This is a genomic window from Pilosibacter rotomagensis, from assembly GCF_045062245.2.
GTDB lineage: Bacteria > Bacillota > Clostridia > Lachnospirales > Lachnospiraceae > Pilosibacter.
The window spans coordinates 197,501-428,186 of the sequence record NZ_CM170323.1 but is presented as its reverse complement, the minus strand read 5'-3'; the positions used below and the strand labels follow the sequence as shown (position 1 = coordinate 428,186).

Genomic DNA, 230,686 nt, shown 5'->3' with positions numbered 1-230,686 from the left:
TACTTTTGCACTGGAATTTACTTTTTCAAGTCAGCTTTTCTTCATTTCCCGCTCCTGTTTTTTGATCGCTTCCCAGAGATCTTTCTCATCCTCGACCTCCGGAATTTCACCTCCGAAGATCCTCGGATGACGGCGGATCATCTTCTCGCAGATCCCATTTACCACATCATCCACGGTGAAATTTCCGCGCTCCGCCTCGATCTCACTGTGGAACATGACCTGGAACAGGACATCCCCGAGCTCCTCACAGAGATTTTCCGTATCCCCGCTATCGATCGCCTCCAACACCTCCGCACATTCCTCCACGAGATGCTTTTTTAGCGTCTCATGATCCTGCGCCCGGTCCCAGGGACAGCCGTCCTCTGCACGCAGCGTCTTCATGATCTGCTTTAAATCTTCAAACGTATACATGATGATTTCCTCATTTCTTTTTCATTTTTGCGATGTATAAATTCACCCTGTTTCCACATACTACCCATAAGGCACACAATATGGGAAACATGGTATGTGATATGCAGGAGGAATAAACGTTATGAAAGCTACTGGAATTGTAAGAAGAATCGATGATCTCGGCCGTGTAGTCGTTCCAAAGGAAATCCGGCGGACTCTGCGTCTCCGGGAGGGAACTCCGCTTGAGATCTTTACCGACCGTGAGGGAGAGATCATTCTGAAAAAATACTCACCGATGATGGAACTGAACGCGTTCGCAGGTCAGTACGCGGACGCGATGGCCCAGTCGACCGGGCTTCTCGTATGCATCACGGACCGGGACCAGGTAGTCGCGGCGGCGGGCGGAGCGAAAAAGGACTTTTTCCAAAAACCGATCAGCCGAGCGCTGGAGCATGTGATCCAGGAACGCACCGTCATCCAGGCAGGAAAAGAGGACCGAAACTTCACGCCTGTAACCGACGATGACGGGGACAGCATCACAGCCCAGGTGATCACACCGATCATCTGCGAAGGCGACGCCATCGGAGCCGTCATTATCATGAGCCGGGAGCCGCGCGCAAAATTTTCAGATCCGGAACTGCGCCTGGCGGCAACAGCTGCCGGTTTCCTCGGGCGGCAGATGGAAAGCTAAGGAAGCGCCGGGATCTCAAACGTCAGGAATTTCATCCCCTGATAAAGCTTTGAAGCGGTTGTCGTGACTGCGAGAACCTTTTTCCCGCTGCGGACGACCGTATCCCAGAAAAAAAGCGGCATTCCGGCAGGACCATCCCCTTCTCCGGTCATCATGGAGACATCAATATCTCCCGTGAGCTCCGGCTGAAGATAGATGTCCACGCCCGTCGGTTTCTCCGGGAAATTCCGGCTGATATAGTCATGGATCAGGCTGGTCGATAATTCCGCACAGTCGAAGGTGTGTCCGCCGCATACAGACAGCGGGATATAAGTAAAATCCATCTCCGAAGTCTTCCCGCCATCCCTGATACAGCGGACGATCTGGTAGACATAGCTTCCCGCGTCAAGACCGAGCTTCCGGCATAGAACGGGATCCGCAGAGATGATCCTGTTCTCCAGGAGCGTGTGCGGTTTCTGTTCCGCTTTTTCCGGTGAAGCAAGCCGTATCCCGCCGCCGAAAGCAATCGTTCTCGATGCGGAAGCGGCGGAGCCAGCCTGCGCGGCCGAAAAACCATCCGTCTCTTCCGAAATTTCCGGGTCGTCCCTCCTTACAAAGGTCCCCTTTCCCTGTCTGCGGACGAGAATCCCGCGGGCGGTAAGCTCTTTGATCGCGGTCGTGACCGTGATCCGGCTCACCCCGAACATCCGGACAAGCTCCGCTTCCGATGGGATCCGGTCACCTGTCTTCAGACGGCCATTCCGGATCTCGCTTATAATATGATCTTCGATCTGTACATATTTCGGGGTGTAGAGTTTCTTGTCATCCGACTCCACTTACTTCGCCTCTTTCTTTTTCGAGTTTCCATAAATATACACCATAATGGAAGCGATCGCAACCAGGGCGCCGCCAAGGATCGAGGTATGTTTTACAGGCTCTCCGAGAACCACTGCTCCGAGAAGAATGCTGAACAGGATTCCGGAATAATTGTAGATACTGATCTCGGATGCCGGAGCAAAACGGTATGCGTATGTGATAAATACCTGTCCGAAAGAGCCGAAGAGACTGATCAGCATCAGGAGCAGGAACTGGCGCAGATCCGGCATGACAAAGTTTCCGATCACGAACGGCAGGGAGCCAAACACGCTGAATGTAGAAAAGTGCATGATGACGGTAATTCCATCGACTTTTCCTTTAAAATACCCTAAAAACGTGTACGCAATTCCCGATGTGATCGCGGAAAGGAGCGCAACGATCAGCGGAAACGGATCAGACTGGAAGCTCGGACGGAATACGATGAATGCGCCGAGCACAGACAGGACCAGCGCCGGGATCTGGATCGAGGAAAGCTTCTCCTTCATGAACACAGCTGCAAGCAGAGTCACGAAGATCGGAGAGAGCTTATTTAACACTGTGACATCGCCCTGCGCCGCATGGCTGGATGCGTAGAACAGGGTAATCAGCCCAAGGAATCCGAAGAACGAACGGCCAAAGAGATACGGCTGATACTTTTTCGGACCATAATAAGAACCATGTTTCTTCCGGATAATGAAGAAAGAAACGATCAGGATGAAGAGATTGCGGACGCAGATCTGCTCCATCGTCGGAATTTCCCGGCTCATGCGGACAACCACCTGCATGGACGCAAAGGAAAGTGCGGACAGGATCATAAAGAGGATGCCCTTTTGTTTTTGTGTGATATTCATGATGTCCTCCTGAAAATTTAATAAAGAAGTTCGTTCCCTGACACATGAAAATTTTTCTCAATTATCATGTTGACATGTCAAGTTGTGTGGCATATGCAAGTATACACCTGTCTGTGTCTTTCGTCAATTCCTGTCTCCTCGTGACCACCTGCAGCCGGTTCACGCTTCTTGGGAATCTGCTTTCGGCTGCCGGTTTCATCGGAATTCCCTTCTGATCTGGAATGGGGATACAAAATGAGCTGCCGCACGTTAATGCGACAGCCCTTTCACACGATCTTACTTTTTTATTTTACTTCCACCAGCTCGATCTTAAAGTTCAGCTCTTTTCCTGCCATCTCATGGTTCGCGTCGAGAGTGATCATCTTCTCATCTTTTGCGGTAACCGTTACCGGGAACGGCTGGCCGCTCTGGTTTGTAAGGTATACCTTCTGGCCGACTTCCAGGTCCTCAGAACCCGGGAGATTTGCGATCTCAAGTGTGAGGATCGCGTTCGGATTCGGCATTCCGTAAGCTTCCTCCGGCATCAGATGGATCTCTTTGATCTCGCCGACTTCCATATCTGCGACAGCCGCATCAAATCCTTTGATCATCTGGCCTGCACCGCATACGAACTCCAGAGGCTCTCCACGATCATAGGAAGAGTCAAACTGTGTACCGTCGTTAAAAGTTCCTCTGTAATGGGTCCGGCATGTCTTTCCGACATTGCGTCCTGTCATTGTATCCATTTTAAGTTCCTCCAATATTCTCTGTGAGTAACTTTCCAGCGCCTTCACGATTTCCCGGCAAAACTATCTTCCGGATTCGCTGCATAGGTCTGCTGAATCATTATCTCCATGATCTTTAATCTCATTCAGTATACCCGGTAAAGAGAATATTAGCAACCGGTTTTCCGCGTCTTCTCACATCCTGAAAATTCCGTTCTCACAAAATCCATGGCTTTGATCCAGGCTGTCGGCTCTTCCAGCCGCAGATTACCGCCCATCAAGATCCGTTCAGCCCTGTCTGTTCTTTTTCCTTTCCAGTTCTTTCTCCTTCTGCCGCTCCTCTTCCAGTCCCGGAGACCACAGCGGCTCCTCATTCTCATCGAACACGATCTCCATCACATCCTCAACGCGGCAGTCCAGGATCCTGCACAAAGTTTCTACGGTATGAGTTGAAATATATAAATTTTTCCGCAGTCTGTTCAACTGACCGTTGCTGATCCCGTATGTCTTGATCAGGCGGTACTGGCTGATCCCTTTTCTCTGCATTGTCTCCCATAATCTCGTATATTTAACCATACTGTTTCCTCCTTTGTATCATTGAGCACCGTCGTTGTCTGCAATCCCTGTCAACATCCGAAAGAATCCGGCTTTTTTCCTTATATTTTCACAAATTTCCGACAATATCTTCTATTCTCTACTATGGCGGCTCTTTCGCCGCATTATATAAGGAAAGGAGGCATTCCTCATGATCGATTACAGTCCACTCTGGAACACCTTAAGATCAAAGCACATCAGCCAGTATCGCCTGGTCCGCAGCTATCATTTCAGCTCCGGCCAGCTTCAGCGGATCCGGAAGAATGAGCATATCTCCACTCATACTCTGGAAACTCTGTGCAGGATCTTAAACTGCAGTGTCGCAGACATCGTACGCATCTCATTTTGAGCCCGGCGAGAAAGAGGTTTAAAAACGGCTGGTCTTTATCGGAATCATTTTCCGGTAAAGATCAGCGTCCGTGAACCTGTTTTTCGCTCTTTTCGTCCTCGAAGGAAACTTCCATTACATCCTCGATCCTGCAGTCTAAGATCCTGCAGAGCGTCTCCAGCGTATGTGTAGAGACATATGTATTCTTTTTCAGACGGCTCATCTGACCGGAGCTTAAGCCAAACTCCTTGATCAGCCGGTACTGACTGATCTTTCTCTTTTCCATGGTCTCCCACAGGCGATTGTAACTTACCATTTTCTCCTCCGCACACGGCAATCCGGCACACGTTTCAGCCGAACAGATACAGGCCGAACAAACACTTTTCCTGATATCATCTATATACCATACATTGACACTATTTGTATATTGTCCATAATTGGACTATATATTTATCACACTTGGACAAGGTGGCATTATCAAAACGGCCGGCCAGCCATTCCTGACTGACCGGCAACCATACTCACTTATCACACAATTGCAGGCACCGCACCTGCCGCTTTTTCATTTTCCCTGTTATCTTAATTGCCCGCGCACCGGCAGCCAGGCTCACCTTCCGTCCGGCTCTCCTTTTCGGCTTCCTTCTCCATCTGAAGCACCTGACATTCCAGCTGCAGTTTCTCCCGGTTCCAGCGGTAGATCGTCGACTGCTCCGCCGAACAGTTCCGCTCTCCTCTCACCGTCTCGATGATCGCCTCCCGCGCATAGTGCTTATGCGGGAGCATAATATCAGGAAGATGCAGGTGGATGCGTCCGCATATCTTGCATTTGTACCGGCGCAGAACAAACATCTGTACCGTCCCGTCGGACAGGATCAGCTTTCTTCTTTTACTGTCCCGGACCGTCATAGCTCCACCACAATGCGGGCATTCCGGAGCGCTCGATGGAATAATATAATACATTCCATTACGCTCAATTTTCGTGTACTTGTTTGATACGATCATATGTATTCCTCCTCCATTCGTTGTCTGTCAGGACCCCATCGCCTTTCGATTTGATCAAAAACCCGTATCCCGGTCTCATGGGGTGTTGAGCCCGGAACAGCGCCCGCAAACTTATTGATCATGTCATAAGATCCCGTTATCCCGCCTCACGAAAAGCCGCCGCCCGACGCCGTTTTCCGCATATATCCGACGCCGGCTCCCGCCCTTCCCGACAGGATCCGTTTTCCCTTAACATGTTCTATTAATATAATCATTTAATAGATTTCTAATTATCTCTTTAGATGTTCTTATATGCCGGTATAGCCCGTTATTCCGGGCTTTTCCGGCACTTTTCATATCGGAAGAACCTCACAAATCTTTTTATTACCCCTCATGTTTTCGCTCTCAAAAGTAGTAAAAGCAGTAGTAAATTCTGCGTACTACTTATGCCGCCTTGGTTTCCTCGGCGCTTTCCGCCGCAGGCTCCGGCTTGGCCTCTGCGGTGGGTTTTGCCTTGGCTTGCAGCCGTTCCATTTCCTCCTGTGCGGAATGGAAAGTAGCGTGGGCGTAATAGTTCAGCGTCATTACAATGTTGGCGTGTCCCATGATGTACTGCAATGCCTTGGGGTTCATGCCCGCGTTTGCCATTCTGGTACAGAATGTATGCCGCATGGTGTGCGGCGTCATCACATCGGGCAGCGGCTCCTTGTGGCACTTGTTGTACTTCTTGGCAAGGCACTTGAACATGGCGTCATAGTTGACGGCGGTTTTGGGCAGGCCGTCCCGGTTCAGGAACAGGAAGTCCTTATAACCGTCAACCTCAATGCACCTGCCGTCCCTGCGCTTCTTCAACACGCGCTCAAACGCTTCATAGGCGGCTGCGCTCATAGGCACTTGACGGAATCCGCTTTCTGTTTTTGGCGCTTCGGTATAGTAACCGTCCTCGGTGCTTCTCAAAAGCTGGTGGTCTACATTCACAAAGCGCTTCTCAAAATTCAGGTCGGCTGGCGTCAGGCCGCAGAGTTCGGAAATACGAAGCCCGGTTTCCAGCAGGATCACCACCTCGTCATAATACTTGGCATAGACGGGATCGTTCTGCATGAAGTCCAAAAGCTCGTTTTCCTGTGTAGGGGTAAGCGGCACCTTTGGTACGGTATCGTCGTTGATAACCTCATTGATCTGGAAGTCAAAGGGATTCTTGCGGAGGCAATCGTCCTGTACGGCCATATAAAAGATGGCTTTTAAGGAACGCTTGCTGTTGCAGATGGTGTTGTAGGCAACGCCCTTTTCCTGCATACGCAAGGCCCATTCTTTCGCGTCAGACAGCTTCACGCTGTCAATGCTGGCCGCGCCCAGCTTATCTTCGGACAGAAGTTTCATCAACTGCTGGCGGCTCTTTTGGGTTCCTTTCCGCACATTCCCGCGCTGCCGGGTGTACTTTTCATAAAGCTGGCACACGGTCATTTTCTTGCCGATGGTGTCTATCCCGTCGTCAAGGTCTTTCTGTATCTGCTTGATTTTCTCGCGCAGGGAAAGACAGGGCCGTTTCCCGGCAGGTACTTTGTCGGTGGGTACTAACTTCCATGAGTAAACAAACTGGGGTTCTCCAAAGGTGTTAATGTATTTGTAAGCGTATCTTCCATCTGATCGCTGGCTCTCTCCAGACTTCAAAAGGCGGCCTTTGTTGTCCCGTCTTTTTTCATCTCGTTCTTTTCTTGGCATTTCGTCATGCTCCTTTCCATGACGGAAAGAGCCTTGACACGCTTATAACCTATTATAACACGCGCAAGGCCCTTTTTCACTATATTGTGTCAAGGGAATCAATGATTTTTTCAAACTGCTTCCGCTTGATCTGGATGCGGTTGCCGTTCAGGATCACCCAGCCAGCGGTGGGGTTTTCCTCGGAAAGCCGACGCAGTTTGTTTTCCCCAATCCGAAAATATTTGGACGCTTCCTCAATGGTAAGCGTGTATTTTTCCCAAATAGGCACATCGTTATTACTCATAACAAGGCCCCCTTTCTTTTCAAAACAAAGGTTGTTTTTGTGAAAGTGGGCAGAAAAGAACGGACGGCTGCTGGCACAGCTCCACGGGAATCTCACCCCCGCGTGGTTCTCACGCGGCCCTGCTCGTTGCCTGCGACGCTTCAAACGCTCGGACTACGACGGCAAGGGAGTATCATTGTCCTATCTGCGCGTCGTCGCCCGCAGGCTGCCACACCTGCTTTACGGCACGGTAAAATCGCTCCGCTTACCCCAATGAGGGAAAGCCTCTTGGCGCACCTGCCGCCCGGCTCGGCACAGACAGAATGTATCCGTCTGCCCTATGACGCGCCGCCATTGTCCTGCGGGCGTATTTGTCAAGGAGCAAAGGGGCCGCCGGGAAAACAGGCAGGCGGGGAAAGGGAAAGCCGCCTGTCTATGGCCGGGGCCTTAACCGTCAGTCGCCAATGGGACTAACGATGGAATGGATCAGCTTGATTTGCAATCGGCGCTTCATATACTCGTCAATGCAGATATGAGGCTGGCCGCTGCCGTCATAGAGCGTCCGGGTACACAGCTTATTGATATAGCCGTCGTAATGCTGCAAGACACGCTCCACGGCTTCGGCGTTACCGGCGCAGGCCGCGTCGATCACAAAATCCGGCAGAGGGCTTTTGCCCTTGTAACTGGATTGCTTCATCCGCGTTTAACCTCCCTCCGGCATGAACGCCATCAATTTTATACGCAAGTCTTTCAGGGTGCTTGTCCTGTGGCGCTGTACTGCGCTGCGGGACATTCCCATCAGGCGGCCGATTTCTTCGTCAGTCAAATCCAGAACAAAGCGGAGAATCAAAATACTCTGCTCGTCTTTTGGCAGGCTGGCAAACGCTTCGGCCACAAGCTCGTTGTCGATATGTAGGTCATAGCCATGCGAACTGAATGTAAAGCTGTCGCAGGAATACCGATCTACGGTCGAGAGCTTGTCCCAATCAGCCGGGGAAACAGCGTCCAGCGACACTTCACGGTCGCGGCGGCACTTCATTTCCCGCAGATAATCTATCGCCTCATGGTACAGAACCAGCTTGCAATAGCGGTCAAACTGGCTCCATTCACCGTATTTGCGGGGGATCGCTTCCATCTTCTCACCCCCTTTCTATGGGGGATGTGGTGGTTCTCTCCCTTTCCGCCAATAGAGCGAATGGAATCTCTCTGGCTGCCCGCTAAACGCCTCCTTTTTTCACTTTTTTGAAATTTCTTTTTGCGCCGGATAGCAGGCCGCAGGAAACAACAAAATTCGCCCGGCAGGTCAAAGACCCACAGGGCGAAACAAAAAGCAATATGTTCTTTCCCTACATGGTATAGTACATACGCACAGCCGCTTGTCCCCGCTGCCGGGGGACGGCTTTTTTTGACAGGCTAATCCCTGTCGGATTTTGTCGAAGTAGTTTTCGTTGCATAGCGGCTCCCTCCTAAAGCCGCCATGCCAGAACACGGTGCAGGGGTCGTCGAAGCAAAAAAACGGCGGCCTTGATCTACTCAAAACCGCCGTATCCGTCAGTGATACAGGAAAGCGCACGAAATCCTCTGCCCGTCAGCGGTTTTTTTTCTTTTCCCCGCTGTGGAGGCAGATGTTTTGATATGTAAGCTCGTTTCATTCCACAAAGAACAGAACCCGCCGGATCAGCTCTGGGATATTGACCGGGGCGGTGATATAGTCGTTCATGCCCTCATGCCGGTATTCATATTCCGTGGCAGGGTCGTTGTTCTCGGTGAGGATAAAGAACGGCAGAAGCCGGACAGGGGGATTCTTCATTTGGAACATCCCCGCCACCCGCCGTAGCGTATGAAACAGCTCCATTGCTGTGCCGTCCGGCAGTTCCAGATCGCACAAGATCAGTTCTATTTCCTTATCCTCAAAAATCCGGCGCTTGGCTTCCCAAATCGAGGAAACCAGAATCAGGTCAAAGCCCTTTTGTAGCATAGCAGCCCGCAGCACTTCGGCGCTGGTATCTTCTGCATAGACAAAGAGCAGCTTGTGAAAAGTCGGGGCCTTTTCGCCGGATAACTGCCGGTAGGCGTATTCCACCAGCTTATCTTGTAGTGGCAGTCCTTTCATTTTGTCCATGCACAGCGTCGCGCCCCGGCGCATAGCTTCCTGTTCGTAGTCGTCCTTGTCATGACAGGACGCCAGAATAAAAGGCAGCTCCTTGTCTGCGGCCCGCACCTCGTCCAGAAAGTCCATGCCGGAACCGTCCGGCAGGTCGAGATCACAGCAGACCACCAGCGGCATTTCCTCTTGGATGGCGGCCCGCGCTTCTTTCAGCGTACAAGCCGTTTTCACCGGGTAGCCCCGGTGCTGTAAGTATTTTTTCAGACACCATGTATAGGTGTCGCTGTCGTCGATCAGCAGTATCTTTTTCATGTGTCCTCACCCCCAATATTGATTTACCACAAGCATAAACTACAAATGTTACACAAATGTCCGAGGTGCCTTTGATTTCGACAGAAAAACAGGCTGAATTGTTACAACGCTCGGACATTTCAAAAATTTTTTTGAGAAATGGCGAAAAAAGCGGGGCAGCACACGCCGCCCCGCCGATCCCATACGGCTATTCCATCGTCCTGATTTGCTCAACAAGAGATTGCTTTTTCAGATTTCCAGTTGTGTAAGAAATCAAGGTGAATTGCACAATCAGCAGGATTGCTAAATATATCAATACGATCAGCCACGGAAATGAATAGTAAAAGTATGGATTCATCGTTTTCACAACTACCTGTACGGATAGGAAGCCCAGTCCAGTCCCCAAAACCAATGTTACCAGCGTAGCAAAAACTGAATACATCAACCCCTCATAGCACAGCATTTTGATAAGCTGCTTTTTGCTCAAACCAATCGCCTGTAACATTCCAATTTCCTGCCTGCGGGATAAGAAGTTTGTGATTGTCGTATTGACAAGGTTGATTAAAGAAAAGCACACAACAATAACAGCCACGATCAACAATACCCCGAAAGAAAGTTGTTGAAGTCCGCTATAATAAGTGATACTTTCCTTTATGGTTTCCATAACCAAATCGCTATTTCCGTCTATCAGTTGATTTAATGCAGCTTCAACCGTATCAAATTTTTCCATATCGGTAATTACTGAAATCGTACCTGTGCAATCTATCCCGGTCGCTTCATTCATAAGCTGCTCTGGAAGCGCAAAGCATTTTGAAAAGCCGGAGTAAGAATATTCGTTTACAATGCCCATGACGGTATAGGTCTTTGTGCGAATTTGGCCGGATTCGGTTTTATAGTCCACTTCGACGGTATCACCCAACGAAGCCTCAATATCATAGAGATCGGCACGCTCTTGAAGCAAGACAATTCCATTTCCTGCCACCAGTTCATCATAATCAGTCGTTCCCGCAATTCGTTCTTTCTCCAAATTCTGCTGTTCATCTCGACAAAAGCCCTGAATCCATTTTCCAGAATTACCATTTACACGATATTCTGCGTCCGTGTAATACCAGTGCTTGATTCCTGTAACGCCATCAATAGATTCTACTGCATTTACAAAATCGGCATTTAGAAAATTCTTTTGCTGCAATCCAGACAAAGAAATACCAGCAGTGTCCCACGATTGATTTGCGTTGAGCTGAATGTTAAATTCACCGACAGGGAACGCCCTGCCTCTTGCCTCTGCAACGCCATCATAGGAAACTAACATTGTCGAAATCAATACAACCAATACTCCGCCGAGTGAAAGAGAAAGTATTGTTAAAGTGGACTTTGCCTTTTGTCTGGACAGATTCATTTTAGCAAGTGAAGCAGGCGTTATTTTACGGTGCAACACGGAACTTTCTTTCATCTTCCCCTGATAATCGGAATATCTCAATGCTTCCAGCGGAGATACTGCCGCAGCTCTTTTTACAGGAGTATGAATGGCAATCATCACAATAATAAATGCAAAAAGGCCAACCCCGGCCGTCACACATAAAGTAGTCAGCCAGTACCAACCGGCAGGAATCAGGAAGTACCCAATCACATTTCCAATAACCAGACCAATCGGGATAGCAATGGCAGCAAGTAATTTTCCCTCGCGGTAAACCATCTTTTTGATCTGTCGTTTTGTAGTTCCGATTGTGCGAAGCTGTCCATAGTTACGGATACTGCTTGCTACTGAAATATAAAAAATCGAATAGATCACAATGCCGGAACCAATGAAAGTTACAAAACCGATCAAGAAATAGAACAGCATATCGCTTCCGTGATTTTCGTCCTTTAAGTTAAAATATGTGGAACGGACAATCACATTATCATCGGAAATTTCTAATTGCTGTGCCAGAGTGTTTGCATAGTTGGTGGCTTCTTCCTCGCTCATATTTTGAGCGCCTTTCAGCCCAATGTAATAATCAATCATGCCCTCGTCGCCATACTGCTGTCTTACTAATTCTTTCGATATAATGGCTGTATAGCGCCCAATATCGCCAGTTTTCACATTTAGGATTCCCGTCAATTTGAAATCATGGGTAGTGCCGTCAGAAAAGGGAATTTGAATTGTCTGGCCCAATTCATTTGAATAGCCCAAACTATCCAAAAAGGATTCCTGCACTACAATTTCATTCTCCGAAGCGGGTAAATCTCCCGAATAGGGCATACTTTGGGATTTTAACATATCTGCATTTGCATAAGTAAAATTCACGGTTGAATGGTTTACCTGTTCAGAAAATGCGTTAAAAAATTCCCCAACCCACGCAATTTCTTCTTGCTTGTATAGTTCCTGTCCCTGTTGTTCAGAAATCGCATGATACATAATCTGCGCTGTTTTTTGGTTGCGGTTCTGCGTTTCCTGCATAACCCCAAAGCCATAGAGGACAATAGCAGATAGCAATGCGCTGGCAAGTGCAATCGTCAAAACAATAAAGATATTTCTTTTTCGATTCGCCGATATACTGCGGTTTGATATGCGCTTTACTATGCCGCTGGTATCATTTTCAAAAGGCCATGTCATAGCCTGCCACCTCCTTATTCCACAATCTTGCCATCCTCAATGCGGACAATCCGATCTGCAAGACGGGCTATGTCGTTATTGTGGGTAATCATCACAACAGTTTGCCGGAACTCCGCACTGGTACGCTTGATAAGCCCCAGCACCTCGGCGCTGGTCTTGCTGTCAAGGTTGCCGGTCGGCTCGTCGGCCAGCACGATAGCCGGTTTGGTAATCAGGGCGCGGGCGATAGCCACACGCTGCTGCTGTCCGCCGGAAAGATTATTCGGCATATTTTTCAGTTTATCTTCCAGCCCCAGCAGGTGAACGATTTCGTCCAAAAACTTCTGATCCACCGTGTCCCCGTCCAGCTCCACTGGCAGGACGATGTTCTCATACACATTCAGGATGGGAACAAGGTTATAGTTCTGGAAGATAAAGCCGATGTTGCGGCGGCGAAAGATGGTAAGCTGTTCGTCGTTCATCTTCGACAGTTCTTTGTCCCGGACAATCACATTGCCAGAAGTAGGGGTGTCCAGCCCGCCCATCATGTGAAGCAGGGTAGACTTGCCGCTGCCGGAGGTTCCCACAACGGCCACAAATTCGCCGTCCTCCACGGAGAAGTTCACACCGTCAAGGGCGCGGGTGATGTTCGGCTCTGTGCCGTAATACTTTTTCAGGTCGATAGTCTGTAAAATGCTCATAAAATTCAATCCTTTTTTTGTTTGTTGTAAATGCGGAACGCTGCTGCGCCGGTGGCCGCCAACTGCACCAGAATCAGCACAGCGAACAGGCCGAAGCTCTCATAGTAGAACAGTTCATCCCAAAATAGGAGAACATCACAGAGAGCAGTCAAGGCAACCGTCCAGCGGATGTGCCGGGCCAGCCATTGCCGGAACACCAGCACAAGGGCAACGGGCGGGACGATCAGCAGCGCCAGATTCAAAATCAATGTCGGGGTCAGTTCCATTGCGTCGCCTCCTCACTTTTGTTGATAAGGGTATTGTAAAACCCAAATGTCCGCGAAATGTTACAGCGGCCAAAAAATTTCATTGAAAATCGGGGTGAAATGTTACAACGCTCGGACATTTCAAAAAATTCACGGCGGACAGCCGGAAATGGTCGTCCGCCGAATCATACTACACAATCTTTTAGATAGATTGATTGTGAAATAATTTCAATCCAATCACCACATCTATCATAAGTTCCACAATGAGAATTATACTAATGGCAACATTAAAATTACATAGGTTATATAATCCGATATAGATTTCACAAGTAAGAAATACAACTTGCAGACACAAATTTAAGTATGTCACTAAATGCTCGTTAGTTCTATTCCACAATCTAAACAGGAACATTGTAAAAATAGGTTTTCCCGTAAAAGCAAAAAGCACTGACAATACCGGCACCAAAAATACATAGTAAGAATCTACTGCATTGCTGGGGGATGTACCTACCCATTGAATTGCTATTTTATCAGGAACAACGAAAAATAAAACAATAGATAAAATAACATTGATTATTAAGATGATTGTTGTTGCTTTGCAAAAATTGATTTTTTTCATGGTGTTTTCTCCTGTTATAAGTGTGCTTTATTTAGTCGGCAACATAATGGAAAATTCCGAACCCTTGCCCGGCTCCGAAACCACTTTGATATAGCCGCCCTGCCGTGTTACGATCTCGCGGGTCAGATACAGGCCAATGCCCACGCCCTGCTGTTCGTGTACTTCTTCCTCACGATAGAAGCGCCGGAAGATGGCGGCCTGATTGCTTTCGGAAATGCCCTTGCCGGTGTCGGTTACTTTGATCTCCACATACATTTCCCACAGCACCACCGACACAGCGATTTTCCCGCCTGCCGGGGTGTACTTCACTGCATTGTCCAGCAGGTTAAAGAGGGCTTCGGCTGTCCACTTGCTGTCATGGGAAACGGCCAAATCCTCCGGGCAGTCCACGGACACGGCAATTTCCTTTCTCTCCGCTGCATACACGATCCCACTCATGGCCTGCGCCACAGTATCAAAGAGGCGACCCGGTTTCTTGTCCAACTGGATCACGCCTGTTTCCAGACGGGAGGTTTTCACAAGGGCCTGAAAGAGAAAGTCCAGCTTATCCGTCTGGCTGCGGATTCCCCGGATAAAGTCGGTGCGCTCCGCCTCGGTCATAGGCTTTTCCAGCAGGGTGTCCGTCGCCATTTTCAGATTGCTTACCGGCGTTTTCACCTGATGGGAAATATCCGATACAAGGGTCTGCAACTCCTGCCGTTCCTCGTCCACCCGGCGGCGGTTCTCCTGCATGATCTGGTAGAGCCTCGCCAGCCGGTGTCCGATTCTGGCAAGCTGGGTTTCGCTGTCCTCCGGGCGCTGGGGTGCTTCATTCCCGGCGATCATGTGGTCTAAGGTCTGGCACAGGTCAGCGGTAAACTGCGACAGCCGCTTTCCAAACGCCTGTGTCAGTACAAAAATCCCCACAAGGGCGCACAGCAGCAGCGCCCCGCCCGTCAGCAGCACCGCCGTCTGTTTTGTCACAAGAAACAGGGCTATGGTGATCCCGGACATGGAGAGGACAAGCCCCAGTGCCACCCGGCCAAACAGCCGCTTTACTGATAGGTTTTGAAACTTCATTTTGCCTCGCCTCCCGTCCATTGATAGCCCATGCCGTAAACAGTCTTGATGTAGGGTGCGCCGCCGTCGGATTCGATCTTGCTGCGAATCCGGCTGATAGAAGTTGTCAGGGTGTGTTCGTCCACAAACCTCTCGTCTATATCCCACAGCTTTTCCAAAAGCTGCCCACGGGTCAGCACTTGCCGGGGATTTTTACGAAACAGGTTCAGCATTTTGTACTCCATCGGGGATAGGGTCAGGGGCTTGCCGTTTAGGGAAGCCGTCTGCTCCGAGAAGTCCAGAAACAGCCGCCCGTCGTCGTAAATGTCCTTGGCCGGTTTGTGGTGTTCCAGCATGGCAAACATGGCTTTGATTTTCCGCTGCAAGGCCCCGATCACAAAGGGCTTTGTGATGTAGTCCACCGCGCCCACCTCATAGCCCCGTATCTGGCCGCTCTCCTGATCGTTGGCGGTCAGGAATATTACGATGGTGTCCGGGTGCTGGGGCTTTATCAGCTTGCACAGCTCAAAACCGTTGCCGTCCGGCAGGTTGATGTCCAGCAGCACCAAATCAAATTCCCGCTGGCGGATGGCGTCGGCTGCGGTTCTGGCATTTAGGGCAGAAGTCACGCCGTAGCCATCTGCGGTCAGGTTATAGTCTAACATCTTATTCAAAAAACTGTCGTCCTCGACAATCAAAATCTGCTTCATATTCTCACTTCCTTTGCTTTTTGCAGATAGTATAACAGGCAAATGTCCGCGAAATGTTACAGCGGACGGATTTTTTCAAAAAAGTGCTTTTTCTTTATTATAGGATAGCCCGCTTTTCCGTACAAGGCACAAAATATGAATTATAAAGTTTAATCTTACTGCATATAGCAACATTCCATTGAGAAAATATGAAATATACAATGTAGATGGGTGGTGCTATATGGCAAATATCAAAGATTGTCCCGGCTTTGAAACTTTCGGCGCGGATGTAAAAGCAGCGCGGAAAGTCAAGCAGTTATCGCGTAAGACGCTGGCGGAACAGGTCAATATCGACTGGCGCTATCTTGCCAACATCGAAAATGACGGCACGATTCCCAGCCTGCCAGTTATCATACAGCTTATTAAAATCTGCGGGCTTCCCGTGGAACGGTATTTTAACCCGGAGGTCATGCGGGAGGAAAGTGCACAGCGGCAGCGGGTCAGCCACAAGCTGAAACTCTGCCCGGAAGAATTTCTGCCGATCATCGAGGGCGCGATTGACGGGGCCATTCAAATTCAACAGAAGAATGACGAAACGGAGGGTGCATGACAACCCTCTGTTTTGTTTTTGGGAGGACGCAATCTGCGCCCTCTCTTTTTTTGTACGGTTTTCGGAAAAACCGGGATTTTGCGGGTATTTCCTTGGGGTCAGAACGCTTTTTAAGGGAAGAAGAACAAAGACAGCAAGCATAGGGAGTGTAGCCACACTCCCGGCAAACGGCTTCCCGTTTGTATCTTGGGGAAGTCCCCAAACCCCTGAATGAATGGAGGTGAGAAAGTGGCAAACCGAAAACGGAAGTTTGTGCTGCGCGTCCCGGTGACGCCGGAGGAACGGGCGCTGATCCAGCAGAAGATGGCCCAGCTTGGCACAAAGAACTTCTCTGCCTACGCCCGGAAAATGCTGATTGACGGCTATATCGTCCATATCGACACCGGCCCCGTCCGGGCGCAGACCGCAGAGCTGCAAAAGATCGGCGTCAACATCAACCAGATTGCAAGGCGTATCAACAGTACCGGGACTGTGTACGCGCAGGACTTGGAGGACATCAAGGGGGCGCTGGCACAGATATGGCAGTTACAAAGATCCATCCTATCAAGTCAACGCTGAAAAAGGCGCTGGACTACATCGAGAACCCGGACAAGACCGATGAAAAGCTGTTCGTTTCTTCCTATGGCTGTTCCTATGAAACGGCGGATATTGAATTTCAAATGCTGTTAGATCAGGCGTACCAAAAGGGCAACAATCTGGCCCACCACCTGATACAAGCCTTTGAACCGGGGGAAACCACGGCGGAGCAGGCCCACGAGATCGGGCGGCAGCTTGCCGATGAAGTGCTGCAAGGCAAATACCCCTATGTGATTACCACCCACATTGACAAGGGCCATCTGCATAACCACATCATTTTCTGCGCCGTGGATATGGCAAACCAGCGCAAGTACATTTCCAACCGCCAAAGCTACGCCTTTATCCGGCGCACCAGTGACCGGCTGTGCAAGGAACACGGCCTGTCTGTGGTAAAGCCCGGCAAGGACAAGGGCAAGACCTACGCCGAGTGGGACGCACAGAAAAAGGGTAAGAGCTGGAAAGCAAAACTGAAAATCGCCATCGACGCGGCCATTCCGCAGGCCAAAGACTTTGACGGCTTTTTGCGGCTCATGGAGGCGCAGGGCTATGAAGTCAAACAGGGCAAGTTTATTTCATTCCGCGCGCTGGCAGACGGCCTCCGTCCCGGACAGGAACGCTTTACCCGCTGCAAGACCTTGGGGGAGGATTACACCGAGGAACGGATCACCCAGCGGATCAAGGGCATTGCCATTGACCGGGGGCCGCACAGAAGAAGCACCGGGGAAATCTCCCTGCGGATTGCCTTGGAGGACAGTATCAAGGCCCAACAGTCGGCGGGCTATGCGCGGTGGGCGAAGCTGCACAACTTGAAGCAGGCCGCCAATTCCTTAAACTTCATCACAGAGCACCAGATCGACAGCTACGAGGGCTTGGAAAGCAGGCTGGCCGAGATCAGCGCGGCAAACGACGCGGCGGCCTCCGCCCTGAAAGACGCAGAACGCCGACTTGGGGATATGGCGCTGCTGATAAAAAACCTCTCTGCCTACAAGCAGCTCCGGCCTGTGGCGCTAGAACTGCGAAACGCCAAAGACAAGGCCGCGTTCCGGCGGCAGCATGAAAGCCAACTGATCTTGTATGAGGCGGCGGCAAAGGCGCTCAAAGAGGCCGGGGTCACAAAGCTCCCCAACCTGTACGCCCTCAAAACCGAGTATAAAAAGCTGGACGCAGAACGGGAACGGCTGTCCGCACAGTACAGCGAAGCGAAACAGAAATTGAAAGAATACGGCATTGTCAAACAGAATGTAGACAGCATTTTGCGGACAGCGCCGGGAAAGGAGCATACGCAGGAACGATGAACATACCGAGAATGAGTTACCCCCAATACCGCAAGGCCCGCAGGCTCACCCATGAGTGCTGCAACTACTGTAACGGGAACTGCCTCCTGCTGGACGATGGGGAGGAATGTGTCTGTGTGCAGAGTATTTCCTATTCGCTGCTGTGCCGGTGGTTCAAGGTGGCCGTCCTGCCGCTGGACGCGGCCCTGTGCGCCGAGATCACCAAAGGCCGGGACGAGATCAAACGCTGCGCCGTCTGCGGGGCGGCGTTTACACCCAACTCCAACCGAGCCAAATACTGCCCGGATTGCGCGGTGCAGGTGCGCCGGAAGAAAGAGGCGGAACGCCAGCGGAAAAGATACCTCCTGTCTACGCATTTAGGGCGGTAAAAGTCCACGGAAATCAAGGGTTTTTCCGCATGGTCGGCAGGCAGGTGGATAAAGTTATCCTGTTCCCCTCAAAACGGGGTTCTAAATGCGGGAAAATGGACAAAAAAGAAGCGCCGGACGCAGAGGCTTTGATAGCCTCCGCGCCCGGCGTTTTTTCAGCCTATTAGCTGCTCTACATAGGTAATCAGGGGATGCAGTTGTTTCAGGCGAAACATCTCAAATAACTTATCTGAACTTACCCATTGAACATCTACAACTTCTGTTTCCTGTAAACGCATTTCTTCAATCTTTATATCCCTATGAAACAGCCAAACATCGTAAAAATCCTGCACATTTTCCCGTCTGGTCTGATAAATCAATTTTTCACTTCCGGGAGTAAGCAGTATTCCTAATTCTTCTTTTACCTCTCGGATTGCTCCTTGCAAGCTGGTTTCCCCGGAAAGTACAGAACCACCCGTACATTCCCAATAAAGAGGGTATTGCTTTTTCGGATGCCGCTGTGATAAAAGATACTGCCCCTGCTGATTGACGATCCATGCACTCACAGATAAATGATACAGCCCTTTGGGTATGATTTCTCCACGGCACACTGTTATTCCAGACTTTTCCCGTTTTGCATTATATAAATCCCATTTTTCCATTTTCATGCCTCTTTGTGTGGGATCGGTGCTTGCCGAAAATCAAGTAAGTAAATATCAGCAATCCTTTCTATCTCTGCACGCTGATCTGCGGAATACTTATCATAAATCCCACCTACTAACATACGGGCTGCCTTTGCGCTTTTAATTGCTGGAAGTACATCATCAAACACAATGCAGTGTTCAGGTGCGACCCCTAATTTTTTTGCAGCCAATTCAAAGACATCCGAATATTCTTTTCCCCGCTGCACCTCATCTGTTGAACATAAGGCGTCAAATAATTCTAAAATCGAATTGTTCTTTAAGCATGGCATATAGAGCTTTTCCGGCAACCCCGTAGCAACTGCAAGTTTTATTCCATGTTCTTTTAAGCGCAGAAGATAATCAAGGGCATGGGGCAGCAGACCGACATGGTTGCTGTATTCCTCGACCGCCATATTATTCCATTCCTCAATAATTCCCTCTACCGTTTCCTGCAATCCAAAAAGATCAATGGTGTATTGTGCGGCTTCCTCAAAACTCCTTGCACATATTTCAGTTACATAATTTTCCGGGACGGGAAGATTTCTCTTTTTCAAAAACTGAATATCTATATGCTCCCATACATCCATTGAATCCAGAATTGTTCCATCTAAATCAAAGATTGCCGCATTAAAATCCATTTTTCTTTTCCTTTCCGCAAAATAAATCTTTCAGTTCCGCAGCAGCAGCTTTTATATCAGACTGCGCTATAATGGCAGATACAACAGCCAGCCCGTCAATTCCCATGGGCTTGAAACGCCCTGCATTTCCCTTATTGATACCGCCAATAACAACTATCGGCAAAGAAACGGCTGCGCGGATTTTCTGTAATTCCTCCATTGATACAGAATCAGCGTCGGTTTTAGTTCCAGTAGGGAACATTGCGCCAACTCCCAAATAATCTGCACCATCCTGTTGTGCCTGTATTGCTTCTGCAATGGAAGATGCGGATACTCCCAACAGCATATTTTCCCCAATTACTTTGCGGACGGCAGCCGCAGGTAAATCATGCTGTCCAATATGTACCCCCGTAGCCTGCACAGCCATTGCAATATCTATCCGGTCGTTTATGATAAGGGGAATATGGTATTTATCCGTAACCTGTTTCACGGCAACAGCCTGATTGTAAAATTCTAATGAGGACAATTCTTTTTCTCGGAGTTGTATCATTGTGCAGCCTCCTAAAATTGCCTGTTCCACCGCTTCTGTCAGGCTATCGCAGCTCATTAGTTGACGATCAGTAACAAGATAAAGTGTATAATCAAAGTTCATTTTGCACCTGCCTATTCTTTAGATAAACCATGCTGATACAATTCGTAGAAATGGTGCGTCGGGCCACAGCCTTTCCCAATCGCAAGAGAGTGTTCGATTGCCATTGTGACATATGCCTTTGCAGATTCGACTGCAAGCGGAACACTTTTTCCCTTTGCAAGCTGGGAAGCGATTGCAGAAGAAAAGGTACAGCCTGTCCCATGAGTATTTTTCGTATCAATGCGGGATGTTTCAAAATGGTAGAAATTTTCTCCATCAAATAGGACATCAACAGCATTTCCTATATGATGTCCACCCTTGACAACAATCGCCTTACAACCCATGGCATATATTTTTCTTGCGGCAGCCTCCATATCTGAAACTGTGGAAATCTGCATATCCGCTATTTTCTCTGCCTCTGGAATATTCGGAGTAAGTACATCGGCAAGTGGAATTACTGTATCTATCAAGGTGGAAACCGCCGTAGGATTCATCAATGGGCAGCCATTTTTGGCATACATAACCGGGTCGATTACAACATTTTGGGGCTTATATTGTAATAGTTTCTTTGCCACCGCTTTCATACATTCTGGTGTAGAAAGCATACCGATTTTTACTGCGTCCACTTCAATATCTTCAAATACGGCGTCAATCTGTTTTTCAATCATATCCGGGGTAATATCTTGGATGTCGATAACGCGGCTGGTGTTCTCTGCAACAACAGAAACAATAACACTCATTCCAAATACGCCGTGAGCAGAAAAAGTTTTCAAATCAGCCTGAATACCTGCACCTCCGCTGCAATCTGATCCGGCAATGGACAATACTTTTTTCATTTTGCATTTTCCTCCATTCTCTCGTTCCGATAGGCCATCTTCCAAAAAGCAAGTTCTAACAAACTTGCTTTCTCAAAAATATCAGCCAGATACTTTTTATTTGCTTCTGATAACCCAGCACATTTATGCTCTGCAAAAGCAGACCATTCTTTGCAGCTTTCTGCATATTGTTCATCGGCATAATCTTTGATAAAGTCCCAATATCTTGATTCTCTGCTTGTGGGGACAGACGCCAGTTTGCGGAATATATAGCTGTAACTTAACATACAGGGAAGAACCGCCATTAAAATTTCTTCATTCTTTCCATGTGACGCAATCTCAAACATGAAATCAATGTAATTTTGATTTTCAGGCAAAGGGGCGATCAGTTCAATATCATCATCTGTTATGCAAAATTGCTTTAGATAATCCAGCCGCACTTCCGATTCCGTATCATTTACAAAGTTCAGCATGGAGTAGTAAAGCTGAATTTCTCTTAATGTAGCAGCATGAAAAATTGCCTTTCCGTATATGCGGGCATAGTTTTTCAGATAGATACTATCCTGAATCATATATCTCTTGAATTTTTCAAGAGGTAGCTTTCCAGTTTGCACTTCCTGCACAAATGGGGTAGCTGCACATTCTTCCCAAATGGGGATGTTGTGGGTTAAGATGTCTTTCATAAATGCCATGTTTGATCCTCCTAAGATAAAAAAATAGAGCCTCTAAAACAATTAGAAGCTCTTTCAGACGCAATACGAGCGTAAGAAATTGCTTCCCTACGCCGGTATTAGCCGACAGGTCCAGAGGTCAGGTCTTACCTTTTTCAACTTGTTCAGTTCCCTCGCAAACACATATCATATCTTATTCAATTAAAAAAGGACATTCCCAAAACAGAGAATGTCCAAAAAATACGAATCTGTATTCTTCAGCTCCCTGCGTTGGTATTAGCCAACAGGTTCAAAGGGTCAGGTTTTAACCTTCTCAACTACAAGGTAGTCCCCCTGCTTGAGTATTATTATAGTTAAGAAGTCCCCAAAAGTCAAGTCTACGCATTTAGGGCGGTAAAAGTCCACGGAAATCAAGGGTTTTTCCGCATGGTCGGCAGGCAGGTGGATAAAGTTATCCTGTTCCCCTCAAAACAGGGTTCTAAATGCGGGAAAATGGACAAAAAAGAAGCGCCGGACGCAGAGGCTTTGACAGCCCCCGCGCCCGGCGTTTTGCTTATTCGTCTGTGAAGTGGAACTGCTGCGCCGCAAAGTCGGCGTCGCTCATGGCGTCCAGCTTATCGGCGGTCTGGCAGGCCAGCGCCGCCATTTCCTTGTCCATGTCCGGCAAAGCTGCCCGGAGATTTGCCGCCGTCCTGCGGCGGTCAGCGTTGTGGTACAGACAGATCAGGTTTTCTTCTTCCACGGTGAAATACATTCCTCATACCTCCATTTCTTTTGATTTTTCCCGCGCCGGGGGCTTCTTTTTCTGTTCCTCCTTGGCGGCGGCAAGCTGCGCCCGGATGGACGGTTTCTTTTGTTTCTGCGTCGTCTTTCGGGTCTGCTTGGGCTTTTTGGCCTCCGCCTTGGCTGCCTCGGCCACATCCAAAAGGGAAATCTGTTCCCCGGCTTTTGCCCTTGCTTCCAGTTCCTCCATAGACGGGGCGTTGTTCATCATGCCGTCGATCATGTTGTAGTTCTGTTCGGTGGACATTTCCGCCGTCTTGATATGGCTTTCCTGCTGGGCGGGGATGGCAAAGGCCCTTGTGCCGTTTGCCATAATCAGATACCTGCCGTCCTCCGACTGGTGGTGGAATCCATACCCGGCGGCCTCCATCTGTTCCCGACTCCTGTCGGTCAGATAGAAACGGCCTCTCGGCGTCTGGATTTGTTCGCCGGTCATGCACTCGTCTGGCGTGAGCTGCTTTTCCGGCTGGGCGAAAAACTCCGGCACCTGCCGGTAGTCGGCCCCCTCGTCCACATAATAGGCGGTCTGTTTCCCATCCTGCCGGAACACCACAATATCCCCCGTAGAGAGGGAATGTCCCTTGTAATCGGCGGGATGTTCTATGTTGAAGCGGCGGTAAATCTCGTCCAGTGTGGTGTCCTTGTCCAGCGGCGCGGTGTAGACAAGCTGATAATTCTTCCTGTCCACCGAAAGCCCGTCCGCCTGCAAGTCCTCATAGGAACGATAGCGGAAGTCGCGCCCCTCTGGGCCGGGCGGCACTTGGTAGATGGAAAAGTTGGGCTGCGCTGGTGCTTCATAATCAGAGGCAACATATTCCTCCACCGTCAGCCCGGCAGCGGCGGCCTCCTGTTCCAGCTCTGCCTCGATCTGTTTTTTGTAGTCTTGCAAACTCTGGTCGAAGTCGGCAAGCTGCGGCGGCTCCGGCAAGTGGTACTGGCCCTGATTGAGAAGCGGGCGGCACTCATTTACATAGTCTAAAACCGCGTTGAAATAAGCGGTCTGTTCCGGCGTCAGGGTTTCCCCGGATCGCAGGGGACGCCGGGCCTCCTGCTCCATAGCGGCCAGATTGCAATGCAGCTCCATATACGGGACGAACTCATGCAGCAACATATCCCGCTGGGCCTTGTCCGCCTCCCATGCCTCCGGCCCCTCATGGTGCAGCACATGGTTTTTCCAGCTTTCATCCTGCGCGTAGTATTCGTGGTAGCCCCGGATATGCTGGATCAGGGAACCGTCCCCGTCGCCAAAGTCCTGCCGTCCCTCGTAGCTGTCCGGCTGGCCCTGCATGGTAAAATCAATGCGGAACTTGGTCTTATCGTACCAATGGCCCGTATAACCCGGCTGCTCCCGGTCATGGCGTCTGGCGCTGTCCAGCTCTTTGAAAACGGCCTCGGCTTCATGCAACGGCATTTGCTGGCCGTCTTTCAAATGGGGGCTTTCACTCCAAAGGATCGTGACAACCGGCTCCGCTGCCGGATTCTGTGCGATCTGCCGCTGGGCGTTGGCAACGGCAATCTCACTTTCGATCTCGCTTTTCACAAAGGAATCCATCTGGCCCTTTTGCAGCTCATAGCCCTGTTCACACAGGCGGTTGATAAGCCCGATCACCTTGTCCGTATCTCCCACGGCCTCGGCATAGGCCACGATCAACTGCCGTTCTTCGCTGCCCAAACGCGGGGCGTTTTTCTCTGCCAGCTCGATCAGGGCGGTGGCCCGGTCAGCCGGGGACGCCTCCGGCATGAACGGCTTTCCATTCAAAAGGCCGTCGATCCCGTTCCACGCCTGCGGCCGGGGAATGGCGTTGGCCTGTTCAGCGGCTTCCAGAAAACCGTCCAGCCTGTCGCCGGTCAGGGGTTCCCTTGCCCCAGCCGGTAGCTCATGGATGGCAAGAATTTCTTTTCCGGCTTCCGCAAGGGACAGGTCGGGATTATCAAGCTGGCCTCCGTCCAGTTCCTTGTAGTCGGGGCCATACAGTGTGTAATCATAGCCGGTTTCCGATGTCTGGATATACAGGTAATCGCCGCTTTCCAGACGGTAGGCGGCCTCCTGCGGAGCTTCTGCCTGTTCCAGCGTTCCATCCCCGGCAATGGTAAAGCCCTGCGCCTGCGCCGCCTCCTTGGCTCCCTGCGACACTTCGCCGGTAGATTTCAAATCCGCTTCAATGAGGGTTTGCAGCATGGCTTTTACGCTGTCGGTCATTTCCTGCTGTTGCTCCGGGGGCAGCTTGGAAAATACGCTGTCCGGGTCTGGCTGCTCGGCGGCCTGTTCCAGCGGCGCGGCCTGCGGCTGTTCCTGCTGGGCCTGCCGTTCTTTCTGAAGCTGGGCAAGGTGGCCGTCAATGGTGGTAATCAGTTCATGGGCGGTGGCCCGGATGGTTTCAAGGGAGGCTTTCAGCTCTTTCAAGTCCTTGCCGGAACTCCAACCGGCCACATAGCCAAAGGAATAGTCGGAGGTGTCCAGCCCGTAGTGCTGGCAGACGGCATAGGCCACGCTTTCGGCCTGTACCTCGCGGGTGCGGCTGTCGGGGCGGTCGGCCTGCTCTATGGCCGGGGCTTCCGGGTCGATGGCGTGGAGCTTGGAATGGGCAATCTCGTGGATAGCCGTCTTTAGGGTCTGTAATTCGCTCATGCCCTCCTGAATGGCGATCCGCTTTTCCGTCAGGTGGTAGTAGCCGTGGGAACCGCCCGGAATGTCCTCAAAACCAATGGGAACCGGGGAGGTCTGTTCCAGCGCCTTGAAAAATTCCCCGTAGCGTTCCACGCTGCCGGTCAGTTCTTCCACGCCGATAGAGGGCAGCGGTTCCCCCTCGGTCTGGCTCACATCAAAGACGGAAACGATCTTAAAGGCCGGAACCTGTATTTCCTTTACTTCGGTAACAGGCTTTCCGTCCTTTCCCATCACCGGCCTGCCCTGTGCGTCCAGTTTTTGCACTTCCTTTTTTGCCTTGAACGGGGCTGGGGCCAGTATCTTGATGGCCTTTTCGCCTTTCCTCACATTGCGGTGAAAATCGTCCCGCCACTTGTTGTAGCCCGCCACAAGCTGTCCGCCCTGCATGGCGATCAGGAGGGTGTTGTTGAAGCTGTAACTGTGGAACTTGGACATGGTGGTGAGATAGGCTTTGTAGCGTTCACTCTCGAAAAGCTCCTGTATGCCGGTTTCCAGCCGGTCGGTGATCTCTTTCATGCGCTCGGCGCTGTTCTGGCCGTTTAAGAGAATGGGGGTAACAGGCTGCGGGGCCTTTGTAGGCGCTGCCGCCTCCGGCTGTACCTTGCTTTCCTCCCGCAGAATTTCCGGCGCAGGATAGGCCATCACCCGGTATTCCTCCGGCACTGGCCGTCCCTCATGGACGCGCTGCCATTTGTCGCTGGTTCGCAGAATATAGCCGTAATCGGTAAAGGTTCCCTGTTCCTCGTTGGCGATAAAACTTCCCAGCCGTTCCGTGTCAATGGCCGGTTTCCACGGGTCAGGAACGACAAACAGCCCGGAATCATTCAGATAATATTCCCCCAGACTGCGGTTGTCCTTGGCGTTGATTAAGACAAAACAATCGGTGTTTTCGGCGTAGTCCAAAAGCTGCCCGATGGTCTGCATTTTTGCCGGGGACTGCATGGCGGCGTTCAGCTCCGCAAGCTCCACGGCGTCCAGCCTTTGAAGCTGGACGGCAAGGAAGTTCAGTTCGTCCACGCTGGCGGCCTTGATTAAATCCTCCGGCAGTTCCAGCGGTTTTTCCTCCGGGGCGGAAAAGCCGCCAATGAACAAGTCCTGCTGGTTGTCGGCGGTGATGTGGATTTCCTTTAGGGCTTCCTGTACCTGTTCAGCGGAAGTCGGCAGGGAAAGCCAGTAGCCATGCGGCCCGCCGGTCTGCGCCTCGGCGCGGTTATCAAGAAAAATAGAAAATACTTCGTTCACGGGTTCCCTCCTTTCCGGGGTGGCTGCGGTCTGCTGCGGCTGCGCGGTTTCTTCCTGCGCGGGAAGCTCTGCGGCTTTTGCCGGTTCCTCTCCCTCAATGGTGTAGCCGGGGAGCAGGCAGCCGTTGACCTTGAAATAGTCGGCGTATTCCTTGGGGATGGCCGGGGAAATTTCGGTAAAGTAATGTTCATGGGCTTTAATCCGGCCATTCAGGTACTTGTCCAGTTCTTCCCGGCTGGAAAAGACTTTCCGATCCTGTCCGGCGATCTTGGCCTGCTGGTAGCTGCCCGGCGCGTTAGTGCGTAGGCTCCAGCGGAGCGTCCACGAGTAGGGAACGGATTTTGGGGCGGCGCTGTCATACCGGGTGTTCTCGGAAATGGAGTAATCCATCTGGTAAACCATGTTGCTGCGGATATGGCGGTATTCGTCCGGGGCCTCCCACTGGTTTGCGGTGTGGGTGACGGGAAGCGTCCGGGCATATTCAAGAGCTTTGTCCAGAAACAGGGTTCTTCCGGCCTGTTCCTCCCATGCGGTGGCCTGTTCTTTCAGGCGGTCAAACACTTCCTGTTCTGCGGCGGCGCTTTCCGCCCGCAGGGAAAGAAGCTCCGCAAGGGGCAGCTTTACCATTTCGGAAAGATCGGCCTTGCCGCTTTCAAAGTAAATCCGGCGCTCGATCCGCATAGTGCTGGCCGGTTCTAAATCGTCATGGTCGTAGGAGCTGTAAGACATTTTGGTTTCACATCCTTTCTATGGTGGTGATCTGATACAAGGGGGTTGGGGCTTCCCCAAAGAGAAAATCCCCGGCCCGGCAGGTGCGCCGGGTCAGGGATTTTGCCGGGAGTGTGGCTACACTCCCTATGCTTGCTGTTTTTAGTTTTTGCCCCTCTGTTCCACGCGGTAGTTCACATACTTGCCGCCGGTATCGGCCAAAAGCACCGTTCCGTCATAGGTCTTGCCGGTTTTTAGGGAGCGCAGGCCCTTTACCTTTGCCTTTCCGTCTTTAAGGAGCGCGGCGGCGATTTTCGGGGTGAACGCCTTGCCCCGTTCCTCAAAAAATCGGTCATTCTTCCACATGACAAACTGGCAGCTTCGGTTTCCGCAGTAGTAGTTCTTTTTGCCCTCGTAGACGCTTTCCCCGCAGCGCGGACATTCGCCGATAACCACACGCTCGGCTTGAAACAACTTCTGCGCGTCCTCGCTGATCTGAGAGTAGTTTGCGATCAGGCCCCTTGTCATTTCTGCAATGCCAGCCATGAAGCCCTCCGGGTCGGCCTGCCCCTTGGCAATGGCCGTCAGCTCCGTTTCCCACTGTGCCGTAAGCTGGGGAGAGGTCAGCACCTCCGGCAGCACACAGGCAAGGTTGTGGCCGTCCTTGGTGGGAAGTAGCTGTTTGCCCCTGCGCTCCACAAAGCCCATCTGCACCAGCTTTTCTAAGATGGAGGCGCGGGTGGCCGGGGTTCCCAATCCCTGCCGCTCGGCGTCCTCCGGCAGATCGTCCGCACCGGCGCGCTCCATAGCGGAAAGCAGGGTATCTTCCGTGTAGGATTTTGGCGGTGTTGTGAAATGTTCGGTGACGGCGGCAGTTACCTTGTCAAAGGTCTGTCCCTCGGTAATTTTGGGAAGTTCCTGCGCAGGCTCCGGGGCGGTGTCGTCGGCGTCTGTTTTGAACGACGCCTTAAAGCGGCGGTCAAGCTCTTTCCAGCCGGGGGTCAGGATGGTTTTTCCCTTGGCGGTAAAGGTGTTCCCGGCACAGGTGAATGTAGCGGTGACAGCTTCGTACACATGGGGCGCGGCCACGGCGCACAGCAGCTTGCAGCACACAAGGGACAACAGTTTCTTTTCCCCCTCGGCCAGCCCGTCAAAGCCTTTCTGCACAAATTCCATCGTCGGGACAATGGCGTGGTGGTCGCTCACCTTTTTGCTGTTCAGCACCCGGCCAAACTGCGGGGACAGATCAAGCCCCGCCGCAAAGGGCAGCAACGGCCACAGGCCGGACACAAGGCTTTCCGCCGTCGGCAGCATATCGTCGGTCAAATACTGGCTGTCGGTGCGGGGATAGGTCAGCAGCTTCTTTTCGTAAAGCTGCTGGGCATAGTCAAGGGTCTGCTTGGCGGTAAATCCAAACAGGCGGTTTGCCTCCCGCTGCAAGGTGGTGAGGTCATAGAGGCGGGGCGGCTGCTCCGTCTTTTTCTCCCGTGTTACCGACACACAAACGGCCTGCGCCGTTTCACAGGCGGCTTTCAGGGCCTTGGCGTCGTCTGCGTTTCCCATGCGTTCACTGGCCGCCTCCATGCCGCCCGCCGCGATCTGGACGATGTGGTATTTCTCTTTCTGAAAGCTGCTGATCTTGGCCTCCCGGTCAACCAGCATTTTCAGGGTCGGCGTCTGGACACGGCCCACGGTCAGGGTCTTGTGGTAGAGGATGGAGAAAAGTCTTGTCGCGTTGATCCCCACCAGCCAATCCGCCTGCGCCCGGCAAAGGGCCGACTGATACAGGTTATCATAATCGGCTCCCGGTTTCAGGTGGGCAAAGCCGTCTTTAATGGCCGCATCCTCCATGCTGGAAATCCAAAGGCGCTGAAACGGTTTCTTGCAGCCCGCCATCTGGTAGACGAAACGGAAAATCAATTCCCCCTCGCGCCCGGCGTCGGTGGCGCACACAAGGCCGGTGACATCGGGGCGCTCCATCAAAGAACGCAGGGTGTCAAACTGCTTTTTCTTATCGTCGGGAATGATGTACTGCCATTCCTGCGGCAGAATCGGCAGGTCGTCATAGCGCCATTTTTTGAAACGCTCGTCATAAGTCCCAGCGTCGGCAAGGGAAACAAGGTGGCCGATACACCAGCTCACCAGATAGCCGTTCCCCTCCATATAGCCGTCCTGTTTCTTGTCCGCGCCGATCACACCCGCAATGCTGCGGGCTACGCTTGGTTTCTCTGCAATTACTAACTGATAGCTCATACTTCGTCCTCCTTATTTCCATCTTCGTCTGTCATATCCTCGTCCGGCTCCGGGGCTTCGTCCTCGTCGTCCTCGTCCTCTCCAAAGTCATACTCGGCCAGATCGTCATTTCCTGTGGTGTCAGCTTTTTCCTTTTTGAATTTCAGGAAGTAGAGGGCTGCGCCGCCGCCCAGCAGCACTATCACAAAGAACACCACAAGGCCGCCCATGCCGCTTGGCTTTTCCTCCTGCGGCTTTTCTTCCTCCGGCTGGGGCTTCGGCTCCGGCCCGTTGCAGGCGGTCAGGTTGTTTTTACAGACCGGGCAGGCCGTATTGACGGCCCCGGCTTGACATTTGGCCGTACAGGTGCAGACCTCCGGCTCTTTTTTCCCGTCCTCCAACAAGGCTTGCAGGTCGGCGTCGTCCACTTGGTTGAGGAAATGCACCGCTGTTTCCTTGTCCTCGTTGGCCCGGTCGATCAGGATATAAAAATAATTCCCGGCCTTGGTGGTGACGGTGATAAGCTGCTTATCCCCGAAAAAATCATCCACCAGCGTAGCGTTGCCCTGCGGGGTGACGGGTACGCCCACCGGCTCCATGCCGCCGGTGGTAGGTTCTTCGGTTTCCTCCGGCACTTCTGCGGGGGCCTCGGTGGTTTCCGGCAGCGGCACAGGGTCAGGGTCAGCGCCTCCGGCGTAGGCGGTAACAGTCGTGGTCGCCATGCAGAGCGCAGCGGCCACAGCCAGCGTCAAAGTGCGGAACAGTTTAGATTTCTTCATGGGCGTTGTCCTCCTGTTCAAAGTCCGGGATCGGGGCCGGGGCCGCCTGCAACGCGCCGCCGCGCACAAAGGCGGCGAACTCCTGCGGGGTCATGTTGAGGCCGCGCACAAGCTGGACGATCTGCAAGTTTTCCTGTTCGGTCTTGGCCGCTTCCAGCTCCCGAAGCTGCTTTTGCAGCTCCGCGATCTTGCCCTTGGTTTTCTCAATATCCTTTTCAATGCGCTCCAATTTGTTCATTGCCATAGTCAAAAACTCCTTTCTGGCGTTTAAGGCAAACGCCCGTAACAATAAAAATGCTGCTGCCAGTAGCTTGAATTGAGGTTCGTGTAGGAAATGGGGTCGCCGCAGTGCAGCATGACCGAATTTCCTACATACAGCCCCACATGGGACATCCCGGCAGTGTCGTAAGTGCCGACGAAAAATACAAGGTCGCCGGGCTTGGCCTGCTCCGGGGAAACAGGGGTGCAGATGTTGTAAAGCCCCTGCGCCGTCTGGCGTCCCACATTCCAGCCGGAATGATTGATAACCCAGCTAATGAAGCCGGAACAATCAAAGCTGGTGCTTGGGGAGCTGCCGCCCCACACATAGGGATAGCCCACATACTTTTCCGCCTCCGCGATCATGGCGGCAAAGGCTTCGTCCTTTAGCGCCTCCGGGGGAATTTCATAGTAGGTCGGCTCTTTCGGGGTGGAGGCGTGGGGATAGCTGTCGTTGGGAAACAGGTCTGGCCGGTTGCCCAAAGTCTGCATATAGGCAGCATAAAAGCCCATCTGTTCCTCGGTGAGAATGTAGATGGGCAGGTGGGACAGGTCAAAGTTTTCCAGCTTCACATTACAGATATAGTAGGTGTAGGGGACTTCCACGGTGTAGGTGTTTCCCTCGCTGTCCGTCCTCGTTTCGGTGCGGTAGCGGGTTTCCGTTTCGATGGTCTGGGTCAGGATGTACTGCTTTTCAAAAAGCATGGCAAGGTCGCCCTGTACCTCCCCCAAAGTGAACACGCCGTTATGCAGCGCGGAGAGGATGGAGGTCAGCACATAGGGGTCATGCTTGATCTCGTCCAGATCGAAACGGTATTCGTCATAGCCGGGGTGCAGGCTTTCGTAGTTGTCAAGTTCATGCTGCAAGTCTGCTTCCAGCGCGGCATAGGCGGCTTCGGCCCCCAGCATATCGCTGTCCTCGGAGAGATAGGAGGTGGCGGCAAGGCCCGTCCCGGTGCTGCCAAACATGGCGGTGCAGGATTGCAGGCCGCCCATCACCAGCAGGAACATAAGGCCCACGCCGCCGACGATCAGCGCCCCTTTCCAGTGCCGGGCGGCAAAGGACGCGGCCTGTCTGCTTTTCTCTGCGGCTTTCTTGGCTGCGGCAGCCGTGGTCTTGGCGGTGCTTGCCGCCCCCTGTGCGGTCTGGCCCGCCGCCCTTGCTGCCTTGGCGTATTCCCGCTTGATGTGCTGTTTCTGCCAGAAGCGGGAAACGGGATTTTTGGCCGCCTGCGCCAGCTCCGGGTTGTCCCGCAGGGATTTTTGATACGCAAACTCGGCGTTGGCGGCGATGGACTTTCGCTCGGCCTTGGCGGCGGCCCGGTAGGGTTTGAGCTTATGGCGGTGGACGCCGCTGCGGATCATGCGGCCCGCCTGCCGTTCCGCCAGTTCCTCCCCCTTGTGGCCGCCCTCCACGCCCACATTTTCGTGTTCTACCTCATGGATTTTTCCGTGGAGGTAAAGCCCGGCTTCCTGTATGGGACGGCTGGCCGGGTTTGGTTTGAGCTGGGGAGGGGCTTTCTCCACCTTGTCAAAATACAGCCTGCTTTTGGCCTTGCCCTTGGCCTCGTCATAGACGGTTTCCTTGGTGACGACGCGCTTTTTCGGCAGGGTTTCTTTGGCCGCTTCCAGCTTATCCGCCCGTTTTTCCGCCTTTTTGATATACGGGGCCAGCTCCGGGGAGGCCCGTTCCTCGGCGGTAAACTGCAACCGGGAAACGGGGCCGGTGGCCTGCGCCACGGTTTCCCCGGCGTCCTTGGCCGCTTTCTTTGCCTTGTGGCGGTCGTGCAGTTCATCCGCCCGTTCCAGTATTTTTTCCGCCGCCCCCTCCGGCTGGGCGGTGTATTCCTGCTCGGCCTCCCGGCTGGACACATTGACGCTTTCGCCTGTGGTCTGGTTATCCAGCGTCAGGCCGTCGCGGGTCATGTGCTGCGTTACCTTGTCGCGGGGTTTTAAGGGTTCCATGACTTCACCTCCTTGTGCCTCATACCGTCGCCCCCTCGCCTAACCGGGTCGTCATGATCTGGTAGATCTGGGTGTTTTTCGGGATGGGGTTCTTAAAGGGCAGGATCACATTTTCGTAAATGAGAAGCCCCTCGCCGGGTTCGGAATTGTCCACATACCGTAATTGCTGGGGTGAAATGTTCAGCCGTTCCGCAAGGATTTTGCGGTCGCCGCTGGCCTGATTGAGCAGGCAGATAAAGTCGCTGTTTTCCAAAATGTTCTCAATTTCCGGGGAGGAAAGCAGGTCTTTCACATTCTGCGTGGCACCTGTGGGAACCCCGCCCCACTTACGGAAACGCTTCCAAATTTCGCAGGAAAAGGCCGCCGTCTGTTCCTCACGCAAAAGCAGGTGGAACTCATCACAGAAATACCATGTCGCCTTGCCCTTGCTGCGGTTTTGGGTGACGCGCCCCCAAATCTGGTCTTGGACAATGAGCATACCGATTTTCTTTAGCTGCTTGCCCAGCTCCTTGATGTCAAAGGCCACAATGCGGTTTTGAATGTCGATGTTGGTTCTGTGGTTGAACACATTTAGGCTGCCGGACACATACAGGTCAAGGGCCTGCGCCACCCGGTCAGCCTCCGGGATATGCTGGTCTAACAGGGCTTTGTGCAGGTCTGCAAGGATGGGCATATTTTCCGGCTTGGGGTTTGCCAGATAAGGCCGGTAGATCACCTGTACCGCCCGGTCGATCACCGTCTTTTCAATGGCTTCCAGCCCGTTCTTGCCGCCCATGACAAGCTCACAGAACGACAGCACAAAGTCGGATTTCAAGGCCAGCGGGTTTTCATCCTCGGAGTAATTCAGGTTGATGTCCAGCGGGTTCACATAGTTTTTGCTGGTAGGCGACAGCTTCACCACCTGCCCATGCAGCCGCTTCACAAGGGGGTAATACTCGGCTTCTGGATCACAGATATACACATCGTCCGGGGTGCAGAGGAACACGCTCAAAATTTCGGATTTACAGCTCATACTTTTGCCGCTTCCCGGTGTCCCCAGCTTTAGCCCGTTGGGACACCTCGCCCGTTTGCGGTCGAGCATAATCATGTTGCCGGTCTTGGCGTTGATCCCGTAATACATGGCGTCGCCGCCCTGAAAAAGCTCCTGCGTCACAAAGGGGACGAACACGGCCACGCTGGAAGTCGTCAGGGAGCGTTCAATCTGGATGTGGCTGGCCCCCAGCGGCAGGCTGCTCATAAGCCCCTGTTCCTGCTGGTAGTCCAACCGCACAAGGGAACAGTTGTACTTCTGGGCAATCCCGGCAGCCCAGAACACATCGTTTTCCAGCTTTTGCCGGGTGTCTGCGGTGTTCAGCACCAAAAAGGTAAGCTGGAACATCCGTTCATTCCGGCTCTGCAAGGTCTTTAACAGCTCCTTGGCGTCCTGCCCGTAGGTGGCAAGGTCGCTGGGAAGTATATCCATGTCGTAACCACTTCTTACCGCCCGTTTCTGTTCCTGAATCTTCATGGCGTCAAGGTCGGTGATCTTGCGCTTGACCGTCTTAATGGCGTCGCTCTGGTCGATGGCCTGCACATGGAGGTTCACCACAATGCCGTTTTCTGTGTTGAGGAAGTCGGCCAGCATTTCATCCGACAGCTCCGGGGAGAGGATTTGCAGGAAGCTCACCGCCCCGTATTTGCCGCCCAGCCCGAACATCCGGGCATTGCCGAAGCGGAACGAGGACGGGGCGATAAAGTCCTTGGTGGAAAGCCCCGACGGGGCAAGCCACTTCCAGTCAAAAGAAAACGGCTCCCCGTCCGGGTGGAAAATGCTGTGCATGACTTCCAGCCGCTGCTTGGCGTCCAGTCCCCACGCGGAGGCCCCCATGCTCTTGAAATAGCCCAAAAGGTCGGTTTCGATCCGGCGCAGTCTGGCGCGGGCCATTTTCAGGCTGTCCGCCTCAATGGTGTAGGTCACAAATTTCCGCTTCATCAGGCCGTTGTTCCCGTTCACAAGCTGGTCTTGCAAAATGTCGGAATACTCGCTGCGGATGTCGTCGAAGTCGTCCCCCTGCGCCCGGATTTCAAAGCTCTTGGCGTACTGCTTGGGGTCAATCTTGCAGTTGATAAAGGAAAACTGCACATGAATGGAGGCGTCCAGATAGTTGTAGAGGTCGCACAGGTTTTCAAAGATGGCGGTCTTGGTGTCCGCCTGCGCCAGTTGGTAGCTGATGTCCGTAAACTCAATGCACTTGGAAAAGGTGCGGGGCGTCACCCGGCATACGCCGTCCTGATACATGGCCTCATAGGGAATACTGGTCTGCGCCGAATGGGGCTTGCCGTCGCCCTTATACTTTCGGATGACAGCCTGAATTTCTTTCTTTTCGGCGCGGGTGAGCTTGACCGGCGCTTTTGCGCTCGTTTCGTTCTTTTGCTTTTTGGACAATGGCGTTGACCTCCTTTTCCATTTGGGATTGCCGCACAAGGGCGGTATAAGCGTTGTTGGTCTGGTAGGGGCGTTCCTTGGGCTGGATGAAGCAGCACTCGACGATCTGGCGCGCCACCACTTCAAGGGGCTGGCCGTGTTTTTCGTAAAGCGCCAGCAGAAAGCCCGGCAGCATGGCGAACACCATAATGAGCGCCGCCGCGCTGGTCGGGACGCGGCCCCGGATCAAAAAGAAAAGCGGGATGCCTACAAGCAGCGCACCGCCAAAACAAATGAGCTGGCGTTTCGTCAGCCCGAATACTACCTTGGATTTGACCTTGGTTAAATCCTTGGGGACAGTTACATAAGCCATAAAAAGTCACCTCGTTTCTGGTACGGACAGGGAAAAATCGCTGTCCAATTCATTGCCCCACACATCCCAGCCGGGGGTTTTCTGTCTGGCAAACAGTTCTGCGCGGGGCAGGTCGCCCGCAAGGGCTATGATTTTCTCGCGGGTAATGTCTGGTTTCTTGCTGTGTTCCTCCACCGGGGAAATGATAAACTGATGGACGCTTTTGGAGTAACGCTTGGGATGGCCCCGCTTGGCAAGCAGGCAGATTTCCGCGTTTCCTCTCGTCCAATAGCCCAGTCCGTAAAACCATGTGGGGCTTTTGCGGTTCAATTTCAGCCAGACAAAGGCCACGGTCTTAAAGGAAAAGCCCCACGCCTTAATCAGACGCAGCGCCTCCGGGAGCTGTGGGAAAGTCGCCCACAAAAACAAGAGGCAGTCTTTTCCCGCCAGCGTTTCCACCGGCAGGGCGCACAGATCGTCAATGCTCATGGTGGGATAGTGATGTTCCGCCGCCCCTGTCCGTTTGCACTCATATCTCCACGGCGGGTCGGCGTAAAGGATGTTGTAGGTTTTCTTTTGTGTTTCCTCGATGGTTGGTATTCCTCCTGTCTGTCAATGTGCGGTAAATACGGCTTTCGATATGCTGCCGGTCTTGAACAGACAGAAGCAAAGCAAAACGGTATAGCCCATACAGCCCCAGATCGCGCCGGATATGTCGTCGGCGGTTCCGATCTGCTGGATCAGCACCGCATAAATCCCGACAACCACCATGATTAAAAAGGCTTGGAAGCCCAGCGCAAGCAGGGATTTCAAGTAGTTCTGGCCCATGCCGCGCCACTCTGCATTGCCCAGCGTGGCAAGGGGGATCGGCCCCAATGCGGTCACGGCGTAAATTTCAATCATTCTTCCATAGGTCACAAGGAAAATGCAGATGGAAAGAATGTTCATCGTCAGCCCCACAACAAGGGTCTGGAACCACAGGCCCAGCAGCGGCCCGATGTCCATTGCTTCAAGGCGGCTTTCCAGATCGGGCAGCAGCGTGTCAAAATCAATGCTGGTATCTCCGATAATCACCCCGGCGCTTTGGTTGACGACCTGCTGGGTGGCGTCAAACACGCCCATGACGATATTCCATGTGTTCGTCACAATGAGAATGGCAAAGGCGCTTTTGAAAATCCAGCGGAAGAACATGGAGCTGTCGAAGTCGTGCATATTGTTCTTTTCCACGATCATGTCGATCAGCTCATAGCACATCACAAGGGCGAGAATGGCCGCCGCAATGGGGACGATCACCGTTTCGGACAGGTTTTGCAGCATGGAGAAAATGCCGCCGTTCCAGTCCTGCGGGGTACTGCCCACATCCGACGCGATTTCCCCGACTTTGGTATTGACTGTGTTAAACAGGCCGGACAGGTTGCCCATGATACCGTCGATCAGGATTCCTTTGATCCATTCCCCGATTAAATCACCAATCATGTGGGGACACCTCCTTTCCCGCGCCCTCCCAGATCAGAGAGGGCGCGGAGGGTTTTCTAACACACATGGGGTTATCCCAGCAGCCCGGACAGCAGCGGAACAAGGGTCATGCCGATCAGGGCAACGCCTCCTCCGGCGACAAGCTGCTTGATTCCTTGGCTCTTTGCTTATGTGTGATAAAGAAGTAATAGAAGTGTAAAAAATTTTGCCTTTCCTATCCGATACTTGTCTTTGGTATCGGATAGGGCAGGCGGTCATTCGGGCAAGTCCACCTTGCCGACGAAAGAATAGTAAATCTCAATATCCTGTCTGCGTGTGCCGTTTTCATCGTAGCTGCACTCATGCACAACGATTTTCTCTACAAACTCACGTAAGAGGGTGTGGGTCAGTTCTTCAAAGTTCATGTGCTTGCGGACAATGTTCATAAACTTTTCTGCGTTTACGGTAGCTTCCTGTGCTTTGGAAAGCTCCGCCTGTATTCTGGCAACACGCTCTTTCAATTCCTGCTGTTCGGCTTCATAGTCTGCCGAAAGCTCCGTGAAACGCTCGTCAGAAATGCGACCGCTTACGCTGTCCTCATACAGCCGCTTGAAAATAGCGGAAAGTTCACCGATACGCTTTTCGGCAGCTTCCAGTTCCTTTTTCTTGGCGGCGTTCCGGCGTTTGCCGCCGTCCTCGTTCTGCTCGATCAGCAGCTTCATAAAACGGGCTTCATGCTTTGCCGCATAGCTCGTCACTTTCCGTAGATTGGAGAGAACGCCCGCAGTCAAAAGGTCGGTGCGGATAAAATGTGCGGTGCAGTCATGGGTGCGCTTCTTGTAGTTCCCGCAGATATAGCAGTCCTGTTTCCGCTTATCGGTCTGGTAACGCTGCTGATACATGACGCTGCCGCAGTCCGCGCAAAAGAGCATACCAGAGAACAAGCCCACTTCATCATAGCGGTTGGGGCGTTTGCGCTGCTTGCGTAATTCCTGCACACGCTCCCATGTCTGGGTGTCGATGATAGGCTCATGGTGGTTCTCGAAAACTGCCTGTTTCTCAATGGGATTTTCTATGCTGTGCTTGGTCTTGTAGGACGGTTTCTCCGTCTTGAAGTTCACCAAACAGCCCATGTACTCCCGGTTTTCAAGGATATGCACCACGGTATTTGTCGCCCATTTGCACTCATAGCCGGGGTGATAGCGGCGTGTGCTGCCCGTCCTGCGGTATTCCAGCGTTCCCGGCGTTGGGATTTCCTGCTCGGTCAGCATACGGGCTATCTTGGTCGGACCGTTCCCGGCAAGGCACAGACGGTATATCTGCTTGACCACGGGTGCGGCTTCCTCGTCAATGATGAAGTTTTCGTCCTCGTCCATGAGGTAGCCGTACACGGGTTTGCTCGTAACAGGCTTGCCGCTCATGCCTTTTGACCGTTTTACAGCTTTGATTTTCTTACTCGTATCTCTCACCAGCCATTCGTTGAAAATGTTCCGCAGAGGGGCAAAATCATTATCGCCCTGTGCGCTGTCCACTCCGTCATTGATAGCGATGAAGCGGACACCTTTCTGTGGGAAAATCATTTCCGTGTACATTCCCACTTGCAGGTAGTTTCGCCCTAACCGTGACATATCCTTTACGATAACGGTAGCCACTTTCCCGGCTTCAATGTCCGCAAGCATGGATTGAAAACCGGGTCTTTGAAAGTTCGCACCAGAATAGCCATCGTCCGTGTACCAGCGTAGATTGGAAAAACCGTTCTGCTTTGCGTAGGTTTCAAGAATACGCTTCTGAGATGGAATTTGTCAAGGGGCTTTTCTGCAAAACACAATGTTTCTGAAAATAGCGTTCAAAATATATGCAGAGCCGTTAGTCCGCAGAGGATGCGAATTATCGGCTCAATGGTTTTCTTTTATTTGTAATCATTACTTTTCCAATTCCAGATATTCTTGTCCCATGAAGAAGATTTTCAATTCGTTTTGATCTACTTCTATCTCAAATTCTACACTACTATTTCCCTGTGTAACACAGATTATATCCGAGTAAGAAAAACTATAATATGCGTCACCGCAGGATAGACCCGAATCGGGCATATCTTTACTCACAGCAAGTTCCCCGTTTTCTTGAAAGGTAAATATCTCCTCAGCATTTGCATCCTTCCATGTGCCAATAATATCTTTTTCGTTCTGAATGCGATTTACTTTACCAACACATACAATGGCAAGTATAACTGCACCAACAGTCAAAGCAATGCCTGCAACTCTCTTTACCAGTTTCTTTTTACGCAATTTCTATTACCTCTGTTTCAGTTGCTTTGTTAGATTGAATGATTACATATTGCTCAATTTCAGTTCCTCTACAATTTCCACCTTTGATACGCTTCTAACAGCAAACAGCATAGCGATACATACCATAGCGCCGACAGCCATAACTGCAAGAGCATAAATACCGCCGTTCATATAAAAAGCAAATGGTGTCATACCCGACGATATGAAGTAGTAGATAGCACAATGAATCAAAAAGCTCACAGGCAACGCAAGAACCAATGCTTTTACGCCGTACAAAACAGCTTCGAGCAATAGCGTACATTTTAATCCTTTGGCAGTCATACCAACAGAACGCAGAACAGCAAATTCGCTTCTTCTCAAATGAATCGTATTCGAGATAGTGTTACAAACATTCAAGCTGATAATAACCGTCATCAGGATCGAGAACAGGCAGATTACCAGTTTTGCAATCGTATATACCTGTCTGGAATTATTCGTTGCGGCTGCAATGTCCACAGTTTGCGGAAATCCTCTGTCAGCCAGACATTCCATTGCTTCTTTATGCTGTGCTGTCTGTATTCTCATTTCCACATAGGCGTTATCATCTATCAGCAAGTTAAAATAACTTAAAGGCACGATGAGGACAGCTCGATCTCTCACAAACATGGATTGGATATTTGCATTTTCTTCTGAAACGATTTCTTCCACGATAATCGGCAAGGCATCCTCGGATGCCCCCAGCGGAATGATTTCTGTTCCCGGTTCAATAAGAAACGGTGAGCCTGCAATTACCCGATTTTGTGCCGAATTATAGTATCCCATAGTCTGATTGAGCAAAATTCCATGATTGAAATTTGTCACATCCAGACTGAATCCATTTTCATCGCAAAAAGAGACAAAATGTTCTTCGTCCAATCCTACGACATATACCTCTGCTTTCGTACCATTGATAAAATATCCTTGCATATCAGGATTGATTTGTTCCTGCGAAAATTCAGCGGTCATATATCGCTGAAAAGAATAGGAAACATCCGCAGTGATATTTTCATCCGATAATGCCCCGATTGCGACAGGAATATCTTTGTATTGAATCATCGAAATCACATCAGTATAACAGGAACCGTCCTCCTTCATATCCAAGGATGTCTGATAAAGCATAAAATCAGAGAAACTATATAAGGAAAGGGCAATTACCACCGACAAGAAAATAGAGCCGGTAATCGCTCGGAAGCGTTTTGGATTACGCTTAATATTTTTTGCTGCTAACGAACCATAAATGCCAAAAACCAAAGAAACGATTTTTCCGTCACGGAATTTCTTTCTTGATACCGCATTGTTAGACTGGCGGATCGCTTCAATAACTGTAATTTTAGCTGCTTGCTTCACAGGCTTTCTACTTCCGAAGTACAAAGAAGCAATGCCGGATAATCCGCTGACGAGCAGGATCAATCCGTTTACCTTCAAGGACAGTTCTACGATGCCAAAAGTGAATGTTTCTCCAAAAGCTGCCCTGACCACACTTAATAACAGAGCAGATAGCAGGATACCAACAACCAATCCAAAGGGTATGCTCACCACTCCCAAAAGGAAGGCTTCTAAATATACGCTAAGGCGTTTTTGCCCTTTTGTGGCTCCAATACTGGATAGCATTCCCATCTGCTTAATTCGTTCCTGTAAGGAAATGGAGAGGGCGTTGCTGATCATTGAAGCAGATGCAGCCATCAAAAGACAAACGACCATGACCACCAAAGCAATCAGTTTTGCAGCTCCTTTACCCCCGGTAATTCCATGATAGACTAACAATTCCGAATGAAACTTTGCTACATGACTGTCTACTGCCGCAGCCACTTCTTCGGCTTCTGTATAGATCGAATTGGATAAATTCTTTGCCTTGACATACGCAGCAAAATCGGATGCCGTTTTGTCAACACCTGCAAAGGCATTATAGTTTGCTGCGATTTTTGAGTCATTCACATCTGACAGAATACCAACAACTACATACGCTTTCTCTTTTGTTGGAACGAAGCTTTCTTCTTCGCCCCTATAATTTGTCAGCCCGGAAAGCTGGGCATTATATTCATCCCAAATTCTTGAACCAAGAGTTAAAGAAATCGTATCTCCAATCTCTGTATTCATGTTGTTTTTCTTCAAAAAAGATTCTGAAATAACAATCTCATTTTCATCTTGCGGGAAACGCCCTGCAAGCAAATACTGATTTAACGAAAATCTTTGGGTAAAGTTCTCGTCAATCTCGCCAACGGAGAGCATTGTACTGTTGGATTTCTCCCCGTAAAAACTGTTTCCGGCAAAGCGGAGAAGCGAAACTTCGCCTACATTGTTTTGACTATATAGCTCTTGAACCTGCTCCCAAGTCAAATCCTCCATGTAGTAGTCATAATCGCCACCATACACTTTTTCTTTCTCTTTCAAAAAATCAACCAACGACCATCCCCCACAGAGAATAGCGGTTATCATACTGATTGACAAAAGAATGGTTAAAAGTGTGAGTAGGGTACGCTTTTTATTCGACAACAGATTCCTGAGTGTAAGCATGAAAATCATATTCATCAGCGTATCACCTCATCCCTCACAAGTCTGCCATCCTGAATTTCCAGAATACGGTCTGCCTGCATTGCGATTTCACGGTCATGGGTAATCAGGATCATTGTCTGGCGATAGACTTCATTGGATTCACGCAGAAGTTTCATAATATCCCTTGTGTTCTCCGTGTCCAGATTTCCCGTTGGCTCATCCGCAAGGATAATCGCAGGTGCGTTAATCAACGCTCGTCCGATTGCCACTCTTTGTTGTTGACCGCCGGATAACTGACTTGGCAGGTGCTTTCTACGCTTTACCAGTTTGAGTGTGGATAGCAGTTCTTTCAAACGCTCCTGATTGATTTTACGCCCATCCAATCGAATCGGCAGCGTGATATTTTCCTCGACAGTCAAAACCGGGATCAGATTATAAAACTGATAGACAAGCCCAACCTGCCTTCTTCTGAATACAGCCAATTCATCTTCATTTTGCTCATAAACATCCTGTCCATCCACAAATACTTTTCCCGAAGTCGGTCTGTCAACACCACCTAAAATGTGCAACAGGGTAGACTTGCCAGACCCAGATGCTCCAATGATTGCAACAAACTCTCCTTTATCGACGGAAAAAGAAACATCTGACAAAGCATGGACAGGAGCATTGTCCATTTCATAGGTTTTGCAGATATTCTCTACTCTTAATATCTCCATAAAAAGTTCCTCCATATATTTTTGCAATTCAGTATAGCAAAGCCAAGTGACTGCTTCATTACTTTTTCATTACAAAAATGTCACTTAAAAAGGGGCTGCATTAAGCAGTCCCCCGATAAAAGCAGATTTCAAATTTTGCACCGCCTGACTCCCGATTTTTCGCTTGGATGACACCACCCTGATTGACAATGATCGTCTTTGCCAGAGCCAACCCCAAACCGGCATTACCGATTGTAGAGCCACTTCCTTGATAAAATCGGTCAAATAAATGGGGGATGTCTTTTTCCTGAAAACCTGTTCCGCTATCCTCTATAATGATCTGTGTCAAAAGAGGTCTTTCTATTGCCTTGATTTCGATAGTGCTGCCCTCTGGTGAATGTTCGATACAGTTTTTGATTACATTCCCCAAGGCTTCAGCAGTCCAATCAGTATCAAGAGATAGTTTTAATTCTGCCGGAATCACTTGCGTGATTGTCTGCATTTTTAATTCTGCCGCAATCTCCAGAGGACGAATTGCTTTTTCTACCACATCTTTTAAGTATACCGCCTGTGGCTTTAGAGTAATCGTTCCTGCATCCAGCTTGGATATTTTCAGAAGTGTGGCTATCAGCCACTCCATTCTTGATAAGAGCATAGTCTGTTCGCGGATCAGCTCATACCTTTCTTCGTCAGTCAGTTCCTCATTACACAGAGAAGCATTTAAGATATTCAGCGATGTCAAAGGTGTTTTTAATTGATGTGAAATATCGGCTAAAGCATTTGCCAAATTACCTTTCTCCATTTTCAGAGCTTCTGCCTGTTCAATAAGCCGTCTTGTCATCTTGGATATTTCATCATGTAAAACAGATAACTCACCTTCTTGAAACTGCCCAAAAGAAATTTTTTCATCTCCATGTAACAGCCTATCAATATGCAAACTAAAATCAGCAATTTTCTTGTATCTCTGATATGTGAAAAAGAGGGAAACTGCACTGGATGAAATGATAGCCGACAGAACAATCCACACAGCTTTGCTATCAACGATAATGCCAATGCCGCCCCAAAATAGAATAAGAATACTGCTGACAACAATTTGCCTTTTAACTTCTTTATTTCTGATAAAGTCCATATCAACCCACCTTATAGCCAAGCCCACGAACGGTAATTATGATTTCCGGCTCCTGCGGATTGGTTTCAATTTTGTCACGTAGCCTTTTCATATAGACAGTCAATGTATTATCATTGATAAACTCCCCAGTAGTGTCCCATAAAAGCTCCAACAATCTTCTGCGAGAAAGGACAATACCTTTGTTACGCAAAAAGACTAACAGCAACTTATATTCCATAGCAGACAACAAAATCTCTTTCCCATTCTTTGATACGGTTGCTTGATTTGTGTCCACAACTAAGTCGAGGTAACTGATAATGTTTTGTGTGTTCTTAGTTCTCCTTAATACGCTGTTGATCCTTGAAAGCAGTTCTCTTGGTCTGAACGGTTTGCTGATATAATCGTCAGCCCCCATATCTAACCCAGCCACAACACTATATTCATCATCAGAAGCCGTTAAGAAAATAACTGGCATAGTTCCTCTTTCTTTAATTGCAGAACAAACAGAAAAACCATTTCCGTTTGATAATTGAATGTCCACCAAGGCTATATCGTATTGGTCGCTATCCAATTTTTCTATTGCTTCTTTTTGACCGGGAGCATTTTCGATTTTGAACCCTTCATTTCCTAAATAGTCTGATAATGAGGATACGATACTTTGGTCATCCTCCACTAATAACAATTTACTCATCGTGTGTTCTCCTTGTTGTCAGCTATAAATTCATTTTTATTTTGTTTATATCTTCCATCAGCCGGCTTTTGGGCATCTTGGGGAATTAGCCATGCACGAGGTAGCCGAACAATTCCATCAATGCGATTCTCCTCACACAGCTTTTGAACACGACGCACCGATATTCCCCAAAGTTTAGCCGCATCCTGTACTGTCATGTATTCAAACATAGTTTACCTCCGCATCAAATAGTTATATATATTATATACGCACAAACGAACAATATCAATGGGCTGTTTGTAAACACTTAAACACTAACTGTGTACGAATTAACTCGGCGCTAACAATTTCCGTCATCCTGTTTCGGATATTATTTATTTTTCCACCCAACCCATTCTGTCCGGGCAGCTACCTTTAATTTTTTGTTACGCCTCCTCTGCTGCGAGCAACTCTACCAAAACCGAAGGACCATATTTTCAGACTGCCGAGCGACCTCGACTGGTGCCAAACGATTTTGCTGAGGCGATAGAAAATAGAATTGCAATGTACTATAATAAAGGTGTGAAATTTTCCCTCGCTTCTGTAAGATTGTCCGCCAGATCCATAGTACATAGGTGAGGAGGTGGATACCTTGTTAGAGGATGTGAAGATCATTGAACTGTTCTTTGCTCGTACTGAGCAGGCAATAGCTGAACTTGCTGCAAAATACGGTTCAACTTGCAAAAGAATTGCAAACAACATTTTGAAATGCGAACCCGACGCAGAAGAATGTGTAAATGATACATACCTTGCTGCGTGGAATGCAATTCCTCCAGAAAGACCTGACCCACTCAGAACCTATATTTTTCGTATTACCCGCAATATCGCTACCGCAAAATACCACGCAAATACTGCACTAAAGCGAAACAGTTACTATGATGTTGCACTTGATGAGTTGGAAGAGTGCCTAACTTCTGCGTCTACTATTGAACAGGAAGTGGATGCAAAGGAGCTGTCACAGGAAATTGATCGTTTCCTTGACAGCTTGGATCAGGAAAGCAGGGTTATGTTTGTAGCAAGGTATTGGTACTCAGATAGCATTACAGAAATTGCAAAGAGGCTTCGTACAACAAATAACAATGTGTCTGTTCGCCTTTCCCGAATCAGAAGCAAACTTAAAAATCATTTACAGAAAGCGGGGTATGATTTATGACACGAAAGAACATCTCTGACGCCGTTGGTGGCATTGGTAGCCGTCATATCGAAGAAACGGCGAGTTATCAGGCAAAGAAACAAAAAAGCATTTGGCTGAAATTTGGGGCAATTGCTGCGTGTCTCTGTCTAATCGTGGTGGGAGTGTTTAGTATGGGATTATTCGGCAAAAGTACAGAAACAGCTACATTAGGTGATGGAACTACCATATCTTTCACTAAAGCAGATACGGTAGCCTCTGCTCTGAGTTTGAACTTGCAAGCACGAGCATTGACCAAAGATGAGGTTCAGACTATTTTCGGTGATCTTCCGATTTCCGGAGATGCCCTCTTTACCTTGGACGATGTAGCATTTGTTGGCTTTGATGGTCATTACAGCGATATGAAATTTGTTGTTTCGCTGTCTGGGAACAATCTTATGGATACTACCGTAATTGGCAAGGGAAATGTATCTATGGTTGGAGATACGCCAGTTAAAGCTGGCTACTTCGTTACAAATGCAAACAGCGAAGGAATTAAGACTGTGATCTATTACGCCTATATCACATTTGATAACTATTCCATCTATATCGAAAATGCAGGCGGAGAAAGTGAAAGAGAGGCTGTTCGAGCGGAACTGATGGCAGCACTTGATAAGTTGTTGGAAAACTCTTTTGATTTTAAGTGATAGAATTCGATTAAATATTGCAAGCACCGGTATGGAAAACCCATACCGGTGCTTATTTTACGCTTGACGTATAGGGATTATCTCCATCCCCCTATGTCACAGACTTCACCTGAAGTTTCAACCTCCAGCACTTTTAACGTTCCATATCTCTGTTTTTCATCTTACGCTCAAGCCGCTCCGATCGCCGCCTTTGCCGCAGTTCTCGATCCATTGTCTTTTCCTGTGCATATTCGTCAAGATAGCCAGACACATCCCGTAGGCCACTCTCCATCAACCACCAACTGAACTTGTCGCCATAAGCCGCTTCAATGCGTTGGGCTGCTGCTTTCTCTCTGTCAGGTCGAAGTGCCTTCCGCTCCAGATAAAGCTGCAAGGAATCAAAGCCGGAAGCTTGCTCTTTCAGCTCGGCATACTCAGACAATGCAGCCTCCAGCTCTCCGGCATACTTATTCTCCTGCGCCTCAAGCCGTTTGAGATTATCTTCATAGCGGTCAATCTGGCGCTGGAAGATATCGCTTGTGGCGTCCTCTGGGTATTCCAGAGAATGAAGCAGCATAGCCTTTTCGCTTTTTAGCTCCTCTAACTTTTCCGTCAACTCGGCTATTTTGGAGGCAAGCTCACGGTGCCTGACAAAGTGGATCGCAGGAAGGGATTTCTTTTCAGCCAGTAGGGACTTCCGTTCTTTGGTTGTTTCCTTTATCTGCTGCACAAGGGAGCGGTACTGTGCCAGATTTGGCTTCAGAATATTCAAGGCACCGGTCATCTGTTTCTTGCTGCTGCGGATATGCCCTAACTGATAGCAGAAGATCAGCATATTTTCCCGCAGCTTTTCCAACGCTTCTGCAATAGCGGGCAGCGTGTTCTTCACCGCCTCCGTAATTTTCTTGAACTGCGCCTTCAGTTCCCGCAGGAGCCTGTTGTCCGCCTTGATCTGACGGTTGAGTTCGCACCTGTCGGACACGATACCTTTCTGTTCCAAAGCACGGGCAATCACGCCCTCGTGGATGGTGGGCTGCTCGTCAATGCCTCGCTCGACAAAGCTGCGGTGGTCGATGCGCTCCTCATGACCGTATCGCTCCAAATATTTGTTTGTCACATCTGCCCATGCTTTGCGCCAGATAAGGAGCTGTTCCTCGCTGTTCCAGCGTTCAGAAATGGGATTCTGTCTCCCGTATTTGGTGCTTTTGGGATACTTGCTGGCACGCTCATATCCATGTTCCTCAGCTGCGGATGGTGTCATATACACTTTCTTCCTGCCTACCTTGTACTGGTACTGTTTCTCCCATCCGTCAGCCTGTGCAGCCTTAAACTCGGCAGCGGTAAAGCCCCGTTCCTCACCGTCACGGCTGCAGAGATATTCCTTCTCCGTTTTGTATTGCCATTTGCCGCTTTCATCAAGCGGGCGCACCGTCAAGAGAATGTGGGCATGTGGATTATGACCCGGTGGATCAGGATCGTGGATTGCCAGATCGGCGCACATCCCGTCTGCGACAAATTGGTTTTGTACGAAGTCCGTCAACAGCGTCTGCCATTGCTCTAGGGACAACTCTATGGGCAGGGCTACCACAAACTCACGGGCTAAGCGGCTGTCCTTGGTTTTCTCGTTTTCCTCCACGGCGTTCCAGAGAACCTCTCGGTCTTGCCATGCGGGTGGGGCCATGTCCGGCAGGAATACCTCCTGCCACACAAGCCCCTGCTTTCGGGTGTAATCGTGCTGTACTCCGTCATAGTCATTGAGGATGTGGGAGCAGCTGAGATAAGCGGAGGCTGCACAGGCGGAGCGTCCGGCTCCCCGGCTGACCACCTTTGCCTCCAAGTGGTAAATTGCCATTTGCGTTCACCTCGATTCGTATTTTGTGAGGGGGTGGTAAAACGCCACCCCTTGGTTTCTGTTTCTCTTTGCAAAGAGAAAATGGGCTGCATTGCTGCCCATATCTGCGATAAAGCTGCCGGTGGCAGGTTTTCGCAGGCAGGAGGCGGGCAGAGTATCTGCCGGATTGGTGCGACAAGCAGCAATCTCTGCATCAGCAGAAGCGCCGACTGCACAGGGAATGCTGACTTGCGGCATTTCCTGCCCTCTCTGGAGAAGTGTCCGATGGACAGTTCGTGAAGAGCGCACGAGCCCGACCAACGGAAGGGATACCACCGCCTGCTTCGCAGGTGGTGAGTAAGTGCGCCCTTCGGGATAAAAAAGGAAGGGACGCCCCGGTTGCCCGGAACGCCCCTCGCAGATTAGTGTAGCTTCTCATATAACAAGTCCTCTAATTTTTCAAGCTCCATTTGCTGAGCCTCTGGAAATACTTTCTCCAAAACAGCGCCCTCCTGAATCAAGCGTCTGGTACGGGCCTTTCGCTCTTTCGCCCGATCCCGCATTTGTGCCTCCTCCAATCGGTGCTTGGCCTGCAATTCTTCCTTGGTCATGATCTTTTTATTTGCCATATCTGGCTCCTTTCTGCCGCTGGGCGGCTTCGTGATAGTAAAAAGCAGGGAACTGGTATCACACAGATACCAACTCCCTGCAGAACTGATGGTAAATTGTTTTCCTCATTCTGAGAATTGCCAATTTGGTAGCAAAGACGGATTGTATTGCCACCAACATAGTAGTAAAATCAAGAAAAGTAATTTCAAAAGCCGTCTGCAAAATCCAGCGCAGCTGAAATGTCCTCCTCGGTTTCCTCCGAAACAAGAGCAGCGGCAGGCTGTGCGCTCTGCATAAGCTGTAGGATACCGCCAAGGCTTACCGGCGTACAGCTCTGCAAGCTGCGTGAGATGGTATCCTCGATCCGGCTGAGGAAAGCGTCCTCCTTCTCCCGTGTTTCCAGATAGGGATCATCGGCAAGCTGCTTGCTACGGTCAAAGTAAGCGTTGACCGCCGAAACGACTGCCTTGCTGACTGAACGATATTCTCGCCTGTCAAGGCTCTGCAAATGCTCCCACGCCCTGCGGTCTGCTTCGTTCTCCAGATTCAGCCGAAGTGTTGTTGTGTAGATTTGCTTCATACAAGATCGCCTTTCTTTTGCATTTTCTGTGCAGACAGCAGCTCATAGCCCTTGGCTGTGGCGCAGATGTCATCATTGATCATCACCCGGCTGGCATCATATTCTCCGAAATTCTTCACCATGCAGCTTCCACCGCCGACAACATAGAGCCTCATCAGTTCCGGGTCATACTCATGCTCACGCAGTCTGCGGAAGATGCCTGCGGTGTAATCCCTCGCTGTGTTCTGGATAGCAGTTAGGTAGCGTTCGCTGATGTCTGCCGTCCCAAAGCGAATCACACGCTCCAGAATCGTATCATCTACCGATGCGCCAAACTGCCGCATGAGATTTTCCCGGACAGCAATCATGCACTGGTTTGTCCCGTACTTCTCCGTGAAGCACTTCTGAGATAGCGGACGGCGCTCGTTGATATACATGACATTCATCGTTCCGTTGCCAATGTCGCAAAGCATATTGATGCCCTTGAATCCCCGCAGTCTGTCCGCCACAGCGGAGAAGCCCTGCGGGAAGATGTCCGCTCCGGCAAACTCCACATGATAGCTGACACCACGGAAAATGAAATCCGCCATTTCATTCTGCAACAGGTACGCCTTGAAGCTATCCTTCTGTTCGCTGACCCAAGTAAGAGGGAGCCCCGCCGCCAAATGCACACGGGCAGAGGTCTGCTTGCGGATATTCAGCTCTCTTGCAATGGCAGCAAGGGTCAGAATATAGTAGTCACCGTCTGTCATTTTGTCAGAGATAAACTCCTTGTGACCTTCGCCCACGGTGTAATAGCTGCCGTTGTAGACAAGCAGATTGCTTTTGAAGGTCGGCTCCTTGTCAGAGATGATCACGCCCGTAGGAAAGCAGCAATGTGCAGTCTTGATATTCCCATAGCCGTGGTCGATGCCGATGATTATAGGGTTATTGTTCATATAGTTCATAGTTTGTCCTTTCTGCCGCTGTGCGGCCTTGAAAATAGATTGTTTGTGTACGGCTCTGTACGGTAAACGCCAGTGCTGTACGCCGCTGTACACCGATTGGTCTTTGGATTTTGCGTTTGCTTTGTCAAATCGCTGTTTATACCGCAAGAAAATGCGGTAATCGCAGCACATTGCACATAAAGAACGCTGATTTTGCGGTAAAATAGCTTTTTGAAAACGGAGTTGAGAACTGCCGTACATCGTGTACGGCATGTACGGCAGTTTTGAAGTCCAGTTCTCATATTTAATAAGGAAGCAAGTTCATCGCCTCCACTCCGATAAATCCACGCACCCGCTTTCCGGCTGCGTACACATTGTTGGTAGCCTCCACATTATAAAGCCGTTCATTCTGGGCCAGCTCTGAGCTGATACGATTTGCTGACATAGGCTTTTGTGCGTTGTCCTCGCACCAGCGGAGATAGGCTTCATAGATAGCCTTGGAGCTGGCTTCGCTGTCGGCCTTAAAGCGGATATAGCCCTCGGATTGCAAAAACTCGATCACATTGTTGCTGCTGCGCTTTACTGTCTCCATATTTTCTTTGGCTCTATCGCTGATGGTGAACTGATACTCGTTCCCAATCAACCGCCGCAGACCCTCCAGACACCACAAAAAGATGCCCTCACGCTCCTGTGTCAGCTTATCCACCAGAAATGGATCATCGGCTCGTCCTGCTGGCCTGTCCTTGGTGGTCAACACGATCTGCCTGCGGAAGAAGCCGTCTGACTTGTCGTGCAAAGCGGTTAAAGCGCCGTTGCCGAAGCAAAGAAAGCGGACATAAAGCTGGCTCTGATAGCTTTGAACACCCTTGCGTTCCATATCCATCTTGCACTCTGAGGTCACGATGGATTTGATATAGTTGGTCTTGGGCAGGGCACTCATATCCATATCGTCATCCACCATCAGCAGCTTGTTTTCCAGGTCTGCACGGCTGAAACGGTTGTTCTCTACCTTCTGGATGCTGGTGGTATTCATGTTATCTCCCAGCATGGAGCGCATTACAAGTCCGATTCGACTCTTTCCTTCGCCGCCCTTACCAATCATCAGGAGCATTTTCTGCCCCTTTGTGGTAGGCAATAGGCAGTAGCCCATATACTCCTGCAAGGTGGGAATGTCCTCCGGGACAAGCAGCTCGGATAAAAATTGCAGCCAGCGCACAGGCGGCGGTGCATCGGGGAGATAGGCCACACTCAGACGGTTGTTGCAATAGCTTTTGTCCTCGGTGAAACGCCCATCCAGAAAGAGTGTCCCGTTTGCCACATGGATACGGTCAGTCTCGATGGGCAGGGGCGGCGAATAGGCTTGCAGCTTGATACTGGCCAGCAGATTTGCCACCACCTTGGAAAGCCCGGAGGTCAGACAGCCGGAGATCTCCTCCAGAATGAGATTGCCGATTTGCGCCTCGTCCTCAATCAGTCCATCCACTGTGAACAGCCTTCCTCTGACACATTTCATGGGATGCTTTTTTAAGAACTGCTGACAAAACAGCACTTCGTTGATGCGTTTTCCATCATACCAATCGGGAATGCTTTCTTCAGGCGGCATAACCATTGGGGTATTCAATTCGTCCATAGGTTTCCTCCTTTCGCAGTTGTTCCAGACGCTCCTTTAGTGCTATGATTTCACCATCCGTCATCCAGTCCTGTACAATTTCCCGACGCTCATAGCTGTCACCAAAGGTGAGAATGTTCAGTTCATATTCAATCTGACTGAGCTTGTGGCAGGCTTCCACGAATAAATCATGGACTGGCTCATCCGGCGTTTGCGGCGCATAGTATGCTTTCCATTCCTCCAAGCAACGGTAATAGTCCGATAAAACAGAAAAGCACAGACGCTCGTTTTCTTTGAGCTTCTGTGCTTCTGTTCGGATACGCTTTGCATTGAGTGCCGCTGCGCTGGGCGGCTTGTCCGGGTCAAGATGAAAGTCTATCACCAGCTTCATGGCTGCGTCGTAGGGCTTGAGATCAAACAACCTTGCAGTGAAGTCAATGACATCTCCATGCTCTCCGCAGGTAAAGCAATAATAATGGTCGTTTGCCACATACAAGCTGGGGTGTCTGTCATTGTGAAAGGGGCAGAGCGCCTTGCCGTGCCGGTTGACCTCAAGGCCATACGCCTGTGCCGCTTCCCGCAGGCTGACGTTGTTTTTTACGGTTTCGAATAAATTCATGTGTCCTCCTTTGCGTAGAAAAAGCGGCTTGCCCTGATATAAGGCAAACCGCTTCCTCAAAATTTATTGTTTTATTGGAAATATTAAGCCGGAGAGGTAACTGTCTCCGCTGCCAGTTTTTCCTTCCTGTTCGCTGCATTGCGAACCCGCTGGCCTTTGATATGCCCCTCATATCGGCACTCATCACTGCAATACTTGACATTGCTTCTTGTGGTGGAAAAGGTCTTACCGCAGTTTTCACAAGTGCAGTCACGCCGCCTGTTTTCTGCCGCTTCCTGCCGGTAGAACTTCGCCCGGCAATTCGGTCCGCAGAACATAGCAGCCGAGCTTTTGGATTCAAATCCCTGACCGCAGCACTTACAGGTTAGCTGAAAAGGCTGCCCAACGGTGTGCTTCCCGGCCTTAATCAACTGATAGCGCTCCCGGCTTTTGATGCGATGCTGGCGTAGCTGCTCCTGCCGCTTGATTTCCTCTGCTGTCAGCTCCGGGGCAGGAAGTTCAAACTTTCCGATGAATTTCAGGAAGATTTCTACCTCCTGCGTTCTGTCCCCGTCGATGCGCTCCGGGGCATGAACGATGATTTTATCAATAAATTCATTGATCATCGGTGTAGTCAGCTCGGAGAAATCGGTGTACTTTTCTGCCAAAGCAAGGAACTGCTCTACACGGGCAGTATCTTCCTCATAGCTCGTCAGGCTTTCCTCCGTTTCTGCAATCTGTGCGGAAAGGTTTTTCTGTTCGACTTCGTACTCAGCAAGCAGGCTGTCAAAGCGTTCCTCAGAAATTCGGCCTACGGCAAAGGATTCATAGAGCTTTTTAATGATCGTATCCAGCTCACTGTGGCGCTTACGGTCTTTGTTCAGCTTTCGTTTGGCATCTTTGGCCGCCTCCACCTGCCTGACCTGTGAAGCGGCTCGTATCTTCTCGGTGAATTTTTCCCGATCTGCTATGGCAAGCTGGCTGACAGTGCGGATTGTCTCTAAAATAAGGATACGCAGCGACTTAGTGGTAATATAGTGCCCGCAGCAGTCCTTTCCATGCTTCTGATGTGCCAGTGTATAAGAGGAGCAGTCAAAGAAATCCGACGGATACGGAGTGCCTTCTGTACCGCCTCTGGAACGATGATTATACATCTTTGCGCCGCAGTCCGCACAGTATAAAAGCCCGGTCAGGGGATTGGCTTCGCCTATGGTATCAATACGCCGTGGCGTTTTCCGCAGTTGCTGAGCAAGCTCCCATGTTTCCGGCTCGATAATGGCCTCATGGGTGTTCTCGAAGATCAGCCAGTCCTCCTTGGGATTAGGAATAGAGGTCTTGTCCTTATATGACAGCTTGTGGGAACGGAAATTGACCGTATGCCCCATATACTCAGGCTTAGACAATATCTGCCCCACAATATAGCCGCTCCAGTTATAAGGATATGCGAACTCGGTCTTACTTTTCCAAACGCCAATGCCTTTCCTTGCAAAATAGACCGCCGGAGCTTCTACCTTATCTTCAAAAAGGATTCTGGCAATGTCATAGGGGCCTTTTCCCTCGATGGTCAGACGGAAGATGCGCCGCACAACGGCGGCGGCCTCCTCGTCAATCAACCAATGGTGCTTGTCGTTCGGGTCTTTCTTATAGCCGTAGATGGCACTGTTGGTGGTAGGCTTGCCTGATTCCCCCTTCACACGGATAGCGGTTTTCTGCTTGCGGCTCAGATCACGCAAGTACCACTCGTTCATGATGTTGAGGAACGGAGCAAATTCATTGCTGTTCTGGTCGTTGCTGTCCACGCTGTTGGCGATGGCAATAAAATGAATGCCATGCTGACGGAACATAACCTCCGTGTAAAAGCCGGTCTGCAAGTAGTCACGTCCGATTCGGGACATATCCTTTACGATCACACGAGCCACCTTGCCAGCTTCAATGTCTGCCACCAGCTTTTTCCATGCCGGTCTTTCAAATGTGCCGCCTGAGAATCCGTCGTCCGTGTAATGGGCAAAGTTTGTGTACCCCTGCTGTGCGCAATAGCCCTCCAAGTATTTCTTTTGATTCACAATGGAGTTGCTATCCCCAATCTGGTCATCGTCACGGGAAAGTCGTTCGTATAAGGCGGTGATCTTGTCCTCAGTCTGAATGATGCTCATGATGCGCTCCTTTCAGACTGACGGCTCATTTGTGGTACACCAATTATATCACAAGTTCCGTCGTTTGTAACTACTTCGTTGCGTATCATTCGTAAAATTTTATCCTCCATTGTCTCTTTCCCACTTTCACTGAAAGCGACTCTCACCTTGTAGGTGGTGCCGCCAATACGTCTTATCATATACTGTGCCTGTTTGTTTTTATCCATAGCGTTCCTCCTTGAAAAATTCATGTTCGTTTGATATACTAATGGTGGTTCCGACTGATGTAAGTCGGTGGCATCTTGTGTCATGTTTCATAAAGCTACCGCAACTTGCGTCCTCCTTTCTCTTGATACGGGTTGAAAAAGTAACCTAAATAACCGCTTATCAGATTACCCTCTCACTAATAGGAGAAATCCGGGGTGTAAATCGGAACTGTTTTTGAAAGAAATTCAAAAAATTTTCGGAGGTGAGGTCATGACAGATGAAAATAGAACATTTCTCCTGTTCCCGGATGACGGTGATGACCTAACCGAATGGGATGAAGCCTCCGATCTGACGATACAAAACGAGCAGTTAGAGGAAATCCTCTCCGAAGAACGAGCCTTAGAGCTGGAAAGAGAGCTGGAGCAGGACGAAAACCCAAGGGACTACACCGTAGAACTGGAGGACGAAGAGGAAGAAGCTGCTCCTGTCAGCGAAAAACGCTTAAAGCGCCAGATACGGGCAGAGGCGTTGGCACGGCTGGAGGATGCTGCAAGAACAGAGGACGACTTTCGATACGTTGTCAGCGAATGGGACAGGTTGGATCGGAATCGGGAACGACGGGAGCGTGACCATGAAAATCTCCGGGGAGATGTTCCGTTAGAATACATGGCAGTTCCCAATCCGAAGATGATTCCGCTGTATTTGAATCTGCCACGATACCGCCAGCTTGCCAGCGGCAATTTTCTGGATATCATTTTTTCTTGCCCCTATGAACTGCATGAGTTGGTTGCAAGCTCATTTATTTCTGAGCTGATACGCAGCCTTACCATTGATCAGAAGGAAGTGCTGTATTACCTGTCCATCCGGCAGTACAGCACCATACAGGTGGGTATGATACGGGGACAGACAGACCGAAACATTAGAAAGCTCCGAAAGAATATCCACAAGAAGCTGCAAAGAGCGGTTTATGATTACCTTTTGGAAAAACAGAACGACTGTGGAAGCCTAACGCTGCGGGAACGGCAGTTCTTAGAGGAATATGGGCTTTTGCTGAAAGCCTATGGCAAGGACGCCGTTATCCTCCGGGAGAACAAATCAAAGCCGAGGAAAAAGAAAGCTGCCCTTGGCAGCAGCAAGGACAGCGAATGATCTGATTGAATTTGATAAGCAGATGACCGAAAGGAAGGATTTGCGTTATGAATACATTTTTTGAGCAATCCCGTTCCCATTGGGTGCGGTATGAACGCTATGAAATCAAAACAGGCAAGGACGGGAAGAAATACATCACCCCGGCAAAGGATGCCAGGCCGGATGTCTATAACCCACTCAAGGAAGCCCCGGACATTGTGCTGGATGCTCTGAATGTGGGGATGCTGATGATGAACGGCAAGAAAAGCTCTGAGCCAGAGGTAGAAAAGGCAATCTTGGAATTTATTACCCACTATGGGCTGCTGGGCCTGATGACGGCCCTGCCCACCACGCCGTCCTTTATGGATTATGAGGCGGTATATCTGCCAAAGAACCATTTTATCAAGGAAGAAACGATGGAGACGGAGAAGTATCTGTCCCTGTTTTACCCCTTTGATAAGCTGGATGTGGTCAAGAACGGTGTGGAATCCAGTTGGAATGTGTCCAGCGACCGGGCAATGATTGCACTGACCATGACCTTTATGGACGAGCCGATGGCAAAGACCATGAGCTTCCAGCGGGCGTATGCAGAGCCTTACGATTGGGTGGCACAGCAACTCAAGGATTGGGCATTTAATATGCTGACCTCTTTCTTCTATTATAATGACTATGATTCCATGGAGGAAGAAAGCCGGAATATGCTGCGTAAGTCTATGGCTGCATTTGGCGGCATTGCACCCACCTATCATATAGAGCTGTTGGATAGGCCAACGATCTATTGGGATTTCCATTCCCTGCTGTTGGGGATTCAGATGATGTTCAGCTTCATGCTGGTGGACAGCACAAAGCCGTTGCGGATGTGCAAGCAGTGTCAGAAAGTGTTCCTGAGTAACCGGGCTAACTCCGCTTTTTGCAGTGCAAGGTGTAAAAATCAGTATAATGTTTATAAGAGCCGGGGAAAGAATAAATCAGAGGATGGTGATAATAATGCCTGAAAATCAGAACATAGAATGGAAAGCTAAGTGGAAGGATGACTATCTGGAATGGATTTGCGGCTTCGCCAATGCACAGGGCGGCAAGATTTATATTGGCTGTGACGATGATGGAAAAGTTATCGGCCTGCCCAATATCCGCAAGCTGCTGGAGGATGTTCCAAACAAAATCCGAAATGCCATGAGCATCGTGGTGGATGTCAATCAGCTGGAGCGTGACGGGAAAGAATATCTGGAAATCGTTGTTCCACCATATCCCGTTGCCATAAACTGCAAAGGTGTCTATTATTATAGAAGCGGCAGCACCATGCAGACCCTTTCTGGCCCAGAACTGGAGAGCTTCATTCTACGCAAACGTGGTGCTTCGTGGGATAATATGCCCTTGCCGGGATTTACGTTGGATGATATTGATGATGAGTTGGTCAAGAGATTCAAGACCCTTGCCGCCAAGAAGGGCCGGATCGACCAAAGCGTTTTAGACGAGGACAAAGCGGATTTAATGGAAAAGCTGCGTCTGACCAATGCCGGGTATTATACCAACGCAGCGATGCTGCTGTTCTGCAAAGACCCTGACCGCTGGCAGCTGGGCGCATACACAAAAATCGGCTTTTTCGAGAATGATGCCGATCTCCGTTATCAGGATGAAATTCACGGCTCCTTGTTGGAACAGATTGACAAGATCATTGAAGTCATCCATCTGAAATATATGAAAGCGAAAATCACTTACGAAGGGATGCAGCGCATTGAGCGTTATTTTGTTCCCGACGCTGCCCTGCGTGAAGCCCTTCTTAACGCTCTATGCCACAAGCAATATGAAAGCGGCGTTCCGATTCAGATCAGCGTGTATGAGGATAAGCTGTATATCGCTAACTGTGGTAGGCTTCCAGACAACTGGACGGCAGACAGCCTGATGTCCAAACACGCATCCCGCCCTTACAACACGGCGATTGCGAATGTGTATTATTTGGCCGGCTTCATCGAGAGCTGGGGACGTGGTATTGAGAAAATCTGTCAGGCTTGCAAGGAAGATGGAAGCCCGCTTCCTGCGTACACCGTGCATCCCGGCGATATTATGATTCAGTTTACAGCGTCAGAGGATCGGGTTATTCGATCTGCCACCTACAAGGTGACAGAAAAGGTAACAGAAAAGGTAACAGAAAAGGTAACAGAAACCTTGGATGAAAAATCCATGCAAATTCTGGCCCTGATTTCCGAAGATCCTGCATACACATCTACCACCATAGCAGATAAGCTATCTATCAGCAGAAAAACAGTTTCTCAGCGTCTGAAGGAGCTGAAGGAAAAAGGAATCATCGAGCGCATCGGGTCTGACCGAAAAGGCTACTGGAATATAAAGAGCTAAGTGATACAGAATTAGCCCCACACCAGCGTTCATTCATGCTGATGCGGGGCTAACATGTGTTTAGCAATATACAAGCTCCGTCAGAACAATTTCCTCTGCACGGTTATGAATGTTGTTCATGCGCCGTACCCATTCCATTTGATCGGTAGCTTTAAGTGCCTCGGTCACACCTTCCAGTCGTGCCATAGCTTCGCACATGATCTCCATACGCTGATTGCAGGATTTGTCTATCTCTGCAAGATGTTCATGCAGGGTGCAGCTTGTTAGGTAGTGTGCATAAAGGACGGGACGATGCTCTTTCAAGTAGCGGCGGCGCATACGGCCATACTTACCGATCTGATATTCCTCGGTCTCCGGCAGCGCAAGGTCGGGGATATAGTAATCGCCAACCTTCGTATATGTGCCGCCCATTTCTTCAAAAATAGACTTCATTTTCATGCTCCCTTCGTGCTAAAATGTCAGCAGTTATGCGGATTTTTTTCCTTTCCCACAACTGCCAGACCAATTCACCACAAATGAGCCGCCAGTCATGTAATAGTATTAGGCGGTAGAAACCACCCTCTACATATTACATCTTGGTTGGAAATGGAATTGCTTTCGCCTTGCAGCTCGTCCTCATGGGATAGTCTTGGATAAAGGGCAGTGATTTTCTGGGTGGTCTGTCTTAACATAAAATCCTCCGTTTCCGACAGCCAGCCCCACTATTCCGTATTTCGATTATACCACATGGGGCGGCTGTCTGTATAGCGGCTTCTGCTTCTTTACCGCCCGGTAAAATGACGATTTTTCTGTGCGGCTTGTAGCGTTAGGGCGAAAGCTGGGCTTTGTGTCCTGCGGCGGCTTCCGCCTCCAGCACTTTCATCATCTTATCGGCTGCGGTGTCGGTGGTATCTTTTTTGAAAAATCCGGAAACGACAAGGACGGTGTTGCCCATGCGGATCTCTGTCACGCAGTCCGGGCGGCGTTCCGGGGTGGTGTTCTGCTTGTTCTCTGCCATAGGCAACTCCTTTCATTTCATCAATTCTTTTAGTCTGTTCAGCTTGGCTTGCGCCGTTTCACGGCGGAAGTTCTCTCCCGTAAAGAGGATAGGGGCGCACATTTCCAAAAGGCGGCCATAAATCCGGGCATGGGCGGTGTCCAGCGGATTTTGCAGGCTGTCCAATGTCAGATTGGTGGTAACGATTAAGGGCTTGCGGCTGCGGTAGCGGCTGTCAATCACATTGTAGACCTGTTCTAAACCGTACTCTGTGCCGCGCTCCATTCCAAAATCATCAATGATAAGCAGAGGAAAACGGCAAAGACGCCCGATATACTCGTTGCGCCCCTCAAAGCTGGCGGTCAGGTCATTCAAAATCGCAGAGAAGTTCGTCATGCGGACAGCGACTTCCTGCTCCATGAGGGCATTAGCGATACACCCGGCAAAATAGCTTTTTCCTGTGCCGACCTTGCCCCATAGCAGATAGCCGATATTTTCCTCGCGCATGGTTTCCCAATGCTCCACATAGAAGTGTGCAATCTCTATTTGCGGGCATTTCCCGTTGTCGTTGGCGAAAGTCCATTCCTGCATGGTAGGATTGGTAAATCCCCGGCGCTTCAAGTCCTCCACGGTGTCAAGGTGCTTTCTGCGCTGTTCGGCGGCTTCACGCTCCAAACGCTGGGCTTTCTGGCAGTCACATTCTGCCGGGTGGCGGTCACGCCCAAACAGGGCGGCTTGCTTTTCCGGGAAGTAGGCTTCTTTCGGAGTGTAACACTTGCCGCAGTAAAGCAGTCCGTCCTCGCCCGTGTAGTCCTCCGGCTGTGGGGTAACAGCCGCCATATTCAAAACTCGTTCTGTAAACAGATTACTCATAAGCTCTCGCCCTCCTTGCAGGTGTATTCGGGTATGCCCTGTTTCGGGGCAGCCTTTGCGGTATCGTCTGCCGCCCATCTGCGGATAGTGGCGGCGTGGTTTTTATATTTCTTGCCCGTGGACGCGATATAGCCGGAAAGCCGCTCAATGTAGTACGCCCATTTTTCGGGCAGCTCCGCTTGCAGTTCGGAAAGCTCCGTATCAGTCAGAAATACATTCTCATATCTGCCATAGCTGCGGGCGATGGCTTGTCCCTTTAACTCTCCCTCTTTTTCTAACTCTATATCTATCTCTTTCTTTATCTCTATCTCTGGTGGACGAATGTCGGACAAATGTCCGCCATTTGTCCGCGGCGGCAAAAGTGCCTTATTTTCAAGCCTTGCGGCGCGTTTCCGTTCCGCTTCGGTAGAGGATTGACCGATCATCAGCTCGATGTCGGTCATATAAAGCAGCCCGCAGTCAAGCTGCTCCACAAGTCCTAACTGCTGGAAGATGGCTAATGCCCGTTCCACCGTCCCGATTTGGTGACGGGTCAGCGTGGCTATCATCTGGGCGGTATAGGGGATATGCTCGTCAAGCTGCAATCTGCCGCCATTTTTCAGCGATTTTAAGTACAGCTTCAAGAGGATATTGGAATACAAAATCCCGTCTTTCATGTCCTCCAACAGCACAATGGAATCGCTGTCGAAGAAGTTTTCTTTCAGTTTGAGGTAGTAATATTTGCGGTTATCTGCCATTGGCGGTGTCCTCCCTGTGTTTCCATCTCTTAGAGAAATACCGGGGGCAGAGGACGATAATCGCCCGGAAGCTCTGCTTGCAGCCGTGTGTGCAGCCCCGGCAAAGGTCATTGTAGGTAATACGGTTTCGGTGGTTGAGGAAAAAGCTCCATTCCAACCGCCGCTTTTTGCTCATGCGTGGCATTTCTCGCTCCTTTCTGCCGTTTCCGCTGGTATAAGCGGATAGGTCGGTAAAAATGTAGTTTCTCGGTGTCATTTTCGGGGATTTCCTGCGCTGTGCGCCCCGTTTCAAAGGTGGGCAGTATTGCGGATAGGGTGCAGGGCATATCCCCGTTTTGGTATCGTTTCGGGGCGGTTTTTAACGCTCATGTTCGTGCTTTTTCTCTCTGTCTTTCTCGCCTTGCAGGATTTGAGAAAGATTGCTTTTCACGGTATGCAGCTCCTTGACACGGGCTTTTTTCTCCCGGTATTCGTTGTAATGGGCGTTCTTTTCGGCGGTAAGCTGCTCGATTTCCGCTTGCAGGGCTTTATGGCTTGGCAGCTTGGAAACGCCATGCGCCCGAAAATAACGGGTGGCTGCGTCCGCTATGATAAAATCGCTTTCGTGCCGTTCCCGGTAGGCGCTGCGGGCTTTTTCCGTTTTCTGCGCTTTCAGACCGTCACGGGCAGGCTTGGTCTTGGCATAGGCAAGCACCTGTGTCTGAAGTTCCTTTTTCTCCCGGATAGCAGCGTCCAGGGCTTTCAGCTTGGCGGTGCTGTCCTGTAAATCCGCATTGGCGGATACAAGGGCTGCGTCCAGTTCCTCCGGCGAATAGCCGTACTGCCCGTAGGCGGCAACGGTAGCCGCCATTTGTTTCAGATTGTGGACTGCCGCCCAGCGGTCATAGCCCACGCCTTTTCCCTCCGCCCGTTTTGCCGCCCGGTCAACCATGCGCTGAATGCTGTCCTTTTTCGGGGTGGTTTGGACAGCTTTTTTGCCCTGCAAACGCTCCCTTATGCTGCGGGGGTATTCGGGTACGGCTGCGGTCTGCTCGGCGGCTCTGTGGGCGTTCTGTTCCAAAAGGGCAAGAACGGCGGTGCGGTCAAAATCATCGCCCAGCTTGCGGGCGGTAATGGGCTTTGTCCTGTCCGGCGTGAGATAAGATAGCCGTCCCCGGCTCTCCTTGACGGTCACGCCCTGCTGCAAAAGAACGGCGGCGAACTCGTCATAGCTGGCGGCAGAGGACAGCGCGGCGCGTATGGTCTGCCGCAACTTTTCCTTATCCGTTTCAAACTTTGTGGACTTGGCGGGCTGTTCTCCGGCTGGCAGCGCAGCGGCTTTCTCGTCCAGCTTTGCCTGTCCTTTCCGCTGCGCCCAATACTCACGCTCGGTAATGCGGTTCTTGCTGCCATGCAAAAGGTCGATTTGATAGAGGTTTTCCCGGTGGCACAGTTCCATGACTTCGGCTTTGAAATATTCCATCGCCGCGTCTGTGCAGCGGTGTTTACACCCGACGCGGGTGTCTGCCGGTCTGTCCATGTAGGGCAGGAACGGAACTTCCGCTATCCGCAGGGAATTGATAACGATATGCACATGGATATTGCCGCTGTGGTTGTGTCCGTCCGGGTGGGTGCAGACAATGGCTTGGTGTCCGGGAAACTGTTTCCGGCAAAATTCTTCGCCCAACATCTGCGCCCGGTCTACGGTCAAACCGTTGTCCGCTGCGTCCCGTGGGTCAAAGCTGATAATGTAGTGGTGACTTTTTACATCTTCCCGCTTCTGGTTCTTCCCATAGCGGAGATTGGAGCGCATACAGGCAACGGCAAAATCTTCGCCGCCGCAGTTCAGCGTGGCTATTCGATAGTCCTCCCTGAGCATGAGCCGCCCGTTTTCATCAAGGGTGGGCTTCATGGTAAACTCGTCATGTTCAAAGGTGAGGTACTGCTCGGCTGCGCCATAGTCCGCATTTTTAGAGCTGATATGTTTGAATGTTGCCAACAGCGTCACCTACCTTTCGCAGGACTTCAAACTTCAAGGCAGCAAGGTCAGAAATGGCGGCGCGGACTTCAACGGACAGGGCGTTGTATGGTGTGCCGTACTCGTTGAGGGCGCGGGCAATCTGATTGAGGTTGCCACCGATTTTTCCATATTCGGCGGTCAGCCTGCCAACGGCGGACAACAGTTCATCATTGACCGGGGAAACGGTAACGATGGGGCGAATGGTCGCCCGTGTAATGGCTTGCCGGATAAATTCGGCTTGGCTCATGTCATAGTGTTTCAGCCGCTCGGTAAAGTCGGCGTATTCTTCCTCGGTCATGCGGGTTTTGACCACATGGCAGCGGTGGGGCGTGTTGTATTTTTTCTTCAAGCGTTGACCTCCTTTCTCGCCCGACAGGGCGCATGAGCAGGGTTTGGGGAAGGCACTCCCCAACAAGATTTACCAAAGGGGGCAAAACCGCAGATATGCGGATTTTGGCACCGTGGTAGAATCTTGCTCTAAAAAACTACCGCTTTCCTCGGCGGCTCTGGTTTGCGGATATACTGGCTTGCTCCACCAATATAGCGATTGCGGCGGCGTGTTCTGCCCGCTGTTCACCACTACAACGGTGAAAAGGGGTCGTTTTGGCAAACGCAGCGGAAATTTTTTTGTTTTTCCTGTCTGCTCCCTACAACAATCCGGCGGTGTGGTTTGCCAAAGATTTTTGAAAATGGGCGCAAAAAAAGCAGTAAACCTTTTCAAGATTTACTGCTTATCTGCCGCTGTGATGGGCGGCGGTATTAAATTGTCAGCCGTTTTTCAAATGGAATTTATCTGCAATCGCTTTCTTTCCGCTTTCCAATTCCTTTTCTGTAATCTTCCATAATCCTAACGCAATGATCTGCTATCTTTTGCATTCCGAGTTCTTCAAAAAAGGCAATTTGTATTTTCATCAGTTCTTCACAAACAGTCAACTTCTGCTCATCCATATTGCTAATAGCAAGCCATGGGAACGCTTTATATTTCTTAGTGTCCCCAATGAGAAAATTGTACCCTATCAACTCATTTTCACGGAAAACGAAATAGAATTGTGGGCCTGAACCTGGAACTGACTTTTCCATAATTTGCTGCATTGTTCTCACGCCGCCGTATGCCGGAAAAAAACCTATTCGCTCAAGAGCATTTAATATGTCAATCCTTTTATCTGTGGGTATGTCTCTATAATTGATAATCTGTTCCATTTGCTCTACCCTCATTGAAGTTTAATTTGTCAGGCTCTAATTATACAACTTTTCTGTTTAGCGGTCAAAGCGGAACTTCAACAGGCTTTCTATCAGTTGCCTGACGATATGCTCCTGCATATCTGTGTTAATCTGTCCGTCCATCTTCGCACAAGAGCGGACATATCCCGCATAATGGGATAGGACGGCGGCAACAGCTTCCGGGTCGCCCTCGCTTGCCTTAACGATTGTCTCATAGGGAAGTAGCTGGCTCATAGGACAAACCCTCCAACTCTGCCCGTAGCCGCCGTAAAATCATCTGAATACGCCGCCCGGTTGTGTTGCCAGCCCGTCCATATCTCCGTCCAATCTCCCTATGCGTCAATCGTTGGAAGTAGTACAAGAAAATGATTTCCTGTTCCATCTGTGATAGTGCGGACAGGGCTGCGGCAAGCTCTGGACTTTCCAAAAGCACCATCTGACCACAGACGAAAAGCGGATAGCTGGTCATGCCGGATTGCTCCGCAAAGTATTTATCTGTGGTACTGAATGGATAGTGTTTTTCTTCTATCAGATATTCAAGCGAGATTTCCCGCTTGCGGCGGCTCCGTATGCTCCGAGCTGCGTCTATGGCAGCGTGGCGAATAACAGTCTTGCAAAAGGCATCGTGTGTATGCCGGATATGTTCTTGATACTTTTCGTGTTCGGTCATGGAAAATCCCCCTTTCTGAATAATGGCAGAGGGCGGCAGCATCTTGTGCTGTCGCCCTCTTGATTACCGAACAGCAAAGACGGGCGGGGCTGTCAACGGCGGCGCATTTGCGCCGTTCATCTTGACCGTTGACAGGCTCGGCTGGGTTTGCTATCTGCTCACGGCAATTCACTCTCATTGATAGGAATTGCCTCAAGTTCCGTATTCAAATTGTTCCAATAAGAGCCGATATCCGCACTTGTGAAATACTTAAAACCGCCTGCTGCTGACTTCAATTCGCCGTTTTTAACCCCATAGCAGGCGTAAATCAAATCGTAGCTTGTTCCATCTGAGAGGTTAAATCTAAAGCTGGTCACATCTGCTCTGGCAGTTTCCTCAGTCGTTTTGTCTTTTAGGGATAAGCCCTTGAACTTATCATACAGGGTCTTTATATCATTTTCAGCAACAACTACTTTCTTTTCTGCTGATGCAGGCACTCCGTCATAGTGGTACATTTCAACGTTTTCGACATCTTCAACCTCAAATGGGAAGTCGATTTTGACAGGCTCATAAGCAATGTTTATAGGTAACAGAAAGAGAGCTGTAAAAATTGCAATGATACAAAGAGCGATGGAAACGAGAACAGCAATCGTTATCTTTTTTCTGCCTCTCTGCTTTTCTTTTGCCTCATGGCGCATAATAACGCTTTCGCTTTCTTCGTGAAGAACATCTTCGCTCGTGTGAGAAAGCAATTTCTGATAAATTGCGTTACAGTCAGCACAGGCGTTCAAATGCTCTTTTACCATCTCTGCGCTTGCTTCGCTGCAAGCACTGTCAACATACAGCGGAAGAATATCTCGAACAATATCGCATTGTTTACTCATGCTTTTCATCCATCCTTTCTTGAATTTTTAGCTTTGCACGATGATAAGTAACTCTCGCCCATGATTCTGTTTTTCCAAAAATTGCAGCGATTTGTGAAAAAGATAGTTCCCCGAATACGCGAAGCTGAAAGACTTCTTTGTATGGTTCTTCCAAACGGTGAAGAACGAGGTGTATGCGGAACGCCATGTCAGAATCTGCAACTGAGTTCTCAACATTTTCATTTGATGGCAAGTCATTGATTTCACTCACATCAGCTACTCGCTGACGGCTTCGCATTTCATCATGGTAAAGGTTTTTTGCTATGGAGCAGAGCCATGTCAATTCATCTGACTTACCTTTGAATTGTGATGTTGTAGAAACAGCCTTATAGAATGTGTTCTGCGTGATTTCCTCTGCTATCTCACGATTTTTGGCAAGAGAAATAGTATACGAGTATACCTGTAAATAGTAGGCTTTATAGAGCTTTTCATAGTCCATACTTGTCATCACCTCCTTCAGCTTCATAGGTTAGACGGAGAAATCGGAATTTCGTTACAAAGAAGTTTGAAATTTTTATACCTTTACGCTACTCTTGCTTTGTGCGGACTATTGGTAGACGCGCATTAACGGCAAGTAAAGAGATTGCTGTGTCAGCTTGATATGTTCAAATGCTAATTAAGTATAGCATACAGCTATGAATTTTTCTATTGCGTTCCCCTGACTTCGGAATAGTGGCAGGGCTGGCTATCCTTGTTTTGCTTTGTGCTTCTCTACCGTACATGAGCATTGCTCGCCGGGTTGTCCGCCCCGTATCCCTCCAAAAGATTGACGCCGCCCCATACGCAAAGCGCTCCGCCGAGGCCCACAACGATGGTCTGCAAAGTATCAACTGCACTATTGAAAAATTCCATAAATTTACCTCCATAAATTCAGATTGTGATGGTGTTTGGGTGCAAAAAAAGCCGCCGTACACAGCGGCAGCCTCACAATCCGCAGACGGCCCGGAGTTACTGGCCGTCCCGCCATTCCAGCACAGCCAGCGAAAAAATTTCGCCCCATGCTTCACACAGTCTGCGGTCTATTTCCCTTGCAAGTTCTTCGGCTTCCCCGTCCGTGGGCGGGGTATCATGTTCTGCGATCCACTGGCACAGCACCGCAGCGGAAATGATTGCCCGGTAGATTTCTTTCTCATACTTGAAATAATCCGCAAATGTCCATTCGTCCGAGTGTCCCATCGGTCACGCTCCTTTCTCTATGGCCGCTTTATTCTGCGGAAAAATCTTCCTCCGACAGCTCAATGTCGTAGAGGTCAAAGGGTTCGTCCTCCGTTATCACGCGCCGCCTTTTCCGGCGCAGGGACGACAGGTAGCTGTCCACATCAAAGGTGTTCTTTTTGTCAGCGTCCGAGAGGTATTTATAGCGGGGGTGGCGGGTGATGTCGTATTTCTCACTGAAAAACGGCCTCACGCCGCGCACCTGCAAAATACACTTGCCTCCGTCCATCGTTGCAATTTCGTCTTGGCTCATCAGCTCTTTGCCACATTGTCAAGTGATGAATTCAAGAAAACGGCAGCCGCAAAGAAAAATCTTTGTGGCTGCCGTTCTAATTGGCGGCTTGAAGCAAAAAAATCCCCGGTTGTACCAGGGAAATAAAAACTTTAGTATAGCCTAAAAGAGAAAGCTAGCGCCTTGAGGCGCGGCCAAGTAGAGTGGGCTTAAAGCCTGCGTCCCGAGCCACCCGTTTTACGGGTGGCAGCGACTCCTTGTCTGTTTATCTTATACTTGTCAATTTATATTATCCAATAATGTGAATTATAATATGACAGTACGGATGCATATTATAGAAACATAACTTTGAAAGAATCAAGCATAACCTGTGGAGTGACTCTTCAACGGATAAACTATTTTCACTTCATACAGTTCCGACATATGGAATAAGGAACACCAATCGCCCTCAATACAACTTTCTTTCTATTAGTTAAAAATGCACATAATCAAAAAAGAAAATCGACTTATTTTAGACAAATTCATTGACAAGTTCTGCTTTAGGTGATAAAATAAAAGTGAAAAGTCGAAATTTATATTGTTGGGAGGTAAGACCGATGATTTGTTTTAAGGTTAAGTTGCCTAACTTAATAATGGAGCATTTTTACCGACGCTGCCAGCTTTGGAGGCTTAGAATTAAAATTGTTTCTATTTGCGCATAAGTTAGGCATGATTATTTGTCTACTTATGCGCTTTTTTATTTGAATTTTCAGTATTAGCAGAAAGGAAGTGTTATACATAGATAACATATGGCTTATCCTTTTGCTTCTATTAAGTTTTTTTATGATTTTTAAGCCGGAACTTTTATGGAAAATTGAACACTTCTTTTCTGTAAAAGGCGGTGAACCTACAGATTTATATCTTGGTTTGATGCGGGTTGCTGGAGTATTCTTTTTTATTGCATCCATCATTTGCATTATTGTTTTGGTTTTATAAGAGAAGGGGGGCTTTTAATGAAAAAGCTAACACGTAAGATTGTTGCACTTACTCTTTCCTTGGTTATGTGCATAAGTTTTTCTAACACTACTTTTGCTTATGCCGACAACGAGAATATCAGTTCTTCTGCTGAAGCAAGCAAAGTGAATTGGTGGAAGATTGGCTGGATTATCCTTTCAGATTATGTGGAAAAGCTTATCGATCTCGATGGACAGAGTGAAAAGGATAGTAGTTGGGCCTATCTTGTTTCACCTAGCATAGAATATAACACGGGTGATATGGGGCCTGAGGTTTATTTTCGTCCAGAAGTAGATAACAGCGTTGGTTCTATCCGTATGCATGGACATAGGATTATCTTTGTCGATATTTTTACACAGATTGCACTCATCTTGTCAGATGCCTCTGGTGATACGGTAAGTCAAGCAACTACTGGTACAAATCAGTATATGTTTTATACAAAGAAAGCAGGAGACAGTTCTGGTACATGGAAAGCACAGTTTGTTTCAACTGAGACATACAAATGGCAGTTGTATTATGCCCATTATTACAATGCCAATGCTCGTTCAAGTGTTCCTATGACGGAAGATGGATTTTACTTTGGGGATAATAACAGAGTTTATCAATTCTCTGTTGCAGAATCTTACAGACTTAATTCTCTTCCTCCAGAGGTTGTTGATATGACACAACTTAATGCTCAATTTATTAATCCTGCTGATGGAAAAACTGTAGATTATCTCAAAGACTTTAATGCTGGAGATCAAGTTCATTTCTCTGATATAATTATTGACATTAGTTATGATGCGACTGAGGATGCGACTACATTTTATTTTACCGAGGATACTTATGAGGAAAACATAGGATGGAAATTTGCAGGAAATCTTCTTGACCAATATTCCGCTGGTGATGTTCTGAATCTAACTTTTGATGTGTTGAATGTCGGAAACTATCAGGGCATTACTTTTGAAAGCCTCGACTACTTTGAAGCAGCTTACGCGCATAATAACGGTGCCGCTTATCCCAATATTCAAGATTACCAATAATTTGATTTTGACATAAGGACTTATAGAAGAGGGCGTGTTGCGGATAATTTTCTGCAACGCGCCCTTTTTAGTATGCTTTAGCAAAATAAAGTTATCCCTTTTACTCTGGCCAAAGGAATAACTTTATTGCCTGATAGCATTAAAAGAAAATTGTTGTATCACTTTTGATATAAATTAAAAGTATTTAGCGTCTAAATTCTACCTTGACATTTCCCCAACAAAATTGTAAATAATCTTAACCTCCTGTGTCCTCTGACCATCAATCTTCTTGATTTCTCCAATCAGAATCCGGCTAATGAGCCGGTTCAGCACCGCCTCGTCCAGTTCCTCGATGGCGGCATAGCGCCGGATTTCCTTGATAAAAGTGCGGACTTCGCTTTCTTGCGCATCGGCACGACCTTGCATCATTGCCAGGTCATGCAGGCGTTTCTGGTTGGATTCCTGCTCCTGTTCCAGCGCCGCCGTCAGCTTCACAAACCGCTGCTCGGTCAGGATGCCTTTGGCCTTATCGGTGTACAGGCTCAGGAACATCCCGTCAATTTCCTGATTTCGGGCTTCCAGCCGCAGGCGTTCCTTTTCTGTCTGGGAGGCGTCCACCAGATACCGGTGCTCCATCCGGCGGCTGAGCCGCTGGTAGAACGCATCGGCATCCTTCATAGCCTGCGCCGCCAGTTCCTGAATGTCTTTCAGCACCAGATTGTATAAATCCCTGGCCTCGATCTTGTGGCTGGAACAGACCTTGCAGCCCATGCGGTTGTAGGTCTGGCAGATATAGTACGCCTTGTCAATCGGCTCCCGCATTTCGCCGGTGAAGCGGTTCTTCCCGGTTCGGCCCACTTTCTCATACCGCACCTGCATGGACTTCCCGCAGGTGGCGCAGTAGACCAGACCGTGGAACAGATTATAAAAGGGGCAGGAATTCCCCTGAATGGTCGGCCTGCGGTCAATGAGTTCCTGCACCTGTTCCCATTCCTCCGGCGTCACAATGGCCTCATGGCAGCCCTCGATCACTTCCCACTGGTCACGGGGAATAATGTCATAGGTGTTGGAGCGGATGCCTTTCTGATGCGTCCGAAAGACCAAATGTGCGCCCTTATAGAATGGATTTCTCAGGATGTGACTGATTCTGGCTCCGCCCCAGAAATAATAGTTGGCGTCAAACTCCGTGTTGGCTTTGACATGGGTGATTGGGATTTTTTCTTCCATCAGACGTTTGGAAATCCTCATGCAGCCCAGCCCGTCAAGGGCATAGTCATAGATTTTGCGGATGATTGGCGCTGTCTCAGGGTCAATGATGAGATGCCCCTTGTCCTCCGGGTCACGCATCAGGCCGAAGGGCGGCGTCCCTCCGCAGAACTTCCCCTGCCGGGAGCGGGTGGTGATGCCTGCCAGCACCTTTTTAGAAATATCCCGGCTGTACATATCGTTCAGGATATTCTTAAAGGGCGTAATGTCCATCTCCTGACGGGTCAGGCTGTCCACGCCGTCCGTGATGGCGATATAGCGTACATTGTGTTTGGGGAAAAAGATTTCGATATAGCTGCCAGCTTCAATATAGTTCCTACCAAGCCTGGATAGGTCTTTGGTGATGACGCAGCCGATCTTCCCCGCCTCAATGTCAGCGATCATGCGCTGGAAGGCAGGGCGGTTGAAATTGCGGCCCGTATAGCCGTCATCCACATAATATTCATACTGGAACATTCCATGCTTTTCAGCAAAGTCCCGAAGCATGATTTTCTGGTTGCTGATGCTCATACTCTCGTTGTCGCCGCCGTCATCCAGAGAGATGCGGCAGTAGAGAGCGGTGATTTTCTCATAGACTTGTTTTTTCCTGCTCATAGCGTTCTCCTTCTATGAACAGGGACACGATACCATTATAGTACCATGTCCCTGCCCCTGAATCAACCGTTTTTACGCAGCGTTTTCGGCCATTTCCCGCTGTTCCAGCCATTCCTCGAAGTGTTCGCAGGTCTGGCGCTCGATCAGCTGCTCAAAGGCTTCCCGCATGGACTTCTCCCCGGAGAACTCCCGCACCACCACAAAACGGACTTTATTTTTCTGCTGTTTGCTTTTTTCCATAGGCTACCTCCATAGAGTAGCAGGCCAGACGGCAGCACTGGCAACGAAGTCCGGCAACGAACCTCTGAAAACCTGTAAACTACCGTCTGACCTGCAAATCTTACTTTATCAATTTTCTTGAAAAATCTCGTTGTTTTCGTTGCCGGAGATAGAGATAGATATTAGAAAATACCTTATTTACAGGCTTTTTCCGTATCCAGACCGGAGAATCCCCGGCAACAAACCCGGCAACCAAGTGGCAACCATCCCGGCAACAGACCGCTAATTTTATGCGATCCACTCCTTCGGCAGTTCCAGCTGGCAGCATTCTTCCTCGGTCAGCTCCACAAATCCATCTTCGTTGCCGGGCAGTTCGTTGCCGGAAACGTCCCGTTCCCAGCCCCTCTGCCTGCCATATCCGGTGAACATCCGGGGATTGGAGAATGGTTTCCAGCCCGTCACCACCGTGTTCATGATCTCGTTGATATTGTGCAGCTGCCACCGCTTCGGCTCATCGTAGGTGTGGCCCAGCGCCTCCTTGAACAGCTGTTTGGAGCAGACCATGCTGCCGGTGTAGTGTTCCAGAAAGCCCTGTATCTGTCCGGCCTCGGTGTCCTCCGGCATGAAATCCTTCTGCACCTCCACCAGCTGGCGCTGGATGGACTTGCTGAACTTCATAGAGTAGTGGCCGCTGCGGTAAATCGTCATGGCCTCCGCCCAGACCTGTAAAAGATAGGCTCTGGAGGCGTCCTCGTCCTCCAAAATGTGAACCTCTGCATTCTCCGGGTAAATCATGATCGGCAAAAAGCGCCGATTTCCGGCCCGGTCAAGGGGCAGGAAGTCCAGTGTGTTGGACGAACCGCCGAACACACACTGCCGCAGCCGGTCTTTGGGCTGGGCCTCGTAGGGCGTCCGGTAGGTTTCCTTCTGGCGGCTGATAAAGGAGCGGATTTCTTCAATGCTTTTGGCGCTGCTGGTAGCCAGCATCTCCGACATTTCGATAATCCAGTGTCCTTGCAGCTTCAGATACACCCTGTCATCGTCCAGTTTTTTCAGGTCGTCACTGAACCACTCGTCCCGGATCGCCAGCAAGCGGAAGAAGCTGGACTTGCCAGCCCCCTGACCGCCCACCAGACAGAGCATTTCCTCATATTTGGAGCCGGGGCGGAATACCCGCCGGATAGCCCCCAGCAAAAAGTGTTTCAGCATTTCCTCCACATAGTCGCTCTCGTCCGCACCTAAGAAATGATGGAGACAGGAGCGGATGCGGGGCGTCCCGTCCCAGACAAGGCCGTTTAGCACGTCCTGTATGGGATGGTAGCAGTTCTCATTCGCCACGATGGAGAGCGCCGCCGTCATCTTTTTCTCACTGGTCAGGCCATAGGTCTGCTCAAAATAGAGAAGCAGATATTTCACGTCCGTATCCGTCAGGGCACTGGTATTCCTGCGCCAGCCTAAATCCTGTACAATGTCCACCCGGTCAGTCAAAAGGTTCAGGCGGATCGCCCCACGCAGGAGAGGGTCATGGCAGAACACCGTCCGGCAGTTGCCGATGGTGTTGGCGGGCTGGCCCTTCTCGGTGACGGACAGGCTTTCCCGCACCTCATCAACGCTCCGCTCCGGCGCTAAGGCTTCGGCTGCGCTCATGGCGGCCTGCCGGGTGGCTAGCGGTAAACTCTGATATTCGCTGCTCAATCTTCCTCACCTCTTTTCCATACTCAGCGACCACGGAAGCACGTTCCTCCATGCTGCCGGACAAGAGAATATCCAGCAGATATTCCGTGTACGGTTTCTTTTGCAGGGCCTCCACGAACAGCGGATTCCACGCTTCATCCGGCGTCTGCGGGGCGTATTCCTTCTCCCAGCGTTCCAGCAGATGCAGGTAATTGCACAGCACCCGGAAACATTTCTGCTCCGCCTGCCGGTAACGCAGTTCCTCGCTGATTTTTCGCTTGACCGGCCTCCTGCGGGGCGGGTCATGGCCTTTGGCGTCATAGTGGACAGAGAAATCCTCCGCCAGCTTCAGCGCCGCCTCCTTACTGCTCAGACTAAACAGACGGGCGGTAAAATCAATCACATCCCCATCTGCCTGACAGCCAAAGCAGTGGAACCGATGGTCAATCTTCATACTGGGATGTTTGTCATCATGGAAGGGACAGCAGGCCATGCCATTCCTGCCAACCTGCACCCCGTAATATTCCGCAGCCTGCCTTGTGGTGACAGACTCCTTCACCGCTTCAAATATATTCGATTTTCTCACCTCCAGGCAGAGAAAAAAGCACCCGTTTCCGCAGAAAATCAGGTGCCTCATAACTCCATATCGTGTTTCTTTTTCGGAGCAATCCGCCCCTCACGTTCCCAGCGTTCCCGGTTATCTCGGTCAGCGTTCAGCCTGCCTTTCGCCAGCTTCTCCCGGATGGATTCTCTGGCCTTCTCCTTAATCTGCTCCTTACCGGCCTTCTTGACCTCCGGCTGCATGAGAGTTTTCTGGATTTTTGCCAGGGCGTTCTGCATGACCCGTTTGATTTTGGTAATCACTCCATCCAGACGGGCGGCAGCGTAGTCACGCTCCTTCTTCGGGGCCTTCCGCTCCGGCGAAAGCACCCACTTTTTCGTTTCCTCGATCAGACGAATATCTTCTTTGTGTGTCTCCTGCCGGACGGTATCGGTCACCACCTCCACCGCCTTGTCATAGGCCGCATCGGAAACATCATCTAACAGCGTCTCCACGTCCTCGATTTTGAGCGTCAGTTCTTCCAGCTTCTGCTCCTGCGCCGCAAGCTGCTCCTTCTGCTTCATCAGGATATAATCCTGTTTTTCCAGATAGTCCCGCCCGCCGTAGGACGGCTCCTGATCCAGATGCAGCCCATGCCGTCTGGCGATGTCAAACAGGATCGTCCGGCAGACCGCATCAAAGGTCTGCTTGCGGTTGTTGTTCCGGCCTTTGGGCTTCTCCGGGTTGGGGAGAGGGATGCCAAGTTCTTCCAGCGCCTTTTCCTGCTGGGGGCACAGTTCCCCATAGCGGTTCTCACAGTCAAAGACGTGCCGCTCATGGATGTGGGGCGTCCCCTCGTCCAGATGGAGCGCCCAGTCCAGGATGTGGATATGGGAACCGAAGCGGCGCTCAAATTCCTGATAAAACTCATTGACGATGGAAAAGAGCGTATCCGGCGAGACGGATTCTCCCATCGTGCCGATCTGGTAGATACTTTCCTCCGGGCAGGTCTTGTTGTTTTTCAGCAAGTCCTCCACAGTGCGGTTGCGCTCGGTGTGCCGGGTTTTCTCATTCCGGGCGTTCTGAGCTTCCACATAGCCGCCGTAATGCTCGTAGTAATACATCCGCTCGATTTCCTCAAAGCTGAAATCCGGCTGCTCCGGGTTCTCCCGGAACTCATGGGTGGTAAAGCCCCGGTAGCAGTCCCAGTAGACATTTTGCCTTGCCCGTTCTGCGTCAATGTGTTCGCTGTTCTCCACATCGAACCGGCGGTCATTGTGGCGGGGATTATAGGTGCCATGCTTGCCGGAGCGTCCATTGTGTCGTGTCAGTTTCAAACAGATTTCCTCCTTCCTGCGAAGATGTTCTGGGGCCGGGGAAGGGGCGGCGAAGCCGCAAATCCTGCGAATTTTGCGTCAGGTAATACCCAATACAAGTTGACGCAGGCATCAACTTTCCCTGGGCAAGGCGTTTCACCCTTGACCCGATGGGGCGGCTGCCCTCAACCTGCCAAGGCACTTCGTCCTTGACCCGATAATGGCTGCCGCCCTTAACCTGCCAATGGGCGTTGCCCCTTGACCCCAGCAGTGCGCTGCCGCCCCTGCACCCCGCCACAAAGGGCTGGCCGCCCTCTGTACTTCCGCACCGGCGAAGCTGGCTTCCACCGCAGGAACGGTGTTTGCCAGTTTCACCGGCTCCGTATCCACACATTTGCGCCCATAGGCGGGGAGTGGATACGGAATACGCCTGCGGGGATTGCCGGTCAAAACATCGGGTGCAGACCCGTCATTTTTCCCGTAAACACCCCGATTTTAGGCGATTTTTTCTTCCGTTACCACCACCTGAAAGCCATGCTCCTTTGCGTACTCCCTTGCGGCGGCTTTCCGTTCTTCGCTGTACGGAGGCACCAGCCGGATCGACAGCCGGGACTTGTCCAGCACATAGGTCACGCTGCCCTCCGGCGTGCTGCGCTCCAACCGGCACAACAGTGGGTACTTCCGGCTGAAATCAGCCAGCCTGCGCTTCAAGCTGGCGTTGAAGGTGTAGACGCTGGCAAGGTTCTCCGCCTCGTTCCAGTTGATGATGGTTTCTTTCTCATACTTAGACAGCTTCTTCATACAGATCCTCCTCATAATCGGTGTAAGATTTCAGCACACGCAGGTTGCGCTTGAGACGGCGGTACTCGTCCATCTCCATGCGCAGATGGTGATAAAAATCCTCGTACCAGCTTTCGTTCATCTCCGTCTCCACCTTCCGGGCCAGCCCCAGCATCCGGCGTTTGGCCTCCGGGTCAACCGTCAGAGCCGTCAGCCATTTCAGCCGTGTCACCGTATTGTGGTGGCTGAGACAGCCGTAAGCGTAGAGAATCTTCTTTTCTTTCATACTCAGTGTCATAATGATTTCCTCCATTTCTTTGCTGCGGAGCCATGCGCCCCGCATGATAAACTTGTTTCCTGTCCGCCGGTCTGCCTGCAAGCCGCTCCTGCCCGGAATTTCTCCCGGCGTATCGGCCTCTTTGGTGTGCTCAATTTCTGTCCTGGCGTCACTTCCCCGGAGGCCATACCCCTTGCAGCCGGTCATTCGATTTTCAAGGTTCTGTGCCTGTCTGCAAGAACCAGTTTACCGAAAAAAGAGGCCCTTTCCCGTATATCCAAAACGTCGGAAAAACGCTCGAAATCCGCATATTTCCACGCTTATGGAATCGTGCTATAATGGGTGTAATCACTGAAAAAGATAACGAGAGAGGGGGCTTTGGATGTACGCAAAGCTGACAATCCCGGAGCGGCTCAAAGACCTGCGGGTGGTGGACAAGCACCTGACGCTGGAACAACTGGCGGAGCAGACCGGCCTGTCTAAATCCGCGCTGGGAAAATACGAAACCGATGACTACAAGGACATCAGCCCGTTTGCGATTGCAACGCTGGCGGACTTTTACGGCGTGTCCACCGACTATCTGATGGGGCTGACGGAAAATAAAAATCACCCAAACACAGAACTTCAATCTCTGCATCTGAGTGATGATATGGTGGAACTTTTGAGCAGCGGCAAAATCAACAACCGGCTTCTCTGCGAACTGGCTGCCCACCCGAATTTCCGGCGGCTGATGATAGATATGGAAATCTGCATCGACCAGATCGCCAATATGCGGGTGGAGCAGATGAATCTGGTGTTGGAGGCCACCCGGCAGACCGTCATGAGCAAGTATGCGCCCGGAGAAGATGACCTCTATATGCGGACGCTGGAACTGGGGCAGGTGCAGGAAAGCGATTTTTACAGCCATGTCATGCACGATGATCTGGACAGCATCGTCCGGGACATCCGGGAAGCACACCGCAAGGACAAGACCACCGCCGACCCGCAGCCCACGCTGGATGACGTCAAGGAAAAGTTTGAACAGGCGCTCGAACAGGGCAGCCAAGAGGAAGTGGTAATCCACGAATTTTGCGACAGAATGCAGATACCCTTCGAGAAGATTTCCTCAGAGGACTTCTCTGCATTTTTGCGGATACTGAGCCTGTCCAAAATGCTCAAAAATCCCAACAACATGAGAGGAAAGGCCAAGCCGCAGCCGTACTATGCGCCCAAGCGGAAGAAACGCAGATAACAGGAAAGCCGCCCAATCTGTACCGTTGGACGGCTTTCGACCCGTTTGTGGGCGGAATAAAATATGTGGTTATACATCCGTTAGCTGACCGTTTTCATCAGCTTTTTCATAAACTTCCAGAGACGGATGCCATCTTTGAGGCCCAGCCGGTAAAAGAAGCACTCGCTTTCTGCACCAGAATCGAAAATAGAATCACAGTAGTGTCTTACAGCGTCCTTCTGTTCCTCAGACAATGCGCTGATTGCTTTTTCATACTCGTTTTCCAAGCGAAGGCAGTCCTCTTTTTTCTCCGTGCCGGTTTCTGCCTCCCGCCACTTAGCAAACTGGCTCTGCATCCGCTCCTGAATCATCAAATCAACCAATTTTTCTATATCTGTACCCATAAGCGCCCCTCCTTATGCTGGGCGGATATAATTCCGGTATGTTTCCAGGACGGAATCTGACACACCGCTTTTATATACTTTGCGGATGTCGGAGATTTCCTCTTGCTTCAGCAGTTTCAGCCATTTCAGCAGCTCAGCCCTGCCGTTGGCAAAGTTACAATAACGCCCATCGGCGTATTCGATACGGTATCTCATAGACAGGCACCTCCTTAAACAAAAATCATCTCAGAGAGGATGATTTCCTCTGCTCGGCTGCGAATGCTGTTCATGCCCCCGACCCACGCAAGCTGGTCACGGGCTTTCAGTTCCTCGGTGACACCCTCCGCCTCCTGCATCTGCGAGACGATACACGCCAGCCGGTCAGCGGCCTGTTCGTTCAGGTCAGCAAGATATGTCCAGAGTTTTCCCGACAGAAGCAGGGCATTGTACTGGCCGGGCCGGTGTTCTTGCAGAAACGCTTTGTGCATCCGGCCCCACCGCCCAATGGGGCGGCTTTCCTCCGGTAGCTCCAGATCGGGGATGTAGTAGTCTCCCACCAGCGTGTAGCTGATTCCGTTTTGATGGATTTTCTTTGGTAAATGCTCCATGTTCGACCTCCTGTATTCAGTTATTTCAGAATCCAGTTGATCGTGTCCCTGTTCATGATAAATTCAAGGCAACTGAACTCTTCACGAACAAGTATGGCATATCCTTTCCGAGTTTTTGGTAATTCAGTCCGTGGGAGGTCTGCGCGCCCCGGTTCTCGCTCTGGTTGTAGCTGTCAATGGTTTCCTTGCCCAGCACCTCCGCGATCTCCTTGGCGTTCTTGCCCCTGCCACTAAGGAACAGCGTACAGTCGCAGTTGTCGGAAATGATTTCCGCCGCGTCCTTGTAAATGGCCTTTAGCTGCGACTGGCTCTGCAAAATAATAGAAGCCGAGATTTCCCGGCTTCGGATGGTGGCGATCAGCTTGTCAAAGTTTGGAATCTGGCCGATGTTGGCGAACTCGTCCAGAATCAGCCGCACATGGACGGGCAGCCGCCCGCCGTATTTGTCATCGGCCCGGTCACACAAAAGGTTTATGAGCTGGCTTTGCACCATTGCCAGAATGAAATTAAAGGTCGTGTCCGTGTCCGACATAATCAGGAACAGGGCTGTTTTTTTGTCCCCGATGGTGTCAAGTTCCAGTTCGTCGTCCTCCATCAGCTCCCGCACCTCCCGGATGTCAAAGGGCGCTAATCTGGCTCCGCAGCTTATCAAAATGGAGCTGCGGGTCTTGCCCGCCGACAGCAGGAATTTACGGTACTGGCGCACCGCAAAGTGTTCCGGGTCTTTTTCTTCCAGCCGTTCAAACATCTGGTCTACCGGGGATTGAAATTCCGGGTCGTCCTCGCGGGCTTCACTGGCATTTATCATTTCAAGCAGCGTAGTGAAATTCATTTCATCGTCCGGCGCTTCGTACCAGATATAGCCAATGAGGGCCGAATACAGCAGGCGTTCCGATTTGATCCAAAAATCCTCGGCGCTTTTTTCGCCCTCGCCCTTGGTGTTACAGATCAGAGTGTTTACCAGCTTCAAAATGTCCTTTTCCGAATGGATGTAGCGAAACGGGTTGTAGCGCATACTCTTGGAAAAGTTAATGGTATTCAGCACTTTTACCCGGTAGCCGCACCGCACAAGGAGCTGGCCCACCTCGCCGATCAGACTTCCTTTCGGGTCGGTAATCACGAATGAGGTCGGGTAGTCCTTGGACACGCACTGCATGAGGTTGGGCTTCACAAAGAACCGGGTCTTGCCGCTGCCGGAACCGCCGATCACCAGCACATTTTTGTTCCGGGCGGTCTTGGGGTCTTTGGGCCGGTTGTTCATGGTGAGGCGTTCCGTCTGGGTCAGGAGGATGTTGTTGTCAAACACCGGGTCGATGTACGGGGCTATATCTTTGGGGCTGCCCCAACGGGCGCTGCCGTACTCGACACCCCGGCGGTATTTCTTGGCGTTCTTGCTTTTGCAGTACACCATCAGCCGCAGCGCCACCGCACCGGCCACGCCCACCGCCAGATCGAACAGGTGGAAGCTGGGGGCGGCGCTTTCAAAGGCAAGGGAAAAGCCGTCCGCAAGGTGCAATAGCTTTTCCGACAAGTCCGCCCCAGCCGCCAGCCGGTAGGTCTGTCCCAGCTTGCCGAACAGGTAAACAAACAGCAGGTAGGGCAGGTTGGCGATGATCAGCTTTTTCATTTCCGGCTTCATCGTGACAGCCCCCTTTCCTTGATTTTCTCCTTGGCCTGCTGGCTGCTTCTGGCCGCTGCCTTTTCTTTCAGGACGGCAAGGGTCTTTCGGATGGAGGGGCGCTCCTGCTGTTTGAGCTTCTTGGCCGTAAACTCCTTAAACGCCTGTTCCAGATTGTCCGCCTGCTTGGATTTGAAGATCACGATATACCGGGGCGGATGGGTAGTGCGGTCTTTCCGCAAGGTAAAATCAATGTCGTATTTCTTGGCGCAGGGCTTAAACAGGCCGATGTTGGCGTCGGTGATCTCAATGTTGGACAGGGCGGAACCGTCCTTTTTGAGCTGCCGTAAGCTCTGCTGTCCGTGATGGGCCTTGCCCGTCCCTTTCTGCCGGGCGGCCAGATATTTTCGGATGGCCGCTTGCAGCACTTGGGCGGTGAGCTTGCCCGTCTTAACCGCTAACGCTATGGTTTTCTGGTCTACTTCTTCCTGCAACTGCTATCCCTCCTTTGGAAAGTCAGCAGGCAGGCGGATGGCTTAAATCCGCACCCGCAGGCCGGAGAGGTCGTCGGCATGGATTCCCACAAGATACCAGTTCTCGGCCATTTCAATGCGGGTCGGCCTCCATCTGCCGCCCACCATCACATCAAAAGTTTCTCCGCAGTGCAGGCCGCCGTAATAGTCCGCAAGGTCAAAGCGGATGTCGTAGCGGTCTGTCTGCTCGTCAAAAATCAAAGCACCCTGTTTCATAGGGTCGGCCTCCTTTCAGATTTTGCCGGTGTTCATGTCATGGGCCACCAGCGCCGTGTAATAGCCGTTGATGGTGCTTGGGGCGTTGAACAGAACCGCCAGCAGGTATTTTTTGATGTTCCGTATTTCCGTGGTGTTTTTGCTGATACAGTCAAAGACAAACTCAATGTGAGAGCTGTTCAGCTTCATCAGCTTGGATTTCACCAGCTCGGCGGGGTAATCGTCCCCGGCAATGCGGATGGTCTTTCGGGCGCTGCATACGGTTTCCACCAGCAAGTCCACGATCTCGTCCAGCATATCCCGGTCAATCCCCTTGGCGTACTGGCAAAGGTGTTCATACTCGATGTTGTCCTTGATGATCTCCCGATAAATCTCTACGGCGCTCTGTGATTTCGCTCCCGTTCCTTTCCGTTCCGGCGGCGCAGCCGCTTCTTCCCCCAAAGGAGAGGGAGGGGAAAGGATAGGAATGGAATCGGTATTTGATCCATCTGTAATTGATTTCTCTTTACTTGATCTATCTTTATTTAATTGCGTTGGTTTTTCCTGCGTTGGATTATCCAATGTTGGATTTTCCAATGTAGGTGAATCCGGCACAGGCTGGGGCTGTTCGTAAATGATGTAATCCGCCCCGCGCAGGCGGCCTTGGCTGTCACGCTCACGGGAACGCACGATATAGCCCGCCTGTTCCAGCTCCCGGACAGCCGCCCGGATCGCGTCGATCTGCTCCCGGTTGATAAGGGACAAGCCTTTCAGCGTAAAGTCCCAATCCTCCGGCAAGGACAGCATTTGCGACAGCAGGCCCTTGGCTTTCAGGGACAAGTCCTTGTTCCGCAGGTGGTGGTTGGACATCACTGTGTAGCCCCGGTTTTTCTCCACTCGAAAAACTGCCATCTCGTCGTCCACTCCTTTCACTTGAAATTTCACCGCGCCGTCAAGGGCGGTGCGCTTGCCCGGCTGGTAGGGACATTCCTCATACACACAAAACTGGTACTTCCAGTGCGGGCGGTAGAAACGGCAGGTGCCGCAGTCCTCCGGCGCTCCGGCCTCGCCGCTGTCAAAATGATCTGCGCCCGGCCTCGTCTGCATGAGCTGTTCAAAGGCCCGGTCGCTGCCGGAAGTAAAGTACATAGGCGGTCGCCTCCTTTCTGGTTTTGGGCGCAAAAAAGCGGCGTCCTGATCTCCCCAAAGGGGAAAAGAGAACGCCGCTGTCTGCGGTGTCGTATTTGATTTTCGATGTGTCACTATTTGTGCGGTGGGCTTCACGGGAGGCAGAAGCGTGTCAAAGCTCAATCCGAAAGTAGTAAATCGGTAGTAAATTCAGTTCTTATATCCCGTGAAATGCCCGTATTTCCGGGCTTTTTGGAGATAATCAGAGTTGTTATTATAAACGTAAGAAAATCGAAAATGTGACAGGAAAAATGAAAAAAGTTGAATTTTTTTGACCAGGAAGAGATTCTTGCTTACGGGGTTGCATTTTGCAAGAAACGGTGTATGCCCTTACACATCCAATTCTCAGTCATCCAGTTCCTCCTCAACTGCGAAATCTGCTTTCGCAAATACAGGAACTCAAAATTACCATTTCACATTCCGAACTTCCATAAATTCGTTCTCATCCACTCCGATTCTTCTCCATTCCTCAACGGCAGGTACCTGTGTCTCCAATCCCTGCAATGCTGCTGCCAGCGCACATGATCTCGTACGCATCAGGATTTTTTCTCGTACGCAGCTTTCCGCATCGTCAATGCAAGGTGCCGTCTCATCTATAAGCTGCATGAGTTTCATGTTTAAAAACGGAAGCGCACTTTTCTTAAGATAATCCTTTCTCCTAAGTGAACAGAATAAATCAATCAGGTTCATTTCTTTTTCCCCCGACACGTCCATAATCCGATACCCAAATATATTTTCAATTTTTTTTACACATGTCATCATATACGGATCTTTCTCAAGCTCATCCCTACTGTACCGCAATATATAAATCATATTTTCAATAAGGCTAATGCCTACTGCACCGCATTTCCAAAGATCCTGCTCAAGTTTGTCTTCCGCATATTCATGCTCTCCCCACAAACCACCTGTCAAAATTCTCAGAGGTATCATATTTTCATAGTCTGTAGCAGCCAGCTCCAGGAATTTTTCAATTTCCTTTTTTATTTCTTCTGAAGGCATTGGCTCATGATGATAATAAATGCTTGCAAGGATTACAAGTGTTACCTTTACATACCCCCTGATTTCTTCCTCGTCCTCAAATCGTCTTTTTTCCTTTTTGATCACTTTGTCCATACTTTGGATCAATTTTAAAAACCATTTTGAGGCATTATCCCATGTGAAATCTACAACATCCGCAATATCAAGCATTCTGTTCACATCCTGGGCATGAGGGAACATTCCTGTCTTCCCCTGCAATGTCAGGCTGGCAAATACATTTTCTGCAATCTTTTCCGCATATTTCTTATCCTTTGTCAGCGTATAAAGGACTGAGTATTCTGCATCATCTTCCAATTGCTTTAAAAGTCTCCGCATATCCTTTTCATCGATTTCTATCTGATAGCACAATACAAATTGAAAATTTACTGCCGATCTTTTCCGGTCCGGATCTGAAGACTGCAGCTCCTGTTCAATCCGATACATCAACTTTTTGTAGGTATCTCTCTTCAGTTTTAATTTTTGATCCGGCACTCTGCAGAACTGGCACGGATTCACATAACCAGAGAATTTATCCTGCGCAATTGGAAACTGAAGAAATTTTTCAAAGCAGGCGCTCTGTTTCTTTTTTCCGCATGCATTGACCACTGCGTTCATCAGTTCTTTCAGTTTTCGGAACTTATGATATTCCCCGTTTATACATATTTCAAGCAACACATCTATAGTTTTATCCAGCATCGCTTCTGAACATTTACAGACATACCTTGCAAGAAGCATCGGTAAAACCACCGCCGCCTGATCAAAAATATTTTTCCGTAATATTTTATTCGCATTTGATGCCTCATGAGCAATTGCCTGAAGCAGATTTATGTAAGTCTGTACCTCCTCATCTGCTTCCTCTGCAGTAAGACCTGCAAGTAATTTTCTACTGCTGAGAAGATCTACGGTTTCTTCCTTTCCAGCAAGTAAGGTCTGTACCATTGCCCAATATGGATAATACAATCCCAGACGTTTCACGGATCCATCCAGTCCATCACGCATTGTCACATTTCCTATGCAAAATGCATGTCCAGTCTTTTCTAAAAATCTCCAATACTCCAGCGCAGTGAGAACACTGTTCTGATTGCTGCCAAAATGCGTCGTATATGTTTGCGTCAGATTAAAACTGTAATATAATTCTTCTTCCTTTATAGTTTTGAATTCTTCTTTCATCTGCGAAGTATAATATTTGTTCGTTTCTCCCCAGGAAATAACTGCTTGATTTGTACTTTGCTCAATTTTTTCTTTTGTACTATCCCAACGCTTGCTTTGTCGGACATAATTTACTAACGATACATTGGATTCCTCCATAGAAACCAAAAATGCATTTTTTGCGTCTCTCATAAGCGGACGTCTGATCATCCTTAAATTAGCAGTCAAAAGTTTATCCGCTTCTTCGCTCATCCCCGCAGCAGCCAGTAAATATGCTTTTATCAGCGGCCAGTAAACATCACCTGCAGCAATCTCCCAATCAGCCAGTTCCGCTCTCAGATTGGGGCCATTAAACCGGAATAAAGCGATTCTGCAGCACTCCGCTTTATAAAATTGTCTCTGAACATAATCCAGCGGGCCATCAGGAATCGTTCTCTGATATTTTTCTGTCTTTTCCCAGCACCCATTTTCTCTGTATGTCCGCATCAGGTGCAGACGAATTTCCTGTTTTTTTATCTCTTCCGCCGCATCAGTTGTATCTGATTCTATAATGCTCTGAAATTTCTCTGCATCATTCAGTAAAATCGGGCGGTCCACAATGTCACATAGTTTTACATATTCAAAAATATAATCGATCTGATCTTTCCATGGAATCTGGTCAAACCCCATCCACTGATTCATGCAGCCTAAAAGCATAGATGCCTGTGCCTTTTTGTCACTCGGAAGAAAGACCCATCCAGGATAACTTTCACGGATTTTTCTCAGTTTTTCTGTCCTCTCCTGATAATTTGGCGAAGAGGAATTTCTATCCAAATCCTCAATAATCCATCTCTCTTTTTCTTCATTCTTCCATACATATTCTCTCAAGTAATCAAAGAAGTGGGCTAAACGCTCAGATATATCACAGTCCGGCCAGATTTCTTCCAGATCGACTGCAATAATGTTCCGCTCTATAAATAAAGTTCTCTGCGCTTCCGGGAGATGTGAAACTGTAATCATATAAAGCTTTTGGGCACTGCTTTTTGACAGATGATCCCTGATCCAACCGGTCCACTTAATAAAATTAGGATCTTCTCCGGAAAAGCCGATCATGCAGAACACATTTTCTAGAAATGCCTGCTGGACTGTATTCACCATCGGAGCAAATTTTTCCGGATATGTACGGTAATCTTCTTCTGTTATGATAAACGGTCTGCTTGAGGGAAAAGAGCCATGAAGTTTTACAATTCTTGACGCATCATTACTTCCTGCAAGATCTTCCTTACATACAATCACATTATATCTGCGTTTTGTAATCTGATCCGCTGTCCGCTCCAAAAGCGTATCATAATTTGTGGTAAAGACATCTCTCCACGGGAGTTCCATCAGCTTTCTGAAAAGTTCGGATGGGATATAGTCCTCGTCCGGCACTGCCTGATGTAAGATTTCCTCAAGAACCGGGCGTCCCATTAATCGCTCGACCTGCTCCGCCAATCCCAGAGAACTCGCATACATTTTCCCCGGTCCGGCACCATCTTCATAAAGTTTATCATAAAACAGATCCGATAATTTTTTCCAGTCCAGGAACTCCCGGTTCGTGCTATATTTCTTATCCGCATTACGGCTAAAGCCTGCTCCGACCATGACAGCCGCATGTTTAGCAACTAAGGCCTGAGCGATTTGGGTAATATGAGTATTTGATCCAGGCATACATTGATTCCCTCCGGTTTTCATTATGCATGTGTTCTTGCTTTTCTATTGTTTTAAAGCATCCATGTTATTCTTCTTCAAAATTCATGATCAGGTTCTCTATTTTCTTATTTAATTTATAAAACCACCGACCTTTTTTAAATTCTTCCTCTGTCATTTCATAACTTGGTGTTTTTTTTCTGCCCGTGGATTCGCAAAAGTTTTTCCACTCATTAAGTAATTCCGTCCTACATGTTTTCTCCTGTTCCACGCTCTCGTCCTCCACTGATGTTACATTTTTCATACGATACCATCCTTTTCTTCTGCTGTCACTTATAATCTTTTTCTCATCATTTTTTAATCCAGTTAATATTACGCTTAAATAATTTCTATTACTCAAGAATTTAACATTTTTCTTTTCCACCTCAATTCTAATTTCCTCGATTGAATGCCATTTACCATCATCAAGGACTGAACAGATAATTTCAGTCATATCGTGTCTTATACTACTCATTAGATTTTTCCTCTTCTATCAGCTCGTCACTCTCACACTCCAAAGCTTTCGCTAACCGCATTAGTTGGTTCACCGTTCCCGATATTACATTTCGCTCTATATTTTGTATTGTTGTTCTCGAAAATCCCGTTAATTCACCAAGTTTCTCTTGCGTATATCCCATTGATAGTCTCTTTTCCATAACGGATTGGCCTTTGATCCTGTATTTATTTGTCCCCTTTTCTTCTCTCAATTCATCCCGTCTCCTTCTTCGAGTTAAATTAACTTAAATATACTATATTTTAATTTCTTTGTCAGCATTAGATCATGAGCAATTGAACTTAAATTTTTTCATTTGAAATTGCCGACATTTACTGTCCCTGGGATGTAATCAACCATGTTGACAAGCTCTGCGCGGAACCGGGTGCAAGGCCACAGTCCTATTGGTTAAACACCAGCGGCAATGAACTTGTAAAGTGTTTCATTGACAAGGACAATAAGACAACCCGTGATGAGATCGAGCGTCTGATCGCCGGAGAAACGATTGAAAAAAACATCCGGCTTGAACTCACCTACGCTGAGCATGAGGATAGCCGGGAAGAGATTCTTAACTTATGGGGTTGCATTTTGTAAAAAACGGTGTAAAGTAATTATTGAGAAGCTGAGCAAATAAAATATAGAATTTTCAAAGAAACTAAAGGGGGATATTCTATGAAGCTGAAAAAATACGGAGTTCTTCTCCTCTCATGTCTGACCTTGGCCACTGCTCCTGCCACAGTTCTTCCATCCAACACGCTCATCGCGGAAGCACACTCTGGAAGGACCGATGCAAACGGCGGTCATCATGACTACAAAAATAAGAGTGGCCTCGGAAGTTACCACTATCACTGCGGCGGACACCCGGCTCACCTTCACCCAAACGGTGTATGCCCTTACGCGTCCAACTCCCAGTCATCCAGTTCCTCTTCAACTGCGAAATCCACTTCCGCAAATACAGGAACCACTATCACTTACGACCTGATGACTTCCTACTCAAAAGTTTTCGACGCAGACTATTACTATCAGACATATCCGGATCTCCAGACCGCGATCGGGAGCAATTCCCTCGACCTCTTCACACATTTTTACACTTCCGGAATGTCCGAAGGCCGGAAAGGATGCGCAGATTTTGATGTCAACGTGTACAAAGAAAACAATTCCGATCTCCAGGCAGCGTTTGGAAGCGATCTGAAGAAATATTACGATCATTATATTTCCACTGGGTGGGCGGAAAATAGGGTGCACTAAGGTTTTTGTTAGTCCTATCCAACTATATTAGGACAATGTTCAATTAAAAAAAGTGCTAAGTCATGAGTTAAAATTTATGACTTAGCACTTCTTATTTTTCTTTTTATCTTTGGGAAAAAGAAAGATTTCTCACACCTTTCAATTATCCAAAAAGGAGCTTCCGCTCCAACTCCGCTCTAAAACGGAAAATTCAAAGCGTCCGCTCCCTTTCTGATCTTCATTACATCATCTGAATTGTTTTCCTTACTCCACCGTCACACTCTTCGCCAGATTCCTAGGCTTATCCACATCCAGTCCCTTTGCGACAGATACATAGTATCCCAGCAGCTGCAGCGGGATCACCGCCAGACTCGCCGCGAATAACGGCTCCGCCTTCGGAATATAGATCACAAAATCAGCACTGTCCTCGATGCTGTAATTTCCATACGTCGTGAGCGCCATCAGGTACGCCCCGCGGCTCTTGCACTCGACCATGTTGCTGACCGTCTTCTCATAGAGATTCTGCTGCGTCAGAACGCCGATCACAAGCGTTCCCGGCTCAATCAGGCTGATCGTCCCGTGTTTCAGCTCCCCGGCCGCATACGCCTCAGAGTGGATGTAACTGATCTCCTTCATCTTTAAGCTGCCTTCCATGCTGACCGCATAGTCAAGCCCGCGCCCGATAAAGAACATATCCTGCGCATTCATCTGCTTTGCGGCAAACCACTGGATCCGCTCCTTGTCCTCGAGAAGCTTTTCGATCTTCTCCGGGATTGTCTGCAGCTCCGCAAGAAGCTCCGCCGTCCGGTCCTCATCGATCACACCGCGGACACGCGCAAACTCTGTTGCAAGAAGATACGAGGCGATCAGCTGTGTGCTGTACGCCTTCGTCGTCGCAACCGCGATCTCCGGACCTGCAAGTGTATAGAAGACATGATCCGCCTCACGCGCGATCGTGGAACCGACCACGTTGACGATCGCCAACGTCTTCACACCATGTGCCTTCGCCTCACGCAGCGCCGCAAGACTGTCCGCCGTCTCCCCGGACTGGCTCACGATGATCACCAGGGAATTCGGTGCAAACAAGAGTCTCCGATACCGGAATTCCGAAGCGAGCTCCACACGGACCGGGATCTGCGCCAGTTCCTCGATCACATACTGTGCCGCAACGCCGACATGGTAAGCCGATCCGCACGCCACGATATAGATCTGTCCAAGCTTTGCGATCTCCTCCTCTGAAAGCCCGACTCCGCTCAAGTCGATCTTTCCGTCCTTCACGACAGAATTGATCGTATCACGGATCGCCTTCGGCTGCTCATGGATCTCCTTGATCATAAAGTGCTCATAGCCGGCTTTCTCTGCCGCCTCGGCATCCCACTGGATCTCCACCAGATCTTTTTCGATCTCGTCCCCGTCAAGGTTATAGAAGGTCACTTTCCCCTTCTGAAGACGGCACATCTCCATATTTCCGATATAATAAACACTTCTCGTATACTTTAAGATTGCCGGAACATCCGAAGCGACAAACGACTCGCCATCCGCCACGCCGATGATCATCGGGCTGTCCTTTCTCGCCGCGTAAATCTCCTCCGGATAATCCTTGAACATGACTGCAAGCGCGTAGGAACCGCGGATCCGCACCATCGCGTGGTTGATCGCATCCACCGGAGTATGCTCATATTTCTTATAATAGTAGTCGATCAGCTTGATCGCAACCTCTGTATCCGTATCGGAATAAAACGTATATCCCTTATTCTGAAGCTTTTCCCGGAGTTCCTGGTAATTCTCGATAATTCCATTATGAACGCCGACGACGTTCCGGTCATCGCTACAATGCGGGTGCGCATTCAGCTCACTCGGCTCCCCGTGCGTCGCCCAGCGCGTATGCCCGATCCCGCAGGTTCCCTGCATTGCCATTCCATCATTCGTCTTTTCCGCGAGGACACGGAGACGTCCCTTCGCCTTGACGATCTCCACGTCTTTCTCTCCGTCACGTACTGCGATTCCCGCAGAGTCATATCCGCGATACTCTAATTTCGCAAGTCCCTCAAGCAGGATCGGGGCCGCCTGTCTATGTCCTGTAAATCCAACAATTCCACACATATGTAAATCTTCCTGTCTTTCAAATTTTTATTTCCTGTCCGACGACAGTTATCCCGATTATATCATTTTCCGGCGGTCCATACAATAGCATCTGTAGTTCATTTTTGGGTTCCGCACACAATGAAACGCCCTCCTTGCTATCCCTCCCAATCAATGATAAAATAAAATCACTTGAAAACATAGGATTTTATATTGCTATTCGCAGGTAAGAATTTTCAGTTCTGATCTTTCTGTACCTTGCAGTGGCATAGCGAAAGGAGATGTAACATCATTGACGGGACAATTAAAATTACCAATTGGAATTGATTCTTTTGAGAAAATCCGGAAAGAAAATTTTTACTATGTCGATAAAACAAAACTGATCTCACAGATACTCGAAAATTGGGGCGAAGTAAACCTCTTCACCCGCCCACGCCGTTTCGGAAAAACCCTGAACATGAGCATGCTCAAGAGCTTTTTTGAGATTGGAACCGATCATACACTCTTCGATGGGCTCTACATCTCCCAAAACCGTGAGCTCTGCGAAAACCATATGGGAAAGTATCCGGTAATCTTTCTTTCCCTCAAAGGAGTGGATGGATTATCGTTTGAAGAAGCGAAATATCGTCTAACCGAGGTAATTGCCAACGAAGCACGGCGTTTTCAGTTTTTATCAGACAGCAGCCGGCTGACAGATGAGGACAAAGACATCTACCGCACGATCATTTCTATCCGGGACGGACTGTACATGATGAATCATAAGCTGCTTACATCATCGCTTCAACTCCTGTCACAGCTCCTGTTTCAGCATTATGGAAAAAAAGTGATCATTCTGATTGATGAATACGATGTGCCGCTCGACAAGGCGTTCCATCACGGTTACTACAAGGAAATGGTTTCCCTGATCCGCGGTCTGTTCAGCCAGGCTTTAAAGTCAAACAGCTGTCTTCAATTCGCTGTTCTCACCGGCTGTCTTCGGATCTCAAAAGAAAGTATTTTTACAGGTTTAAACAACTTTAAAGTGCTCTCGATCACAGATGCCCGTTTTGATGAACAGTTCGGCTTTACCGAAGATGAGGTTTTACAGCTTCTGAGTTCCTATCGTCTGGAATCTCATCTTTCCGAAACGAAAGAATGGTACGACGGCTATCGTTTCGGCAACGCAGACATCTACTGTCCATGGGACGTGATCAATCATGTTGACAGGCTCTGCGCAGATCCAACTGCAAGACCCCAGTCTTATTGGCTGAACACCAGCGGCAATGAACTTGTAAAGCGATTCATCGACAAAGCAAATAAGACAACCCGAGATGAGATCGAACGTCTGATCGCCGGAGAAGCAATTGAAAAAGACATCCGCCTGGAACTCACCTACGATGAAATCGATAACAGCATCGACAACCTGTGGAGTGTTCTGTTTGCCACCGGATATCTGACTCAGGACGGTATGACACCGGATGGTGCCTACCAGCTTATCATCCCAAATAAGGAGATACGGGAAGTCTATAAGCTGCAGATCCAGGAATGGTTTAAAAATTCTATTTTCAGTAATACGGAACAACTGACTGAATTCTGGAAAAATTTTGAAGAAGGAAATACACAGGCGCTTGAAAAATATTTAAATCGGACACTGAGCAATTCGATCAGTGTCTTCGATACAAAAGCCCGCAATGAAGAAAAAGAAAGCTCCTACCATACACTTCTCGTCGGACTCCTCGTCGGGAACTCCAACTGGCTTGTAAAATCAAATGTAGAGGCTGGTGATGGCTTTGCCGATATTATCGTCGAGACAGACGATCCCGACTCCGGTATCGTCATAGAGCTGAAATATGTAAAAGATCTATCTGCCCTGGAAAACGCCTGCGAAAAGGCACTCGCGCAGATCAGGGATCGCAGATATGAGGAATATCTGAAAAATGACGGGCGGTCCCAGATCATGCTTTATGGGATCGCGTTCTGGAAGAAAAGGTGTCGGGTGATGGCAGAGAAACTATAGCTTAGCTGCCATGCCCGCCACCGACAGTTTCTTTCAGATCAATGGAAGCTCCTAAACAGCAGAGCCGGTCCATCAACCGGAACCGGCTCTGTATTGCTGCAGATTGCCAAGCCAAGCGGACATCTGTGCCATATTTAGCGGACACCGTAGGACTTAATCGGCGGACATGGAGGGCCTAATTAAACGGACAGATTTTCCAGATATAATAGACTTATCTCTTACATGAGAGAAATATTATATTTGGAGGTTCCATTATTGCAAAGACTATCCTATCACACATAAACATTTTAGATACCAAAAGAAGGCAAAGCCGAAATCCTATTGGATCAACAGCAGTGGAAATGATCTTGTAAAACGTTTTATTGATAAAGCTGATGCAACTACCAGAGATGAAATTGAACAGCTGATCGCTGAAAAAACGGTCGAGAAGAGAATCCGTCTGGATCTGACTTATGATGAAATCGATAACAGTATTGACAATATATGGAGTGTACTTTTTACAACCGGATACCTTACACAGGTTGGATGTGTAGGGAATCATGTATATCAGTTGGTCATTCCGAACAAAGAAGTCCGTGAAGTATTTGTCCTCCAGATCAGGGAATGGTTTGACCGCGTGATTGAAAGCAACCAGGCATCCACAGAGAAGATCAATCGCGGATTTCTTGAGGGAAAAGCAGATGACATCCAAAAAGAATTAACAATGTTCCTTGGCGAAACGATCAGCATTCTTGATACGAAATCAAGAAATGAGGAAAAAGAAATTTTCTATCATGGCATCCTTCTCGGCATTCTGAAAAATCATGCCGGATGGGCAGTTAAATCAAATAAAGAATCCGGAGATGGATTCGCGGATATCCTGATCAAACCTAAAAATCCGGACGCCGGAATCATCATAGAATTAAAATACACCCGAACATTTGATGAGCTTGATCAAGCATGTGCGCGGGCAATTCAGCAGATCAAAGATCGGAGGTATGATGAAGATCTTCGGGCTGATGGGCGGAGAGAGATTCTTGCTTATGGGATTGCGTTCCGTAAGAAGAGGTGTCGGGTTGTGGTTGAGAGGCTGTAGATTGCAGAATCATTTGGCCGGTTCATGTGCCTCATACTGGCCGCCGAAGATGTCCCGATTTGTCCACCAAATACGGCACAGGCATTTATCTGCACCAACTTCGTTTTCGTGTTGTTTCAGGTACGCAAACAAGGCATCCACCAACTGTTTGATGGTCGCCTGACGCCGGGCAAGTCGTTCTTCAGAGGGACGGCCTTTTAATTGCCCTTCTTTCCGGTAGATCTCCTGGATCTGTTTTAAGATCAGATAGGATGCAGATTCTTTCTGCCCTTCTTTGGGAACTAGCGTAAGTGCTTCATCAAATCGCCTGCGCGCATGGACCCAGCAGCCAGCAATCGTCAGGTCTTCCCGCTCTTTTTCAAGAGTGTGGTAAACCTGATAGCCATCCGTTACACAGATACCGGAATAGTCTTTCAGGAATTCTCTGGGATGAGCGGCGTTCCTGGTCCTCTGATATTCATAAAGGATGATCTGTTTTTCCGGATACATATGGCCGGAACGGTATACCCACATATAACTCTGGGATCCGGCACCACGGCCATCCCGGTTCACCAGCACCGGTGTCTCATCCGCCTGGATGACATGATAGCCGTAAAGCAGTGCATAAAGGTGATCATACAGGACAGAAAGGTATTCTTCTCCCAGACGGATCATCCAGTTTGCCATGTTCTGTCTGGTTATGGCAAGACCATAACGAAGGAGTTCCTGTTCAAGACGATAAAGTGGGACCGCATTTACATACTTTCCGTTCATGATGGCAGCTGCAAGAGAAGCCGATACCGGACTTCCATGGAGCAGGCTCTTTGGATGAGCCACATTTACCATATGTCCGTCTGACCTGCTGGCATACACACCAACATGATGTTCATCCACTTCGATGTCAGGCAGCAAATTATACTTCCCACCTACCCACAAATTCCTGCATATTAAATTCGGCAGGGACCTCATTTACCATGAACTTTATTCAATATTTTACACACTGTATCTGAATAACTCAATGAAAAATTGTAAACACCTATGAATTTGAATTAATTGGAATGCATACATTAAAAGCTATAAATCTCTTCCTCCATTCCGAAAAATATGGTGATAGTCAAACCAAATTGTTGGTATTTGCAGAGCTACAAGCACTGGTAAATCGTATTTTCTCTCCACCTGCTACGCAGAAGTGTACCAGAGAAATTATTGCTGTAAGCTTGTTAACTACAGTCACCTGCTGAATGAATTAATTATCCTAAATCGTCAAGAAAATCTAAACAGATATTGCAAATGCATTAGGCGTCATGCAAAAATCCAACTCTTTTTCAGCAACGATTTTGCAATCACTCGATGTGTTGTGCATCCATTGCTTTTTTAAATAAGTGATCAAATTCCTCCCATGAATCAGATGCTTTCATCAATGCTATGGTCTGCTGAAGCTGTTTATCTAAATTAGGGAGTCCTGTCTCTTCTGATAAATGCTGATGAAATCTGTTTTTTCTATTACCAGTATCGCTTTTCGGTGTCTCTTTCTGCAGTTCTTCGAGCACTCCTTTGGGCAAATATTCATAAATATATTTATTGGTAAGCTTTCCCGCATAAGGAGTTTTTGCTTTTCCCTTATATTCCCATCCTTTCAGTCTGAACATTTGTTTATAAAATTCATCTGGGAACCTTTTTGCCCAAGGTAAAAGTTCTGCGCTGATATACTTCTCAAGCACCTTTTGCATTTCATCACGATCTCGATCTGCCTGATAACCAGTAACTTCATCTATAACCGCTATTAAACCAGTTTTTGCAAACGCTGTCATAATGGCATAAAGGCGCCTGGCTGTTTGTTCCTGCTTTTCTGTCTGTAATGCATGATCATGCATAGCGTCAACATATGCCTTACATAAATCTACAAAAAGTGATGCCTCAAAAGGCATGAATTTTCCTCTAATTCCTCTATAAATTGGCAATTCATTTCTGTTTGCCTTTTCCAACCATTCTTTTAATCCATCACTTAAATAAGGAGCAATCCATTGTGCATTCAAATTTCGCGCAAGCGCCTGACTTCCATTTCCGACAAGACCTATTGTTCTTGCAGCGCCACGTAATGATAAAACTCTTTCTTTTGTGTCCATCACATAGCATTCAATCTTAATATCTTTATCTTTATTTAGGATCCAAATTCCATAATGTGTTGCTTTAGGGTTTTCATTCATAATATATCTCTCCCTTCTTTCTTGTTATATTTTACAGCAGAGTTAAGGACCTGTCAATTATTTATTTTGTTTGTTATATGGTCCTTATCTATATTCAAACAAGTCCCTAGGATCATCTCCTAGAGACTCATCTAATTTACAGCATCTTTTCACACATCTCCAACGCCGATGCGATCACCGCATCCATATCATAATACTTATACTCACCTAAACGGCCACCGAATACGACCTTCTGCTCGCCCTCTGCGAGCTTTTTGTACTCCGCATAGAGATTTCCATTCTTCTCATCATTGACCGGGTAATACGGCTCATCTCCGGGCTTCCATTCGGAGCTGTACTCACGGCTGATCACCGTCTTCGGGATCTCGTTTCCTTCATCATCTTTTCCAAACTCAAACCACTTGTGCTCAATGATACGTGTCCATGGAGTCTCTGCATCCGTGTAGTTCACCGCTGCATTTCCCTGGAAATTCGGTTTATCAAGAAGCTCAGTCTCAAAGCGGACGGAACGGTATTCCAATGCGCCAAGCTTAAAGTCAAAATACGCATCGATCGCGCCCGTGTAGATCACCTTCTCCGCCATTGCATCATACGCTTCCTTCTCCGCCAGATAATCCACGCCAAGCTTCACCTCAATACCATCCAGCATGTTCGCGACCATCTTCGTATATCCGCCCATCGGGATTCCCTGATATAACGCATTAAAATAGTTATTATCAAACGTCAGACGCACCGGAAGACGCTTAATGATAAATGCCGGAAGCTCCGAACACGGTCTTCCCCACTGCTTCTCCGTATATCCCTTTACAAGCTTTTCGTAAATATCGGTTCCAACAAGGCTGATCGCCTGCTCCTCGAGATTCTTCGGCTCCGTGATCCCGGCCGCTTTCTTCTGCTCCTCGATCTTTGCAGCCGCTTCCTCCGGCGTTACAACGCCCCACATCTTATTAAACGTGTACATGTTAAACGGCAGCGAATACAGCTCCCCATGATAATTTGCTACCGGAGAATTTGTAAAACGATTGAATTCTGCAAACTGATTCACATACTCCCAGACCTTGCGGTTATTGGTATGGAAAATATGTGCGCCATATTTATGTACATGGATCTTCTCGATATCCTCCGTATAAACATTTCCCGCAATATTCGGACGCTTATCGATCACTAAAACAGATTTTCCATGTTTCTTCGCCTCATGCGCAAATACTGCGCCGTAAAGTCCTGCTCCTACTACTAAATAATCGTACATTGTATTTTTCTCCTTCCAAAATATTTGATTCGTGTATACATACTTCATAACCTAAGCCTTATCGTCTCAGCTCGTAATATGAAACACCCTAGGATCATAGGAATCAGAATCAACAACAGATACTCTGCAATTGAACCATCTCAGCTTCCGGTTCATACTGTCCTGTAATGACTGCATGATCATCTTTTTGCTGCGCGTTTTGCTTCCAAAATCTCCTTCCAGAAACAAGATTACATATTTCTTTTTTGAGTCATCCGAAAACGATTCAGATGACAAAAACTGGATAAACTTGTCAAATTCACTCAGACAATCTTTTTTATCCCCGAATGACTTTGCTCCGATTATGGAAGCTATTGTCATAGCTACTTTCTGTGTTACTTCAATATCCAGGCTATCTCTTCCTGTAAGATCAAGAGTTGTACTGGCTGTTTCCTTTTTCTTGTTATCCGGTGCAATTCTCCATCTGCAATTACCCTCATCGCCTCTGCAGTTTTTCACCTCTATAAATGCAATCTGATTCGGACTTACAGAAACAAAATCGATACCCTTTGATCCTGGAAATCTATTGAAATAATCTCGATAAAATAACGTATCATCAAACTTGATCACTATGCTTTTTTCGGGAAAACCAAATTTCAATCCGCTTTCTTCTTTAATTACCATAAATAATCCTCTGTTCTCTGTCGTACATCGCATCAAACTCCTGCATAATCGCATTATGCGCAAGGTCTGAAGCCGAATGAGTCATCTCATAGTGGACATCATGTGTCTTTTCGTCTCTGTATAAAGATAAAAAGCGTACATCCAGCTTCGAGGGGTTCAATTCCGGATAAGATGCAACCATATTAAATTCCTGCTGAATAAAATAATCGTGCGTTGATACAAAAACCTGTACCCCCATCTGCGCCAGGGCAACCAGTGCCTGCACGATCGGGCGAATCATTTTCGGATTCATATTCGTCTCCGGCTCGTCCCAGAATAAGATCGTATTCCTGTTCAGACTCCCTGACAGAATCATATAGATGATCATCGATAATTTTCTGTACCCATCAGAAAGCAATCCCATCTCAAATTCGCCTTCACCTTTTATTTTAAAATAAAACTTTTTATCTCTCTGCACGATATTACCTTTCATAATATCTTCCAGACTGCTTAAAATCTGATTCTGCTCATTTGTATTTGGTCCCTTGGAAAGAGGACGGTCCAAAAGTTTTGCAAGATCGTAATACATTTCCTCAAAGTCAATATGATACTCCTCATATAGTGTCACGAAATGTTCCACCGTAGAGATCATTTCTTTTGTCGGAATGTAAATCGCTTCATATTTCTCCGCAAATTTGTTTTTTATAATATTGATATCTGCATGATTCGCCTGTCCACGGCTAAATCCAGCCGAGACTTTCTGTTTTTTATCAAGATCCACCGAAAAATCTGTTCTCTTGTTTCCTCTTTTTCGACTCACCAAACGCCCCAGTTTCATTTCATCCGGTCGAAAAACTCCCTGCAGTTTTTTCACAAAATACTGCTCTTCCATCTCCTTTGTCAAATTTTCACGATTTACTTCATTTAAAGGCTTAATAAGAGAATACATCGCCTTCAGTAATGTTGTCTTTCCGGTACTGTTCTCTCCGCAGATAACATTGATATTATCCGACCAATCCAATTGTAAGTTTTCAAAAGCCATGAAATTACTCAAAGTCAGCTTTTTTATTTTCATATGCGCCCGTCACCTCCTACAGCAGCATCACATCTTTTTGATCCATTATGAGACAAAAGCAGACCGTATAAGCTTTCGTATGGTCTGCTTTGTGATTTAATATTTTTATCCTAATTCATCATCATTCTTCAGCCTGTATAACAATCTTCGGATTATAGGATCTCATCTACCTCTTCCTACGAATATACTGTACTATATTTTATCATAGGGGAATGTTGATTGCAAGAATAGGAATTCCTCACTCCCCCACAAAATACCTCCCATTCCTCTTCCGATCAAACAACGCATAATACTGCACTGTCCGGTACCTCTCGATCCATTCCCTGTAACTATTCTCCGCCCAAAGATCATACCAGTCCCCATCCGCGGTCATATATCCGGCGAAATTAAACACCGGGATCTGCTCTCTCTGGTTCATCCGGTAACGGTCATACGCAGACAGCTCCAGCCCCGCATACTTCCGTACCAGCGTCCCGAGATAATTTGTGCTGACCACATCTTCTCCCTGGGAATTCTTCATCGAATAATCCTCCGGGATATCATAGTTGCTCCAGATAAAATACGGCACCGTATAGATCTTCTCCGTCATCGTAAGATCCGTATCCGTGTCCTCTCTCCCGGCTTCCCTAAGCGCATTCTCAAAGTCCCCGTTCAGCGCCGGCTGATGATCCCCAAAGAAACAGATAATCATCGGCTGGTCCTCCTGCTCAAAATAGGAGATCAGATACGAGAGCGCCTGATCCGACTTCGCGATCAGCGACTCATACATCTGAAGATCTGAATACCCGCTGTATTCCTCATCAACATCAACGATCTCCTCCGGCTTCAGCTCCCCGATCCCGTCATATCCTCCGTGATTCTGCATCGTGACATTGAAAATAAAAGTCGGTTCCGTCTGTGCCTCATAAACCTCGATCAGCTTCTGATAATCCCCAAGATCAGACACCCGGTTCCAGACCGTCCGCTCACTGTCCTCAAACGCGCTGATCGACAGAAACTCATCAAACCCAAGCTTCGGGTAAACAACACTTCTTCGCCAGTTCTCCGGATTTTCCGGATGCATCGCGATCGTGTGGTAGCCCTGTTCCTTTAAGATCGAGACCATGGACGGCACATTCGTAAAATCAAAGCTGGAGTATGGATTGATCCCGTTTGTATAGGTCATCGAATCCCCCGTCAGATATTCGAACTCCGTCGTGGATGTCCCGCCGCCCCGGGTTGAAACATAATCCCATCCATACTCGATTATGTGCGGATCATCCTTCAGCGAATGGAAAAACGAAAGATCATCCTCCGTACATGCAAGCGGTCCCAGGACGCTCAAATCACTGAACGATTCATTCATGATCGTAATGATCATCGGCTGCTCGCCGGTATCTTTCTTCTCCGTTTCCGCAGGAGCTTCCGCCGCCCCGTACTCATCCAAAATTTCTTCCGCACTCTGCTCCGTATAGCCATCCGGCTTACTGATCTTCATCCTCTGCCAGAATGAGATAAACGCCGGAGCAAAACCGGTTGTCTGATATGTATTTACCTGCGCCCAGAAATCAATCCAAATATTGTAGGTATCCGGGAAATCATAGCTGCCGATCCAGAAAAACAATGCCGCGGCCGCCCCGATTGCTCCGCAGCCCTTGATCAGAATCCGTTTCTTTCCCGCTCTCCTCTGAAAGATTTCCGTCTTTCCAAGCGCCCACATACAGGTAAACAGAAAATACAGGATCAGAAACGTAAACGCCAGCTCCTCCGCGACCTCAAACGTATACTGCCCTGCGACCGACATGGCCGTCCGCAGTGCAAAAATATCCGTTGCAAGGAACGGCTGTCCACGGAACTTCAGGAGATAATAATTGAGCGCGCCGACAAACCACGCAAAGATATATAGCGCCTGAAGCCCGAGCATCCCTTTCTGCATCACGCACACAAAAATTACTTCCAGGATCAGATAGATCAGGACGTTCAACTCCCCGTTTAAAAGGCTGATCCCCGTCACCGACGGGTTCCAGCAGAGTTCCTCGAGGAAAAATGCAAGGAACGGAGTGATCGCCAGAAAGATCCAGTAGAACGCTCTCGCACACTCCGGAAACCGCCGGAGCACGTCCGTTCCATAGATCCAGATCGCAGTTGCCGCAAGGATCATAAGATCTGCCATCCCCGTACTCACCGGCGGGAACTGGTTTGCAATCTTCGTGACGCCGATCACATCACGTGAGAGATTCACATAATAAAACGCCAGGATCCCCATGCCGACCGCCATCTTGATTGACATGGAATAAACCTGGTTCCGTTTCTCCGGTATGCAAATGAAGATCCACAACATCCGGCTGCACTGCGCCGCGATCAGCGCATACGTCAGGATCAGCCATATCGACAGGTAGTGGATATGGAACACCACCTTGATCGCAAATTCACAGCATAGCGCTGCAAATAGAGAACAGCCGAGATAAACTTTCTCTTTCCGCTCCTTTCCCTGCCCCTGTTTCTTTCCGGTCCCTGTAAAATATACAATGATCGCCGCTGCGATCCAGATTATTGTTTCCACTCTTTTGTATTTCCTGCCTTAATTTATTATTTTTAGCACTTACGTTCTTTTATATTATCTTATACAAAGCTGATCGTTCCATTAATTTTCTCGCTCAAGCACATGATTTACATCCATTTTTTCATGATAAACATTTTACAAATGGCTCATAAGTGTACTTCATCATTCTCTGCGGAATACGAATATCTTACTAAATACATAGTTTGCCACTGTCACCACAACCTGAACAACTAATTTTGCCAATTTATCATTCACCCTACATAATGTAACCATAATAAACATGATTGCCATGTCCATAAATAAGGTCAACAAGCGAGAAGAGTAAAATGCAGCCATTTCCCTCAGAATATTTTCCTGTTTACTTTGGAACACATAAATACGGCTCATTGCATATGCAAATGTCACTGCAATAATCCACGATAATATATTCGCCAACTGTAACTGTAATGCATTTTCAGGATTCAGGAATGTAAATACACAACCATAATATGTCCCTAAGCTCACTATGGTTGTCAATATTCCTACGATTAAATATCGCACGATTTCACCATACTTTTCTTTCATTGATATCAACTACGCCCTTCGTAATTTTTGTATTTAATCTTAATTTACATCTCTCTATTGTATTTTCTTAACTGATTTTTTATTGCTTTCTGAGACGATATAATGCGGTCTATGTTTCGTTTCATTGTAGGTTTTAGCAATATACTGTCCCATGATTCCCATACAGAAAAGTTGGATCGCTCCAATAAAAATAATGACACACATTGTAGAAGCCCATCCAGCAACAGGATCCCCAAAACATAATCTTCTTACAATGATTATAAGCATGATTATAAACGAGACAAACGTCATCCCGATTCCTGTCCAAGATGCAATACTAAGCGGTGCTTCAGAAAAGTTGATGATTCCATCTATCGCATACTTAAATAATTTCCAGAAGTTCCATTTCGTTTCACCAGCTACACGCTCTACATTTTTAAATGGCAGCCAGTAGGTTTTAAAACCAATCCATCCAAATATGCCTTTCGAAAAGCGGTTATACTCGCCCATAGCAACAATTGATTCCACCATTCCCCGTTTCATCAAACGAAAATCTCTGGCTCCGTCTACAATATCTGCATCCGATATCTTATTGATCAGTTGATAGAATTTTCTTGCGAACCAAGAACGAATTGGTGGCTCACCATCACGGCTCACTCTGCGTGTCGCTACACTGTCATATTCTCCAGACTCTAAAATTTTCACCATTTCTGGCAGCAATGCAGGCGGATCCTGCATATCAGCATCCATCACTGCCACATAATCCGCATCTGCATTGCAAAAGCCCGCATACATTGCTGCTTCTTTTCCAAAGTTTCTAGAAAATGAAAGATAAGTAACATTTTCATCCTTTTCTGCAAGTTCTTTTAAAATGGAAAGAGTATTATCTTTTGAACCATCATTTACAAAAATCAATTCATACTGGCAATCTATCTCTTTCATTATTTTTGACATTTCTCTATAAAAAATCGGAAGTGCTTCCTGTTCATTATAGCATGGAACAATTAATGCTATCTTCATACCTTTTCTCCTATGTTTATACCGCTCAAATAAATCACTCTAACAAATATGCTTGTGTATAAAAATGATACATGCTCTGATAATTGGTGTATTCCGTATTGGAAATTATTTTATTTAATATATCAGTTGCATCTTGATTGGACATTTTATCTGGCAAGCAAACCACTACATCATCATATGAAGAACGTGCATTTAATATTTCATTCAAATTTTCAATATCATCTGAATTAAAAAAATAAGTTTCATCATATTGAAATTTTAATGGCAAAGCTGTATAAATATCCAGCCAATCTGGTCCATAGTATAGCAAACAATCATCACCCTGTACCATTTTACCATTTTGAGTAATTTCATCATAATCATTATACTGAAAATCCACTCCATATTTCACAAAGCTGCACACGCACATCAACGTAGAAATACACCATATAATGATTTTCTTTTTCGTAATACAAAACAGGCAACTTATAATCCACACTGAAATAATTGGATAAGCCGGATATATATATCTATTGGAAACAAGATTTGATCCAATTGTTGCAACATATATAAATCCTACAGTTGCAATTGTCATCAATATATATATAATCGAATAACTATCTACTGTCACCTCATACTCAAATTCTTTTTCGCATTTCTTAATAGAAATTCTAATTTTTTCAGATAGTTTTCGGATTTGCATTGTAAAGTATACAGAATATATTTTGTATATTAAAATTCCTATAGCAACTAATACAAAGACTTTTAAAAATCCTCCAAAAATTGAATTATTAATCCACTTTAAATAAGATTCAACAAATACATTCTCTGTTCGTACTTGTAAATTATTAGCAACTTCCGTACCTCTATATCCACTAAAGACATGCTTCAGCGTCGCTGGAAACAGGAACAAATTTATCAAAAAACCTGATAATAATAGGGTGGAATACTTCAAAAAATCCCTAATCTTCTTTTTAAAAAGCAAGATCAAACAAATCGGTGCTGAAAAACAAAATGCAAAAACATAAAAATAATAATGTGTCAAGCCTCCTATAATTACAGTCATTATCAGCAAAAAGCCTTTTAATATCGGTTTATAGTTTTCCTTTACTATATAAATATGTACTGCTATATATGCCAATATCTCTACAGTCTGTAATAAATACATTCTTATAAATAAAATATTAGATACCGCTGCAGCAGAAAAAGCCCAAAGCCAAAGCACCATAAGTGATTTAATCTTATCCCCTCTAAAAACAGTTTGGGCTATATAACATAATAGTATATCTACAAGCACTGTCAAAAATAAGTTCAAACCAATTCCAGTCCATTTTGTAAATGTATCAGGGAAGAAAGCACATACTATATGTAAAAGCACATACTATATGTAAAAGCATATAATATAATGGAGGATGTACATCTCTAATTTGATTTTGAATAGCAGCCGAAAACGAAAACGAATCAGTGCTATTCACCTCAACATAATCTTTAAAGTAATTTGAATCAACCCATCCATTTGTGTCTGCTCCATACATTTTAGAAGACTCATTATCTAAAAACGTATAGTGTTCACTATTGGCAAGACCATATGAATATATTTCATCACAGAAAAAACTACGTTTTTGATGTCCCATATACATGCAAAATAATAGTTGCAATAAAACTACAATTATAAATAATATTTTATAGTTTCTTATCGTTTTAAAGTTCATATATCAAACTTCTCCATTTCTTTTACGCAAAATAAGCCTGAATTATTCATAGAGCAATTTCTAATCTAAAGATTGCTCTGCGATTCCAAAAATGTAAACGCACCATAGCAAGTACCTTGTCAGCGAAAAGCCGCTTTTGCGGCTTTTCTTAATTCTATAAATGAGCAAATATCAAACTTTGAAGAGGTTTTAGAGCTTGTAGGGTAACTTTGTGCAATTTGGGGGATTTGCTCATTTATAGATTACTAAATACTTTCACATTATTCTGTTCAATCGCTTTGTAATAGTTCGCATTTTCCTGACCAATTCTTTCGCGTGCAAGCTCGTATGTTCTTTTAAATGTTCCTGTACTATCTAAATCCTCTTTTGCATGTTTAATATAATATTCTTTAAATTCATCCTTTATTTTTCTTAATGCATGCAGATGCGTCTGTATCTTGCACATCTGGAGCTGATCTGTTAAAAATCCATTATTCTGATCAGCAATCGATTTATTTAAATACTTAAAGATATCGAAATGAACATATAAACGCTCATCGTCTGCGGCAACATCCTGTCCGGGTCTCGCAAGTCTATAATAATATAAATGTTCCGGAACTGCTATGACTGATTTAGCTGCTGCAAATGTTTCTACTTTAAATGGGAGATCATCAAATCTACGCAAGTCCGTATAAAAATGAATGTTATTCTTTTTAAGCATTTCTGCTTTATATATGCCTCGCCAGATTGCAACACGGCAATATGTAATTAAATTAAGTATTTCCTGTGTATTTGTAGTACCATCACAATATGGCACACCCAACGCATCGTCTACACGTTTCTGCGTTTTTGTGTCTTCATAATACTCGTTATATCCGCAATAACTGATATCATAGGAGCCTGTCATAGCTGCACGCAAGAGTTTTCTATACATACTCTCGTCAATATAATCATCCGGATCAATAAAACCAATATACTTTCCCTTTGCATGATCAAGTCCATATTGTCTAGCAGATGCACATCCTCCATTGGGTTTATCCAAAAGTTTAATTCTTGGATCTTCCTTTGCCCATTTTAGCACAACCTCTCTTGAATTATCTGGAGATCCATCATTTACAAACAAGAACTCTACATAAGGTGCTTTCCATGCTGTCACACTCTCAATACACTGATCAAGGTATTTTTCCACATTATACATTGGGAAAATAACACTTAATTCCACATCTCCACTTTCGCTACTATCCCATTCTAAAATCTGATCTGCCTTGCCCCATCTACGCGTTTTAATCAAAATATGTACCGCAGAATTTTTATAAGCTTCCCATACTTTGAAAGCTGTTATATAATCTTTCCATAAATCCGCTAATAGATATGCAGGCTTCCATTTATTCACATTCAATAATAAATCCGCTTCTATCCACTCTGCAAATAATGCCCAAGTTCCATCCATCCCGTTGAATTCATTGATATCTATAAATTCAATCAATTTAGGTATGTTAAAAGACATATAATTTCTATCATACTCTAGCTGCTCTCGTATTTCTCTTGTTTTAGAATCCGGAAATGGATTGATCACCACTAAATGATCAATGCTAATATCCTTAACAAACTCTCTTAAATTTTGATATGTATATTTATCTCCAACCAGAAGTGCTACATTTTTTATTTCCGGATTAGAGTTTAAGAAACAACTTATCTCGTTCATTTATTCATCTCCATTCAATTTTTATCAAATGCAGAATAGATCTTTCTGCACATTAATACCAGTGTATAACTAAGTCCATGGTCACATATACACTGTATTCCTCCTCTAATAATATTTTTCTTTCCCTTGATACGTTTTTCAATTATTTTTTCTCTTGTTCGATAATCAGCAAGCTCTCCATATTCCTTGCCGCATAAAGCATCGATAAATCGTTTTTCCTTCTTTCTATTTTTTGAAATATTATTCAAATAATAGCTAATATCTTTTTGTGGAAAAATCTGATACAGTTTATGAAGTTCTTCAAGCAACTTTCCAATATATTGCTGATTTGTAACATCTACACTCCACATACTAAAATCAATGATAACTCTTAATACATATGCCCTTTCAATTAAATTAAAGTCAAAATTTTTTTGAACATCCAACAGCTGTTTGAATATCGGAATCATGTCCAAGCGTGATGCCCCTCCGCCAGATGTAATTTGCCCTCCCTGATTTGTGCGATAGAAAAAGCCAATCTCTGGCAATGCCATGCATGTATTAGCCTCATGCAGCAGCAGAAAATGCCCTGGCACATCTTCCCATTTTAATTTTAATGGAAACTGAAAATCTTGTTTTTTCAAAAAGTCCGTCTTATAAATTTTTCTGCATGCATTCACTTCCAATGCATATAATTCCGGGTTATTTCTTGTGTTTGTTATCACTCTTGAATCTCCCGATTTTGAGTCAAAAATCTGATCATACAGATCTTTATCTTTCCACTCCATCACACGTCTCGTGACAGTATCAAATACCCATGGAAGCGTAAATACTAATTCTGGTAATTCATCTGTATTTTCTATCATTTTGCTAAAACATTCAACAAAACGATTGTTAAGCCAATCATCACTATCTAAAAAACACAAAAATGGAGTGTCTACATAACGCATTCCTGTATTTCGTGCTCCACCTAGTCCCTTATTTTCCTGGTATACATATGTAATTAAATCTTCATTATTTTTCTTAAATTCCAGACAAATTTCTTCTGTTTTGTCAGTTGAACCATCATTTACAATTACAATTTTATGATTCATCTGTGACTGATGAATTAAACTATTTAAACAATCAGCAATATATTTTTCTACATTATATGCTGGCACAATGATCGTAAGTAACGCTTTCATTTTCTATCATCTCCGTTTATTTTTTTACATAGGTATTTCGGCAGATAACCAATCGTATATAATATTCCATGATCTTCTACACATTGTAATCCTCTATGGAATATGTTGTTATTTTCTTTTCTCTTATTCATACGACCTGGTTTATTGGATTGTTCATTCATCCGTCCCAGCATAACCTCATAATATGCCGTCTCTCTCGCACACTCCCAGAACTGCATTCCAAAATCCATTTCCGGTTCAAACCATGGCTTTTGCGGGCCTGCGTAGTGAATGATCTTCGGATTTTTTCTGGCTTCTTGGTACATCTCGTTCAGCCATCTTGGCGCCAGTGCGATGATCTGGTTTATTCTTATGCCGGCAAAATCGACCATAACATTCCAGCTCATATCAATATATTTGACAGCGCCTTCACACAGTTTATTTAAAATATCCTGGTCCAGCAGCTGCCACTTTTCCGAAACTGCAAAGTCCAGAATCTGTTTTGTTGTATATCGTTTGCGGAATTCCTCAAGGTTTAAAAGCAAGACACCAGCCTGAAAATACTGGTAGGGCTCTTTTAATTTCAGGATCTTATCGGTATAATCTTTTTTATCCTTCCGATATCCGTTATATAATCCAGCGGTATCTGCGTCATGGCACGCTGCCAGGAGATAACCATCAATATTTTCATCATAAATCTTTGCAACGTCATCCATCGCGATCATATCCGAATCAAGATAAAGAACTTTATCGTAATTCGGCAGTAACTCTGGCAGTACAAGACGATAGTAAGTTTCTTTGCTAAAATGTCCCTCAATATGGAATGTATATTGGTCAATCAATACACTCGGATCGAGCACCCGCAGAGAAATATTTTTCCACGCAGAAAGCATTTTTTTCACGTTCTTTACGTTGATATCTGAAACGTCCTGAGAGAGTAAAAGAATATCATAGTTCTTATCACTATCGCTATGCTCTGCCATCGATTTCAAAAATGTCGCGCAATACGGAATAAAATAATCATTCGCAGCAACCGCAATTGCTACATTGTTCGTGTCAAAAGCAGGAGCTGTTTTTTTCGCCTGAGCTAACGTCATCTTCTGATCTGTTTTCAGGAAGATGATTGTCTGGAGCTTTTTTACCCTGAGATTCTTTTTTCTCTGCGTATACCAACAGAACACAGTCAGCAAACGTTCCGCAAGGTGTCCGGGAGTACGATACCCTTCAACCGTATATTCGCTCATGTCGGCTTTCTTCTCAAACTCAAAAAGGATATCAAACAGCCAGCTCATATATTCATGAAAAAGCTCTTTTTTCATGATATACATATTGCAAAGGCAGGTCTTTCTGCCTTTCATGACATCTTCAAAGGTATCCAGATAATCCGGATATTTAGCGGCGATGATATCACGCACCAGATCCAAATCCCAGATATTTAAGGATCTTCCATTTTTATATTGCTCATACACAGACGTATTTCTGTCCGGCATTTTTGCAACATTTTTTTCTTCCGATAAAACTATATCGTATGTTTCAACCATGTTTCGGATACAGTCATCGTTCAGATTATATTTTTTCAGGCAGGTATCGTTTAAGCGTTCCTCCGTGATATTCTGCCATGAATCTAACGGATATTTGTTCTCTGAAAAATTCAGATATCTTCTGTAATGAAAAAAGCCATAGTAATCTGCATCCAGATTCTTCCATGCCCAATATTGTGCCGTTAATTCACAGTACATTTTATTTTTTGCAGAAATATTGTCACCGCTATTATCCTGAATATAACCCTCAATATGCTTGCTGCGCAGATCAGCTCCAACTTCGATCGGAAGCATGATCTCACTGTCAGGCACAATGCTCTGTTTATGACACGAAATTAAAATCTTTATGTTTCCCACAACTGTTCCATGATACTTTTTTTATAAAAGTAACCCTTTCGTTTAGCTCAGTGCCTCCATATAGGCATCCCCAACCGTTTCCACATCCCCGATCATTTTGACCGTTCCTTTATCGAGCCACAGTGCATGATCACATACACTCTTTACTGACTCAATGGAATGTGACACATACAAAAGCGTCGTCCCGTTCTTTCGCATATCACTCATTCTCTGCTCACACTTCTGCTGGAACGCATAGTCTCCGACAGAAAGGACTTCGTCGCAGATCAGGATATCCGGTCTTACGACCGTTGCGATCGCAAAGCCAAGACGGGCCGCCATACCGGAAGAATAGTTCTTGATCGGCATATCAAGGAAATCCCATAGCTCTGCGAAATCAACTATCTCATCAAAATGCTGTTCCATAAACTGCTTATCGTATCCAAGAACAGCTCCGTTTAAGAAGATATTCTCCCTTGCGGTGAGGTCACCGTCAAATCCAGCCCCAAGCTCGATCAACGGGGCGATCGAACCGTTGATCAGGACTTCTCCTTTATACGGTTTTAAGATCCCGCAAATCAGCTTCAGTAACGTTGATTTTCCGGATCCGTTTGTACCGATGATTCCCCAGGCCTCTCCTTTTTTTACCTCAAAGCTTACATCTTTCAATGCGAAAAATTCTTTGAACATCAGCTCTCTGCGGACCAGTTTTACAAAGTATTCCTTTAGATTGTCGATCCGCTCGGAGGCCATGTTAAAGCGCACAACGGCATGTTCAACGCGCACTGCATATTCGTTATTCATAATTTTGTCCTCATTCAATTAGATATACAGGATAAAGCGATCCTGGCTCTTTAAAAAGACCAGTGTACCGACTCCCAGCGTAACAAAAGCAACTACAAAGCCGTATAAAACCATTCCCATATCCGGGCAGGCTACATCGAGAACGATCGTCCGGAACTGGGTGATATAGGTGTATAACGGATTAAAAGTTTTGATCGCTGTCTGTAAATTTTCAGGGAGCTGACTGAGCGGATAAAAGATCGGAGTAACGTACATCCATGCAGTTAAAAACGCACTGTAAATATACTGGATATCTCTGAAAAATACGTTCCCTGCTGCAAGGAGCATTCCTAATCCCAGTGCGAAAATATATACCTGGATCAGGATTACCGGAATAAAGAGCATATTTAAGCTAAAGGTAACTCTGCAGATAATGAATACAAGAAGCATAGCTCCCAAAGCAAAGAGCGTGTTTACGAACGAACTGGTTACTTTCGATAACGTAAAAATGTACTTTGGGACATATGTTTTTTTCAGAAGTGCCGCATTGCCGGTGATCGACCACATCGCCTGGTTTGTTGATTCCGAGACAAAGTTAAAGATTGTCTGACCAACGATCAAATATACCGGATAACTCTGAATATCAAAACGGAACATATTGGAAAATACGAGTACCATGATTCCCATGATCATTAACGGGTTTAAGATACTCCACACATATCCGAGGAAGCTTCTCCTGTACTTTAGTTTAATATCTTTCATGACCAGCTGCGATAACAGCGGCTTATAGTGCTGAAAGGTTGCCAGCCTTTTTATGAATTTACTCATCGTGATTTCAGATTCTCCTCCGTTTTTGCTTCATTTTCTTTTTCGAGTTTATGATTATGTCTCAATTTATTATAAACCCCGGAATGCAGCATCTTCTCATACATCGGATATGAAATTCCAAATCGGTTCATCCAGAGATAAATCCGGAACTTCCTGCTGACGCGGTTCCAGATTTCCGGATTCAGAGTTCGGATCATTGTATTGTATCGAAGACAATCGCTACGTCCGGTTCTTTTATTCGGATTCATGATGCATCCTGCTACATAGTAGCTTAGAATGACACCTTCTGTTTTTTTGTAGATATATTCCTTCGCTGCATCCGAAAATTCCGGATGTGCATTATAATGGCGGATCAGATCCTCCGTTACTTTTTCCACATGGCTCATTCGCTTTAATCGGTTTGTGACCGATACGCTCTGTTCCGCGTTTCCTACCAGATACTGATACAGATACAGGTCGATCGGATAAATACTTGCCGCATACGAGCAAGGGATCGTTGTGTATTCATGATCTTCATAGAAGATTTTTTCCGGTAATTCATAGCGGTGTCTCTGGTAAAATTCCCGGTTATAACAGATTCCGTGGAATGCAAAACAACGGTCAAATTTCTTCCAGTTTTGTACGACATCCTCCAATGTATAGGTCACTTCATACCGGTCCAGGAACATTTTCCAGACCGTTTTTTCTCCTGTCTTCATATCGACCTGGTGATATGGATTTAAAACGACGTCCGCTGTGCATACTGCCAGCTTGTCGACAAGCTCCTTTAAGTTTTCTGTGACTACCCAGTCATCCGCATCAATCACCTTCAGATATCGCCCGACAGCTGCTGCCGTTCCTGCATTGATTGCGGAACCATGTCCGCCGTTTTCCTTTGAGATCAGGCGAAACAGCTCCGGATATTGTTTTACATAGTCTCCGGCGATCCGGGCGGTCCGGTCTTTCGATCCATCATCCACAATGATTACTTCCATCTGTTCGATCGCCTGTGGATTCAAAAAGGACGAGAGACATTTTTCCAGATATTGTTCCACATTATAGGATGGTATGATAAACGATATGATTTTGTCCATAAAAACCTCTTTGCATATTTTCTATCTGCACATGCTCCTGACCATCAGATTTACCAGATAATATGTATGATACTGTGTTTTTCTCAGCAGTGAGACTGCCTTGTTGATATTGCTGTCGTAGATGTCCCGGTATTGAGTTTTCAGATTCTGATCATACTGCTTAATCTGCTGTTTTTTCTTTGCAGATGGTGAAAAGCTGAGCATGATCTTGAATTTGCCGGCAATGACGCGGGCGATCAGTCTTGCAATGTACTGTTTTTTGATTTCCGTACACGGAACCTGATTACCAAGTTGGCGGTAAAATTTCAGCAGCGATTCCAGTACCTTGTTGTAATTCTCCTCATTCTTCTGCATCTTCTCAAGTCCAACGCTCTGTCCCGCCCGTCCAAGACGATAGTAATAAACAAATCCATCCACAAAGCAGATCGTCTTTACATACGGGATCGGGTAAGTGATGTACTCGGTATCGACGTAGTAACAATGCTCATCAATGTGGACCTGATTTTCACGGAGAATTTCTGTCTTGATCGTCATGTTATGCATCTTCATATAGAGCTTGTCCGCGATTGAATCAAACGAGTACGTTTTCTGGTATTCCACGCCTTCAAACGGGATCGTGATCTCCGCTTTTGTCTGAAATTTCGTCTTGTCGGTCTCGCCATTGTCGTAAGTCCATAAGAATCCGGAATAGACGACATCTGCGTTACTTGTCTTTAAGGTTCGGACCAGATCGCAAAATGCTTTTTCGCCGACCCAGTCATCGGCATCGACCACTTTGAAATATGTTCCCCGCGCATTTGCAATCCCGCAGTTGATCCCGGAGCCATGTCCGCCGTTTTCTTTTGTGATCACGCGGTAGGTATCCGGATACTGCCGGACATATTCCTCAGCAATCTCAAGGGAATGGTCCGTAGATCCGTCATTGACGATCAGGATCTCAAGATCTTCCATCAGCTCCGGAATTTTAAAGGATTCCAGATTGTCCCTGAGATATTTTTCCGCATTGTAAGTCGGAACGACTACTGTTAATATTTTTCCCATCTTTTTATCCATTCTATTCTTTTAAAGCCGGATCCTCCCAAAGACCTTCCTCGAAACCATCCGTGGATTCCTTCATGAGAAGGACCTTCGGTGTCATAAGGATCAGCTTTAAGTCAAGCCAGATCGAGTAATTTCGGATATAGGTCAGATCCAGTTTCAATTTGTCGTAGCTGGTCGTGCAGTAACGTCCATGCACCTGTGCATATCCGGTGAGTCCTGCCTTTACTTTCAGGCGATACTCGAACTCCGGGATATTTTTTGTGATAACTTTCGCAAGCTCCGGCCGTTCCGGTCTCGGTCCTACCAGGCTCATATCGCCTTTGAGGATGTTTAACAGCTGCGGAAGCTCGTCCATACGCGTTGCGCGTAAGAATCGCCCGACCGGAAGAATACGGGGATCTTTTTCTCCCGCTTTTACCGGTCCGCTTTTCTTTTCCGCATCGACGATCATCGTCCGGAACTTATAGATCCGGAAGATCTTTCCGTCCTTCGTCAGGCGTTCCTGTGTATAGAAAATCGGTCCTTTATCGGTATTCCAGATCAGGAATGCGATAATGAGGAAGAACGGGCTCGTCACAAGGAGCATCGCCCCCGCAACGATGATATCTTCGATCCGTTTTACGACTGCCTGATCCCAGGCCAATCCCCCGTCATTTCTTGAAAGATACAGCGGGGAATCGAAGATGTTGAGTTCTACCGAAGTGCGAAGCAGGATATCGCTGATCTTCGGGACCGTATAGCTGCGGATATTTCTCGCATAGCAGAGTTTCATGAGCTGGTTTCGTGCTCTCGCCGGGATATCTCCGATGATCACACCGTCATAATCTTCCGCCTGTTTGATGATTCTCTCAAGACCGGTGTCGATCGAGATATTTTCCGCGATCTCATATTTATCGTCGCGGGTATCGATCCTGTTCACAAGGTGGAACATCGGTTTCTTTCCGTAGATCAGCAGAAGTCTCCGTTTTGGGAACATCGCCGCATAGATTTTTTTAAATGCAAGTGCCCAGAGCAGGACCATCACGAAATCCAGAGCAGTGAGTCCTAAAAGCGCTGCCGGATTATGCATTTTCTTGTCGAACAGAACGACCTGAACATACGAAAAGGCATTGACTCCGACGATCGAGAGCATATGGGAGTATACAAGCGTCCAGTATTTATAAATCCCGACCTTCAGACCGCCGTACAGCCGGTGCAACACCAGAGACAGGATCAGATATTCGCCTGCGATCAGCCAGTTTCCGCGCCGCCAGAAAGCCACTGTCATATTTCGGTTATAGCAGTCCATCCACACATAATAATAGGCGGCCAGTTCCAGAAGCACGATGATTGCCGATCCGACAAATTTTACCACGCGCTTATATGGTTCAAAATTGTTATTTATCTTTTTTGTATTCATTCCATTTGTGATTCCTTAATCGTAACTTCATCCGGTCTTTGCAGCTGCCCTTAGCATTCTGTCGCTGACCATTTTCTGAATGGTCCGGCAAAAGCGGTGCCGCAATCCTGAAAAATTTTTGCTTCAATTTATTTAGTTTGTTCAATTAAGCAAAATAACCCTTATTACAGTATACCACCTAACGAGGCTTTTCGCAATATTGGGTAAATGGGTCTTCCAGCCGTTTATGGGTTATTTTTCATATACCGGAGTCTTTCCGGGTCGGAAATTCCGTATTATGATACACCACAGGGGCATTGTGAGCCGTTTTCCGTCCACATGCCCCTGTCTGTAATTTCTTATTTGCGAAGTGTTTTATGTACTCACGGTTGTCTAACCTGCTATATGCTTCTTTCCGTCCCTACAGTTGTGTTCACTGGTTTGATTTCCCATAATCCGCAAGCAGTTCATACGCACAATCCCGCCGCTCCAACAGCTATATTCATTGGTTTGTCTTTTCGTAATACCCAGCGTCTTAGCAATTGCAAATTTCTCATTACTATCCGGAGTCTTAACAGTTTCCGTTTTCTCCTGGCACTTCCATACCTCTATCTTTGTAATTTCCCTGCTAATGCTTTTCCGCCTCTTCTACTGTTGTTTTCTTAATTTTTTCTCATATAAGAACCGCCGCAGTGAATTCGGCATCAGACTCACCAGAACCCGAATGATCGTCATCGGCAGGAATTCTCCGAATGTGATGACCTGGTTCCGGTACATTTTTACGCGGAAATCGATCACACACTTCGCATACCGGATCCCGCCCCGCCGCTGGTGCATTCCGTTGATCCGCATGTAGAGCAGTGTATCCGGCAGATTTGCAAACACCGCATGATTTTTGTACATCCGCACCCATAGATCGTAGTCTTCAAAATACGGACACGGCTGATATCCTCCGGCGGATTCCACTCTTGATTTCCGGAACATCGCGCACGGATGGTTGATCGGATTTCTCTGCTTGATGTAGGCGGCTATCTCTTTCTGTGTTTCCGGTACGGTCTTATAGGAGATCACCGCTGTTTCCGCCGTTTTTCCATCGAGCGCGTCTCCCTGAAACTCCGCGATCGTTCCGCTCAACGCGTCAACCTCCGGATGCTTTTCCAGGAATTTCAGCTGTTTTTCGCATCGGTCCGGCGCCGAAAGATCATCCGTATCCATCCGTGCGATCCATTCACAGGAACAATACTTGAGTCCTTCATTCAGTGCTTTCCCGAGACCGCCGTTTTCTGTGAGGCGGATCACGCGAAAGATCACTTTCTGGTTGCTGTTTTCCTGTCTCTGACTTTCCTGAGGATTTTTTCCTTGTATCTTGCCTTGCTGACAAGTATCTCCTTGCTGATCGTTTTCCGATAGGCCATTTCCCTGAAAATCACTTTCCCGCAAATTCATGATTTCTTCTGAATTTTCCAGGAACTGCTCCTCATACTCCTCGATCACTCTGTCCAATGCCTCTGTCAGCGGTCCATCACAGACCAGCACCACCTCTTCCGGCGGCACCGTCTGCCCCAGAACACTCTCCACCGCCGCCCGGAGATATTCCGGATTTTCTTTTTGATATACCGACATCAAAACTGAATATGCTTGTTTCACGATACTGGGCCACCTGATAATGTTTTTTCTATATAGTTTCCGAATTGTTCTTTCGTGTATGTGTGTACTTCGCGGAAATATAAATGCTGATATCGTTCCAGATCAAACAGGATCAGCTCCTGATTTCCCTTTCCAAGAAAATATCTGCTGATTTCAGTGCGGGATGGGGCATCTGCGTTCGTCTGCTTCTTATACTGATTTGGAAGCGGATTCTTTTCTTCATTATAAACTACAATAAAATCTACATGTTCTCTGGTATAGGATATGGTCTTCTGTGTAAAATCGCAAAATAATAACAAGCTGTCACGGATTTTATCTTTTACATTCCGGTTATTAACTTTTCCATTTTTAAATTCTACAAAGGCCAGTCCTGTATCTGTCTGAAGGAGCGCATCCGCAGAGGCAGCACATTCTTCTGAAAGTCTCAGATCATTCGTGTATTTTGTCTTAAATTTATCAAAATTTACAGCTTCTATCTGAGACTCCGTCATAAATTTGATGGTACTGCCATCGCTGTTGTCTCCCGAACATTCTTTTAACGTAGATTTATGATCAGCAAACAGGGCATAAATGCCGGAATCATTCATAGCGATACCTCTGATTTTCCAACTCCTGCAGTGGTCGTGCAAGTTTCCTGTAAATTTTCTCAATATTATCTGATACATCTTCAATCTCAGATGTCTTGCCTGTGCTCTGCATCAGATAATACTTACATTTGTCTGTGACCTGGTATTTCGCAGCATACACCTCGATCGCATTCAGGAAATATGGGCTGTGTGTGTTTAAAAGAATGTGAAGTCCAAATTCTTTGTGCAGAAGAACGATCAGTTCCGCAAATACCAGCTGCCATTCCGGGTGGAGGTGGATTTCCGGTTCATCCAGAATGATCGTTCCATTCATCTCGATACAGCCATTGGTCAGAAGTCTTTTTAAAATAGCAAAGGTTTTAAGACCTGTTGACATATTTCTGACTTCCAGACGTTGGTTTCCAATGTGATATCCTACGGAATCATGTTTTTCATCCACAACATCGCCTTCACAGACTGTTGATATTGTCTGGTAGATTTGTTCAAGCTTTTTGTTCGCCACAATTTCATCAACGACATTATGCTTGTCCGAAACAGAAGTCAGACATTTTTCCAGATGCGCCCTGTGGTCCAGATAATTCTGCATTCGCGTCCAGTTTCGTGATTCAGATCCTGTAAGTTCATCCAGCACAAACGGATCATCCATGTAGATTGTTTCTGTTCCCAGTCTGATCGGATTTCTCAAATCTGCGATTTTATTGTTCAGGAACTTTACTTCCACATTTTCATTCTGAATCACAAGCCGGATTAAGCTTTCTGCTTCATAGAAGACATTTCCGATCTGTCCACGAAATTCTGCATCCATATTCTTTTGTAAAACAGTTTTTAATATCTCTTCGTCTGGTATCAACAAGCTCCTTGCAATCCGTTCCGCGCAGCCATCGATTGCATCCTGCGAAAGAGTATTTGATTTTTTCTTGTTATATTCTGAAATGATATCCGAAATTTTTTTCCGGAGTTCCTCTTCTGATTTCTTTTGTTTCACAAGAGAGATAATTTCTTTTGTTAATTCGCTATAATCAGTGAGAAAGAACCATCCTGACCTGAAGTCCTTGGACACTGCAAAAAGCTGATTATCAATACTGTTCGCTCTTTCCGACATGATTTTTCTATCAATATTGTAGAAGCTGTTAAACACGGAAAAGAGTGCTTTTCCAACGGTACTTTTACCCGTATCGTTTTCTCCCGCGATGACCGTAATTCCATTGATCTCCACGGCAGCATTCTGCACTTTTCCAACATTTTTCAATACCAGTTTCATAGATTCCTCCTGATTTGAAATCATGCTTTCCATCACTTATATGCTACCAGGGGCAAAAACTTTTGACCCCAACATCATTATATGTGTCCTACCGTTTTTCATACGTCTCCGGCGTATAATGAATGACTCTCGTACCGCTGTTCTCAAACTCAAACGGCACATATAAGAGTTCTTCCATCGCCTTGTGGACCTGTTCCTGTTTATCCGGCTCAACGTAGAATAAGAGGAATCCGCCGCCGCCGGCTCCAAGAAGCTTTCCGCCAAGCGCACCGGCCTCGATTCCTTTCGCGTAGAGTCCGTCGATGGAATCCGTGGAGATCCGGTTGGAAATTCCGCGTTTCAGCTTCCAGGTATAGTCGAGAAGTCGGCCGAATTCGTTGAGGTCCGTCTTGGAAGTCAGAACTTTCTCCGCGTCATCGACAAGAGACAGCATCTCAAGGAGCTGTGCCTGTTTATCGACAAGCGCTTTCTCCGTTGTCTGCTGGATATCGGAGGAAAATCTCGAAAATCCGGTAAAGAAGAGCATCAGGTTATTGTTTAACTGTGTCTTCCGCTCCGGGGAGATGATCACCGGATTTACCTCGTATCCGTCTGCATTGAAGTTGATCCTGTTTAATCCACCGAATGCCGCCGCGATCTGGTCCTGAACGCCACCGCTCTCGTTGCAGAGGACACGTTCTAAGTAGATCGCATCATCTGCGAGTTTTCTCTTATCCGCATATTTTCCTTTTAATGCATAGAATGCGTTTAACATGCCGACTGCGAAGGAACTGCTTGTTCCAAGTCCCGATCTCGCCGGAAGGTCTGCCTCGTAAGTCAGGCGGATTTCCTGCATATCCAGATACTTCATCGCCTCGCGGATCGCCGGGTGGTTGATGTCGTTGACATCTGTCACGCGCTCGATCTTTGAGTAGGAAAGCTCGGTCGAATAGTCAAAAAAGCGCGGAAGATGACGCACATTTACATAGCAATATTTATCAAATGTCGTGGAAATGACGGCTCCGCCGTGTTCCTTATAAAAGTCTGGGAAATCCGTTCCGCCGCCGAAAAAAGACATGCGGAAAGGGGTCTGTGTAATGATCATGGTTTTTCTGTTCTCCTGTGATTTACTCTATCAATCGTTTACTCTCTGGCTGCTCGCATCGCCTCTGTCCATCAAAATTTATGGCAAACAAGCCAGTACCCTCGCTGCGATGCTGATATCTCTTGTCCATTTAATTTTACGCAGCTATATATCATTTATTTCTGACGTTTTCACTCAGCAATTCCTAACATTTAACTGTTCTCTTCTGCTGAGTTTTCATATTTTATCTTAACGATCTTCGCTTTTCAAGATCTTCTCCACCGCATCCAGCAGATTTTCACACACCAGATCCGGCTTCACGTCGTATTTCTTATCCTTCCCGGCTTCCCCGGTCAGCACAAGCGCTGTCCGCATTCCCGCATTCACGCCTGTCTGGATGTCCATCGTCGTATCCCCGATCATCCAGGATTCCTTGAGGTCAATGTTGAACCGCTCCGCCGCCTTCTCGATCATCCCGGTCTTCGGCTTTCTGCACTCGCACGGAATCTTATAAGCCGGATTTTCCTCCGGGTATCCTTTGTCCGGGTGGTGCGGACAGTAGAAGACATCATCTAAGAACACGCCCTCTTTTCCGAGCAGTGTCTCCATTTTTTTATGGATATTTTCCACATCTTCGATCCCACAGAGACCTCTCGCAACAACCGGCTGGTTCGTGATCACGATCCCGAGTCTTCCGGACTGGTTGATCTTCCGGATCGCATCGACCGCACAGTCTTCCAGAACGAAGTCATCCTCTTTGTATACTAGTCCCTTATACTGGTTGATCGTACCGTCACGATCCATAAAGATACAGCGCTGCTTATTTTTCAGGCATTTATCCGCGATCACGCCTCGCGCGATATCCGCCAGTGTCTGCTCTACACGGTCAACCGTACCAACATCCTTCACATACTCCGGGGAGCAATAGCCGTAGATCGGCTCTCCCGCGTCCAGCATTCCTTTGATCACATCGTTCTCCAGATTTCTTTTCACCGGCTCCGGCACGTAATCGCAGATCTTCTTTTCAAACACAAAAATTCCTGCGTTGACGCAGTTCTTATACCAGTAATCGCGGACGTTGTGTTTCGAGTCGAACGCTGTTACCTTATCATTCGCATCCAGAACAAGAAGATCCGAGTCAAACGGATGTCCGTTCGGATGAACAAATAATGTGGCAACTGCGCCTTTTTCCTCGTGGAACCGGATCATGCGCTGAAAATCAATATCGAAGAACAGATCCCCGGACATCATCACAAACCGGTCCCCGTGGATCATGTCTTTCAGATAATAAAAGGATCCCGCAGTCCCGAGCGGTTCCGTTTCCTCAAAATACCGGATGGAAACGCCAAACTGCTCTCCATCGCCAAAATATTCCTTAATTTTATTTCCGAGATGTCCGATCACCATGATCAGATCCGTGATCCCATTCTCTTTTAGCCTTTCGACCTGCCATAAAAGCAGCGGTTTTCCGGCAACCGGGACCATCGGCTTCGGGATCTCATCCTTTGTGAGCGCCGCCAGTCTCGTTCCCTTTCCGCCGGCCATGATGACTGCCTGCATTGTTCGTTCCTCCCTGTGTTTGTCTCTGCTTTGATTTTCCTGTTATTCAGCTTTTTCTTCCGCTTTGTCGGCCGTTTTCTTTCTTCCGACTCCCATCGCAAGAAGCTGTAAGATGATCGGCATTGCGATCGGCAGGTTGATATTGACAACCGCCTGGATCGCATACGCGAGAACTGCCATCATGACTGCTGCCACGATCGGCTGCTCCTTGATCTTCTTCGCCATCGCAACGATCGAAGAAACCATAAATACAAGGTAAGACGCCATTCCGACGAAACCGGTCGTTACCAGATAATGTAAGTACTCATTATGTGCACTGTCGAAGATCACCATACGTCCGTTCTGCATTTCGCCCGGATAATAATACTGCATGATCAGCGCAAACGTATCCGGTCCATATCCGAAGATCTTCTGGAGAAGATTTAGCTTCTTTGTATAGATCTCCATCGCGCGCTTCCACACATATCCACGCTGGGTTCCCCACTCATCATTGAATACAACGTAGGAGCTGAGCGCGCCATACTTATCTGCATGACCTCCAAGGTTCGCATCATAAAGGACGAAAAGAACCGCAAGGCAGACAACCGCGATCACACCGATCCAGATATAGACTGCGATCTTGTTCATAGAGTCATCCGTTGTCCTGTTCATCAAGGCCTGTGGTTTTCTGTTCATAAAGATAAGTACCACAGCGATCACCCAGAGAAGCACTACAAGTACCGGAAGAAACTTCGTCCCCGCGATCAGATTAAACGCACTGTCGATCCCGAGAACGGATGCCGCATACACCTTATTGATCCCGTTGATGCAGAGGATCACCGTAAAGAATGTCGCTAGGGAGATCACATATCTGCGAAGTCCTGTCTTTGTCTGAAACAGCCATAACGGTGCCAGACCGAAAATCGCTGCGAGGGACAGATATGCGTTATCACTGCTGCCCATGATCAGCGCAAAGCTTGTCAGGATCATATTTCCGTAGTACCAGAACATTCTCTTCTGGTTTTTCTCCTGTGTAAACAGGATCATTGAGATTGCTAACAGCGCTGCCACATAGATCGTATAAGTATTGATATTTCCGAATGTGGAAGTATAGATGGATTTCTGTGTATCCATCATATTTACCTTAAATCCAAGGATATCCATCTGGAAGTAGTCAGTAATTCCAAACACGCATACAAACACGCCGACTGCAAGGAATGCGTCCAGATACCACTGTTTTAACCGGTAAAAACGGGTGACAAGGAAATATGTCATCATGTAGATCGTCATGAGGAATACGCCGTTATAACGTCCGGATGTTCCCCAGAATGCCTCCCATCTCCAGTCCTTGCACAGGATCCAGGAGATCACGTTTGTGAACCAGAAAACAACCATCGCCCAGTCCCCGACGCTCATGCTCTTTCTCCATGTCTGGAAATTGAACTTCGAGAACCACTCGAGCATCTTTCCGCTTGCGAGACCATATCCGCCCATGATCACAAGCGCAGCGATCGCAACAACACTGTAAAACTGATATTTTGTCTCCAGGATATCAAAATAGAAATCGTGGAACACAAGCGGGAGCACGCAGAGTACGATCAGCGTGAACGCCGCCATGATCAAAGCAACATTATCCTGATAGCTGCTTTTCGTATCCTCTTTCTTCTTTATTCTGTTTGCCATGATTTACTTCCTCGTATTATAAAGTAGTAGTGTTTATAGACCCTCTCCAAGGTCTGTATCATGTACCGTCAGAAATACCGTGGATCGTTTTTTCTCTCTTCCACCCGTATGTCATAAAAAATCTATTATATTATAACATCCTTCGACTTTTCCCGCAACTTGCGCCACCGGGAATTTCCTTCCTTTTGTGGGGTTTTTTATGAAATTATTATTAAATAATACAAATACAGCCACAGGCATACCTTTGGACCGGTCTGTCTGTGGCTGTATTGTTTTCATTTTTTCTTCACCCTGCACCGTTTCTTATAAAAAGCGATTCCGTAACAGAGAACTGTTTCGTACTCATCCGCATATTCATCTGCATACATCCGATCATTGATCTGGTCGATCGCGCGGTCACAATCCATTTCCATCCGGTCCGATGTTTTCGAATATTTTGCCTCGAAGATCGCGACACGCCCATTAGTATCGTCGTAGATTACGACATCACTTCTGCCTTCTCCGTGCTCTTTATTGGAGTCCACCGTATAACCGGCTCCTGTAAAGATTCCTGCGAGGAATGCATGGTAAAAGTCTTCTTTGTAATCATGGTAACTGATCGTTTTTCTAAGAAGTTTTGCCATCTCCTCGGTAATAATCTCCGCATTTCCAGACCAGACTGCCTCAAATAATCTGCTGCGATTCCAGATTTTTGCAGAATCAGCAAACCATTTTTTCACAGTTGTCTCAAAGATTTCCCTGATCTCCTCATTCGGGATTACAAGCGCAACTGTTCCTTCCGGAAGTTCCCCATTGTAGTTCTGATCGCGCGCTCTCGTCAGATATCCGGTCAGGTACAGAATACTCCAGAGATTCTCTTCCGAAGAATGCAGATAGTCATATGTCAAATTTTCATCAATATGCTGAATGATCGCTCCACCGGAAAGCAATGTTTCCAGCTTTTTCGTGATATTGCTGCCTGCATAATCAATAAATGACCGTATGATCGCATTGTCACTGGTGTTCTTCCAGTAGCTCGCCGGTTTTGCTTTCGGATTATGCTGCAGCTCCAGAATATAGTTCATAACATCCCATGGACAATAAACGTCAAAATTTCCAAAATGATATCCATCGTACCATTTTTTCACACTTTCCGAATGTTCTTCTGCCCCAGCATCTTCAAGGATCCTGTCCACCTCATCCTGCACAAATCCGAAATATTCATTCAGGCGTGAGTCGGTGATCGTGTCCGAAACGAAATTATTGGTCCCCGTAACGATACTTTCCTTTGCGATCTTCAGGCATCCCGTGATCACAGCAAACCGGATCGCCTGGTTATCTTTTAACGCCTGCAAAAGTCCTTTCATGACATCCAGCATTTCTCTATAGTAACCATTGCTGTTTGCCTTTGCCACCGGAACATCATATTCATCCATCAGAAGGATGACTTTTTCATCATAATGTCTGACGAGCAGCCGGGAAAGAAACTGAATAGAGCGCAGGATATCCGTTTTTTCCGCCTTCCGGTTCCGGATCTGCTGAAAAAAGAATTTATCCTGTGTGCTTAATACCGGACTATCCAGAAGATATTCATGTTCCCGGTAAAGAGAGCTGATCTCATAAACAAGCTGCTGATAGGCGCTTGGGAAATCCAGCCCTTCCACATTTTTGAGGGAAAGAAAGATCACTGGATACTTATTCATCCACGCGTTGCAGAGTTCTTTGTTTTTTGCAATCTCAAGTCCCTGAAACATCTCTTCGCTGTTCTTGCGAATATCAAAGAAATTTTCCAACATGCTCATTCCCAGCGTTTTTCCAAATCGCCGCGGTCTTGTGATCAGCGTCACCTTCGTCCCGGTCGTCTTGAGAAGTTCAGCGATCAAAGCTGTTTTATCAATATAGTAATACCCGTTTCTGCGGATTTCCACAAAATCCGAAACCCCGACAGGGATATTCATACTTATCATTTTCGTCGCTCCTCTCCCGATTTTCCCAACTTTTTTGTTGACCTTATGATCTGTTAAGCTCAGAGTCTGTTGCCCTCATGATACCATGTTTTTCATGACCATACAAGAAAAATCAGACATGCTTTCTTTGCCGGCTTTCTCCTCTTCCCAGCCTTTTTCCATCTTGTGATAATTTTACTTATCGGAAGTATAATGGCTTCGTAATGCAATTAGGAATTTCAAAAAGCGTTTCAAAAAAACAAAAGGAGAGTGCATTAATTATGAGAAAGCAGACTAAAATTGCTGCAGTAGTATCCGCAGCAGCTCTGTTAGCATTAGGCGCTTCCATGACATCTTTCGCAGCTTCCAAGGGAACCTGGATGATGGTTGATGGTGAGTGGTATTGCTACGACAAAAACGGTGACGCATATACAAACGTATTCTGCTCCAGCAATGGTAAAGAGTACTACGTAGGTGACGACGGACAGCTCGTTCGTTCCGAGTGGGTTGATTACGATGGTTCTTACTACTTCGTAAACAGCAGCGGTGCAAAGATCACAAACGACTGGAGATTAACAACTCCGTATGATGATGACACAGCTGATGAGGAGTGGTACTACTTCAAGTCCAATGGTAAGAGAGCTGAGAACGAGAAGATCACTTACAAAGGAAAAACATATTACTTCGATACAGATGGAAAGATGCTCACAGGCTGGGTAACAACTGGTGACGGCGCAACATCCGTTAACGAAGCTACCGGTTATGAGAATGACCACACATTCTACTGCGACGAGACAGGTGCTCGTGTAGAGGGTGCTTGGGTTAAAGACACAGAGCCGGGCACAGATGATGACGATGCAGATGCAGATGAGTACTGGTACTACTTAAAGAAAGCTACCGGTAAGCCGGCAACAGGCAAGCAGTCCAATATCAATGGTCAGATTTACCTCTTCAACGAGGAAGGTCAGATGCAGTATGGTTGGGTAGCTCGTTCTGATTCTTCCACAAAGAACTTTGTTCAGTTAGATAAGGAAGACGAAGAGCAGGATATGATCCTCTTAAGCGAGTATGCAGACAGCGAAGTTTACTACTGTGGTGATGAGGATGACGGACACGCAAAGAAGAATAAATGGTTAAAGACATGGCTTCCGAGCGATACAGAAGAAGAGGAAGATGATAAAGAGTGGTTCTGGTTTGACAAGAACGGTAAACTCTACAGAGCATCTGGTTCTGACGCTACTGTTAAAGCTCAGAAGTATAAACTCGAAGAGGGTGACCTCGTTTATGATGACGGTAGCATTACTGGCGTAGATAAGAAGAAAGTTAACTCCAAGGATTACTGGTTCAGACCGGATGGTGTTATGCTTGCTAAGTTCTACATGATTGATGACAATATGTACTACTTCGGTGGATCTGATGACGGTTCCATGAAGACTGGTTCTCAGACAGTAAAAGACAACACTGGTGATTCCTATAAGTTCTACTTCTATACAAAAGATACTTATGGATACAAGAAGGGTGCCGGTGTAGTAGGTAACCAGAGCAACAAGCTTTACTACTATGGTATGCTTATTCAGGCTGATGATTACAAATATCAGTTAGCTACAATCGCAAAAGATGGCGTAGATTACAGCTTCATCGTTAACTCCAATGGTACAATTCAGCACTCCAAGAGCACTGAGTATAAAGAGGATGGCGATGTATTAATCGCAACAGGTATTAAGGATGCATCTGGAAAAGCTACAGAGACTAAGTTTGTAGAAAACGGTCAGTTCAAGTATGCAATCAGCAATGAAGCTAACAACTGGGATACTGTATCTAAGAATGTTGCTGACATTGATATGAGTGGTTTCGTTCAGGGTAAGTAATCCAAGCGATTGATTAAAATTAGAAATTCTAATTGCAAACATGATGGGCAGGAAGTGATTCCTGCCCATTTTTTGCGTAATTTTTGTATAAACGTAAACAGACGGAGAAAAATCTTCGCCTAAATTGTGTAATTAGCACTCATATAGCAAAATCAGGCAGGGAAATAATCCCTGCCTGAAATCGTTTTGCAATTAGAATTTCTAATTCAAGATATTATTGAATATATTACTGGAAGAATTTTCCAAGATCTACATCGATAACATCTTTCTTGATAGTATTTGTATCTTCGATAGCATATTTAGCCTGACCATCTTTTACGAATGTTGTCGGAATAACAACGTCCTTACCATCTTTGTCTTTCTTGGTATAAGCGCCAGTCTTAACTAATACATCGCCGTCTTCCTTATACTCTGTATTTGCAGAGTGCTGGATTGTACCATTGGAGTTAACGATGAAGCTGTAATCAGTACCATTAATCGTAATTGTAGCTACCTGATACTTGTAATCATCAGCCTGAATCTGAAGTCCATACCAGTAAAGCTTGTTGCCCTGATTACCAACTACACCAGCGCCCTTGCTAAGACCGTGCTTATCACCATTCGGAGTCTTGTAGGATGTAGCCTGATCTTTTGTATAGAAGTAGAACTTGTAAGTATCACCAGTATTGTCCTTAATGGACTGGGAACCAGTCTTCATGGAACCGTCATCGGATCCACCGAAGTAGTACATAGCATCGTTGATTAAGTAGAACTTAGAAAGCATTACGCCATCTTTTGTGAACCAGTAATCCTTGGAGTTAACTTTCTTCTTGGAGATAACACCTGTGGATTCATCAGCATCTTTCTTAAGAGTACCCTCATCAAGTTTGTACTTCCAAGCGTCAGATGCTGTTACAGAACCATTCTTTTCTCCGCCTCTGAAGAGTTTACCGTCCTTATCGAACCAGAACCACTCTTTGTCATCATCCTCTTCAGATGTGTTGTCTGGAAGCCATGTCTTTGTCCACTTATTCTTTTTAGCGTGTCCGTCGTCCTCATCGCCGCAGTAGTAAACAGCTGCATCTCCTGCTGCGCCCATAGGCTTCTCATCATCTTCTTTATCGAGCTGAACAAACTTAGCGCCGTTCGTATCTGTAGCAGCTACCCAACCATGCTGCATCTGACCTTCATTATTGAAGAGGTAGATCTGACCGTTGATGTTGGACTGTTTGCCTGTTGCCGGCTTACCGGTTGTTTTCTTTAAGTAGTACCAGTACTCATCCTCATCAGCGCTGTCATCAGATACTCCCGGAGCTGTATCCTTAATCCATGCACCCTCTACACGAGCACCTGTCTCGTCACAGTAGAATGTATGACCATCCTCGAAGCCTGTTGCTTCGTTAACGTTTTCTTTTTTGTCACTTGTTGTTGTTACCCAACCTGTGAGCATCTTTCCGTCTGTATCGAAATAGTAAGTTTTTCCTTTGTAAGTAACCTTTTCGCCTTCAGCTCTCTTACCGTTGGACTTGAAGTAATACCACTCTTCGTCAGCGCTGTCATCATCGTACGGAGTTGTTAATCTCCAGTCGTTTGTGATCTTTGCACCGCTGCTGTTTACGAAGTAGTAATCTCCGTCGTACTCAACCCACTCGGAACGAACGAGCTGTCCGTCATCTCCTACGTAGTACTCTTTACCATTGCTGGAGCAGAATACGTTTGTATATGCGTCACCGTTTTTGTCGTAGCAATACCACTCGCCATCAACCATCATCCAGGTTCCCTTGGAAGCTGCGAAAGATGTCATGGAAGCGCCTAATGCTAACAGAGCTGCTGCGGATACTACTGCAGCAATTTTAGTCTGCTTTCTCATAATTAATGCACTCTCCTTTTGTTTTTTTGAAACGCTTTTTGAAATTCCTAATTGCATTACGAAGCCATTATACTTCCGATAAGTAAAATTATCAATAGTTTTTTTACAAAAAATGAAGAATTTTTAATAAAGGGAACTATCTTACTTCGCTTCCAGAAATACTCTGTACCTCGAATACACTGGTATTATAGTATAATTTCTTAAGAATTTCCATATCTTTTTTGTTTTTATTTTCTTACGAAATTCTTACGTAAATGCCATTTTATGGCGTTTTTGTATGGATATCAGTACAATCTGCCTGTTTTTTCACTTTGTGGCAGCTTTGTGGCAGGAATGTGTCATAATGGTGTGTTCATTTTAACGCATAATTGTGGATATTTTGAACATTGTAAATTCATATTCAAAATATCATCTTGTATTATCGGAAGTACGTGTTATAATGTTCATATATATCTATTGTTTTTACTATTTTGAACATGTTCATTTTATCAGTTTCTTCCTTATTATTAAACATACATTTTCAGGCATAAACGTGTGGACACTCTCCCACGTTTCCATGGCCGCATGTTTCATGATAAGTGTCGCAAACATGATTCAACTGATTCGGAGGATGACTATGGATCGTTTGGGATTACTCTGCAGAAATATTTATGAGAACAACAAGATGACACAGCGGGAGCTGGCGGCAGCGATGGATCTTTCGCTCGGGACCTGCAACCATCTCGTGAAGGATGGGTTGGCACAGGAGCTCTTCACGTTTGATCCGGCTGAGGGGACTTATTCTTTATTAAAGGGCGGTGTGGATCTTTTAAGAAAATACCGGATGGACAGCGCCGTGATCCTGGCGGCAGGATTCGGGTCCAGATTTGTACCACTGACATTTGAGACGCCGAAGGGACTTTTAGAAGTCTATGGCGAGCGCATGATCGAGCGCCAGATCAAGCAGCTTCATGAGGCCGGTGTCACAGATATCACAATCGTGGTCGGTTATTTAAAGGAGAAGTTCGAGTACCTGATCGACAAATTCGGTGTCAAGCTTCTCTATAACCCGGAATACCACAACAAGAACACGCTAACAACGCTCTACCGCGCCCGGGAGTGTTTTATCGGAAGGAACACATATCTTCTCTCGTCCGACAACTGGATGCGGAATAATATGTACCACACCTACGAGTGCGGCGCATGGTATTCTTCTGTATATATGAAGGGAGAGACTTCCGAGTGGTGTCTCGAGACGAGCAAAAAGGGGCTGCTTACCGGCGTGAAGGTCGGCGGCGAGGACTCTTGGGTCATGTACGGGCCGGTATTTTTCTCGAAGGAATTTTCGGAAAAGTTCTTCCCGATCCTCGAGGAATATTATCATACTCCTGGAACGGAGCAGATGTACTGGGAACAGGTTCTCGCAGACCTCTTAAACGGCGAGGTCGACAGCCATCTTCCGGGCAAGCATCACTTCCCGGTGCCGGAAATGTATATCAACAAACAGCCGGACAACCAGGTGTACGAGTTTGAGAACCTTGAGGAGCTCCGCCTTTTCGATGAGCGCTACCAGAATCATTCCGACAATATCGCGATGGAACTGATCTCCGAGGTCCTTCATGTTCCGGAATCCGAGATTACAGGGATCAAGTGCCTGAAAACGGGTATGACCAACAAGTCTTTCCTGTTCAAGGTCCATGATAAGTCCTATATCTGCCGGATTCCTGGTCCGGGCACCGAGCTCTTGATCAACCGGAAACAGGAAAAGGCTGTCTACGATGCCGTAAAAGGATCCGGGATCACCGAGCATGTTGTATACATGAACGGGGAGACTGGTTACAAGATTTCTGAATATTATGAGGGCGCGCGCAACAGCGATCCGCGCAACTGGGATGATGTGGCGAAATGTATGGCGCTTGTGGAAAAGCTCCATGATTCGAAGCTCCATGTCGACCATTCTTTCGATATCCGGGAGCGGATCAGTTTTTATGAAGCGCTGTGCCGCGGTTACGAGAAAAAGCTCTTTGAAGATTATCCGGAAGTAAAAGCTCACATGCTCACACTGCTCGACCGCCTCGACCGTCTGAACCGGCCGAAGGTCCTGTCCCATATCGACAGTGTGTGCGACAATTTCCTGTTCCTGCCGGACGGTGATATCCGCCTGATCGACTGGGAGTACTCCGGCATGTGCGATCCACTGATCGATGTGAGCATGTGCGCGATATATTCTTATTATAATGATTTTGAGGTCGAAAAGCTCATTACGACTTACCTGCACAGGGAGCCGACTTCCGAGGAGCGGTTCGTCTACTACGCATATATCGCTCTCGGCGGATTTTTGTGGTGCCTGTGGGCAGTGTATAAGAGCAGTGTCGGCGAGGAATTTGGCGATTACACGATCGTGATGTACCGGTATGCGAAGCAGTTTTATAAGAAGATCATCACTGCGCCGGAATTTCTTGGGATCGGAAAAGCCGAATAGTTGCCGCATTTTTCTGTGAATTTTTTCAAGACGTATCTGTATTTTTATGCTATACTGAAAATACGCAGATAACGTCCATATGGTCCCGGGATGGAGCTGTGATAAAATGCCAGCTGTCCCGGGATCTTTTACATTGAAAATACCGGGGCAAAGACTGTTTGACCCCGTTCTTATTGAAATACAAGTTTAAAAGGGGGATCTCCATGAGACAAAAGAAACGAGCGGCGGCGCTTCTTCTAAGTGCCGTCATGGCTTTTTCCGCTGTGAGTCCGGCGCTTCCGGCCTGGGCGGCGGCCTGGCAGAAGAACGCATCCGGCTCTTATATCGGAAGTGATGGTTCCGTCCTTACTGGGATCCTGTCGCGGGGTGTCGATGTTTCCCAGTGGCAGCAAAATATCAACTGGTCTGCAGTCGCCGCTGATGATATCCAGTTCGCGATGATCGGAGCCCGCTACAACAACGCGGTAGACCCATATTTTGAGACAAACGTGCGTGGGGCGGCCGCTGCTGGTCTCCGGGTCGGCGTTTACCTCTACTCCTACGCGACAACAACTGCGATGGCGGAATCCGACGCAGATTTTGTCCTGAACCTTATCAAGGACTACCCGATCTCCTATCCTGTCGTCCTCGACGTGGAAGCACAGGAGATGAACAATCTGACTCCGGCGCAGCTTTCTGATATTATCAACGCATTCTGTAAAAAAGTCGAGACGGCCGGATATTATCCGATGGTCTATACCAATGATTACTGGATCAACAATAAGATCGATATGACGAAGGTCCACTATGATGTCTGGATCGCCCGCTACGACGCAAAACCGTCCTACCAGGGTGCGGCATTCTGGCAGGCGTCAAACCAGGGAACCGTAAACGGGATCAGTGGAAATGTGGATATCAACTTTTCTTTTAAGGACCTGAGTGGAAAACTTCCGGCGAACCGCTGGCGCTTGATCGGGGACAAGTGGTACTATTATAAGAATTATGTAAAACAGACGGGCTGGATCAATGACGGACAGAGCTGGTATTACCTGAATCAGGATGGAACCCAGTATAAAGGCTGGCTCCTCTTAAACAACCAGTACTACTATCTTCTCCCGACCACCGGGCAGATGAAGACCGGATGGCTGCAGGCGGAGGACGCATGGTACTATCTGAATTCCGACGGCACGATGGCAAAGAACTGGATCCAGGTCGATGGGAAATATTACTATCTGTTAAACGGCGCGATGGTAACCGGATGGCTGCGGATCGATACGGATTACTATTATCTGCGCGGCGATGGTTCGATGGTAACCGGCTGGCGGAAGATGGACGGAAAATATTATTATTTTGGCAGCAACGGAAAGCTCGTCCGCGGATGGGCGGATATCGACGGAAAGCGGTATTTCCTCCAACAGGACGGAACGATGCTGACCGGCTGGCAGACGATCGATGGGCTTCTGTACTATTTTGACGCGAGCGGCGCAATGGCGGCCGGATGGACGAAGCTTGACGGTTACTGGTATTACTTCAATAACGAAGGAAAGCTGATGACCGGCTGGATGCAGCTTGACGGGAAGTTCTATTATCTCCACACCGACGGGCGCATGGTCATCGGATGGCAGAGTGACGGAACGAACAAGTATTACATGGATACGGTATCCGGTGTGATGTCGGTTGGCTGGAAGCAGATCGAACAGAGCTGGTATTACTTTAACCAGTCCGGACATATGATCACAGGCTGGCTGAACGACGGTGGAAAGTATTATTATCTGAATCCGGCAGATGGAAAGATGGTTTCCAACGGCTCATTCGTTGTAAACAATGTCAACTATACCTTCAATAAGAGCGGTGTCTGCCTGAGTGAGACGTCTGCGATCGGCGGCGGGTCCGCGGGAAGTGTATACACGCCTGGAACGTCCGGAACGCAGATGAACGGAAGTAATTATACAGGAACTCCGGCGACCGGAAACAGCCAGAATGGAATTACGACCGGAACGCAGGCGGGATCTGCGCCGGGCGGAAATTCAGGAACGACTACAACTTCTCCTTCGTCGAATCCGACCGGAAATTCAACCAGCAGCCCATCCGGAAATTCGTCAGGAACCGGAATGGCGGCTGGAAATTACCAGACCGGCGGTCCTGGGTACTCATCCGGTTCAACCGGCAGCACTTCCGGAAGCTCGGCTTCCACAACCGCCCCCGGCGGCAGTACAGGTACTTCGACTGTAAGTCCTGGCGGAAATAGCGGAACGAGCAGCAATAACAATTATTATACAAATACCGGCAGTGTGACCGGCCCTGGAAGCGCCGGCGCGAACTACAACTACAGCTCCGGCTCATCCAGCACCAGCACACCGGGAAGTTCCGGTTCTTCGACCTCCGGAAATCTGTCCGAGTATCAGACGGGCGGACCGAAGTAGGGATGAATTTGAATTATTTGGAATTTTTCCGTTTACGAAAAAAACACCGCTCCGGCAGAAAATCATACATTCCTCCCAGAGCGGTGTTTTTATGTACTAATTTTCACCATTTTATGTTACAGTGATCACACCTCAAAGATCATATCCCCATAACTCGGGATCGGCCAGTATTCTTTGTCTACGATCATTTCCAGCTGATCTGCCGGGTCACGCAGAGCCTGCATCGCCGGGATGATCTCGTCGTAGCAGAAGTGGGCGCGTTTTTCCATGCTGTCGATGTGCTGGTACTCTTCTACCAGGTCTTCAAGCTTCGCGCGGGCAACCTTCATGTCGGAGAGAAGGTCGGAAACCTCGATGAGAAGCTCTGTCTGGACACTGTTGTCAGCTTCCGGGCATGCAGTCTTCACAGCGCTTAAGGACTGTGCGAGAACTGTCGTATAGCGGACAACCGCCGGGATCAGCTGCTTTCCGGCAATGTTGATCATGGATTTCGCCTCGATATTGACGGATTTCGCGTAGGATTCATACTCGATCTCCGCTCTCGCAACAAGCTCTTCCTTCGTGTATACACCGAAATCGCCGAACAGTTTGAACGCTTTCTCGGTCACAAGTGCCGGGATGGAATCCACCATGCACTTTAAGTTCGGGAGTCCGCGGCGCTCTGCCTCTTCCACCCACGCCTCACTGTAGCCGTTGCCGTTGAAGATGATACGGCGGTGCTCAGCGAGAAGTTTCTTGATCATATCATGAACCGCAAGGTCGAAATCCTCTGCCTTTTCAAGTTCATCGGCAGCTTCCTTGAATGCCTCTGCAACGATCGTATTTAACACAACGTTTGCGGAGGAAACGGAGTCGGAGGAACCGACCATACGGAACTCAAACTTGTTTCCGGTGAATGCGAACGGGGATGTACGGTTTCTGTCTGTCGCATCTTTATCGAAATCCGGAAGTGTCGTAACACCGGTCTTTAAGGTACCGCCGATCTTTGAGTGAGTCGCGGAACCTGTAGAAATCAGCTGGTCGATCACATCCTCAAGCTGCTCACCTACGAAGATGGAGATGATCGCTGGCGGTGCCTCCTGAGCGCCGAGACGGTAGTCGTTGCCCGGAACAGCCGCAGACTGGCGGAGCAGATCCGCATGGCGGTCAACTGCTTTCATAATGCAGGCAAGAACAAGCAGGAACTGGATATTCTCATGCGGAGTCACGCCCGGATCCAGCATGTTGATGCCGGTGTCGGAAGCCAGGGACCAGTTGTTATGTTTACCGGAACCATTGACGCCCTGGAACGGTTTTTCATGGAGCAGGCACGCCATTCCGTGACGGCTTGCAACCTTTTTCATTGTTTCCATAACGAGCTGGTTGTGATCAACGGCAAGGTTTGCCTTTGTGTAGATCGTTGCGAGTTCATGCTGTGCCGGAGCGACCTCGTTGTGCTGGGTCTTTGCGGTAACGCCCAGCTTCCAGAGCTCTTCATTTAACTCTTTCATATAGGAACCGATCCGCTCGCGGATAACACCGTAATAGTGGTCATCCATCTCCTGTCCCTTCGGCGGCATCGCGCCGAATAAGGTACGTCCGGTGTAGATCAGGTCTTTTCTCTTTAAATATTTGTCGCGGTCGATCAGGAAGTACTCCTGCTCCGGTCCTACGGACGGAGTGACACGCTTTACTTCTGTGTGGCCGAAAAGGTGGAAGATTCTTGTCGCCTCTTTGTCGATGGCCTGCATGGAGCGGAGAAGCGGGGTCTTTTTATCGAGCGCTTCGCCTCTGTAGGAACAGAAGGCGGTTGGGATACAGAGTGTTACGCCGGTTGCATCTTTCTTTAAGAATGCCGCGGAAGTGCAGTCCCAGGCGGTATATCCACGGGCCTCGAAGGTCGCGCGCAGGCCGCCGGACGGGAAAGAAGAACCATCGGTCTCGCCCTTGATCAGCTCTTTTCCAGAAAGATCCATCAGAACTTTTCCCTGGGAATCAAAATTTCCGATAAAGGAATCATGTTTCTCGGCGGTCACGCCGGTCAGCGGCTGGAACCAGTGGGTATAATGGGTCGCACCGTTGTCGACTGCCCAGTCTTTCATCGCATGGGCAACCACGTCAGCGATCGTCGGGTCCAGTTCGCTGCCATCCTCGATGGTCTGCTTTAACTTTTTGTAGACACTCTTCGGGAGACGTTCTTTCATCACGGAGTCGTTGAACACATTCTCTCCGAAGATCGCCTCTACATTGATGTTTTCACTCATAAACTGCTCCTCCTCGTTTCTGTATAAATAGCCAGCCGCCGTATGGGGCATTTTGCTGCGTCACGCGCGTAAAACACACGGCTACAGCTGATCACGGCTGTCGGGAAAATCATACGTTTTATCCTGTATGCAATTACCTGATACTCCGGCTCTTTCCGCAAAAAGACCAGGATCAGACGGATTTGGTTCAAAAATCGTAACGATTCAGCAAGTCTGCGCATCTACTGCACTGATCAGTAGGAAAATACTGGCTTGAAAAAATGTTCTCCCTGCTGCGAGGGAGAACATTTCTTTAACTGCATGATAATGCAAGCTAAACGGATCAGTCAGCTTTGCCGACAGAACCGAATAACTCCATTTTTGTCTTAACGGTCTCTTTAATTGCGTCGAAGCCCGGAGCAAGAAGTTTTCTCGGGTCGAATCCCTTTCCTTCAAGGTCCTTTCCTGCTTCGATGTATTTTCTTGTAGCTGCTGCGAATGCAAGCTGGCACTCGGTGTTTACGTTGATCTTCGCTACGCCGAGGGAGATTGCTTTCTTGATCATATCTTCCGGAATACCGGTACCGCCGTGAAGAACGAGCGGCATATCGCCAACTGCCTCTTTGACAGCTGCGAGTGTCTCAAAGCTTAAACCTTTCCAGTTTGCCGGGTATTTTCCGTGGATATTGCCGATACCTGCTGCGAGCATATCAACGCCGAGGTCAGCGATCATCTTACACTCGTTCGGATCTGCGCACTCGCCCATACCGATCACGCCGTCTTCCTCGCCGCCGATCGCGCCAACCTCTGCCTCAAGGGACATTCCCTTCTCACGGCAGATACGGATCAGTTCTTTTGTCTTTTCAACGTTCTCTTCGATCGGGTAATGAGAACCGTCGAACATGATGGAGGAGAATCCGGCATCAATGCACTTTAAGCATCCCTCGTAAGTACCATGGTCTAAGTGAAGAGCAACCGGAACAGTGATCTTCATCTCTTCTAACATTCCGTTTACCATGCCTACTACGGTCTTGAAACCTGTCATATATTTTCCTGCACCTTCTGAAACACCCAGGATAACCGGGGATCTCAGCTCTTCTGCCGTCTGCAGGATTGCTTTTGTCCACTCAAGGTTGTTGATGTTGAAATGTCCTACTGCGTACTTGCCGTCTCTTGCTTTCTCAAGCATTTCTTTCGCTGTTACTAACATATAGGCCTCCATTTGAATCGTTATTTTGACAGAACAGCCTGTCCCGCCGGATCTTCCGTCTGTTTCTATTTATATGCGGAGCAGACACCATCTATTCCCAACAGGTACTGTTGTCATGATAATTTTATTATAACCGATTTACCCTACTTTGAAAAGGTTTGTTTCACAGTTTCTTCCATTTCCTCCGGCTTGCACTGGCGGTTGTGGAGGATCTTCGCATCGCGGATCTCCTCGATGGCCTGCGGGATCTTCACACCGGAAATACGTTCCATCTCGTCGATCAGGGCGAACTCATCGGCATCTTCTTTCTTTCCGAGAACTGCCTCCATAACGCTTCTGGAGAACTTGTACGGGCTTGCTGTGGACGCAATCACAGTCTTTGTCATGTCACCGGTCTTTTTCTTATACTGCTCGTAAACAGCTGCGGCGACGCCTGTATGGGTGTCGATCAGGTATCCGGTATCGTCGAACACCTTCTTGATCTCCTTCGCGTTCTCTTCCATATCTGCGTAACCGGCGGAGAAGTCTTTCATGAACTCCTTCATCTCCGGTGTGATCTCGTATTTTCCGTTCTTTGAGAGCTGCTCCATCAGTTCCTTTGTCTTTGCGGCATCTCTTCCGCAGCTTAAGTAGAGCAGGCGCTCTAAGTTGCTGGAAACGAGGATGTCCATGGACGGGGATGTGGTCAGGATGAACTCACGGTTCTTATCATATGTGCCTGTCTGGAAGAAGTCATACAGGACCTTATTGTCATTGGACGCGCAGATCAGCTTTCCAAACGGAACGCCCATCTGTTTTGCGAAATATGCTGCCAGAATATTTCCAAAGTTTCCGGTCGGCACAACAACGTTGACCTTCTCATCCTTTGCGATCTCGCCGTTTGCGAGAAGTCTCGCATATGCGTATACATAGTAAACAACCTGCGGAACGAGACGGCCGATATTGATGGAGTTTGCGGAGGAGAGCTGGAATCCCATTGCATCCAGTTCTTTCGCGAATTTTTTGTCTCCGAAGATCTTCTTGACGCCGGTCTGGGCATCGTCAAAGTTTCCTTCGATCCCGACTACGGATGTGTTTGCACCTTTCTGGGTCAGCATCTGGAGTTCCTGGACGCGGCTGACACCGTTTTTCGGGTAGAATACGATGATCCTTGTTCCATGTACATCGGCGAAGCCGGCCATCGCTGCTTTTCCTGTATCACCGGAGGTTGCTGTCAGGATCACGATCTCATTTTTCGCATGGTTTTTCTTTGCAGCTGTTGTCATAAGGTACGGCAGGATCGAGAGCGCCATGTCCTTGAATGCGATCGTTTTTCCGTGGAACAGCTCCAGGAAGTACATTCCGTCTGCCTTTGCGAGTGGAGCGATCTCCTCGGTGTCGAATTTCTCATCGTAAGCACGGGAAATGCAGTATTTTAATTCTTCTTCCGTATAGTCTGTTAAGAACTGCTTCATTACCGCATAAGCAGTCTCCTGATATGTCATTCCGGCAAGCTCGTCCATCGTCACATCCAGTGTCGGAATGCGCTCCGGAACATAGAGGCCGCCGTCATTTGCAAGTCCTTTTAAAACCGCCTGGGATGCTGTCACGCCAGTCTCCCCGCCGCGGGTACTTCCATATAATAATTCCATCGTTTTTCCTTCCTCTCTTTACGCAGATACAGTGGTAAACTTTACGGAAAGTGTAGCATACTTTAATGTCGCTTGCAAGATAAAATCAATGAAAACAGGGATCTCCTCATACACAAATATTCCTCACAAAAGTCTATTTTTTATCTCTGTTTTATACTGGAGTAACTATCAATTTTCTCCTGCCTATGATATACTCGTCTCGTTACCCACTCCAATCTGGTGACAGAAAGGAGGTGTAAATTTGGATTATGTTTTTTCTTTTATAGTTGCTGTCATGGCTGGTGTGGTATGTCACTACATCATCAAATGGTTAGACAGTAAACTGGATCGGTAACTAACCTGTAGATGCTCAACTACATAAAACGAGAAGAAACCCCTCAGAGATGCCGCTCTGAGGGGTTTCATTTTGTGTAAATTTGAACTATGTTCTATTTCTTTCTTAGCCATTATATCATATGCAAATTTTCTTTGCAATATACTCCGATATAACTTTCATCCATTTCTTCTATGCTACAGCCGCCTTCTTCTTTTTCATCATCTGCAGTGCCGCTGAAATTCCGACGAGAACGATGCCGACAAGGTCTGTCACGGTTCCCGGAATGATCAGGCAGAGACCTCCGACGATGGATAAGAGTCTCTCGATCACATTCAGGTTCGCAAACATGTAGCCTTCAAGACCTGCTGCAACACCGAACAGTCCGATCAGGGAGGTAATGATGATCGTCACAACTCCGAGAACACCGGTATCAATGAAGAGCATTGCCGGGTTGAATGCGAAGATATACGGTACGATGAACGCTGCGATCGCAAGACGGGATGCGTTTAACGCGGTCTTCATCGGGTTAGATTTCGCGATCGCGGATCCTGCGTAAGCTGCAAGAGCAACCGGCGGTGTGATATCTGCTACGATACCGAAGTAGAATACGAACATGTTGGCAGCGATCTTGTTGATTCCCATACCGTTTACAAGGATCGGTGCACATGTGGTAGCCATAATGATGTAGTTTGCAGTTGTCGGAACGCCCATACCAAGAACGATACAGGTTAACATAGTAAGGAACAGAGCTACGATCACGCGGTCACCGGCAACACCGACGATTGCGGAGATCAGAAGCTGTCCAAGACCGGTCATTGTTACGACACCGGCGATGATTCCGGCAACGCCGCAGGCAACAGCTACGGAAAGTGTATTCTTACCACCTGCCTCCAACGCGTTGATGAATCTTGTCGGGTTCATTCTTGTTTCTTTATTCGGCATGCTGACAAGGATTGCAAGGGCGGTAGCGATGATCGCTGCACGGGACATCGTGTAGCCCATCATAACCATTGCAACAAGGGCAACCAGCGGAATAAGAAGATAACCCTGACGAAGGAATAACGGTCCGAATTTCGGGAGCTCATCCTTCGGGATACCCTTTAAACCAAGTCTCTTTGCTTCCAGGTGTACTGTGATGAAGATACCTGTGAAATAAAGAAGTGCCGGGAAGATCGCTCTCATCGCGATCTCGCCGTACTGGACGCCTACCATCTCAGCCATTAAGAATGCAGCGGCACCCATGATCGGCGGCATGATCTGTCCGCCGGTGGAGGAAGCTGCCTCAACGGCTCCTGCGAATTCGCCTTCGTAACCGGTCTTTTTCATTAACGGGATCGTTACGGAACCGGTTGTTACGGTATTACCAACAGAGCTTCCGGATACCATACCGCAGAGAGCGGAGGAGATAACGGCTACCTTTGCCGGGCCGCCGGTGGAAGCGCCTGCTAAGGAGTTTGCGAGCTGGATAAAGAACTCGGAAATTCCCGTCGCCTCAAGGAAGGCACCGAACAGGATAAACAGTGCGATGTACGTCGAGCAGACACCGATCGGAGTACCGATGACACCGCCTGTCGTGTAGAACAGGTTGTATACAACAGATTTTAAAACGACTGCAAATTCTCTGCCCTGTCCGAGTCCGTTGTAGAATGCGTAGCAGATAAAGAATGTCGCTACACAGAGGATCGGGATACCGACAACGCGGCGGCAGGTCTCTGCGAGGATCAGGATACCGATCACGCCGACGATAACCTCCGTCTGGCTGATTCGGGTCGCATGACCGATGATCGTTTTAAAGTTGATAACGAAGTAGAAATAAGCACCCGCTCCGAGTACCATGAGGATAATATCGTAGATCGGGATCGAATTTTTCTTTGTGCTGCCTTTCTTCATCGGATATATGAGGAACGAAAGGATGATAACAACGCCTACAAAAAGAGAACGGCGCACACGCTCATCCCAGTTTGCAAACAGGTTCATGTAGAGCATTAACAGTGAAAATGCTGCCAGAAGATAGCGGATGACCTGTTTTGGAACGCCTTCCCAGACTCGGGTATTCGATTCACGATCATACTTTTTCATGATGGCTTCGACGTCTTCCGCGGTACCGGTCTCAACATCCGCAACAGGAGATGTGTTGACTTTCATATTGTCTTTCTCTGCCATACAAATCCCTCCTTTTTTTCACATTCCGTTCTTCCTCCCTCACACCCCTGAAGAGTTCCGGAATGCTTTCTGCCTTTTGTTCACGTTTTCTGTCTCAGAGTCCTTTATGTTCACACGAGAACTCTACTTTACTGTTTCGCCCGCAGAGTTCCCTCAGACTGATTTCTTTTCCATGGATCGTGAGTGTATGGTCCGAGACCGTACCCACGATGTACGAAAGATACGGCATCTCCTTATCAAATCCGGAAATGACCATCTCCCCGTTTTCATCATACGTCAGTGTCTGCCCATCCTCGAGCTCCGTCTGGACGCCCGCGCCAAAATTGTTGTAGATGGTGCGGACCACATAGATTTTATGGTCGCGGATCTGGTAGACATCCGTCAGCGGATACTGATTGACCGAGTGGATGAACGTCACTGAGAATTCATCCCCCTCTTTTACCCGGAAGCGGGCAAGCTCTTCATTCGTGTCCCCGTTCCTTAAGACCAGACAGTCCCCGCTTCGAAAGGTATATGCAAGAACGGCGGCAATAATTGCCGTGATTATTGCCGCCGCTGTAAAGAATCTTGCTTTCCTGTTTTTCAAGGTAATTACTTGATCGCTCCAACTTCTTTGAAGTACTTCTCAGCACCCGGATGGAACGGAACAGAAATACCGGAAACTGCATAATCGAGATCAAGCTCTTCGCCCTTTGCATGGGTAGCAGCGATTTCATCTTTGTTCTCGAAGATAGCTTTTGTGATATTGTAAACGGTCTCTTCAGAAAGCTTCGGAGATGCGATCAGAGTAGCTTTGATCGCTACAGTCTGTACATCGTCGTCAACGCCCTTGTAGGAGCCGCCCGGAATACTATAAGTTGTGTAGAACGGATGTGCATCAGCAAGGATCTTTGCATGCTCATCGTCTACAGTAAGAAGGTTGATCGTGTTTGTTGTAGCGAGCTCTACGATCGCTGTTGTCGGAGCACCTGCTGTACAGAAGAAAGCATCGATCTTGCCATCTTTTAATGCATCTGCGGAATCACCGAAACCAAGGTTGTTGACCTGGATATCGTCGAAGGAGATGCCGTAAGCTTCAAGGATCTGACGAGCGTTGAATTCAACACCGGATCCGGCGTCACCAACGGATACTCTCTTGCCTTTTAACTCGTCGACGGATTTGATATCACCGGATGTAACGATCTGGCAAACCTCAGCGTAGAGGGCTGCAACTGCTGTAAAGTCTTTTGCTGCACCTTCTTCTGCGAAAAGGTCGGTTCCGTTGTAAGCATAATCCATAACGTCGTTCTGTACCGTTGCGAGATCTGCTTCACCGTCATTTACAAGGTAGATATTTGCTTTTGAAGCACCGGTGGACTGTACATTGATGTTTACACCGATGTCTTTGCTGTTAAGGACATTCGCGATTACGCCGCCGTACGCGTAATATGTACCGGTTGTACCGCCGGTTCCCATTGTCAGCTTCTGAACGTCACCACTCGGAGCTGCGGCTGCGGTTGTCTCTGCTGCGGCTGCTGTTGTATCAGCTGCGGCGGCGGTTGTCTCTGCCGGTTTGCTGCCGGAGCAGGCAGTCAACATCATCGCACAGGACAGTGCAAGGGCAATTGCTGCGGAAAATCTCTTTCTCATATCTTTCTACCTCCTTTTTTCTGTTCCTTTGTTCAGTTTTTAACAAAGGAAGCTTACAAATTTATTATACAGCGCGTCTGTAACTTTTGCAACAAATTTTGTTAATTTTGGTAAACGTCTGAAATTTCGACTCTTTTCTTATCTTTATCGCAATCAGCCGTGTTTGCTTCCATAATATAAAGTATTGATGTGCAATTACTTAAAATTATAAAATTGTTGCGATTATTTGTGCATGATTATACTTTTAAATTGTACATATATGCATATGTTGTGCAATTATTACAATATCTCAAAATTCATGTCGAGCAGAAATCATACTCCTCCCACTAAGATGAATCTGTATTATCCACCATCCAAAAAAGCGGAAGTCTTATCTGACTGAGATAAAATATGGCGGCACAGTTTTCTCTTCTGTGCCGCCATACCTATACAGTTCTATTTTCAGTCTGCCTTTCACTTATCTTTATTTCTGCGTTTTCTCCAACAATGTATCCGTGACTCTCTCACTGAACTCCCTTATCCTGTCTTCGATCCCCGGCAGCTTCATCGCCGCTCCGGCGTTGTTCGCCGTCTCCATCATACAGAAGTTGCCCGGGAGATAGAACGTCTTGTTCATGTTTAACGCCGTGACGAGCTGACCGGCGAGGAGATCACTCCCCGAATATCCGGATACGATGATCGCAAACAGCGCCTTATCGTAAAATCTCGTTGTACGGAACAACGCCGTCAGCCGGTTGATGAAGGCCGTCATATTGGCCGAAAGCGCATCATTATAGTTTGGACAGAGGAGCAGGATCGCGTCCGCCCACTTGACCGCCGGATAGATTGCTTCCACCATGGCTCCGCCGTAGAAACACTTTCCCTGTTCACCAAAATGCAGACACATCTGATACGGGCATCCCGAGCAGTCCACAAGCGTACCGTTCCGCAGGTTGACCTCCTGGATCTTGATCCGATCATCCAGTTGTTCCTTCACCTTCTGCCAGATCGCCAGCGTATTGGACGTTCTATGGTTGGAAGCGTGGAGCACCAGCAGATGTGCTTCTTTCTTCGGCTCCCACTCTGTCTCCAGGATCTCATGAGCCAGGATCTGCGCACTCTTTTTATAGGCACCGAACCGGTCCGTGTTCATGTTCGCAGCCTGGATCAGATAGTTGTCGAGAGAGGCAGTTCCTTCCACCAGCGGCCGTCCGACAAACGCGCAGCCGGCACGGTTCGCCGCGACCGCCAGCTCCCGCGCCGTCGCTTTCGTGTAAAATTCACTCTCCGCATCGATGATCATGCCGCCGACAGCACCGGAAAGGACCTGTTCACCGCCGCGCAGCCAGGCGAGGACTTCATAGTAACCGCGGTTGATGCCGTTTTTTCCGAGCGGAACTGTGAACAGGAGCCGCCGTCCCCGGTATCTTTCCGGATCCTGTTCCAGGAGATCCATGTTCTCTACGATCTCTGCATCGATCCCGTCCAGTGCCGCCTCTAAAACCTCATCCAGCCGCGCCCGCTCTTTCTCCGAACCACGTTTTTGCGGGTACAATACAAGTAATCTGTCGTTCTCCATGATGTCTCACTCTCCTATAAAAAAGAAACAATATGCGTTCCCCATCCTCTACACGATCTTCGCCAGGTTCTCCGCCGCAAATTCGATCCTCTCGTACAGCTTTTCCGGCAGCGCCAGTGCCTCCGTCTCGATCCCATGATCCGTATAGCGGTTCTTCACGCCCATGTAGACGCCGCCGAGGAAGACGGATCCGCAGTGCCACTGTTTTCTCAACGTCATTAAGATCGAGATCGCGCCGGAAGAGAATGCCGGTGCGACAAACGGTTTGTAGCCGATGGCGCGCATGTGAAGGTTTGCGGTGACAGTCAGGTTTGTCAGCTCTTTCGAGAGCTCATCGTTGTAATTTTCGATGGAATCCGCAATGACAAGGTCCTGTCCGTGCGGTCCGAAGGAACGCCCCTCTGTCAGGAACTGTTTGAATCTCGGATCGCGTTTTGCATAATATGCAGCCCGGGCATTCATGACTCCGAGACCGAATCCCTGGATCTGCTCCGGGAGAAGTCCCATCCAGTCATATTCCCCGGCCTCATTCTTATTGCTCTCGAGAAATGCGGTCTTTGCAAGCGGATCGACCGGATCAGATACCGCGCAGAAAAGTCCCTTAAAGTTCTTCTCTCTCGCCATCTTCGCGTAATGGCCGATGATCTTCGAGTTATTCTCAAACTGGTACATGCGGACGTCCTTGACGCCGGAGCCGACCGGTGGGATTCCCTTTGACGCGACAAATACGAACACATCGCAGTCAAAGAGATGTTCCGGGGCCACGACATCCACCTCCGGCATCGCGTCGTAGTCCCACGGATATGCAATCTGGTTCTCCTCAAACTCCCAGCGGGCGGTCACTTTGTCGGAGATATCGCAGATCCCGATCGAGGAGATCACATCTCCGCCGAGAAGGTGAAGTCCTGTCAAAAGCATGCTTCCGACATCGCCGATCGCCAGCACATGGACACGCTTTTTGCCGTCTTTCGGCTCGTATGCCAGGATTTCCTTAAATTTCGGATGGGATGCGTTGACCGCGCGGAGTGTCCCGGTCTTGATCTGGTCCATGACTTCCTGCGGGAGCTCCCCGATCTGTCCGTCAGTTGCGGACGCATCCAATCTGTTTGTATTTAACCAGCTGACATCCTCTTTTTCTGCAAAGAGTTCCGCCGGGTGATCGACAAGAAATGACGCGCGGCGGCTTCCCGGATCTCCGGTAAACAGCCAGGTAAGCTTCGTTCCCGCTGCCGGTTTTTCTGTTTTTTCATACGGCAGATTGCCGTGAACGGACGCGCAGAACGCATCCCCGATCTTATAATATGTAACCATTTTATGATGCCCCTCTCTATTTTACTATCAACAAGTGAAAACACGCTTCGCGAGTTTCATATCTGCAGGCAGAACTCCATTAAGATATCTCTGCCCCGGTCGATGCCGGTGTGTATCTCTGGTTCATAACACCTTCCGTCAACAAGACTTTTTCCTGCAAGTCCGTTTTTACAGTCAGTACAGTCAATACACAGACCTACTGGATCGTTACCATAAACTTTCTCATCCTCTGCAGCATCTCCAGATCATTTTCCAGATAAACCGATGCCGCGAGATTCTCATCGTACTCCATGCAGCTTCCCTTATCCGGGCAGAGCGGCAGGATGACTGCCTCGGAGAGGCGCGACAGCGTCAGGTTCTTCGCGTACTGTTTCCGGTACTCCGCCTCCAGGACCTGTAAAAGATCCCTGGAATTCTCGATACAGCAGGCCGAAAACTCCACCAGTGCCTCCCTGCTGCAGCCGGAGAGCTTCGGTGTCGCATACGGCAGGATCATGTTGATGGACGGCTGAAGTCCCGCAACTTTCATTTCCTCCCGGCGCACCGTGTCACCGCCGATAAACGGGTACAGCGTCGATTCCACGAACCACTGGCGCACATTCGGCATCGAGTAGATGCTCTCGACCGGCACCTTCAGCTGCTGCATCAGATCCCGCCCGTAGCCGGACAGAACTCCGACAACGACTTTTTTGATCGGAATCCCCGTCTCCCTGAGCTTCGGAACGAGTACCCGGAGACGGTCTGCCTTGTGGACAAGGTCGTCGACCAGGATTACCGGACGGTCGAAGGAACGGATCGTCTCGATCTGACTGTTTAACGGTGAATAATACGGGAACGGCTCGATCGTGTAGCTTTCCAGATCCGGCTCATAGACCTTATCCGTGTGCAGCGTCTTTGTCACCGTATTCGGGACAACTTTTCCTCTGAGGATCTTGCCGAACGGAACGCACATGTTCTTTCCGAGCCGTCTCGGAACGAGCGGTTCTCTCGGCACATCGTTCAGCGACGTAATCCTGTCCACAAGGCGGTGATGCATGACTCCGGAGGATAAGGAAAGGACGAGATTTCCCGGATACAGCTTCGTCATCGCGATCTGCAGTTTCTTATGATTCTTCTCGATTGCCCTGAGGACCGCCGGATTGCTGGCAAACGGTTCCTTGATCGTTGTCTCCAGGTTATGCAGGAACATGAGCGGTTCATGCATGTCGACCAGGTAGATCGTCCTCTTGTCATTTTCGTCTGCCAGGTGCGGACGCACAAAGCCCTGTCTTTCCAGCGCGTACACGACATGCTTCGCCGCCGTTCCGCGCTCTGCCACGAACAGCGCAAAGCTGTAATTCTTCTCCAGCTCTTTCGCAACGACCTCCACCAGGAGCTGCTGTGCGGCATCCCGGATCATCTCGCTGTCCCCGGTATTCTCCTCTCTCGCGTAAATCCCCGTGATCAGGAGGATCTCCCGGCTGCTCTTTCCGCGCACCAGATTCGCAAGCTCCATGTCCTTTAAGACTCCGTACAGCTCATCATTCCCGATCTCCCGGTAGCTTGCAAAACCGACCGGCCGCTCGCCTTCCACGGTGTTCCTCAGGATCAGCAGGCTGTCGTTCTCCACCTGGATCCTCGTGAAAATCGCCTGGGCATCCGGATGTCCGTAGAGGACGGTATTTCCGAGCTCGTCCAGGACCGCATGGTCTCTTCCGGAGGCATTCTCAAAAGCGATCGCTTTCGCTCTCAGGATCGGCTTGAACTCCGGCTCACGCAGGTACATTCCCTTATGGTAAATGTACTCCTGAACAACCGGATCGATCAGGCTGGAAATATCACGGTGGTTATCGATGTTCTCTCGAATCTTTGTGGAGCTGATATCTTCCAGCTCGCGCGGCAGCTCCAGCTGCACGACTTTTCCCCTGATCTCATTGTAGACCTCGGTCGGATGTGCTTCTCCGGCCCGTCGGAATACGATGTGATTGAAGAAATGGATCGAATTTTCTTCCGGCTCTTTCTTATAGGAACTTGCATTGTGGATGACGTCCGATCCGACCACGATGTAGAGTTCCTCATTCGGGAACATTTCCTTCAATCTGCGAAGGTCCGCCGGGTTCGCGATATTGACCGGCGTGTTGTCCGGGAACAGATGCACATAAAATTCATCCGCGATCGACATGTTCACGATCTGGCGGCGAACCAGATGCGGCTGGGTCTTCTTCGACCAGGAAAATTCATCCACCGCGAGAAATACCGTAAATCCGAGTTCACGGATCTTTCTGGCGATCTCCTTGTGGGACAGGGTGAACGGATCGAAGGTCCCCGGGAAGAATGCCACTTTATTTCTCGTCATGGTCTCCACGTCACCGCCGAAGAGCTGGTAGCGGGAGATGAAACGTCCGATGTGGGACAAGGTCGCCGCACGGTAGTAGAGGCTGAGCTCTCCGCCTTTATTCTCATTCAGGAGGAACAGCAGTTTTTTCGCACACAGAGAGAACATCCGGTTCTTATCGCGCTCTGCAAGGATCTGGGAGCCGAAAATATGCTGCCCGATCACAAGAAGCGCCTCCTGGCGGACCTGTTCTCTGTAGTTTGCAAGGCAGCTTAAGATCAGTCCCAGGATCTTCATCCTCCGGTCCTCGGCGATCTCATCCGGCTCCTGGAAGCGGACCGGATATCTGGAATAGCACTCCAGAATGATCCCCAGTGTGTCGAGTGCGACGGACACGATCCGCTCATTTCCGTTCGCGAGCAGGATATGCAGGCGCTCAATAATGTCATCGAGCTGTTCCGGCGGAAGCCACAAGGCAAATTCGCCGAGATATTCCGGAATATACTTCGAGAACTCGTACTCGCCGACTTCCAGGCCTTTTAATAGCTCGACCGCGATCTCGTTCCTCTGGTCCGTCGTCAGAAGGTGGGCCAGGCGCAGGAGTGCACGTCCCGCATCGTGGCGGACTCCGACCTGCTCACTGACCTTGATGAGGTTCGAGAAGTGGGCACAGATATGGAGCAGATGCTCTCGTTTTCCATGGTCCACCTGATCTGCCAGCAACTTGATATTGACGGATTTTAAGATCCACGGGGTCGCCGATTTCAGGTTTTCAAGGAAGATATCGCTAACCACGTCATGTCCGTACAGGACTTCTCTCTGTCTGCTCGTATCAAGGCGCAGATTTGTAAAGATCCGGTACTGCAGGAAGAGGAGTGTGATCGTCTTCGGATCGATCTTTTTCGCCGCATCGCAGGCAAGCCGGTAGCACGCGCTCTCCGGTGTCACCGCCTGCGTCAAAACTTTCAGGACACGGACCGCAGCGATCTGGATCTTCTCATCCTCGTCTTCCATGTGTTCGATCGCGAAACTGATCAGGCTCTCCAGATGTCCATCCTTGCTGCTGAGATCGAGCGGCAGGGAAAAGATGCAGTCTAAAAGGTAGAAGACCGGATCCCCCACGAGGCGGTGTTTTCTGTCAAACCATTTCATAAATACCCCGAACAGCTCCTCCCGGACCTTCTCCGAGCTTCGCTCCATGGCAGACATCATGACAAATTTTAAGGAGTTCTGGATCCGGTGCTTCTGCTGTAATGTCAGGCGATAGTCCGGGCATACGAGCTGCGCCATGTATTCTTCCCAGAGCGTCAGAGCCGTCTTGTCATCCGGATCCGGCATGTTTTTCGGAAGTTCTTTCCGGTATCCGGCGTTGAAGTCCGCGAACATTTTTCCGACCAGGGCCGCCGCCTGCCTGCGGATGTCTCCCTCTCTGTTTAACAGGAGCTCATATAAGAAGCTGATCGTCTGCTCTTTCTGGCGGTGGTTCAGGTGAATCGAATATTCATTGAACATGTTTAAATATGCGCGGACATTCTTCCAGTCTTTCTCGCTCCGCGCCGCCTCGAGAATGTTTCCGAACTGGCGCTCGGTGCCGAGCCGGTGCATGACGTCGATGTTGTGCTCGATCCCCCAGAATACAAACGAGCGCACCACCTGTTTTCCGGACTGCAGGACGATGTCCACCGGCTTTTCTGCCGGGTCCGGATGGCCTGTGAGGTCCACATCCACGCCTTTTAAACGCATGTAGCGCTCAAATTCGTACAGACGGGAGTAAACGACACGGTAGCGGTTCCGTTTCTTTTCATCCACGTTGTCGAGCTTGGACAGGATGACGTCGAAGGAATCCTTCAGTGTATAGATCTTCGTGAGTTCTCTTCCGTCCTCGCCGCGCATCTGCTTGACACGGAAGTCCGCATAGATCAGCACCAGGGACTCCACGGAGATGTTGTCAAGCTCCAGATCCCAGGTTGAATGGTTGGCAGCGATATGACCGATCCCTTCCATATGGTAGGCGGTAAACCATTGGTTCGTATAATAATAGTGCAGATACGGAACCCGCTCATTCGGTTTGCACCCGAATTTTCCGAGATCATGGCCGGCCGCCGCGCCGGATGCCAGTGCCAGATCGATCGGAACGCCTGCCGCATAAAGTCCCTGGGCTACCGTCATGGCAACATAGTGGACACCCGCGATATGACCGAGTGTCTCGAAAGGCGTCGCCTCACGGTTTAACCGCATCATCTCGTAGACGTACTGGTCGCGGAACTCACGGATAAAGTGCTCATATTCATCCGCACGCTCAAAATGCGCATATTCTTCTTTTGTTAAAAAGCGGAAATCATCATATGGATCGAACGGCATCACTTTCCGTTCTTCATCAAAGAAATACTGGAGAACATTTAAGAAGTAGAGCGCAGACGGCGCACAGGGAGCCGCGGACGCAGAGAATTCATCATCCGGATACAGGATGTGTGTCACATATTTATAAGTGAAGGAGAGCCAGCCCTCTTCCGGCTCATTTCCGAGCTTTTCCATATCTTCCCGGCAGAATTCCAGGATTTCCGCGCAGGAAAAGCGTCTCGTCACCGGAAAGGCTTTCTCGAAGATCACTTCCCAGCGGTCTTTATCAAACAGCTGCTGCATACTGCGGCGGCTGAGGCCGATCTTTTTTAAAAATTCTTTCTCTGACAGGCGGTTTCCAAGCTCTGTCACAAGATGGCGGATGTGTCTGTTATACATGGAGCTACCTCCGTTTCGTGGGGTTGATGTCTGATTTATGAAAATATGATATAGAAATAGTATAAACACCTCACATTTTATTTTCAAGAAATTTTTGTTCTTCCTTTTTGTAACTTTTTATCACAGATACTTGACTTTCAAAAGTTATGATGTTATTATTTCAGTAACAATTATCATTATTATTGTCTATTTAAATTTAGAAATGATCCAGAAAGGAGGTTTCCCATGAAAGCATTAAAATTCAGCCGCCAGCGTGAGTCCATCCGGGAATGCCTGAAGAACCGCACTGATCATCCTACCGCCGATGCCGTATATGTGACGATCAGCAAAGACTATCCAAAAATCAGTCTGGGGACTGTGTACCGCAATTTAAATCTTCTGGCGGATATGGGCGAGATCCAGCGTTTTTCCAGCGGGGACGGCTCAGAGCACTTTGACTACAATACTGATCCACATTACCATTTTGTATGCAGGACCTGCGGAGCGATCATTGATATGCCTCTCGAGCTGGTTCATGATACACCGGATCTTCTCTCCGCCCCGTTTCCGGGACGCGTTGACTCCCACACCGTTTTCTTTTACGGCGAATGCGAGGACTGTCTGAAAAAGAAAAGCTAAAAATTCAAAAATTCTATTGACATTTGTTGTCAATTAGAATATAATAACGATAACAGTTACTATTATTTATTTAAAAATAACTGTGATCCATGTTGCATCATTTATGATCAGAGATTTTGATACTCCCTGATCCCAGATAATAAATCTTAAAAAGGAGAAAAATACTATGAAAAAATTTGTATGTTCTGTATGTGGTTATGTATATGAGGGCGAGGCTGCTCCGGAAAAATGTCCGCAGTGCGGCGCTCCGGCTTCCAAGTTCACTGAGCAGTCCGGCGATATGACATGGGCTTCCGAGCACGTAGTTGGTGTTGCAAAGGGCGTAAGCGAAGATATCCTTGAAGATTTAAGAGCAAACTTCAACGGCGAATGTTCTGAGGTTGGTATGTACCTCGCTATGGCAAGAGTTGCTCACAGAGAAGGTTATCCGGAGATCGGTCTTTACTGGGAGAAAGCAGCTTACGAAGAGGCTGAGCACGCTGCTAAATTCGCAGAGCTCCTCGGCGAAGTTGTTACAGACAGCACAAAGAAGAACCTTGAGATGAGAGTTGAGGCTGAGAACGGCGCAACAGCTGGTAAGACAGACCTCGCTAAGAGAGCAAAAGCCGCTGGTCTTGATGCAATCCATGACACTGTTCACGAGATGGCAAGAGACGAGGCAAGACATGGTAAGGCATTTGCTGGTCTCTTAAAGAGATATTTTGGCTAATTTATAATAAGCGCGTTATAAGAACGTCATGTAACAAGAACCGGTATTCCATCTGCGGATGAGATGCCGGTTCTTTTTTATTGGCGCTACGGATCCTGTATCATGCTGTTTTTTCATAGTTTTCAGGTTTAACTTTAAAAACTATGCTGTGAATCTATCTTTTATGGTTATAGAGAAAAATGGTAAACTGCCCGACACAAAAGCCGCGCAAGATACAATGTTGGACTTAATATTTCCATTTTGTGAAACAAAAGATCGACAGTGCATGGGCTGAAGAAGTCCATGCACTGTAATAATTCCGGAATCACCGCTTAGGATAATAAGCCGGAATCCTCGGTTATTCAATTGCCGATGTAGTTCACTATTATTGTCATTCTCTACTGATTATTTTTTACGATCTTCCTGACTTCACCAAGACTCATCCCCTGCTCTCTCGCGATCTTCGCAAGGTCTTCATACTCAAGTTTTCCGCGTTTCACGCCGTAACCTTCCGCGATCTTCTCGCGAACCACGCCATACGGAGTCTCGTGTTCTTTCATGGTTCTTGTAAGAGTATAGCGTCTGCTGATATTTTCACGGATTCCAAGTGTTGTCGTGTGTTTAAAGAGCAATGAGATCATCTTCTCCTTATCTCCGCAGCGGCACATGCAGGTCAGGAGAATGCCCGGGCGGCTCTTTTTCATGCCGATCGGGATCGTATAGACTTCCAGGGCGCCTGCTGCAAACAGGATCTCCTGAACAAAGCCCAGCGCTTCCGGGGTCATGTCATCGAGATTGCAGGAAAGCTCTGCTACCTCATCTCCGCTCTCTTCCGTCTCACCGAAAAGAACGCGCACACAGTTCGCGCGCTCAAAGTCTTTCTTTCCCATACCATAGCCGATCGCGGATGTCCGCATCACCGGCATTTCCCGGAATTCTGTCACGAAATGTTTTAAGAGCGCTGCGCCCGTCGGCGTGCAGAGTTCTCCTCTGATCGTACCGCTGTAGATCGGAAGTCCCTGTAAAATAAAGGCGGTTGCCGGAGCCGGGACCGGCAGGATCCCGTGCGCACAGCGGACGTTTCCACTTCCGACATGGATCGGGGATGCGACGGTCTTCTGTGGGGCGATCATATGCATTAAGAGGCAGACTCCGGCGATATCCGCGATCGCGTCCGCAGTGCCGACCTCGTGGAAATGGATCTCCTCGACAGTCTTACCGTGGACGTGGGACTCTGCCTCGGCGATCAAGTGGTAAACCGCAACAACATCCTTTTTGACCTCATCAGGCAGATTTAAATGTTCAATAATATGAGAAATCCCGGCCATGCTTGCGTGATGATGGTGTGGGTGGCCGGAATGCTCTTCTGTGTGGATTTCCTCGTGGGTATGAGTGTGATGGAAGTCGTGCTCATCATGGTGGTCATGATCGGGCTGGTGATCATGGTCGTATGCATGTATGTGAGTATTGTCCGCCATATCAGCGGCCATCTCATGGTGATGGGCCTCAGTCTCATGGTGGTGATGGTTCCCCGCCGCTTCGTGGTCGTGGCAATGTTCATGATGGTTATTAGCATGCTCGTGATGCTCTGCGTGGTCGTGTACATGCTCCTGCAGATCCACATCCACGCTCTCCTCTTCCTCTCCGTGGATCGTTACCTTCATATGCGTTCCGGTGATCCCGCACTTCACAGCCGGTTCTGCCTCAACAGAGAGTCCCGGCAAACCCATCTCATTCATTGTCTTTAAAAATCCTGCCTTGTCCGGGCAGATCTCATAGAGGGACGCCATCAGCATGTCACCCGCAGCGCCCATTCCGCAGTCAAAATATAATGTTTTCATTCGAAATACCTCCGCTTATCTCCAATATCATCCCCGCATATGGTTCATCATGCTCGCCAGATACCCGGCTCCGAATCCGTTATCAATATTTACCACACTGACGCCGCTCGCGCAGGAGTTCAGCATCGAAAGGAGCGCAGAGACACCTCCGAAGGATGCCCCGTATCCGATACTCGTCGGCACCGCAATCACCGGGCAGTCCGCAAGACCGCCGATCACACTTGCGAGCGCTCCTTCCATCCCCGCGATCGCGATGATCACGCGGGCATTCATGATCGAATCCATATGGGACATCAGGCGGTGAAGTCCCGCAACTCCCACATCATAGAGGCGCTCCACCTGATTTCCGAGTGACTCGGCCGTAAGCGCGGCTTCCTCCGCTACCGGGATATCGCTGGTCCCACCGGTCGCCACGACAATCGTGCCGACGCCGTCTTTTTCCGGGAAGTTTCCGCAGATCGCGACCTTCGCATCCTTAAAATACCGGTATCCGCTGCCGTCCGGATAGATTTCCGATAGTAGTTTTTCTGTTTTTAAACTTTTCTCTTCATCCACCCGCGTGATCAGGATCGTCTCCTGCCCGTGTTTTTTCATTACTTCCACGATCCCGGCGATCTGCTCCGGAGTCTTTCCCGCCCCGTAGATCACTTCCGCCGCGCCCTGGCGCAGTTTCCGGTGCGTGTCCAGCTTTGCAAATCCCAGATCATCATATCCCGCCGCCGTAAACGGCTCCTTTTTCAGTTCCAGGACAGCGTTATCCACAGACAATTCGCCTGCTGCCACCTTTTTCAACATTTCGCGTATATCTTCCACTTTTGTTCTCTCCTTATGTCAAAATCTGCTGCTGCGACGGCATTTACCGGCAGCTGGATGCCCGAAAGGATTATGCTCCGGCATAGTCCTGTACCGCGCGGTCGTTTGCGACAATCTTTCTCTTTCACGCGAGTGCGCATCTTAGACGCACAATGTCTTTTTGTTTCACAGGAAGTTCCTCCGGAATTTCCCTATGAAACAAAAAGCCACGAAAAGAGCAGCCAGTCATTCTGACTGACTTTTTTGCTCCCTTCATGGCAACTTTTCATTTTATGAGATGTGCTTTTTTATCGTCACACCGGTTCTTGCCGCATTCGATCATGCATGAAGCAATCCCCTCTCATTTTACTCCCCAACAGTATTCTTAAGAGTTCCAATCCCTTCGATAATGCACTCCACAACATCGCCTGTCTTAAGGAATTTCGGCGGTACGAATCCCATGCCGACTCCTGCCGGCGTTCCTGTTGCGATGATCGTTCCTGCCTTTAATGTCATTCCTTTTGTAAGTTCGCAGATCACTTCTTCAATTCCATGGATAAAAAGTCCCGTGTTGGAATCCTGACGGAGTTCTCCGTTTACTTTTGACTGGAGTTTTAACACCGGCGGAAACGCAGTGGAATCGACCGTCATGATACACGGGCCGAGCGGTGTGAAACCATCCAGGCTCTTTCCAAAGTACCACTGTTTATGTTCCGTCTGCACCTCCCTGGCGCTGACATCATTCATGATCGTATATCCGAAAATATAGTCTTTTACTTCTTCCGGCTTCACATCTTTCGCATCTTTTTTGATGATGACCGCAAGCTCTGCCTCGTAATCCAGCTGGTTCGTCAAATTTTTATGTGCCGGAATGATCCCGTCCGGATCATTCGTCCGGTTGACGCGCTTGGAGAAATAGATTGCCTTCTCAGGTCTCGCAAACTCCTCTTTCTGGAACCTCGCAGATTCCGCCGCATGATCCATATAGTTGATCCCCAGGCAGATAATATCCTGATCCGGCTCCGGGATCGGAGAAACTATCTTAATTTCTTCCACTGGTGCTGCTCCGGTCACATCCCCCGGTGCCTTTTTTGAAATATAATCCAGCATTTCCATCTCAGATGGTCCTGCCTCGCGGATCAGGTCCTTCATGGACCGGTATTCCATTCCCGCTGCCGAAATCGGATAAGCCCAGGTTTCATTCTCATTGAAAACACCTAAAAATGGTCTTTTGTCTACTTCATATGCCAGTAATTTCATAACTACTCCTTATGGGACGTTATTCTAGTTACCCAAAATCCCGTTAACAGTTATTATAGTACAAATATTCTTGCGAAACAAGGTCAAATTGAAGCGCAATATCTCCCCGAGATCTTGCCGATGCTTTGGATTCCGGATCGGCAAAATCTGCGGTCATAACCGGATCATACAGAATTTTTGCTTCTGAAAATTCCTGCCAGCATACAGTAACTTGCATTCTTTCCCCATTCCCTTTATAATAAAACTGATACAGGCAGACATCATCACGTCTGCGGACAACAATCTGTAAAACTCATGAAAGGGTGTATCTTATTATGGAAAAGATCACAAGCTTCACTGTCAATCATCTGAAACTGGTTCCGGGTGTTTATGTATCCCGGAGAGATATCGCCGGAGACAATCATGTTACCACCTTCGATATCCGTATGACCCGTCCAAACTACGAACCGGTCATGAATACTGCTGAGATCCATACAATTGAACATCTCGGTGCGACTTTCTTAAGAAACCACCGTGTATACAAAGATAAAGTTCTCTACTTCGGACCGATGGGATGTCGGACCGGCTTCTATCTGCTCCTCGTGGGTGATTACGAATCCGCAGATATCGTGCCGCTCCTCCAGGAAATGTTCCTCTTCATCCGCGATTTTGAGGGAGATGTTCCGGGTGCCGCTGCCCGCGACTGCGGAAACTATCTCGATATGAACCTTCCGATGGCAAAATACCTTGCAGGAAAGTTCTATGATGAGGTTCTGGAGAATATCCGGGAAGAGCAGCTGGTTTATCCGGAATAAGCAGAATCCCTGCCACTGAAATGATACCGCAAAACAGAAGTTCTTAAGCTTCCGGCGGTTCTCATCTCATGGCAGGGATTTTTTATATCCAGGAACGCAGTGCACAATTTTCAGTTTATTTACTTTTACAGCTCTTTTCCATTTTCTGGTGTACTTTTCTCTTCCTTTTCACAGGACTTTTCGACCAGATCTGTCTTCTCATTCTTCTCTTTTTTGCTCCCGCTCTTTCCTTTTTTCGTCTCCTTCCCCTCATCCGGATCCGCAACACTTTCGAGGATCATGATCCCGCGCGGCGGCACTGCCAGCATCATCTGGTTTTTCAGGACTTCTCCGGTTCCAGCAGACGGCAGATCTTCCACATCCGGATCCGCCGTGCTGCAGATCACATGCCACTTCGCGCCTTTCGGCAGATGGGGAAGCCCGAACATATGCGGTTCCCAGTGCATGTTGTAGAGGACATAAAAGTTCGCGTCATCCGTCCCGTCCGGTTTCTTTGCGTAAGCGCCCCAGTACAGGATCCCGAACTGCCGCCGGAAATTTTCAAATTCCGGTTTCCAGGCGTTTTCGCCGTGGTAGGAGACATCCGGACGGCCGCAGGACTTGTAGTCCATGATCCGTGGTTCCCGGTCCATGTGGAACATCTTGTGGGATTTCCGGAAGGCGATCAGGCGTTTCACAAACTCCACCTGGTCCATATGCGTCTCCAGGAGCTTCCAGTTTAACCATGAGACCGCATTATCCTGACAGTAGGCGTTGTTGTTGCCGTCCTGACTGTTTCCAAACTCATCGCCAGCCATCAAAAGCGGTACTCCCTGGCTCAAAAACAGGAGCAGATATGCGTTTTTGATCAGCTGTTTTCTGAGCTCCACGATCTTTTTCTTTCTCGTCGGTCCCTCCGCTCCGCAGTTCCAGGAATAATTGTAATCGCTTCCGTCCCGGTTCTCCTCACCGTTTTTCTCATTGTGCTTCCGGTCGTAGGAGACCGCATCCATCAGTGTGAAGCCGTTCGTGTTCGCCATGTAGTTGACAACCGCATACTCCGCCGGATTCCTGCGGTTCCGGAATTCGAACGCCTGGAGCATTCCTTCATCACCTTTTAAGAAACGGCGCATATCCTCCATAAACTGCATGTTGTACTCGGCAAGATTCTTTTCCGCAACGGAAACCGGACCGTCTCCCGGCGTGATATAGCCCTTTTTCGGGCGGCGATCCATCACCTCGTTCCAGTTTTCCGCAAAAAGCTTCGTCCTCTTTAAGAACGGGTCCTCCGCCGCCAGCAAAAGATTCGGGAATCCCAACAGATGAAAGCCGTCCACATGATACTCCTCTACCCAGTAGCGAAGGACCAATACGATCTCCCCCGGAAGTTCTTTTCCGGTAAAATACAGTTCCGGAATACATTCGATACCGGCCCTGTGCAGCTCTTTTACCAGCGTTTTAAACTCGCTCTCCGCCGACAACTCCCCGTGAGACGCATATGCCGACTTCACCGCATAGAGATATGACGGTCCATATCCCCAGTAATTGATATATCCCGTCAGTTCCGGTTTCGCATCATGAAATCCATTTCCGGATGACGACATCATGACCTCGTCAAACTCCGTCACCGGCATCAGCTCCACCGCCGTGATCCCGAGGTCTTTCAGATATGGGATCTTCTCCACGATGCCTGCATACGTTCCGCGGGCAGAAACATTCGAGGACGCATGCGCTGTAAATCCACGGACATGAAGTTTGTAGAGGATCGTATCGGCATACGGGATTTCCGGATTTGCATCATCTTCCCAGTCAAACGCTTCCGACAACACCCGGCACTGCACCGGCTTTCCGGCACGTTTCCGGTCCGCCCATTTTTCACGCCCGGTAAGGATACGCGCATAGGGATCTGCCACATTTTTTCCATCAATCATGAAATTATATTCAAATGATGCAAGATCAGCCCGATCCAGTTCCAGTGACCAGACATCTCCCATCCGGTGTTTCGGATCAAACGGGATCTTCTCACATGGCTTCTTCTCGCCCGGCCGGTATAAGAGCAGGAAAACCTCCTCTCCGTGTCCCTGTACCAGGATATGAGCGCTTTTTTCTTCCTGCGTGACACCAAGTGGATACAGGATTCTGTTACTGTTTCGATATTCTGCCATTTTAAATCCCCCGTTTTCCCCGACATGAGTATTATTTATTCTTCTGCGCCTCGATCTGTTCTGCCAGGTCGTTCAGATATACCCAGCGGTCCATCTTCTCCTCGAGCGCAGCTTCCTTCTCTTCCTTTTCCTTCATCAGCTCATTGAGCTTCGTAAAGTTCGTTGCGGACGCCTCGATCTCCTTTTCCAGGTTCTCAACCGCCTCTTCCAGCTTCGCGATATCGTCCTCGATCGTATCCCACTCCCGCTGCTCTTTGTAGCTGAATTTCAGCTTCTTTTCCCTCGGTTTCACGTTTGTCCGCGGCGCATTTCCTTCCGGATCGCCCTCTGCGGCTGTCCCGTTCCCCTTATCCGCAGACTTCTTCGCAGATGCCGGATTCTCCGCCGCGCTCTCCGCAAGCTTCGCCTCCCGCTCCGCCTTCGCTGCCTGATAATCCGTGAATCCGCCTTCGTACTGCTGGAGTTTTCCGTCTCCTTCAAACGCAAAAATCCTTCCGACCACACGATCCAGGAAATACCGGTCATGGGAAACCGTGATCACGATTCCCTGGAAGCTGTCAAGATAATCCTCTAAGATCATCAGGGTGCGGATATCAAGGTCATTCGTCGGCTCGTCCAGGATCAGGACATTCGGTGCACTCATCAGGATCTTTAAGAGATACAGACGTCTTCTCTCGCCGCCGGACAGTTTTTCAATCACCGTGTACTGGACAGACGGCGGGAACAGGAACCGTTCCAGCATCTGGGATGCGCTGATGCTGCCATCCTTCGTCTTTACATACTCTGCGACATTCTTGATATAGTCGATGACCTTGAGACTCGTGTCCATGTCCTCGTTTTCCTGGGAGAAATAGCCGAGTTTTACGGTCTGCCCGATCTCGATCGTACCGGAATCCGGTTTTACCCAGCCCGCGATCATCTTCATCAGCGTCGATTTTCCGCTTCCGTTCGGTCCGATGTAACCGATCCGGTCATCTTTTAAGAAAAAGTAGGTGTAATCTTTGATCAGGACCTTGTCCTCGTATGATTTACAGAGATCCGTGATCTCGATCGTCGTCCTCCCAAGGCGGCTGGAGATCGACTCCATCTCGACTTTTCCGTCCTCCACCGGTCCCTTTTTGTCCCGCAGTGCCTCGAAGCGCTGGATCCTGCCTTTCTGCTTTGTGGAACGTGCTCTCGCACCTCTCTGCATCCAGGCAAGCTCGGTCCGCAGGATCGACTGGCGCTTGCGCTCGGACGCCTTTTCCATGTCCATGCGCTCCGCTTTCAGTTCCAGGAATCCCTCATAGTTTGCCTGATAGCTGTAGAGTTTTCCGTTATCGAGCTCCACGATCCGGTTTGTCACGCTGTCAAGAAAATACCGGTCATGGGTGATCATCAGGAGCGCGCCCTTAAATTTCTTTAAATAATCTTCCAGCCAGTCCGCCATCTCACTGTCAAGATGGTTCGTCGGCTCGTCCAGGATCAGAAGCTCCGCTGTCGATAAAAGCACCGATGCCAATGCCGCGCGCTTCTTCTGTCCACCGGACAAATGTTCCACTTTCTCGTTAAAATCCGGGATCCCGAGGCGGTTCAGCATGGATTTCGCCTGGCTCTCAAGGTCCCAGACGTGCTCATGTCCCTCATTTTCCCTTAAAACACTCTCTAACACCGTCTCTCCCGGGTGGAATACCGGGTTCTGCGGAAGATAGCGGATATCCAGATTTCTTCCCCGGACGATCCGGCCGGAGTCCGGCTCCTCAAGTCCCGCCACCATCTTTAATAAGGTGGATTTTCCTGTTCCGTTGATCCCGATCAGACCGATCTTATCGCCTTCGTTGATGGAAAAATCGGTATCGTCAAAGAGTAATCGTTCTGTATATGATTTCGTCAGATGTTCTGCCGTTACTAAGTTCATGTTATGTCAACCTGCCATTGTTTTATTTCGATCTATCGTCGTTGATTTTCCGACGTTCAGCATTCCACTATTTATCAGTCGATATCCAGCTCCACCGGACAGTGATCGCTTCCCATGATCTCCGTATGGATCTTTGCGCCCACCAGCCTGTCCTTTAAGCTCTCGGAAACGCAGAAATAGTCGATCCGCCATCCCGCGTTCTTTGCTCTCGCCGAGAACCGGTAAGACCACCAGGAGTAGATCCCTTCCTGATCCGGGTAAAAATACCGGAAAGTATCGATAAATCCGGCGCCCAGGAGCTCCGTGAATTTCGCGCGTTCCTCATCGGAGAATCCCGCATTTTTCCGGTTCGTCTTCGGATTCTTCAGGTCGATCTCGTTGTGGGCTACATTGAGATCGCCGCAGAAGATCACCGGCTTCTTTTTCTCCAGCTCTTTCAGGTACGTCCGGAACGCGTCCTCCCACTGCATCCGGTAATCCAGACGTTTCAGCCCGTCCTGGGAGTTCGGCGTGTAGCAGGTGATCACGTAATATTCCGGAAATTCTGCCGTGATCACGCGGCCTTCATGGTCATGTTCCTCGATCCCGAGTCCGTAAGTCACTGCGACCGGCTCTTCTTTCGTAAACATCGCCGTTCCGGAATATCCTTTTTTCTCCGCATAATTCCAGTACTGGTGATATCCCGGAAGATCCAGATCTACCTGGCCTTCCTGCAGCTTGCTCTCCTGGATGCAGAAGATATCTGCGTCCGTCTCCTTTAAATATTCTAAAAATCCCTTTCCCAGGCAGGCACGAAGGCCGTTTACGTTCCAGGAAATCATTTTTTTCATAGATTCGTTCTCCATTTCTATCGCACTCTTGCATGGACCGTTCTGAATTGTATCCTGCAGACATGAAAAATTACAGATATTCTGCGATCCGCATATAAGTTAAGTATATCATCATTCCATATGATTTACCATCATAAAATACTCCGGACTGCAGCCGGTGAATAACGCGAGCAGTAACGATCTCTCCCCATCCACATGATGGCCGGCTAAAGAAAAAACAAGGTCCCCGCTGCAGCATCATGCGCCGCAGGGGAACCTTGCCTGTTTTTCTTTTGATTTTTAACCGACCACACTCTTATCGATGACTTTCCAGTAAAGCGCCTTTTTCTCGACAAATTCCGAGATCAGATACAGCGCCAGACCGATCACGCTTAAGAGGATGACTGCATTTAAGATCATCTTGATATCATATGTCTCGCTTCCCAGTGTCAGCAGATATCCGAGTCCCGCTTTGGCTCCGATCATCTCGCCGATAACAGCACCTGTCATCGCCTGTGTCAGGGCAAGCTTGATACCGGACAGCATCATTTCGATGGAATACGGAACCTCGATCTTACAGAATGTCTGCCATTTGCTGGCTTTGAGTACCTTCATCAGATTGTATACATTATCTTCAATGGAACGGATCGCGGACACCTCGTTGATCATGATCGGGAATGATACGACCAGGATAACAAGGGCTGCCTTTGATTCGATGCCGAGTCCCATCCACAGGATAAATAACGGTGCGAGGGAAATCTTCGGCGCTGTCTGGATAATGATGACAAACGGCATGATCAGGCGTTCAATAAACCGGATCTTCGCCATAATATACCCGAGGATCAGTCCGATCACAATACCGATCACGGTTCCCATAAGGATCTCTTCCATCGTGACACGGATATGTTTCATGATATCACCGCTGACGAACAGCTTTACCATTGAATCTGCCAGTTCTGCCGGGCCGGGAAGCAGATAATTCGGTACATGAAAGAGCCGGATATACAGTTCCCACACGATCAGAAACAACGGCAGAAACAATGCCGGAAGAATGATTTTTCTGTATTTTCTGTAAAACATCTCTCACCTCATAACTCTTCCAGCCCGGAGCTGGGAAATCTTTGTTCTCTCTTATTTTGCCGGTGTATAAAGAAGCTCTGCTGCATCGAAGGTCTCATCGATGTTGCCGATCTCTTTGGATTTATTGATGAGTGCCTGCCACTTCTCCGGATTAGATGCGCCGATTCCGTTCTCTGCTGTGTAGTCGCTCTGCCATAATGTCTTTACGAATACATCATTTAAGATCTGGACAACAACATCTCTCTTTTCTGCGAATGTCGGTGCATATTTCTCGATGGACATATCAACTGCCTCTTCTACATGGCCGTCGATGATGTATTCGATCGCTTTGTTTAATGCGCGGCAGAAGCCATCAACTGTTTCCGGATCTTTCTCAACAAGTGCGTCGCCTGCAACTAATACGTTTCCGAAGGACGGAAGGAACTGGTCACATGTGATCTCGCTTGCAGCGAAACCAGAGTTGTTTAACTCGATCGTTCTGAGTTTGGAGAATACGATCGCATCGACCTGACCCTCAGTGAGAGCTGTCAGGATCGCACCTGTACCAACGATCTCAACCTGAACATCGTCGATGGTAAGTCCTGCGGACTCCAGAGCTGCCTGAAGCTGGAAATAGTTTGCGCTTCCAAGGCTTGTTACCGCTACTTTTTTGCCCTTTAAGTCAGCCGGTGTGCTGATTCCGGAATCACTTCCGAAAATGATCGCTCCAAGACCTTCCTGGTATGTTGTGTGAACAACCTTTACCGGGATTCCCTGTGCTTTTGCAGCTACAACTGCATCTGCATTCGGGAAACCGAACTCAACATTTCCTGCTGCGACATTCTTTACGATATCAGCAGCTGCTGCATAATAAAACTCTACATTCAGACCTTCTTCTGCGAAGTATCCGTTTTCCTGTGCAAGATATAACGGTGCGTAATACGGAACAGCGGAACCGTCGATCTGGATGGAAACAGTCTTTAAGTCTCCTGCATCCTTTGCCTCGGCTGCTGTTGTTTCGTCTGCTTTGCTCTCTTCCGCAGCAGTTGTCTCTGCTGCTGTTGTTGCGGCTGCCTCACTCGCTTTGTTTGCGCTGTCAGAGCTGCATCCTGCAAGCATGGACACTGCCATGGCTGCTGTCAGTACGGTTGCAAGAATTTTCTTTCTCATAGTACTCTCCTTCTCCTTTTCATAATGGATTGATACATTTGCTCCCGCCGGGTGATATTCCCGGCATTTATAATTTTCCCTGCCGTCTCCGGCCGGGTCATTATCATAGATCCGTTATCCGCAGTATCTTTTTCCGCTATTTTCTGTGAAGATATTCCTTATATAATTTTTCTCCTGCTGCCAGTGCCGTTCTGCACATTTCCTTCTGCGCAGGTTCAAAATCCACCAGCCACTGGTCCGTGATCCGGTTGCAGTGTACCGCGCAGATACTTCCCGAGAAAACATTGTTCAATGACGCCAGCGTGAAGATCGTCTCCGCTTCCATCTCCATGTTCAGGATGTTCCATTTTTTATACTGTTCCAGGACCGCATTTTCATCATATCCCGTTTCAAACGGCATCTGACGTCCCTGACCATGGTAGAAAGAGCCGACCGACATGCAGACTCCCATGGAATATGGCTGTTCTCTCTCTTCACACGCACGTTTCAGACAGTCCAGGACCTCGAACGATGCCAGCGCCGGGTATTCCGATGGTGCGTAAAAGCACGATGAACCGCCTCTCCGGACAGCACCTGTGTTTAATACCATAGCGCCGCACGGCACCTCTTCCTTCAGGACACCTGTTCCGCCGATCCGGATCAATGCTTTTGCTCCGAGCGCGATCAGCTGGATCACAGCGATCTCTGTTGACGGTGCGCCGATCCCTGTGGAACACACTGTAATTTTAATGCCATTGTAATATCCTGTCCCAACCACGTATTCCCGGTAATTGCTGACAATCCTGTAATCTTCCAGCAGATCCTCAAACATCGATACGCGCGCCGGATCCCCCGGAAGCAGCACGATCTCTCCAATATCATCTGCCGTACACTGGATATGCGGCATTTTTCCATTCATCGTCGGTGATGAAGCCGATGTAAAATTCACACAAATCTCCTCCAAAAACTTTCTTCCTTTGTCTTTTTCCGAACAGGCGCAGTCCTTATCAGTTCTTTGACTCATGCCAGTACAGGAATTTATCTTCCAGCACGCTGATCACCTGGTATGTCGCGATTCCCAGGATGATCGTTACGATGATGCCTGCGAGCAGCATCGGTGTGTCATATGTCGATGATGCATATGTTAAAATGTAGCCAAGGCCCTGTTTTCCCGACATCCATTCTGCAACGATCGCTCCGATGACTGCCTGGACGATCCCCACTTTCATGCTCGCAAAAAGTGCCGGAAGTGAATACTGCATCTCAACCTGTGAAAAGATCTGCCATTTTGATGCCTTTAAGATCTTCATCAGGTTTCTGACATCCGGCGGGATCGATTCCAATCCCAGCATCATGCCTGACAATACCGGAAACAGTACCATGGAAATGATCAGGACAACTTTTGATACAAGTCCGATCCCGAACCAGATAACGAACAGCGGAACAAGAGCGATCTTCGGCGCTGTCTGCAGAAAGATCAGATACGGCATCAGCATCGTTTTCAACGCATCGACCTTGATAAATATATATCCAAGTACGATCCCGAGAAACGCTCCGATCACAAACCCGAGAATGACCTCATATGTTGTCGTCCAGAGATGGGGATAAACCGTTCCCTTTACAAACATTTTTTCCAGACTGTTCCATACTTTCGGCGGCGATGGCAGAATGTACGCCGGTACATGTTTCACTGCAACGTAGATCCACCAGATCGCAATAAAGACACCGACGGAAAGTGCATACTCCCCGATCGTTCTTAAGACACCCTGAAGTTTTCCATTTTTCTTCATCCGATGATCCCCCTCAGGTACTTATTGTATTCTGTAAATTTCGGATCATTTCTTGTCGCTTCTCCCCTCGGGCGCGGCAGATCGATCTCGACCATCTCCTTTACGCGTCCCGGTCTCGCCGACATGACGAGCACCCGGTCTGACAGGAACGTCGCTTCCTCAATGCTGTGTGTGACAAAGATGACCGTCTTTTTCGTCTTCTGCCAGATCTTCAGCAGCTCCTCATTTAAATGGTCCCGCGTCAGGGCATCCAGCGCACCGAACGGCTCATCCATCAGGAGCAGCGGCGCATCGTAGGAAAGCGCACGGACGATGGAAACCCTCTGTTTCATACCGCCGGAAAGTTCTCGCGGGAGCGCTGTCTTGAACTCGGAAAGTCCTGCAAGTTCTAAGAGTTCATCGAGCTTTTTTTCATTCTCTTCCGTCTGTTTTTTCTGGATCACAAGCGGAAATTCCGCATTCTGTCTTACATTCTTCCACGGAAGCAGGACAGAATCCTGGAAAACAAAGCCCATCTGCTGGTCTGCGCCGTCACGGTACTCGATCGTGCCGGATGTCGGTTTGTCGAGGTTTCCGATGATCCGTAAAAGTGTTGATTTTCCGCATCCGGACGGACCGATGATCGAGATAAACTCACCCGGCCGGATCTGAAGATTGATATCCTTCAACGCTACTGTATCCTCTTTTAAGAGGTTGCTGTATACCTTGTTTAAGCCTTTTAACTCTACGCTGTACTCACTCATAACGTTCCTCCTTTTTCTTTACCGGATTGCCTCAGAAATTTCTTCCGCATATGCCTTTAACAGGCGGATCCGTTCCTGCATCTCTTCTTCATTTCCGTCTTTCAGCGAAGTAAATGCCAGTGCTGCCGCCGGCTCCCCGTTGATATCAAAGATCGGGCACGCCACGCCCTGGATACCAAGCTGCAGTTCTTCATCGATCACGGAATATCCCTGGGCGCGGATGCGGTCAAGCTCTGCATTTAACTCCTGCAGCCCTGTTTTTGTATTCGGCGTAGTCTTTGTTCTCGTCTCTTTTTCCAGGATCTCAAGCGCCTGTTTCCTGTCCATATACGCCATAAACACACGGCCGGCAGAGGTAGAATAAAACGGGATCACATGACCGATCTTCATCATGTACATATTGGAATCGCCGCGTTCACTGCATGCAATGTTCATGGCGACGCCGTGCTCCATGATACAGAGGACTACATTCCTGTCAATTTTTTCTGCAAGTTTCTGCATCGATGTCTGTGCTGTCTGTGTGAGTGCACTTCCCTTTACAACACCTGCCGCAATACCGCAGATTTTATATCCCAGACGATATTTTTTTGTCTGTGCATCCTGAACAACAAGGTGATTTCCTTTCAGACTTGTGAGTATCCGATGGGTAGAACTTGCCGGGATATTCAGCTGTTCTGCAAGTTCCGTAACGGACAAGCCATCCATGTTCCGGCTCAGGACCTCCAGCGCACTCAGTGCGCGATCAACTAACTGCATAATTGCCTCCACTTGTTGTCGCAGCAGCAGCTAGTAAAGCGGACATTCGCAATCCGCTTCGCTACTTGCTCATGAACGCAGTCGCTTCGCGATCTGTCAGTGGGAGCTTTCAACTCCCACTGACATAAGCATCCCACTCACCCACCGCTTAGTGCTCCGCGCACTTGAAGCGGGGGAATGCTTATCTGCGTTCAAACAGCTGCCGTATAGCATCGCTCGTCATTTGTTTTGTTTATTCCGTGTAGTGGAATAGTATTCCGTAAACTGAAATTAGTTTTATCTATTTTAACATTTTCCGCACTTCAATGCAATGTCAAGTGACTTTTCCTCCCATCTTTGGCATACACTACAATTTCATGGGACAATTTTTGTATATTTTTGACGATTTTCATTCCGCTTAATGGAATATATATTTTTTAGTACAGAAAAAGCGACAGAATTCCCGGAGTTTTTTCGTTCATTCTGTCGCTTTCCTGTATCTTATTCCTTTTATTTCAGGAATCTTGCCTCCCAGGCATATTCCTGCATCTTTTCGATCTCCTCGTCGCTGAATCCGAGCTGTTCCTTTAAGACTTCCTTCTCTTTCTGAAGTGTCGTTCTGGAACATGTCCGGTTATCAGAGTTTACTGTCACATGGACTCCCTCATCGAGAAGCTTGTGGATCGGATGCATCTCGATCGCCGGGACAACTTTTGTGTGGTAATTGCTCGTCACACATACCTCAAGTGTCACATTCTCGTCGATCAGTCTCCGGATCAGTTCCGGATCATTGATCGCCGCAACTCCATGTCCGATGCGCTTTGTCCCGAAGGAAAGCGCTGTCTTCATGCTATCCGGTCCGGCAGCCTCTCCTGCATGGATCGTCATCGGGATTCCGTATTCACGGACTTTCGCAAAGACAGGTGCAAAGTTTTCCGTCGGGAACAGGCCTTCCGCGCCGGCAATGTCAACCGCGCACACGACCGGTCCAAGATACTTTTTCGCTGTCTCCACCGTCTGCATGTTCAACGCTTCATTGTCTGCTCCGCGCATGCAGCAGAGGATCAGTCCGACACGGATCTCCGGATAGGCCTTCATGCCGCGCTCCGCACCGCGGATCGCTGCCTCGACAACTTCATCCTGCGTCAGACCGCCATTTACGGAAAGCTGCGGTGCAAAGCGGATCTCCGCATAATCCACACCTTCCTTTGCAAGATCTTCCACAAGCTCATAAGTCACACGCTCGATCGCGTCTGCTCTCTGAAGGACAAGAAGCGGAAGATCAAAGCGCTCCAGATATTCCTCCAGTGTCCTGCAGTCTTCCGGCACTTCCATTTTATACTTTACTTCTTCCGCGCTCTCCGCAGGAAGCCTGATCCCCTGTTCTTTCGCAAGCTCCCAGACTGTCTCCGGGCGGAGTGAGCCGTCCAGATGTAGGTGAAGTTCTGTTACATGACCCATAGATTCATTCTCCTTTCTGTCTTCTAAAAACAGCTCCCGTTCCCAGGAGCTGTTTCCTCTCCGGCCGGGATCACTTCCCAGCCGCAGCTTTCATCTGTTTCTTTTTCTTGTTATGTTCTACCATCGCGCAGTAGATCGTGTAGGCAATGATGATGATGAGATAAGGCATCATCTGGATAAACTGAAGCGGAATGGAAGAATTCTGCAGATAGTTCGCAAGGCTCTGGCAGAATCCGAACAGCAGGGATGCAAGCATTCCGATCACTGCATTTCCCGCCGCGATCGCCTGCGTCGCCAGTGCGATATAACCGCGTCCGGCAGTCATTCCGGATGAGAAAAGTCCTACATATCCCATGGACAGGAAGGCGCCCGCCATACCTGTCAGGATCCCGCTCAGGCAGAGTGCGATATATTTGATCCGCTTTACCGGAATGCCGACTGATTCCGCCGCATCCGGAGATTCCCCGACCGCACGGATATGCATACCGAGTCTTGTGTACTTAAACATATACCATACAACTGCCACTAAAACAAGTGCTGTGTATGTCAGGACATGATGTCCGGAAAGGACAGCACCGATCACCGGGATGTCTTTTACGACCGGGATCGTTAAACTCGGAAGTTTTAAAGATTCCAGGGATGTGGATGCGCCTTTTTCCCCCGTGATCAGATAGAGGACGAAGATCGTTCCTCCTGATGCAAACGTGTTTAATGCGATACCGGAAATGACCGCATTGGAGTTTAATTTCAGGATAAAGTAGGCGAGAATGTTGCTGACAACAAATCCTGCAAATACCGCCCCCAGGAATCCGATCCATGCGCTGTGGGAAAAGGCGCTGACGACAACGCCGACAAACGCGGAGATCAGCATCGTTCCTTCCAGTGCGATATTGCTTGTCCCCGATCTGGACGAGATCATCGCGCCAAGTGTTGTTAAGAGCACCGGCGTCGCGCTTCGGAACATCGCGAAGTAGAACTCCGGGAGACTTAATGTTTTTAAAATTTCCTGTAAAAGATTCATCTGTTACGCCTCCCCTTTCAGTGCTTTTTTCGCTTCTTCGCGCTGTTTCCATCCCGCCATGAACCGCTCTGCCGTTACAAACAGGATCAGAACGGCCTGGATGATCGAAACGAGCTCATTCTGTACATCAGAGCGGCGTGACATGAGGTCCGCACCGACACGGATGTATGCCAGGAAAAACGCGGCAAACGGGACCATTTTCGGATTGTTGCCGGACAGGATCGCGATGATGACACCGTCCCATGCGTAAGACGGGGAATCCTGCCAGTTGAAACGCTGGTACATTCCCATCTGCTCCACGGCACCGCCGAGACCGGCAACAGCACCTGCAATGATCTGGGTCATGATGATGACACGGCTTGTCCTGATCCCGGAATATTTTGCGAATTCCGGATTGCTTCCGGAGATGCGCACTTCATATCCGAATTTCGTCTTGTATACAAGAATGTATAAGGCGATCACGGCCGCGATCGCGATCAGGTATCCAACATGGAAATTTGTCCCCGGGATCAGCTTTCCGAGTGCTGCCGTCGCCTGATATTTCTTTGATGCAAAGGTTCCCGCCTCGCGGTCTGCCAGGAATTTTGTCACATTGTAAATCCCGAGATAGAAGAATACATAGTTGAACATCAGGGAAGTTACAAGTTCATTTGTGTGGAAATACACTTTCAAAAGAGCCGGGATGCTGCCGATCACTCCACCGACTGCCGCTGCCGCGATCATGATGACGATCGGGTGGACTGCAAACGGAAGAGATGTTTTGATGGCAAGCGCCGCGGTCACGACCGCGCCTGTATACAGACATGCATCCGCGATCATCGAGAAGTTTCCGGACTTAAAGACAAGTCCCAGCGCAAGTCCTGTAAAGATCAGCGGCACACTGCTCGCAAATACTTCAAAAAAGTGACGTTTCGACTGCAGCGGTCCCAAAAACAGGTTGTAGATCGCTGTCACCGGTTCTTCACTGACTGCGAAGATGACTGCCACAGACAGGGCAATGGCGATCCCGAATGCACAGAGCAGTCTTACGATGGTAAATTTCTTATTCACAGCAGGCACCTCCGATCTGCTCTTTGGAATCTTCTTTTACACCGAGCATGTAAAGACCAAGCTCGTTCTCCGATGTCTTCTTCACATCCGCGATATGTCCGACGATCCGGCCTTCATGCATGACGAGGATCGTGTCGCTCAGGGAAAGGATCTCGCTCAGATCCGCGGAGACGAGCAGGATCGCTTTCTTTCTGCTTCTCATGTCAACGATCTTTTTCCGGATGAACTCGATCGCACCGACATCGATTCCGCGCGTCGGCTGGTTCATGATCAGGAGATCCGGTTCATAGTCAAACTCACGGCCAACAACGACCTTCTGGACATTACCACCGGAAAGTTCCGCGATGGACTGTTTGGAATTATCGTATTTTACGAGGAATTCCTTTAAGATCCTGTTTGTAAACTCGCTGATCTTTTTGCTGTCGAGAAGTCCGTGTGTTTTTAATTTATCCGTATAGTAAACCTTTGAGATCGTGTTGTCCTCCAGGGAAAGTTTCGGAGCCGTTCCGAATTTCATACGGTCTTCTGAGACATGGGAGATTCCTGCTTCCTGACGGGCGAGTACCGAAGCATTAGAAATATCCTTTCCATTCATCGTGATCGTTCCCTGCTGCTGTTTTAAGGTTCCGACGATCGCCTCAACGAGCTCCGACTGTCCGTTTCCATCAATACCGGCAATTCCGAGGATCTGGCCCTCTTTGATGGAAAACGAGACATGATCCAGTCTCGTCTTTCCGAACTGGTCCACATAGACAAGATCTTTTACTGAAAAGACGGTTTTTCCAAACTCCATCTCCTCTTTTTCAATATCCAGGCTGACATCACGGCCGACCATCAGGCGGGAGATCTCCCTCTCATCAAGATCTGAGATCTCATACGTTCCCATGGTCTTTCCGTCCCTGAGGATCGTCATGCGGTTGCAGAGTGCCTTGACTTCATTTAGTTTGTGTGAGATGAAGATGATCGTGTGGCCATGTTCTCTTAAAAGTTTTAACTGTTCAAACAGTTCCTCTGTTTCCTGCGGTGTCAGCACAGCTGTCGGCTCATCCAGGATCAGGATATGCGCGCCCCGGTAGAGTGCCTTTAAGATCTCAAGTTTCTGGCGCATGGCAAGAGAAATGTCTTCGACCTTTTCTTTTGCCTCTACCTTCAGATTGTATTTGTCGGAAAGTTCTGTCGTGATCCGCACTGCTTCTTTCCTGTCTACTTTCAGTGCGGTTCCCGGCTCTGCACCGAGGATCAGGTTCTCCGCCACAGTCATGGACGGGACCTGCATAAAGTGCTGGTGTACCATGCCGAGTCCGGCCGCGATCGCATCGCTGGATGAAGAGAAGTGTACTTCTTTTCCATCCACAAAGATCTGGCCTTCCGTCGGTGCCAGCATACCAAACAGCATTTTCATCAAAGTTGACTTTCCTGCACCGTTCTCTCCGACCAGCGCATGGATCTCACCTTTTTTGATCTGCAGATTGACATTATGGTTTGCCACAACGCCGCCCGGGTATACTTTTGTGATATTCCGGGCCTCTAAAATGATCTCCTGCTCCATTCATTCTCCTCCAGGTAAAGCTCTTATCCGCCTGTATGTTCCGGCAGTTGTCCCACCGTTATGCATGATGATAAAAAGCAACATCTCCTGCGATCCGCGGACAGGGAAAGCGCCGGGCGGTCTGCTCCGGGATGACCCCGGGAACAGTATTTTCCGCCTGCTGCTTCATTTCTGCCTGATACAGGAGATGTGAACTAAACTATGGGTGCATGTCTCAGCTGTTTTCCTTTACTGTGCTCCGTTGATGATGCCTTTTAAGGTTGCCTCATCCATGCCGTAAGCGGAATCAACCTTGACCTCGCCGGAAAGCAGTTTCTCTTTTGCGTCCTCGACTGCCTTCTTTGCATCGTCAGATACAACAGACTGATAGATATCATTGTCAGCAAGACCTACAACGCCGTCCTCGATACCAAGGGTCTGATATTCACCATACGGAAGTGTTCCATCAACTGCCTTCTCAACTGCATTGTAGATGCTGTCGCCAACGCCCTTGATCGCGGAAGAGATGATGAAGTTTGCCTCGTCCTTGCCCTCGTAAGCAAGTGCCTGGTCGGAGTCAACACCGATGCAGTACTTCTTGCTTTCTGCAGCTGCCTCGATAACACCTACGGATGCCGGACCTGCTGCTACGAATACAACGTCAGCGCCGTTGGAGTACTGAGTGATCGCAAGCTCTTTTGCTGTTGCGGAGTCAACATAAGAACCAACGTAGGAAACAAGTACCTTCACATCCGGATCTACGAACTGAGCGCCCTCGATGAAGCCGACTGCAGAGTCGTTAATAACAGCTGCTGTATCCTTTGCACCTACGAAACCGATCACGTTGTCTTCGTTTGCGTATTCCATATCGGACTTTGTCGCACTTGCTGCAAGAACACCTGCAAGGAATGCGCCCTCGTTCTGCTTGTAGCTCATGGAGTATACGTTGCTTAAGTCGCCGATGGTGTAGTCAACATCTGTATCAAAGATGATGAACTTCTTCTCCGGGAACTCCTGAGCAACCTTCTCTGTGATCTCCTTCATATCCCAGAGACCTGTGATGATAAGGTCTGCATCGGACTCACAAGCGTCTAACATGGAACCTTCAAACTTTGTCTTGTCGCTGCCCATCTCGACCATGTTTACTTCAACCTTGTCGCCAAGCTCAGCCTCAAGCTTTTCCATGCCGGCCTGCGCGGAATCATTGAATGCCTTATCGCCGAAAGAACCGGTAACAAGAAGTGTCACTTTTAACTTCTCACCGTTTGTCTCTGCCTTTGCTGCCTCCGCAGTTGTTTCAGCAGCTGCAGTTGTCTCTCCTGCTGCGGCTGTTGTCTCAGTCTTGCTCTCGCTCGCGCATCCGAACAGCATGGAAGCTGCCAGTGCCATAGCCAGTGTGCTGCATACGATTTTCTTTCTCATAATTAGTTGTTCTCCTTTTCGTAAAACGTTGATTTATTCAAACTGTCCAGGGTCTCCAGATAGTTCTCCTTGTTCATTACCGGCTGGAATGCCTCTTTGATCTTCCATGCAGAAGCACCGCCGTCAGACAGCAGGTCGATCACGGTGTCCGCAAAATAATGTGCCGGAACACAATATGCCTGTTCAGGATCCACCGTCTTAAAATCTTTTCCGTGGATGCTGCCTTCAAATCCGGCAACTCCGATCTCGACGATCGGCCACATCAGTGACAGATCTCCCATATCACCGGAAGCAAATCCGTGGGTTCCCTGGGCGATCATGCTCTCATCGATGTAATCCAGAATATGTTTTTTCACAAGCGCTGTCAGGTTCTCGTCCTGATGAAGCGGGAAGTATCCCGGAGTATCCTGGATCTCCAGATCACAGTTGATCGCAAGTGCACCTGCGCGGATCGCACGCGTTACTTTCGCGTTCGTCTCGAAGATCGCCGGAACGGTTTTCGCCCGGACATACATTTCCAGCTGCGTTCTTGCCGGGATCGTGTTGACGGACTGTCCGCCTTCCGGAACGAAGAAATGGACACGGATCGCATCATCAGCGCGGAATGTCTCGCGCAGGAAGTTGATTCCGGTCATTGCGAGATTGACTGCATTTAATGCATTTACACCACCTTCCGGATTTGCGCCCGCATGCGCCGCCTTTCCAGTAAAGATCGCGCGTTTCATGATGAAACCGTTTAAGCTGGAGCCGATCTCCGCATGATATTTTGTCATGTCGATCCCCATTGCATGGCAGGAAAGCATGAGATCCACATCGTCGAACACGCCTGTGGCGATCATTTCCTGTTTTCCTGATGGGTGGGAGATCTTTCCCTCTCTGATCAGCTCTTTCCGGTAATCCATATCGCAGAATTCTTCTGCCGGCGTTACAAGAAGTGTAACCTTGCCGCAGAGATCTTTCAACATCCCTGATTCTTTGATCGCCAGGAATAAACTCATCATGACGCCGAGCTGACCGTAATGACCGCATGTGTGGGCGGCATAGCTGTCCTCGCTGGCATACGGATGTCCGAAAGTCGGAACTGCGTCAAATTCCGTGATCAGACCGATATTCGGACCCGGTTTTCCCGAATCCAGCACAGCGCGGATTCCCGTGTAAGCAACATCCTCATGCGGGATCCCTGCTTTATCCAGAGCCTCGATCGTTTTTTCTCTCGTTCTGAATTCCTTGAATCCAAGTTCCGGATGGCGGTAAATGTCCTCACTCATCGCGATGATCTCCGGAAGGATCCGGTCTAATGTTTCATGAACCTGTTTCATGGTCTTTTGTTTCCTCCTTCACTACACTTGCGGGATCTGCCCATCGACTGTCCCTTCCCGGACCAGTGCTCTGTTTTGTGTCTGCGGACCCCTCTGATCATTCATGATCTACTGGTATAGTGCAGAACTTATCATACATAGTTTTATAGGTAAATGTCAAGAATATTTCTTTTCCTGGTAAATAAAAAGTGGGCTGCCGCACATTTCATGCAGCAGCCCACTTGCCAACTGTATTCTCCGGTCTTTTTATCTCTGTCGCACTGACTTGGAGATCTGTTCCGCAAATTGTCGTAAAAGACAGATCCTTCTGACCAGTTCTCTCGTATTTCCATCTTTGATCGACACAAATGTCAGCGCTGCCATGATATCACCATAAAAATCAAAGATCGGGCATGCCGCTTCCTGCTTGTAGCTCTGCTCTTCGCAGTCAACGAGCGTATATCCCTGCCGGCGGATATGTTCCATCTCCTTCATATCCGGCTCCATATACTGATAAGCGCGGTCATGAAACCAGCGTGTTTTCTATCAGTTTTTATGATTTCTGCGCCTAATAAATGATGTTTACGAGTCCGGTCGAGCAAATCGGGATAAATGTAAGGATCAGAAGGCAGCCGAATAACAGTGCATAAAACGGAACGGCTTCCTTGATGAAATCCTTTGTGGAACACTTTGTAACACCGCAGGTTACAAACATTAATGTTCCCATCGGCGGTGTGAAAGCACCGATGGCGTTTGCGAAAATAAATACCATTGCGAAGTGAATCGGATCGATTCCGTATGCTGTCGCGGCCGGCGCAAATAACGGCACGAGAACGATCATGCTGGCATTTCCTTCTACGAACATGCCGACAAAGATCAGGAAGATATCAACAGCAACAAGGAAAATCCATTTATTATGGATCACAGAGATCATCCACTGGGTAAACATCTGCGGGATCATCTCTTTTGTGAGGATCCAGGAGAATGTAGACGCTGCGGCAACGATCAGCATGATGGATGATGTTGTCATAAGAGTCTCTTTTAAGCCCTGACGAATTTCATTCGGTCCCAACTCTCTGTAGCCTAATCCGAGGGCAGCTGCATATACGATTGCAACGGCACCAGCCTCTGTGGCCGTGAAGATGCCGAGACGAACGCCGCCGATGATGATGATCGGAAGGCATAACGGGAGAATTGCCGGTTTAAAGGACGTCCAGAACATGGATCCTGTCATTTTTTCCTTGCGAAGCGGAAGATATCCGCGCTTCTTGGAGATTTTTGATACCATGAACATCATGGTCGCACAGAGGAGAATTCCCGGTCCGAAACCTGCGATAAACAATTTACCGATGGACACGTTCGCAATACATCCATAAAGGATCAGTCCGATTCCCGGCGGAATCAGCGGTGTGATCATACTGGAGGCGGCGGTGACTACTGTGGAGAATGCGCGTCCGATTCCTTTTGCTTCCATCTCAGGGACAAGCATTTTAGCCTCCATCGCCGCATCTGCAAGCGCGGAACCGGAAAGTCCGCCCATCAATGTACTTAATAAGATATTTACCTGAGAAAGTCCACCGTACATTCTTCCGGTCAGTACGGAACAGAAGTCCATGATCCGTTTCGTAACACCCGTATAATTCATCAGAACACCGGCACATACGAAAAACGGAATTGCGAGAAGTGTCACGCTCTCAGATCCGGTGATTGCCTGCTGGGCAAATACCGCCGGATTGATGCCCGGGGTCATGACAAAGTAAATAACGGAAGCTCCAAGTACCGCTACAAAAACCGGGATCTTAAGAAATAACAGCGCAAGGAGAACAATTGCCATAATACCAACTGCTGAGTTCATTACTTCTCCTCCTTTCCGTCGCCTTTAAATAATTCTTTTAATTCATAATATTTCTGCTCCGTATAGCTGATCAGCATGAGCACGATGGAGACCGGCGCGATCGCGTAGATCGTAGAGTACGGAATCATCAGGATCGGGGTCTTTCTGCTTGTACGCAGCATAACAGCGATATAATTCTGGCTTCTGAAGAAGAAGTAGATCAGAACTGCGTATACAACAACAGGGATCAGAAGTTCCACGATTTTTCTCAGGCTCTTTGGCAATGCGTCTACAAGAATTTCAATTGCCACATGGCTCTTTGTACGGAACGCCGCCGGAGCCGCCAGGAATGTGATCCATACCATGCATGCCAGCTGGAGTTCTTCTTCCCAGGTAAACGGATTATTAAAGATGTAACGCATCAGTACGCCGAAAAAGGTCACACAGATCAGGACCAGGAGAACCAATGACGCTACAGCAACTTCGATTTTATCCAGGATATCCAGTATTTTCTTCATTGTCATTCCTCACCATCCTTCGATCATCCGGCAAATCATGTTTTCCGGATCTTTATAAAAGAAATCTCATGGAAGACTGAGACCGCCATGAGATTTCTTTCTGTCACATCCTGCAGTTTACTGGATTGCTGCCTTTACAGTATCATAAAGGCCATCGCTCCATCCAAACTGGGAACCTTTCTCATAGAAGGAAAGGCTTGCTTCTTTCCACTGCGCTCTCTCTTCGTCTGTAAGCTCTGTGAATGTTACGCCTGCATCTTCCAGTTTCTTTCTGTAGTCGTCGTTAGCTGCTTCCTGCTTCTCGTTATTGTAGAGACCAGCTTCTTCACATGTCTTGAATAACAGATCCTGCTGCTCCTGTGTTAAGGTGTTGAGGTAATCTGTTCCGATGCACCATGTTGTGAAGTTTAAGATATGTCCTGTCATAAGGATATTCTTTGTAACTTCCTGGAAGCTCTGTCCGTATAATGTGGAGAGCGGATTCTCAACGCCGTCAAGAGTACCGTTCTGTAATGCGGTGTAAACATCACCAAGTGCCATCGGTACTGCTGTAGCTCCTAATGCATTGAAGCCTTCTACATAGATCTGGCTGTTTGCAAGACGGATCTTTTTACCTTTGATGTCTGCCGGTACAACAGCTTTGTCTTTTGTCATTAACTCACGTTCTCCATAGACCCAGTTGGAACCAAGAACGGTGAGTCCTTTATCCGCAAGCTTGCTGCACTGCTCTTTGTACCAGTCGCTGTCGATCAGTTTCCAAACCTCATCCCAGTTATCGAAGAAGAACGGTCCATAGAGGATACCAAGATCCGGAACACCGTAATCAGCATAGAAAGCGCCGTCTGCGATCGTGATCACATTCTCACCCATGACCATCTGGTCGATCAGTTTACTCTTGTTTCCGAGTGCGCTGTTTGCGAATACTTTGAGTTCCATGGTGCCATTGCTCTCTTCTTTTAAGAGCTCTGCCCATTTTTCAACAGCCTGTCCGATCGGCTCCTCGGTCGTGTTCTCAAAACCGATGTTGATCGTTACAACGTCTCCGGATGCTGCCGCTGCGGTCGTCTCTTCTGCCTTGGACTCCTCAGCTGCTTTTGTCTCTGCCGGTGCTGCGGTTGTGCTCGTTGATGCGCTGCTGCCACATGCGCTCAGGACCATGGATGCACACATTACTGCTGATACGGCTGCCATTGCTCTTTTCTTCATAAGTTTTTTCCTCCCATAAATAAAATACATTTTTACAGTTTCTGTTTAAAACTCGAATTCAGCTTTTACGATTTCCCCATAATTTTTATCGAGATCTTCAAATGCTTCTTCCGCATGATCTGCGGAATATGTTCTGGAAATCAGTTTTGTAAGATCCACAAATCCTTCGCGGACAAGTTTTAATACTGCCCGGAAATCGTCTGAGGTTGCACCTCTGGATCCATACATATTCAATTCTTTTCTCTGAACTTCCAGGAAATTGAAATCCGCATTTTTCTTCGCGACACCGATCACAACCATCTTTCCGCGGCTGGCAACTGCCTTCACACAAGCTAAGAATGTTGCCGGGGCGCCAACAGCTTCCACCGTTGCGTCGAATCCGTCTCCTCCTGTAACCGTCCCGATAAATTCCGTCAGTTTTTCCGGGCTGTCATTGACAAATCCGCCGTCCAGCCCGAAATCATTGACTGCTTTTTTTACCTTTTCTTCGGCAATATCCGTGATATAAGCTTTCGCTCCGAAACTTTTTGCCGCAACACCGGCCAGGATCCCGATCGCTCCCGCGCCAAAGATCAGCACCTTGTCCCCCGGTTTTAATTCCGCTCTGGACACACCGTGGTAACTGATACAGAATGGCTCAACGAGCGCCAGCTCCTTCGGATCGATCCCTGCGCCGTCAAACAGCCGCTCGACCGGCATCGTGAAGTAGTCGCTGAAAGCTCCTTCCCTCTGGACACCCATCGTCTCGTTGTGGATGCAGGCATTCACATAACCGCGCCGGCAGGAATAACAGGTCCCGCAGTTGAAATACGGGTTTCCCGTCACCAGCATTCCTTTTTTGATCCCATATGGATTCTCGCCGACTTCCACAACCTCGGCAGCGAATTCATGTCCGATCGTACGCGGATAGCTGACATATGCGGACTGGCCGCGGTAGGAAGCCAGGTCACTTCCGCAGATCCCTCCGCAGACCATTTTCAGTAATGCCTCTCCCTGTTTTGGAACCGGAATTTCTCTTTCGGCTGTCACAGCCTTCCACGGTTCCGGAAGAACGATTGCTCTCATTTCAGATCACTCCTTATTTTACCTCTGTCATGAACTCATGCAGGAAGCGGAAGCCCCAGCCTTCACCTTCACGCGGACGGGCAAAACCATTGTCGATGACCATCGGATTATCGATGATCGCATCGATCCAGTCAAAGCTCTCTGCGCCATACGGATTTGCAACTGTGCAGAGAAGCGGTACATCATAGTCTTTATAGTAGTGAGGAAGTACCGGAATATTGTAAGCGTTTGCAAGTGCCGCGCTGTCTCTCCATGCTTCAACACCGCCGAGACGGATCAGATCCGGCTGCCAGAGATCAAGGGCACGTCTTCCGATCAGTTCGCGGAGAGCAACTGTGGAGTACTCTCTCTCACCCATTGCAAGGCTGACCTTTGTCTTTGAGTGGATCGTTGCATATCCTTCAAAGTCTGTATTAACGACCGGCTCCTCAAACCAGAAAATTCCGAGATGTTCTACATTGCTGATCAGTTTAACGGCTGACGGAACGTCCATACCCTGGTTCGCATCCATCATGATCTTCATATTCGGACCGGTTGCCTCTCTTACAAGGTTTAATCTGCGGATATCACGCTCCATATCCGGACTTCCGACTTTGATCTTGACTGCTGTAAATCCACGTTTCTGATAGTTTACGACCTCATCAACAAGTTCCTCGTCCGTGTAGCTGATCCATCCGCCGCTTCCGTATACCGGGATCGGTTTTCTGTGGCATCCAAACATCCGGTAGATCGGCTGTCCCATGGTTCTTGCCCATGCATCCCACATTGCTACGTTTAAAGTTGCCAGTGCCCATCTCTGAAGTCCGACGATTCCGAAATACTCACTTTCGATCTCGTAATCCTTCTGGACCTGTGCGGTCTCATATACATGATAATCTTTCGCGAGTACGAAATTCTTCATATCTTTTAAGGCGCCTTCAATTGCGTTCGGGCTGTAATGGAAGCTTAAAAGATATCCCTGACCGATCACTCCGCCCTTTGTCTCAACCTCAAGAACGTAAAACGCGATCTTGCTGATATCATGAGTGGAATCTGCGATCGGATGGCTCAGTTTGCTGACAGCCTGGTAGATTCGTATATCTTTGATATATGTCTCATTTTCATTCATTTTCCCTGTTCCTCCCGTTATTATTTTGTCTTTGTTTTTGCCATGTGATATATCTATTATCATATTACACTATTTTGTGATATATTTCAATGGATTTCTGTGAATTTTCACTTGCAATTTGTCACAAAATTATATATGCTTGTTACAGCATATTTACCAAAAAGGAGGAGAACAATGGCAGAAGCATTGACAAATCAGGCATATGAATATCTCTATCGCAAGATTGTATCCTGTGAATACCTGCCGGGACAGGAACTTAATGAAAAGCAGCTTCTGGAAGAGACATCCTTTGGAAGAACGCCACTCCGCGAGGCGCTGCTCATGCTGCAGGCAGAGAATCTGATCGACATTTTCCCGCGCAAGGGAATGCGGATCACTCCTTTTACCGAAAAAAGTATCGACGATCTCTATCAGACACGTAAGCTGATCGAGCCGACTGTCTGTAGGAAATATATCTCCATGTACTCCAAGAGCAGGCTTTTAGAATATCTGAAGCAGTTTGAAAAGGCGGCCGCCGGTCCGGATTATGATGAATTTCAGATCGATACCTCTTTTCATTCCTATCTGGTCGATATCACCGGGAACGAGATCCTGATCAACCTGTATCAGTCTGTGATGATCCAGCAGATGCGTCTCGCCGTCTACGCCGCATTGAAGGATGACCAGAACCGTGTTGACAACCTTGAACAGCACCGCGCCATTATCGATGCGCTTTTAAGGGAGAACGAAGATGCCGTCCAGGACGCGATCATCCTGCACATCAACCACTCCCTGATCAAATCACTGAAAATGATGGAAAACGATAACTGACAATAAAACCAAAAGGCTGCCGTGATCCCCTATCGGATTATCCGATTCCGGATCACGGCAGCCCGTCTTTTTTGTCTTCGTTTTTAATATTCGTCCGCTTTATTACAGGATGCCAAATACTTTAAACGCTTCCGTCGCGCTCATCCCGCCTTCGATCGCACTGCGGACTTTTTTCTCACCCGCTGCTTTTTCAAACGCCTTCTCGATACATTCTTTTTCCACTTCTTTCGGAATGATCAGCACACCGTCCATATCTCCGAACACAATGTCACCATCGTGGATCGTAACCTGGCCGATCTCGATCGTGCAGCGGAAGTCCACCACATTCGTTCTGATCGAAGAGTCCTGTGCCCAGCGTCCCCTTGCAAATACCGGGAAATTCTGTGCAAGGACCTGCGGAGTGTCACGTGTATATCCGTCAAGAACTGCTCCCACAACTCCGCGTGTCCTGGCTGTCGCCGTGAGAAGTTCTCCCCAGAGAGCACTGTTTCCCGCTCCCGTCGCTATATAGATCTCATCTTCCTTCAGCTGGTCAAGTGCTTCTGTCAGAAGTCCAAACGGCTTTTTCTGTGCTTCATAGACATTATGTTCCAGGATCGTACACGCTCTCCCGGCCAGTTTCATGTCATCTTTTAACGGCATGATCTCCGGAGGCAGGAACTGGTGATTATATCCCATGGTATCAAGGATGTCTCCTACGACCGGAGTATAGAGTTTTTCTTTCATAAGCTTAAAGAGTTCTTTGTCGTCGTTCCACTTGCTCATTGTGCACTTTCTCCTTTATTTTCTATATTATATTTGTATTATAGTGCAATATGTGATATAATTCAATCATCAAATTTGGTATTGTGATATATCTATGTTGTGTAATTGTGACATTCTGCGCTGAAAACTTCCGGAATGGAGTTTTTATCTTACAGTGCAGAGACTTTATTCATTTCAGGAGAATCATTATGATCATTACAAAGTTCGAGACATGGTGGGTAACCCGCGATAAATGTCTCTTCGACGAAAAACGCCAGGGCGGCGCCAAAATGGGTTGGGATGTTTTCGCGATCCGGCTGACCGCAGATGACGGAACCGAAGGGATCGCAACCTGTATGGCTGCCCGCAGCGGCGGTGTAACCGAAAGTTATCTCCACGACAGTATCGCTCCGATCTTGCTCGGACGTGATCCGCACGATCATGAGGCGATCTTTTATGAGTTGTGGAATGTTGACCGTCATGAAGCATTTTTTCCCGTATTTCTTCCGGGTCCGGTGGATGTCGCACTTTGGGATATGTGTGCAAAAGCAGCCGGTCTTCCGCTTTATAAATATATCGGCGCTTACCGCACAAAGCTTCCGGTATATGCCAGCGGAAATTTCCACGCCACTGTGCAGGAATATGTCGACGAAGCACTTTATTATAAGAGCAAAGGGATTTTAGGATACAAGGCACATCCGGGCGGACCGGTCGAATTTGACATGAAAGTCCACGAAGCTGTCCGGGAAGCCGTTGGTCCGGATTATACGCTCATGAGTGACCCGGTCGGCGAGTATACGCTGGACGATGCCATCCGTGTCGCAAGACAGCTGGAGCGGCTTGGATATGAATGGTTTGAGGAGCCGTTCCGCGATTTCGAACTTTACAAATACACCGAACTCTGCAAGACTGTAGACATCCCGATCGCCGCTACAGAGACGACCAGAGGCTGTCATTGGGGCGTTGCGCAGAGTGTGGCACAGCATGCAGCCGATATCGTCCGCGCAGATGTAAGCTGGAAGGACGGCGTCACAGGGACTTTAAAGATCGCTCACATGGCAGACAGCTTCGGATTAAACTGTGAGATCCACACAACGACCATGAATTACATGGATCTTGCAAACGTGCATGTAAGCTGCAGCATCCGGAACTGTAAATATTTCGAGTACTTTGTCCCGGAAGATAACTACAGACTTCCCATGAAAGGTGATCTGCCGATCCGCGACGGATATATCTATGTACCTGACAAACCTGGTGTCGGAGCCGAGCTCGACTGGGATCTGATCAACGAAAACTGTCACAGCTATCGCTGCCAGAGCTTATAACTACAGATCTTCGATCTGTTTTATGATTTTGAGGAGGCATATATCATCATGAAAGAATTTGAGGGACGCACCGGTATCGTTACCGGCGGAAGCAGCGGGATCGGATACGCGATCGCAAATGTACTGGCCGAAAACGGGGCAACCGTATATGTGATCAGCCGTACCGGAAAGGAAAAAGAAGGTCTTGCGCCGTCTGCTCCCGGCGTGATCCATGTAAAGGGAGATGTCACGGATTATGATGCAATGAAAAAGCTGATCGGAGAGATCGCAGGAAAATCCGGTCTCGATTTTCTCGTAAACAATGCCGGGATCACCAAAAAGGCACGCGCGGAAGTTTTCCCGATGGATGACTTTAAAAAGATCCTGGATGTGGACGTGACAAGTCTGTTCGCATTGAGCCAGATCTGCTACCCGTATTTAAAAGAGAGCAAACATAAAGGACGCATCATCAATATCAGCAGCATGGCCGCGCATCTCGGCTTCACCGAAGTCGTTCCGTACTGCGTCAGCAAATCTGCGGTCTGCGGTCTGACACGCGGGCTCGCCATCGAGTGGGCAAACGACAACATCTGTGTCAACAGCATCGCGCCGGGCTGGTTCCCGAGTGAGATGAACAAGCAGGTCATGACTCCAGAAAGAAAAGCCGCGATCCTCGCAAGAATGCCGGTTCATGCGTTCGGCGATACCAGGGATCTCGGTGCAATGGCTAAGTTCCTGATCAGCGATGGTGCCACCTACATCACCGGGCAGGATTTCGCGGTTGATGGAGGCGCACTGGCTTACGGATATTGATCCGGTTTTGTCCGGATCGGAGCTTCCGCGAATTTCCCCGGTCATCAAAAAGTCCGCAGCATAAAAATTGCTGCGGACTTTTTTAGATGTATATGAGTTTTATGAAATACCTACATGAATCTGGATACTGCCTTGCGGATCTGCGGTCCTGCGATGATCGCGATGATGATCTTTGCGGTATCGCCCGGAAGATACGGGATCACGCCGACTCCGAGTCCTGCGACAAAGCTCATTCCAAGCTGGCCTGCAAGCCATGCCGTACCAAACGCGTAGCAGACTGCCATACCGAGGATCATGCCGATCACATGCATATAGATCTTTGTCGGGAACTTCTCAACGAAGAAGCCGACGATCGCTGCAAGGAAGATAAAACCGATGAGATATCCGCCGGTCGGTCCGAGAAGCTTGCCGACACCGCCGGAAAATCCGGAGAATACCGGAAGTCCTACGGTTCCCAGGAGCAGATATAAGACATAGCTCGCTACGGAAAGCTTTGTTCCAAGAATATATGCCATAAAGAAGATCACCAGGTTTGTCAGACTGATCGGTACCGGGCTTACCGGGATCGGAAGTGCCATCGGGGCAAGAATACAGGTGATCGCTGTCATCAGCGCTGTCACCGTCATCTGTGCAGTTGACATGTGGTGTTTTGCTGCTGTGTTTTCCATTTTTATTTTCCTCCCAACATCCATCGTTTCCGCTGCCGTGATCTGAACTGTGGATCTTCTGGATTCTGCATTCCGGCATATGTATCTCAAGATGGAATTGTTATGATTGACTCTTCCCATATCATACGCATGTTTCGTCCATTTGTCAACTTGTTTTTGTTTTATAGTTTACATTTCTTTGTCCCATTGTTGACAAATGCCGCCGAATCCAGATCCTTCTTCCCGGAAAAAAGTAATTTACAATCTTCTTTCATTCCATTTACCGCTTCCGGAAATCGTGCTATACTCTATGGGCTGTGATCCTGAAAAAGATCATGTTCCGACACATTCAGAGGTCTTTTACAGCCACATGCAGCTGATCTCAGCCTGCACTGATCAGGATCACACCAGATCTTACACACATCCTGTTTTCGACCTGGAGTAAATCATCAGGAGGTAATTATGGCAGCAGAAAATGATCTCGGCCGTGACAATATAAAAAAACTTGTGATCCGCATCGCGGTCCCCAGTATGCTGGCGCAGTTTGTCAGCGTTCTTTACAGCATCGTTGACCGCATGTATATCGGAAACATCCCTGTTTCCGGCGATATGGCGCTCGCCGGGGCCGGTGTCTGCGGTCCCGTTGTGACGATGATCGGCTCCGTCGCATTTCTCGTCGGGATCGGCGGTGCCCCGCTTATGAGCATGAAGATGGGACAAGGCGATAACAAGGCCGCCGAACGGATCCTCGCCAACTGTTTTTTAATGCTCGCGCTGTGTTCTGTCCTCATGGTCGCCTGTATCTACCCGATCCGGATCCCGATGCTGCGGTATTTCGGTGCGAGCGACACCACACTGCCCTACGCAAACGCGTACTTTACGATCTATCTGACAGGGACCGTATTCGCGCTCATGTCAACCGGCATGAATCAGTTTATCATCTGTCAGGGATTTGCGAAAACCGGTATGTACTCCGTCATCATCGGTGCGGTGTTAAATATTGTCCTGGATCCTGTATTTATCTTCGGTTTTCACATGGGTGTCTCCGGCGCCGCGACGGCAACAGTCCTCTCCCAGACGGCAAGCTGCGCCTTCGTGCTGAAAACGCTCTTCGGAAAGACTGTGCCGGTACGCATCACTTTCGGCGGTTATGACTGGCGGCTGATACGCAGGATCCTGACGATCGGCTTCACCCCATTCATCATCATCGCGATGGACAATGTCATGATCATCACGATGAACGCGATCCTTCAGAAATACGGCGGTGCGGCACGCGGCGATCTTCTCATCACCTGCGCGACGATCGCGCAGAGCTTCATGCTGGTCGTCACTATGCCTCTCGGGGGCATCACGAGCGGAACCCAGGCGGTCCTCGCTTACAATTTCGGAGCAGGAAACACCGACCGCGTAAAAGGTGCCCAGAAATATATCTTTATCTTGGCAGCGGCGTACACCACCTTGCTGTTTATCCTCGCACGCACCGTCGGCGGCCTGTTCGTCCGTCTCTTTACATCCGATCCGACGGTTGCCGCTGAGGCGCTCCGGGCGATCCGGATCTTCACGCTGGCGATCATCCCGCTGGCGTTCCAGTATGAGATCGTCGACGGTTTCACCGGGCTCGGTCAGGTACAGGTCGCTCTGCCGCTCTCATTCTTCCGAAAGGGCTTATATTTCGTCTCCCTGTTCCTGCTGCCTGCAATGTTCGGCGCGGAAGCGGCATTCTTTGCAGAACCGGTCTCCGATATCGCCGGACCGGTCGTATCGGCCATCGTATATATCGTTTCAATGAAGGGGATCCTGGCAAAAGCCGGGGAAAACTGATTTGATCAAAAAAGCACAGGCTCTGTAGATTCCTTAGTTTAATCCATGGAATCCACAGAACCTGTGCTCTTTTTTATTTTTACACGCTGCTGATTTTTATAGCAGATCAGTCAGGCCGCAAGATCAGTCATCATTCTCTTCGCTCTCAGTAAGAGTATATGTGAATCTCTTTCTCGCCATCTCATCGCTCTCAAGGTACTCGTCGTAGGTTGTGATCTTATCGATCAGCTGTCCGTTGACGATCTCCATGATACGGTTTGCAGTTGTCTCTACAACCTGGTGGTCACGGGAGGAGAAGATGATCACACCCGGGAACTTCTTCATTCCGTTGTTCAACGCAGTGATGGACTCCATGTCGAGATGGTCAGTCGGCTCATCGAACATCAGCACGTTCGCGCCGGAGATCATCATCTTGGAGAGCATACAGCGCACTTTCTCACCACCGGAGAGAACTTTTACCTTCTTCACACCGTCTTCACCGGCAAACAGCATTCTTCCGAGGAATCCGCGGACATAAGTAACATCCTTTTCCGGGGAATACTGGGTCAGCCAGTCTACGATCGTATCATCGTTGTTGAACTCGGCGCTGTTGTCCTTCGGGAAGTACGCCTGAGTCGTTGTGAGACCCCATTTGTAGCTTCCGGAATCCGGCTCCATCTCGCCTGCAAGGATCTTGAAGAGTGTTGTCTTCGCGATCTCGTTCGGGCCTACAAGTGCAACTTTATCTTCTCTTCCGAGTGTAAAGGAGATGTTGTCGAGAACCTTTACACCGTCGATCGTCTTTGTAAGTCCTTCAACAGAAAGCACTTCATTACCGATCTCACGCGCCGGGCGGAAGTCGATATACGGGTATTTTCTGCTGGACGGACGGATCTCATCGAGCTCGATCTTCTCTAAGGCACGTTTTCTGGATGTCGCCTGCTTGGACTTGGAAGCGTTCGCGGAGAATCTCTGGATGAACTCCTGTAACTCTTTGATCTTCTCCTCTTTCTTTCTGTTTGCTTCCTTCATCTGCTTGATCATTAACTGGCTGGACTCGAACCAGAAGTCGTAGTTTCCGGCATAGAGCTGAATCTTGCCGTAGTCGATATCAGCGATCTGTGTGCAGACCTTGTTTAAGAAGTAACGGTCATGGGATACAACGATGACCGTGTTCTCGAAGTTGATCAGGAACTCCTCGAGCCATGCGATCGCATCGAGATCCAGGTGGTTGGTCGGCTCGTCGAGGAGCAGGATATCCGGGTTGCCGAATAACGCCTGTGCGAGGAGAACCTTGACCTTCTGCGCGCCGAGGAGGTCTTTCATCATTTTGTAGTGGAGCTCTGTCTCAATTCCGAGACCGTTTAAGAGGTTCTCAGCGTCAGACTCTGCTTCCCACCCGTTCATTGTTGCGAACTCGCCCTCAAGTTCTGCTGCCTTGATCCCGTCCTCATCAGTGAACTCTTCTTTTGCGTAGATCGCGTCTTTTTCCTTCATGATATCGTAGAGGCGCTTGTTGCCCATGATAACGGTATCAAGAACTGTATATTCGTCGTATTTAAAGTGGTCCTGCTGTAAGAAAGAAAGACGCTGGCCCGGAGTGATCACAACCTCACCGTTTGTCGGTTCGAGCTGACCGGATAAGATCTTTAAGAATGTGGACTTTCCGGCACCGTTGGCACCGATGAGACCGTAGCAGTTTCCTTCTGTAAATTTAATGTTTACGTCTTCAAATAAAGCTTTTTTGCCGACACGGAGTGTCACATTATTTGCACTAATCATTTTCTAAATCTCCTTTTGACTGACAAGGGGTACCTGTGAAATACTTACGGATCCACGTACAATGTGGATCATAACACAAAATGCGCCTTAGCGCATCCCGCGCCGGGCACAAACACTCTGCCGCAGATCGATATATCCGGGCATAATCAAAATGGCAACTGTCCACAAATCATAAAATCAAGCCGAGCAGTTACCAAAGTCCTTCTTATTCTATTAGGAAATGCCGCATTTTGCAAGGCTTTTCTTGAAAAAAGCCTGTTTTAGGGGGAAATTTTATAGAGGTGCAGAAATTTCTATCATAAAAAGAATATGCCCTGGCACATTCTCACGCCGAGCGCGGTCGCCTGCGACATCCTTCATCTTCACGCGAGCGCGCATCTTAGGCATGCAATGCCTTTTTATTTAACAGGAAGTTCCATCGGAATTTCCTGTTAAACAAACAAAAAACCGCCGCTCCGGATATTCCCGGAACGGCAGCTCTTTGTTTTCTCTTTTATTCGAATTAGAGTTTAACTACGTTAACAGCGCGAAGCTTCTTGCTGTTCTTCGGATCCTGCTCTGTGTCGAAAGTAACCTTCTGGCCCTCTTCAAGAGTCTTGAAGCCGTCGCCTACGATTGCGGAGAAGTGTACGAATACGTCGTCGCCGCCGTTGTCGTTGGAGATGAATCCGTAGCCTTTCTCAGAATTGAACCACTTAACTGTACCGTTGTTCATTTTGGTACCTCCATAAAAAATTGAATTTTTCCGTACTAAGCCCTACTGGAAATCTCCACACATCGCTGATGGTCTTTATTTCAAAAAACTCACATGCTTTTGTAATTCATCGTATCGCGCAAATGACTTACAAAAACATGTGAGTTCAATAGTGCATCGGAATTAACTTAACAATATCACAATTCCGGTCCGGTGTCAATCGAATTTCCAAGAAACGGGCGGTCTGTTTTCCCCTTACAAACCGCCCGTTTTTCCTTATTTTCCGGCACTGTACCGCGTACGGCACACATCTGTTGTTATCGACAAAAGCCGACTCTGTCACTCGGTATTTTTGTCCTGTGACCGCACCGTCAGAACCGTCCAAATGTATCCACAAGCCATGAAAGATGGTTGATGTGATCCTGGTTCAGTTCGCCCGGTTTCATTCTCCATCTCCAGTTGTTTCCAACTGTTCCCGGAGTGTTCATTCTCGCCCAGTTGTCCAGTTTCAGGATATCCTGAGCCTGGAAGATGACAACACTCGCGACAGACGCATAGGCGGTCTTCAGGACCTTGTCTACGACCTCATGCTGATGGGAGACGCCCATGTAATCCGCAATGTACTGTAATTCCCACCACTGGCGCTCTTCCGGCTTAAAATAGCCCACCAGAGTCTCATTGTCGTGGGTTCCGCCGTAAACGACAGAATTCGGAGAGTACATATGCGGGAGATGCTCGTTGAAGCGGTCACCGCTGAATGCAAACTCGATGATCTTCATTCCCGGATAGCCGGTCTCCTCGAGAAGTTCCTTGACTTCCGGAACAAAGATCCCGAGGTCCTCCGCGATGATCTTCGTGTCCCCGATGACCATGTTGATCGCATCCGTGAGTTTCTTTCCCGGTCCCTTTAACCATTCTCCGGTCTTTCCATCCTCGGAACCGGCCGGGATCGCGTAATACTGGGTCACGCCGATAAAGTGGTCGATGCGGACTACATCATACAGGCGGGCGGACGCTTTCATACGCTCCTTCCACCATGCAAAATCTGTCTTTTCCTGGACATCCCAGCGGTACAGCGGGTTGCCCCAGAGCTGTCCCGTCTCACTGAAGGCATCCGGCGGAACTCCGGCAACCTTGAGCGGAGTCAGGTTTTCCTCGTCCAGAAGGAATAATTCCGGATGTGTCCAGACGTCCGCACTGTCAAGCGCCACATAGATCGGAATATCACCGATGATGGAGATTCCCTGTTCATTCGCGTATGTGCGGAGTTTTCCCCACTGCTGGTAAAACTTATACTGCAGGAATTTCCAGAAGTCGATCTCGTCCTTTAACTCCTCACGGTAGGACTCCACTGCCTCTTTTTTGCGGAAGCGGATGTCTTCCGGCCAGGCCAGCCATTCTTTATTATCAAAATGGAACTTTAGTGCCATGTAGAACGCGTAATCGTTCAGCCAGTACCAGCTGTCCATGCAGAACTTCTCGTAGCCCTGTTCCTCCCGGTACTCACTTCTCGCATACGCTTTTTTAAGCAGCGGGAAACGGTACCAGAACACTGCATCATATGCCACCTGGGTCGGATTATCGCCCCAGTAGCAGGCGTTGATCTCATCCTGTGTGAGAAGTCCCTCTTTCACCAGTGTGTCCAGATCGATAAAATACGGATTCCCCGCAAACGCGGAAAACGACTGATACGGGCTGTCCCCGTAGCTTGTCGGTCCGACCGGCAGAACCTGCCAGTATTTCTGTCTTGCCTTCTTCAAAAAGTCCACAAACTCATAGGCCGCACTGCCAAATGTACCGATTCCATACGGTGACGGCAAACTTGACACCGGCATTAAAATTCCGGCTCCGCGCTCCAGCATTGTCTTCATATGTGTATCCCCTTCTGTCCGGCAGATCCCCGCCGGTTTGTCTTTTACCATTCAGCATTTTACCGTCCATAACGGCTCACAGCCCGGCACATATTATGCGCAGGGCTGTTGCTGATTTCTTCTGTATCGTCCACCTTCTACACTCCGCTGTTCATGCCATGCGCAGACAGCAGCAGAAACTTTCTGGTGAATTAACGATTCTTCTTGATTCTCTCGTCGTTTTCAAGGACTTTCTTCGCGATCATGATAAAGTGGAGCTTGAAGTTATCCTCTGTATCATTTACGTCAAGTCCGGTGTTGATGCGGACCATATTTAAGCTTGTCTTTACATCATCCTCAGACATTCCGAGCTGTCTTGCAGTCTCAGCGATGTCCTCTTTGCATTTGTAGTATTTCGCGAGAACCCGCTTCTCAGTCTCACCGAGCTGTTTTAATACGGTTCTGGTAAGGCGGTCACCGAAGTTTACAACCATCTGGTTGATGCTGCTGTAAATCTCCATACCCATGTATTCAAGGATCACACGGTCTTTCTTGAAGATCTCGCCGGCCTTTACCGCATCCTGGGCATTGCTGTATGTATGCTTGATTCCCTTGATTCCACTCTCGATCGTACCGATGCCGACGCGGATCTTTCTGTCAGAGTTGATCTTTTCTACCTGTTCAAGGGCTGTCTCCTTGATCTGCGGGATCAGGTCACGCATTGCGGATTTATCCTTCATGACCAGGATCACACAGTCACCGCTGTCACATGTGATGATCTGCTTTCCACCGATCTTTCTGTTGATATCGGAGAGAGCGATGATCGCGTTTGCAGCGTCTGTGAGCTTCTCACGGTCTTCCGGTTTTACGTTCATATCAGACGGATACTGGAAAGATACCGCCATAAAGGTGTCCATATCCACGTCGAAACCAAGCTGTCTTCCAAACTGTTTTACCAGATCCTCGTCCTCGTAATATCCGATCACGATGTCGTTAAAGTAAGCTGATAATGTGATATCTGTCGTGTTCTTGTTCATGAAATACACCCCTCATTTCTATATATTCGCCGCCGCTCTTTCTGTCCCTTCACCGGATCCGTATGCGGCGGACAATGCTCTCCGGGAAAGCTTAATTATAAGAAAAATCCTCGTATTTGTCAAGATGTCTGACAATGTTTCTCAGTATTGCTATGACTTTTTGCAATTTTGAAAGGTACCAGCATTAAAACCAGCCTTCAAAATGATTTTCCATGGATTTTATCTCATTCCAGACGCTTTTAGTTTACATAACTTTTCAAAAAATTGCCTGCTGCTGTCTTTCCGAAATTAACTCAGCATCTCACCTATCTTTTCCAACGTATCCGCCTCGTAATCCACATGCACCCCGGCCGTGTTCTCCTGGTGGTGCGGATTGTACCACAGAGTATCGATTCCGGCATTGTTTCCTCCACGGATGTCAGAAGTCAGGGAGTCACCGATGATCAGCATGTTCTCCACATCGTTTCTGCCCATCTTTTCAAAGCAGTAATCAAAATACTCCTGCTGCGGTTTCTGGTATCCGGATTCCTCGGAAACGTAGATTCCCTGAAACAGCTTGTCCAGGCCTGCTGCCGCGAGACGTTTATACTGGGTCTCAGCGACACCGTTTGTAACGATATGAAGCTCATAGCGATCCTTTAAGCCGTTGAGAAGATCCATAACACCGTCCAGAAGGAACGCGCTCTCATTTAATGTCTGGCGATACAAACTGTCGACCTCCGCGCCGTTTACCCTGATTCCAAAGTCACCGAAGAAGTCCTCAAATCGCAGGCTTAACACCTGCTCTCTCGTGATCTCCCCGCGCTCTAACTTCTGCCAGTAGCTTTTGTTCAGATGGTGGTACTTCTGCACGTTCTCCTCTGTAGCCGGTACGCCAAAGTGGGTAAGTACCCGCTCGATGCCGATCCTCTCTGCCTTGTCGAAGTCCAGAAGTGTTCCATCCACATCAAAAAGAAGCACCTGGTATTTTTTCATGACTTGTTTTCTCCTGTTCTTTATTTCTCACAATTCTTAGCTTTGCCTCCTCCTGCATTGCTGAAAACAGCTGCACTCCCCAGCTCCCAGCCCCAACCGGATTCTCTGAGTCTTATCAGCCCGATGCCAGGGAGCTCTGCTGTATGTTCTTAATCCTTGTATACAATCTTTCCACCGCAGATCGTATACTTCACACGTCCGAAAAGTTTTGTTCCGATAAACGGCGTGTTGTGGGACTTGGATGCGATCTCATCGTCTGTGACGGTCCACTCCTCGTCCTCGTTGAAGATCACGATATCGGCATCTCCGCCCTCTGCGAGGTATCCTTTATCAAAGTGATACAACTTCGCCGGGTTTACGCACATCTTCTCGACAAGCTGCATGGTGGTCAGATGGCCTTTCTTCACAAGCTCTGTCACAGCAAGTCCGAGAGCGGTCTCAAGACCGATGATTCCGCTCGGCGCTTTCCATACCGGGAGAACTGCCTTTTCCTCCATGCTGTGCGGTGCATGGTCTGTGGCGATCATATCGATGGAGCCGTCCTTGATTCCCTCAATGATCCCCGCGCGGTCCTTCGCGGTCCTGAGCGGCGGGTTCATCTTCGCCATAGCGCCGTGTTCGAGCACTGCCGTCTCATCTAATGTAAAGTGATGCGGTGTAACCTCCGCTGTCACATCTGCTCCCAGCTCTTTTGCGAGCTTCACAGCCTTTACGGATGTGGCGGAGCTGATATGCTGGATATTGACTGACGCGCCTGTGTGCAGGGCGATCATGCAGTCACGGGCCACGAGAGAATCCTCAGCAAGTGCCGGGGAACCTGTGATTCCAAGCTCTTTTGCGACAGCCCCGGCGTTGATTCCGTTCTCGGAGATGAATGCCGGGTCTTCCTCATGGAAGCTCAGCGGTACATTTAACTCTTTCGCCTTCTTCATGGCCTCGTAGACGAGTTTCTCGTTCATCAGCGGGATTCCATCGTCTGTGAATCCAACGGCTCCTGCTGCCTTTAAAGCGTCCATATCCGTGAGCTCCTGACCCTTCATTCCAACAGAAACGCATGCGGCAGGAAGAACATTGATCCCTGTCTTCTTTCCTTCTTCGATGATATATTTTACGGTCTCCACATTGTCTACCGGCGGTTTTGTATTTGCCATGGTGACAACCGTTGTGTATCCGCCTTTTTTCGCTGCGGCGGAACCTGTCTGGATATCCTCTTTGTATGTAAGTCCCGGATCACGGAAGTGAACATGGACGTCAATGAGGCCCGGCGCTACGACACAGCCGTCTGCATCGATCACCTGCTCATAGCTTCCGTCATCTTCCACTTTTCCGATGGTCTTTATCTTTCCGCCATCAATGACAACGTCCAGAACCTCGTCTGTATTGCTCTTTGCGTCTACTACACGCCCGTTTTTAATCAGAATCATCTTAGCTCCTCCTGTTTTATCTGTTTCTATGTTTCCTATCCCTGACCGGCTGCTATTTTTCCAGTGAGAACAGTTTCCGTCATCTCTGCCTGATGTGTGAATTTTTCATATATCTGGCTGTCGGACCTTTTCATTATTTTCTTGTCGGCACGATCTCCAGCCAGTAATTATCCGGATCTGTGATAAAGTAGATCCCCATCTTCTCATTTTCAAAGCAAATGCATCCCATCTCTTTGTGCTTTGCGTGAGCCGCCTCGAAATCATCTACCCGGAATGCAAGATGGAACTCGTTGTCTCCAAGATCATAGTGATCTTTCTCCCAGTCCCTGAGCCATGTGAGCTCTAACTGGTGCGGTGTCACGCCGTCTCCGAGGTATACCAGGATAAAGCTCCCGTCCGCCGCTTCTTTTCTTCTTACTTCCTTTAATCCAAGAGCTTCCTCATAGAATTTTAAGGACTTGTCAAGATCTGTGACATTAAAATTGTTATGCGCAAATGTGAATTTCATGGTGTTCTCCTCTCAATTTATATTTGTTTCACATTACGATGTCGGGGACAAAAGAATCCCTGTATAATTATGCAAAATGTCATCCGGCTGGATTGCGTCCGATACCATAGAAATTGCAAGCTTATACTCTGTTCCCTCTTCGCCAATTGAGCCATGTACCGGTACATACCGGTCAAAGCAGACATTTTGTTTTTTCTTTGTTGTGACAATTAGAGCAACGTACTCTTCCGTTGTCAGAAGCTTGTAGTAAACATCTTCTTCCGGAAATGTATTTCTCGCCCGGTCGATCATATCTGCATAGCTGTAACTTTCTGATCCATCAGCAGGACCGGGCCTTTTTCCGTTGATTGCAGCCTGCAGTTTTTCTAAAACAGCTGCCGTCCTTGCCTCATTTTTCCTTTGTTCGATTTCTGACGCAATACTCACCTGCAGTGAAATGATCAGTATGATTCCTGTCATGCCAGCTATAGTCGTCAACCATACAGCGATTATCTTTGATTTCTTTTTCTTCTCTTCCTCTCTTGTAAGCCGGGTACAAGAAAATTTTTTTACAAAGGATGGCTGATTTTTATTTCCGTAAGCAATAATGGCATCTATCGTGTCATATCCCTCTTCAACACTGTACTTTCTCCAGACAGCATGCTCTGAATAAAACTTTTCCAGCCTATCGTAGAAACGCAGGAACCATCCCGTGTACCGCTTCCTTCGAATGAAAAATACGCTGATTCCGCCAATAAGAATCGTAAAATATCCGACTCCTATCACCCCGTAATAAAGGCCTTCTATTTTCGATACCTGTTTTTCCGGCAGTATGGCAAGGAAATGATACTCACCATCCGTTTCCTTCTCCCAGTATGTCTGAAGCCTGTTTCCGTAAGAATACTGTACCGGATCCATTCCAAGTTCGGCAAGTGTATACTGTACATGCTCACCTTTATTTGGATCTTTCAGACGCAATGACTGTCCATCTTCCTGTACAACTGCGATGACATTCTTTTTTCCTGTGAGTTTATAGCCCGTTATGCTCTGAAAAGGATCATACAGCCCAGCGCCGAAAAACCATATCAATGATAAGATCATATAAATAACGAATAGTGTTATGAGTTCTTTCCACACGTTATATTTCAATGACTTCTCTATCATTTCTTTTTCGTACTCAGGAATTCCAGGTAATGTAATATACCAGGAAGCAAACCGTTCTCTTTTCGCTTCTTCATCCATCACTTTCCCGATATTCATTGAGGTCGCAAGCTGCATTTTATTCCCCCTCTCAGATTTCCCAGCCTTCTCCCTCTTCATGGATCTCAACGATCCTGTCACGGTATCCCGCCGAACACGGCATTTTTTTCAGCCGCTCCGCCACATCGTATTCCCCCCAGAAGTGCATCGGGAAAATATGTTTCGCGTCGACTTCCTTCACGAAATCATCGATTCCCAAGTAAAAATATTCACCGAGTCTCGGATCCAGCGGTAAAAACGCAATATCCGCCGTCCGCCCATGCATCTTCGAGATCTCTTTCTGATACGCTTTCGCCATATTCTTATTCCACTGCGAATCTTCCCCATCCCAGTACCAGTGATTCAGGTCGCCTGCATGGTAGATCTCCAGACCATCCACACTGCACCAGAACGCGACGCCCTCATCCGTGGACTTAAATCCCTCGACCTTCAGCGTTCCATCATCCAGCACCTGCCCCGGATTTAAAAATTCTGTCTTTCCTTTACAAGATTCCGGAACCCGCTTACTCCAGATATCAAATGCCAGAATATAATGGATCTTCGGATGTTTCTCCTCCAGTTCAAAGATCACCTTTGAAAAATGATCCGGATGTCTGTGGCTGGCGAACACATAAAGCGGCTTCTTCTCTGAAAGCTCCGGTAGATTTCCCTGAAAATAGTCAAACAACAGATATACCGATTCCGTCTCCACAAGAAATGCGCTGTGATGAATGTATGTGATCTTCATGTCTTAAAACCTCTTTCCGCACTTCGGGCAATATTCAAAATTTTCCTTCGTCTCATAGCCACAGTTTGAACACCGCTTCACCGGCACCTCCCAGGCCGGGGCATCATGCCCCTCGGAGACAAGGATAAGGTCTTCCTCCCGGATCGGCACATCCTCTCCCGCGGCGATCCGCTTTCCGACTTCCTCGTCCAGCTGGTAAACGGTCCCGCAGCAGCTTGTCTTCACATAATATTTCCGTCCCCATTTGAAGATCGGAATAAAGAAAAAGGACAGGCACATATAGGTCATAAACACCTGATACCGTCCATATCTCCCGCAGCGGCCACAGATCATCGCCGCCGCGTTATAAACCAGTTCTTTTGTCCCCTGAGTAATTCCGCCAATAAAAAACATTGGGTTCCTCCAGTAATCTTATTTTAATAGCCTAAATTTTCCCCAACGATCACAACCTTGATCCGTCCGTCATATCGGGATCTCCGTGTAACAACGATCGAACAGCACATACAGTCGGGGGACTGGCAGTCCATGCAGACTCCCTTTACACCACATGGCGTTTTCCGGCCGGTAGCATCTGCAATGATCGGACAAGCCTGCGTCTGGATACGGTCGATCCCATCCTCAATACTCCGCACTATCTTATTCATTCCGACAACAATAATCACCTGCTTTGGTCCATGGATCAGACAGGCCACACGGTTTCCCGCACCGTCAATATTGACCAGTTCACCTTTTACAGTGATCGCATTCGTTCCCATAAGGAAACAGTCCGCACTGCAGGAGCCGAGATATGACGGATTTCCCATCGTCTCTTTATCTTTCATCGGGTAATCCCGCATCTCATGCCCGAATTTTTCCAATTCAGCCAGGATTCCCAGCTCCCGGATCGATGCCGAGCCGCCCCAGCCGATGGAAGCACCGGGTTCGATCAGCGAGAGGACCGTTTCCACTGCCGCTTTCTTATCCCGGCAATAGATCCCCTCCATGTTTCTTTTTTTCAAATTACAAATGACATTTTCGGCCATCCGTTTTTTTGCGTCCTCCAGCATTGTATCTCGCTCCTTTACAACTGCTGACCATCGTTTTGCCGATGCTTCGCATTCCAGATCGGCAAAATCCACCGCTGTATTGGGCAGAATTTTCAGTTCGGAAAATTCCGATCCGTATACAGCAACCACTTTCTCAGTGCTAATTGTAGCATACTATTCCCATATCTTGCAATTCCTGCTCAAATATTTTATACTGGAATTCATCCGCATGCTACTGTTCGTGCCTTGCGCAAACAGTGGCATCGGCGTCCATTTGACCCGCTGCGTGACTATCCGAAACACAATTTTAGGAAAGAGGAAAATATTTTGAGTATAAATCCAATGATGTTTCTGCAGTTCAAAAGCTCCTGGCAGACCTTTACCAGAAATCATCCGAAATTCCCGGCTTTCTGGCGTGCGGTCTACAAACATGGCATTCAGGAAAACATGATCATCGAATTTAAAGTTATCGAACCGGACGGAAAGGAACTTGCCTCCAACATCCGCGTGACAAAATCCGATCTGGAGCTTTTTGAGAATCTGAAAAAAATGATCACAAACCAGTAAGTCTTTTTCTTGCAATTCGTGTACGAGTATTCTATACTTTATATGTCAGTGTCAGGCAGGAAAACGCCGCGCTGACCACACTTTCCCGGTTTAAATCCCGGATCTTCGCTGTCACTGTCAGGATCTCCGGTATTGTAAACTGTGGTATTCATTTAATCATGGAGGACAAACTTATGCTGGAAACTGGAATAAAAGGAAGACAGGAAGTTGTTGTCTCTGACGCAAACTCCGCAAAAACAATGGGAAGCGGCACACTCGACGTGTTCGCGACACCGGCTATGACCGCTTTAATGGAAAAGACTGCCTGGATGAGCGTTGCTGATCAGCTCGACGAGGGCTGCGGTACCGTGGGTACACTCTTAAACGTAACACACGACGCACCGACACCGCTTGGAATGACCGTATGGTGTGAGACTGAACTTGTCGAGGTCGACGGACGCCGTCTCGTATTCGATGTTGCCGCTTATGATGCCAAAGGAAAAATCGGCGGAGGCCGCCACGAGCGCTTCATTATCCAGAACGAGAAGTTTCAGGCGAAAGCGAATAAGAAGGCTGAGCAGTAATTTTTCTTCCGCCAGACTGAAATATGCAATTCATTTTTACCACCCGCTGGAATTTCCTGCCGGGTGGTATTTTTGATACCTGCAGTTCCCGCACTTTGCATGGAACTTCGAATACTTTCCCACTTTATCCGGGAACTATTTCATACATCTTTATGGAGACTTTATGATCACAAAAGCTTTAAAAAACTTCAACATCCGCCAGATTGCCGACTCCGGTCAGTGTTTCCGCATGGTTCCGTGTGATCCGAATCGTTCACAGACGGCTTACCGGGTTATCAGCGGCAGACATTTTCTCATCATAGAACAGCATGGAGATGAGGTGACTTTCCACTGTCCAAATGATGAGTTCGCATTCTGGGAACATTATTTTGACCTTGAGACGGATTATGATGCTTATATCCGGGCGATCGATCCGATGGATGATTATCTCTCGAAGGCGGCAGCTTTCGGCAATGGGATACGGATCCTGAATCAGGATCTCTGGGAGATGATCATTACGTTTATTATCTCACAGCAGAAAACGATCCCTGCGATCCGGGCACTGGTGGAAGCGCTGAGCGAAAAATATGGGACACGACATAAAATTCCCCCGACTGTCTCTGGATACTATTATGCTTTTCCAACCCCTGAAGAGTTAAACCGTGCCTCTCTGGATGATCTTCTCGCCTTAAAGCTCGGCTACCGCGCCAAGTACATCAAGCGGACCTGCGAGGACATCTGCTCCGGAAAGCTGGATCTTGACCGCCTGCGAGGGATGAACTATGCGGACTCCATGGAAGCTCTTCTTTCCTGCTATGGAATCGGCGTCAAGGTTGCCAACTGCATCTGCCTCTTCGGCCTTCACCATATCGGTGCTTTCCCGGTGGACACCTGGATCAAAAAGATCCTGCTGCGGGAGTACGCCCCGAAAAGCCACTGTACCGGACATGTCCCGGAAACGCGGCTCTGCGAGGCGCTGATCGCGGAGAACTTCTCGAAATATCCGGGATTTGCAGGTGTGCTGCAGCAGTATATCTTCTTTTATGAGAGAGAATTTTCGCAAAAAAATACTGCAGGATACGAACGGAATCAAATATAACAGGTGATTCCATCGAAATTTCCTGGTGAATAAAAAGCCACCGGAAAGGTCGTCACTCATAAAACAGCATAGAGTTGTTTTCGAGAAACGGCACAGCTTCGGCTATGCCGTTTCTCCGTTTTACAGGTCAGCGAGCAAGGACGCGGGGAGTATTCCCACAAGGTCATAGGATATTTGCACGTTCCGTTTTCTATTTTCCATTCGCAGTTCTCCTTTCACTACCTACAACACCGCAGGAGGCGGTTTTGCCAAAGTTTCAGAGAAAGGTTTTTCAAAAAGTTTTCTCACTTCTTAATACGGAGAAAATCGAAAAATGCCAATTCTATAATGCAAAATTTTCAAACTATTGACAAAGCTCCCTCTTTACTGTATCATATAACAGTGATATATAACGATGTTATATGAGAGGAGTGAGTTAATGAATGAAGTAGAGCAGACGACATTACACTTAATTCTTTCAGCCGCCATGCAAGAATTTCTTGAAAAAGGCTTTAAGTCCGCTTCTTTGCGGAATATTGTCAAGACGGCGGGCGTGACAACTGGGGCGTTTTATGGTTACTATGACAGCAAGGAAGAATTATTTGAAGCGTTAGTCGGCGAACATTACAACTTTCTATTAGATTGCTTTCGCAAGGCGCAAAAAGAATTTGCAGAAATCCCGCCAGAGGAGCAGCCTGACAATCTTACCTCTACTTCCGGCGAGTGTATGTATGAAATGCTTTTGTACGCCTATGAACACTTGAATGAATTTAAGCTCATTCTTTGTTGTTCCGAGGGAACGCGCTTTTCAAAGCTGATTGACGAAATGGTGGAAATAGAAACAAATGCAACACATGATTATTTAATAGTTCTTGAAAAGCTCGGCAGACCTGCCCCACCCATTGATGAACGGTTGGAGCATATCTTAATCACAGGAATGTTCAACACTTTTTTTGAATTGATTATACATGAAATGCCGCTTGAAGAAGCAAAGCATTATCTAAAAGAAATGAGAGCCTTTTACACCGCAGGGTGGATGAAAATTATGGGGCAATAAGCCCTATAATTTTTACATGCAAGTTAGTTGTTGCTAACTCAAAAAGTGGATATTTGAGGTTTCCATAATCTCTTTTATCATAAAAATTTTAAGGAGGTTTTTCAATGAAAAAACAGTCTAATCTATCAAGATTGATGGGTTATGCCGGAGGGCATAAAATATTGACCTATCTTTCCTGGGTACTGTCAGTCATGAGTGCGCTGTTGGCTCTTGTGCCGTTTTGGTATATATGGCGTATCATTCACGACATACTGGAAGTTTCCCCGGACTTCTCACAGGCGGGGAATGTCACAAGCTACGGCTGGTCTGCGGTATTGTTTGCGGTACTCTCTATTGTTGTCTATATCGCCGGTCTGATGTGTTCGCACATGAGCGCATTCCGGGTTGCCGCCAATATCCGAAAAGAGCTTATGCGGCACATCACAGCCCTGCCGCTGGGGGTAACAGAAAAGTACGGAAGCGGCAATCTGCGAAGGATTGTCAACACCTCAAGCGCTGCAACGGAAACCTATCTTGCACACAGGCTCCCCGACAAAGCGGGAGCGATTGCCACCCCCATAGGGCTGCTTGTTTTACTGCTTGCTTTCGATTGGCGGTTAGGGCTTTTGAGCCTTGTTCCGGTTGTGCTTGGTTTTCTGTTTATGATGGGCATGACTGGAAAAGGGATGCAGGAAAAGATGAAAGAGTACCAGAACGCTCTTTCGGAGATGTCTAATGAGGCGGTGGAATATGTAAGGGGTGTTCCAGTGGTAAAGGCCTTTGGTCAGACTATCTTTTCCTTCAAACGATTTAAGAGCACCATTGATAACTATGAAAAATGGGTTATTGCCTATACAAAAGAAATGCGTCTGCCTATGATGTGCTACACAACGGCAATCAACGGCGTATTCGCGTTTCTGATTGCCGGAGGTATTCTCTTTACAAGGGGCGGCGTAACAAATGAACTGCTTCTAAACCTTATCTTCTATATTGTGATTACTCCTGTCATCGGTACAACACTCACAAAAATTATGTTTATGAGCGAGGACGCAATGATTGTAGGGGACGCATTAGGCAGAATTGATGAAGTGCTAAACGAAAAACCATTGTCTGAAAGCAGCGTGAATAATACCCCTAAAGACAATGGAATTACATTAGAACACGTTAGTTACAGCTATGACGGAGAAAAAAACGCGCTGAATGATGTGTCACTTCGGGTTGCACCGGGACAGGTGATTGCATTGGTAGGTGCGTCCGGCGGCGGCAAGACGACCCTTGCAAATATTGTAACAAGATTTTTTGACCCGCAAAAAGGGCGCATACTAATAGGGAATATCGACATACGCGACATTCCAAAGGAAACATTGATGAATAAGGTGTCCTTTGTATTTCAGAATAGCCGTCTTATCAAAGCGTCCATATTGGAAAATGTGCGTATGGCAAAGCCTGACGCCTCACGCGAAGAAATCGCTCATGCACTGGAAGTTGCACAATGCCTGGATATTATCGAAAAATTACCGAATGGCATTGATACGGTTGTGGGTACAAACGGCGTGTACCTGTCCGGCGGTGAACAGCAAAGAATAGCGATTGCCCGCGCAATTTTGAAAAATGCGCCTATCCTAATTCTGGATGAAGCGACCGCATTTGCTGACCCCGATAATGAGGTGCGTGTCCAGAAGGCTTTATCTGCTCTCTCAAAGGGAAAAACTGTTATTATGATTGCACACAGGCTATCGTCAATCATAGGTGTTGATTGTATTTATGTAATGCAAGACGGTGAGATTGTCGAGAGCGGCACGCATAATGAGTTGATAGAGAGAAACGGCATATTTGCAAGAATGTGGAAGAATTATTCCGAAGCAGCAGAATGGAAAATTGCAAAGGAGGTAACAGCATGATTAAAACATTGCAAAGACGATTTGCGTTATCAAGACAAGGAGCTGTCGATTTGATAAAAGGTTGTATTGCCTGCGTTTTGCAGGATATATCGTTTATGCTTCCGGTGGGGCTGCTCTATAATTTTGTTATTGATATCATGAACGGGGGCGTAAATGGAAGCCGCATTGCTTTCTATGGGGTTGGCGCTTTGGTTTGCCTATGCCTTATCTTTGTTGTAACTTGGTTTCAATATAACGCCACCTATTTAGCGACTTATGTGGAAAGCGGAGTAAGACGCATTTCGTTAGCAGAGCAGCTCCGCAAAATCCCCTTATCCTTTTTTGGAAAAAAAGACCTTGCCGATTTAACAAACTCCATTATGGGTGATTGTGCCACACTTGAACAGGCATTTTCCCATTATGTACCCGCTTTGGCAGGCTCCCTTATTTCAACAACGCTGGTTGCGATTTGCCTGTTTGCTATAGACTTTCGTATGGCTCTTGCGGCTGTTTGGGTTTTGCCGATAGCATTTACAATTACATTCCTTTCAGCCCGCATACAGGAATACTTTAATCGTAAATCCGTAGCGGCAAATGTCGCGCTTGAAAGCGGCGTACAGGAGTGTATCGAGAGTTTGCAGGACTTAAAGGCGAACAATGCGGAAGAAAGTTATCTGAAAGGGCTGGATAAGAAAATTGATAATGTGGAAAAGCGGCATATTATAACAGAACTTGGGACTGCCCTTTTCGTTGTTTCCTCTACGTTGATATTAAAGCTCGGGATTGCTACGGTTGCGCTTGTAGGCTCTGCTCTACTTATTCGTGGGGAGATTGATATTCCGCTGTTTTTTATGTTTTTACTTGTAGCTTCAAGGCTGTATGCCCCGCTTGAGGGTGCATTACAAAATCTTGCTGCGGTAATCTCCACCAAAACAAACATAAACCGTATGAACGAAATCCTTGACCAGCCCATTCAAACAGGCAGCAAGCATGTAACAAATAAAGGCTATGATATTGTGTTCGACCATGTAGGATTTGCCTATAATATCGGAGAAACCGTTTTGAAAGACGTGTCCTTTACGGCAAAACAGGGAGAAGTTACCGCATTGGTCGGACCGTCCGGCGGAGGTAAAACTACGGTATCACGCCTTGCCGCTCGGTTTTGGGATATAAGCAAAGGAAAAATCACTGTCGGCGGTATGGACATATCGAAAATAGAGCCGGAAATCTTGCTGTCGCTGTACTCTATTGTGTTTCAGGATGTGACGCTGTTTAACAATACAATTATGGAGAATATCAGAATAGGCAGGAAGGACGCCACAGATGAGGAAGTGATTGCGGCGGCAAGACTGGCAAATTGTGAAGAATTTGCGGCAAAGCTCCCGGACGGTTATCACAGTATGATTGGTGAAAACGGCTGCGAACTGTCCGGCGGTGAAAGGCAGCGTATTTCAATCGCCCGCGCTTTCCTTAAAAATTCTCCTATCATCTTACTTGACGAAGCAACGGCAAGCCTTGATGTAGAGAATGAAACATTGATACAGGCTGCCTTGTCAAGGCTGATAAAGGATAAGACTGTACTTGTTATCGCCCACCGTATGCGTACCGTAAGCGGCGCGGATAAAGTAGTTGTGCTTTCAGACGGTTCCGTTGCCGAACAGGGAACGCCGGGGGAACTGATGAACGCGGGTAAGATTTACCCCCACATGGTAAAGCAGCAAATGATTAGTCAAGATTGGGGCATTTAGCATGAATACTGAATGGATAATATGCCCCATATGTCAGAGCAAAACAAGGTTGAGAATACGGGGCGATACCGAACTAAAAAACTTTCCCCTATACTGCCCAAAATGCAAGCAGGAAACTCTTATTAGCGTACAACAAATGAATATATCAGTTATCATAGAGCCAGACGCAAAGACGCAGAGCCGATAACACACAGGTTTGAAATGCGGTTATCGGCTCTTTCTTTTTTGACAACCTATGCGATTGCTGACAGATTGCAACTTAGGCGACAGTTTTATGAAGATAAAGCCGCCGTTCTCCTTTTGCAAAATTGGATTTACGGGGACGTGATAAAGTCGCCCATTTTTAGGGACATGGCGGTATCTTTGGAGGTATCGTCATGTCCGTTTTATGTCAACACGGTTTTCCAATCAGTAGCTTATCAAAAAAAAGCCCGTTCCTACCTACGGGATATTGCGACTATCAAGAGGAACTCTCACATCATCATAAATGCATTATCACATCATATAGCATAACCGTCTGTTCAGTTTTGCGCTGCACAGGCGGTTTTGTTATAGCCCTCATTACAAATGGAAAGGGGGGTGAGAATGATGTTATCCACAGAATACAGAGAAAGTATCGAACGCCGCTTTCACGCATTTTGCAAAGCCGTATTGCACAATGAAGCCTGTAATTATTACAGGGAGAGGAAGCGCAGAACGCAGTGCGAACTATCATTTGAATACTTACAAGAGAATACTTCTTTTGCGCCGCACAGCACAGATAAATACTTTGTCTTGCAGGATAAGCCGACTACCTTTGAAGTCAACGGACAGATGGTAATTGTTGACAGTGAAAAGTTAGCAAAAGCCTTGTTGTGCTTATCGGAAAGTTGGCGGGAAATTATCTTTATGCGCTATTATCTGCAACTAAGGGACTGGCAGATTGCGGCGTTATTGGGAAAGCCACGCACAATAGTCAATTATCAGAAAAACACTGCCTTGAAGCAGTTGCGGGTAGAAATAGAGAAGATGAATGATGAAGAATAGTAAATACAACCTTGTTCCCTATGAAGTGATTGAAAGGGCAATCACGGGCGATACCGCCGCACTCCTTACGGTGCAGGAACGGCACAAAGCCTATATCGGCAGACTAAGCGGAGGAAACGCCGATATGAAGAAGCAATTAAACGAAAAGTTGCTCATGGCTGTTATGAAGTTCCGACTGGACTATCAACCACCGAGCAAATAGCAAAGGCAAAATGAGTGGCGGCAAGGGGAATACTCATACCCCTCAAAATGGCGTTCTACTGCGTAACAAAACGGACATATCGCCGTTTAGACGATACGCCCGTTTTGCTTTGCACCCAGTATGGCAGCTACCCTGTTTCAGTTTGTTGTGCTACTGTTTTATGAATAGCTACCAAATGGTAACTTTCGTTCTTCATTCCGATGGCTCAACAATCGCTCTATTTACTCTTCTCAGTGTACTCTTTCTGCGCGCTGATACCGATAATTTCTATCTCTTATTTGATCTCATCCGCAATGTTATAGATCAGCTTCTCCGTATCATCCCATCCAAGACACGGATCCGTGATGGATTTTCCATAAATATGCTCGCCGATCTTCTGGCTGCCCGGCTCTAAGTAGCTCTCGACCATAACGCCCTTGATAAAGTTGTGGATCTCCTCTGAGTGACGGCGGCTGTGAAGAACTTCCTTCACGATACGGATCTGCTCCATATAACGCTTGTTGGAGTTGGAGTGGTTTGCGTCAACGATGCAGGCCGGATTCAACAGTTCCCGCTCCTGATACAGGCTGTAGAGAAGCTCCAGATCCTCGTAGTGATAGTTCGGCAGACACTGGCCATGTTTGCTGACTGCGCCTCTTAAGATCGTGTGTGCAAGCGGATTGCCCTTTGTCTCAACTTCCCATGTGCGGTAAATAAAATCGTGGCCATGCTGGGCTGCATAGACCGCATTTAACATAACCCCGAGGTCACCGCTGGTCGGGTTCTTCATTCCGACCGGAACGTCCATACCGCTGGATACAAGGCGGTGCTGCTGGTTCTCAACAGAACGCGCGCCGATCGCAACGTAGGAAAGTACATCGGAAAGATAGCTGTAATTTTCCGGGTACAGCATTTCGTCAGCGGTTGTAAATCCGTAATCCTTGATCACGCGCATATGAAGCTTACGGATTGCAACAAGTCCCTCATACATATTCGGCTTCTTCTCTGGATCCGGCTGATGAAGCATTCCCTTGTAGCCGCCGCCGGTGGTACGCGGTTTATTCGTGTATACACGCGGGACGATCACGAGTTTATCCTTTACCTGCTCATTGACCTTCGCAAGGCGGCTCATATACTCGCATACAGCGTCCTCGCGGTCCGCAGAACACGGTCCGATAATTACGAGGAACTTTTCGCTCTTTCCTGTGATGACATCCGCAACTTCTTTATCTCTTGCCACTTTTAATTCCACACACTCCGGTGTCAGCGGGAATTCCGCTTTGATCTGTGCCGGTGTCGGAAGTAAACTTTTGTAATTGAATGACATGATCTTCTCCCCCAAATATGTGATTTTCCTGCGGATACCCGTTCCAATTGCCCGATCATAACTGTTCAGTATCCTCACAGTTACGGGGTCCGCTTTTATGAGCGCATCCTTTTTATCGGGAAGCACTTTATCGCTTTTAACTGCTGATGTGTCCGTTTCTAAAAATGTCCCGCGCTACACACATGTCAATGCGGGACATCTGCTATTATAGTACACTTTTTTTGGGACTTCAAGTACTTATGTCTTTATATTTTACATTCATTGTGTTACAGTACACGGGCACTCCTTGCCCGCGCACTGTAACAGGATTTTGCCGATGCTTCGCATTCCGAATCGGCAAAATCCACTACCACCACTGTATTGTACGGAATTTTCAGTTCAGAAAATTCCTACCCATGAAAAGTAACCTCATTGTTACTTTTAACCTATCCCTTTTTTCGGAACGGGACAGGAACAACATCCACCGGGATCGGGCATTCATACGGCTTTCCGCCGGTCCTCATCTCATTTTCCTCTTTTGCCTTTTTTACCAGCTCCGGAGTCTCATAAAGTGTCACAGCAGCGTCCGCCAGCGTCTGCGCTGCGAACATCATGCCTTTTACCGCATAGGAGGATTTTCCCTGTGCAACCTCCACCCACGAATGCGGCTGGGTTCCAAGGCAGAAGCAGGCACACTGCAGTTGTAAAAGCGGTGCGATCTGGCTCACATCTCCCATATCGGAGGACGCCGTCTCCACAACCTCCTGCGGTTCAAACGGCAGGATAAAATCACCCATCGGATGCGTCCGGCAAAGTTCTTCCCGTGTCTCCAGATCAAATTCCGGCAGCATTCCGAGGTCATGATCCGCCGCCTCATCTCCGATGACCCGCCGAAATCCCATAATATATGCTTTCTCCTCCTCCGTGTACTCAGGCACCCCGATCTTCACCATCGTGTCATAAAGGAGTTTTCCAAGTGTATCACTCGGCACCACATTGCTGCATGCCTTATCAAACTCGATATCCACTGTTGTTCCTGTCATCAGCGCCGCACCTTTTGCAATATTGACAACTCTTCGGTACAGTTCCTTCACTGTCTCATTATTCCTGCTGCGCACCAGATAAAGTCCTTCCGCCTCAGCCTGTACCACATTGGGGGACACGCCTCCGGAATTGGTGATCGCGTAGTGGATTCGGTCCGTCATCTCCATATGTTCCCTGAGATAATTGATCCCCACATTCATAAGCTCCAGTGCATCCAGCGCGCTCCTGCCTTTCTGCGGAGCCGCTCCCGCATGGCTGCTTTTTCCATGGAAGCGGAAATATGCCTGACAGTTTGCCAGAAGACTTCCCGTCATCGCAGCATTCATCGTACTCGGATGCCAGGTGAGAGCGATATCGATCCCGTCAAAGACACCGGCCCGCGCCATATATGTCTTTCCGCTTCCGCCTTCCTCCGCCGGGCATCCAAACACCTTCAGAGTGCCGCAGCCCGGGTGATCTGCCAGATAGTCTTTTAGTGCCAGTGCCGCTCCGATCACTCCTGTCCCGAGAAGGTGATGTCCGCAGCCATGCCCGTGAGTTGTCTCCGGGCGGGGCTCATGAACGGTACTGTCCGCTTTCTGGCTGAGCCCGTCCAGGGCATCATATTCGGCTAAAAGCCCGATCACCGGACTGCCTGTTCCATATACCGCCTCATAAGCGGTCGGAAGTTCACCAGCTCCACGCGTCACTTCAAATCCATGTTCCTTCAGGATCTTTTCCATCATTGCGGACGACTTTTTCTCTTCAAAACGGATCTCCGCCAGATCCCAGAGACTGCTGTTTAAGTCTGTCAGCAGTTTTTCATATTTTTTTACGTCAGCCATTATTTTCACCTGCCTTCTCACCCGTATGTCCGGCTTCTGCGTCATCCTTTTCCACTGCGCCTATTTCAGCGCCTTGCCTCGCTTTTTCCGCCTCCATCCGGCATTTTCTTCTTGCAAGCGGTCCTTCGCCTGCCGGGATCGGGCAGATATATGGTTTGCCACCGGTTCTCTTTTTAAAATCTGCTTTCGCCTCTTCTAAAAGCTCCGGATCTTCCAGAAGCCGTTTTGTCATGTCCGACATAATCTGTCCCGCGAACATCATCCCTTTTTCTGCAAAAGAGGAGATCCCCTGAGTCACCCACAGCCAGGAATGCGGCTGGGCGCCCTGCGTAAAGCATGCCGTCTCGATCTGGATCAGCGGCGCGATCTGACTCACGTCACCCATATCGGAAGAACCGGTTCCCGGCATGGATACCATCTTATAGGGAAGAATGAAATCCGCCATCGGATGTTCTTTCACAAGTTTTTTCCGCAGTTCCATATCATAATGGGGAACCGCCCCATCATCATTCCACACTGCTTCCTGACCGACAAGATCATGATATTTCTTTACATAGTCTTTCTCTTCCTCCGTGTATTCCGGCGGACCGAGTTTTACCATTGTCTCATATGCAAGTTTTCCAAGCGGCAGATTCGGAATGACATTGCTGCATGCTTTGTCAAATTCGATCTCCACCGTTGTATCCGTCATCAATGCAGCCCCTTTCGCGACATCGCAGACGCGTTCATAAAGCTCCTTTACTCCGGCATTCGTCCTGCTGCGCACCAGATAGAGGACTTCCGCTTCCGACTGGACTACATTCGGCGAGGTTCCGCCTGTGTTCAGGACAGCATAATGGATCCGGTCTGTCATCTCCATGTGTTCCCGAAGGAAATTGACTCCGACATCCATGAGTTCCACAGCATCCAGTGCACTGCGTCCTTTTTCCGGGGAATTTCCCGCATGACTGCTTTTTCCGTGAAACCTGAAATACGCCTGACAGTTTGCCAGCATGGAACAGCCCATCGACGCATTGATCGTGCATGGATGCCAGGTGATGGCCGCATCGATCTCATCAAAGACTCCGGCTCCCGCCATGATCGTCTTTCCGCTCCCGCCTTCTTCTGCCGGGCATCCGTAAACGATCACTGTGCCTCTCCCTGGATGTTTCTCCAGGTAATCTTTAAGATCCAGCGCGGCGGCCACAACTGCCGTGCCGAGAAGATTGTGTCCGCATCCATGTCCGTATCTCGTCTCCGGACGCGGTTTCTTCTCCAGGCAGTCCGCCTGACTGAGCCCGTCCAGAGCATCGTACTCCGCCAGAAGACCGATCACCGGTCTCCCGCTTCCATAGACTGCCCGGAATGCGGTCGGGATATCAGCCACCTGTTCTTCGAGCCGGAACCCATGCTTTCTGAGTACCTCGATCACAGCCGCTTCCGAACGGTATTCCTCATACTTGATCTCTGCGGCTTCCCAGATCGTTTTATTCAGAACACTAAGTTCCTCTTTGAACCTTTCAACTGCATATTTCACTCTGTTTTCCTCCATTCATTTGATCATCGTCTTCATGGATTCATGCATCCGCAAAATCTAAAGCAGGTATTTTCTTCTTAGAGAATGATACCGATCTGCATCTATGGGCAGATCTTTCTTTTGCCTGTGAAACTGACGTTATTATCATGCAATGATCCATCAGTTTCTCTCTGCTGATATTTGTCGAACAGCCCACAGGAAAGTTCCCCTGTGGGCTGTCTGTTCTTTACATATATTTCGTCCAGAACATACTGATAAAAAATACCAGGACCAGGGACGGAATGTAATCCGCAACCGGCGGATTTTTTAGTTTTGCGATCCGCAGCGCATTTAATAGCTGGATCAGACCGCCGCAGGCGGAGAAATCTCCGATCATTTCCGCCGTCAGATGCGGCATCAGAAACTCCGAGAGTCCATAAAACGCCATCAGCATGATCCCGAGCGGAATACTGATGAGAGCCAGAACCCATCCGCTGCTTCCCGCGAAAAAGATCGATGCGACACAGTCCATGATTGCCTTTGTCATGAGCACCGTGGTATCTCCCTCAAATCCCAGCGTCAATGCACCGATAATTCCCGTCGTACTGATACAGTACAAGGTAAATGCAACGAGAAGTGTCTGCGCGGTCTCGCTTCCGCCTGTTTCCGGGAGCAGCTTCGATACATTCGCAAGCCGTCTGTCGATTCCAATGATATGACCGATCGTGCCGCCGATCAGGAGCGCCAGCACAGCAGCCGACATATGAACCGCTTTTCCGAGAAGTCCCACACCGACAGCCGCAGAGATAACAGACAGTGCCAGGTTAATACTCTCATTCAAAGAACCCGAAATGTACTTCTTCATCCCGCACCCGGCAAGTGTCCCGACAACAACACCGGCTACATCAAGTAAAATTACAGATGGCATATGCTTTTCCTACGCTTTCTTCATATGATAGTATGGTGCCTAACAATTATATTACTAACAATATACTTTGTTTCTTTTTTACTGTCAATCAATTTTTTCTAGTCCAAGAATATTCACAATCCGCTTTCACCGCTTATTGCTCTACGCAATAGAGGCAGAGGACTGCCTTGATCTTGTTAAAAAAGCGAATACTCTGTATCTTTTCGCACAGAATATCCGCTTATCGTTACCTGTTTTTGTCCTCTTGTTCTTTCTGATTCTGTTTTTCGAGAGATTTCTGTAGTTTTCCTAAAAGCTCCATCAGGTCCTCATATTCGTCTTCTGAAAAATCTTCAAACCACAGTTCGTTGATCTCTTCATAAAATTTATGGACCTGAACCAGCTTGTCTTTCCCTTGTTCTGTCAGATAGATCAGTGTTTCACGTCTGGATCTCGGATTCTGCCTTCGCTCGATCAAGCCCTGTTTTTCCAATGTATTCAGAACACCTGAAACAGAAGCCGCCCTCAGAAAAAAACGATCCGCAATATCTTTCTGACGGCATCCATCATTTTCGCCAAGAAATCTCAGCATTTTAGGCTGTCCCCTGTGGAGTCCGATCTTTGCGAGACGATCATAGAAAAATTCCGTGGATGTTGCCTCGATCAGATTCCACATGTCCACAAAATCGATGTACTTGTTGCTTTCCATTTATTTCTCCTCATTTTCGCTTCTGCATTCCACTTCTGCAACCGGAAACTCCCCAAGCTCAGGCAAACATTAACCATCTTTCCTCTGGAACGCCCCACCAATTCCCAACTCCATACGGTATTTGGCGACCGTACGTCTTGAGATCGGCATTCCGGCATCCTGCAATAATCCGGCAAGCTGTTCATCGCTCCACGGTTTTTTCTTGTCCTCCGCAGCAACGAGTTCCTTCAATTTCGCTTTCACGGCATTTCTGCTCACGTCGCCATTCCCATCTCCCGATGGGATCCCTGTTGTAAACAGGCTGCGGAACAGGAAACATCCCGACGGTGCCCTCAGATACTTGTCACGGATCGCACGGCTGACCGTAGATTTGTGGATCTCCACCGCATCAGCGATCTCCTCCAGAGTCATTGGTTTTAACTGCCCTTTTCCAAGGAGATATGGTTCCTGCCTCTTTAGGATCTCTCTTGTGATTCCCGTCAGAGTTTCTCTTCTCTGCTCTATCGCGTTCATGATAAAGCGGGCTCTGCGCAGCTTATTTTCAAAATAGGACTTTAATTCCTGATCCTGAGCTGTCTCCATCATGTGAATATAGTAATCATTGATTCCGAGACTTCCGGTCCACTTATCATTCAGTTCAATATTCCACTGTCCGTCCTGATTACTCAGGAGCACGTCAGGAAGAATATACTGGGCTTTTTCTCCACCAACTCCATTCAGCCGTGGGTTCAGTTCTTTGATGATATGGATCAGCTTCCGGACCTCAGCAGACGACAGCTTCAAAGCTCTTGATATCGTGCTGATCTTTCCTTCAGCAATGTCCTGAAGATGATCATTTATCATCCGTGATAACTTTTCTTCCTCGTCCATCCCCTGGACCTGCAGCATAAGACATTCCTCGAGTCCGGAGGCGAAGATTCCCTGCGGTTCCAGCTCTTTCAGCATCACAAGAACGTTTTCGACCTGCTCTTTCGAAACATTCAACCGCTCCGCAATTTCCTGCGGCGGCACCAGGAGATATCCACTCTGTTCAAGCGACTGCACGCAGAAATCCACAATCTTCCTCTCTGTATCCCCGATCTGCTTCCAATGAAGCTGCATGTTCACCAGATCTTCAATGGACTTCTCACTGTCCTCTATCTCATATAGCTCATTTTCCCGGCTGTCTTCCCGTTCTGTACCATTATAAAACCGTTCCGTCTCTTTATAAGTAACAGGAGCTGCTTCCTCACCCTGACCTGCTGTAAACTCAACCAGTGGATTCTCGATCTCCTCATTCTGCATAAAATCCTTCAGTTCCGTCATAGACATTGCAAGAATGTTTAGGGACTCCACCTGAAGCTGTGAAAGCACCTGCTTTGTCTGTAAGGAAATTCCTGCCTTTATCTCCATTGTATCCCCTGCCTTCCAGAATTGTATCTCAGTCAGACAAACGCTCCGCGCGTATACACAGCAATTCCGGGAAGAATCGGTCTGCTTACGCTGATCGGAATTAAGCGTCATATCTCACATGCGTTCGATTTGAACCCTGCCGTATAGGATATATCAGTTCGAATGATTTCTCTTATCTCGTCAGGTCATCATCCTCAGTATATCATGATAAATCAGATTCCCGCAAGACTGCCAGCAAAAATCATGACTTCTCTTTTTCCCCATTTTGTTTGTATTTTCCGCGTATTCTTTCATCTGCATACATTTCAGGGTAAAGAAAAAACCCCAGAGTCCTTATAAATAAAGGATTCTGAGGCTCTCATAAGAGAGGCGACAACCAGATTTGAACCTTCTGTCATCTCTCGAAACCCAGATAAAGAAAGGAGTTTACATGCCGATTGATGCTTGTGTTTGCGGGCGCAAACAGTGCGCAAACACATAACTCTCACCTCTTCTAGCTCTAAGTTCATTTTTTCTGATTTAATATACCGGTACATTGTAATGGTGCGTTGTTTATAAAAATGTCTCAAAAGGATATAAAAAACACAGTGCAGTATTTGTGTGCCTTACTCTGAAGCATCGAGGGGGGCTGGTCCTCCCTTGTGCCGGGACACTCATCCCCGGCATCTACCTAATAAAAAAACAGGCTATCTCCGAAGAGATAAGCCTGTTTTCTTTTCAAGATTTTTTAAAACGCCGATGGAAATATCCTTTCCATTATGGTTCGGAACCACAATGGTATAAGGAACTCCTGCTTTACGGTACTGATAATGAGAACCGGTAATACGCACCAAAACATAATCATCGGCTTTTAAAATCTTGTCAATCTCGCGAAATGTCATATGTACCTCCCTAAAGGAATATAGTTAATGGTTACATAAAGATCATTACTATATACATACGAACACTTCGTATACTTAGTATACGACAAACCACATTAAAACACAATTTGAAAATTTTCAAAAAAATATATTGACATTTTTATTAAGGAAGATTACAATACGTATTGTAAGTAATACAGATTGTAATCTTCCTTGGAGGAAAAATGAAAGAAAATTATATTTATCCAGCAACTATAAAACATGAAAATGGACTTGTACAACTCACATTTATCGATTTACCAAACGCAGGAATTGCCGAGGCCGATACAGAGGACGAAGCGATTCATTCAGCGCAGGAATGTCTGGCACTCGAAATAATGGATATGGAGAGCCGAGGCGAGAAGCTCCCTGATCCAAGTATGAATGCAACAAATGTTGTATACATCCACATCTGGATGCCATATTTCCGAAATGCCACAAAAGAGATTTATGTAAAGAAAAATGTGACCATCCCACAATGGTTGGATATTCTTGCAAAAGAAAATAAAATCAACTACTCGGCAGCACTTGTAAAGGGCATCAAGTTGGCTTTGGGCATTGAGCAATAAAATCCATTTTGGAAATCAATCGCATTTATGTAGCTGTTGTTTTTCAAATTAGCCTTATAAGCAGGAGGAAAATATCATGGATGCCAATACTGTAAAAACAATTAAAAATATTGCAAGAGCAATAATTGCAGTGATTGATGTGTTTGAATAAGGAGGAGAGACTATGGGTTTACTTAATTTTGCAGTCGTAGCATGTAAAGTAGTTGGCAGTGTTGCTTCTATTGTTTCTGCATTAAGCGACTAAATTTTTTGCAGATCACAGAACAACCCCCGGCTTTATAGCACGGTGCTGCTTTCAGTAGCACTGTCTTCTGTGGACAATGAGGTGAAAAATCATATGGATAACAAATTGATTGAAGTTTTTGATGTCTCTAAGACTTTTGATATCGATGTTTACTGATATGAGGAGATGTTTACAATGAGTAATGAAAGACTGCTACTGGATTACGCAGAAGCTCTTAACAATTTTACTGCGATAGATCAAATACGGGATTATTATCGGCAACAGGCTATATCAGTAAACGATGATGTTTATAACCACATTGTCATTTTACTGACAATGTGTATTAACAAATCCCTTCACATACTCTTAAATGAACCAGATGACGATATTAGTGTAGAAATGTATCCACAAAAATTAAATACACTATGCAACACTCTTTCCAGCGCTTATACTGCTGAAAATGGCGTCATTATTAAAAGAAGAGTTTTTATTGATGGAGAAGAGTTTTTATCCTATCTTAATCAAATGGTGAAGGCTCTGTTAAGTGGCGTTGAATATATTGAAAAAACCTGGAAAGAATGGTATCCTGGCGATGCCGGAAATGTACAGAATACTTCAAAATTTAGGGTGTTGCGTATTTACCAAAATATGAGACTTATGATTTCGGAAAATTCCCCTTTTGCAGAGTTCTCGCTTTCTCATGATATAGAAATTCCGTACATGTATGTGTTAGCTCATGATTTAGGTGAGTTGTATCGAACAATAAAGGCACCAGACGAGTCCAATATCCGAAATACCTATATTGAATTAAAACACATCGGTAAAAATCTTATGGATATATTGTTTGGCGGTGAACTGATTGATCGAAATGAATGGACATCTTCGTTGATTAGTGTTCCTAAAAGCGTGGACTATACTTCATTGCTACCAAAAATTTCCATTGTACCACCCCATTCAAAAAGTGAATGCTGTAAGCCAGTAAAATTTTTTGATGGGGATAGAACCCACCAGATGCCCTGTATAAAAAAAGAGGTATTAAAGCAGATTCCTTTTTTGCCAATAAAAATATCGAGTGGACTTTTTCGTGATCCTAATAAACCATTACGTCTTATGATACGATTATTAGAGGAAGAAAGCAAAACACAAGACTACGTAAAATCGGATATTGTTTATTTCAAAAGCCATATTACAGACATGTGCGAAAACATCCTCCATTTACTGCATTTAACATGGGGAAGCAATACAGATTTTACCCGTATTGGTAAGGAAAATGCAGAATCATACTTGACATCCATAATACATGCCGTAAATGCAGATCCTCGTAAAACTGATGCTGATCAGCGGAATGTGTATATAGGTGAAGTTACCCACAAGCTTGCACAGTTGTGGGAAAAGAATAATCTCCAACCAATCAAAATTGAAAGTAACAATCAAGATACTTATATTGAATATGCATATTTTTCCGTCCTGAAACTTACAAGAAACTGGAGTCAGCATCCTTCCAAACATCCTTTATTGGAAAAGCCAAGTATGCACTTTTGTGTGTTCCTTTTTCTCATAGCAATGCGCTACACTGTAAATTTGACTCTCTTGGATATTGAGGCTTCTACAAAATATTACGCTGCAGAGGCGCAACTTTTAAGGGTGCTCGGGAAGGAAAAAGTTCCATATAACGATATCACGTCAGAAGAGTTAAGCAAAGAATATCTACAAATGTATAAAAACGTGGATCCTAAGTTAATCAAGAACTCTGATCCGCACTCTATTTTAACTGCGGCCGGTCATGAAAACAGCCCAATTAACTCCAAGATGGGTGAAAATGAGATCTTTTTGACATTCTGGTTGTGTATACACATGGGGCAAACTAACATCGTGAAAAGGCTTCAAATATCACCTGATGGAAACCTTTTTGAAATCCTTGGGCGTACATTCGGATATCAAAAAGAATCGAATCTTTTACATGAATAAGCTTCAGCTCTGCTTTTCTCGTCCCCGGCATGTCCTTTAAATCATTCCCTCCTCGCGCAGACTGCAGAACGCTTCCGACCGGGCGCTGCCAACGATCACGTGATCGATAAACTCGATCCCGCACAGATTTGTTGCCGCTTTGATTCGTTCTGTGAGTGTCCGGTCCTCTCTGCTCGGCTCCGGATCTCCGCTCGGATGATTGTGTACCAGCACGATTCTGACCGCTCCGCAAAGCAACGCCCTTTGTAAAATCTGTGCCGGATTGAGTGACGCCTGTGTGTACGATCCATGCGAAATTTCAAAGATTCCAATCAGATGATTTTTTGCATCGAACACGAGAAGCCACACATGTTCCTCCGGCAGTTGCTCCGCATGGTACAGGCAGCGAACCGTCTGACTGATCTTTTGCGGACTGCAATAACAGTCCGCATCACGGAACAGATTGCTGCACTCGAGGCCGATCTTTCCCAGAAAAACGCAGCTCTTCAGGAATATGAAAAGCTTTTTGATCGCTTGTTAAAATACCATTTTGGCCTCAGCAAAAAAGATATCGAAAAGCTAATCACCGAAAAGGAAAAACAGGCGATTTCCAGCCCCGCTGAATGGCCAGCTCATATGGGGGTAAGCGGGGATTTACCGGTCACGGTAATCCCCCTGGAGGGGAAGGCCTCGCTTGGGGGGGAGCAGCGCTCCCTCCCGTAAGAGCAAAGTACCCCGAAGGGGCTTGGGGCAGATCTGCCGGATGAGACAGCAGCCGAGCAATCTGGCCCTCTCTGTAACGTTCACAATACATTTTCTCTGTTTATATATATATATATATATATATGATTCAGCCACAGCCGGGGAGGTCAAGGGACTAGGCACGGACGTAGTCCGGGGGGCTGATGAGGGCCCTTGCGGCTCCGGGGGAGATCCCCCGGAGCCGTCCCGCCGGATATATTACCCTAATAGGTCAATCCAAAATATCATACTTTTTCGCTCTCATCGGCTTTTCTCCTTATCGGCTCTACCTGTGCAAAGCAAAAGAAAAAGGCTTTCTTCTTAAATGCATGTTCTGCAGTTTCTTCCTCCGTGTCCTCTCCATCCGTTTTCTTCTTCTTTGTGTACTTCCAGATCTCAATCTGAGCAATCGCTTTTTCTCCCTTTTTTACACTGTATCCATACTCTTTCCAACGTAAAAAGGTGTGAATGGGTTCCGGCTCTTCAATATTTTTCCTGGTTCCGTCATCCTACTTTTTAAAATCGCTCTATTTTGGATATTTCAAAATTTGTGAACCAAAGTGGTTACAAAAATGGAATAAAACGGGTTACAAGATTGGAATACGCTAATTACAACGTACGCAATTTGTTTATTGAGAAGTGTTGTATCAAAGCAATAAATATATGTAGATAATTTTTAAAAAGATCATATAATAGTAGTAGGGAAAATCCTACATTCCCTACCACTATAGATAGGAGGTATGCTTATAGTTACAACTACATTTATTGATAATGCAAAGGTTATGGCAAAAGGTCAGGTTACAATTCCGAAGGACGTTAGAGAAATTCTTGGCGTTTCGAGCGGCGATAGAATTACCTTTGTTGTAGAAAACGGAAGTGTTCGCGTCATTAATTCGGCAATTTATGCCATGCAGATATTACAGGCACAAATGGATGGAGAAGCGGAGGCTGCAGGTATCACATCCGATGAAGACGTCATGAACTTGGTAAAAGAAGTTCGTGCGGAAAGTGAGGCATGATGAGAATACTCATTGATACCAATATCCTTATTTCTGCAGCTTTAAGCAATAAAGGGGCACCATTTGCAGCCTTTAAAAAAGCTGTTACTTATCCAAATCATGGATTGATTTGCGAGCAGAACATTGATGAGATGAGACGCATTTTTAATCGAAAGTTTCCGAAAAGGATAGAAGCATTAGAAAAATTTTTATCATTGGCTCTAATGACATTGGAAATGGTTCCAATACCGATGGAAGAATATGATTCAGAAATGCAGGTAAGAGACGTCAATGATCGTCCGATTTTGCGTGCGACTTTGAATGCGAAGGCAGATATCCTTCTTACTGGTGATAAAGACTTTTTGGAGGTCAGGGTTGGAAAATCCTAAAATCATGACAGCAATAGATTTTGTTCAGTCTGATCCTTTGTAGCGTGTTGCTTTATGCAGCACGCTTTTTTATGGAAGGCAACCTTGTAATTCGGGAAAGGTCAACTGCTCGAAATAAATCGGTTGCAAAAAATCATTTTCTTAGGTGCGGATATAGCTAAGCGAATAGTAAAATGACAATATTACTACATCCACGTCAAAAATGAAGAATTTCTTACATTTCAACTGAAAACTTGCAGAGTTTTTATGATTGATTTACTAATATTGCGCTTTTAAAGCAACTATGATAGAATTTACACATAGAAAAACAAAACACATACTTAATTTCACTATATTTAAACATAAAAGGAGTGAATCCAATGAACAAATAAATACTTTTATTTTAAGCACCCCCACAATTTGACACTATCAAATCAAGGAGGTACTTTTATAAAAAAAATTAGAAAAAGAATTATGAGTCTTATTCTTACAGCAATTCTTATTTGCACCACTTTTACGTCAACTGCCTTGGCTGCAGAAACTGCACCATTAAGATTATACATGTCATCCGGGGAAATTGCCAGAGAGCAGGCATACTTCGATTCTCTCAGCAGGGATGAACTGATCCAGGTATTAATGACAAAATACGGAGCTACAGAAACTGAAGCTGAAAGGTTAGTTGACCTTGCTTATGAAAATACCCAGCCGTATTCCGCAAGGGCGAAAGCTTTTCCTTCGAACCCATCCATTGGGCAAACATGCGTTATTGATGTAACGATTCACGTTGACGATGCCGCAACAGCTGCTGGAATTGCTAGTGAAATTATGGCTGCTTCGCCTTATGTGACTTTAGCAGCCGCGCTTTATGCTGCCAATATATTACTTACGGCTGGAAGTATGATATATGGATATACAGTTGTACTCCATATTAGTTATACCTATGGATATACAAACGATGGTGTTTTAGGTTGGACCCCGGGCTATGTATCTTATGAGATTTATTAATTGAGAGGTATGCTATGAAATATAAGGGAAATGTCTATTCGTATTTTAATTTATCAGGGATATTATTTTGTATTTTTATTGCATGGGCATCCTATTACAATTATAAGAATTTACAAATAACCGGACTTTTGGCTTTTTTTGTATTCTGCGTATTGAAGTGTGCAATGCTTGCAAAATTTAAAAAAGATATACTTGAAAAAGATACTCCCTTATTATTTAAAGTTTCTAACCATGTGTTTGGAATAGCATTTATTATCATGGATATCTTTATCTTTTATGTAAATAGGTGATCACTGGTCGCCTATGTTAAAGGAACTTAAGGCGGAAATACACATGGATGCATTTCCGCCTTTTACTATGCAATTGGAAATTTAGATAAGTCGTTTCTATATTTGTAGTAAGTGCCGCGACTGATGCCGATTACTTTCATGCAGTCAGATGGACAAAGATCTCCACCAAAGAGCGTATCACGTTTCAGAATAATATTTTTTGCCTTTCGTTCCTTCTCGGTGATGCACCGGCCACGAGGCCGGCCGAGCTGCTTTCCAGAACGTCTGGCTGTTTCTAATCCCTCGATCGTTCGTTGCCTGAGATCATCCAGTTCCTTCTGGGCCTGTTGAAAGGCAATACGGACTTGCTTTTCTGCAAGCTTCACTTGATATGCTTCGATGGCCTCCAGAATTATATCAACCTCCGTGCCAGTCCGTGGAATTTGCATCTGACAGGCTTCCCGATATACATCCGTGTTGATCCCAGGCTCCACGAAGAAAAACAAGTTCACTTTTCTTTTATACAGATCCAGGTACTCCTTTACTCCATCATCCTCATCACGGGCCATTCTGGAAACCGAATCAAAATAGATATTATCTCCAGGCATAAATCTGGGATAATATCTCCGCCACTTAGGCCGATCCTGTGTGCTACCAGTAAAAATTTCCTTGATGATAACAAGGTTCGGATCCGGACACATCAGGCGGATGTTGCGCTCCTGTCGTTCCACGTTCTGAAATTTTGTAGAAATCCTTATATATCCATAGTTCAATGCACATCTCTCCCGATTGTATGAAAAAAATGTTATATTTATAGTGTACAGATGATTGGCAATATACGCAAGTTGAAACTGTATAAAAAAACGACCGTTTTTTTCGTACACTTACATCTTTCATTATCTGAGCGATTATTGTATAATATAAACGTAAGCTTTTTATCATACGCCTCGGAGGATACCTCATTGATATACGGATACGCAAGAATTTCCAGCAAGCACCAAAACATCGACCGCCAGATTCGCAATATTAAATCCCGCTACCCAGATGCCATAATGATCATCGAAGTTTATACTGGGCGAACGCAGGACCGCCCTAAGTGAGTAAATTTGATCTCACTGGTAAAAGAAAATGACAAGATTGTCTTCGACTCCGTTTCCCGAATGTCCCGTACTTCAGATGAAGGATTTGCAGACTATAAAGCGCTCTATCAGCGGGGCATTACATTAGAATTTATAAACGAGCCACAAATCGATACTGCTGTGTACCGCGAATCTCTTCAGATTGATATTCCAATGACCGGTACCGATGCTGATCTGATTCTTAAAGGTGTGGAGCAGTATCTGATGAAATTAGCTGAAAAGCAAATTAAAATCGCCTTTGACCAGGCACAGAAAGAGGTTGACGATCTCCGCCAGCGCACCATTGAGGGTCTGCAAACCGCCCGTTTAGCTGGGAAAAAACTCGGTCGTCCACATGGTCGCTGTATTACAGAAAAGGAACGGAAGGCAAAAAATATCATCATCAAGCGGGACAAACTCTTTGGCGGAGATCTATGTCCGACTGACTGCATGAAGGTAATCGGCATCAGTCGCAACACCTATTATCGATATCGCAAGGACTTACAGCAGACAACTAATGCATAGATTTTCACCTTCTGCCCCACAAAAAAATGAGAGCAGCGGCTATCCACATAGCTTCTGCTCTCAAAATTTGTAAAATGCTTTAGTTTCCGACTTTCCTCTAATTAAACTGAAACTTCGCTATCCCATAGATCGGGATCGTGTAAGTATTTCCATGGATTCCGCCATGTGTATTTCCCTTTGCATACAGAACATAATCCGCTTTTCTCTTTTCCAAGATTTCTTCTGCGGTCTTTCCGCTGTTTTTTTCGGTCTTAACCTCAATCGCATATGTGTGCTGGTCTGTATGGACCGACTTCGCAAAAAAGTCAATCTCGTATTTTCCCCATGTAGAAAACGCCGGGGTCTCCAATGCAATTTCCCTTGGATATGAAATTCTCCGTTTCAGATCAAGATATACGAAATTTTCGTTGACCACCCCCTAAATATCCCCTGCGCTACACCCTGTCTGGGTCAGGAAATACGTTGTAAGTCCCAGATCCATGAAGAACGCTCTTGATTTTGCTTTGTAAGACAGAATATCACATCCAGTCAGTTTTCCGGCAAATCCAATAATTCCAGCACTGTGGAGCCAGTCAATTGCCCGGTTTACCGCAGCTTTTGAAAGATTGCTTGAGTATTCTCTCACAACAAGGCTTTGAAGTTCTTCACTGAAACTGTCTTCCTCGAATCCCTTTTTTTCCCTCACAAGAAGTCTTGCGACACTCGTAAACAGGTTCTCATAGCTATCGTATTCCAAGATGTCTTTAAAGTATCTCCGGCTCTCATTTGCAAACAGGCGAACGATCTTCTCAAGAGTCAATTGGCACTGAGAGATGCTACCTGTCTCCATATAAGTTAGCACAACTGCCGGATATCCGCCAATCGTGCAGTATATATGGTAAAGCTCTTCCAGCTCCCGGTACGTATTTTCACTGCTGTTTCCATATAAATCCAGCTGCTGGTATAGCTTTTCCTTTCCTAATGCCATTAAAAACTCTTCAAAGCTGAGAGTCTGAATATCAATTGCGTCCAAATCCCCAGCCGAATATTTAAAGTCGTCATTCAGAATTCTTCCACGGTAGCTTCCTGTAATGATAAAATCACACGCCAGATTTCTCGTAAACTCCCGAATCCGGTTATAAATATCTACCGATTCCTGAATCTCATCAATGATCACAACCGTGTCTGAGTCATCAACAAACGTAGGGTCATATCGTTTAATCAACTCATACACAGGATTCTCATACCGTTCTCCCTGTTTCATGTTCTGAATGAGATCTCTGTAATGGCTCACCAGTAATTCCCCAGAAAGTTCCAGAAGATTTACATAAATTTTTCTTTTATATTCCCGGTCCGCAAACTTATTGACCAGATAAGTTTTTCCAACCTGTCTTGCCCCTGACACTTCAAGTGTAGAATGGTTCGGTTTATTCTTCCATGCAAGCAATTTACTAGATGCTTTTCTTTCTAAATCGATTTGCATCTTGTCCTCCCGTCCACTCATTCATCCATTTTATACTGTCTCATAGGGGAATCGGCATCCGATCGTATAAATCGGTATCGTTGCAAAGCGTGATCCCTGACCTCCATGAGAAAGTGCACACCGGAACCCTTTGTCAACCATACCCTTATCTCTATAATACTCCAAAGATTTGGCACGATTATTTCCGCTCTTTACCTCAAGTCCATAGCAAACATCATCTTTATCGACAACCACAAAATCCAGTTCATAGTCTCCACAGGTAGAAAAGCACGGCTTGTCACCCCGAACACGCTTTTTCCCCGGAGCAGCCTGATACAAGCGGCTAAGCTCTGTATACGCAAATGTCTCTGTCAACATTCCCTCGATCGCGTCTTTCGGAACTGTAACCATACTGGAAATATAATTTGCGATTCCCGGATCAGCAAAGTATGCCCTTCGATTGCTGACAACATCTGTCACATCCCCATTATTATAAAGATCGCAGTAGCCGATAATTCCGGAACATAACAGCCACGAAGCCGCTGTGCGCACCTCATTCCTGCTCACCGGTTCCTTTACCGTGTCTTTCACAAAGTTCATGACAAATTCCAGGAATGTCTTTCCGGTTCCCTTCTTCTCTTCCGCAATCTGCACCAGAACTGCTTTATACGCCTCTTGGAAGATACTAAGCGCCGTGCTGTTGGTAAAGAATCGACTTGACTCTGCCGTAAAGGTACGAATCAGATCTTCAAGAACCACCATACAGTCGTCAATCTGTCTGGATTCTATGAATGTTGTGACAACCAGCGGATACCCACCAATTTTTCGATATACCTGATAGGCCTCTTCAAGTTTCTGATAATCTTCATCCTTGGATTCTGACTTCAAGCTGATTGTTTCCAATATATCTTCTATATTCAATGCTCTGCAAAATTCTTTGAATGACAGCGGGTACATTTGAAGGTACGCAATCCCTGCCGGAAGGAAGAAGTCTCTGGAATTGACGGTTCTGGCAAGATAACTGCCGCTGACAATGATGTCGCATCCAAGCTGTTCCCGCAGATCACGGATCGCATTGTAGACATTCGCACGCTCCTGAATCTCATCAATCACGAGAACTGTACTTTCATCATCCACATACTCACCAATTCCTGCATTCCTGCAATATTCCCGCATAAAATGATCTGTAAGCATTAGATCTTCAAATCCATATTCATCACGCACGAGATTCACATAGACGACCTGTTTATAATGGCTATATACAAACTTCTTGACCTCATGCGTCTTTCCAACATGCCATGGTCCTTCTATTTGTAATACAGTATGATGCCGTTTATTCTTCCAGTTCAGAAGCTCATTCTGTACATCCCGCTCTAACTCGATTTTGCTCTGTACAAATCCGGTCATCCCTGATTCCTTTCCTGCTCTTCAACCATCGTTGTTATCATTATAGCAAACTCCATTTAAAATTCCTATCATCGTCTGAAAAAATATTCGTTTATGCAGCCCTCCCCTTATCTTCTGCATCCGACTGAATCTCTTCTATCGTTGTCGCAATATGGCACCTCTGCAACGCCTCCTCATATGTAACTCCATGATTCTCAATTTTTAAAATTCCTTCACACATCCGACGATGTACCGGATTTTTTGAACACCGCAGCCTCTGAATTCGGTTCGGCTCTTTCTCCAGATGACAACCAAATCCACACATCACACAGCCAGTTCGGCTCTCGCCTGTCGTAACCCATTCTCCCGTTTTATCCCATACCACTTCTCCATATATGCAACAGATGGGAATTCTATGATCCATTTTATATTGCAATACGTCTGCCCTTATCCAGAACCCCATCGGCTGACTCTTAATTGTATGGCCATCATAGACATTGCACCCCGTATGATTATACTGGTTTTCTCTTTTAAATCCCTCATCCAGGTTCTTTTTCGATGAGTTCCATGATTTCTGATAAATGAAAGACCTTATTAACCGGTAAAGTAGCAAGAAATTCTCGTATCTGCGTTGTGCTTACCCCATTTGCCATCTTATTTTTCTCCTCTCTACACACAAAGGCACTGCAAAAACCTTCACTCTATCAGATTTCACAGTGCCCGCTTATTTACAGATTACATTTATATCTTTTTTCTTTCCCTAAAGCTCACTTTCATCCCATATCTGCCTCGACTGCTGCTGCCAAGTCAATCGTCGCCAATGGATTAGAAACAATATTGACACCAAATGGAACTTTTATCTCTTTTTTTAATTCTCCCACAACCCGTCCCATCGCTGCCACAGTTACGTAGGAAACCTTTTTTTCATACGGAAGGCTGAATTCATTGGCAATCAAAACTCCATCTACTCCTCCCTCCTGGAGCGCCTGAAGCTCTCTGGCTGCATTTTCAATTACCTCTCCCATCGTTGCGTCTTTTTCATACAGAGGATCCCCCCGGCAGCGCCCGCAAATGCAACAGTGCAATGATTGGCTTTTTTACATGAAATAATTCATCTGTCCACATATTCTTTCTCTCCTCTATTCCATGTACATTCTCAAATTCTGCACATTTCTTTTGTCATAACGAAATGGATCCAGGTAATACGCTGGTGCTGTCAGTTCCTGCGTAAAATATCCCTCATATCCATTTTTTACCATGTCCTCTAAATCCTTTCTTAAGTTTCTCTTCCCTTCACCCCAGATGTAATGCCCATAGGGATCACAATCCTGAAAATGTGCATGTACAATGTTTTCCTTTCCAAAAACATCAAACCACTGCTGAATCGTTTCACCAGAAACTGACATTGCTGTCAAATCAATCATAACTTTAAAGCGCGGATGATCGACTAAATCAAATAACTGTTTCATTTGCTGCAAACTATACCCAATTCTTGATTCCTGCGGCCGTAAAGTCTCTGCCACAATTGTCACGCCATTTTCCTCTGCGACCTCACAAAGTCTCTGATGCATCTCAGCTGCCCGCTTCAACCCATCCTCCTCCGCTTCATCCCAGTAACCCCATCCAGAATTTGCTTCCATCTTGTCTGCCCCCAGCGCAGCCCCCAGACGTATCGCATTTGCAAAAAATCCAAATGTTTTTTCTCTCAGTTCTGGTTCTTTTACACCAAATTGATAACCAAACCGGCAATTCTGTGGTGTAAATACTGGGCACTTCAAACCGTGTTCCTGTAATTTTTTACGGACTGGCTCTGGATCCTGATATTCATTTGGATCCAGCCAAAGTCCTTGATGCCCTCCCAGCAATTCTACATTTTTGATTCCCAGTTCCTGCATACAATCCAGGAAATAATCCAACGTATATTGGCAATAATGAAGATTCAATACCGAAAGTTTATCAAAATCAACTATTTTCATTTTCGCTTCCTCCTCATACAATTAATCCATTATAAACGGTTCCAATTCACGCATATTCTGCCGATCGGCTGCAGCCGGATCCTCCAGGTAGCGTGCATCATTCAGTGCCAGGCTTAGCAATCCTTTATATTTGTACTGATCCAGACAAATCAATTGATCCTCTAACGGTCTCAAACCATCTCCCCATGCAAGGCATCCCTGCGGACGTCCATCCACAAAACGGATATGATATATTTTGTCTCCTAATGCTTCAAACCAGTCTTTCATCGACTCTCCTGCCACTCCGGCACTCGTCAAATTCAGGGCAGCCTGTATCTGCGGCTCATTAACCGACTCCAAAAGTTTTTTTAGCTCTGGAAGCATATTAATAACCGTTGCGTCTTCTGGCCGTACTGTTTCCACTGCAAGAACAACCCCCTCTTCCGCAGCAGTTTTTGAAAGCCGACGCAAGGTTTGAACCGCACGTTCAAAAATACGTCTCGGATCTTCATTTCTTGCACCGCCGCAGCAATTGAGTACCATCACTTTCGCACCAGCTTCTGCCGCTGCACGGATTCCATTTTCAAAATATCCGATTGAATGCTTCCTTGCCGTCTCGTCATGACAGCAAAGTGCATAATTATAAATCGTACACTCCGGTGAAAAAGCTCCGATTGTCAATCCATAATCTGCTGCATTCTTTTTTAATTCAGCCGCATCCTCAAACCCATAATCATCTAGCAGGAAATGCGGTCTTGCACACCAAAACTCTATATTTTTTATTCCGAGAGCCTGCTGCGTTTTAAAGAAATAATCCAAAGTTCTGTATTTATAGTGCATATTCATTCCTGCAATCTGTTCCCGCCTTATCTTTATCATCCAGTTGTTCCTCCTCGTATTATATAGCAGTAGTATATCATATAATTTTATGAAATACTTTACAAAGATTTTTATTTCTAGGGAAGAAAAAAGTGTCTGAAAATATAGATCACATCAATTTATAAAGAACGTTATTCTATTTATTGATAACGTTATCATATAGAAAGATGTACGTTCTTTTTGTGCAATTTGCTATTATAGAGTGAAAAAATAAATTTACAGTGCATTTCAGCATAATGAAAATACTTAGTCGTTCATATTATCATCTTGGAAAATTTCTACATCATCGTCTTTTGAATTTAATCGAGCGAACCAATCAGTTGTTGCTCCAGTAACCATTCCAGCAACCGCTCCTGTAGCGGCGCCGATTGCACCAATTGCACCGATTGGTGTTGTCATTCCGACAACGGCGCCGATTGTACCGATTGGAGATAAACCAGCGCCCAGTATGCCAGCACCAACTGTTGCACCAACAGTAGCTGCATGTGCAATACTTGAAACGGCTTTTTTGCGAAATTTATTTTGCGGAGCTGTAGCCTCGTACAAAAATTTTGCTTGATAATTTTTAAATTCCTCACGTGTTAGCTTGGCGTCTAATAATTTATCCATAGCATTTTTTAAGAGTTCTACATAAGGAGCTTTAGAGTGAGTAATTTCATATTCAAAAATATATCGCAAACCAATATATTGCAATTTACTCATTGTGGATTTCCCATTTTCTAAATTGCTGATGGTTTGCTTGGTAAGCCCGATCCGATCCCCTAATTCCTGTGTGGTCCAGCCACAGATTTTTCGTAATATAAATAAATTCTCCTTGGAAGAAGAGCCGGATGAGGTTGATGTTAGGATATTACACCGGCGGATCGCAGATCAAAGGATCATCAATGCTGTTACTTGGTATAAAGTACAGCATACACAGCTGTTTATTAGTAACGATAAAGCGTTACTAGAGGCAATTGTTACTGCAGATCAGATGGAAGCAGTTCACGGGAAGCCAGTTTACGCGACCAGCCTATCTGATGACGGTGAGCTTATCAAATACACTAAGGCGGAAGCTATTGATTGGGACGCGGTTGATAAAGATATTTCTGATACGAATAGAGACTATATAAACGGAAAAATCATAGGCACTATTATGGGAAGTATCTTTAGTACCATTATAGTCGGAGGGATTTCCTACTTGGCACATTCACATACAAAAATTTCAAAACCGTGTAAACACTTTTAACAAAAAGGGGCTGTGAAAAAACATAGCCTATAAAAAAGAAGGGCCAAGGATTCATAATGAATCCAAGGTCCTCTTTTTGTGTTAAAATTAATCTGCAATGAAAAAAATAACACACACTTATTCTAACCCCAAACAGGCAGTTTTGCCAATACTAATTCAAGATTATCTGGACATTTGTGATCCGGTGCTGACATTTAATCGATTTATGGGAGAAATCGATTTGGAGAAATACCTGAAGGAAATCCCGAAACATGAGGTGGGAAGACTTCGGTATAACCCGGTCAGTATGCTGAAAACAATCCTGTTCGGATTTATGACAAATGGATATGTTTCTCTTCGTGAGCTGGAAGACAGCTGCAAAGTGAATCTAAGATTCATGTATCTGATGGATCATGAAGTCCCATCCTATCGGACTTTTGGATATTTTATCAATGAGATACTCAGCGATTCTATTGAGAAACTATTCTGTGATATCAATCAAAAAATTTTTGAGAAAGAACATACGGACCTGCAACATTTATATATTGACGGTTCTAAGTTTGAAGCCAACGCAAACAAGTATTCCTGGGTATGGAAGAAAGCGACTGAAAAATCCAGATACCGCCTGTTTGAGAAGATCACTTCCCTGTTTCAGGAAATTAATCTTGAGCTTCAATACACAGGGATAAAGTTCAGTATTAATACGGAATACTCGCCAAAATACCTAAAGGAAGCCGCATCGAAATACGTAGAAATCTGGCAGTTGGATGAAACAACGTTTGTCGCTGAGAAAGGACATCGAAAGTCAGTCCAGCAGCGCCATTATGAAAAACTTCAGGAATATCTGTCAAAGCTGAATGACTATGTAGAAAAGATCCAAATCTGTGGAGATGGACGCAATAGCTATTCCAAGACTGATCATTCCGCTACTTTCATGCGAATCAAAAAGGACTATATGGGAAATGACCAGCTGCTCCCGGCGTATAATGTCCAGGTCGGTGTGGCGGATGAGTAATAGCGGTTGTTGATGTGAACCAATACCGTTCAGATATGGACTTTTTCATCCCCCTCATGAATAAGTTCCATGATATTTATGGCTTCTACCCCAAATATCCGGTAGCAGATGCCGGTTACGGCTCGTATAATAACTATATTTTCTGTGAACAGAATCTTCCATGTTAATTCCACTCCTATTCCAGCAAAAAGAGAAGGAAGCCTTCTACTCAATTTATTGTATGAATATAGATAGGTAAATCTTCATACAATGCACTGTTTTCAGACCGCAAACACGCGCAAACATCAAAATCACAAAGAAAAAACCCCAGAGTCCTTATAAATAAAGGATTCTGAGGCTCTCATAAGAGAGGCGACAACCAGATTTGAACTGGTGATCAGGGTGTTGCAGACCCACGCCTTACCACTTGGCTATGTCGCCATATTTAGCTAAATGACCCCAACGAGGTTCGAACTCGTGTTACCGCCGTGAAAGGGCGATGTCTTAACCGCTTGACCATGGGGCCTTAAATATATACTATCATATTTACTTGCCTCTGTCAACCGGATAAACGCGAATCCATCGATTACCAGATTTGAACTGGTGACCAGGGCGTTTCAGACCCACATCTCATCAGGTTTACCGAACACATTGGATAGTATGAAAAAACTCCCCGAGTAGGACTCGAACCTACGACAGCGCGGTTAACAGCCGCGTGCTCTACCGACTGAGCTATCGAGGAATAATGAAGGAACATACCTTCAAAACCACATATTGAACATCATCAACCTTCGAATCTTCACTTGACCTTCCTGGATAAGCCCTCGACCGATTAGTAACAGTCAGCTCCATGCATTACTGCACTTCCACCTCTGCCCTATCTACCTCGTCGTCTTCAAGGGGTCTTACTTCTTTCGAATGGGATATCTCATCTTGAGGGGGGCTTCACGCTTAGATGCCTTCAGCGTTTATCCCTGCCAGACTTGGCTACCCGGCCATGAGCTTAGCAGCTCAACCGGTACACCAGCGGTCCGTCCATCCCGGTCCTCTCGTACTAAGGACAGCTCCTCTCAAATATCCTCCGCCTGCGCCGGATAGGGACCGAACTGTCTCACGACGTTCTGAACCCAGCTCGCGTACCGCTTTAATGGGCGAACAGCCCAACCCTTGGGACCTACTTCAGCCCCAGGATGCGATGAGCCGACATCGAGGTGCCAAACCACTCCGTCGATGTGAACTCTTGGGAGTGATAAGCCTGTTATCCCCAGGGTAGCTTTTATCCGTTGAGCGATGGCAATCCCACTTTCATACCACCGGATCACTAAGTCCTAGTTTCCTACCTGCTCGACCCGTCGGTCTCGCAGTCAAGCTCCCTTCTGCCTTTGCACTCTTCGAATGGTTTCCAACCATTCTGAGGGAACCTTTGAGCGCCTCCGATACCCTTTCGGAGGCGACCGCCCCAGTCAAACTCCCCACCTGACATTGTCCCCGATCCAGATCATGGACCATGGTTAGAAACCCAGTAACGCAAGGGTGGTATCCCAACAGCGGCTCATACGAAACCGGAGTTCCGTACTCGTAGCCTCCCACCTATCCTGTGCATGCATTACCGAATCCCAGTATCAAGCTGGAGTAAAGCTCCATGGGGTCTTTCCGTCCTGGCGCAGGTAACCAGCATCTTCACTGGTATTTCAATTTCACCGGGTGCATTGTCGAGACAGCGCTCAAATCATTACGCCTTTCGTGCGGGTCGGAACTTACCCGACAAGGAATTTCGCTACCTTAGGACCGTTATAGTTACGGCCGCCGTTTACTGGGGCTTCAATTCAAAGCTTCGATTGCTCTAACCTCTCCTCTTAACCTTCCAGCACCGGGCAGGCGTCAGCCCATATACATCACCTTACGGTTTCGCATAGACCTGTGTTTTTGCTAAACAGTTGCTTGAGCCTATTCTCTGCGGCCAGATCTCTCTGGCACCCCTTATCCCGAAGTTACGGGGTCATTTTGCCGAGTTCCTTAACAATGCTTCTCCCGCCGGCCTTAGGATTCTCTCCTCATCCACCTGTGTCGGTTTACGGTACGGGCACATGATACACAATAGCGGCTTTTCTCGGCAGCTGGAATCGGATGCTTCCCTACTTTGGTTCGGTCCGCGTCACGTCTTTGGCTTATCAGGCGGATTTGCCTGCCTGACACCTCCTACGCTTGCCCGGGGTTCTGTTCCCCGGTCATCTTATCCCTCTGCGTCCCCACAGTTCTGATACCATGTGGTACAGGAATCTAAACCTGTTGTCCATCAGCTACGCTTCTCAGCCTTGCCTTAGGCCCCGACTTACCCAGGGCAGATCAGCTTTACCCTGGAAACCTTAGATATTCGGCCTGGAGGATTCCCACCTCCATCTCGCTACTCATTCCGGCATTCTCTCTTCTTAAAAGTCCACAGCTCCTTATCGGTACTGCTTCGCCCCTTTAAGAATGCTCCTCTACCAATGACCTAAGTCATTCCTGAGCTTCGGTGTTGTGTTTCAGCCCCGGACATTTTCGGCGCAGGACCTCTCGACTAGTGAGCTATTACGCACTCTTTGAATGTGTGGCTGCTTCTGAGCCAACATCCTAGTTGTCTTTGAAATCCCACATCCTTTTCCACTTAACACACACTTTGGGACCTTAGCTGCAGGTCTGGGCTCTTTCCCTTTTGACGACCCAACTTATCTCGTGCCGTCTGACTCCCGTACATCATCTGTATGGCATTCGGAGTTTGATATTCTTCGGTAGGCTTTGACGCCCCCTAGGAAATTCAGTGCTCTACCTCCACCAGACTAATACGAGGCTAGCCCTAAAGCTATTTCGAGGAGAACCAGCTATCTCCGGGTTCGATTGGAATTTCTCCCCTATCCACACCTCATCGCCACCCTTTTCAACGGATGTGCGTTCGGTCCTCCACGAAATTTTACTTTCGCTTCAACCTGGACATGGATAGATCACCCGGTTTCGGGTCTGCACATGCTGACTTGACGCCCTATTCAGACTTGCTCTCGCTTCGGCTCCGCACCTTTAGTGCTTAACCTTGCCAGCATCCGCAACTCGCCGGACCGTTCTACAAAAAGTACGCGGTTGCACCTTAACGTGCTTCCACAGCTTGTAAACACAGGGTTTCAGGTTCTCTTTCACTCCCCTCCCGGGGTCCTTTTCACCTTTCCTTCACAGTACTATGCGCTATCGGTCACTAAGGAGTATTTAGCCTTGGGGGGTGGTCCCCCCGACTTCCTGCAAGGTTCCACGTGTCTCGCAGTACTCTGGATCCCACTAGCTCCCTTCTGGTTTCATGTACGAGACTTTCACTCTCTTTG

At 47.6% G+C, this 230,686-nt stretch carries 214 protein-coding genes, 3 tRNA genes, 1 rRNA gene, 7 pseudogenes and 1 riboswitch (1 of these 226 only partly in view); of the genes and pseudogenes, 47 read left to right on the top strand and 178 right to left on the bottom strand.

All coding sequences use genetic code 11. The annotated features are described in order from the left end of the window. Positions 1–30: 30 nt before the first annotated feature. Entirely contained in the window at positions 31–411 is a 381-nt protein-coding gene (locus tag ACI3EW_RS01995) for a MazG nucleotide pyrophosphohydrolase domain-containing protein (RefSeq protein WP_485663258.1), read from the bottom strand. 121 nt (positions 412–532) lie between these two features. Here ACI3EW_RS01995 and spoVT point away from each other — a divergent pair, with 121 nt between their 5' ends. After that, positions 533–1,081 carry a stage V sporulation protein T gene (gene spoVT, locus ACI3EW_RS01990; RefSeq protein WP_118322305.1) on the top strand — a complete coding sequence of 183 codons (549 nt, stop codon included), beginning with the start codon at positions 533–535 and terminating at the stop codon, positions 1,079–1,081. Here the strand turns inward: spoVT and ACI3EW_RS01985 are convergent. From ACI3EW_RS01985 to ACI3EW_RS01970, 4 genes are all read right to left on the bottom strand, one after another. After that, positions 1,078–1,896 carry a GntR family transcriptional regulator gene (locus ACI3EW_RS01985; RefSeq protein ID WP_485663257.1) on the bottom strand — a complete coding sequence of 273 codons (819 nt, stop codon included), beginning with the start codon at positions 1,894–1,896 and terminating at the stop codon, positions 1,078–1,080. The genes spoVT and ACI3EW_RS01985 overlap by 4 nt on opposite strands. Further along, positions 1,897–2,766, bottom strand: a complete 870-nt coding sequence (locus ACI3EW_RS01980; protein WP_215702186.1) for a DMT family transporter — start codon at positions 2,764–2,766, stop codon at positions 1,897–1,899. It lies immediately after the preceding gene. Positions 2,767–3,050: 284 nt separating this feature from the next. Further along, on the bottom strand, positions 3,051–3,491 hold the full coding sequence (locus ACI3EW_RS01975) for an FKBP-type peptidyl-prolyl cis-trans isomerase (RefSeq protein WP_243016271.1): 441 nt from the start codon (positions 3,489–3,491) through the stop codon (positions 3,051–3,053). A gap of 267 nt (positions 3,492–3,758) precedes the next feature. Then, positions 3,759–4,046 carry a helix-turn-helix domain-containing protein gene (locus ACI3EW_RS01970; RefSeq protein WP_118530296.1) on the bottom strand — a complete coding sequence of 96 codons (288 nt, stop codon included), beginning with the start codon at positions 4,044–4,046 and terminating at the stop codon, positions 3,759–3,761. Between the two features lie 169 nt (positions 4,047–4,215). Here ACI3EW_RS01970 and ACI3EW_RS01965 point away from each other — a divergent pair, with 169 nt between their 5' ends. Continuing rightward, positions 4,216–4,413: a helix-turn-helix domain-containing protein gene (locus tag ACI3EW_RS01965; protein ID WP_118298333.1), complete on the top strand. Its 198-nt coding sequence runs from the start codon at positions 4,216–4,218 to the stop codon at positions 4,411–4,413. Positions 4,414–4,474: 61 nt separating this feature from the next. Here ACI3EW_RS01965 and ACI3EW_RS01960 read toward each other — a convergent pair whose 3' ends face one another. From ACI3EW_RS01960 to ACI3EW_RS01900, 13 genes are all read right to left on the bottom strand, one after another. Continuing rightward, the gene (locus tag ACI3EW_RS01960) at positions 4,475–4,708 is read right to left on the bottom strand and encodes a helix-turn-helix domain-containing protein (protein WP_118530298.1); all 234 of its coding nucleotides are present in this window, start codon (positions 4,706–4,708) and stop codon (positions 4,475–4,477) included. Positions 4,709–4,971: 263 nt separating this feature from the next. After that, the gene (locus ACI3EW_RS01955; RefSeq protein WP_215702187.1) at positions 4,972–5,394 is read right to left on the bottom strand and encodes a DUF6431 domain-containing protein; all 423 of its coding nucleotides are present in this window, start codon (positions 5,392–5,394) and stop codon (positions 4,972–4,974) included. 423 nt (positions 5,395–5,817) lie between these two features. Further along, positions 5,818–7,095 carry a tyrosine-type recombinase/integrase gene (locus tag ACI3EW_RS01950; protein WP_485663256.1) on the bottom strand — a complete coding sequence of 426 codons (1,278 nt, stop codon included), beginning with the start codon at positions 7,093–7,095 and terminating at the stop codon, positions 5,818–5,820. Between the two features lie 79 nt (positions 7,096–7,174). Next, positions 7,175–7,378, bottom strand: a complete 204-nt coding sequence (locus ACI3EW_RS01945) for an excisionase (RefSeq protein ID WP_055201461.1) — start codon at positions 7,376–7,378, stop codon at positions 7,175–7,177. A 433-nt stretch (positions 7,379–7,811) separates the two neighbouring features. Beyond that, the gene (locus ACI3EW_RS01940; protein ID WP_004611627.1) at positions 7,812–8,054 is read right to left on the bottom strand and encodes a helix-turn-helix domain-containing protein; all 243 of its coding nucleotides are present in this window, start codon (positions 8,052–8,054) and stop codon (positions 7,812–7,814) included. A gap of 6 nt (positions 8,055–8,060) precedes the next feature. Then, positions 8,061–8,492, bottom strand: a complete 432-nt coding sequence (locus tag ACI3EW_RS01935; RefSeq protein ID WP_055201460.1) for a sigma-70 family RNA polymerase sigma factor — start codon at positions 8,490–8,492, stop codon at positions 8,061–8,063. A gap of 513 nt (positions 8,493–9,005) precedes the next feature. After that, on the bottom strand, positions 9,006–9,776 hold the full coding sequence (locus tag ACI3EW_RS01930) for a response regulator (RefSeq protein WP_485663255.1): 771 nt from the start codon (positions 9,774–9,776) through the stop codon (positions 9,006–9,008). Between the two features lie 187 nt (positions 9,777–9,963). After that, positions 9,964–12,348 (bottom strand): ABC transporter permease, encoded by a 2,385-nt coding sequence (locus ACI3EW_RS01925; RefSeq protein WP_444446052.1) that lies wholly within the window; start codon positions 12,346–12,348, stop codon positions 9,964–9,966. A 14-nt stretch (positions 12,349–12,362) separates the two neighbouring features. Further along, positions 12,363–13,028: an ABC transporter ATP-binding protein gene (locus tag ACI3EW_RS01920; RefSeq protein WP_002586598.1), complete on the bottom strand. Its 666-nt coding sequence runs from the start codon at positions 13,026–13,028 to the stop codon at positions 12,363–12,365. 5 nt (positions 13,029–13,033) lie between these two features. Beyond that, positions 13,034–13,294, bottom strand: coding sequence for a hypothetical protein (locus ACI3EW_RS01915; RefSeq protein WP_004611617.1), 261 nt, complete (start codon positions 13,292–13,294; stop codon positions 13,034–13,036). Positions 13,295–13,475: 181 nt separating this feature from the next. Then, positions 13,476–13,892, bottom strand: coding sequence for a hypothetical protein (locus tag ACI3EW_RS01910; protein ID WP_004611616.1), 417 nt, complete (start codon positions 13,890–13,892; stop codon positions 13,476–13,478). A 27-nt stretch (positions 13,893–13,919) separates the two neighbouring features. Then, the gene (locus tag ACI3EW_RS01905) at positions 13,920–14,951 is read right to left on the bottom strand and encodes a sensor histidine kinase (RefSeq protein WP_405582437.1); all 1,032 of its coding nucleotides are present in this window, start codon (positions 14,949–14,951) and stop codon (positions 13,920–13,922) included. Then, a complete protein-coding gene (locus ACI3EW_RS01900; protein WP_118591904.1) occupies positions 14,948–15,640 on the bottom strand; it encodes a response regulator transcription factor in 693 nt (230 codons plus the stop codon). Before ACI3EW_RS01900 ends, ACI3EW_RS01905 begins: the two co-directional genes overlap by 4 nt. A gap of 220 nt (positions 15,641–15,860) precedes the next feature. Between ACI3EW_RS01900 and ACI3EW_RS01895 the strand changes: the two genes are divergently transcribed. The 4 genes from ACI3EW_RS01895 (at position 15,861) to ACI3EW_RS01880 (ending at position 18,468) form a co-directional block, all read left to right on the top strand. Then, on the top strand, positions 15,861–16,229 hold the full coding sequence (locus ACI3EW_RS01895) for a helix-turn-helix domain-containing protein (RefSeq protein ID WP_117440196.1): 369 nt from the start codon (positions 15,861–15,863) through the stop codon (positions 16,227–16,229). 228 nt (positions 16,230–16,457) lie between these two features. After that, positions 16,458–16,787 carry a plasmid mobilization protein gene (locus ACI3EW_RS01890; RefSeq protein WP_002566656.1) on the top strand — a complete coding sequence of 110 codons (330 nt, stop codon included), beginning with the start codon at positions 16,458–16,460 and terminating at the stop codon, positions 16,785–16,787. Continuing rightward, positions 16,748–18,100 carry a relaxase/mobilization nuclease domain-containing protein gene (locus ACI3EW_RS01885; RefSeq protein WP_256275926.1) on the top strand — a complete coding sequence of 451 codons (1,353 nt, stop codon included), beginning with the start codon at positions 16,748–16,750 and terminating at the stop codon, positions 18,098–18,100. The genes ACI3EW_RS01890 and ACI3EW_RS01885 overlap by 40 nt, the downstream gene beginning before the upstream one ends. Then, positions 18,097–18,468: a cysteine-rich VLP domain-containing protein gene (locus tag ACI3EW_RS01880; protein ID WP_008689659.1), complete on the top strand. Its 372-nt coding sequence runs from the start codon at positions 18,097–18,099 to the stop codon at positions 18,466–18,468. The genes ACI3EW_RS01885 and ACI3EW_RS01880 overlap by 4 nt, the downstream gene beginning before the upstream one ends. A 155-nt stretch (positions 18,469–18,623) precedes the next feature. On the opposite strand, the gene ACI3EW_RS01875 is transcribed toward ACI3EW_RS01880, so the two are convergent. The 23 genes and pseudogenes from ACI3EW_RS01875 to ACI3EW_RS01765 all read right to left on the bottom strand — a co-directional run bounded on the left by ACI3EW_RS01875 (position 18,624) and on the right by ACI3EW_RS01765 (position 44,209). Next, complete coding sequence (locus tag ACI3EW_RS01875) at positions 18,624–19,109, bottom strand: NUDIX hydrolase (protein WP_237966635.1); 486 nt, start codon at positions 19,107–19,109, stop codon at positions 18,624–18,626. Between the two features lie 2 nt (positions 19,110–19,111). Then, positions 19,112–19,768, bottom strand: a complete 657-nt coding sequence (locus ACI3EW_RS01870) for an HAD family hydrolase (RefSeq protein ID WP_405582429.1) — start codon at positions 19,766–19,768, stop codon at positions 19,112–19,114. Next, the gene (gene thiE / locus ACI3EW_RS01865) at positions 19,758–20,399 is read right to left on the bottom strand and encodes a thiamine phosphate synthase (RefSeq protein ID WP_004611584.1); all 642 of its coding nucleotides are present in this window, start codon (positions 20,397–20,399) and stop codon (positions 19,758–19,760) included. Before thiE ends, ACI3EW_RS01870 begins: the two co-directional genes overlap by 11 nt. 11 nt (positions 20,400–20,410) lie before the next feature. Continuing rightward, complete coding sequence (thiD, locus tag ACI3EW_RS01860) at positions 20,411–21,214, bottom strand: bifunctional hydroxymethylpyrimidine kinase/phosphomethylpyrimidine kinase (protein WP_004611583.1); 804 nt, start codon at positions 21,212–21,214, stop codon at positions 20,411–20,413. Continuing rightward, positions 21,211–21,885, bottom strand: a complete 675-nt coding sequence (locus tag ACI3EW_RS01855) for a TenA family protein (protein ID WP_004611582.1) — start codon at positions 21,883–21,885, stop codon at positions 21,211–21,213. Before ACI3EW_RS01855 ends, thiD begins: the two co-directional genes overlap by 4 nt. A gap of 224 nt (positions 21,886–22,109) precedes the next feature. Continuing rightward, positions 22,110–22,209: riboswitch (TPP riboswitch) on the bottom strand. A gap of 208 nt (positions 22,210–22,417) precedes the next feature. Beyond that, complete coding sequence (locus tag ACI3EW_RS01850) at positions 22,418–22,618, bottom strand: transposon-transfer assisting family protein (RefSeq protein ID WP_368369087.1); 201 nt, start codon at positions 22,616–22,618, stop codon at positions 22,418–22,420. A 3-nt stretch (positions 22,619–22,621) separates the two neighbouring features. Then, positions 22,622–27,286 carry an LPD25 domain-containing protein gene (locus tag ACI3EW_RS01845; protein ID WP_485663254.1) on the bottom strand — a complete coding sequence of 1,555 codons (4,665 nt, stop codon included), beginning with the start codon at positions 27,284–27,286 and terminating at the stop codon, positions 22,622–22,624. Positions 27,287–27,427: 141 nt separating this feature from the next. Continuing rightward, entirely contained in the window at positions 27,428–29,518 is a 2,091-nt protein-coding gene (locus ACI3EW_RS01840; protein WP_405579966.1) for a DNA topoisomerase 3, read from the bottom strand. After that, complete coding sequence (locus ACI3EW_RS01835; protein WP_368369091.1) at positions 29,515–30,276, bottom strand: DUF4366 domain-containing protein; 762 nt, start codon at positions 30,274–30,276, stop codon at positions 29,515–29,517. Before ACI3EW_RS01835 ends, ACI3EW_RS01840 begins: the two co-directional genes overlap by 4 nt. Further along, positions 30,263–30,520, bottom strand: a complete 258-nt coding sequence (locus tag ACI3EW_RS01830; RefSeq protein WP_069423977.1) for a DUF4315 family protein — start codon at positions 30,518–30,520, stop codon at positions 30,263–30,265. The genes ACI3EW_RS01835 and ACI3EW_RS01830 overlap by 14 nt, the downstream gene beginning before the upstream one ends. 23 nt (positions 30,521–30,543) lie before the next feature. After that, positions 30,544–32,499 (bottom strand): C40 family peptidase, encoded by a 1,956-nt coding sequence (locus ACI3EW_RS01825; protein WP_368369092.1) that lies wholly within the window; start codon positions 32,497–32,499, stop codon positions 30,544–30,546. Positions 32,500–32,518: 19 nt separating this feature from the next. Then, complete coding sequence (locus ACI3EW_RS01820) at positions 32,519–34,924, bottom strand: VirB4-like conjugal transfer ATPase, CD1110 family (protein ID WP_405579961.1); 2,406 nt, start codon at positions 34,922–34,924, stop codon at positions 32,519–32,521. Next, positions 34,827–35,276, bottom strand: a complete 450-nt coding sequence (locus ACI3EW_RS01815; RefSeq protein ID WP_097777316.1) for a PrgI family protein — start codon at positions 35,274–35,276, stop codon at positions 34,827–34,829. Before ACI3EW_RS01815 ends, ACI3EW_RS01820 begins: the two co-directional genes overlap by 98 nt. Before the next feature lie 6 nt (positions 35,277–35,282). Then, positions 35,283–35,816 carry an MT-A70 family methyltransferase gene (locus ACI3EW_RS01810; protein WP_463680978.1) on the bottom strand — a complete coding sequence of 178 codons (534 nt, stop codon included), beginning with the start codon at positions 35,814–35,816 and terminating at the stop codon, positions 35,283–35,285. Positions 35,817–35,867: 51 nt separating this feature from the next. Continuing rightward, on the bottom strand, positions 35,868–36,731 hold the full coding sequence (locus ACI3EW_RS01805; RefSeq protein ID WP_005946756.1) for a VirB6/TrbL-like conjugal transfer protein, CD1112 family: 864 nt from the start codon (positions 36,729–36,731) through the stop codon (positions 35,868–35,870). A gap of 71 nt (positions 36,732–36,802) precedes the next feature. After that, positions 36,803–36,898, bottom strand: a pseudogene (locus tag ACI3EW_RS01800) (Maff2 family mobile element protein); the annotation flags it as partial. Positions 36,899–36,985: 87 nt separating this feature from the next. After that, positions 36,986–38,509, bottom strand: a pseudogene (locus ACI3EW_RS01795) (recombinase family protein); the annotation flags it as partial. A 123-nt stretch (positions 38,510–38,632) separates the two neighbouring features. Next, positions 38,633–38,995, bottom strand: a complete 363-nt coding sequence (locus ACI3EW_RS01790; protein WP_055145343.1) for a hypothetical protein — start codon at positions 38,993–38,995, stop codon at positions 38,633–38,635. A 42-nt stretch (positions 38,996–39,037) separates the two neighbouring features. Continuing rightward, positions 39,038–41,542 (bottom strand): ABC transporter permease, encoded by a 2,505-nt coding sequence (locus tag ACI3EW_RS01785; protein WP_055145341.1) that lies wholly within the window; start codon positions 41,540–41,542, stop codon positions 39,038–39,040. Beyond that, a complete protein-coding gene (locus ACI3EW_RS01780) occupies positions 41,542–42,222 on the bottom strand; it encodes an ABC transporter ATP-binding protein (RefSeq protein ID WP_055145338.1) in 681 nt (226 codons plus the stop codon). The genes ACI3EW_RS01785 and ACI3EW_RS01780 overlap by 1 nt, the downstream gene beginning before the upstream one ends. Positions 42,223–42,322: 100 nt before the next feature. Next, positions 42,323–43,330, bottom strand: a complete 1,008-nt coding sequence (locus tag ACI3EW_RS01775; RefSeq protein WP_055145335.1) for a sensor histidine kinase — start codon at positions 43,328–43,330, stop codon at positions 42,323–42,325. A 1-nt stretch (position 43,331) separates the two neighbouring features. Continuing rightward, positions 43,332–44,000, bottom strand: a complete 669-nt coding sequence (locus tag ACI3EW_RS01770) for a response regulator transcription factor (protein ID WP_055145332.1) — start codon at positions 43,998–44,000, stop codon at positions 43,332–43,334. Then, positions 43,997–44,209 carry a helix-turn-helix domain-containing protein gene (locus ACI3EW_RS01765; protein WP_055145329.1) on the bottom strand — a complete coding sequence of 71 codons (213 nt, stop codon included), beginning with the start codon at positions 44,207–44,209 and terminating at the stop codon, positions 43,997–43,999. Before ACI3EW_RS01765 ends, ACI3EW_RS01770 begins: the two co-directional genes overlap by 4 nt. Positions 44,210–44,610: 401 nt before the next feature. Between ACI3EW_RS01765 and ACI3EW_RS01760 the strand changes: the two genes are divergently transcribed. Together ACI3EW_RS01760 and ACI3EW_RS01755 are read left to right on the top strand one after the other, a co-directional pair. After that, complete coding sequence (locus ACI3EW_RS01760) at positions 44,611–45,171, top strand: RNA polymerase sigma factor (protein ID WP_055145326.1); 561 nt, start codon at positions 44,611–44,613, stop codon at positions 45,169–45,171. Next, the gene (locus ACI3EW_RS01755; protein ID WP_055145323.1) at positions 45,168–45,836 is read left to right on the top strand and encodes a hypothetical protein; all 669 of its coding nucleotides are present in this window, start codon (positions 45,168–45,170) and stop codon (positions 45,834–45,836) included. The genes ACI3EW_RS01760 and ACI3EW_RS01755 overlap by 4 nt, the downstream gene beginning before the upstream one ends. A 133-nt stretch (positions 45,837–45,969) precedes the next feature. Here ACI3EW_RS01755 and mobQ read toward each other — a convergent pair whose 3' ends face one another. The 8 genes from mobQ to ACI3EW_RS01715 form a co-directional block, all read right to left on the bottom strand. After that, complete coding sequence (gene mobQ, locus ACI3EW_RS01750; RefSeq protein WP_055145320.1) at positions 45,970–47,667, bottom strand: MobQ family relaxase; 1,698 nt, start codon at positions 47,665–47,667, stop codon at positions 45,970–45,972. A gap of 401 nt (positions 47,668–48,068) precedes the next feature. Further along, on the bottom strand, positions 48,069–48,257 hold the full coding sequence (locus tag ACI3EW_RS01745) for a hypothetical protein (protein ID WP_055145756.1): 189 nt from the start codon (positions 48,255–48,257) through the stop codon (positions 48,069–48,071). Positions 48,258–48,460: 203 nt separating this feature from the next. Next, the gene (locus ACI3EW_RS01740; protein WP_055145314.1) at positions 48,461–48,835 is read right to left on the bottom strand and encodes a hypothetical protein; all 375 of its coding nucleotides are present in this window, start codon (positions 48,833–48,835) and stop codon (positions 48,461–48,463) included. Then, positions 48,832–49,761, bottom strand: coding sequence for a ParM/StbA family protein (locus tag ACI3EW_RS01735; protein ID WP_055145311.1), 930 nt, complete (start codon positions 49,759–49,761; stop codon positions 48,832–48,834). Before ACI3EW_RS01735 ends, ACI3EW_RS01740 begins: the two co-directional genes overlap by 4 nt. Before the next feature lie 283 nt (positions 49,762–50,044). Further along, entirely contained in the window at positions 50,045–51,370 is a 1,326-nt protein-coding gene (locus tag ACI3EW_RS01730; protein ID WP_330375650.1) for a DNA primase family protein, read from the bottom strand. Next, positions 51,333–51,968, bottom strand: a complete 636-nt coding sequence (locus ACI3EW_RS01725) for a CHC2 zinc finger domain-containing protein (protein WP_055145308.1) — start codon at positions 51,966–51,968, stop codon at positions 51,333–51,335. The genes ACI3EW_RS01730 and ACI3EW_RS01725 overlap by 38 nt, the downstream gene beginning before the upstream one ends. Positions 51,969–52,051: 83 nt before the next feature. Next, entirely contained in the window at positions 52,052–54,100 is a 2,049-nt protein-coding gene (locus ACI3EW_RS01720; RefSeq protein ID WP_055145306.1) for a recombinase family protein, read from the bottom strand. Beyond that, on the bottom strand, positions 54,097–54,306 hold the full coding sequence (locus ACI3EW_RS01715; RefSeq protein ID WP_055145303.1) for a transposon-encoded TnpW family protein: 210 nt from the start codon (positions 54,304–54,306) through the stop codon (positions 54,097–54,099). The genes ACI3EW_RS01720 and ACI3EW_RS01715 overlap by 4 nt, the downstream gene beginning before the upstream one ends. Positions 54,307–54,556: 250 nt before the next feature. Here ACI3EW_RS01715 and ACI3EW_RS01710 point away from each other — a divergent pair, with 250 nt between their 5' ends. From ACI3EW_RS01710 to ACI3EW_RS01700, 3 genes are read left to right on the top strand one after another with little or no spacing between them, the layout of a single operon-like run. Next, positions 54,557–55,435 carry a hypothetical protein gene (locus ACI3EW_RS01710; RefSeq protein ID WP_055145300.1) on the top strand — a complete coding sequence of 293 codons (879 nt, stop codon included), beginning with the start codon at positions 54,557–54,559 and terminating at the stop codon, positions 55,433–55,435. A 47-nt stretch (positions 55,436–55,482) separates the two neighbouring features. After that, positions 55,483–56,409, top strand: a complete 927-nt coding sequence (locus ACI3EW_RS01705; RefSeq protein WP_055145297.1) for a hypothetical protein — start codon at positions 55,483–55,485, stop codon at positions 56,407–56,409. Next, entirely contained in the window at positions 56,402–57,769 is a 1,368-nt protein-coding gene (locus ACI3EW_RS01700) for an ATP-binding protein (protein ID WP_055145294.1), read from the top strand. The genes ACI3EW_RS01705 and ACI3EW_RS01700 overlap by 8 nt, the downstream gene beginning before the upstream one ends. 60 nt (positions 57,770–57,829) lie before the next feature. Here ACI3EW_RS01700 and ACI3EW_RS01695 read toward each other — a convergent pair whose 3' ends face one another. The 8 genes and pseudogenes from ACI3EW_RS01695 to ACI3EW_RS01660 all read right to left on the bottom strand — a co-directional run bounded on the left by ACI3EW_RS01695 (position 57,830) and on the right by ACI3EW_RS01660 (position 62,703). Next, positions 57,830–58,201 carry a TnpV protein gene (locus ACI3EW_RS01695; protein ID WP_055145291.1) on the bottom strand — a complete coding sequence of 124 codons (372 nt, stop codon included), beginning with the start codon at positions 58,199–58,201 and terminating at the stop codon, positions 57,830–57,832. A gap of 143 nt (positions 58,202–58,344) precedes the next feature. Next, positions 58,345–58,440, bottom strand: a pseudogene (locus ACI3EW_RS01690) (recombinase family protein); the annotation flags it as partial. A gap of 134 nt (positions 58,441–58,574) precedes the next feature. After that, complete coding sequence (locus ACI3EW_RS01685; protein ID WP_005946147.1) at positions 58,575–58,766, bottom strand: transposon-encoded TnpW family protein; 192 nt, start codon at positions 58,764–58,766, stop codon at positions 58,575–58,577. A gap of 12 nt (positions 58,767–58,778) precedes the next feature. Continuing rightward, the gene (locus ACI3EW_RS01680; RefSeq protein ID WP_405579945.1) at positions 58,779–59,618 is read right to left on the bottom strand and encodes an ATP-binding protein; all 840 of its coding nucleotides are present in this window, start codon (positions 59,616–59,618) and stop codon (positions 58,779–58,781) included. Next, on the bottom strand, positions 59,615–60,355 hold the full coding sequence (locus tag ACI3EW_RS01675) for a phage replisome organizer N-terminal domain-containing protein (RefSeq protein WP_117733642.1): 741 nt from the start codon (positions 60,353–60,355) through the stop codon (positions 59,615–59,617). Before ACI3EW_RS01675 ends, ACI3EW_RS01680 begins: the two co-directional genes overlap by 4 nt. Next, positions 60,345–60,539 carry a hypothetical protein gene (locus ACI3EW_RS01670; protein WP_006573562.1) on the bottom strand — a complete coding sequence of 65 codons (195 nt, stop codon included), beginning with the start codon at positions 60,537–60,539 and terminating at the stop codon, positions 60,345–60,347. Before ACI3EW_RS01670 ends, ACI3EW_RS01675 begins: the two co-directional genes overlap by 11 nt. A gap of 174 nt (positions 60,540–60,713) precedes the next feature. Beyond that, positions 60,714–62,333 (bottom strand): relaxase/mobilization nuclease domain-containing protein, encoded by a 1,620-nt coding sequence (locus ACI3EW_RS01665; protein ID WP_405579942.1) that lies wholly within the window; start codon positions 62,331–62,333, stop codon positions 60,714–60,716. After that, the gene (locus ACI3EW_RS01660; RefSeq protein WP_040647222.1) at positions 62,305–62,703 is read right to left on the bottom strand and encodes a plasmid mobilization protein; all 399 of its coding nucleotides are present in this window, start codon (positions 62,701–62,703) and stop codon (positions 62,305–62,307) included. Before ACI3EW_RS01660 ends, ACI3EW_RS01665 begins: the two co-directional genes overlap by 29 nt. Before the next feature lie 43 nt (positions 62,704–62,746). On the opposite strand from ACI3EW_RS01660, the gene ACI3EW_RS01655 reads away from it, so the two are divergent. Then, positions 62,747–63,199, top strand: coding sequence for a hypothetical protein (locus tag ACI3EW_RS01655; RefSeq protein ID WP_173792342.1), 453 nt, complete (start codon positions 62,747–62,749; stop codon positions 63,197–63,199). Here the strand turns inward: ACI3EW_RS01655 and ACI3EW_RS01650 are convergent. From ACI3EW_RS01650 to ACI3EW_RS01615, 8 genes and pseudogenes are all read right to left on the bottom strand, one after another. Beyond that, on the bottom strand, positions 63,144–63,569 hold the full coding sequence (locus ACI3EW_RS01650) for a hypothetical protein (protein ID WP_005921288.1): 426 nt from the start codon (positions 63,567–63,569) through the stop codon (positions 63,144–63,146). The genes ACI3EW_RS01655 and ACI3EW_RS01650 overlap by 56 nt on opposite strands. Positions 63,570–63,611: 42 nt before the next feature. Continuing rightward, positions 63,612–63,809, bottom strand: coding sequence for a helix-turn-helix domain-containing protein (locus tag ACI3EW_RS01645; RefSeq protein ID WP_005921293.1), 198 nt, complete (start codon positions 63,807–63,809; stop codon positions 63,612–63,614). After that, positions 63,787–64,287, bottom strand: coding sequence for an RNA polymerase sigma factor (locus tag ACI3EW_RS01640; RefSeq protein ID WP_004853592.1), 501 nt, complete (start codon positions 64,285–64,287; stop codon positions 63,787–63,789). Before ACI3EW_RS01640 ends, ACI3EW_RS01645 begins: the two co-directional genes overlap by 23 nt. Positions 64,288–64,403: 116 nt before the next feature. After that, on the bottom strand, positions 64,404–65,108 hold the full coding sequence (locus ACI3EW_RS01635; protein ID WP_117930464.1) for a zf-HC2 domain-containing protein: 705 nt from the start codon (positions 65,106–65,108) through the stop codon (positions 64,404–64,406). Further along, complete coding sequence (locus ACI3EW_RS01630; protein ID WP_003533443.1) at positions 65,101–65,613, bottom strand: RNA polymerase sigma factor; 513 nt, start codon at positions 65,611–65,613, stop codon at positions 65,101–65,103. Before ACI3EW_RS01630 ends, ACI3EW_RS01635 begins: the two co-directional genes overlap by 8 nt. Before the next feature lie 245 nt (positions 65,614–65,858). Continuing rightward, complete coding sequence (locus ACI3EW_RS01625) at positions 65,859–65,999, bottom strand: Maff2 family mobile element protein (protein ID WP_003819033.1); 141 nt, start codon at positions 65,997–65,999, stop codon at positions 65,859–65,861. A gap of 96 nt (positions 66,000–66,095) precedes the next feature. Further along, positions 66,096–66,323, bottom strand: coding sequence for a hypothetical protein (locus ACI3EW_RS01620; protein ID WP_005946702.1), 228 nt, complete (start codon positions 66,321–66,323; stop codon positions 66,096–66,098). 28 nt (positions 66,324–66,351) lie between these two features. Beyond that, positions 66,352–66,627, bottom strand: a pseudogene (locus ACI3EW_RS01615) (VirD4-like conjugal transfer protein, CD1115 family); the annotation flags it as partial. A gap of 735 nt (positions 66,628–67,362) precedes the next feature. Between ACI3EW_RS01615 and ACI3EW_RS01610 the strand changes: the two are divergent. Continuing rightward, positions 67,363–67,569 carry a DUF6199 family natural product biosynthesis protein gene (locus ACI3EW_RS01610; protein ID WP_334291862.1) on the top strand — a complete coding sequence of 69 codons (207 nt, stop codon included), beginning with the start codon at positions 67,363–67,365 and terminating at the stop codon, positions 67,567–67,569. A 17-nt stretch (positions 67,570–67,586) separates the two neighbouring features. Then, positions 67,587–68,609: a hypothetical protein gene (locus ACI3EW_RS01605; RefSeq protein ID WP_055221986.1), complete on the top strand. Its 1,023-nt coding sequence runs from the start codon at positions 67,587–67,589 to the stop codon at positions 68,607–68,609. Between the two features lie 198 nt (positions 68,610–68,807). Here the strand turns inward: ACI3EW_RS01605 and ACI3EW_RS01600 are convergent, their stop codons facing one another. From ACI3EW_RS01600 to ACI3EW_RS01570, 7 genes are all read right to left on the bottom strand, one after another. Then, a complete protein-coding gene (locus ACI3EW_RS01600; protein ID WP_055221983.1) occupies positions 68,808–70,448 on the bottom strand; it encodes a recombinase family protein in 1,641 nt (546 codons plus the stop codon). Positions 70,449–70,520: 72 nt separating this feature from the next. Then, positions 70,521–70,688: a hypothetical protein gene (locus ACI3EW_RS01595; protein ID WP_164468434.1), complete on the bottom strand. Its 168-nt coding sequence runs from the start codon at positions 70,686–70,688 to the stop codon at positions 70,521–70,523. A gap of 267 nt (positions 70,689–70,955) precedes the next feature. Continuing rightward, a complete protein-coding gene (locus tag ACI3EW_RS01590; RefSeq protein WP_055221981.1) occupies positions 70,956–72,314 on the bottom strand; it encodes a virulence-associated E family protein in 1,359 nt (452 codons plus the stop codon). Further along, a complete protein-coding gene (locus tag ACI3EW_RS01585; RefSeq protein WP_333491344.1) occupies positions 72,274–72,927 on the bottom strand; it encodes a CHC2 zinc finger domain-containing protein in 654 nt (217 codons plus the stop codon). The genes ACI3EW_RS01590 and ACI3EW_RS01585 overlap by 41 nt, the downstream gene beginning before the upstream one ends. A 47-nt stretch (positions 72,928–72,974) precedes the next feature. Next, positions 72,975–74,219 (bottom strand): plasmid recombination protein, encoded by a 1,245-nt coding sequence (locus ACI3EW_RS01580; RefSeq protein ID WP_055266764.1) that lies wholly within the window; start codon positions 74,217–74,219, stop codon positions 72,975–72,977. A 474-nt stretch (positions 74,220–74,693) separates the two neighbouring features. Continuing rightward, positions 74,694–74,999, bottom strand: coding sequence for a hypothetical protein (locus ACI3EW_RS01575; RefSeq protein ID WP_055222220.1), 306 nt, complete (start codon positions 74,997–74,999; stop codon positions 74,694–74,696). Then, the gene (locus ACI3EW_RS01570) at positions 74,983–75,276 is read right to left on the bottom strand and encodes a hypothetical protein (protein ID WP_055222221.1); all 294 of its coding nucleotides are present in this window, start codon (positions 75,274–75,276) and stop codon (positions 74,983–74,985) included. Before ACI3EW_RS01570 ends, ACI3EW_RS01575 begins: the two co-directional genes overlap by 17 nt. Positions 75,277–75,637: 361 nt before the next feature. On the opposite strand from ACI3EW_RS01570, the gene ACI3EW_RS01565 reads away from it, so the two are divergent. Beyond that, positions 75,638–76,486, top strand: coding sequence for a helix-turn-helix domain-containing protein (locus ACI3EW_RS01565; RefSeq protein ID WP_055266762.1), 849 nt, complete (start codon positions 75,638–75,640; stop codon positions 76,484–76,486). Between the two features lie 80 nt (positions 76,487–76,566). On the opposite strand, the gene ACI3EW_RS01560 is transcribed toward ACI3EW_RS01565, so the two are convergent. The 10 genes and pseudogenes from ACI3EW_RS01560 to ACI3EW_RS01515 form a co-directional block, all read right to left on the bottom strand. After that, positions 76,567–76,869 carry a hypothetical protein gene (locus tag ACI3EW_RS01560; protein WP_055219875.1) on the bottom strand — a complete coding sequence of 101 codons (303 nt, stop codon included), beginning with the start codon at positions 76,867–76,869 and terminating at the stop codon, positions 76,567–76,569. Positions 76,870–76,881: 12 nt separating this feature from the next. Next, on the bottom strand, positions 76,882–77,064 hold the full coding sequence (locus tag ACI3EW_RS01555; RefSeq protein ID WP_055219873.1) for a hypothetical protein: 183 nt from the start codon (positions 77,062–77,064) through the stop codon (positions 76,882–76,884). 14 nt (positions 77,065–77,078) lie between these two features. Continuing rightward, a complete protein-coding gene (locus ACI3EW_RS01550; RefSeq protein ID WP_055219871.1) occupies positions 77,079–77,456 on the bottom strand; it encodes a TnpV protein in 378 nt (125 codons plus the stop codon). 97 nt (positions 77,457–77,553) lie between these two features. Then, positions 77,554–79,095 (bottom strand): annotated as a pseudogene (locus ACI3EW_RS01545) (VirD4-like conjugal transfer protein, CD1115 family); the annotation flags it as partial. Continuing rightward, positions 79,092–79,568 (bottom strand): PcfB family protein, encoded by a 477-nt coding sequence (locus ACI3EW_RS01540; protein ID WP_003509387.1) that lies wholly within the window; start codon positions 79,566–79,568, stop codon positions 79,092–79,094. The gene ACI3EW_RS01540 and the pseudogene ACI3EW_RS01545, both read right to left, overlap by 4 nt. A 42-nt stretch (positions 79,569–79,610) precedes the next feature. Next, positions 79,611–79,823: a DUF5348 domain-containing protein gene (locus tag ACI3EW_RS01535; protein ID WP_003819042.1), complete on the bottom strand. Its 213-nt coding sequence runs from the start codon at positions 79,821–79,823 to the stop codon at positions 79,611–79,613. 15 nt (positions 79,824–79,838) lie between these two features. Continuing rightward, positions 79,839–80,951, bottom strand: coding sequence for a DUF6017 domain-containing protein (locus ACI3EW_RS01530; protein WP_097777322.1), 1,113 nt, complete (start codon positions 80,949–80,951; stop codon positions 79,839–79,841). Between the two features lie 444 nt (positions 80,952–81,395). Then, the gene (locus ACI3EW_RS01525) at positions 81,396–84,521 is read right to left on the bottom strand and encodes an SIR2 family NAD-dependent protein deacylase (RefSeq protein WP_405579912.1); all 3,126 of its coding nucleotides are present in this window, start codon (positions 84,519–84,521) and stop codon (positions 81,396–81,398) included. Positions 84,522–84,912: 391 nt separating this feature from the next. Continuing rightward, entirely contained in the window at positions 84,913–85,338 is a 426-nt protein-coding gene (locus ACI3EW_RS01520) for a hypothetical protein (RefSeq protein WP_118322309.1), read from the bottom strand. Then, entirely contained in the window at positions 85,331–85,570 is a 240-nt protein-coding gene (locus ACI3EW_RS01515) for a helix-turn-helix domain-containing protein (protein WP_118322310.1), read from the bottom strand. Before ACI3EW_RS01515 ends, ACI3EW_RS01520 begins: the two co-directional genes overlap by 8 nt. A 458-nt stretch (positions 85,571–86,028) precedes the next feature. On the opposite strand from ACI3EW_RS01515, the gene ACI3EW_RS01510 reads away from it, so the two are divergent. Beyond that, positions 86,029–86,604 (top strand): YHYH domain-containing protein, encoded by a 576-nt coding sequence (locus ACI3EW_RS01510; protein ID WP_405579908.1) that lies wholly within the window; start codon positions 86,029–86,031, stop codon positions 86,602–86,604. Between the two features lie 243 nt (positions 86,605–86,847). Here ACI3EW_RS01510 and glmS read toward each other — a convergent pair whose 3' ends face one another. Then, a complete protein-coding gene (glmS, locus tag ACI3EW_RS01505; protein ID WP_405579905.1) occupies positions 86,848–88,686 on the bottom strand; it encodes a glutamine--fructose-6-phosphate transaminase (isomerizing) in 1,839 nt (612 codons plus the stop codon). A 271-nt stretch (positions 88,687–88,957) separates the two neighbouring features. Between glmS and ACI3EW_RS01500 the strand changes: the two genes are divergently transcribed. Then, on the top strand, positions 88,958–90,661 hold the full coding sequence (locus tag ACI3EW_RS01500; RefSeq protein WP_405579902.1) for an AAA family ATPase: 1,704 nt from the start codon (positions 88,958–88,960) through the stop codon (positions 90,659–90,661). A gap of 550 nt (positions 90,662–91,211) precedes the next feature. Continuing rightward, positions 91,212–91,736, top strand: a complete 525-nt coding sequence (locus ACI3EW_RS01495; protein ID WP_405579899.1) for a PD-(D/E)XK nuclease domain-containing protein — start codon at positions 91,212–91,214, stop codon at positions 91,734–91,736. A gap of 9 nt (positions 91,737–91,745) precedes the next feature. Here ACI3EW_RS01495 and tnpC read toward each other — a convergent pair whose 3' ends face one another. The 26 genes from tnpC to ACI3EW_RS01365 all read right to left on the bottom strand — a co-directional run bounded on the left by tnpC (position 91,746) and on the right by ACI3EW_RS01365 (position 122,216). Beyond that, on the bottom strand, positions 91,746–92,627 hold the full coding sequence (gene tnpC / locus ACI3EW_RS01490; RefSeq protein WP_405579896.1) for an IS66 family transposase: 882 nt from the start codon (positions 92,625–92,627) through the stop codon (positions 91,746–91,748). Between the two features lie 431 nt (positions 92,628–93,058). Then, positions 93,059–93,922, bottom strand: a complete 864-nt coding sequence (locus tag ACI3EW_RS01485) for a P63C domain-containing protein (protein WP_405579893.1) — start codon at positions 93,920–93,922, stop codon at positions 93,059–93,061. Between the two features lie 136 nt (positions 93,923–94,058). Then, positions 94,059–95,171, bottom strand: a complete 1,113-nt coding sequence (glf, locus tag ACI3EW_RS01480) for a UDP-galactopyranose mutase (RefSeq protein WP_405579891.1) — start codon at positions 95,169–95,171, stop codon at positions 94,059–94,061. A gap of 66 nt (positions 95,172–95,237) precedes the next feature. Then, a complete protein-coding gene (locus ACI3EW_RS01475; RefSeq protein WP_405579888.1) occupies positions 95,238–95,834 on the bottom strand; it encodes a DUF6661 family protein in 597 nt (198 codons plus the stop codon). After that, the gene (locus ACI3EW_RS01470) at positions 95,824–96,888 is read right to left on the bottom strand and encodes an AAA family ATPase (RefSeq protein ID WP_215703369.1); all 1,065 of its coding nucleotides are present in this window, start codon (positions 96,886–96,888) and stop codon (positions 95,824–95,826) included. Before ACI3EW_RS01470 ends, ACI3EW_RS01475 begins: the two co-directional genes overlap by 11 nt. A gap of 238 nt (positions 96,889–97,126) precedes the next feature. Further along, positions 97,127–99,430 carry an LTA synthase family protein gene (locus ACI3EW_RS01465; RefSeq protein WP_485663253.1) on the bottom strand — a complete coding sequence of 768 codons (2,304 nt, stop codon included), beginning with the start codon at positions 99,428–99,430 and terminating at the stop codon, positions 97,127–97,129. 162 nt (positions 99,431–99,592) lie between these two features. Then, on the bottom strand, positions 99,593–99,994 hold the full coding sequence (locus ACI3EW_RS01460; RefSeq protein ID WP_405579879.1) for a GtrA family protein: 402 nt from the start codon (positions 99,992–99,994) through the stop codon (positions 99,593–99,595). A gap of 54 nt (positions 99,995–100,048) precedes the next feature. Then, entirely contained in the window at positions 100,049–100,993 is a 945-nt protein-coding gene (locus tag ACI3EW_RS01455; protein WP_405579876.1) for a glycosyltransferase family 2 protein, read from the bottom strand. A gap of 34 nt (positions 100,994–101,027) precedes the next feature. Then, positions 101,028–102,287, bottom strand: a complete 1,260-nt coding sequence (locus ACI3EW_RS01450; RefSeq protein WP_485663252.1) for a hypothetical protein — start codon at positions 102,285–102,287, stop codon at positions 101,028–101,030. Between the two features lie 28 nt (positions 102,288–102,315). Beyond that, on the bottom strand, positions 102,316–102,684 hold the full coding sequence (locus ACI3EW_RS01445; RefSeq protein WP_485663251.1) for a hypothetical protein: 369 nt from the start codon (positions 102,682–102,684) through the stop codon (positions 102,316–102,318). A 235-nt stretch (positions 102,685–102,919) separates the two neighbouring features. Further along, on the bottom strand, positions 102,920–104,368 hold the full coding sequence (locus ACI3EW_RS01440) for a glycosyltransferase (RefSeq protein ID WP_405579870.1): 1,449 nt from the start codon (positions 104,366–104,368) through the stop codon (positions 102,920–102,922). Between the two features lie 14 nt (positions 104,369–104,382). Beyond that, positions 104,383–105,531, bottom strand: coding sequence for a glycosyltransferase family 2 protein (locus ACI3EW_RS01435; RefSeq protein ID WP_405579867.1), 1,149 nt, complete (start codon positions 105,529–105,531; stop codon positions 104,383–104,385). Beyond that, the gene (locus ACI3EW_RS01430; protein WP_405579864.1) at positions 105,528–107,408 is read right to left on the bottom strand and encodes a DUF4422 domain-containing protein; all 1,881 of its coding nucleotides are present in this window, start codon (positions 107,406–107,408) and stop codon (positions 105,528–105,530) included. The genes ACI3EW_RS01435 and ACI3EW_RS01430 overlap by 4 nt, the downstream gene beginning before the upstream one ends. Before the next feature lie 42 nt (positions 107,409–107,450). Then, positions 107,451–108,191, bottom strand: coding sequence for an ABC transporter ATP-binding protein (locus ACI3EW_RS01425; protein WP_215703356.1), 741 nt, complete (start codon positions 108,189–108,191; stop codon positions 107,451–107,453). An 18-nt stretch (positions 108,192–108,209) separates the two neighbouring features. Beyond that, positions 108,210–108,998 carry an ABC transporter permease gene (locus tag ACI3EW_RS01420; RefSeq protein ID WP_118515021.1) on the bottom strand — a complete coding sequence of 263 codons (789 nt, stop codon included), beginning with the start codon at positions 108,996–108,998 and terminating at the stop codon, positions 108,210–108,212. Next, a complete protein-coding gene (locus ACI3EW_RS01415) occupies positions 108,995–110,071 on the bottom strand; it encodes a glycosyltransferase family 2 protein (protein WP_405579860.1) in 1,077 nt (358 codons plus the stop codon). Before ACI3EW_RS01415 ends, ACI3EW_RS01420 begins: the two co-directional genes overlap by 4 nt. Before the next feature lie 21 nt (positions 110,072–110,092). Next, the gene (locus ACI3EW_RS01410) at positions 110,093–111,112 is read right to left on the bottom strand and encodes a glycosyltransferase family 2 protein (RefSeq protein WP_405579857.1); all 1,020 of its coding nucleotides are present in this window, start codon (positions 111,110–111,112) and stop codon (positions 110,093–110,095) included. Between the two features lie 13 nt (positions 111,113–111,125). Next, positions 111,126–112,511: a sugar transferase gene (locus ACI3EW_RS01405; RefSeq protein ID WP_405579854.1), complete on the bottom strand. Its 1,386-nt coding sequence runs from the start codon at positions 112,509–112,511 to the stop codon at positions 111,126–111,128. Positions 112,512–113,138: 627 nt separating this feature from the next. Next, positions 113,139–114,137, bottom strand: a complete 999-nt coding sequence (locus tag ACI3EW_RS01400) for a glycosyltransferase (protein WP_405579851.1) — start codon at positions 114,135–114,137, stop codon at positions 113,139–113,141. Then, on the bottom strand, positions 114,134–114,724 hold the full coding sequence (locus ACI3EW_RS01395) for a hypothetical protein (protein WP_405579848.1): 591 nt from the start codon (positions 114,722–114,724) through the stop codon (positions 114,134–114,136). The genes ACI3EW_RS01400 and ACI3EW_RS01395 overlap by 4 nt, the downstream gene beginning before the upstream one ends. Then, positions 114,717–115,985, bottom strand: a complete 1,269-nt coding sequence (locus tag ACI3EW_RS01390) for an AAA family ATPase (protein WP_021904213.1) — start codon at positions 115,983–115,985, stop codon at positions 114,717–114,719. Before ACI3EW_RS01390 ends, ACI3EW_RS01395 begins: the two co-directional genes overlap by 8 nt. Positions 115,986–116,073: 88 nt before the next feature. After that, a complete protein-coding gene (locus ACI3EW_RS01385; protein WP_215703352.1) occupies positions 116,074–117,069 on the bottom strand; it encodes a GHMP family kinase ATP-binding protein in 996 nt (331 codons plus the stop codon). A 228-nt stretch (positions 117,070–117,297) separates the two neighbouring features. Further along, positions 117,298–118,608, bottom strand: coding sequence for an HAD-IIIA family hydrolase (locus ACI3EW_RS01380; protein ID WP_405579843.1), 1,311 nt, complete (start codon positions 118,606–118,608; stop codon positions 117,298–117,300). A gap of 42 nt (positions 118,609–118,650) precedes the next feature. Then, positions 118,651–120,270, bottom strand: coding sequence for an O-antigen ligase family protein (locus ACI3EW_RS01375; RefSeq protein WP_405579840.1), 1,620 nt, complete (start codon positions 120,268–120,270; stop codon positions 118,651–118,653). A gap of 111 nt (positions 120,271–120,381) precedes the next feature. Next, on the bottom strand, positions 120,382–120,549 hold the full coding sequence (locus ACI3EW_RS01370) for a hypothetical protein (RefSeq protein WP_182426539.1): 168 nt from the start codon (positions 120,547–120,549) through the stop codon (positions 120,382–120,384). Then, positions 120,546–122,216, bottom strand: coding sequence for an AAA family ATPase (locus ACI3EW_RS01365; protein ID WP_405579837.1), 1,671 nt, complete (start codon positions 122,214–122,216; stop codon positions 120,546–120,548). Before ACI3EW_RS01365 ends, ACI3EW_RS01370 begins: the two co-directional genes overlap by 4 nt. A gap of 260 nt (positions 122,217–122,476) precedes the next feature. On the opposite strand from ACI3EW_RS01365, the gene ACI3EW_RS01360 reads away from it, so the two are divergent. Further along, positions 122,477–124,063 (top strand): hypothetical protein, encoded by a 1,587-nt coding sequence (locus ACI3EW_RS01360; RefSeq protein WP_405579834.1) that lies wholly within the window; start codon positions 122,477–122,479, stop codon positions 124,061–124,063. A 226-nt stretch (positions 124,064–124,289) separates the two neighbouring features. Here the strand turns inward: ACI3EW_RS01360 and ACI3EW_RS01355 are convergent, their stop codons facing one another. After that, a complete protein-coding gene (locus ACI3EW_RS01355; RefSeq protein WP_405579831.1) occupies positions 124,290–125,912 on the bottom strand; it encodes a hypothetical protein in 1,623 nt (540 codons plus the stop codon). 616 nt (positions 125,913–126,528) lie between these two features. Here ACI3EW_RS01355 and ACI3EW_RS01350 point away from each other — a divergent pair. Further along, positions 126,529–128,373, top strand: coding sequence for a sugar phosphate nucleotidyltransferase (locus ACI3EW_RS01350; protein WP_405579828.1), 1,845 nt, complete (start codon positions 126,529–126,531; stop codon positions 128,371–128,373). A 203-nt stretch (positions 128,374–128,576) separates the two neighbouring features. After that, a complete protein-coding gene (locus ACI3EW_RS01345) occupies positions 128,577–130,775 on the top strand; it encodes a glycoside hydrolase family 25 protein (RefSeq protein ID WP_485663250.1) in 2,199 nt (732 codons plus the stop codon). Between the two features lie 125 nt (positions 130,776–130,900). On the opposite strand, the gene ACI3EW_RS01340 is transcribed toward ACI3EW_RS01345, so the two are convergent. The 9 genes from ACI3EW_RS01340 to ACI3EW_RS01300 all read right to left on the bottom strand — a co-directional run bounded on the left by ACI3EW_RS01340 (position 130,901) and on the right by ACI3EW_RS01300 (position 147,868). Beyond that, entirely contained in the window at positions 130,901–133,018 is a 2,118-nt protein-coding gene (locus ACI3EW_RS01340) for a glutamine synthetase III family protein (RefSeq protein WP_405578689.1), read from the bottom strand. A 322-nt stretch (positions 133,019–133,340) separates the two neighbouring features. Continuing rightward, on the bottom strand, positions 133,341–134,207 hold the full coding sequence (fba, locus tag ACI3EW_RS01335; protein ID WP_118298368.1) for a class II fructose-1,6-bisphosphate aldolase: 867 nt from the start codon (positions 134,205–134,207) through the stop codon (positions 133,341–133,343). 143 nt (positions 134,208–134,350) lie between these two features. Next, positions 134,351–135,838, bottom strand: coding sequence for a threonine synthase (gene thrC / locus ACI3EW_RS01330; protein ID WP_405578693.1), 1,488 nt, complete (start codon positions 135,836–135,838; stop codon positions 134,351–134,353). 505 nt (positions 135,839–136,343) lie between these two features. Then, positions 136,344–138,317 carry a TRAP transporter permease gene (locus tag ACI3EW_RS01325; RefSeq protein ID WP_142412049.1) on the bottom strand — a complete coding sequence of 658 codons (1,974 nt, stop codon included), beginning with the start codon at positions 138,315–138,317 and terminating at the stop codon, positions 136,344–136,346. A 94-nt stretch (positions 138,318–138,411) separates the two neighbouring features. Beyond that, the gene (locus ACI3EW_RS01320; protein WP_182426839.1) at positions 138,412–138,903 is read right to left on the bottom strand and encodes a DUF1850 domain-containing protein; all 492 of its coding nucleotides are present in this window, start codon (positions 138,901–138,903) and stop codon (positions 138,412–138,414) included. Between the two features lie 5 nt (positions 138,904–138,908). Continuing rightward, entirely contained in the window at positions 138,909–139,946 is a 1,038-nt protein-coding gene (locus tag ACI3EW_RS01315; RefSeq protein ID WP_118298372.1) for a TAXI family TRAP transporter solute-binding subunit, read from the bottom strand. Positions 139,947–140,409: 463 nt separating this feature from the next. Next, positions 140,410–141,504 carry a flavodoxin family protein gene (locus tag ACI3EW_RS01310; RefSeq protein WP_405578698.1) on the bottom strand — a complete coding sequence of 365 codons (1,095 nt, stop codon included), beginning with the start codon at positions 141,502–141,504 and terminating at the stop codon, positions 140,410–140,412. Positions 141,505–141,552: 48 nt separating this feature from the next. Further along, positions 141,553–142,815, bottom strand: a complete 1,263-nt coding sequence (locus ACI3EW_RS01305; protein ID WP_118513678.1) for a lactate dehydrogenase — start codon at positions 142,813–142,815, stop codon at positions 141,553–141,555. Positions 142,816–143,011: 196 nt separating this feature from the next. Further along, positions 143,012–147,868, bottom strand: a complete 4,857-nt coding sequence (locus tag ACI3EW_RS01300) for a nicotinate-nicotinamide nucleotide adenylyltransferase (RefSeq protein WP_405578701.1) — start codon at positions 147,866–147,868, stop codon at positions 143,012–143,014. A 225-nt stretch (positions 147,869–148,093) separates the two neighbouring features. On the opposite strand from ACI3EW_RS01300, the gene ACI3EW_RS01295 reads away from it, so the two are divergent. Then, positions 148,094–148,486: a Fur family transcriptional regulator gene (locus ACI3EW_RS01295; RefSeq protein WP_405578704.1), complete on the top strand. Its 393-nt coding sequence runs from the start codon at positions 148,094–148,096 to the stop codon at positions 148,484–148,486. Between the two features lie 166 nt (positions 148,487–148,652). Beyond that, positions 148,653–149,195 (top strand): NADH peroxidase, encoded by a 543-nt coding sequence (locus ACI3EW_RS01290; RefSeq protein WP_118298377.1) that lies wholly within the window; start codon positions 148,653–148,655, stop codon positions 149,193–149,195. A 377-nt stretch (positions 149,196–149,572) separates the two neighbouring features. On the opposite strand, the gene larC is transcribed toward ACI3EW_RS01290, so the two are convergent. The 3 genes from larC to ACI3EW_RS01275 form a co-directional block, all read right to left on the bottom strand. Next, positions 149,573–151,015 (bottom strand): nickel pincer cofactor biosynthesis protein LarC, encoded by a 1,443-nt coding sequence (gene larC / locus ACI3EW_RS01285; RefSeq protein ID WP_405578708.1) that lies wholly within the window; start codon positions 151,013–151,015, stop codon positions 149,573–149,575. A gap of 27 nt (positions 151,016–151,042) precedes the next feature. Beyond that, the gene (gene larB / locus ACI3EW_RS01280) at positions 151,043–151,810 is read right to left on the bottom strand and encodes a nickel pincer cofactor biosynthesis protein LarB (protein ID WP_215702599.1); all 768 of its coding nucleotides are present in this window, start codon (positions 151,808–151,810) and stop codon (positions 151,043–151,045) included. Positions 151,811–152,173: 363 nt separating this feature from the next. Further along, the gene (locus ACI3EW_RS01275; RefSeq protein WP_329752552.1) at positions 152,174–153,067 is read right to left on the bottom strand and encodes a fumarylacetoacetate hydrolase family protein; all 894 of its coding nucleotides are present in this window, start codon (positions 153,065–153,067) and stop codon (positions 152,174–152,176) included. Between the two features lie 314 nt (positions 153,068–153,381). Here ACI3EW_RS01275 and ACI3EW_RS01270 point away from each other — a divergent pair, with 314 nt between their 5' ends. Then, positions 153,382–153,861 (top strand): S-ribosylhomocysteine lyase, encoded by a 480-nt coding sequence (locus tag ACI3EW_RS01270; protein ID WP_118298381.1) that lies wholly within the window; start codon positions 153,382–153,384, stop codon positions 153,859–153,861. A gap of 125 nt (positions 153,862–153,986) precedes the next feature. Here the strand turns inward: ACI3EW_RS01270 and ACI3EW_RS01265 are convergent, their stop codons facing one another. From ACI3EW_RS01265 to ACI3EW_RS01165, 21 genes are all read right to left on the bottom strand, one after another. Continuing rightward, complete coding sequence (locus tag ACI3EW_RS01265) at positions 153,987–156,005, bottom strand: alpha-amylase family glycosyl hydrolase (protein ID WP_405578713.1); 2,019 nt, start codon at positions 156,003–156,005, stop codon at positions 153,987–153,989. A gap of 31 nt (positions 156,006–156,036) precedes the next feature. Continuing rightward, positions 156,037–157,902: an ABC-F family ATP-binding cassette domain-containing protein gene (locus tag ACI3EW_RS01260; protein WP_485663249.1), complete on the bottom strand. Its 1,866-nt coding sequence runs from the start codon at positions 157,900–157,902 to the stop codon at positions 156,037–156,039. Between the two features lie 74 nt (positions 157,903–157,976). Next, on the bottom strand, positions 157,977–158,732 hold the full coding sequence (locus ACI3EW_RS01255; RefSeq protein WP_118321422.1) for an exodeoxyribonuclease III: 756 nt from the start codon (positions 158,730–158,732) through the stop codon (positions 157,977–157,979). Between the two features lie 279 nt (positions 158,733–159,011). Continuing rightward, on the bottom strand, positions 159,012–159,791 hold the full coding sequence (locus ACI3EW_RS01250) for an ABC transporter permease (protein ID WP_118298385.1): 780 nt from the start codon (positions 159,789–159,791) through the stop codon (positions 159,012–159,014). A 51-nt stretch (positions 159,792–159,842) separates the two neighbouring features. Continuing rightward, positions 159,843–160,940, bottom strand: a complete 1,098-nt coding sequence (locus ACI3EW_RS01245; protein WP_118298386.1) for an ABC transporter substrate-binding protein — start codon at positions 160,938–160,940, stop codon at positions 159,843–159,845. A gap of 136 nt (positions 160,941–161,076) precedes the next feature. Beyond that, positions 161,077–161,868, bottom strand: a complete 792-nt coding sequence (locus tag ACI3EW_RS01240) for a nucleoside phosphorylase (RefSeq protein ID WP_243016026.1) — start codon at positions 161,866–161,868, stop codon at positions 161,077–161,079. Between the two features lie 58 nt (positions 161,869–161,926). Then, positions 161,927–162,709: an ABC transporter permease gene (locus ACI3EW_RS01235; RefSeq protein ID WP_118298387.1), complete on the bottom strand. Its 783-nt coding sequence runs from the start codon at positions 162,707–162,709 to the stop codon at positions 161,927–161,929. Then, a complete protein-coding gene (locus tag ACI3EW_RS01230; RefSeq protein ID WP_118298388.1) occupies positions 162,706–163,452 on the bottom strand; it encodes an ABC transporter ATP-binding protein in 747 nt (248 codons plus the stop codon). Before ACI3EW_RS01230 ends, ACI3EW_RS01235 begins: the two co-directional genes overlap by 4 nt. 18 nt (positions 163,453–163,470) lie before the next feature. Further along, positions 163,471–164,208 carry an IclR family transcriptional regulator gene (locus tag ACI3EW_RS01225; protein ID WP_118532617.1) on the bottom strand — a complete coding sequence of 246 codons (738 nt, stop codon included), beginning with the start codon at positions 164,206–164,208 and terminating at the stop codon, positions 163,471–163,473. Positions 164,209–164,697: 489 nt separating this feature from the next. After that, on the bottom strand, positions 164,698–165,648 hold the full coding sequence (add, locus tag ACI3EW_RS01220; RefSeq protein WP_118298390.1) for an adenosine deaminase: 951 nt from the start codon (positions 165,646–165,648) through the stop codon (positions 164,698–164,700). Positions 165,649–165,718: 70 nt separating this feature from the next. Further along, the gene (locus ACI3EW_RS01215; RefSeq protein ID WP_118298391.1) at positions 165,719–166,669 is read right to left on the bottom strand and encodes an ABC transporter permease; all 951 of its coding nucleotides are present in this window, start codon (positions 166,667–166,669) and stop codon (positions 165,719–165,721) included. A gap of 3 nt (positions 166,670–166,672) precedes the next feature. Further along, positions 166,673–167,719 (bottom strand): ABC transporter permease, encoded by a 1,047-nt coding sequence (locus ACI3EW_RS01210; protein WP_118321424.1) that lies wholly within the window; start codon positions 167,717–167,719, stop codon positions 166,673–166,675. Further along, positions 167,712–169,268, bottom strand: coding sequence for an ABC transporter ATP-binding protein (locus tag ACI3EW_RS01205; RefSeq protein WP_405578722.1), 1,557 nt, complete (start codon positions 169,266–169,268; stop codon positions 167,712–167,714). The genes ACI3EW_RS01210 and ACI3EW_RS01205 overlap by 8 nt, the downstream gene beginning before the upstream one ends. 228 nt (positions 169,269–169,496) lie before the next feature. Next, a complete protein-coding gene (locus ACI3EW_RS01200; protein WP_118532619.1) occupies positions 169,497–170,669 on the bottom strand; it encodes a BMP family ABC transporter substrate-binding protein in 1,173 nt (390 codons plus the stop codon). Between the two features lie 2 nt (positions 170,670–170,671). After that, on the bottom strand, positions 170,672–171,988 hold the full coding sequence (locus ACI3EW_RS01195) for an amidohydrolase (RefSeq protein ID WP_118298395.1): 1,317 nt from the start codon (positions 171,986–171,988) through the stop codon (positions 170,672–170,674). Positions 171,989–172,234: 246 nt separating this feature from the next. Beyond that, positions 172,235–172,462 carry an IclR family transcriptional regulator domain-containing protein gene (locus ACI3EW_RS01190; protein WP_182426840.1) on the bottom strand — a complete coding sequence of 76 codons (228 nt, stop codon included), beginning with the start codon at positions 172,460–172,462 and terminating at the stop codon, positions 172,235–172,237. Positions 172,463–172,535: 73 nt separating this feature from the next. Further along, a complete protein-coding gene (locus ACI3EW_RS01185) occupies positions 172,536–173,822 on the bottom strand; it encodes a TRAP transporter large permease (RefSeq protein ID WP_405578727.1) in 1,287 nt (428 codons plus the stop codon). Next, on the bottom strand, positions 173,822–174,325 hold the full coding sequence (locus ACI3EW_RS01180; protein ID WP_243016028.1) for a TRAP transporter small permease: 504 nt from the start codon (positions 174,323–174,325) through the stop codon (positions 173,822–173,824). The genes ACI3EW_RS01185 and ACI3EW_RS01180 overlap by 1 nt, the downstream gene beginning before the upstream one ends. A gap of 111 nt (positions 174,326–174,436) precedes the next feature. Next, positions 174,437–175,525 carry a C4-dicarboxylate TRAP transporter substrate-binding protein gene (locus tag ACI3EW_RS01175; protein ID WP_405578731.1) on the bottom strand — a complete coding sequence of 363 codons (1,089 nt, stop codon included), beginning with the start codon at positions 175,523–175,525 and terminating at the stop codon, positions 174,437–174,439. A 45-nt stretch (positions 175,526–175,570) separates the two neighbouring features. Continuing rightward, entirely contained in the window at positions 175,571–176,590 is a 1,020-nt protein-coding gene (locus ACI3EW_RS01170; protein WP_215702581.1) for an alcohol dehydrogenase catalytic domain-containing protein, read from the bottom strand. A gap of 13 nt (positions 176,591–176,603) precedes the next feature. Next, entirely contained in the window at positions 176,604–177,698 is a 1,095-nt protein-coding gene (locus ACI3EW_RS01165) for a mandelate racemase/muconate lactonizing enzyme family protein (protein ID WP_118298400.1), read from the bottom strand. 174 nt (positions 177,699–177,872) lie between these two features. On the opposite strand from ACI3EW_RS01165, the gene ACI3EW_RS01160 reads away from it, so the two are divergent. Next, the gene (locus ACI3EW_RS01160) at positions 177,873–178,508 is read left to right on the top strand and encodes a GntR family transcriptional regulator (RefSeq protein WP_118298401.1); all 636 of its coding nucleotides are present in this window, start codon (positions 177,873–177,875) and stop codon (positions 178,506–178,508) included. 102 nt (positions 178,509–178,610) lie between these two features. Here ACI3EW_RS01160 and ACI3EW_RS01155 read toward each other — a convergent pair whose 3' ends face one another. Beyond that, positions 178,611–179,273: an RraA family protein gene (locus ACI3EW_RS01155; protein ID WP_405578736.1), complete on the bottom strand. Its 663-nt coding sequence runs from the start codon at positions 179,271–179,273 to the stop codon at positions 178,611–178,613. 188 nt (positions 179,274–179,461) lie between these two features. On the opposite strand from ACI3EW_RS01155, the gene ACI3EW_RS01150 reads away from it, so the two are divergent. Together ACI3EW_RS01150 and ACI3EW_RS01145 are read left to right on the top strand one after the other, a co-directional pair. After that, positions 179,462–180,577, top strand: a complete 1,116-nt coding sequence (locus ACI3EW_RS01150) for an enolase C-terminal domain-like protein (protein ID WP_118298403.1) — start codon at positions 179,462–179,464, stop codon at positions 180,575–180,577. A 48-nt stretch (positions 180,578–180,625) separates the two neighbouring features. Further along, complete coding sequence (locus ACI3EW_RS01145) at positions 180,626–181,369, top strand: SDR family NAD(P)-dependent oxidoreductase (protein ID WP_118298404.1); 744 nt, start codon at positions 180,626–180,628, stop codon at positions 181,367–181,369. A 110-nt stretch (positions 181,370–181,479) separates the two neighbouring features. On the opposite strand, the gene ACI3EW_RS01140 is transcribed toward ACI3EW_RS01145, so the two are convergent. Further along, positions 181,480–182,037: a biotin transporter BioY gene (locus ACI3EW_RS01140; RefSeq protein WP_118532689.1), complete on the bottom strand. Its 558-nt coding sequence runs from the start codon at positions 182,035–182,037 to the stop codon at positions 181,480–181,482. Between the two features lie 441 nt (positions 182,038–182,478). Between ACI3EW_RS01140 and ACI3EW_RS01135 the strand changes: the two genes are divergently transcribed. After that, positions 182,479–183,837: an MATE family efflux transporter gene (locus ACI3EW_RS01135; RefSeq protein WP_329752596.1), complete on the top strand. Its 1,359-nt coding sequence runs from the start codon at positions 182,479–182,481 to the stop codon at positions 183,835–183,837. 123 nt (positions 183,838–183,960) lie between these two features. Here ACI3EW_RS01135 and ACI3EW_RS01130 read toward each other — a convergent pair whose 3' ends face one another. From ACI3EW_RS01130 to ACI3EW_RS01080, 11 genes are all read right to left on the bottom strand, one after another. Further along, the gene (locus ACI3EW_RS01130; RefSeq protein ID WP_118297534.1) at positions 183,961–185,598 is read right to left on the bottom strand and encodes an ABC-F family ATP-binding cassette domain-containing protein; all 1,638 of its coding nucleotides are present in this window, start codon (positions 185,596–185,598) and stop codon (positions 183,961–183,963) included. Positions 185,599–186,100: 502 nt separating this feature from the next. Beyond that, positions 186,101–186,313 (bottom strand): cold-shock protein, encoded by a 213-nt coding sequence (locus tag ACI3EW_RS01125; protein WP_015552243.1) that lies wholly within the window; start codon positions 186,311–186,313, stop codon positions 186,101–186,103. Between the two features lie 350 nt (positions 186,314–186,663). Then, positions 186,664–188,163: a 4-alpha-glucanotransferase gene (malQ, locus tag ACI3EW_RS01120; RefSeq protein WP_329752595.1), complete on the bottom strand. Its 1,500-nt coding sequence runs from the start codon at positions 188,161–188,163 to the stop codon at positions 186,664–186,666. 191 nt (positions 188,164–188,354) lie between these two features. Beyond that, complete coding sequence (locus ACI3EW_RS01115; RefSeq protein ID WP_405578744.1) at positions 188,355–189,179, bottom strand: hypothetical protein; 825 nt, start codon at positions 189,177–189,179, stop codon at positions 188,355–188,357. A 288-nt stretch (positions 189,180–189,467) separates the two neighbouring features. After that, complete coding sequence (locus tag ACI3EW_RS01110) at positions 189,468–190,154, bottom strand: YjjG family noncanonical pyrimidine nucleotidase (protein ID WP_405578747.1); 687 nt, start codon at positions 190,152–190,154, stop codon at positions 189,468–189,470. A gap of 149 nt (positions 190,155–190,303) precedes the next feature. Next, a complete protein-coding gene (locus ACI3EW_RS01105; RefSeq protein ID WP_405578750.1) occupies positions 190,304–191,578 on the bottom strand; it encodes a dihydroorotase in 1,275 nt (424 codons plus the stop codon). Between the two features lie 133 nt (positions 191,579–191,711). Beyond that, positions 191,712–192,086: a VOC family protein gene (locus ACI3EW_RS01100; protein ID WP_015552238.1), complete on the bottom strand. Its 375-nt coding sequence runs from the start codon at positions 192,084–192,086 to the stop codon at positions 191,712–191,714. Between the two features lie 33 nt (positions 192,087–192,119). Further along, a complete protein-coding gene (locus ACI3EW_RS01095) occupies positions 192,120–193,385 on the bottom strand; it encodes a hypothetical protein (RefSeq protein ID WP_405578753.1) in 1,266 nt (421 codons plus the stop codon). Beyond that, on the bottom strand, positions 193,357–194,052 hold the full coding sequence (locus ACI3EW_RS01090; protein ID WP_405578756.1) for an MBL fold metallo-hydrolase: 696 nt from the start codon (positions 194,050–194,052) through the stop codon (positions 193,357–193,359). The genes ACI3EW_RS01095 and ACI3EW_RS01090 overlap by 29 nt, the downstream gene beginning before the upstream one ends. A 3-nt stretch (positions 194,053–194,055) precedes the next feature. Next, on the bottom strand, positions 194,056–194,445 hold the full coding sequence (locus tag ACI3EW_RS01085) for a zinc ribbon domain-containing protein (protein WP_405578759.1): 390 nt from the start codon (positions 194,443–194,445) through the stop codon (positions 194,056–194,058). A gap of 23 nt (positions 194,446–194,468) precedes the next feature. Continuing rightward, positions 194,469–195,098: a lactate utilization protein gene (locus ACI3EW_RS01080; protein ID WP_405578762.1), complete on the bottom strand. Its 630-nt coding sequence runs from the start codon at positions 195,096–195,098 to the stop codon at positions 194,469–194,471. Positions 195,099–195,404: 306 nt separating this feature from the next. Here ACI3EW_RS01080 and ACI3EW_RS01075 point away from each other — a divergent pair, with 306 nt between their 5' ends. The 9 genes from ACI3EW_RS01075 (at position 195,405) to ACI3EW_RS01035 (ending at position 203,156) form a co-directional block, all read left to right on the top strand. Further along, on the top strand, positions 195,405–195,644 hold the full coding sequence (locus tag ACI3EW_RS01075; RefSeq protein WP_405578765.1) for a hypothetical protein: 240 nt from the start codon (positions 195,405–195,407) through the stop codon (positions 195,642–195,644). 173 nt (positions 195,645–195,817) lie between these two features. Continuing rightward, on the top strand, positions 195,818–196,207 hold the full coding sequence (locus ACI3EW_RS01070) for a thioesterase family protein (RefSeq protein WP_021905862.1): 390 nt from the start codon (positions 195,818–195,820) through the stop codon (positions 196,205–196,207). 163 nt (positions 196,208–196,370) lie between these two features. Next, positions 196,371–197,285, top strand: coding sequence for a DNA-3-methyladenine glycosylase family protein (locus ACI3EW_RS01065; RefSeq protein WP_215702570.1), 915 nt, complete (start codon positions 196,371–196,373; stop codon positions 197,283–197,285). Positions 197,286–197,703: 418 nt separating this feature from the next. Further along, a complete protein-coding gene (locus ACI3EW_RS01060; RefSeq protein ID WP_015553531.1) occupies positions 197,704–198,321 on the top strand; it encodes a TetR/AcrR family transcriptional regulator in 618 nt (205 codons plus the stop codon). 104 nt (positions 198,322–198,425) lie between these two features. Further along, positions 198,426–200,201 (top strand): ABC transporter ATP-binding protein, encoded by a 1,776-nt coding sequence (locus ACI3EW_RS01055; protein ID WP_215702569.1) that lies wholly within the window; start codon positions 198,426–198,428, stop codon positions 200,199–200,201. After that, a complete protein-coding gene (locus tag ACI3EW_RS01050; RefSeq protein WP_215702568.1) occupies positions 200,198–201,928 on the top strand; it encodes an ABC transporter ATP-binding protein in 1,731 nt (576 codons plus the stop codon). Before ACI3EW_RS01055 ends, ACI3EW_RS01050 begins: the two co-directional genes overlap by 4 nt. 1 nt (position 201,929) lies before the next feature. Beyond that, positions 201,930–202,115, top strand: a complete 186-nt coding sequence (locus ACI3EW_RS01045; protein ID WP_117751003.1) for a cysteine-rich KTR domain-containing protein — start codon at positions 201,930–201,932, stop codon at positions 202,113–202,115. A 398-nt stretch (positions 202,116–202,513) separates the two neighbouring features. After that, on the top strand, positions 202,514–202,954 hold the full coding sequence (locus tag ACI3EW_RS01040; protein ID WP_215702567.1) for an RNA polymerase sigma factor: 441 nt from the start codon (positions 202,514–202,516) through the stop codon (positions 202,952–202,954). Further along, on the top strand, positions 202,941–203,156 hold the full coding sequence (locus tag ACI3EW_RS01035) for a helix-turn-helix domain-containing protein (protein WP_215702566.1): 216 nt from the start codon (positions 202,941–202,943) through the stop codon (positions 203,154–203,156). Before ACI3EW_RS01040 ends, ACI3EW_RS01035 begins: the two co-directional genes overlap by 14 nt. A gap of 274 nt (positions 203,157–203,430) precedes the next feature. On the opposite strand, the gene ACI3EW_RS01030 is transcribed toward ACI3EW_RS01035, so the two are convergent. From ACI3EW_RS01030 to ACI3EW_RS01000, 7 genes are all read right to left on the bottom strand, one after another. Then, positions 203,431–204,462 (bottom strand): 3-deoxy-7-phosphoheptulonate synthase, encoded by a 1,032-nt coding sequence (locus tag ACI3EW_RS01030; RefSeq protein WP_215702565.1) that lies wholly within the window; start codon positions 204,460–204,462, stop codon positions 203,431–203,433. Positions 204,463–204,887: 425 nt separating this feature from the next. Continuing rightward, positions 204,888–206,309, bottom strand: a complete 1,422-nt coding sequence (locus tag ACI3EW_RS01025) for an amidohydrolase (RefSeq protein ID WP_215702564.1) — start codon at positions 206,307–206,309, stop codon at positions 204,888–204,890. After that, a complete protein-coding gene (locus ACI3EW_RS01020) occupies positions 206,302–207,825 on the bottom strand; it encodes an amidohydrolase (protein ID WP_215702563.1) in 1,524 nt (507 codons plus the stop codon). Before ACI3EW_RS01020 ends, ACI3EW_RS01025 begins: the two co-directional genes overlap by 8 nt. A 226-nt stretch (positions 207,826–208,051) precedes the next feature. Beyond that, the gene (locus ACI3EW_RS01015; RefSeq protein WP_215702562.1) at positions 208,052–208,732 is read right to left on the bottom strand and encodes a DUF554 family protein; all 681 of its coding nucleotides are present in this window, start codon (positions 208,730–208,732) and stop codon (positions 208,052–208,054) included. A 226-nt stretch (positions 208,733–208,958) separates the two neighbouring features. After that, on the bottom strand, positions 208,959–209,420 hold the full coding sequence (locus tag ACI3EW_RS01010; protein WP_215702561.1) for a MarR family winged helix-turn-helix transcriptional regulator: 462 nt from the start codon (positions 209,418–209,420) through the stop codon (positions 208,959–208,961). 69 nt (positions 209,421–209,489) lie between these two features. After that, positions 209,490–210,812 (bottom strand): RNA polymerase factor sigma-54, encoded by a 1,323-nt coding sequence (gene rpoN / locus ACI3EW_RS01005; RefSeq protein WP_405578778.1) that lies wholly within the window; start codon positions 210,810–210,812, stop codon positions 209,490–209,492. Between the two features lie 686 nt (positions 210,813–211,498). Continuing rightward, on the bottom strand, positions 211,499–211,693 hold the full coding sequence (locus ACI3EW_RS01000; RefSeq protein WP_215702559.1) for a type II toxin-antitoxin system HicA family toxin: 195 nt from the start codon (positions 211,691–211,693) through the stop codon (positions 211,499–211,501). Between the two features lie 203 nt (positions 211,694–211,896). On the opposite strand from ACI3EW_RS01000, the gene ACI3EW_RS00995 reads away from it, so the two are divergent. Beyond that, positions 211,897–212,280 carry a type II toxin-antitoxin system HicB family antitoxin gene (locus tag ACI3EW_RS00995; RefSeq protein WP_215702558.1) on the top strand — a complete coding sequence of 128 codons (384 nt, stop codon included), beginning with the start codon at positions 211,897–211,899 and terminating at the stop codon, positions 212,278–212,280. 418 nt (positions 212,281–212,698) lie between these two features. Then, entirely contained in the window at positions 212,699–214,471 is a 1,773-nt protein-coding gene (locus ACI3EW_RS00990) for a hypothetical protein (protein ID WP_215702557.1), read from the top strand. 36 nt (positions 214,472–214,507) lie between these two features. Here ACI3EW_RS00990 and ACI3EW_RS00985 read toward each other — a convergent pair whose 3' ends face one another. Beyond that, positions 214,508–214,819 carry a JAB domain-containing protein gene (locus tag ACI3EW_RS00985; RefSeq protein WP_483879995.1) on the bottom strand — a complete coding sequence of 104 codons (312 nt, stop codon included), beginning with the start codon at positions 214,817–214,819 and terminating at the stop codon, positions 214,508–214,510. Here ACI3EW_RS00985 and ACI3EW_RS00980 point away from each other — a divergent pair. Further along, the gene (locus ACI3EW_RS00980; protein ID WP_405578782.1) at positions 214,760–215,173 is read left to right on the top strand and encodes a hypothetical protein; all 414 of its coding nucleotides are present in this window, start codon (positions 214,760–214,762) and stop codon (positions 215,171–215,173) included. The two genes, ACI3EW_RS00985 and ACI3EW_RS00980, sit on opposite strands and share 60 nt — an antisense overlap. A gap of 263 nt (positions 215,174–215,436) precedes the next feature. Here the strand turns inward: ACI3EW_RS00980 and ACI3EW_RS00975 are convergent, their stop codons facing one another. Beyond that, positions 215,437–215,661: an ArdC-like ssDNA-binding domain-containing protein gene (locus ACI3EW_RS00975; protein WP_485663354.1), complete on the bottom strand. Its 225-nt coding sequence runs from the start codon at positions 215,659–215,661 to the stop codon at positions 215,437–215,439. A 270-nt stretch (positions 215,662–215,931) separates the two neighbouring features. On the opposite strand from ACI3EW_RS00975, the gene ACI3EW_RS00970 reads away from it, so the two are divergent. From ACI3EW_RS00970 to ACI3EW_RS00955, 4 genes are all read left to right on the top strand, one after another. Then, positions 215,932–216,210, top strand: coding sequence for an AbrB/MazE/SpoVT family DNA-binding domain-containing protein (locus ACI3EW_RS00970; RefSeq protein ID WP_252197376.1), 279 nt, complete (start codon positions 215,932–215,934; stop codon positions 216,208–216,210). Next, a complete protein-coding gene (locus ACI3EW_RS00965; RefSeq protein WP_405578787.1) occupies positions 216,207–216,578 on the top strand; it encodes a putative toxin-antitoxin system toxin component, PIN family in 372 nt (123 codons plus the stop codon). Before ACI3EW_RS00970 ends, ACI3EW_RS00965 begins: the two co-directional genes overlap by 4 nt. 453 nt (positions 216,579–217,031) lie before the next feature. Continuing rightward, entirely contained in the window at positions 217,032–217,562 is a 531-nt protein-coding gene (locus ACI3EW_RS00960) for a hypothetical protein (protein WP_215702556.1), read from the top strand. A gap of 14 nt (positions 217,563–217,576) precedes the next feature. Continuing rightward, the gene (locus ACI3EW_RS00955; protein ID WP_015552225.1) at positions 217,577–217,852 is read left to right on the top strand and encodes a hypothetical protein; all 276 of its coding nucleotides are present in this window, start codon (positions 217,577–217,579) and stop codon (positions 217,850–217,852) included. A gap of 65 nt (positions 217,853–217,917) precedes the next feature. On the opposite strand, the gene ACI3EW_RS00950 is transcribed toward ACI3EW_RS00955, so the two are convergent. Next, positions 217,918–218,604: a recombinase family protein gene (locus ACI3EW_RS00950; RefSeq protein WP_405578791.1), complete on the bottom strand. Its 687-nt coding sequence runs from the start codon at positions 218,602–218,604 to the stop codon at positions 217,918–217,920. Positions 218,605–218,937: 333 nt separating this feature from the next. On the opposite strand from ACI3EW_RS00950, the gene ACI3EW_RS00945 reads away from it, so the two are divergent. Then, a complete protein-coding gene (locus tag ACI3EW_RS00945; RefSeq protein WP_405578794.1) occupies positions 218,938–219,474 on the top strand; it encodes a serine integrase family protein in 537 nt (178 codons plus the stop codon). A gap of 97 nt (positions 219,475–219,571) precedes the next feature. On the opposite strand, the gene ACI3EW_RS00940 is transcribed toward ACI3EW_RS00945, so the two are convergent. The 8 genes and pseudogenes from ACI3EW_RS00940 to ACI3EW_RS00905 form a co-directional block, all read right to left on the bottom strand. Next, positions 219,572–219,889, bottom strand: coding sequence for a hypothetical protein (locus ACI3EW_RS00940; RefSeq protein WP_405578797.1), 318 nt, complete (start codon positions 219,887–219,889; stop codon positions 219,572–219,574). 3 nt (positions 219,890–219,892) lie between these two features. Further along, entirely contained in the window at positions 219,893–220,936 is a 1,044-nt protein-coding gene (locus tag ACI3EW_RS00935; RefSeq protein ID WP_405578799.1) for an AAA family ATPase, read from the bottom strand. A 30-nt stretch (positions 220,937–220,966) separates the two neighbouring features. Then, the gene (locus ACI3EW_RS00930; RefSeq protein WP_405578802.1) at positions 220,967–222,322 is read right to left on the bottom strand and encodes an AAA family ATPase; all 1,356 of its coding nucleotides are present in this window, start codon (positions 222,320–222,322) and stop codon (positions 220,967–220,969) included. Positions 222,323–223,074: 752 nt separating this feature from the next. Beyond that, complete coding sequence (locus tag ACI3EW_RS00925) at positions 223,075–223,326, bottom strand: BtpA/SgcQ family protein (RefSeq protein ID WP_243022344.1); 252 nt, start codon at positions 223,324–223,326, stop codon at positions 223,075–223,077. A 114-nt stretch (positions 223,327–223,440) separates the two neighbouring features. Next, a complete protein-coding gene (locus ACI3EW_RS00920; RefSeq protein WP_118532685.1) occupies positions 223,441–224,277 on the bottom strand; it encodes a sugar phosphate isomerase/epimerase family protein in 837 nt (278 codons plus the stop codon). 21 nt (positions 224,278–224,298) lie between these two features. Continuing rightward, a complete protein-coding gene (locus ACI3EW_RS00915; RefSeq protein ID WP_215702553.1) occupies positions 224,299–225,135 on the bottom strand; it encodes a sugar phosphate isomerase/epimerase family protein in 837 nt (278 codons plus the stop codon). A gap of 246 nt (positions 225,136–225,381) precedes the next feature. Then, positions 225,382–225,837 carry a hypothetical protein gene (locus ACI3EW_RS00910; RefSeq protein ID WP_243022345.1) on the bottom strand — a complete coding sequence of 152 codons (456 nt, stop codon included), beginning with the start codon at positions 225,835–225,837 and terminating at the stop codon, positions 225,382–225,384. Between the two features lie 15 nt (positions 225,838–225,852). Next, a pseudogene (locus tag ACI3EW_RS00905) lies at positions 225,853–225,924 on the bottom strand (helix-turn-helix transcriptional regulator); the annotation flags it as partial. A gap of 25 nt (positions 225,925–225,949) precedes the next feature. On the opposite strand from ACI3EW_RS00905, the gene ACI3EW_RS00900 reads away from it, so the two are divergent. Then, the gene (locus ACI3EW_RS00900) at positions 225,950–226,363 is read left to right on the top strand and encodes a hypothetical protein (RefSeq protein ID WP_147352740.1); all 414 of its coding nucleotides are present in this window, start codon (positions 225,950–225,952) and stop codon (positions 226,361–226,363) included. 97 nt (positions 226,364–226,460) lie between these two features. After that, a pseudogene (locus tag ACI3EW_RS00895) lies at positions 226,461–227,346 on the top strand (transposase); the annotation flags it as partial. A gap of 360 nt (positions 227,347–227,706) precedes the next feature. Here the strand turns inward: ACI3EW_RS00895 and ACI3EW_RS00890 are convergent. From ACI3EW_RS00890 to ACI3EW_RS00875, 4 genes are all read right to left on the bottom strand, one after another. Continuing rightward, a tRNA-Cys gene (locus ACI3EW_RS00890) sits at positions 227,707–227,777 on the bottom strand. A 13-nt stretch (positions 227,778–227,790) separates the two neighbouring features. After that, positions 227,791–227,862: transfer RNA gene (locus tag ACI3EW_RS00885), tRNA-Glu, on the bottom strand. A gap of 143 nt (positions 227,863–228,005) precedes the next feature. Beyond that, positions 228,006–228,078, bottom strand: a tRNA-Asn gene (locus tag ACI3EW_RS00880). 70 nt (positions 228,079–228,148) lie between these two features. Then, a 23S ribosomal RNA gene (locus ACI3EW_RS00875) occupies positions 228,149–230,686 on the bottom strand; it runs 349 nt beyond the window's last position.

What these genes read in the sequence shown, in the direction of transcription:
- ACI3EW_RS01590 (WP_055221981.1), bottom strand. Translation starts at nt 72,314, where the DNA reads ATGAGCGCAGCCGAAGCCTTAGCGCCGGAGCGGAGCGTTGATGAGGTG.
- ACI3EW_RS01025 (WP_215702564.1), bottom strand. Translation starts at nt 206,309, where the DNA reads ATGGCTGACGTAAAAAAATATGAAAAACTGCTGACAGACTTAAACAGC.
- ACI3EW_RS01735 (WP_055145311.1), bottom strand. Translation starts at nt 49,761, where the DNA reads ATGAACTATATGAACAATAACCCTATAATCATCGGCATCGACCACGGC.
- ACI3EW_RS01095 (WP_405578753.1), bottom strand. Translation starts at nt 193,385, where the DNA reads ATGAAGAGGGAGAAGGCTGGGAAATCTGAGAGGGGGAATAAAATGCAG.
- ACI3EW_RS00935 (WP_405578799.1), bottom strand. Translation starts at nt 220,936, where the DNA reads ATGCAAATCGATTTAGAAAGAAAAGCATCTAGTAAATTGCTTGCATGG.
- ACI3EW_RS01395 (WP_405579848.1), bottom strand. Translation starts at nt 114,724, where the DNA reads ATGAATGATTCCGGCATTTATGCCCTGTTTGCTGATCATAAATCTACG.
- ACI3EW_RS01410 (WP_405579857.1), bottom strand. Translation starts at nt 111,112, where the DNA reads ATGGGAAAAATATTAACAGTAGTCGTTCCGACTTACAATGCGGAAAAA.
- ACI3EW_RS01350 (WP_405579828.1), top strand. Translation starts at nt 126,529, where the DNA reads ATGGATCGTTTGGGATTACTCTGCAGAAATATTTATGAGAACAACAAG.
- ACI3EW_RS01150 (WP_118298403.1), top strand. Translation starts at nt 179,462, where the DNA reads ATGATCATTACAAAGTTCGAGACATGGTGGGTAACCCGCGATAAATGT.
- ACI3EW_RS00980 (WP_405578782.1), top strand. Translation starts at nt 214,760, where the DNA reads ATGCGAAATTTCAAAGATTCCAATCAGATGATTTTTTGCATCGAACAC.
- glf (WP_405579891.1), bottom strand. Translation starts at nt 95,171, where the DNA reads ATGTACGATTATTTAGTAGTAGGAGCAGGACTTTACGGCGCAGTATTT.
- ACI3EW_RS01880 (WP_008689659.1), top strand. Translation starts at nt 18,097, where the DNA reads ATGAACATACCGAGAATGAGTTACCCCCAATACCGCAAGGCCCGCAGG.
- ACI3EW_RS01780 (WP_055145338.1), bottom strand. Translation starts at nt 42,222, where the DNA reads ATGGAGATATTAAGAGTAGAGAATATCTGCAAAACCTATGAAATGGAC.
- ACI3EW_RS01345 (WP_485663250.1), top strand. Translation starts at nt 128,577, where the DNA reads ATGAGACAAAAGAAACGAGCGGCGGCGCTTCTTCTAAGTGCCGTCATG.
- ACI3EW_RS01365 (WP_405579837.1), bottom strand. Translation starts at nt 122,216, where the DNA reads ATGATAAGTATGAATATCCCTGTCGGGGTTTCGGATTTTGTGGAAATC.
- ACI3EW_RS01715 (WP_055145303.1), bottom strand. Translation starts at nt 54,306, where the DNA reads ATGGATAAAAACAAACAGGCACAGTATATGATAAGACGTATTGGCGGC.
- ACI3EW_RS01205 (WP_405578722.1), bottom strand. Translation starts at nt 169,268, where the DNA reads ATGGAGCAGGAGATCATTTTAGAGGCCCGGAATATCACAAAAGTATAC.
- ACI3EW_RS01245 (WP_118298386.1), bottom strand. Translation starts at nt 160,940, where the DNA reads ATGAGAAAGAAAATTCTTGCAACCGTACTGACAGCAGCCATGGCAGTG.
- ACI3EW_RS01645 (WP_005921293.1), bottom strand. Translation starts at nt 63,809, where the DNA reads ATGAGCCAGCTACTTCCCTATGAGACAATCGTTAAGGCAAGCGAGGGC.
- mobQ (WP_055145320.1), bottom strand. Translation starts at nt 47,667, where the DNA reads ATGGCAATTTACCACTTGGAGGCAAAGGTGGTCAGCCGGGGAGCCGGA.
- ACI3EW_RS01530 (WP_097777322.1), bottom strand. Translation starts at nt 80,951, where the DNA reads ATGTACTTTACTTCCGGCAGCGACCGGGCCTTTGAACAGCTCATGCAG.
- spoVT (WP_118322305.1), top strand. Translation starts at nt 533, where the DNA reads ATGAAAGCTACTGGAATTGTAAGAAGAATCGATGATCTCGGCCGTGTA.
- ACI3EW_RS01510 (WP_405579908.1), top strand. Translation starts at nt 86,029, where the DNA reads ATGAAGCTGAAAAAATACGGAGTTCTTCTCCTCTCATGTCTGACCTTG.
- malQ (WP_329752595.1), bottom strand. Translation starts at nt 188,163, where the DNA reads ATGAAGACAATGCTGGAGCGCGGAGCCGGAATTTTAATGCCGGTGTCA.
- ACI3EW_RS01460 (WP_405579879.1), bottom strand. Translation starts at nt 99,994, where the DNA reads ATGAAAGAAAAGTATGGTGAAATCGTGCGATATTTAATCGTAGGAATA.
- ACI3EW_RS01455 (WP_405579876.1), bottom strand. Translation starts at nt 100,993, where the DNA reads ATGAAGATAGCATTAATTGTTCCATGCTATAATGAACAGGAAGCACTT.
- ACI3EW_RS01635 (WP_117930464.1), bottom strand. Translation starts at nt 65,108, where the DNA reads ATGAGTAAACAATGCGATATTGTTCGAGATATTCTTCCGCTGTATGTT.
- ACI3EW_RS00930 (WP_405578802.1), bottom strand. Translation starts at nt 222,322, where the DNA reads ATGACCGGATTTGTACAGAGCAAAATCGAGTTAGAGCGGGATGTACAG.
- ACI3EW_RS01010 (WP_215702561.1), bottom strand. Translation starts at nt 209,420, where the DNA reads ATGGAAAGCAACAAGTACATCGATTTTGTGGACATGTGGAATCTGATC.
- ACI3EW_RS01425 (WP_215703356.1), bottom strand. Translation starts at nt 108,191, where the DNA reads ATGAATAACGAATATGCAGTGCGCGTTGAACATGCCGTTGTGCGCTTT.
- thrC (WP_405578693.1), bottom strand. Translation starts at nt 135,838, where the DNA reads ATGGAATTATTATATGGAAGTACCCGCGGCGGGGAGACTGGCGTGACA.
- ACI3EW_RS01725 (WP_055145308.1), bottom strand. Translation starts at nt 51,968, where the DNA reads ATGAATTTATTCGAAACCGTAAAAAACAACGTCAGCCTGCGGGAAGCG.
- ACI3EW_RS01920 (WP_002586598.1), bottom strand. Translation starts at nt 13,028, where the DNA reads ATGAGCATTTTACAGACTATCGACCTGAAAAAGTATTACGGCACAGAG.
- ACI3EW_RS00920 (WP_118532685.1), bottom strand. Translation starts at nt 224,277, where the DNA reads ATGAAAATAGTTGATTTTGATAAACTTTCGGTATTGAATCTTCATTAT.
- ACI3EW_RS00925 (WP_243022344.1), bottom strand. Translation starts at nt 223,326, where the DNA reads ATGGGAGAGGTAATTGAAAATGCAGCCAGAGAGCTTCAGGCGCTCCAG.
- ACI3EW_RS01265 (WP_405578713.1), bottom strand. Translation starts at nt 156,005, where the DNA reads ATGGCAGAATATCGAAACAGTAACAGAATCCTGTATCCACTTGGTGTC.
- add (WP_118298390.1), bottom strand. Translation starts at nt 165,648, where the DNA reads ATGGGTCATGTAACAGAACTTCACCTACATCTGGACGGCTCACTCCGC.
- ACI3EW_RS01040 (WP_215702567.1), top strand. Translation starts at nt 202,514, where the DNA reads ATGATGTTATCCACAGAATACAGAGAAAGTATCGAACGCCGCTTTCAC.
- ACI3EW_RS01175 (WP_405578731.1), bottom strand. Translation starts at nt 175,525, where the DNA reads ATGAAGAAAAGAGCAATGGCAGCCGTATCAGCAGTAATGTGTGCATCC.
- ACI3EW_RS01100 (WP_015552238.1), bottom strand. Translation starts at nt 192,086, where the DNA reads ATGAAATTCACATTTGCGCATAACAATTTTAATGTCACAGATCTTGAC.
- ACI3EW_RS01110 (WP_405578747.1), bottom strand. Translation starts at nt 190,154, where the DNA reads ATGAAAAAATACCAGGTGCTTCTTTTTGATGTGGATGGAACACTTCTG.
- ACI3EW_RS01700 (WP_055145294.1), top strand. Translation starts at nt 56,402, where the DNA reads ATGCCTGAAAATCAGAACATAGAATGGAAAGCTAAGTGGAAGGATGAC.
- ACI3EW_RS01235 (WP_118298387.1), bottom strand. Translation starts at nt 162,709, where the DNA reads ATGAAGAAAAATGGAAAACTTCAGGGTGTCTTAAGAACGATCGGGGAG.
- ACI3EW_RS01840 (WP_405579966.1), bottom strand. Translation starts at nt 29,518, where the DNA reads ATGAGCTATCAGTTAGTAATTGCAGAGAAACCAAGCGTAGCCCGCAGC.
- ACI3EW_RS00910 (WP_243022345.1), bottom strand. Translation starts at nt 225,837, where the DNA reads ATGAGTAAATTGCAATATATTGGTTTGCGATATATTTTTGAATATGAA.
- ACI3EW_RS01525 (WP_405579912.1), bottom strand. Translation starts at nt 84,521, where the DNA reads ATGGAACTCCCGTGGAGAGATGTCTTTACCACAAATTATGATACGCTT.
- ACI3EW_RS00960 (WP_215702556.1), top strand. Translation starts at nt 217,032, where the DNA reads ATGAGTCTTATTCTTACAGCAATTCTTATTTGCACCACTTTTACGTCA.
- ACI3EW_RS01190 (WP_182426840.1), bottom strand. Translation starts at nt 172,462, where the DNA reads ATGAAGGAGATGGAACATATCCGCCGGCAGGGATATACGCTCGTTGAC.
- ACI3EW_RS01705 (WP_055145297.1), top strand. Translation starts at nt 55,483, where the DNA reads ATGAATACATTTTTTGAGCAATCCCGTTCCCATTGGGTGCGGTATGAA.
- ACI3EW_RS01295 (WP_405578704.1), top strand. Translation starts at nt 148,094, where the DNA reads ATGAAAGCATTAAAATTCAGCCGCCAGCGTGAGTCCATCCGGGAATGC.
- ACI3EW_RS01825 (WP_368369092.1), bottom strand. Translation starts at nt 32,499, where the DNA reads ATGGAACCCTTAAAACCCCGCGACAAGGTAACGCAGCACATGACCCGC.
- ACI3EW_RS01535 (WP_003819042.1), bottom strand. Translation starts at nt 79,823, where the DNA reads ATGAAACAGGGTGCTTTGATTTTTGACGAGCAGACAGACCGCTACGAC.
- ACI3EW_RS00915 (WP_215702553.1), bottom strand. Translation starts at nt 225,135, where the DNA reads ATGATAAAGATAAGGCGGGAACAGATTGCAGGAATGAATATGCACTAT.
- ACI3EW_RS00955 (WP_015552225.1), top strand. Translation starts at nt 217,577, where the DNA reads ATGAAATATAAGGGAAATGTCTATTCGTATTTTAATTTATCAGGGATA.
- ACI3EW_RS01555 (WP_055219873.1), bottom strand. Translation starts at nt 77,064, where the DNA reads ATGAGATACCGTATCGAATACGCCGATGGGCGTTATTGTAACTTTGCC.
- ACI3EW_RS01970 (WP_118530296.1), bottom strand. Translation starts at nt 4,046, where the DNA reads ATGGTTAAATATACGAGATTATGGGAGACAATGCAGAGAAAAGGGATC.
- ACI3EW_RS01355 (WP_405579831.1), bottom strand. Translation starts at nt 125,912, where the DNA reads ATGAGAAAGCAGACTAAAATTGCTGCAGTAGTATCCGCAGCAGCTCTG.
- ACI3EW_RS01195 (WP_118298395.1), bottom strand. Translation starts at nt 171,988, where the DNA reads ATGAAACAGGTTCATGAAACATTAGACCGGATCCTTCCGGAGATCATC.
- ACI3EW_RS01805 (WP_005946756.1), bottom strand. Translation starts at nt 36,731, where the DNA reads ATGATTGGTGATTTAATCGGGGAATGGATCAAAGGAATCCTGATCGAC.
- ACI3EW_RS01230 (WP_118298388.1), bottom strand. Translation starts at nt 163,452, where the DNA reads ATGAGTGAGTACAGCGTAGAGTTAAAAGGCTTAAACAAGGTATACAGC.
- ACI3EW_RS01370 (WP_182426539.1), bottom strand. Translation starts at nt 120,549, where the DNA reads ATGAAAACAATACAGCCACAGACAGACCGGTCCAAAGGTATGCCTGTG.
- ACI3EW_RS01785 (WP_055145341.1), bottom strand. Translation starts at nt 41,542, where the DNA reads ATGAATATGATTTTCATGCTTACACTCAGGAATCTGTTGTCGAATAAA.
- ACI3EW_RS01225 (WP_118532617.1), bottom strand. Translation starts at nt 164,208, where the DNA reads ATGCAGTTAGTTGATCGCGCACTGAGTGCGCTGGAGGTCCTGAGCCGG.
- ACI3EW_RS01140 (WP_118532689.1), bottom strand. Translation starts at nt 182,037, where the DNA reads ATGGAAAACACAGCAGCAAAACACCACATGTCAACTGCACAGATGACG.
- ACI3EW_RS01340 (WP_405578689.1), bottom strand. Translation starts at nt 133,018, where the DNA reads ATGAGTGAAAACATCAATGTAGAGGCGATCTTCGGAGAGAATGTGTTC.
- ACI3EW_RS01930 (WP_485663255.1), bottom strand. Translation starts at nt 9,776, where the DNA reads ATGAAAAAGATACTGCTGATCGACGACAGCGACACCTATACATGGTGT.
- ACI3EW_RS01000 (WP_215702559.1), bottom strand. Translation starts at nt 211,693, where the DNA reads ATGACATTTCGCGAGATTGACAAGATTTTAAAAGCCGATGATTATGTT.
- ACI3EW_RS01575 (WP_055222220.1), bottom strand. Translation starts at nt 74,999, where the DNA reads ATGAAGAAGCTGTCTAAGTATGAGAAAGAAACCATCATCAACTGGAAC.
- ACI3EW_RS01695 (WP_055145291.1), bottom strand. Translation starts at nt 58,201, where the DNA reads ATGAAGTCTATTTTTGAAGAAATGGGCGGCACATATACGAAGGTTGGC.
- ACI3EW_RS01375 (WP_405579840.1), bottom strand. Translation starts at nt 120,270, where the DNA reads ATGGCAAACAGAATAAAGAAGAAAGAGGATACGAAAAGCAGCTATCAG.
- ACI3EW_RS01290 (WP_118298377.1), top strand. Translation starts at nt 148,653, where the DNA reads ATGAAAAAATTTGTATGTTCTGTATGTGGTTATGTATATGAGGGCGAG.
- ACI3EW_RS01900 (WP_118591904.1), bottom strand. Translation starts at nt 15,640, where the DNA reads ATGAAGCAGATTTTGATTGTCGAGGACGACAGTTTTTTGAATAAGATG.
- ACI3EW_RS01625 (WP_003819033.1), bottom strand. Translation starts at nt 65,999, where the DNA reads ATGGAATTTTTCAATAGTGCAGTTGATACTTTGCAGACCATCGTTGTG.
- ACI3EW_RS01975 (WP_243016271.1), bottom strand. Translation starts at nt 3,491, where the DNA reads ATGGATACAATGACAGGACGCAATGTCGGAAAGACATGCCGGACCCAT.
- ACI3EW_RS01215 (WP_118298391.1), bottom strand. Translation starts at nt 166,669, where the DNA reads ATGAATCTTTTACAGGAAATTTTAAAAACATTAAGTCTCCCGGAGTTC.
- ACI3EW_RS01520 (WP_118322309.1), bottom strand. Translation starts at nt 85,338, where the DNA reads ATGAGTAGTATAAGACACGATATGACTGAAATTATCTGTTCAGTCCTT.
- ACI3EW_RS01475 (WP_405579888.1), bottom strand. Translation starts at nt 95,834, where the DNA reads ATGGTAATTAAAGAAGAAAGCGGATTGAAATTTGGTTTTCCCGAAAAA.
- ACI3EW_RS01310 (WP_405578698.1), bottom strand. Translation starts at nt 141,504, where the DNA reads ATGGAGAACGACAGATTACTTGTATTGTACCCGCAAAAACGTGGTTCG.
- ACI3EW_RS01835 (WP_368369091.1), bottom strand. Translation starts at nt 30,276, where the DNA reads ATGAAGAAATCTAAACTGTTCCGCACTTTGACGCTGGCTGTGGCCGCT.
- ACI3EW_RS01595 (WP_164468434.1), bottom strand. Translation starts at nt 70,688, where the DNA reads ATGGAAAAAAGCAAACAGCAGAAAAATAAAGTCCGTTTTGTGGTGGTG.
- ACI3EW_RS01680 (WP_405579945.1), bottom strand. Translation starts at nt 59,618, where the DNA reads ATGAGTAATCTGTTTACAGAACGAGTTTTGAATATGGCGGCTGTTACC.
- ACI3EW_RS01720 (WP_055145306.1), bottom strand. Translation starts at nt 54,100, where the DNA reads ATGAGCATCATTCAGACTGAGGACAAGATCACCGCCTTATACGAACGA.
- ACI3EW_RS01765 (WP_055145329.1), bottom strand. Translation starts at nt 44,209, where the DNA reads ATGTTTGAATACATGACAGTACAGGATGCGGCTAAACTTTGGGGAATA.
- ACI3EW_RS01745 (WP_055145756.1), bottom strand. Translation starts at nt 48,257, where the DNA reads ATGACCAAGGAAGAATTGCAGGCCAAGCACCGATTGGAGGAGGCACAA.
- ACI3EW_RS01305 (WP_118513678.1), bottom strand. Translation starts at nt 142,815, where the DNA reads ATGGTTACATATTATAAGATCGGGGATGCGTTCTGCGCGTCCGTTCAC.
- thiD (WP_004611583.1), bottom strand. Translation starts at nt 21,214, where the DNA reads ATGAAAAAAGTATTGTCCATTGCCGGATCAGATTGCAGCGGAGGTGCA.
- ACI3EW_RS01945 (WP_055201461.1), bottom strand. Translation starts at nt 7,378, where the DNA reads ATGAGTAATAACGATGTGCCTATTTGGGAAAAATACACGCTTACCATT.
- ACI3EW_RS01915 (WP_004611617.1), bottom strand. Translation starts at nt 13,294, where the DNA reads ATGGAACTGACCCCGACATTGATTTTGAATCTGGCGCTGCTGATCGTC.
- ACI3EW_RS01055 (WP_215702569.1), top strand. Translation starts at nt 198,426, where the DNA reads ATGAAAAAACAGTCTAATCTATCAAGATTGATGGGTTATGCCGGAGGG.
- ACI3EW_RS01115 (WP_405578744.1), bottom strand. Translation starts at nt 189,179, where the DNA reads ATGAACAAGAACACGACAGATATCACATTATCAGCTTACTTTAACGAC.
- ACI3EW_RS01960 (WP_118530298.1), bottom strand. Translation starts at nt 4,708, where the DNA reads ATGGTAAGTTACAATCGCCTGTGGGAGACCATGGAAAAGAGAAAGATC.
- ACI3EW_RS01165 (WP_118298400.1), bottom strand. Translation starts at nt 177,698, where the DNA reads ATGAATGAAAATGAGACATATATCAAAGATATACGAATCTACCAGGCT.
- ACI3EW_RS01995 (WP_485663258.1), bottom strand. Translation starts at nt 411, where the DNA reads ATGTATACGTTTGAAGATTTAAAGCAGATCATGAAGACGCTGCGTGCA.
- ACI3EW_RS01185 (WP_405578727.1), bottom strand. Translation starts at nt 173,822, where the DNA reads ATGAACTCAGCAGTTGGTATTATGGCAATTGTTCTCCTTGCGCTGTTA.
- ACI3EW_RS01885 (WP_256275926.1), top strand. Translation starts at nt 16,748, where the DNA reads ATGGCAGTTACAAAGATCCATCCTATCAAGTCAACGCTGAAAAAGGCG.
- larC (WP_405578708.1), bottom strand. Translation starts at nt 151,015, where the DNA reads ATGAAAACATTATATTTTGACTGCGGAATGGGCGCTGCGGGTGACATG.
- ACI3EW_RS01315 (WP_118298372.1), bottom strand. Translation starts at nt 139,946, where the DNA reads ATGAGAAAGAGATTTTCCGCAGCAATTGCCCTTGCACTGTCCTGTGCG.
- ACI3EW_RS01405 (WP_405579854.1), bottom strand. Translation starts at nt 112,511, where the DNA reads ATGAATACAAAAAAGATAAATAACAATTTTGAACCATATAAGCGCGTG.
- fba (WP_118298368.1), bottom strand. Translation starts at nt 134,207, where the DNA reads ATGTTAGTAACAGCGAAAGAAATGCTTGAGAAAGCAAGAGACGGCAAG.
- ACI3EW_RS01030 (WP_215702565.1), bottom strand. Translation starts at nt 204,462, where the DNA reads ATGTCATTCAATTACAAAAGTTTACTTCCGACACCGGCACAGATCAAA.
- ACI3EW_RS01470 (WP_215703369.1), bottom strand. Translation starts at nt 96,888, where the DNA reads ATGAAAATAAAAAAGCTGACTTTGAGTAATTTCATGGCTTTTGAAAAC.
- ACI3EW_RS01360 (WP_405579834.1), top strand. Translation starts at nt 122,477, where the DNA reads ATGAGAAAGCAGACTAAAATTGCTGCAGTAGTATCCGCAGCAGCTCTG.
- ACI3EW_RS01965 (WP_118298333.1), top strand. Translation starts at nt 4,216, where the DNA reads ATGATCGATTACAGTCCACTCTGGAACACCTTAAGATCAAAGCACATC.
- ACI3EW_RS01935 (WP_055201460.1), bottom strand. Translation starts at nt 8,492, where the DNA reads ATGGAAGCGATCCCCCGCAAATACGGTGAATGGAGCCAGTTTGACCGC.
- ACI3EW_RS01620 (WP_005946702.1), bottom strand. Translation starts at nt 66,323, where the DNA reads ATGGGACACTCGGACGAATGGACATTTGCGGATTATTTCAAGTATGAG.
- ACI3EW_RS01035 (WP_215702566.1), top strand. Translation starts at nt 202,941, where the DNA reads ATGATGAAGAATAGTAAATACAACCTTGTTCCCTATGAAGTGATTGAA.
- ACI3EW_RS01730 (WP_330375650.1), bottom strand. Translation starts at nt 51,370, where the DNA reads ATGGACGAATTGAATACCCCAATGGTTATGCCGCCTGAAGAAAGCATT.
- ACI3EW_RS01440 (WP_405579870.1), bottom strand. Translation starts at nt 104,368, where the DNA reads ATGAACGAGATAAGTTGTTTCTTAAACTCTAATCCGGAAATAAAAAAT.
- thiE (WP_004611584.1), bottom strand. Translation starts at nt 20,399, where the DNA reads ATGAACTTTGATTATACACTTTATCTTGTTACTGATCGTCAACTAATG.
- ACI3EW_RS01015 (WP_215702562.1), bottom strand. Translation starts at nt 208,732, where the DNA reads ATGCCATCTGTAATTTTACTTGATGTAGCCGGTGTTGTTGTCGGGACA.
- ACI3EW_RS01850 (WP_368369087.1), bottom strand. Translation starts at nt 22,618, where the DNA reads ATGTATTTCACCGTGGAAGAAGAAAACCTGATCTGTCTGTACCACAAC.
- ACI3EW_RS01955 (WP_215702187.1), bottom strand. Translation starts at nt 5,394, where the DNA reads ATGATCGTATCAAACAAGTACACGAAAATTGAGCGTAATGGAATGTAT.
- ACI3EW_RS01170 (WP_215702581.1), bottom strand. Translation starts at nt 176,590, where the DNA reads ATGAGAGCAATCGTTCTTCCGGAACCGTGGAAGGCTGTGACAGCCGAA.
- ACI3EW_RS01260 (WP_485663249.1), bottom strand. Translation starts at nt 157,902, where the DNA reads ATGAACTTAGTAACGGCAGAACATCTGACGAAATCATATACAGAACGA.
- ACI3EW_RS01650 (WP_005921288.1), bottom strand. Translation starts at nt 63,569, where the DNA reads ATGAGGGTAGAGCAAATGGAACAGATTATCAATTATAGAGACATACCC.
- ACI3EW_RS01250 (WP_118298385.1), bottom strand. Translation starts at nt 159,791, where the DNA reads ATGTTTTACAGAAAATACAGAAAAATCATTCTTCCGGCATTGTTTCTG.
- ACI3EW_RS01160 (WP_118298401.1), top strand. Translation starts at nt 177,873, where the DNA reads ATGGCAGAAGCATTGACAAATCAGGCATATGAATATCTCTATCGCAAG.
- ACI3EW_RS01135 (WP_329752596.1), top strand. Translation starts at nt 182,479, where the DNA reads ATGGCAGCAGAAAATGATCTCGGCCGTGACAATATAAAAAAACTTGTG.
- ACI3EW_RS01855 (WP_004611582.1), bottom strand. Translation starts at nt 21,885, where the DNA reads ATGGCATTTATGAAAGACATCTTAACCCACAACATCCCCATTTGGGAA.
- ACI3EW_RS01090 (WP_405578756.1), bottom strand. Translation starts at nt 194,052, where the DNA reads ATGAAGATCACATACATTCATCACAGCGCATTTCTTGTGGAGACGGAA.
- ACI3EW_RS01845 (WP_485663254.1), bottom strand. Translation starts at nt 27,286, where the DNA reads ATGTCTTACAGCTCCTACGACCATGACGATTTAGAACCGGCCAGCACT.
- ACI3EW_RS01550 (WP_055219871.1), bottom strand. Translation starts at nt 77,456, where the DNA reads ATGGAGCATTTACCAAAGAAAATCCATCAAAACGGAATCAGCTACACG.
- ACI3EW_RS00965 (WP_405578787.1), top strand. Translation starts at nt 216,207, where the DNA reads ATGATGAGAATACTCATTGATACCAATATCCTTATTTCTGCAGCTTTA.
- larB (WP_215702599.1), bottom strand. Translation starts at nt 151,810, where the DNA reads ATGTTGAAAAAGGTGGCAGCAGGCGAATTGTCTGTGGATAACGCTGTC.
- ACI3EW_RS01600 (WP_055221983.1), bottom strand. Translation starts at nt 70,448, where the DNA reads ATGAGCAGGAAAAAACAAGTCTATGAGAAAATCACCGCTCTCTACTGC.
- ACI3EW_RS00995 (WP_215702558.1), top strand. Translation starts at nt 211,897, where the DNA reads ATGAAAGAAAATTATATTTATCCAGCAACTATAAAACATGAAAATGGA.
- ACI3EW_RS01875 (WP_237966635.1), bottom strand. Translation starts at nt 19,109, where the DNA reads ATGGAAAAATGGGATTTATATAATGCAAAACGGGAAAAGTCTGGAATA.
- ACI3EW_RS01870 (WP_405582429.1), bottom strand. Translation starts at nt 19,768, where the DNA reads ATGGATTTTAATGCGGCAATCTTTGATTTAGATGGAACAATTCTGGAT.
- ACI3EW_RS01325 (WP_142412049.1), bottom strand. Translation starts at nt 138,317, where the DNA reads ATGGCAGAGAAAGACAATATGAAAGTCAACACATCTCCTGTTGCGGAT.
- ACI3EW_RS01630 (WP_003533443.1), bottom strand. Translation starts at nt 65,613, where the DNA reads ATGAAGCTGAAGGAGGTGATGACAAGTATGGACTATGAAAAGCTCTAT.
- rpoN (WP_405578778.1), bottom strand. Translation starts at nt 210,812, where the DNA reads ATGGAGATAAAGGCAGGAATTTCCTTACAGACAAAGCAGGTGCTTTCA.
- ACI3EW_RS01155 (WP_405578736.1), bottom strand. Translation starts at nt 179,273, where the DNA reads ATGAGCAAGTGGAACGACGACAAAGAACTCTTTAAGCTTATGAAAGAA.
- ACI3EW_RS01940 (WP_004611627.1), bottom strand. Translation starts at nt 8,054, where the DNA reads ATGAAGCAATCCAGTTACAAGGGCAAAAGCCCTCTGCCGGATTTTGTG.
- ACI3EW_RS01815 (WP_097777316.1), bottom strand. Translation starts at nt 35,276, where the DNA reads ATGGCTTATGTAACTGTCCCCAAGGATTTAACCAAGGTCAAATCCAAG.
- ACI3EW_RS01685 (WP_005946147.1), bottom strand. Translation starts at nt 58,766, where the DNA reads ATGGCAGAGAACAAGCAGAACACCACCCCGGAACGCCGCCCGGACTGC.
- ACI3EW_RS01390 (WP_021904213.1), bottom strand. Translation starts at nt 115,985, where the DNA reads ATGAAACTGGTATTGAAAAATGTTGGAAAAGTGCAGAATGCTGCCGTG.
- ACI3EW_RS01130 (WP_118297534.1), bottom strand. Translation starts at nt 185,598, where the DNA reads ATGATTAGTGCAAATAATGTGACACTCCGTGTCGGCAAAAAAGCTTTA.
- ACI3EW_RS01270 (WP_118298381.1), top strand. Translation starts at nt 153,382, where the DNA reads ATGGAAAAGATCACAAGCTTCACTGTCAATCATCTGAAACTGGTTCCG.
- ACI3EW_RS01145 (WP_118298404.1), top strand. Translation starts at nt 180,626, where the DNA reads ATGAAAGAATTTGAGGGACGCACCGGTATCGTTACCGGCGGAAGCAGC.
- ACI3EW_RS01420 (WP_118515021.1), bottom strand. Translation starts at nt 108,998, where the DNA reads ATGAGTAAATTCATAAAAAGGCTGGCAACCTTTCAGCACTATAAGCCG.
- ACI3EW_RS01950 (WP_485663256.1), bottom strand. Translation starts at nt 7,095, where the DNA reads ATGCCAAGAAAAGAACGAGATGAAAAAAGACGGGACAACAAAGGCCGC.
- ACI3EW_RS01050 (WP_215702568.1), top strand. Translation starts at nt 200,198, where the DNA reads ATGATTAAAACATTGCAAAGACGATTTGCGTTATCAAGACAAGGAGCT.
- ACI3EW_RS01910 (WP_004611616.1), bottom strand. Translation starts at nt 13,892, where the DNA reads ATGAAAAAAATCAATTTTTGCAAAGCAACAACAATCATCTTAATAATC.
- ACI3EW_RS00970 (WP_252197376.1), top strand. Translation starts at nt 215,932, where the DNA reads ATGCTTATAGTTACAACTACATTTATTGATAATGCAAAGGTTATGGCA.
- ACI3EW_RS01485 (WP_405579893.1), bottom strand. Translation starts at nt 93,922, where the DNA reads ATGAATGAAAACCCTAAAGCAACACATTATGGAATTTGGATCCTAAAT.
- ACI3EW_RS01275 (WP_329752552.1), bottom strand. Translation starts at nt 153,067, where the DNA reads ATGAAATTACTGGCATATGAAGTAGACAAAAGACCATTTTTAGGTGTT.
- ACI3EW_RS01570 (WP_055222221.1), bottom strand. Translation starts at nt 75,276, where the DNA reads ATGACACTGAGTATGAAAGAAAAGAAGATTCTCTACGCTTACGGCTGT.
- ACI3EW_RS01675 (WP_117733642.1), bottom strand. Translation starts at nt 60,355, where the DNA reads ATGGCAGATAACCGCAAATATTACTACCTCAAACTGAAAGAAAACTTC.
- ACI3EW_RS01435 (WP_405579867.1), bottom strand. Translation starts at nt 105,531, where the DNA reads ATGAAAGCGTTACTTACGATCATTGTGCCAGCATATAATGTAGAAAAA.
- ACI3EW_RS01065 (WP_215702570.1), top strand. Translation starts at nt 196,371, where the DNA reads ATGATCACAAAAGCTTTAAAAAACTTCAACATCCGCCAGATTGCCGAC.
- ACI3EW_RS01670 (WP_006573562.1), bottom strand. Translation starts at nt 60,539, where the DNA reads ATGCCACGCATGAGCAAAAAGCGGCGGTTGGAATGGAGCTTTTTCCTC.
- ACI3EW_RS01925 (WP_444446052.1), bottom strand. Translation starts at nt 12,348, where the DNA reads ATGACATGGCCTTTTGAAAATGATACCAGCGGCATAGTAAAGCGCATA.
- ACI3EW_RS01445 (WP_485663251.1), bottom strand. Translation starts at nt 102,684, where the DNA reads ATGAACTTTAAAACGATAAGAAACTATAAAATATTATTTATAATTGTA.
- ACI3EW_RS00990 (WP_215702557.1), top strand. Translation starts at nt 212,699, where the DNA reads ATGAGTAATGAAAGACTGCTACTGGATTACGCAGAAGCTCTTAACAAT.
- ACI3EW_RS01045 (WP_117751003.1), top strand. Translation starts at nt 201,930, where the DNA reads ATGAATACTGAATGGATAATATGCCCCATATGTCAGAGCAAAACAAGG.
- ACI3EW_RS01755 (WP_055145323.1), top strand. Translation starts at nt 45,168, where the DNA reads ATGACACGAAAGAACATCTCTGACGCCGTTGGTGGCATTGGTAGCCGT.
- ACI3EW_RS01380 (WP_405579843.1), bottom strand. Translation starts at nt 118,608, where the DNA reads ATGCAGGCAGTCATCATGGCCGGCGGAAAGGGAACGAGACTGGCGGCG.
- ACI3EW_RS01895 (WP_117440196.1), top strand. Translation starts at nt 15,861, where the DNA reads ATGGCAAATATCAAAGATTGTCCCGGCTTTGAAACTTTCGGCGCGGAT.
- ACI3EW_RS01905 (WP_405582437.1), bottom strand. Translation starts at nt 14,951, where the DNA reads ATGAAGTTTCAAAACCTATCAGTAAAGCGGCTGTTTGGCCGGGTGGCA.
- ACI3EW_RS01080 (WP_405578762.1), bottom strand. Translation starts at nt 195,098, where the DNA reads ATGCTGGAGGACGCAAAAAAACGGATGGCCGAAAATGTCATTTGTAAT.
- ACI3EW_RS01640 (WP_004853592.1), bottom strand. Translation starts at nt 64,287, where the DNA reads ATGCTGCCGCCCTCTGCCATTATTCAGAAAGGGGGATTTTCCATGACC.
- ACI3EW_RS01180 (WP_243016028.1), bottom strand. Translation starts at nt 174,325, where the DNA reads ATGACAATGAAGAAAATACTGGATATCCTGGATAAAATCGAAGTTGCT.
- ACI3EW_RS01105 (WP_405578750.1), bottom strand. Translation starts at nt 191,578, where the DNA reads ATGATTCTGATTAAAAACGGGCGTGTAGTAGACGCAAAGAGCAATACA.
- ACI3EW_RS01605 (WP_055221986.1), top strand. Translation starts at nt 67,587, where the DNA reads ATGAAAAAGCTAACACGTAAGATTGTTGCACTTACTCTTTCCTTGGTT.
- ACI3EW_RS01830 (WP_069423977.1), bottom strand. Translation starts at nt 30,520, where the DNA reads ATGGCAATGAACAAATTGGAGCGCATTGAAAAGGATATTGAGAAAACC.
- ACI3EW_RS01770 (WP_055145332.1), bottom strand. Translation starts at nt 44,000, where the DNA reads ATGAGTAAATTGTTATTAGTGGAGGATGACCAAAGTATCGTATCCTCA.
- ACI3EW_RS01980 (WP_215702186.1), bottom strand. Translation starts at nt 2,766, where the DNA reads ATGAATATCACACAAAAACAAAAGGGCATCCTCTTTATGATCCTGTCC.
- ACI3EW_RS01710 (WP_055145300.1), top strand. Translation starts at nt 54,557, where the DNA reads ATGACAGATGAAAATAGAACATTTCTCCTGTTCCCGGATGACGGTGAT.
- glmS (WP_405579905.1), bottom strand. Translation starts at nt 88,686, where the DNA reads ATGTGTGGAATTGTTGGATTTACAGGACATAGACAGGCGGCCCCGATC.
- ACI3EW_RS01255 (WP_118321422.1), bottom strand. Translation starts at nt 158,732, where the DNA reads ATGAAAAAAATGATTTCCTGGAACGTAAACGGCCTTCGTGCCTGCCTG.
- ACI3EW_RS01415 (WP_405579860.1), bottom strand. Translation starts at nt 110,071, where the DNA reads ATGGACAAAATCATATCGTTTATCATACCATCCTATAATGTGGAACAA.
- ACI3EW_RS01060 (WP_015553531.1), top strand. Translation starts at nt 197,704, where the DNA reads ATGAATGAAGTAGAGCAGACGACATTACACTTAATTCTTTCAGCCGCC.
- ACI3EW_RS01740 (WP_055145314.1), bottom strand. Translation starts at nt 48,835, where the DNA reads ATGAAGCAAATCTACACAACAACACTTCGGCTGAATCTGGAGAACGAA.
- ACI3EW_RS01200 (WP_118532619.1), bottom strand. Translation starts at nt 170,669, where the DNA reads ATGAGAAAGAAAATCGTATGCAGCACACTGGCTATGGCACTGGCAGCT.
- ACI3EW_RS01565 (WP_055266762.1), top strand. Translation starts at nt 75,638, where the DNA reads ATGTACGCAAAGCTGACAATCCCGGAGCGGCTCAAAGACCTGCGGGTG.
- ACI3EW_RS01300 (WP_405578701.1), bottom strand. Translation starts at nt 147,868, where the DNA reads ATGTATAACAGACACATCCGCCATCTTGTGACAGAGCTTGGAAACCGC.
- ACI3EW_RS01070 (WP_021905862.1), top strand. Translation starts at nt 195,818, where the DNA reads ATGCTGGAAACTGGAATAAAAGGAAGACAGGAAGTTGTTGTCTCTGAC.
- ACI3EW_RS01125 (WP_015552243.1), bottom strand. Translation starts at nt 186,313, where the DNA reads ATGAACAACGGTACAGTTAAGTGGTTCAATTCTGAGAAAGGCTACGGA.
- ACI3EW_RS01385 (WP_215703352.1), bottom strand. Translation starts at nt 117,069, where the DNA reads ATGATCATTACACAGACCCCTTTCCGCATGTCTTTTTTCGGCGGCGGA.
- ACI3EW_RS01775 (WP_055145335.1), bottom strand. Translation starts at nt 43,330, where the DNA reads ATGGACTTTATCAGAAATAAAGAAGTTAAAAGGCAAATTGTTGTCAGC.
- ACI3EW_RS01085 (WP_405578759.1), bottom strand. Translation starts at nt 194,445, where the DNA reads ATGTTTTTTATTGGCGGAATTACTCAGGGGACAAAAGAACTGGTTTAT.
- ACI3EW_RS01560 (WP_055219875.1), bottom strand. Translation starts at nt 76,869, where the DNA reads ATGGGTACAGATATAGAAAAATTGGTTGATTTGATGATTCAGGAGCGG.